The organism is Marinobacter sp. W-8, from assembly GCF_044342215.1.
Classification (GTDB): Bacteria; Pseudomonadota; Gammaproteobacteria; order Pseudomonadales; family Oleiphilaceae; genus Marinobacter; species Marinobacter nauticus.
In genome coordinates this window covers 171867-402552 of sequence record NZ_CP172297.1, presented here as the reverse complement: position 1 = coordinate 402552, position 230686 = coordinate 171867, and the positions used below count along the sequence as shown (strand labels likewise).

The 230686-nt window shown below is 59.2% G+C and carries 210 protein-coding genes, 1 tRNA gene, 2 pseudogenes and 3 riboswitches (2 of these 216 only partly in view); of the genes and pseudogenes, 100 read left to right on the top strand and 113 right to left on the bottom strand.

All coding sequences use genetic code 11. The annotated features are described in order from the left end of the window. Both rsd and ACF8YQ_RS01775 read right to left on the bottom strand, forming a co-directional pair. Nucleotides 1-86 carry the beginning of a sigma D regulator gene (rsd, locus tag ACF8YQ_RS01780; protein ID WP_224850940.1) on the bottom strand. The gene continues 394 nt to the left of window position 1, outside the view, so 86 of the gene's 480 nt are visible here — the first part of the coding sequence; it begins with the start codon at nt 84-86; the stop codon falls past the left edge of the window. A gap of 105 nt (nt 87-191) precedes the next feature. Further along, on the bottom strand, nt 192-698 hold the full coding sequence (locus ACF8YQ_RS01775) for a disulfide bond formation protein B (protein WP_224850942.1): 507 nt from the start codon (nt 696-698) through the stop codon (nt 192-194). A gap of 104 nt (nt 699-802) precedes the next feature. On the opposite strand from ACF8YQ_RS01775, the gene ACF8YQ_RS01770 reads away from it, so the two are divergent. Next, a complete protein-coding gene (locus ACF8YQ_RS01770) occupies nt 803-1258 on the top strand; it encodes a flagellar basal body-associated FliL family protein (protein ID WP_224850944.1) in 456 nt (151 codons plus the stop codon). Between the two features lie 33 nt (nt 1259-1291). On the opposite strand, the gene rmf is transcribed toward ACF8YQ_RS01770, so the two are convergent. From rmf to ACF8YQ_RS01750, 4 genes are all read right to left on the bottom strand, one after another. Further along, on the bottom strand, nt 1292-1507 hold the full coding sequence (gene rmf / locus ACF8YQ_RS01765) for a ribosome modulation factor (RefSeq protein ID WP_011784011.1): 216 nt from the start codon (nt 1505-1507) through the stop codon (nt 1292-1294). Between the two features lie 111 nt (nt 1508-1618). Continuing rightward, on the bottom strand, nt 1619-3175 hold the full coding sequence (gene gshA / locus ACF8YQ_RS01760) for a glutamate--cysteine ligase (protein ID WP_396622438.1): 1557 nt from the start codon (nt 3173-3175) through the stop codon (nt 1619-1621). 65 nt (nt 3176-3240) lie between these two features. Next, nucleotides 3241-5571, bottom strand: coding sequence for a Tex family protein (locus ACF8YQ_RS01755; protein WP_396622437.1), 2331 nt, complete (start codon nt 5569-5571; stop codon nt 3241-3243). A gap of 52 nt (nt 5572-5623) precedes the next feature. After that, nucleotides 5624-7357 carry an EAL domain-containing protein gene (locus ACF8YQ_RS01750; protein ID WP_224850953.1) on the bottom strand — a complete coding sequence of 578 codons (1734 nt, stop codon included), beginning with the start codon at nt 7355-7357 and terminating at the stop codon, nt 5624-5626. 146 nt (nt 7358-7503) lie between these two features. Between ACF8YQ_RS01750 and rep the strand changes: the two genes are divergently transcribed. Further along, on the top strand, nt 7504-9522 hold the full coding sequence (rep, locus tag ACF8YQ_RS01745) for a DNA helicase Rep (RefSeq protein WP_224850955.1): 2019 nt from the start codon (nt 7504-7506) through the stop codon (nt 9520-9522). Nucleotides 9523-9572: 50 nt separating this feature from the next. On the opposite strand, the gene ACF8YQ_RS01740 is transcribed toward rep, so the two are convergent. Continuing rightward, the gene (locus ACF8YQ_RS01740) at nt 9573-9986 is read right to left on the bottom strand and encodes a cytochrome c5 family protein (RefSeq protein WP_011784006.1); all 414 of its coding nucleotides are present in this window, start codon (nt 9984-9986) and stop codon (nt 9573-9575) included. A 197-nt stretch (nt 9987-10183) separates the two neighbouring features. Here ACF8YQ_RS01740 and ACF8YQ_RS01735 point away from each other — a divergent pair, with 197 nt between their 5' ends. Together ACF8YQ_RS01735 and ACF8YQ_RS01730 are read left to right on the top strand one after the other, a co-directional pair. Further along, nucleotides 10184-10525, top strand: a complete 342-nt coding sequence (locus ACF8YQ_RS01735) for a hypothetical protein (protein WP_014420327.1) — start codon at nt 10184-10186, stop codon at nt 10523-10525. 9 nt (nt 10526-10534) lie between these two features. Further along, entirely contained in the window at nt 10535-11632 is a 1098-nt protein-coding gene (locus ACF8YQ_RS01730) for a phospholipase A (protein ID WP_396622436.1), read from the top strand. 167 nt (nt 11633-11799) lie between these two features. Here ACF8YQ_RS01730 and ACF8YQ_RS01725 read toward each other — a convergent pair whose 3' ends face one another. The 12 genes from ACF8YQ_RS01725 to ACF8YQ_RS01670 form a co-directional block, all read right to left on the bottom strand. Next, complete coding sequence (locus tag ACF8YQ_RS01725) at nt 11800-13152, bottom strand: phosphomannomutase (protein WP_396622435.1); 1353 nt, start codon at nt 13150-13152, stop codon at nt 11800-11802. A 179-nt stretch (nt 13153-13331) separates the two neighbouring features. Then, nucleotides 13332-13808 carry a bacterioferritin gene (bfr, locus tag ACF8YQ_RS01720; protein ID WP_011784002.1) on the bottom strand — a complete coding sequence of 159 codons (477 nt, stop codon included), beginning with the start codon at nt 13806-13808 and terminating at the stop codon, nt 13332-13334. A 116-nt stretch (nt 13809-13924) separates the two neighbouring features. Next, nucleotides 13925-14131, bottom strand: coding sequence for a bacterioferritin-associated ferredoxin (locus tag ACF8YQ_RS01715; protein WP_011784001.1), 207 nt, complete (start codon nt 14129-14131; stop codon nt 13925-13927). A gap of 99 nt (nt 14132-14230) precedes the next feature. Next, a complete protein-coding gene (gene pepQ / locus ACF8YQ_RS01710) occupies nt 14231-15520 on the bottom strand; it encodes a Xaa-Pro dipeptidase (RefSeq protein ID WP_396622434.1) in 1290 nt (429 codons plus the stop codon). 1 nt (nt 15521) lies between these two features. After that, nucleotides 15522-16427: a LysR family transcriptional regulator gene (locus ACF8YQ_RS01705; RefSeq protein WP_396622433.1), complete on the bottom strand. Its 906-nt coding sequence runs from the start codon at nt 16425-16427 to the stop codon at nt 15522-15524. Nucleotides 16428-16502: 75 nt separating this feature from the next. Then, nucleotides 16503-17513 (bottom strand): ABC transporter ATP-binding protein, encoded by a 1011-nt coding sequence (locus ACF8YQ_RS01700; protein WP_396622432.1) that lies wholly within the window; start codon nt 17511-17513, stop codon nt 16503-16505. Then, nucleotides 17510-18508 (bottom strand): ABC transporter ATP-binding protein, encoded by a 999-nt coding sequence (locus tag ACF8YQ_RS01695; protein WP_396622431.1) that lies wholly within the window; start codon nt 18506-18508, stop codon nt 17510-17512. Before ACF8YQ_RS01695 ends, ACF8YQ_RS01700 begins: the two co-directional genes overlap by 4 nt. 4 nt (nt 18509-18512) lie before the next feature. Then, nucleotides 18513-19445 carry an ABC transporter permease gene (locus ACF8YQ_RS01690; protein WP_121208229.1) on the bottom strand — a complete coding sequence of 311 codons (933 nt, stop codon included), beginning with the start codon at nt 19443-19445 and terminating at the stop codon, nt 18513-18515. Further along, nucleotides 19442-20491, bottom strand: coding sequence for an ABC transporter permease (locus ACF8YQ_RS01685; protein ID WP_396622430.1), 1050 nt, complete (start codon nt 20489-20491; stop codon nt 19442-19444). Before ACF8YQ_RS01685 ends, ACF8YQ_RS01690 begins: the two co-directional genes overlap by 4 nt. A gap of 81 nt (nt 20492-20572) precedes the next feature. Next, entirely contained in the window at nt 20573-22135 is a 1563-nt protein-coding gene (locus tag ACF8YQ_RS01680; protein ID WP_011783994.1) for an ABC transporter substrate-binding protein, read from the bottom strand. A gap of 156 nt (nt 22136-22291) precedes the next feature. Next, on the bottom strand, nt 22292-23014 hold the full coding sequence (locus tag ACF8YQ_RS01675; RefSeq protein ID WP_011783993.1) for an LrgB family protein: 723 nt from the start codon (nt 23012-23014) through the stop codon (nt 22292-22294). After that, nucleotides 23007-23372 carry a CidA/LrgA family protein gene (locus tag ACF8YQ_RS01670; protein ID WP_011783992.1) on the bottom strand — a complete coding sequence of 122 codons (366 nt, stop codon included), beginning with the start codon at nt 23370-23372 and terminating at the stop codon, nt 23007-23009. The genes ACF8YQ_RS01675 and ACF8YQ_RS01670 overlap by 8 nt, the downstream gene beginning before the upstream one ends. 78 nt (nt 23373-23450) lie before the next feature. Between ACF8YQ_RS01670 and ACF8YQ_RS01665 the strand changes: the two genes are divergently transcribed. Together ACF8YQ_RS01665 and ACF8YQ_RS01660 are read left to right on the top strand one after the other, a co-directional pair. Then, entirely contained in the window at nt 23451-23996 is a 546-nt protein-coding gene (locus ACF8YQ_RS01665) for a YaeQ family protein (RefSeq protein ID WP_396622429.1), read from the top strand. 90 nt (nt 23997-24086) lie between these two features. After that, nucleotides 24087-24163, top strand: a tRNA-Arg gene (locus tag ACF8YQ_RS01660). Nucleotides 24164-24234: 71 nt separating this feature from the next. Here the strand turns inward: ACF8YQ_RS01660 and ACF8YQ_RS01655 are convergent. The 3 genes from ACF8YQ_RS01655 to rlmE form a co-directional block, all read right to left on the bottom strand. Further along, nucleotides 24235-24951 carry a substrate-binding periplasmic protein gene (locus ACF8YQ_RS01655; protein WP_396622428.1) on the bottom strand — a complete coding sequence of 239 codons (717 nt, stop codon included), beginning with the start codon at nt 24949-24951 and terminating at the stop codon, nt 24235-24237. Nucleotides 24952-25137: 186 nt separating this feature from the next. After that, nucleotides 25138-25737 (bottom strand): trimeric intracellular cation channel family protein, encoded by a 600-nt coding sequence (locus ACF8YQ_RS01650; protein ID WP_264192292.1) that lies wholly within the window; start codon nt 25735-25737, stop codon nt 25138-25140. Nucleotides 25738-25777: 40 nt separating this feature from the next. After that, nucleotides 25778-25876: riboswitch (glycine riboswitch) on the bottom strand. Next, a riboswitch (glycine riboswitch) is annotated at nt 25877-25963 on the bottom strand. It abuts the riboswitch before it with no gap. 82 nt (nt 25964-26045) lie between these two features. Continuing rightward, nucleotides 26046-26666, bottom strand: a complete 621-nt coding sequence (rlmE, locus tag ACF8YQ_RS01645; RefSeq protein ID WP_396622427.1) for a 23S rRNA (uridine(2552)-2'-O)-methyltransferase RlmE — start codon at nt 26664-26666, stop codon at nt 26046-26048. Nucleotides 26667-26846: 180 nt separating this feature from the next. On the opposite strand from rlmE, the gene ACF8YQ_RS01640 reads away from it, so the two are divergent. Both ACF8YQ_RS01640 and ovoA read left to right on the top strand, forming a co-directional pair. Next, complete coding sequence (locus ACF8YQ_RS01640) at nt 26847-27575, top strand: TrmH family RNA methyltransferase (protein ID WP_396622426.1); 729 nt, start codon at nt 26847-26849, stop codon at nt 27573-27575. 105 nt (nt 27576-27680) lie between these two features. Beyond that, a complete protein-coding gene (ovoA, locus tag ACF8YQ_RS01635; RefSeq protein WP_396622425.1) occupies nt 27681-29831 on the top strand; it encodes a 5-histidylcysteine sulfoxide synthase in 2151 nt (716 codons plus the stop codon). A gap of 28 nt (nt 29832-29859) precedes the next feature. On the opposite strand, the gene ACF8YQ_RS01630 is transcribed toward ovoA, so the two are convergent. Then, the gene (locus ACF8YQ_RS01630; RefSeq protein WP_396622424.1) at nt 29860-30618 is read right to left on the bottom strand and encodes a fructosamine kinase family protein; all 759 of its coding nucleotides are present in this window, start codon (nt 30616-30618) and stop codon (nt 29860-29862) included. 103 nt (nt 30619-30721) lie between these two features. Between ACF8YQ_RS01630 and ACF8YQ_RS01625 the strand changes: the two genes are divergently transcribed. The 7 genes from ACF8YQ_RS01625 to ACF8YQ_RS01595 all read left to right on the top strand — a co-directional run bounded on the left by ACF8YQ_RS01625 (nt 30722) and on the right by ACF8YQ_RS01595 (nt 38306). Then, nucleotides 30722-31717, top strand: a complete 996-nt coding sequence (locus tag ACF8YQ_RS01625; RefSeq protein WP_396622423.1) for a lipid A deacylase LpxR family protein — start codon at nt 30722-30724, stop codon at nt 31715-31717. 173 nt (nt 31718-31890) lie between these two features. Next, nucleotides 31891-32940: a cytochrome-c peroxidase gene (locus tag ACF8YQ_RS01620; protein WP_396622422.1), complete on the top strand. Its 1050-nt coding sequence runs from the start codon at nt 31891-31893 to the stop codon at nt 32938-32940. Nucleotides 32941-33103: 163 nt separating this feature from the next. Then, nucleotides 33104-33841 carry an oxygen-insensitive NADPH nitroreductase gene (nfsA, locus tag ACF8YQ_RS01615; protein WP_396622421.1) on the top strand — a complete coding sequence of 246 codons (738 nt, stop codon included), beginning with the start codon at nt 33104-33106 and terminating at the stop codon, nt 33839-33841. A 106-nt stretch (nt 33842-33947) separates the two neighbouring features. Then, entirely contained in the window at nt 33948-35465 is a 1518-nt protein-coding gene (gene mqo, locus ACF8YQ_RS01610; protein WP_396622420.1) for a malate dehydrogenase (quinone), read from the top strand. Then, entirely contained in the window at nt 35462-36619 is a 1158-nt protein-coding gene (locus tag ACF8YQ_RS01605; RefSeq protein WP_396622419.1) for a Re/Si-specific NAD(P)(+) transhydrogenase subunit alpha, read from the top strand. The genes mqo and ACF8YQ_RS01605 overlap by 4 nt, the downstream gene beginning before the upstream one ends. Next, nucleotides 36619-36906 carry an NAD(P) transhydrogenase subunit alpha gene (locus tag ACF8YQ_RS01600; RefSeq protein WP_226597515.1) on the top strand — a complete coding sequence of 96 codons (288 nt, stop codon included), beginning with the start codon at nt 36619-36621 and terminating at the stop codon, nt 36904-36906. The genes ACF8YQ_RS01605 and ACF8YQ_RS01600 overlap by 1 nt, the downstream gene beginning before the upstream one ends. Nucleotides 36907-36908: 2 nt before the next feature. Next, complete coding sequence (locus ACF8YQ_RS01595) at nt 36909-38306, top strand: NAD(P)(+) transhydrogenase (Re/Si-specific) subunit beta (RefSeq protein ID WP_183580014.1); 1398 nt, start codon at nt 36909-36911, stop codon at nt 38304-38306. Here ACF8YQ_RS01595 and ACF8YQ_RS01590 read toward each other — a convergent pair whose 3' ends face one another. The 4 genes from ACF8YQ_RS01590 to ACF8YQ_RS01575 form a co-directional block, all read right to left on the bottom strand. Beyond that, a complete protein-coding gene (locus tag ACF8YQ_RS01590) occupies nt 38307-38978 on the bottom strand; it encodes a lactate utilization protein C (protein ID WP_396622418.1) in 672 nt (223 codons plus the stop codon). Beyond that, a complete protein-coding gene (locus ACF8YQ_RS01585; RefSeq protein WP_396622417.1) occupies nt 38978-40420 on the bottom strand; it encodes a LutB/LldF family L-lactate oxidation iron-sulfur protein in 1443 nt (480 codons plus the stop codon). Before ACF8YQ_RS01585 ends, ACF8YQ_RS01590 begins: the two co-directional genes overlap by 1 nt. After that, nucleotides 40417-41244: a (Fe-S)-binding protein gene (locus tag ACF8YQ_RS01580; protein ID WP_396622416.1), complete on the bottom strand. Its 828-nt coding sequence runs from the start codon at nt 41242-41244 to the stop codon at nt 40417-40419. Before ACF8YQ_RS01580 ends, ACF8YQ_RS01585 begins: the two co-directional genes overlap by 4 nt. Nucleotides 41245-41307: 63 nt before the next feature. Next, complete coding sequence (locus ACF8YQ_RS01575; RefSeq protein ID WP_396622415.1) at nt 41308-42999, bottom strand: L-lactate permease; 1692 nt, start codon at nt 42997-42999, stop codon at nt 41308-41310. A gap of 220 nt (nt 43000-43219) precedes the next feature. On the opposite strand from ACF8YQ_RS01575, the gene ACF8YQ_RS01570 reads away from it, so the two are divergent. After that, entirely contained in the window at nt 43220-44005 is a 786-nt protein-coding gene (locus ACF8YQ_RS01570) for an FCD domain-containing protein (protein ID WP_396622414.1), read from the top strand. A gap of 115 nt (nt 44006-44120) precedes the next feature. Here ACF8YQ_RS01570 and ACF8YQ_RS01565 read toward each other — a convergent pair whose 3' ends face one another. The 3 genes from ACF8YQ_RS01565 to ACF8YQ_RS01555 form a co-directional block, all read right to left on the bottom strand. Beyond that, on the bottom strand, nt 44121-44879 hold the full coding sequence (locus tag ACF8YQ_RS01565; RefSeq protein ID WP_396622413.1) for a putative 4-mercaptohistidine N1-methyltransferase: 759 nt from the start codon (nt 44877-44879) through the stop codon (nt 44121-44123). Beyond that, nucleotides 44872-46053 carry a mechanosensitive ion channel family protein gene (locus tag ACF8YQ_RS01560; protein ID WP_396622412.1) on the bottom strand — a complete coding sequence of 394 codons (1182 nt, stop codon included), beginning with the start codon at nt 46051-46053 and terminating at the stop codon, nt 44872-44874. Before ACF8YQ_RS01560 ends, ACF8YQ_RS01565 begins: the two co-directional genes overlap by 8 nt. A 93-nt stretch (nt 46054-46146) precedes the next feature. Next, nucleotides 46147-46695, bottom strand: coding sequence for a glutathione peroxidase (locus ACF8YQ_RS01555; RefSeq protein ID WP_396622411.1), 549 nt, complete (start codon nt 46693-46695; stop codon nt 46147-46149). A gap of 185 nt (nt 46696-46880) precedes the next feature. On the opposite strand from ACF8YQ_RS01555, the gene ACF8YQ_RS01550 reads away from it, so the two are divergent. The 9 genes from ACF8YQ_RS01550 to ACF8YQ_RS01510 all read left to right on the top strand — a co-directional run bounded on the left by ACF8YQ_RS01550 (nt 46881) and on the right by ACF8YQ_RS01510 (nt 58132). Then, complete coding sequence (locus ACF8YQ_RS01550) at nt 46881-49355, top strand: ExeM/NucH family extracellular endonuclease (protein ID WP_396623264.1); 2475 nt, start codon at nt 46881-46883, stop codon at nt 49353-49355. Between the two features lie 22 nt (nt 49356-49377). Next, nucleotides 49378-51201: an NAD nucleotidase gene (gene nadN, locus ACF8YQ_RS01545; protein ID WP_396622410.1), complete on the top strand. Its 1824-nt coding sequence runs from the start codon at nt 49378-49380 to the stop codon at nt 51199-51201. Nucleotides 51202-51330: 129 nt separating this feature from the next. Continuing rightward, the gene (locus tag ACF8YQ_RS01540) at nt 51331-52350 is read left to right on the top strand and encodes an LLM class flavin-dependent oxidoreductase (protein WP_396622409.1); all 1020 of its coding nucleotides are present in this window, start codon (nt 51331-51333) and stop codon (nt 52348-52350) included. 13 nt (nt 52351-52363) lie between these two features. After that, complete coding sequence (locus tag ACF8YQ_RS01535) at nt 52364-52903, top strand: YqiA/YcfP family alpha/beta fold hydrolase (protein WP_224850999.1); 540 nt, start codon at nt 52364-52366, stop codon at nt 52901-52903. 141 nt (nt 52904-53044) lie between these two features. Then, complete coding sequence (gene dctP / locus ACF8YQ_RS01530) at nt 53045-54073, top strand: TRAP transporter substrate-binding protein DctP (protein ID WP_224851001.1); 1029 nt, start codon at nt 53045-53047, stop codon at nt 54071-54073. A gap of 106 nt (nt 54074-54179) precedes the next feature. Next, entirely contained in the window at nt 54180-54773 is a 594-nt protein-coding gene (locus tag ACF8YQ_RS01525) for a TRAP transporter small permease (protein ID WP_011783906.1), read from the top strand. Between the two features lie 36 nt (nt 54774-54809). After that, a complete protein-coding gene (locus tag ACF8YQ_RS01520; RefSeq protein ID WP_011783905.1) occupies nt 54810-56096 on the top strand; it encodes a TRAP transporter large permease in 1287 nt (428 codons plus the stop codon). 30 nt (nt 56097-56126) lie between these two features. Continuing rightward, a complete protein-coding gene (locus ACF8YQ_RS01515) occupies nt 56127-56570 on the top strand; it encodes a universal stress protein (RefSeq protein WP_011783904.1) in 444 nt (147 codons plus the stop codon). Nucleotides 56571-56719: 149 nt separating this feature from the next. Continuing rightward, nucleotides 56720-58132: an alanine/glycine:cation symporter family protein gene (locus tag ACF8YQ_RS01510; RefSeq protein ID WP_396622408.1), complete on the top strand. Its 1413-nt coding sequence runs from the start codon at nt 56720-56722 to the stop codon at nt 58130-58132. Nucleotides 58133-58135: 3 nt separating this feature from the next. Here ACF8YQ_RS01510 and ACF8YQ_RS01505 read toward each other — a convergent pair whose 3' ends face one another. From ACF8YQ_RS01505 to ACF8YQ_RS01455, 11 genes are all read right to left on the bottom strand, one after another. Continuing rightward, the gene (locus ACF8YQ_RS01505; RefSeq protein ID WP_396622407.1) at nt 58136-60373 is read right to left on the bottom strand and encodes a diguanylate cyclase; all 2238 of its coding nucleotides are present in this window, start codon (nt 60371-60373) and stop codon (nt 58136-58138) included. 65 nt (nt 60374-60438) lie between these two features. Next, entirely contained in the window at nt 60439-61287 is an 849-nt protein-coding gene (locus ACF8YQ_RS01500) for an ABC transporter permease (protein WP_011783901.1), read from the bottom strand. A 4-nt stretch (nt 61288-61291) separates the two neighbouring features. Continuing rightward, a complete protein-coding gene (locus tag ACF8YQ_RS01495; RefSeq protein WP_396622406.1) occupies nt 61292-62152 on the bottom strand; it encodes an ABC transporter permease in 861 nt (286 codons plus the stop codon). Continuing rightward, a complete protein-coding gene (locus tag ACF8YQ_RS01490) occupies nt 62149-63243 on the bottom strand; it encodes an ABC transporter ATP-binding protein (protein WP_396622405.1) in 1095 nt (364 codons plus the stop codon). Before ACF8YQ_RS01490 ends, ACF8YQ_RS01495 begins: the two co-directional genes overlap by 4 nt. A 5-nt stretch (nt 63244-63248) precedes the next feature. After that, the gene (locus ACF8YQ_RS01485) at nt 63249-64322 is read right to left on the bottom strand and encodes an extracellular solute-binding protein (protein WP_396622404.1); all 1074 of its coding nucleotides are present in this window, start codon (nt 64320-64322) and stop codon (nt 63249-63251) included. Between the two features lie 153 nt (nt 64323-64475). Then, complete coding sequence (locus tag ACF8YQ_RS01480; protein WP_396622403.1) at nt 64476-65516, bottom strand: extracellular solute-binding protein; 1041 nt, start codon at nt 65514-65516, stop codon at nt 64476-64478. Next, nucleotides 65513-66283 carry a spermidine/putrescine ABC transporter permease PotC gene (gene potC / locus ACF8YQ_RS01475; RefSeq protein WP_396622402.1) on the bottom strand — a complete coding sequence of 257 codons (771 nt, stop codon included), beginning with the start codon at nt 66281-66283 and terminating at the stop codon, nt 65513-65515. The genes ACF8YQ_RS01480 and potC overlap by 4 nt, the downstream gene beginning before the upstream one ends. Further along, nucleotides 66280-67137 (bottom strand): spermidine/putrescine ABC transporter permease PotB, encoded by an 858-nt coding sequence (gene potB / locus ACF8YQ_RS01470; RefSeq protein WP_396622401.1) that lies wholly within the window; start codon nt 67135-67137, stop codon nt 66280-66282. The genes potC and potB overlap by 4 nt, the downstream gene beginning before the upstream one ends. After that, complete coding sequence (gene potA / locus ACF8YQ_RS01465) at nt 67130-68251, bottom strand: spermidine/putrescine ABC transporter ATP-binding protein PotA (RefSeq protein ID WP_396622400.1); 1122 nt, start codon at nt 68249-68251, stop codon at nt 67130-67132. The genes potB and potA overlap by 8 nt, the downstream gene beginning before the upstream one ends. 131 nt (nt 68252-68382) lie before the next feature. After that, nucleotides 68383-69453 (bottom strand): TRAP transporter substrate-binding protein, encoded by a 1071-nt coding sequence (locus ACF8YQ_RS01460; RefSeq protein ID WP_396622399.1) that lies wholly within the window; start codon nt 69451-69453, stop codon nt 68383-68385. 112 nt (nt 69454-69565) lie between these two features. After that, entirely contained in the window at nt 69566-71242 is a 1677-nt protein-coding gene (locus tag ACF8YQ_RS01455) for a methyl-accepting chemotaxis protein (protein WP_396622398.1), read from the bottom strand. A 234-nt stretch (nt 71243-71476) separates the two neighbouring features. Between ACF8YQ_RS01455 and ACF8YQ_RS01450 the strand changes: the two genes are divergently transcribed. Both ACF8YQ_RS01450 and ACF8YQ_RS01445 read left to right on the top strand, forming a co-directional pair. Further along, nucleotides 71477-72055 carry a SixA phosphatase family protein gene (locus tag ACF8YQ_RS01450; RefSeq protein WP_396622397.1) on the top strand — a complete coding sequence of 193 codons (579 nt, stop codon included), beginning with the start codon at nt 71477-71479 and terminating at the stop codon, nt 72053-72055. Continuing rightward, the gene (locus ACF8YQ_RS01445; protein WP_396622396.1) at nt 72043-72813 is read left to right on the top strand and encodes a CHAD domain-containing protein; all 771 of its coding nucleotides are present in this window, start codon (nt 72043-72045) and stop codon (nt 72811-72813) included. Before ACF8YQ_RS01450 ends, ACF8YQ_RS01445 begins: the two co-directional genes overlap by 13 nt. A 7-nt stretch (nt 72814-72820) precedes the next feature. On the opposite strand, the gene ACF8YQ_RS01440 is transcribed toward ACF8YQ_RS01445, so the two are convergent. After that, nucleotides 72821-73594, bottom strand: a complete 774-nt coding sequence (locus ACF8YQ_RS01440) for a cation diffusion facilitator family transporter (protein WP_396622395.1) — start codon at nt 73592-73594, stop codon at nt 72821-72823. Nucleotides 73595-73686: 92 nt separating this feature from the next. Between ACF8YQ_RS01440 and ACF8YQ_RS01435 the strand changes: the two genes are divergently transcribed. Beyond that, nucleotides 73687-74568: a LysR family transcriptional regulator gene (locus ACF8YQ_RS01435; protein ID WP_022993354.1), complete on the top strand. Its 882-nt coding sequence runs from the start codon at nt 73687-73689 to the stop codon at nt 74566-74568. Here ACF8YQ_RS01435 and ACF8YQ_RS01430 read toward each other — a convergent pair. Beyond that, a complete protein-coding gene (locus ACF8YQ_RS01430) occupies nt 74547-74804 on the bottom strand; it encodes a DUF3565 domain-containing protein (protein WP_396622394.1) in 258 nt (85 codons plus the stop codon). The two genes, ACF8YQ_RS01435 and ACF8YQ_RS01430, sit on opposite strands and share 22 nt — an antisense overlap. Beyond that, complete coding sequence (gene rarD, locus ACF8YQ_RS01425) at nt 74801-75697, bottom strand: EamA family transporter RarD (RefSeq protein WP_396622393.1); 897 nt, start codon at nt 75695-75697, stop codon at nt 74801-74803. The genes ACF8YQ_RS01430 and rarD overlap by 4 nt, the downstream gene beginning before the upstream one ends. Nucleotides 75698-75841: 144 nt before the next feature. Here rarD and ACF8YQ_RS01420 point away from each other — a divergent pair, with 144 nt between their 5' ends. Further along, complete coding sequence (locus ACF8YQ_RS01420; RefSeq protein WP_396622392.1) at nt 75842-76222, top strand: rhodanese-like domain-containing protein; 381 nt, start codon at nt 75842-75844, stop codon at nt 76220-76222. A gap of 5 nt (nt 76223-76227) precedes the next feature. Here ACF8YQ_RS01420 and ACF8YQ_RS01415 read toward each other — a convergent pair whose 3' ends face one another. Then, nucleotides 76228-76680: a YchJ family protein gene (locus ACF8YQ_RS01415; protein ID WP_396622391.1), complete on the bottom strand. Its 453-nt coding sequence runs from the start codon at nt 76678-76680 to the stop codon at nt 76228-76230. Nucleotides 76681-76834: 154 nt separating this feature from the next. Here ACF8YQ_RS01415 and ACF8YQ_RS01410 point away from each other — a divergent pair, with 154 nt between their 5' ends. Both ACF8YQ_RS01410 and ACF8YQ_RS01405 read left to right on the top strand, forming a co-directional pair. Then, the gene (locus ACF8YQ_RS01410) at nt 76835-77170 is read left to right on the top strand and encodes a hypothetical protein (RefSeq protein ID WP_396622390.1); all 336 of its coding nucleotides are present in this window, start codon (nt 76835-76837) and stop codon (nt 77168-77170) included. A gap of 42 nt (nt 77171-77212) precedes the next feature. Then, nucleotides 77213-77791: a GGDEF domain-containing protein gene (locus ACF8YQ_RS01405; RefSeq protein ID WP_396622389.1), complete on the top strand. Its 579-nt coding sequence runs from the start codon at nt 77213-77215 to the stop codon at nt 77789-77791. Between the two features lie 16 nt (nt 77792-77807). Here the strand turns inward: ACF8YQ_RS01405 and ACF8YQ_RS01400 are convergent, their stop codons facing one another. Together ACF8YQ_RS01400 and ACF8YQ_RS01395 are read right to left on the bottom strand one after the other, a co-directional pair. Then, nucleotides 77808-78536, bottom strand: a complete 729-nt coding sequence (locus ACF8YQ_RS01400) for a substrate-binding periplasmic protein (protein WP_396622388.1) — start codon at nt 78534-78536, stop codon at nt 77808-77810. Nucleotides 78537-78819: 283 nt separating this feature from the next. Next, nucleotides 78820-79245 carry a hotdog fold thioesterase gene (locus ACF8YQ_RS01395; protein WP_396622387.1) on the bottom strand — a complete coding sequence of 142 codons (426 nt, stop codon included), beginning with the start codon at nt 79243-79245 and terminating at the stop codon, nt 78820-78822. 134 nt (nt 79246-79379) lie between these two features. Between ACF8YQ_RS01395 and ACF8YQ_RS01390 the strand changes: the two genes are divergently transcribed. Beyond that, nucleotides 79380-79841, top strand: coding sequence for a cytochrome c (locus tag ACF8YQ_RS01390; protein ID WP_011783880.1), 462 nt, complete (start codon nt 79380-79382; stop codon nt 79839-79841). A 10-nt stretch (nt 79842-79851) separates the two neighbouring features. Here ACF8YQ_RS01390 and ACF8YQ_RS01385 read toward each other — a convergent pair whose 3' ends face one another. Both ACF8YQ_RS01385 and ACF8YQ_RS01380 read right to left on the bottom strand, forming a co-directional pair. After that, nucleotides 79852-80535 carry a cytochrome b/b6 domain-containing protein gene (locus tag ACF8YQ_RS01385; RefSeq protein ID WP_278803691.1) on the bottom strand — a complete coding sequence of 228 codons (684 nt, stop codon included), beginning with the start codon at nt 80533-80535 and terminating at the stop codon, nt 79852-79854. Between the two features lie 100 nt (nt 80536-80635). After that, entirely contained in the window at nt 80636-81406 is a 771-nt protein-coding gene (locus tag ACF8YQ_RS01380; RefSeq protein ID WP_396622386.1) for a substrate-binding periplasmic protein, read from the bottom strand. Nucleotides 81407-81587: 181 nt separating this feature from the next. On the opposite strand from ACF8YQ_RS01380, the gene ACF8YQ_RS01375 reads away from it, so the two are divergent. Further along, nucleotides 81588-82271, top strand: coding sequence for a type 1 glutamine amidotransferase domain-containing protein (locus ACF8YQ_RS01375; RefSeq protein ID WP_396622385.1), 684 nt, complete (start codon nt 81588-81590; stop codon nt 82269-82271). Nucleotides 82272-82305: 34 nt separating this feature from the next. Here the strand turns inward: ACF8YQ_RS01375 and ACF8YQ_RS01370 are convergent, their stop codons facing one another. The 9 genes from ACF8YQ_RS01370 to ACF8YQ_RS01330 all read right to left on the bottom strand — a co-directional run bounded on the left by ACF8YQ_RS01370 (nt 82306) and on the right by ACF8YQ_RS01330 (nt 91266). Further along, nucleotides 82306-83472 (bottom strand): benzoate/H(+) symporter BenE family transporter, encoded by a 1167-nt coding sequence (locus tag ACF8YQ_RS01370; RefSeq protein ID WP_396622384.1) that lies wholly within the window; start codon nt 83470-83472, stop codon nt 82306-82308. Between the two features lie 129 nt (nt 83473-83601). After that, nucleotides 83602-84948, bottom strand: coding sequence for an MFS transporter (locus ACF8YQ_RS01365; RefSeq protein WP_396622383.1), 1347 nt, complete (start codon nt 84946-84948; stop codon nt 83602-83604). Between the two features lie 51 nt (nt 84949-84999). Next, nucleotides 85000-85779: a benzoate diol dehydrogenase BenD gene (gene benD, locus ACF8YQ_RS01360; protein ID WP_396622382.1), complete on the bottom strand. Its 780-nt coding sequence runs from the start codon at nt 85777-85779 to the stop codon at nt 85000-85002. Then, the gene (gene benC / locus ACF8YQ_RS01355; RefSeq protein WP_396622381.1) at nt 85776-86807 is read right to left on the bottom strand and encodes a benzoate 1,2-dioxygenase electron transfer component BenC; all 1032 of its coding nucleotides are present in this window, start codon (nt 86805-86807) and stop codon (nt 85776-85778) included. The genes benD and benC overlap by 4 nt, the downstream gene beginning before the upstream one ends. Before the next feature lie 20 nt (nt 86808-86827). Further along, nucleotides 86828-87319, bottom strand: a complete 492-nt coding sequence (benB, locus tag ACF8YQ_RS01350) for a benzoate 1,2-dioxygenase small subunit (RefSeq protein ID WP_396622380.1) — start codon at nt 87317-87319, stop codon at nt 86828-86830. After that, nucleotides 87316-88689 (bottom strand): Rieske 2Fe-2S domain-containing protein, encoded by a 1374-nt coding sequence (locus tag ACF8YQ_RS01345; RefSeq protein ID WP_396622379.1) that lies wholly within the window; start codon nt 88687-88689, stop codon nt 87316-87318. Before ACF8YQ_RS01345 ends, benB begins: the two co-directional genes overlap by 4 nt. 118 nt (nt 88690-88807) lie before the next feature. Next, nucleotides 88808-89749 (bottom strand): catechol 1,2-dioxygenase, encoded by a 942-nt coding sequence (gene catA, locus ACF8YQ_RS01340; RefSeq protein WP_273030694.1) that lies wholly within the window; start codon nt 89747-89749, stop codon nt 88808-88810. 71 nt (nt 89750-89820) lie between these two features. Continuing rightward, nucleotides 89821-90111: a muconolactone Delta-isomerase gene (gene catC, locus ACF8YQ_RS01335; RefSeq protein WP_396622378.1), complete on the bottom strand. Its 291-nt coding sequence runs from the start codon at nt 90109-90111 to the stop codon at nt 89821-89823. Nucleotides 90112-90144: 33 nt separating this feature from the next. Next, the gene (locus ACF8YQ_RS01330) at nt 90145-91266 is read right to left on the bottom strand and encodes a muconate/chloromuconate family cycloisomerase (protein ID WP_396622377.1); all 1122 of its coding nucleotides are present in this window, start codon (nt 91264-91266) and stop codon (nt 90145-90147) included. Nucleotides 91267-91372: 106 nt separating this feature from the next. On the opposite strand from ACF8YQ_RS01330, the gene ACF8YQ_RS01325 reads away from it, so the two are divergent. After that, on the top strand, nt 91373-92275 hold the full coding sequence (locus ACF8YQ_RS01325; RefSeq protein ID WP_396622376.1) for a LysR family transcriptional regulator: 903 nt from the start codon (nt 91373-91375) through the stop codon (nt 92273-92275). Here ACF8YQ_RS01325 and ACF8YQ_RS01320 read toward each other — a convergent pair whose 3' ends face one another. Next, nucleotides 92276-93055 (bottom strand): IclR family transcriptional regulator C-terminal domain-containing protein, encoded by a 780-nt coding sequence (locus ACF8YQ_RS01320; RefSeq protein WP_396622375.1) that lies wholly within the window; start codon nt 93053-93055, stop codon nt 92276-92278. 196 nt (nt 93056-93251) lie between these two features. On the opposite strand from ACF8YQ_RS01320, the gene ACF8YQ_RS01315 reads away from it, so the two are divergent. The 4 genes from ACF8YQ_RS01315 to ACF8YQ_RS01300 are packed head-to-tail and all read left to right on the top strand — an operon-like array spanning nt 93252 to nt 96879. After that, the gene (locus ACF8YQ_RS01315; RefSeq protein WP_396622374.1) at nt 93252-94067 is read left to right on the top strand and encodes a CoA transferase subunit A; all 816 of its coding nucleotides are present in this window, start codon (nt 93252-93254) and stop codon (nt 94065-94067) included. Then, nucleotides 94067-94855: a CoA-transferase subunit beta gene (locus ACF8YQ_RS01310; protein WP_396622373.1), complete on the top strand. Its 789-nt coding sequence runs from the start codon at nt 94067-94069 to the stop codon at nt 94853-94855. Before ACF8YQ_RS01315 ends, ACF8YQ_RS01310 begins: the two co-directional genes overlap by 1 nt. Before the next feature lie 8 nt (nt 94856-94863). Further along, the gene (gene pcaF / locus ACF8YQ_RS01305) at nt 94864-96066 is read left to right on the top strand and encodes a 3-oxoadipyl-CoA thiolase (protein ID WP_396622372.1); all 1203 of its coding nucleotides are present in this window, start codon (nt 94864-94866) and stop codon (nt 96064-96066) included. Nucleotides 96067-96090: 24 nt separating this feature from the next. Further along, entirely contained in the window at nt 96091-96879 is a 789-nt protein-coding gene (locus ACF8YQ_RS01300) for an alpha/beta fold hydrolase (protein ID WP_396622371.1), read from the top strand. A gap of 60 nt (nt 96880-96939) precedes the next feature. On the opposite strand, the gene ACF8YQ_RS01295 is transcribed toward ACF8YQ_RS01300, so the two are convergent. The 3 genes and pseudogenes from ACF8YQ_RS01295 to ACF8YQ_RS01285 form a co-directional block, all read right to left on the bottom strand. Next, nucleotides 96940-98052: an S-(hydroxymethyl)glutathione dehydrogenase/class III alcohol dehydrogenase gene (locus ACF8YQ_RS01295; RefSeq protein WP_396622370.1), complete on the bottom strand. Its 1113-nt coding sequence runs from the start codon at nt 98050-98052 to the stop codon at nt 96940-96942. Nucleotides 98053-98139: 87 nt separating this feature from the next. Next, nucleotides 98140-98520, bottom strand: a pseudogene (locus ACF8YQ_RS01290) (methyl-accepting chemotaxis protein); the annotation flags it as partial. A 159-nt stretch (nt 98521-98679) separates the two neighbouring features. Further along, a pseudogene (locus tag ACF8YQ_RS01285) lies at nt 98680-99411 on the bottom strand (PAS domain-containing protein); the annotation flags it as partial. Between the two features lie 191 nt (nt 99412-99602). Here ACF8YQ_RS01285 and ACF8YQ_RS01280 point away from each other — a divergent pair. From ACF8YQ_RS01280 to ACF8YQ_RS01245, 8 genes are all read left to right on the top strand, one after another. Beyond that, nucleotides 99603-100925 (top strand): DASH family cryptochrome, encoded by a 1323-nt coding sequence (locus ACF8YQ_RS01280; RefSeq protein ID WP_396622369.1) that lies wholly within the window; start codon nt 99603-99605, stop codon nt 100923-100925. Continuing rightward, entirely contained in the window at nt 100922-101413 is a 492-nt protein-coding gene (locus tag ACF8YQ_RS01275; RefSeq protein WP_014420234.1) for a DUF6231 family protein, read from the top strand. The genes ACF8YQ_RS01280 and ACF8YQ_RS01275 overlap by 4 nt, the downstream gene beginning before the upstream one ends. Then, complete coding sequence (locus tag ACF8YQ_RS01270) at nt 101404-103047, top strand: phytoene desaturase family protein (protein ID WP_396622368.1); 1644 nt, start codon at nt 101404-101406, stop codon at nt 103045-103047. The genes ACF8YQ_RS01275 and ACF8YQ_RS01270 overlap by 10 nt, the downstream gene beginning before the upstream one ends. Nucleotides 103048-103049: 2 nt before the next feature. Then, on the top strand, nt 103050-103685 hold the full coding sequence (locus ACF8YQ_RS01265; protein ID WP_396622367.1) for a tRNA-uridine aminocarboxypropyltransferase: 636 nt from the start codon (nt 103050-103052) through the stop codon (nt 103683-103685). Nucleotides 103686-103760: 75 nt separating this feature from the next. After that, nucleotides 103761-104156, top strand: coding sequence for a YkvA family protein (locus tag ACF8YQ_RS01260; protein WP_023010703.1), 396 nt, complete (start codon nt 103761-103763; stop codon nt 104154-104156). 90 nt (nt 104157-104246) lie between these two features. Then, nucleotides 104247-105023: a flagellar motor protein PomA gene (gene pomA, locus ACF8YQ_RS01255; protein WP_014420230.1), complete on the top strand. Its 777-nt coding sequence runs from the start codon at nt 104247-104249 to the stop codon at nt 105021-105023. Nucleotides 105024-105025: 2 nt separating this feature from the next. Then, on the top strand, nt 105026-105943 hold the full coding sequence (locus tag ACF8YQ_RS01250) for a flagellar motor protein MotB (RefSeq protein ID WP_022993371.1): 918 nt from the start codon (nt 105026-105028) through the stop codon (nt 105941-105943). A gap of 229 nt (nt 105944-106172) precedes the next feature. Further along, a complete protein-coding gene (locus ACF8YQ_RS01245; RefSeq protein WP_011783865.1) occupies nt 106173-107381 on the top strand; it encodes an ammonium transporter in 1209 nt (402 codons plus the stop codon). A gap of 11 nt (nt 107382-107392) precedes the next feature. On the opposite strand, the gene ACF8YQ_RS01240 is transcribed toward ACF8YQ_RS01245, so the two are convergent. From ACF8YQ_RS01240 to ACF8YQ_RS01220, 5 genes are read right to left on the bottom strand one after another with little or no spacing between them, the layout of a single operon-like run. Beyond that, nucleotides 107393-108475, bottom strand: a complete 1083-nt coding sequence (locus tag ACF8YQ_RS01240; protein WP_396622366.1) for a lipocalin-like domain-containing protein — start codon at nt 108473-108475, stop codon at nt 107393-107395. Beyond that, entirely contained in the window at nt 108472-110733 is a 2262-nt protein-coding gene (locus ACF8YQ_RS01235) for an FtsX-like permease family protein (RefSeq protein WP_224851068.1), read from the bottom strand. Before ACF8YQ_RS01235 ends, ACF8YQ_RS01240 begins: the two co-directional genes overlap by 4 nt. A 6-nt stretch (nt 110734-110739) precedes the next feature. After that, the gene (locus ACF8YQ_RS01230; RefSeq protein ID WP_224851071.1) at nt 110740-111423 is read right to left on the bottom strand and encodes an ABC transporter ATP-binding protein; all 684 of its coding nucleotides are present in this window, start codon (nt 111421-111423) and stop codon (nt 110740-110742) included. Nucleotides 111424-111438: 15 nt separating this feature from the next. Continuing rightward, a complete protein-coding gene (locus ACF8YQ_RS01225) occupies nt 111439-114591 on the bottom strand; it encodes an efflux RND transporter permease subunit (protein WP_396622365.1) in 3153 nt (1050 codons plus the stop codon). After that, on the bottom strand, nt 114588-115829 hold the full coding sequence (locus ACF8YQ_RS01220) for an efflux RND transporter periplasmic adaptor subunit (protein ID WP_396622364.1): 1242 nt from the start codon (nt 115827-115829) through the stop codon (nt 114588-114590). The genes ACF8YQ_RS01225 and ACF8YQ_RS01220 overlap by 4 nt, the downstream gene beginning before the upstream one ends. A 114-nt stretch (nt 115830-115943) precedes the next feature. Here ACF8YQ_RS01220 and ACF8YQ_RS01215 point away from each other — a divergent pair, with 114 nt between their 5' ends. Then, nucleotides 115944-116390: a potassium channel family protein gene (locus ACF8YQ_RS01215; protein ID WP_014420223.1), complete on the top strand. Its 447-nt coding sequence runs from the start codon at nt 115944-115946 to the stop codon at nt 116388-116390. Between the two features lie 10 nt (nt 116391-116400). Here the strand turns inward: ACF8YQ_RS01215 and ACF8YQ_RS01210 are convergent, their stop codons facing one another. Continuing rightward, nucleotides 116401-116823, bottom strand: coding sequence for an efflux RND transporter permease subunit (locus tag ACF8YQ_RS01210; RefSeq protein ID WP_396622363.1), 423 nt, complete (start codon nt 116821-116823; stop codon nt 116401-116403). A 141-nt stretch (nt 116824-116964) separates the two neighbouring features. Further along, nucleotides 116965-119010, bottom strand: coding sequence for a TonB-dependent receptor domain-containing protein (locus ACF8YQ_RS01205; RefSeq protein ID WP_396622362.1), 2046 nt, complete (start codon nt 119008-119010; stop codon nt 116965-116967). A gap of 250 nt (nt 119011-119260) precedes the next feature. Here ACF8YQ_RS01205 and gdhA point away from each other — a divergent pair, with 250 nt between their 5' ends. The 5 genes from gdhA (at nt 119261) to ACF8YQ_RS01180 (ending at nt 127444) form a co-directional block, all read left to right on the top strand. Continuing rightward, on the top strand, nt 119261-120610 hold the full coding sequence (gdhA, locus tag ACF8YQ_RS01200) for an NADP-specific glutamate dehydrogenase (protein WP_396622361.1): 1350 nt from the start codon (nt 119261-119263) through the stop codon (nt 120608-120610). Between the two features lie 7 nt (nt 120611-120617). Continuing rightward, nucleotides 120618-123206 carry a PEP/pyruvate-binding domain-containing protein gene (locus ACF8YQ_RS01195; protein ID WP_396622360.1) on the top strand — a complete coding sequence of 863 codons (2589 nt, stop codon included), beginning with the start codon at nt 120618-120620 and terminating at the stop codon, nt 123204-123206. 49 nt (nt 123207-123255) lie between these two features. After that, nucleotides 123256-124527 carry a sensor histidine kinase gene (locus ACF8YQ_RS01190; RefSeq protein WP_396622359.1) on the top strand — a complete coding sequence of 424 codons (1272 nt, stop codon included), beginning with the start codon at nt 123256-123258 and terminating at the stop codon, nt 124525-124527. 2 nt (nt 124528-124529) lie between these two features. Beyond that, nucleotides 124530-125063 carry a response regulator transcription factor gene (locus ACF8YQ_RS01185; protein WP_222180389.1) on the top strand — a complete coding sequence of 178 codons (534 nt, stop codon included), beginning with the start codon at nt 124530-124532 and terminating at the stop codon, nt 125061-125063. A 251-nt stretch (nt 125064-125314) separates the two neighbouring features. Beyond that, a complete protein-coding gene (locus ACF8YQ_RS01180; RefSeq protein WP_396622358.1) occupies nt 125315-127444 on the top strand; it encodes a putative bifunctional diguanylate cyclase/phosphodiesterase in 2130 nt (709 codons plus the stop codon). Nucleotides 127445-127452: 8 nt separating this feature from the next. Here the strand turns inward: ACF8YQ_RS01180 and ACF8YQ_RS01175 are convergent, their stop codons facing one another. From ACF8YQ_RS01175 to ACF8YQ_RS01140, 8 genes are all read right to left on the bottom strand, one after another. Next, the gene (locus ACF8YQ_RS01175; RefSeq protein WP_222562756.1) at nt 127453-128112 is read right to left on the bottom strand and encodes an energy-coupling factor ABC transporter permease; all 660 of its coding nucleotides are present in this window, start codon (nt 128110-128112) and stop codon (nt 127453-127455) included. 88 nt (nt 128113-128200) lie between these two features. After that, complete coding sequence (locus ACF8YQ_RS01170) at nt 128201-129925, bottom strand: SulP family inorganic anion transporter (RefSeq protein ID WP_396622357.1); 1725 nt, start codon at nt 129923-129925, stop codon at nt 128201-128203. Between the two features lie 7 nt (nt 129926-129932). Next, entirely contained in the window at nt 129933-130799 is an 867-nt protein-coding gene (locus tag ACF8YQ_RS01165) for an MBL fold metallo-hydrolase (RefSeq protein WP_224851616.1), read from the bottom strand. Nucleotides 130800-130881: 82 nt separating this feature from the next. Beyond that, nucleotides 130882-132396 (bottom strand): diguanylate cyclase, encoded by a 1515-nt coding sequence (locus tag ACF8YQ_RS01160; protein WP_226597462.1) that lies wholly within the window; start codon nt 132394-132396, stop codon nt 130882-130884. Nucleotides 132397-132476: 80 nt separating this feature from the next. Next, nucleotides 132477-133097: a tetratricopeptide repeat protein gene (locus ACF8YQ_RS01155; protein WP_396622356.1), complete on the bottom strand. Its 621-nt coding sequence runs from the start codon at nt 133095-133097 to the stop codon at nt 132477-132479. Then, nucleotides 133094-133876, bottom strand: a complete 783-nt coding sequence (locus ACF8YQ_RS01150; protein ID WP_396622355.1) for an SDR family oxidoreductase — start codon at nt 133874-133876, stop codon at nt 133094-133096. Before ACF8YQ_RS01150 ends, ACF8YQ_RS01155 begins: the two co-directional genes overlap by 4 nt. Next, nucleotides 133863-136055, bottom strand: a complete 2193-nt coding sequence (locus ACF8YQ_RS01145; RefSeq protein WP_396622354.1) for an AMP-binding protein — start codon at nt 136053-136055, stop codon at nt 133863-133865. The genes ACF8YQ_RS01150 and ACF8YQ_RS01145 overlap by 14 nt, the downstream gene beginning before the upstream one ends. Continuing rightward, entirely contained in the window at nt 136039-136749 is a 711-nt protein-coding gene (locus ACF8YQ_RS01140; RefSeq protein ID WP_396622353.1) for a thermostable hemolysin, read from the bottom strand. Before ACF8YQ_RS01140 ends, ACF8YQ_RS01145 begins: the two co-directional genes overlap by 17 nt. Nucleotides 136750-136975: 226 nt before the next feature. Here ACF8YQ_RS01140 and ACF8YQ_RS01135 point away from each other — a divergent pair, with 226 nt between their 5' ends. The 9 genes from ACF8YQ_RS01135 (at nt 136976) to cobS (ending at nt 146131) form a co-directional block, all read left to right on the top strand. Beyond that, nucleotides 136976-137383, top strand: coding sequence for a GtrA family protein (locus tag ACF8YQ_RS01135; protein ID WP_011783843.1), 408 nt, complete (start codon nt 136976-136978; stop codon nt 137381-137383). A gap of 4 nt (nt 137384-137387) precedes the next feature. Then, nucleotides 137388-138362 carry a glycosyltransferase family 2 protein gene (locus ACF8YQ_RS01130; protein WP_022990574.1) on the top strand — a complete coding sequence of 325 codons (975 nt, stop codon included), beginning with the start codon at nt 137388-137390 and terminating at the stop codon, nt 138360-138362. Then, complete coding sequence (locus ACF8YQ_RS01125) at nt 138346-139893, top strand: glycosyltransferase family 39 protein (RefSeq protein ID WP_114434339.1); 1548 nt, start codon at nt 138346-138348, stop codon at nt 139891-139893. Before ACF8YQ_RS01130 ends, ACF8YQ_RS01125 begins: the two co-directional genes overlap by 17 nt. A gap of 25 nt (nt 139894-139918) precedes the next feature. Next, a complete protein-coding gene (locus ACF8YQ_RS01120) occupies nt 139919-140602 on the top strand; it encodes a response regulator transcription factor (protein WP_011783840.1) in 684 nt (227 codons plus the stop codon). Continuing rightward, nucleotides 140599-142011, top strand: coding sequence for an ATP-binding protein (locus ACF8YQ_RS01115; protein ID WP_396622352.1), 1413 nt, complete (start codon nt 140599-140601; stop codon nt 142009-142011). Before ACF8YQ_RS01120 ends, ACF8YQ_RS01115 begins: the two co-directional genes overlap by 4 nt. An 87-nt stretch (nt 142012-142098) precedes the next feature. Then, nucleotides 142099-142866, top strand: a complete 768-nt coding sequence (locus tag ACF8YQ_RS01110) for a glycosyltransferase family 2 protein (RefSeq protein WP_031211751.1) — start codon at nt 142099-142101, stop codon at nt 142864-142866. Nucleotide 142867: 1 nt separating this feature from the next. After that, nucleotides 142868-143536 (top strand): TVP38/TMEM64 family protein, encoded by a 669-nt coding sequence (locus ACF8YQ_RS01105; RefSeq protein WP_141066790.1) that lies wholly within the window; start codon nt 142868-142870, stop codon nt 143534-143536. 9 nt (nt 143537-143545) lie between these two features. Then, nucleotides 143546-145294 (top strand): glycosyltransferase family 39 protein, encoded by a 1749-nt coding sequence (locus tag ACF8YQ_RS01100; RefSeq protein ID WP_121208141.1) that lies wholly within the window; start codon nt 143546-143548, stop codon nt 145292-145294. 75 nt (nt 145295-145369) lie between these two features. Beyond that, nucleotides 145370-146131 (top strand): adenosylcobinamide-GDP ribazoletransferase, encoded by a 762-nt coding sequence (gene cobS / locus ACF8YQ_RS01095; RefSeq protein ID WP_014420199.1) that lies wholly within the window; start codon nt 145370-145372, stop codon nt 146129-146131. Nucleotides 146132-146144: 13 nt separating this feature from the next. Here the strand turns inward: cobS and ACF8YQ_RS01090 are convergent, their stop codons facing one another. Beyond that, complete coding sequence (locus tag ACF8YQ_RS01090) at nt 146145-146813, bottom strand: DNA-3-methyladenine glycosylase I (protein WP_224851609.1); 669 nt, start codon at nt 146811-146813, stop codon at nt 146145-146147. Nucleotides 146814-146927: 114 nt separating this feature from the next. On the opposite strand from ACF8YQ_RS01090, the gene ACF8YQ_RS01085 reads away from it, so the two are divergent. Continuing rightward, complete coding sequence (locus tag ACF8YQ_RS01085; RefSeq protein WP_224851608.1) at nt 146928-147506, top strand: nucleotidyltransferase domain-containing protein; 579 nt, start codon at nt 146928-146930, stop codon at nt 147504-147506. A 15-nt stretch (nt 147507-147521) separates the two neighbouring features. After that, nucleotides 147522-147941, top strand: coding sequence for a hypothetical protein (locus ACF8YQ_RS01080; RefSeq protein ID WP_224851607.1), 420 nt, complete (start codon nt 147522-147524; stop codon nt 147939-147941). Nucleotides 147942-147955: 14 nt separating this feature from the next. Here ACF8YQ_RS01080 and bluB read toward each other — a convergent pair whose 3' ends face one another. Genes bluB through ACF8YQ_RS01050 form a run of 6 tightly spaced genes read right to left on the bottom strand, consistent with a single transcriptional unit; the run spans nt 147956 to nt 153387 of the window. Continuing rightward, the gene (gene bluB, locus ACF8YQ_RS01075; protein WP_224851606.1) at nt 147956-148657 is read right to left on the bottom strand and encodes a 5,6-dimethylbenzimidazole synthase; all 702 of its coding nucleotides are present in this window, start codon (nt 148655-148657) and stop codon (nt 147956-147958) included. Next, nucleotides 148654-150123 carry a cobyric acid synthase gene (locus ACF8YQ_RS01070; protein WP_396622351.1) on the bottom strand — a complete coding sequence of 490 codons (1470 nt, stop codon included), beginning with the start codon at nt 150121-150123 and terminating at the stop codon, nt 148654-148656. The genes bluB and ACF8YQ_RS01070 overlap by 4 nt, the downstream gene beginning before the upstream one ends. After that, nucleotides 150124-150735, bottom strand: coding sequence for a cob(I)yrinic acid a,c-diamide adenosyltransferase (gene cobO / locus ACF8YQ_RS01065; RefSeq protein ID WP_224851604.1), 612 nt, complete (start codon nt 150733-150735; stop codon nt 150124-150126). Between the two features lie 10 nt (nt 150736-150745). Then, the gene (locus ACF8YQ_RS01060) at nt 150746-151516 is read right to left on the bottom strand and encodes an ABC transporter ATP-binding protein (RefSeq protein WP_224851603.1); all 771 of its coding nucleotides are present in this window, start codon (nt 151514-151516) and stop codon (nt 150746-150748) included. Further along, complete coding sequence (locus tag ACF8YQ_RS01055) at nt 151516-152475, bottom strand: iron ABC transporter permease (protein WP_224851602.1); 960 nt, start codon at nt 152473-152475, stop codon at nt 151516-151518. Before ACF8YQ_RS01055 ends, ACF8YQ_RS01060 begins: the two co-directional genes overlap by 1 nt. Before the next feature lie 30 nt (nt 152476-152505). Continuing rightward, complete coding sequence (locus tag ACF8YQ_RS01050; protein WP_224851601.1) at nt 152506-153387, bottom strand: cobalamin-binding protein; 882 nt, start codon at nt 153385-153387, stop codon at nt 152506-152508. 92 nt (nt 153388-153479) lie between these two features. After that, nucleotides 153480-153709, top strand: a riboswitch (cobalamin riboswitch). A 131-nt stretch (nt 153710-153840) separates the two neighbouring features. Between ACF8YQ_RS01050 and ACF8YQ_RS01045 the strand changes: the two genes are divergently transcribed. Beyond that, nucleotides 153841-155811 carry a TonB-dependent receptor plug domain-containing protein gene (locus tag ACF8YQ_RS01045; RefSeq protein WP_396622350.1) on the top strand — a complete coding sequence of 657 codons (1971 nt, stop codon included), beginning with the start codon at nt 153841-153843 and terminating at the stop codon, nt 155809-155811. A gap of 19 nt (nt 155812-155830) precedes the next feature. Further along, nucleotides 155831-157030 (top strand): hypothetical protein, encoded by a 1200-nt coding sequence (locus ACF8YQ_RS01040; RefSeq protein ID WP_224851599.1) that lies wholly within the window; start codon nt 155831-155833, stop codon nt 157028-157030. 18 nt (nt 157031-157048) lie between these two features. Here the strand turns inward: ACF8YQ_RS01040 and cobD are convergent, their stop codons facing one another. Beyond that, nucleotides 157049-158107, bottom strand: a complete 1059-nt coding sequence (gene cobD, locus ACF8YQ_RS01035; RefSeq protein WP_224851598.1) for a threonine-phosphate decarboxylase CobD — start codon at nt 158105-158107, stop codon at nt 157049-157051. Further along, a complete protein-coding gene (gene cbiB, locus ACF8YQ_RS01030; RefSeq protein ID WP_396622349.1) occupies nt 158104-159063 on the bottom strand; it encodes an adenosylcobinamide-phosphate synthase CbiB in 960 nt (319 codons plus the stop codon). The genes cobD and cbiB overlap by 4 nt, the downstream gene beginning before the upstream one ends. A 114-nt stretch (nt 159064-159177) precedes the next feature. Here cbiB and cobT point away from each other — a divergent pair, with 114 nt between their 5' ends. Both cobT and ACF8YQ_RS01020 read left to right on the top strand, forming a co-directional pair. After that, nucleotides 159178-160236 (top strand): nicotinate-nucleotide--dimethylbenzimidazole phosphoribosyltransferase, encoded by a 1059-nt coding sequence (cobT, locus tag ACF8YQ_RS01025; RefSeq protein ID WP_396622348.1) that lies wholly within the window; start codon nt 159178-159180, stop codon nt 160234-160236. A 4-nt stretch (nt 160237-160240) separates the two neighbouring features. Then, nucleotides 160241-160840 carry a histidine phosphatase family protein gene (locus ACF8YQ_RS01020; protein ID WP_396622347.1) on the top strand — a complete coding sequence of 200 codons (600 nt, stop codon included), beginning with the start codon at nt 160241-160243 and terminating at the stop codon, nt 160838-160840. Here ACF8YQ_RS01020 and cobU read toward each other — a convergent pair. After that, nucleotides 160824-161354, bottom strand: coding sequence for a bifunctional adenosylcobinamide kinase/adenosylcobinamide-phosphate guanylyltransferase (gene cobU / locus ACF8YQ_RS01015; protein ID WP_396622346.1), 531 nt, complete (start codon nt 161352-161354; stop codon nt 160824-160826). The two genes, ACF8YQ_RS01020 and cobU, sit on opposite strands and share 17 nt — an antisense overlap. A gap of 141 nt (nt 161355-161495) precedes the next feature. Between cobU and ACF8YQ_RS01010 the strand changes: the two genes are divergently transcribed. The 5 genes from ACF8YQ_RS01010 (at nt 161496) to ACF8YQ_RS00990 (ending at nt 167252) form a co-directional block, all read left to right on the top strand. Further along, nucleotides 161496-163373, top strand: a complete 1878-nt coding sequence (locus ACF8YQ_RS01010) for a putative nucleotidyltransferase substrate binding domain-containing protein (protein WP_396622345.1) — start codon at nt 161496-161498, stop codon at nt 163371-163373. Next, nucleotides 163366-164088 (top strand): 3'-5' exonuclease, encoded by a 723-nt coding sequence (locus tag ACF8YQ_RS01005; protein ID WP_396622344.1) that lies wholly within the window; start codon nt 163366-163368, stop codon nt 164086-164088. The genes ACF8YQ_RS01010 and ACF8YQ_RS01005 overlap by 8 nt, the downstream gene beginning before the upstream one ends. 251 nt (nt 164089-164339) lie before the next feature. Next, complete coding sequence (locus ACF8YQ_RS01000; protein ID WP_396622343.1) at nt 164340-164918, top strand: QsdR family transcriptional regulator; 579 nt, start codon at nt 164340-164342, stop codon at nt 164916-164918. An 81-nt stretch (nt 164919-164999) separates the two neighbouring features. Next, nucleotides 165000-165584: a hypothetical protein gene (locus ACF8YQ_RS00995; RefSeq protein ID WP_396622342.1), complete on the top strand. Its 585-nt coding sequence runs from the start codon at nt 165000-165002 to the stop codon at nt 165582-165584. A gap of 93 nt (nt 165585-165677) precedes the next feature. Beyond that, the gene (locus ACF8YQ_RS00990; protein ID WP_396622341.1) at nt 165678-167252 is read left to right on the top strand and encodes a methyl-accepting chemotaxis protein; all 1575 of its coding nucleotides are present in this window, start codon (nt 165678-165680) and stop codon (nt 167250-167252) included. A gap of 74 nt (nt 167253-167326) precedes the next feature. Here ACF8YQ_RS00990 and ACF8YQ_RS00985 read toward each other — a convergent pair whose 3' ends face one another. From ACF8YQ_RS00985 to ACF8YQ_RS00975, 3 genes are all read right to left on the bottom strand, one after another. Further along, complete coding sequence (locus tag ACF8YQ_RS00985; RefSeq protein ID WP_011783817.1) at nt 167327-168721, bottom strand: sodium-dependent transporter; 1395 nt, start codon at nt 168719-168721, stop codon at nt 167327-167329. A gap of 169 nt (nt 168722-168890) precedes the next feature. Next, nucleotides 168891-170465, bottom strand: a complete 1575-nt coding sequence (locus ACF8YQ_RS00980; RefSeq protein ID WP_396622340.1) for a PAS domain-containing methyl-accepting chemotaxis protein — start codon at nt 170463-170465, stop codon at nt 168891-168893. Between the two features lie 147 nt (nt 170466-170612). Continuing rightward, nucleotides 170613-171485 carry a carboxylate/amino acid/amine transporter gene (locus ACF8YQ_RS00975; protein ID WP_011783815.1) on the bottom strand — a complete coding sequence of 291 codons (873 nt, stop codon included), beginning with the start codon at nt 171483-171485 and terminating at the stop codon, nt 170613-170615. Between the two features lie 168 nt (nt 171486-171653). On the opposite strand from ACF8YQ_RS00975, the gene ACF8YQ_RS00970 reads away from it, so the two are divergent. Then, entirely contained in the window at nt 171654-173090 is a 1437-nt protein-coding gene (locus ACF8YQ_RS00970; RefSeq protein WP_396622339.1) for an MATE family efflux transporter, read from the top strand. Here ACF8YQ_RS00970 and ACF8YQ_RS00965 read toward each other — a convergent pair. Continuing rightward, a complete protein-coding gene (locus ACF8YQ_RS00965) occupies nt 173051-174070 on the bottom strand; it encodes a GGDEF domain-containing protein (RefSeq protein WP_396622338.1) in 1020 nt (339 codons plus the stop codon). The genes ACF8YQ_RS00970 and ACF8YQ_RS00965 overlap by 40 nt on opposite strands. Before the next feature lie 249 nt (nt 174071-174319). Here ACF8YQ_RS00965 and ACF8YQ_RS00960 point away from each other — a divergent pair, with 249 nt between their 5' ends. Next, on the top strand, nt 174320-175447 hold the full coding sequence (locus tag ACF8YQ_RS00960) for an HD-GYP domain-containing protein (RefSeq protein ID WP_396622337.1): 1128 nt from the start codon (nt 174320-174322) through the stop codon (nt 175445-175447). A 1-nt stretch (nt 175448) separates the two neighbouring features. Here the strand turns inward: ACF8YQ_RS00960 and fghA are convergent, their stop codons facing one another. Further along, nucleotides 175449-176294, bottom strand: a complete 846-nt coding sequence (gene fghA / locus ACF8YQ_RS00955) for an S-formylglutathione hydrolase (RefSeq protein WP_396622336.1) — start codon at nt 176292-176294, stop codon at nt 175449-175451. Between the two features lie 33 nt (nt 176295-176327). Further along, the gene (locus ACF8YQ_RS00950; protein WP_199453529.1) at nt 176328-176759 is read right to left on the bottom strand and encodes a CBS domain-containing protein; all 432 of its coding nucleotides are present in this window, start codon (nt 176757-176759) and stop codon (nt 176328-176330) included. 198 nt (nt 176760-176957) lie between these two features. Between ACF8YQ_RS00950 and ACF8YQ_RS00945 the strand changes: the two genes are divergently transcribed. Together ACF8YQ_RS00945 and ACF8YQ_RS00940 are read left to right on the top strand one after the other, a co-directional pair. Beyond that, complete coding sequence (locus tag ACF8YQ_RS00945) at nt 176958-178319, top strand: sodium:alanine symporter family protein (protein WP_224851582.1); 1362 nt, start codon at nt 176958-176960, stop codon at nt 178317-178319. A gap of 184 nt (nt 178320-178503) precedes the next feature. Next, nucleotides 178504-179157: a peroxiredoxin gene (locus tag ACF8YQ_RS00940; protein WP_396622335.1), complete on the top strand. Its 654-nt coding sequence runs from the start codon at nt 178504-178506 to the stop codon at nt 179155-179157. Nucleotides 179158-179240: 83 nt separating this feature from the next. Here ACF8YQ_RS00940 and ACF8YQ_RS00935 read toward each other — a convergent pair whose 3' ends face one another. The 3 genes from ACF8YQ_RS00935 to ACF8YQ_RS00925 are packed head-to-tail and all read right to left on the bottom strand — an operon-like array spanning nt 179241 to nt 181727. Beyond that, complete coding sequence (locus ACF8YQ_RS00935; RefSeq protein ID WP_022993421.1) at nt 179241-180023, bottom strand: MetQ/NlpA family ABC transporter substrate-binding protein; 783 nt, start codon at nt 180021-180023, stop codon at nt 179241-179243. Nucleotides 180024-180042: 19 nt separating this feature from the next. Then, the gene (locus ACF8YQ_RS00930; RefSeq protein WP_014420171.1) at nt 180043-180720 is read right to left on the bottom strand and encodes a methionine ABC transporter permease; all 678 of its coding nucleotides are present in this window, start codon (nt 180718-180720) and stop codon (nt 180043-180045) included. Then, on the bottom strand, nt 180720-181727 hold the full coding sequence (locus tag ACF8YQ_RS00925; protein WP_014420170.1) for a methionine ABC transporter ATP-binding protein: 1008 nt from the start codon (nt 181725-181727) through the stop codon (nt 180720-180722). The genes ACF8YQ_RS00930 and ACF8YQ_RS00925 overlap by 1 nt, the downstream gene beginning before the upstream one ends. Before the next feature lie 200 nt (nt 181728-181927). Here ACF8YQ_RS00925 and ACF8YQ_RS00920 point away from each other — a divergent pair, with 200 nt between their 5' ends. Continuing rightward, nucleotides 181928-183343, top strand: a complete 1416-nt coding sequence (locus tag ACF8YQ_RS00920; protein ID WP_396622334.1) for an HDOD domain-containing protein — start codon at nt 181928-181930, stop codon at nt 183341-183343. 24 nt (nt 183344-183367) lie between these two features. On the opposite strand, the gene ACF8YQ_RS00915 is transcribed toward ACF8YQ_RS00920, so the two are convergent. Together ACF8YQ_RS00915 and ACF8YQ_RS00910 are read right to left on the bottom strand one after the other, a co-directional pair. After that, nucleotides 183368-183979, bottom strand: coding sequence for a hypothetical protein (locus tag ACF8YQ_RS00915; RefSeq protein WP_011783800.1), 612 nt, complete (start codon nt 183977-183979; stop codon nt 183368-183370). 142 nt (nt 183980-184121) lie between these two features. After that, nucleotides 184122-185609, bottom strand: coding sequence for an amidase (locus ACF8YQ_RS00910; protein ID WP_396622333.1), 1488 nt, complete (start codon nt 185607-185609; stop codon nt 184122-184124). 97 nt (nt 185610-185706) lie between these two features. Between ACF8YQ_RS00910 and ACF8YQ_RS00905 the strand changes: the two genes are divergently transcribed. Beyond that, a complete protein-coding gene (locus tag ACF8YQ_RS00905) occupies nt 185707-186474 on the top strand; it encodes a sulfite exporter TauE/SafE family protein (protein WP_141066765.1) in 768 nt (255 codons plus the stop codon). Here the strand turns inward: ACF8YQ_RS00905 and ACF8YQ_RS00900 are convergent. Next, complete coding sequence (locus tag ACF8YQ_RS00900; protein WP_396622332.1) at nt 186471-188825, bottom strand: GGDEF domain-containing protein; 2355 nt, start codon at nt 188823-188825, stop codon at nt 186471-186473. The genes ACF8YQ_RS00905 and ACF8YQ_RS00900 overlap by 4 nt on opposite strands. A gap of 176 nt (nt 188826-189001) precedes the next feature. On the opposite strand from ACF8YQ_RS00900, the gene ACF8YQ_RS00895 reads away from it, so the two are divergent. The 8 genes from ACF8YQ_RS00895 to ACF8YQ_RS00860 all read left to right on the top strand — a co-directional run bounded on the left by ACF8YQ_RS00895 (nt 189002) and on the right by ACF8YQ_RS00860 (nt 195863). Beyond that, entirely contained in the window at nt 189002-189799 is a 798-nt protein-coding gene (locus ACF8YQ_RS00895; RefSeq protein WP_222447493.1) for a MotA/TolQ/ExbB proton channel family protein, read from the top strand. Then, the gene (locus ACF8YQ_RS00890) at nt 189786-190181 is read left to right on the top strand and encodes a biopolymer transporter ExbD (RefSeq protein WP_286893655.1); all 396 of its coding nucleotides are present in this window, start codon (nt 189786-189788) and stop codon (nt 190179-190181) included. Before ACF8YQ_RS00895 ends, ACF8YQ_RS00890 begins: the two co-directional genes overlap by 14 nt. Then, nucleotides 190178-190588 carry a biopolymer transporter ExbD gene (locus ACF8YQ_RS00885; protein ID WP_222447491.1) on the top strand — a complete coding sequence of 137 codons (411 nt, stop codon included), beginning with the start codon at nt 190178-190180 and terminating at the stop codon, nt 190586-190588. The genes ACF8YQ_RS00890 and ACF8YQ_RS00885 overlap by 4 nt, the downstream gene beginning before the upstream one ends. Beyond that, entirely contained in the window at nt 190585-191346 is a 762-nt protein-coding gene (locus tag ACF8YQ_RS00880) for a TonB family protein (protein WP_396622331.1), read from the top strand. The genes ACF8YQ_RS00885 and ACF8YQ_RS00880 overlap by 4 nt, the downstream gene beginning before the upstream one ends. Before the next feature lie 315 nt (nt 191347-191661). Then, nucleotides 191662-192510 carry a formate/nitrite transporter family protein gene (locus tag ACF8YQ_RS00875; RefSeq protein WP_396622330.1) on the top strand — a complete coding sequence of 283 codons (849 nt, stop codon included), beginning with the start codon at nt 191662-191664 and terminating at the stop codon, nt 192508-192510. A 59-nt stretch (nt 192511-192569) separates the two neighbouring features. Next, complete coding sequence (locus ACF8YQ_RS00870) at nt 192570-194309, top strand: protein kinase (protein WP_396622329.1); 1740 nt, start codon at nt 192570-192572, stop codon at nt 194307-194309. Between the two features lie 207 nt (nt 194310-194516). After that, nucleotides 194517-195035: an Hcp family type VI secretion system effector gene (locus tag ACF8YQ_RS00865; RefSeq protein WP_011783759.1), complete on the top strand. Its 519-nt coding sequence runs from the start codon at nt 194517-194519 to the stop codon at nt 195033-195035. A gap of 120 nt (nt 195036-195155) precedes the next feature. Beyond that, nucleotides 195156-195863, top strand: coding sequence for a hypothetical protein (locus ACF8YQ_RS00860; protein WP_396622328.1), 708 nt, complete (start codon nt 195156-195158; stop codon nt 195861-195863). 1 nt (nt 195864) lies between these two features. Here the strand turns inward: ACF8YQ_RS00860 and ACF8YQ_RS00855 are convergent, their stop codons facing one another. Next, nucleotides 195865-198540 (bottom strand): molybdopterin-dependent oxidoreductase, encoded by a 2676-nt coding sequence (locus ACF8YQ_RS00855; RefSeq protein WP_396622327.1) that lies wholly within the window; start codon nt 198538-198540, stop codon nt 195865-195867. 476 nt (nt 198541-199016) lie between these two features. On the opposite strand from ACF8YQ_RS00855, the gene ACF8YQ_RS00850 reads away from it, so the two are divergent. The 3 genes from ACF8YQ_RS00850 to ACF8YQ_RS00840 all read left to right on the top strand — a co-directional run bounded on the left by ACF8YQ_RS00850 (nt 199017) and on the right by ACF8YQ_RS00840 (nt 202440). Then, on the top strand, nt 199017-200381 hold the full coding sequence (locus ACF8YQ_RS00850; protein WP_396622326.1) for a CmpA/NrtA family ABC transporter substrate-binding protein: 1365 nt from the start codon (nt 199017-199019) through the stop codon (nt 200379-200381). A gap of 13 nt (nt 200382-200394) precedes the next feature. Further along, a complete protein-coding gene (locus tag ACF8YQ_RS00845) occupies nt 200395-201387 on the top strand; it encodes an ABC transporter permease (protein ID WP_036149976.1) in 993 nt (330 codons plus the stop codon). Nucleotides 201388-201579: 192 nt separating this feature from the next. Further along, a complete protein-coding gene (locus ACF8YQ_RS00840; protein ID WP_031211742.1) occupies nt 201580-202440 on the top strand; it encodes an ABC transporter ATP-binding protein in 861 nt (286 codons plus the stop codon). Nucleotides 202441-202484: 44 nt separating this feature from the next. On the opposite strand, the gene ACF8YQ_RS00835 is transcribed toward ACF8YQ_RS00840, so the two are convergent. Further along, nucleotides 202485-203783 carry a nitrate- and nitrite sensing domain-containing protein gene (locus ACF8YQ_RS00835; protein WP_396622325.1) on the bottom strand — a complete coding sequence of 433 codons (1299 nt, stop codon included), beginning with the start codon at nt 203781-203783 and terminating at the stop codon, nt 202485-202487. Nucleotides 203784-204129: 346 nt separating this feature from the next. Here ACF8YQ_RS00835 and ACF8YQ_RS00830 point away from each other — a divergent pair, with 346 nt between their 5' ends. The 3 genes from ACF8YQ_RS00830 to nirD all read left to right on the top strand — a co-directional run bounded on the left by ACF8YQ_RS00830 (nt 204130) and on the right by nirD (nt 208438). Beyond that, nucleotides 204130-205359, top strand: a complete 1230-nt coding sequence (locus ACF8YQ_RS00830) for an NAD(P)/FAD-dependent oxidoreductase (protein WP_396622324.1) — start codon at nt 204130-204132, stop codon at nt 205357-205359. 27 nt (nt 205360-205386) lie between these two features. Next, a complete protein-coding gene (gene nirB, locus ACF8YQ_RS00825; RefSeq protein ID WP_396622323.1) occupies nt 205387-207900 on the top strand; it encodes a nitrite reductase large subunit NirB in 2514 nt (837 codons plus the stop codon). Nucleotides 207901-208069: 169 nt separating this feature from the next. Continuing rightward, on the top strand, nt 208070-208438 hold the full coding sequence (gene nirD / locus ACF8YQ_RS00820) for a nitrite reductase small subunit NirD (protein ID WP_396622322.1): 369 nt from the start codon (nt 208070-208072) through the stop codon (nt 208436-208438). A gap of 10 nt (nt 208439-208448) precedes the next feature. On the opposite strand, the gene ACF8YQ_RS00815 is transcribed toward nirD, so the two are convergent. Continuing rightward, complete coding sequence (locus tag ACF8YQ_RS00815; protein WP_226596815.1) at nt 208449-209114, bottom strand: nitroreductase; 666 nt, start codon at nt 209112-209114, stop codon at nt 208449-208451. Nucleotides 209115-209250: 136 nt separating this feature from the next. Here ACF8YQ_RS00815 and ACF8YQ_RS00810 point away from each other — a divergent pair, with 136 nt between their 5' ends. Together ACF8YQ_RS00810 and ACF8YQ_RS00805 are read left to right on the top strand one after the other, a co-directional pair. Then, complete coding sequence (locus ACF8YQ_RS00810) at nt 209251-211128, top strand: MFS transporter (protein ID WP_396622321.1); 1878 nt, start codon at nt 209251-209253, stop codon at nt 211126-211128. Between the two features lie 101 nt (nt 211129-211229). Then, a complete protein-coding gene (locus ACF8YQ_RS00805) occupies nt 211230-212597 on the top strand; it encodes a wax ester/triacylglycerol synthase family O-acyltransferase (RefSeq protein WP_396622320.1) in 1368 nt (455 codons plus the stop codon). On the opposite strand, the gene ACF8YQ_RS00800 is transcribed toward ACF8YQ_RS00805, so the two are convergent. Together ACF8YQ_RS00800 and ACF8YQ_RS00795 are read right to left on the bottom strand one after the other, a co-directional pair. Next, nucleotides 212598-213005 carry a TM2 domain-containing protein gene (locus tag ACF8YQ_RS00800; RefSeq protein ID WP_022993443.1) on the bottom strand — a complete coding sequence of 136 codons (408 nt, stop codon included), beginning with the start codon at nt 213003-213005 and terminating at the stop codon, nt 212598-212600. A gap of 96 nt (nt 213006-213101) precedes the next feature. Beyond that, complete coding sequence (locus ACF8YQ_RS00795; RefSeq protein WP_396622319.1) at nt 213102-214208, bottom strand: helix-turn-helix domain-containing protein; 1107 nt, start codon at nt 214206-214208, stop codon at nt 213102-213104. A 219-nt stretch (nt 214209-214427) separates the two neighbouring features. On the opposite strand from ACF8YQ_RS00795, the gene ACF8YQ_RS00790 reads away from it, so the two are divergent. Further along, nucleotides 214428-215321 (top strand): metal-dependent hydrolase, encoded by an 894-nt coding sequence (locus ACF8YQ_RS00790; protein WP_396622318.1) that lies wholly within the window; start codon nt 214428-214430, stop codon nt 215319-215321. Nucleotides 215322-215334: 13 nt separating this feature from the next. Here the strand turns inward: ACF8YQ_RS00790 and ACF8YQ_RS00785 are convergent, their stop codons facing one another. The 7 genes from ACF8YQ_RS00785 to ACF8YQ_RS00755 all read right to left on the bottom strand — a co-directional run bounded on the left by ACF8YQ_RS00785 (nt 215335) and on the right by ACF8YQ_RS00755 (nt 225993). Beyond that, nucleotides 215335-218082 (bottom strand): LuxR C-terminal-related transcriptional regulator, encoded by a 2748-nt coding sequence (locus ACF8YQ_RS00785; RefSeq protein ID WP_396622317.1) that lies wholly within the window; start codon nt 218080-218082, stop codon nt 215335-215337. After that, the gene (locus tag ACF8YQ_RS00780) at nt 218079-219149 is read right to left on the bottom strand and encodes a DUF2156 domain-containing protein (RefSeq protein WP_396622316.1); all 1071 of its coding nucleotides are present in this window, start codon (nt 219147-219149) and stop codon (nt 218079-218081) included. Before ACF8YQ_RS00780 ends, ACF8YQ_RS00785 begins: the two co-directional genes overlap by 4 nt. A 119-nt stretch (nt 219150-219268) precedes the next feature. After that, complete coding sequence (locus tag ACF8YQ_RS00775) at nt 219269-220045, bottom strand: class II glutamine amidotransferase (protein ID WP_011783740.1); 777 nt, start codon at nt 220043-220045, stop codon at nt 219269-219271. A gap of 320 nt (nt 220046-220365) precedes the next feature. Beyond that, the gene (locus ACF8YQ_RS00770; RefSeq protein ID WP_396622315.1) at nt 220366-221472 is read right to left on the bottom strand and encodes a GGDEF domain-containing protein; all 1107 of its coding nucleotides are present in this window, start codon (nt 221470-221472) and stop codon (nt 220366-220368) included. 91 nt (nt 221473-221563) lie between these two features. Next, nucleotides 221564-222379: an SDR family NAD(P)-dependent oxidoreductase gene (locus tag ACF8YQ_RS00765; RefSeq protein ID WP_396622314.1), complete on the bottom strand. Its 816-nt coding sequence runs from the start codon at nt 222377-222379 to the stop codon at nt 221564-221566. A gap of 129 nt (nt 222380-222508) precedes the next feature. Then, the gene (gene yfbR, locus ACF8YQ_RS00760; RefSeq protein WP_222197743.1) at nt 222509-223114 is read right to left on the bottom strand and encodes a 5'-deoxynucleotidase; all 606 of its coding nucleotides are present in this window, start codon (nt 223112-223114) and stop codon (nt 222509-222511) included. A 26-nt stretch (nt 223115-223140) separates the two neighbouring features. Next, a complete protein-coding gene (locus ACF8YQ_RS00755) occupies nt 223141-225993 on the bottom strand; it encodes a DUF748 domain-containing protein (RefSeq protein WP_396622313.1) in 2853 nt (950 codons plus the stop codon). Between the two features lie 178 nt (nt 225994-226171). Between ACF8YQ_RS00755 and pdxH the strand changes: the two genes are divergently transcribed. From pdxH to ACF8YQ_RS00730, 5 genes are read left to right on the top strand one after another with little or no spacing between them, the layout of a single operon-like run. Continuing rightward, entirely contained in the window at nt 226172-226807 is a 636-nt protein-coding gene (pdxH, locus tag ACF8YQ_RS00750; RefSeq protein ID WP_011783735.1) for a pyridoxamine 5'-phosphate oxidase, read from the top strand. Then, complete coding sequence (locus ACF8YQ_RS00745; protein WP_396622312.1) at nt 226776-227540, top strand: 4'-phosphopantetheinyl transferase family protein; 765 nt, start codon at nt 226776-226778, stop codon at nt 227538-227540. Before pdxH ends, ACF8YQ_RS00745 begins: the two co-directional genes overlap by 32 nt. A gap of 10 nt (nt 227541-227550) precedes the next feature. Further along, a complete protein-coding gene (locus tag ACF8YQ_RS00740; RefSeq protein WP_396622311.1) occupies nt 227551-228135 on the top strand; it encodes a DNA-3-methyladenine glycosylase I in 585 nt (194 codons plus the stop codon). A gap of 57 nt (nt 228136-228192) precedes the next feature. Beyond that, the gene (locus tag ACF8YQ_RS00735; RefSeq protein ID WP_023011984.1) at nt 228193-228498 is read left to right on the top strand and encodes a DUF6482 family protein; all 306 of its coding nucleotides are present in this window, start codon (nt 228193-228195) and stop codon (nt 228496-228498) included. Next, nucleotides 228495-228950 (top strand): DUF3429 domain-containing protein, encoded by a 456-nt coding sequence (locus ACF8YQ_RS00730; protein WP_011783731.1) that lies wholly within the window; start codon nt 228495-228497, stop codon nt 228948-228950. The genes ACF8YQ_RS00735 and ACF8YQ_RS00730 overlap by 4 nt, the downstream gene beginning before the upstream one ends. A gap of 1 nt (nt 228951) precedes the next feature. On the opposite strand, the gene ACF8YQ_RS00725 is transcribed toward ACF8YQ_RS00730, so the two are convergent. Together ACF8YQ_RS00725 and ACF8YQ_RS00720 are read right to left on the bottom strand one after the other, a co-directional pair. Next, entirely contained in the window at nt 228952-229944 is a 993-nt protein-coding gene (locus ACF8YQ_RS00725; RefSeq protein ID WP_396622310.1) for an RNA polymerase sigma factor RpoD/SigA, read from the bottom strand. 238 nt (nt 229945-230182) lie between these two features. Then, nucleotides 230183-230686, bottom strand: partial view of an aspartate kinase gene (locus tag ACF8YQ_RS00720; RefSeq protein WP_023011982.1) — the end only. The gene runs 954 nt beyond the window's last position; only the last 504 of its 1458 coding nucleotides appear in the window; its start codon lies beyond the right edge, outside the window — the gene reads right to left on this strand; the stop codon is at nt 230183-230185.

The window sequence follows — 230686 nt, the reverse complement described above, 5'->3', positions numbered from 1 at the left end:
AGCTCCTGGCGTTCTTTCAGCCAGCGATCAATCAGCTCGCTGACACCACCCCAACGTTCCCTGGCATTCCGGCAATTTTCCAACATGACGCCTGTCTCCCCTCGGTCAATCCGCCAGTTCTTTCGATCTAGTCTTGATAATTATTATGCGGCATTCAAGTTACCCCATGGTCATGGTCAGCCGCAACTGTTTCAGCCCTGCAACCAGTCCCTGGGGGAATAGCGACGCAGCATCACGAACAGCCCCAGTACAATCAGCAGGCTAAAAAAGACCGCGGTCCATCCGGGGATACTCAAACCAAGGAAACGCCAGACCACTTCGGCGCAATCACCGGTGCCTTTCAGCGCGGTTTGCAGCACCTCAAACCAGGGCAGCACCTCGAGCATGTAATCCACCGAAGGACCACAGGCAGGCACCTGGTCCGCCGGCAGACTCTGCAACCAGAGCTGACGCCCTGCCACCGCCAGACCCGCGCCCGAAGCGACAATCAGCAGCAGCCCGTAGACCAGGTTGCCGAATCCACGGGGACCGTGCAGAAACGCCAACAGACTGACCAGCCCCGCGCCCATAAACCCGAAACGCTGCAACCAGCACAACGGGCATGGCTCCAGGCCCATCACGTGCTCCATGTAAAAGGCCACCGCCAGCAACCCGGCGCACACCAGAAATACCAACCCGAATATCCATCTGCTTGTCAAAACGCTACCCCGGAATCATGATGTGGACTGCACAAGCTTCCATGGCCTGATATTCTCGGAAAGAGAAACCAGCGTGCCATGAAACACTGAACCAATCCTAACCCATGACTAACGCCAAGCCTATGACCATTCTCAGAAAACTGACGCCGGCCCTGTTGCTGACCCTTTGTGCACTGATGGCCCCCTTGCCCGCCATGGCCGAGGACGCTGATGAGGAAACCGAAGTGAAAGGGGTTACCGACTATATCGCCATGGAACCGGCGTTCGTCACCCATGTCGGCAAACCGGATGCGAAAGTGGCCTATCTCAAGGCCTCTGTGACCATTCGGGCCTCCAGCGACACCACCCGGCCGGCGGTAGAGGCGCATATGCCCAGGTTACGGCACGAACTGGTGATGCTGTTTGGTGAGCAGACGGATCTGGACCAACTGTCTTCCATGGACGGCCAGCAGGCGCTGCGGGAAGAAGCGACGAAACGGATTAACGGGGTACTGGAAGAGCAGAAAACCGGAGAAACCATCACCGGTGTGCTGTTCACCGAGTTTGTGGTCCAGCGCTAGTTGCGGCACCAGCCAGAGGGCCTGTGGGCGGGATCAGGCGATGCGTGAGAACAGATCATCGTCCTGTTGCGGGCGCTGTTTCCGGGCCTGACCGGCATCGTCCCAACCGGCTTCCCAGGCGGCAATAATGACCTCACCACGGTATGGACAGCGGGTTTTGTCCATGCCCATCTCTCCGGCCATGTATCCCTGCCGGTAGGCCTTGTTCAATGCTTCTACATCCCAGCCGAGCTTGATATCCGTTGCCATGGGCCACCTCCTTACCTGATGTAATAGAAAGTAACAGCAGGTAACAGATCCAGCAAACCGGACAGCCGGTTCTGTGCGTCACGTCCCTTTCCGGACGTGACGCAAGCGGCGTCAGGATTTCAGGTAGGCCTCCAGAAACTCCGGAAATGGCTGACTGTCCGCAGCTTCCTGCTCTTTCTGCTCGACCAGGGACTGCGCACTCATGGCACGGAAGTCCGCCAACACCTCGGGTGCCAGTGGCTCCGACTTCAGAGTTTGCTGGTGTTCACGGGATATCGCCTGCACCCAGTCGCGGTGGCCCAGGCCTGACTGCCCCATGGCCTCAAGCACTCGAGCAGAAGGCACCGCCCAATCATTGCCCTCGAGTTTCGACCGTTGAGCCGCCAGCGCCGACCTGTAGGTATCGCTATGATTCCAGCCATCCAGCAGCTCCGCCAGGGGCTGCAAGCGCTCCAGCCATTCAACAGCGGCCTCGCCGACAGGCACTCGCTGTCCACCCCGGCACAGACTGAGTGAATGCAGGCGACCGCTAGCGACCACGTCCTTGTAATTGTCATCAAGCCGTTCGCACTCATCGTCTTCAATCCGGGGCGAATCGGTGAGCAGGCAATCCAGCAGGAAGAGGTCGAGGAAATCGATCTGCTCGCGATTCACGCCCACGGGCGAGAACGGATCCAGGTCCAGACAACGCACCTCAATGTATTCCACACCCCGGGCATCGAGAGCCTGGATCGGCTTTTCACCCCGCTCAGTGGTGCGCTTGGGACGTACCGCGCTGTAGTACTCGTTCTCAATCTGAAGCACATTGGTATTGATCTGGACAAACTCGCCATTGCGCCGGGTGCCAATGGCTTCATACGCTGGCCAGTTGGTGTGGATGGCGCGATCCAGTGTCCGGGTATAAGTGCTCAGCTCATTGAAGCAGATATTCAGCGAGGCCTGGGCATTGTTGTGGTAGCCCAGATCCCCCATGCGCAGAGACGTGGCGTGCTGGCCAAACCAGGTGCGATCATCGAACCGGGCCAGGTCGTGCCGGATGCCGGCTACAAAACTGGCATCCAGTGCCGGCGAGGCGCCAAACAGCAGCATCAGCAACCAACTGCGACGGCGGAAATTCCGGATCAGCCAGAAATACTGATCTGATTTGAAATCCTTCAGACTGTCCTTGTTGCCCACAAGCTCCTGCCATTTGCGCCAGAAACTGTCCGGCAGGGAAAGATTGTAATGGGCGCCGGCAATACTCTGCATGATCCGGCCATAACGCACCGCCAGACCCTGGCGATACACATGCTTGAGCCGGCCGGTGTTGGAGCTGCCGTACTCAGCAATGGGAATGCTGGCATCGCCGTCAATCTCGCAGGGCATGCTCGCGGCCCAGAACACTTCGTTATCCAGATTCTGCTGGACGAACCGATGTATATCCCGCAACGAAGCCAGCATGGCTTCAGTATTGTCGAAGACCGGCGTGATCAGTTCCAGCAGGGCTTCCGAATAGTCGGTCGTGATACGCGGATGAGTCAGCGCGGAGCCCAGGGCTTCCGGATGCGGCGTCTGGGCAATGAAGCCATTGGCATCGACGCGCAGGCCTTCCTTTTCGACCCCTTTAAGGAAACCGTCCCAGTCACTGGCGGCAAACTGTTGGAACAGGGAGTGGCGGGATTGTGCCATGTTGAGCTCCTGTTGCAGCCGTTACACCCTTTTGAGACGAAACGGCTGTGAATCAATGGAAGGGGTTAACGGCCGTTTTTACGGGCAGACGCCATGGCCTGGGCCAGAGCGCCAGCCATGGCCCCCTGAGGTGCACTCTGCCCCTGGCCCGGCTGAGATTTGCGCCCGGCACTGCGGCCCGCGTTCCGGTCTGCGCCCCGGGCTGGCTTGTTGTCCGCCCCCGGCTGGTCATCCATACGCATGGACAGGCCAATCCGCTTACGGGGAATGTCCACTTCCATCACTTTGACCTTGACGATGTCACCGGCCTTGACCACTTCTCTCGGATCTTTCACGAAAGTATGGGACAAGGCCGAGATGTGCACCAGGCCATCCTGGTGAACGCCGATATCCACAAAGGCACCGAAGTTGGTGACGTTGGTTACCGAGCCCTCCAGCACCATACCGGGTTTGAGGTCGTTGAGGGTTTCCACCCCTTCCTCGAAATGGGCAAAGCGGAATTCCGGTCGCGGGTCCCGGCCCGGTTTTTCCAGCTCGGAGATAATGTCCTTGATGGTGGGCAAACCGAACTGCTCGGTTACGTAGTCCTGTGGGTTAAGACTGCGCAGGAACGCGGAATCGCCAAGGATATCCTCCACCCTCTTGCCATTTCGCTCAGCAATGGCCTCAACCACACCGTAGGCTTCCGGATGCACGGATGACCGGTCCAGAGGGTTTTCGCCCCCGGCGATACGCAGGAAGCCCGCAGCCTGTTCAAAGGTGCGATCACCCAATCGAGACACCTTCAGCAGCTGTTTGCGACTGGTGAACTTGCCGTTCTGGTTCCGGAAATCCACGATGTTCTGGGCAATGCTCGGATTCAGGCCAGACACCCGGGTGAGCAGCGGTACCGACGCGGTATTCAGATCCACGCCCACGCCGTTTACACAGTCCTCAACCACCGCATCCAGGCTACGGGACAGCTGTACCTGGGACACATCGTGCTGGTACTGCCCCACGCCGATCGACTTGGGTTCTATTTTCACCAGTTCGGCCAGCGGATCCTGCAAACGGCGGGCAATGGACACCGCACCACGGATGGTGACATCCAGATCCGGCAATTCCCGGGAAGCAAATTCCGAGGCGGAATAGATCGACGCCCCGGACTCATTCACCACAATACGGGCCAGCTTCAGTTCGGGGTAACGCTTGCAGAGGTCGCCCACCAGTTTCTCGGTTTCCCGGGAGGCCGTGCCGTTACCAATGGCCACCAGTTCAATTTTGTACTTCTGACACCAGGCTGCCATCTGGGCAATGGACTGATCCCATTTGTTCTGGGGCGCGTGCGGAAAAATGGCGCCGTGATCCACTACCTGGCCGGTGCCGTCGATTACCGCCACCTTGACCCCGGTACGCAGGCCGGGATCGAGCCCCAGCGTTGGCCGAGGACCTGCCGGAGCGAGCAAGAGCAGATCTTTCAGGTTGGCAGCAAAAACGTTGATGGCTTCGGTTTCAGCCGCTTCACGCACCTGGGCGATCAGATCGGTTTCAATCTGTGTCGACAACTTCACGCGCCAGGTCCAGCGCACCACATCCGACAACCATTTGTCGGCGGCCCGGCCGTTATCCCGAATGCGCCAGTGGGCGGCGATTCGCTGCTCGGCGGGATGGGGCTGACGGCGATCCTCCTCAGCATCGCCCATAACAATTGAATAGGCCAGAATGCCCTCATTGCGGCCCCGAAGAATGGCCAGCGCCCGGTGCGACGGAACCTTTCGCAGCGGTTCAACGTGGTCGAAGTAATCCCGGAACTTGGCGCCTTCGTTTTCCTTGCCTTCCACCACGGTGACTTTCAACTGGCCTTCCTGCCAGACGAAATCCCTCAGGGCACCAAGCAGCTCGGCATCTTCGGCAAAACGCTCCATCAGAATGTAGCGGGCCCCGTCCAGAGCGGCTTTGATATCCTCAACGCCGGATTCCGGGTTGAGGTAACCCGCAGCGACGGCTTCCGGATCCTGGGTGGGATCGTCGTAAAGGGTATCGGCCAGTGGCTCCAGCCCCGCTTCCCGGGCGATCTGCGCCTTGGTGCGGCGCTTGGGCTTGTAGGGCAGGTAAAGGTCTTCCAGGCGGTTCTTGGTGTCGGCAGCTTCAATGGAGGCCCGCAGCTCGTCGGTCAGCTTGCCCTGTTCCTCAATACTGTTGAGGATGGTACCCCGGCGGTCTTCCAGTTCGCGCAGGTAGCGCAACCGCTCTTCCAGGGTCCGCAGCTGGCTATCGTCCAGGGAACCCGTTACTTCTTTTCGGTAGCGAGCAATAAAGGGAACGGTAGCGCCTTCATCAAGAAGGGTAACGGTGGCATTAACCTGCTGTTCACGTACGCCGAGCTCTTCGGCAATGCGCCGGGAAATACTGTTCATGCTGCCTCGATCTTGTATCGCATTCGGAATTAATGCGCAAAGGTACAGCGGCTTACTTCTGCAGGCAAGCGGACTGGTTCTGGCGGTTCATGAATTTCACCAGATCGTTCCAGGGCATCGGGCGGGCGTAATAGTAGCCCTGGATTTCGTCGCAGTGTTGCTGGCGCAGGAATTCCAGCTGGCCTTCGGTTTCCACCCCTTCGGCCACCACGCTGATCTGCAGGCTGTGAGCCAGACTGATAATGGCACGGATAATATGCTCGGCATCGGCAGACTGGCCCAGTTCCTGGACGAAGGACTTGTCGATCTTCACCAGCGAGATTGGCAGGTGCTGCAGATTGCTCAGGGAGGAAAAGCCGGTACCGAAATCGTCCAGCGCAAAACTGATGCCCAACTGATTGAGCTCCCGCAGGCAGCGCTGGGCGTATTCCGGGTCGTGCATCATGGCGCTTTCGGTCAGCTCCAGTTCCAGCAGACTGGTATCGACGTTGGCATTGAAAATGATACGGAAGATGGTTTCGGTCATCTTGCGATCGTGGAACTGCCGGAACGACAGGTTGACCGCAAACACCAGTCCAGGAAAGCCCAGCTCGGTGGATTCCTGCAAGCGCTTGCAGGCCTGCTCGATAACCCAGTAGCCGATGGGCACAATCAGACCACTGCGCTCGGCCACCGGGATAAACTCGTCGGGCCCCACCAGGCCTCGCTCCGGGTGATTCCAGCGCAACAGGCACTCAACCCCGCGCACCTCCTCGGTCGCCAGGTCAATCCGGGGCTGATAATACAGCTCCAGTTCCTTACCCCGCAGGGCATTGCGAAGGTCGGCTTCGAGCCTGAGCTGATAGCCAGCGGAAATGTGCAGCTGCCGGTCGTAAAACCGGTAACTGGTACCCGGATCGCGTTTGGCCTCGAACATCGCCCGGTTGGCTCGGCGGAGCAGCTCTTCCGGGCTGTCACCGGCCTCCGGATAGGTGGCTACGCCCAGGCTGGCACTGACCACCACATTCTGGCCATCCACCGTCACCGGCTCATCCAGTGCCGAGACCACCTTGCGGATGATCTGGGTGATATCCAGCGAGTCTTCCACCTTCTCGACGATGATGGCCAGCTCGTCACCGCCAATGCGCATCAACGAATCTACCCGTCGCAGCTTCTGCCTCAGCCGCTCGGCCAGCCGCAGCATTAAATGATCGCTTTTCTGGTAACCAAAGGATTCGTTGATGTTACGGAAATCATCGATATTCAGGTGCAACAGGGCCAGGCGATGATTCGCCCGCTCTGCCCTCAACAAGGCCTGCTGTAACCGATCGAAGAACAGGTCCCGGTTAATAAACCCGGAGGCCACTTCGCGGCCGAGCTGGCCATTTGCCGATTGCGTAAGCTGGGAGCGATACCACAGGCATTTGATAGAACGACGGAAATTCCAGGGATCTAACTCGCGGCGGCTCAGATAGTCCGATGCACCATTTTCAACCAGGTACCGGGCTTTTTCTCCGCAGGATTCGGCGCTCATGGCCAGAATGGGTTTGTCCTCACTGGATACCGACAGATATTGCAGAAACGACGCTTCCGAGCCGCCATGGAACACGCAGTCCCACACGATCACATCGAAGCTGGCGTTGGAAATAAGATCATCACAGTCCACCAGATCCGGGCACCAGGTGGCGTCACTGCAGATTTCGGAATCATCCGCGAGCATGGCGCTGAACCAGAGATAGTCGGCGTATTCCGGTGTCAGCACCAGAAGGCGCAAACAATCAGGCCTGGTGTCGATGGGCAGTGTCATCTGGCGAGATCCATATGTCGGTACAGAACAGCCTAGTCCATTACGGAAAGAATAGCTGATAGATCGGCAAGGTACAGCATGCCGGCCTGGTGTAGAATAGCCAGACGCTAACAACCCATGCCCCGTTCCCCTTTGGCATCAACACTGTGAACAAGCTCAATCCCAGACAACATGAAGCGGTACGCTACGCCGACGGCCCCCTGCTGGTGCTGGCCGGTGCCGGCAGCGGCAAAACCAGCGTAATCACCCGCAAGATTGCCTACCTGATTGAGGAGCTGGGCATTCCGGGGCGACACATTGCCGCAGTCACCTTTACCAACAAAGCTGCCCGTGAAATGAAAGAGCGTGTGGGCCGTATTGTCGACCGGGGCAAAACCCGGGGCCTGATCGTATCAACATTTCACAATCTTGGCCTGAACATGATCCGGGAGGAGCACACCCACCTGGGCTACCATCCAGGCTTCTCCATTTTCGACGCCGAAGATGCCAAGGCGTTGCTGCAGGATCTGATGATGCGCGAAGCCAGCGCCGAGGCCGGCGACGAGCTGAACGATGTGCAGATGACCATCTCGGCCTGGAAGAACGCCATGCGCAGCCCTGCGGAGGCCTACAGCAAAGCTGCAGACGAGCGTGAGCAGCGCATCGCCATCGTTTACAAGCACTACAACGAATACCTGAAAGCCTACAACGCGGTGGATTTCGACGACCTGATTCTGCTGCCGGTGCAGCTGTTCCGGGACAACCCGGAAGTGCTTGCCAAGTGGCGCCGGAAAATCCGCTACATGCTGGTGGATGAGTACCAGGACACCAACGTGTGCCAGTACGAGCTGGTGAAACAGCTGGTGGCCGAACGGGCAGCGTTTACCGTGGTGGGCGATGATGACCAGTCCATCTACGCCTGGCGCGGCGCCCGTCCGGAGAACCTGGCCCAGTTGAAAGACGACTTCCCGAGCCTGAAAATCGTCAAGCTGGAGCAGAACTACCGCTCCACCAGCCGCATCCTGCGCTGCGCCAACACGGTGATTGCCAACAACCCCCACGTGTTCGAGAAGGCCCTTTGGAGTGACCACACCATCGGCGAGGAAATCCGCATCATCCGGTGTCGCAACGAAGACGCGGAAACCGAGCGGGTGGCCACCGAAATCCTCGACCAGAAGTTGAAAAACGGCCTCGACTTCAGGGACTTCGCGGTCCTTTACCGGGGCAACCATCAGGCCCGGCTGCTGGAAATGAAGCTACAGGCCTACCAGATTCCCTACCGCATCTCCGGTGGTCAGTCGTTTTTCTCCAAGAACGAAATCAAGGATGCGATGTCGTACCTGCGGCTGATGATCAACCCGGACGACGATGCTGCCTTCCTGCGGGTGGTGAACGTGCCGCGCCGGGAGATTGGCCCGCGCACCCTGGAACAGTTAAGTCACTATGCCCGGTCACGCAATGTCAGCCTGTTCAAGGCCCTGGGGGATATGGGGGCGGAAACCCACGTCACCGAGAAAGGTCTGGACCGACTGAGACGGTTCGCCCACTGGGTCGACAAAACCTGCGAGCGCCTGTTCTCGGAAGACCCGATCCCGGTCATCAAACAGTTATTCACAGACATCGAGTACGAAGAGTGGCTGCACCAGCATTCCGGTAGCCCGAAACAGGCCGAACGCCGGATGGAGAACATCTGGTACCTGGTGGAGTCGATCCAGCGCATGCTGGACGACGGCAAGGGCACCGCCGACGAAATCGGCATTGAGGACGCCATCGCCAAGCTGGTACTGCGGGACATGATGGAGCAGCGGGAAGAGGAAGACGACAGCGACAAGGTTCAGTTGCTGACTCTGCACGCTTCCAAGGGGCTGGAGTTTCCCCATGTGTTCATTATGGGCCTGGAGGAGGAGATTCTGCCGCACCGCAGCAGCATCGAGGAAGGCAACATTGAGGAAGAGCGCCGCCTGATGTACGTGGGCATTACCCGGGCCAGGGAAACCCTGGCGCTGACTTACGCGGCCTCCCGAAAACAGTACGGGGAAAAACTGGAGACCATTCCCAGCCGCTTTCTGGATGAGTTGCCGGAAGAGGATGTGAAATGGGAGGGACTGGGCGACCAGGACAAAGAAGCGAACCAGAAAAAGGGCAAGGCGACTCTCAGCGCCCTGATTGGCGATCTGGGCCTGTAGAAACAACAAACCCCGCTCGGGGCGGGGTTTGTCCGGTCGTTACAGATTGCTTACTTGCTCTGCTCAACCATATGCTCAACGGCAGCGGTGATTTCCTCATCCGGGCAGTTGGCACAGCCACCTTTGGCCGGCATGGCGTTGAAGCCATTGATGGCGTGATCAATCAGGGTATCGATACCCTTCTCAATGCGCGGAGCCCAGGCAGCGGTATCACCGATCTTGGGAGCGCCGGCTGCGCCGGTGGTATGACACGCCATGCACACGGCGTCGTAGACTTCACTGCCAGAACGCGGGCCGGAGCTGGCTGTCTCAGCAGGTGCAGCAGCCTCGCCACACTCTTCACCCTGCAGACACACTTCGCCCACCGGCTTGATGCGCTCGCGGATTTCGTCTTCAACACTTGCCACTGCGGCGCCGGCGGCCAGGCCAAAACCAAGCAGAACAACAGCCAGGACTCTCTTCATCTTCACAATGCACCTCGCATTTGAGCGTTATAATCTTTCGGTCGCCGCATTATAGCGATTGAGCCTCCGCAAAAAAACCAGAGAGCAAAATCAGAATTTGATTTCAACCATTTTAATGACAGTTTCGTAGGTTGTAGCTCCTTTGCCATGGATTCCGGTTACCATAGCGTTCATTCACTCAAACCCAGAGTCGCCGCATGAACCAACAGCAACAGACGACCCCGGACAAGCGCCGAAAAACCTTACTGATCCTGGAGTTTTCCAGCCTGGCGGTACTGCTGATCTCGATGGCCTGGTTCAGCAACCAGTCAAGCGATGGCACCCCGCTTTCTGCCGGCTGGCTACTGATTCCGGCGTTTGCCAGCCTGGGCGTTTTTCTGAGTTTTATCGGATTGATGTATCTACGCTGGGTCGCCTCGGCGAACGACCAGCGCCGCACCCGCCATCGCGCGATCTTCGCCCTGCTGACCCTCACCCTGCTTGGGGTCTGGATTTACGGCATTGCCAATACCTGGATAAGCCTGAGTACCGCCCAATAAGGAGCCCCCATGACCCCCAGCCTCAAGCTGCTACCCCTGATTCTGTTGGGCACGGCCAATCTGGTTGTTGCCCAGGACCGACCAGAGGAACCCGATGTTAACTGCGCGCTGATCAAGGAAGGTGTGCAACGGCTGGCCTGCTATGACGCCAAGTACAACCCTCAGGCCGAGCGTAACCAGGCCAGCGAGGAACAGCTGGAAGAAGCCGAGGCGGATGCAGAGGAGCTGGTGGCCGACAAGAAAACCCGGGAGAAGATCGTGGGTAATGCTCTGGAAGATGATCCTGATGACGGGGTAATGGCCGCGTTGGTGGATAACTATCTTTCTGCCGAGCGGGCGATCTTCTCGTTTACCGGCAGTTTCGTGACCCATCGGCCCAATTACATTCTGCCCATTACCTGGGTGGACGACCCCAATGCCTTGCCCTCAAGCCCGCGACTGGGGGCTATCGATTATGACTACAACCTGGAAAACGAGGAAGCCAAGTACCAGATCAGCTTCAAGGTTCCGTTGCTGACGGGCGTTTTCGACGACCGCACAACCTTCTGGTTTGGCTACACTCAGAAATCCTTCTGGCAGGTCTACAATCAGGATGAATCGGCGCCTTTCCGTGAGACCAACTATGAGCCGGAGCTGTTTTTCCGGCACGCCCTGAACTGGGATCTCGGTCCCGGCACGCTCAGTGCGGTGTCGGTGGGCTTTAATCACCAGTCAAACGGACAGTCTGACCCCCGGTCCCGGAGCTGGAACCGGATTATGGGCTCCGTTGCCTATAGTGTAGATCGCTGGCTGTTTATGGTTCAGCCCTGGTATCGCTTGCCGGAAAACAGCAGCAGCGACGACAACGAAGACATAGAGAGCTATCTGGGTCACGCCAGTTATCACGCGGTTTACAAGCTGACGGAAGATCGGACGTTTTCTTTGAAGCTGCTGAATAATCTGAGGTCGGATAACCGGACGTCGGTGGAGTTCGGGTACAGTTTTCCCATGGGGGATACGCTGAAGGGGTTCTTCCAGTATTACAACGGGTATGGGGAGAGCCTGATTGACTATAACGAGCGGATTGAGCGGGTCGGGTTTGGCATTATGCTGAATGACTGGCTCTAGGCGCTGGTGCAAGACCAGGATGGCGGTACCCCCTTCTGAAACACGCTCCTTCGGCACATCCTTGTGACGCTTGAGCTCCGCCATCCCTGGCTCCGCACAGTTCCAGAAGGGGGGTACCGCCACCCTGGCCCCACAAACTTCAGGGGCCTTCTAACACTGCCAGCCTTTTAAACGTTCAGCCTTTTCATTTCTTCCAGCAGTTCTTCAGTTTTCGCTTCCATCAACGCTTTATCTCCGCGTGCTTCCACATTCAAACGAACCACCGGTTCAGTGTTGGACATGCGCAGGTTGAAGCGCCAGTTGTCGAATTCCACGCTCAGGCCGTCGACATGGCTGACGGATTTCGCGCCCACGCCGTACTTGGCTTCGATGGCGGCGATGACTTTTGGAGGATTGCTGATGGTGCGGTTGATTTCACCGCTGGCCGGGTAGGCTTCGATTCGGGCGTCGATCAGGGATGACAGGGTCTGGCCGCTCTGGCACAGGCGCTCGGCCACGAGCAGCCAGGAGATCATGCCGCTGTCGCAGTAGGCGAAGTCGCGGAAGTAGTGGTGGGCACTCATTTCGCCACCATAGACGGCGTCTTCGTCGCGCATTCTCTGTTTGATGAAGGCGTGGCCAGTCTTGCTTTCGATGGCTTCGCCGCCAGCGGCTTCGACCAGATCCAGGGTGTTCCAGGTCAGGCGGGGATCGTGAATGACTTTGCCACCACCGGTCTTGCGCAGGAACTGGTCCGCCAGCAGACCGACGATGTAGTAGCCTTCGATGAATCGGCCGTTTTCGTCGAAGAAGAAGCAGCGGTCGTAGTCGCCGTCCCAGGCAATGCCCATGGCGGCGCCATTCTGGAGTACGGCATCGGCGGTGGCGGAGCGGTTTTCCGGCAGGATCGGGTTGGGTACGCCATTCGGGAAGTGGCCATCGGCTTCGTGATGAACCTTGATGAAGTCGAACGGCAGATGCTGCTCCAGTTCGTCGATCACCAGGCCAGCACCACCGTTGCCGGCATTGCAGACGATGGTCATGGGTTTCAGTGAGCCAGCATCAATATAGCCCAGCAGATGGTCGACGTACGCGCTCATTACTTCCAGGGTTTCGTATTTGCCCTGCTCTGCGGCGTCAAAGAACGGCTCCAGCACCCGATCCCGGATGTCGTTCAGGCCGTTGTCCGAGCTGATCGGCCGGGATTCCGGGCCGACCATTTTCATGCCGTTGTGGTCTTTGGGGTTGTGGCTGGCCGTCACCATGATGCCGCCGTCCATCTGGTAGTGACTGGTGGCAAAATACACCTGTTCGGTGCCGCATAGGCCGATATCAAACACATCGGCACCGGCCGCCATCAGGCCGGAGCTCAATGCTTCGGCGATTTCGGGGCTGGACAGGCGGATGTCGTAACCGACGATGACTTTTTTGGCACCGGTGATTTCCACGTAGGCTCGGCCGATTTTCTCAGCCAGGATGGGGTTTAGCTGGTCAGGTACTCGGCCACGCAGGTCGTAGGCCTTGAAGCAGGACAGGTCCATTTCAGTCTCCGGAGTGGTTTATTAACCGCGTTGGGCCAGCATATCTGGCCAATCTAGACGGCCATTCTACCTGTTTCGACAGACAATCGGTGAAGCACCCGGAGAAAACGTTGAGGGAAGCCAAGCGTGGAGGGCATCACCGGCCCGGGCAGCGAGCCGGTGACTAAAAGCCAGGCAGTTTACTCGGCAGCGGCGGACTGCAGCTGGATGTAGTTCTGGATACCCATCTGGGAGATCATTTCCAGCTGGGTTTCGAGCCAGTCAATGTGCTCTTCCTCGCTGTCGAGGATGCTCCGGAACAATTCACGGCTGGCAAAGTCCTGAACCTGCTCGCAGTAGATGATGGCTTCTTTCAGGTCTGTGTGCGCGGTGTGCTCGAGCTTGAGATCGCACTCGATCATTTCCTGAACATTCTCGCCAATCAGCAATTTGTTCAGATCCTGCAGATTTGGCAGGCCCTCAAGGAAGAGAATTCGCTCGATCAGCTGATCGGCGTGTTTCATTTCATCGATGGATTCTTCGTATTCTTTCGCCGCGAGCTTGGTGATACCCCAGTCTTTGTACATTCTCGAATGCAGGAAGTACTGGTTAATGGCCGTCAGCTCGTTGGCGAGGACCTTGTTCAGATGCTGGATGACTTTTTTGTCGCCTTTCATAACCGGATTCCTTGTGTCGCGAAAGCGTTAACTCACAAGGATAGTCGGTTTAACGGCAATAAAAAATCACGGATGTGAAAGAGGTGCAATTGCAATATGTGGACAGGCCCGCCTGGTCAGGCGGGTTGCGCCAGCATGTTGGCGAGCGCCATATAATCCGGTGACCGGGACTCTTTCAGAATTTCCCGGGCAGTGCAGGCGCAACGACCACACTGACGACCGACGCCAAGTTCCTTGCCGAGCTGGCGCATGGAACTGACACCGCTTTCAGCGGCTTCGCGGATTTCTCTGTCTGTTACCCCGTAACACAGGCAAACGTACATAGGGCGCTCTCACTAACAGCACTAAAGTTAGTGATAATTATTGTTATTAACAAACAGGATTGCAACCCTTTTGCAGTCAGTTTTTGTAGTAAATAGTGACTATTCGCATTCTCGCGTTAAGTTTTGGGCCCCGGACGCGGTGACCACCACATTATCTTCAATCCGGATTCCACCGCAGCTCTTCAGTTCATCAATCAGCGCCCGGTTCAGATACTGGGCTTCAGGCCCGTTCAGCAACGGCTCCAACAACGATGGAATAAAATAGAGCCCCGGCTCGATGGTGACCACCATGCCGGCTTCCAGGGTGCGGGTCAGGCGCAGGAACGGTGCGTCTTTCGGGGGTGGTGTCGGTTTGCCGGCGACATCGTGCACCTGAATGCCCAGAAAATGCCCGATACCATGGGGAAAAAACGCCCGGGTAATGCCCTGCTCCACCATGGCTTCATCCGTCAAACCGGACACCAGCCCCGAGGCTGACAGCAGGGCCGCAATGCCCAGGTGAGCCTTGCGGTGAATGTCCACGTAGTCCACGCCGGGCGACACCATCTCGCATAGCCGCAGCTGCAGTTTCTCCAGCCCGTGAACCAGCGCGGTGAATCTCGGCTCATCCGGCCCGGCGGTGGTGCGGGTGATATCGGAGCAGTAGCCCCGGTAACGCACCCCGGCATCAATCAGCAGGCTGCGGGGTCGGCGGGGTGGCTGCAGGTCGTAGTACTGATAATGCAGCGTGCCGGCATGTTCGTTCAGGCCGATGATGCTGTGATAAGGCGCTTCCACTTCTCGCTGACCTGTGGCTTGCTGGTACGCTAGGTTGATTCCGAATTCACTGTCGCCTTCCAGGAAGGCCTCCCGGGCAGCGTCGTGGCCAGCGAGGGCAACCCGGTTGGCATGGGCCAGGCATTCGATTTCGTAGGGCGTCTTGCACACCCGGGTTTCTTCCACGGCGGCCACCAGTGCCGCCGGATTATGCTCTCCCGGCACGCCGTCCAGCACCAGCGGATCACCGATGACCGCCAGCCGACCCGGGCTATCGAGCTCCGGGGCACCAGACTGCTGCCGGCTGCGAACGTCTACAACCTCTAGCCAGGGTTCTTCAGCCATCACCGGGTTGGCGTGCCAGAAGTCCACCGGCTGGTATAGCCAGAGCACCGGTTTCTGGCCGGGCCGAACCAACAGCCAGCTGTGCACCTGGCCAGCCAGCCCGGTCCAGTGCAAAAACGGGCCGAAGCCCTGAAATACATAGGCCTGATCATCCCGATACCGGTAAGGCGCCGCACCCGAGGCAATCAGCAGGCTATCGTAACCGTGATCAGCCATGGCCCGTTCGTACCGGTTCTGCAGCTCACGGATGTGGGCAGGCTGCAGGTCGAGGATGTCTTGATTTGGCATATCAGGTTTCCAGTTGTTTCCAGAGATTCAGTATGTCGTCTGAGCGGGCGTCGCTCAGGCGGATCAAACGTATTTCCAGCGGTACGTCCCAGCGCTCATCACCAGCCCGTACCAGGCGCCCAAACTGTTCGCTTTTTTCCGTCATCCGCTTGGGCAACCAGCCCATGCCGAAGCCCTGTTTCACCAGGGCCTTGATGCTCGCGGACTGGGTATTCTCGTTCAGCGGTAAAAGATTCGCCGCCAGCTTGACCCGCTGAAGGTGACCCTCGATCGCCGACTGCAAAAAACCACGGCTGTGGTAGGCAATCAGGGGCACAGGCTGTTCATCGGTGCCTGGCAACCGATAACGGGGCTCGCCTCGCTCATTGGCGATACTGACGGGCACCAGCGCTTCTTTGCCAATGGTCTGCCAGTGAAACTTGTCACTGGCCAGGCGATCCCCCCAGGGCAAATCCGGGTGCCAGTAACACAACACCAGGTCACATTCGCCGCTTTCCAGGGCATCCAGAAACTGCTCCCCCACCCAGTTGGTGGCGGTCAGGTTCAGTTGAAGGCGCTCGGCAATGCCCATCTCCGTCGCCCAACCCTGATAGAAATGCGAAAACAGCCCCTGGGTAGAACCAACGCTGATGCGGGCAGACGCTTCCGCATCCAGAGCGGCTATCCGGTCCCGGGTGTCCCGGACATCCCGGGTGATGCGTTCACACAGTTCCTGAAACACTTCTCCGGCCGGGGTCAGGGACAATGGCAGAGTCTGCCGATTGATCAGGGTGGTGCCCATGGATTCCTCCAGCAGCTTGATGCGCCGGCTGAACGTAGGCTGGCTCACGTGCTGCTGTTCGGCAGCGCGTGAGAAGTGGCGCGTGCGGGCAAGCGCCAGAAAGTCTTCCAGCCAGCGTATTTCCATGGGAACCCCTGAGGTTTGGCAGTGATCACAACCGGTACGTTGCTGCAGGCATGATAGCCTATGCGCGCCCGGCCGTTACAAACGCCCTTCCTCAACGGCGTGACAGGCCACCTGCCCCCCACCATCGGTGGCGATCAGCTGTGGAACTTCCTGCCGGCAACGCTCATTGGCGTAGGGGCAGCGGCCGTGGAACACGCACCCCGAGGGCAGGTTCACCGGCGTGGGCACCTCGCCCTGCAGGCGAATGTGATTGGGCCGGTCATCCTCGAGTTTCGGGATGGCCGACAGCAACGCCTGGGTATAGGGATGCCGGGGCGTGGCGAACAGGGTTTTGGTGTCTGCCAGCTCACACACCCGGCCCAGGTACATCACCGCTACCCGGGTACCGAAGTGTTCTACCACCGCGAGATCGTGGGTAATGAACAGGTAGGTCAGACCGCGGCTTTCCTGGGCATCCATCAACAGATTCAGCACCTGGGCCTGGATAGACACATCCAGGGCCGAGATGGGCTCATCGGCAACGATAAATTCAGGGTCCACCGCCAGGGCGCGGGCAATGGCAATCCGTTGGCGCTGACCACCGGAAAACTCGTGGCCAAAGCGACTGCCCCAGTCCGGGTCGATACCCACCGAATGCATGACTTCGTGAATCTTGTCCCGTACCTGAACCGGTGACCAGTCCGGATGGTGGAACCGGATCGGCTCTTCCAGGGTCTGCTGAATCGTCATTCGCGGGTTCAGGGAGGCATAGGGATTCTGGAAGATCATCTGCATCTTGCGGCGGTAGGGCAGCGCAGCCTTACCTTCCAGATTATCAATCCGCTGGCCGCCATAGTGGATCTCTCCAGCGCTCGGCGAGAGCAACCCCATCACGGTGCGGGCGACGGTGGATTTGCCACAACCGGACTCACCGACCACACACAACGCCTCGCCCTTCTGCACCTCCAGGTTCACACCATTGATGGCGTGCACCGCTTCCTGTTTGCGGCGCAAACGCCCGCCTTCAAACCGGAGCTGTTCAAGGAAGCTGCCCGAGAGGTCAAAACGTTTTTCCAGACCGCGGATACTTACCAGAGGGGAGGTCATGATTCGGCCTCCTGCATGCGTTTCTCCTGCTCAATCAGGTTGGCAACTTCGTAACAGGCGACGTCAACGTTGCCGGAACGCACATATTCCGGCATGGCGCGCTTGCACTGGTCGGTGGCGAAGTTGCAGCGGGGATGGAACGGACAACCCGAAGGCACATTCTTCAGGGATGGCATGGAGCCCGGTATCTGGAACAGCCGCGCTCCCGGCTCACCCATCTGGGGCAGCGCGTTGATCAGCCCCTGGGTGTAGGGATGCTGGGCATCGTTGATGATTTCCCGGGTCGGGCCCTGTTCGATGATCCGGCCGGAGTACATGACCAGCATGCGCTGGGTCACCTGCGAGACCACCCCGAGATCGTGGGTGATCAGCATCAGCGCCACGTTTTCCTGCTCACACAGGTTCAGCAGCAGGTCCATGATCTCGGCCTGGATGGTCACATCCAGGGCGGTCGTGGGTTCATCGGCAATAATGATTTCCGGGTCCAACAGCAGGGCGATGGCAATGATCACCCGCTGGCGCATGCCCCCTGACAATTCATGGGGATACTGGTCCAGCCGCTTTTCCGGCGAGGGAATCTGCACTTTCTGCAGGCGATCCAGGGCAATGGCCCTCGCGTCTTTCTTGCTGATCTTCCGGTGTGCCAGGATCGCCTCCACCATCTGGGTGCCGATGGTGAGCACCGGGTTCAGGGTCATCATCGGATCCTGGAAAATCATGGCGATGCGGTTGCCACGGATTTTGCGCAGCTCCCGCTCGCTCATGGCGGCCAGATCTTTGCCTTCAAAAAGAATCTGGCCACCGGCGATATAACCCGGCTTGGCAATCAGGTTCAGGATAGAGAAGGCCGCCACCGATTTGCCGGCACCGGATTCACCCACCAGGCCCAGCCGCTCGCCCTTGTCCAGGCTGAAACTAATACGACGCAGGGCGGTCAGATCGCCACCGCGCACCGCGAAACGGACATCCAGGTTTTTCACTTCCAACAGTGCCATGGTGTTACCCCTTATACAGCCGTGGGTTCATCACATCCCGCAACCAGTCACCCAACAGGTTGATGACCAGCACGAGCACCACCAGCACCAGACCCGGGATCAGGGTGATCCACCAGGAACCGCTCTGGATGTAGTCAAAACCGGATTTGATCAACGAACCCAGTGACGGCTGGGTTTCCGGCATGCCAAGGCCGAGGAACGACAGCGCCGCTTCGGAGATAATGGCATTGGCAATCTGTACCGTGGCAATCACAAAAATGGGCGACAGGGTATTGGGCAGGATGTGCCGGAACATGATGCGTGGCGTACCGAACCCCATCACCTTGGCCGCGTCCACATACTCCTTTTTCTTCTCCGCCAGCACCGAGGCCCGCACGGTACGGGCAATCTGCGGCCATTCCGCCACGCCGATGATGAAAATCAGCATGTAGATGGCAATCTCACCGAACATCAGGTTGCCGAAACTGGCCTTGAACACCGCGCCGACAATGATCGCCACCATCAGGGTAGAGAACGACAGCTGCACGTCGGCAATGCGCATCAGGATGGCATCGACCTTACCGCCCAGATAGCCGGCCAGCAGGCCAAACAGGATACCCAGCGCCGCCTGCAACACCACGGCACCAAAGCCAATCATCAGCGACACCCGGGTACCGTACAGTATGGTGGAGAGCAGATCCCGGCCCTGGGCATCCGTGCCCAACGGGAACGCAGGATCAGCGCCGTCCAGGCCCACCGGTGGCAACTCGGAATTCATAATGTTGATCTGGGCCAGATCGTAGGGATCGGCCGGCGCCAGCAGAGGCGCAAACACCGCTGCGAGGACCATGGCCAGCAGCACCAGAAAACTGGCAATCGCTACCTTGTCGCGTTTGAAGCTGTACCAGAAAAAGGACTCGCGGAAGCGGTCCCAGCGGGAAACCGTTGCCGTTGTCATGCTTTCTTACCTGTCAGTTTGACGGTGGGATTGACCAGTCCGTAGATCAGGTCCACCAGTGTGTTGGTCACCACAAAGATCAGGCCCACTACCATCAGGTAAGCCACAATCAGGGGAATATCGCTGCGGGTGGTGGCCTCCAGGAACATCAGGCCCAGGCCCGGCCACTGAAACACCGTCTCGGTCAGGATGGTGTAGGCCACCATGATGCCGATCTGTACGCCGCCCACGGTAATCACCGGCAGCATGGTGTTCTTCAGGGCATGCAGGAAATTGATACGGCCCGCACTCAAACCCTTGGCCCGGGCATAGCGGATGTAATCGCTTTGCAGAACCTCCATCATCTCCGCCCGGATCAGGCGGATAAACAGCGGCAGCATAATGGATGCCAGCGACACGCAAGGCAGCACCAGATGGGCCAGGCCTTCGCTGGTAAACAGGCCGGATTCCCAGGTACCGAACAGGTGCACCAGGTCATCACCACGGCCATAGGACGGCAGCCCGCCTTCGGTGGTAAAGAAATCGTTGAGCCACTGTCCCCAACCGGTATCGGCCGGAAACCAGTTGACCGTCACACCAATGGAGAACAACTGAATCAGAACAATGGCCGTGAGGAACACCGGTATGGAAATACCGACCGTACTCACGCCCATGAAGAATTTGGACAGCCAGGCCTGGGGTCGGATGGCTGCGTACACGCCAATGGGTACCGATAGGAAAATGATGATCAGACTGGCGCCGATGACCAGCTCCAGGGTGGCTGGCAGGTGTTCAGCAATCACTTCCAGCGCAGGCTTGCTGTAAAAATAGGAATTGCCCAGGTCGCCCTGTATGGCATTACCCGCAAACCGCAGGTACTGGACCAGAAAGGGGTCGTTCAGCCCCAGCTCCTCACGAATGGCTTCCCGCTCCTCGGCAGAGACGGACATGCCCACCATTTCCTGAAGCGGGTCCCCGAGGCCATCCTGAATGGCAAAGGCAATAATGCTGATCACAAACATAACCAGCAGCGCCTGGGATATCCGCTGAACCAAAAACGCTAGCATGAAGGATTTACCGTTGATGAATACTTGAAAGCCCCTCTCCCACATGGGGAGAGAGGTTGGGTGTGAGGGAGCACACTCCCTTTATTCGATAACCAGATCGCCCAGATAGGGGAAGTTCATGACATTGAGCACCGGCTCGATGTTCACGCCCTTGCGGGAGGCCCAGGCCAGATCCTGCCAGTGCAGCGGAACGAATGCTGCGTCGTCATACAGACGCTGCTCCACTTCCTGCAGCATGGCGGCACGCTTGTCCAGATCGGTCTCTACGTTGGCCTTCTCTACCAGCGCATCGATCTCCGGGTTGCAGTAGTTGCCGGCGTTGTACTGGCCATCACCGCTGTCAGCATCCGGGCAGAAGGTGAGAAATTCATAGAAGTTGGCCGAATCCTCGGTGTCTGCGTGCCAGCCAATCAGCATCATATCGGCGGCACGGTTGTCATACTCCGGCCAGTACTGGGCTTTCGGCAGGGTTTTCAGATCCACCTTGATGTTGATGCGCGCCAGCATGGCCGCCGCTGCCTGCGCGATCTTGTCGTCGTTCACGTAGCGGTTGTTGGGGGCCATCATGGTGATGGTAAAGCCGTCCTCATAGCCGGCTTCTTTCATCAGCTGCTTGGCTTTCTCAACATCGAAGCGAGGCTTCAGGTTTTCGTTATGGCCCTGGTAACCCGCTGGCGACATCTGTGCTGCCGGCGTGGCAAAGCCTTTCATGATCTTGGCGGCAATGCCTTCCTGGTTGATGGCGTAGGCGATCGCCTGGCGAACTTTCGGATTCTTGAAGGCTTCAACCCGCTCCTGGTTCATATGGAACAGGATGATACGGGTGCCGCTCATGGTCACCAGTTCGCTGTTGCGGTCGCGCTTGATGCGGTCCAGATCATTGGGCGGAACCGGGGCGATAAAGTCGACACCGCCAGACAGCAGGGCGGATACCCGGGTAGCGTTTTCCTTGATGGGAGTCAGCACGATCTTGCCCACGTTGCCCGGAGACTCAGTATCCCAGTAATCATCGAAACGCTCGAACTCGACACGTACGCCCTGTTTACGCTCGGTTACCGTGTAAGGACCGGTGCCGGACAGGTTCTCGGAAGCGAAGGAGTTGCCGTGCTTGAGGATGGCGTCCTTGTCTTTGCCATCTTCGGTCTGGCCGGAATAGAACTCACTGTCCAGCGGGAAAATGTAGGTGGCGGTGTTCAGCAGCAGAGGGTAAGGCTCGCTGGTGACCAGCTCGAAAGTGTAATCATCGATCACATTGATGGCGCTGAAGGGTTTGAAAATCGCCTTGAAGTCCTGGCTTTCCTTCAGTCGCTCAAAGGTGAACTTCACATCGGCCGTGGTCAGTTCGTTACCGGAATGGAACTTCACACCCTCGCGCAGCTTGAAGCGCATGGTCTTGTCGTCCACACGCTCCCAGCTTTCTGCCAGGCGCGGCTCGAAACCCAGATCTTTGGTCCAACGGAGCAGCGGATCAAAGGTCATGTGGGACAACTGCAGAATGCCGCCAGACAACTGCTCATGAATATCGAGGGTTACCGGGTCGGCGTCGTACGCCATTTTCAGTTCTTTGGTCGCATCGGCGGCCAGGGCCAGAGGCGCAGACGCCAGGGCCATGGAGCCAACAAAAGCTGCCAGTATCTTTTTCATCGCGTTTTCCGTCGCTGTTTTAGGAATTTTCACGGAACATCGGTGCAGGACGGCACCGATTGCCTGGCAAACAAGCTAGTCTCGGAAAACCCTTACGGCAATCGAAATTGCAACATGGACCTATTCGTATGGTGAATGACCCAAAAAGCAGCAGCCTCAGAACGGAAAGACAAAGGGCAAAAACAGCGCCGTGAACACACCCGTCAATCCCATGCCCAGGGAGGCAAACGCGCCCGCCGTGGGGCTGATCTCAAATGCCCGGGCAGTGCCAATGGCATGGCCATTAAGCCCCAGGGCAAAACCCACCATTCGGTCATCGGAGATCTTCATCCATTTGGCACCCCAGTCCACAAATACCGAGGCCAGCACGCCTGTAATCAGCAGACCGCCGAGGGTGAGCGCAACCGAGCCACCCAGCTGTTCTGCAATACCCATGGCAATGGGCGCGGTAACCGACTTCGGCGCCAGCGACGCCAGTATAGAAAGCGGAGCGTCCATAAGCCAGGCAATACCCACCGCATAGACAGCTGCCAGACTGGCCGCCAGTGGCAAGGTGCACAGAATTGGCCGCCAGAGCGCACGAATATGGTGCATCTGCTGATACAAAGGCACACCCAGGGCCACCGTCGCCGGGCCCAACAATACCGTTAACCAGCGCGCCCCCTGCTGATAGGTTTCATAGCCAATACCACTGGCCGCCACAGCCCCCGCCAGAATCACCGCCGCCATCAATACCGGCGGCATCCACAGGGGGCGTCCCACCTTCGCGAACAACCAGTTTGCCGCCATAAACGCCGCCAGCGTCAGGGCAATGGAGAGCATCGGGCCTGTGGTCCAGACCAACAGCAATTCCTGCATTCGTCCGTTGAACTCAGTCATGACTGTGCCCCCGGGTGCGATCTCCCGCTGTTTTCTTCATCAGCCACAGCGTGGTCACGGAACTCAGCAAGGTCCCCGCAACCAAAGCCACCGCCACGGAAAACCAGTGGCCCGCAAAGCGATCGGCAATAAAGAACACCCCCACAACACCCGGTGAAATCAGCAGCACCAGCACCGAGATCAGCCCGCGACTGGCTTCCGCCAACTGATCACTGACCCGCCCCCGCAGCATCAGAGTGGCCGTGACCATCACCATCCCCAGCACGCCACCACTGATGGGCAGGCCGACCAGCACCCGCAGTGCCTCACCCAACAGAAAAAACACCACCAGAACCAGAAAACCCCGCAACAACACCATGCTGCTATGCCCCGCCACGCTCAATATGCTCTACACTAACGCCCTGATCCGCCCAAAGACCACAGGACTATTCATTCAATGGCACTGAAAGCCACCATCTTCAAAGCCACCCTCCATATCGCCGATATGGACCGGCACTACTACGCCGACCACCATCTGACCGTTGCCCGCCATCCCTCTGAAACCGACGAACGGATGATGATCCGGCTACTGGCCTTCACCCTCAACGCCAACGATAACCTGGAATTTACCAAAGGCCTGAGCACAGACGACGAGCCGGAACTCTGGCAAAAATCCCTGACCGGAGACATCGAACTCTGGGTGGAACTGGGCCTGCCCGAGGAAGACCGCCTGCGCAAGGCCTGCAACAAGGCAGACCAGGTGATTCTGTATACCTACGGCGGGCGTGCGGTGCCGGTGTGGTGGGACAAGCACCATAACAAGCTGGAAAGATTTAGCAACCTTACTATTGTCGACCTTCCGGCAGAGGAAACAGCGGCATTGGCCGCCCTGGCGGAACGGTCCATGACCTTGCAGGTAAGCATCCAGGATGGCGAAGTGACCATCAGCAACGAGCAAAACCTGGTCAACCTGACGCCAGGCCAGCGGCTACCTCGAATCTGAACGAAACGGTTGATGGTCGGGGCTGGACAGAAGCCGCCGGCACACGTAAGATTGCGCACTCGAAATTGACGCACCGCGCGAACAGTTTCTCCGCCCGTAGCTCAGCTGGATAGAGCGTTGCCCTCCGGAGGCAAAGGTCTCAGGTTCGAATCCTGACGGGCGGGCCATTATTATCAAAGGCTTGCGTGAGAACGCAGGCCTTTTTTGTTGGGATGATGGACGTTTCCAGCCAACCGCTTCAACGATCCGGCCGCGGCAGCTTGGGTAGGATGGCCTCTACGTCAATCGAGTAGGTAGCGAAAAAATCTTCCGCCGCCTCAATGAGAGCTTTCTCGGTTTTGAGTATCCCAAGATAGACCGGCCATTCTGAGTCTATCAGTTCCGTGCTGTAACGCTCCGGATCAATGCCCCCCATCATTGTCAGAAACCGGAACTCCGTTTCGTTCATGACGATGTAATCGCAACGTTTGCGCAAAAACATTAGCAGTATCTGCTGTGTGTTGTATCCGTCATGACGCACCAGATGAGTCCCTATCCGCCGCTCGAGCTGGTCACTGTATATAAACCATCGGCGAAGACAGATGCTCCCCGAGACATCATCGAAGGAATCCGTTGGCATGCCAGGCTGCGCGAACACCCGGTCGCGCCAGGTCAACATCGGCCCTACAGCGTGCATTTGGTCCGGCAGAGGCATCCACAGGGGGCTGGCGAAAACCGCGTTGGCGAGTCCTCGTTGCAGGGCCCAGACCTGGCGTTTACGGGCCATCGGGCGGAATTCGGCTTCGATACCAGTCTCCATCGAGAAGTCTTTGATCACATCCACCAGAATTCCCTCGTTGAGGCCTTTGCCATAATAAAACGGCAGAAAGCCCTCGTCCGATCCCATAATCTGAAGGGTTTGGGAAGAAACCGGAAAGAACCAGAATGCCGTGATAATAAACAGGACTATTCTCATTCGGTCCTCGTTGGACTGATTAATCGGGCAAGGCTGTCGTTTGCCCGACTCTGCCTCGCCAGTTAAAGACAGTTTGGCTCGGATTCTGGCCAGATGCCATGAGAAAGTCGATATCGTGGCGAATCATCCCGGCGGTCGTGTCCGTATCTATTTAGTTAGGGATACCCCAGTTTTTTACACAGAAACCTATTCCCAGCGCGCCTGCGAATAGCTGAACACCGGCAGCGACAACTGCCAGCGGATGGCGGCCATGCGCAAGAGCAGGCCAACACTGAAGGCAGCCAGTAACGTGATGTTCTCGCTCAAGCCCTGGTTCAGAAGCTCCAGATAAAGCAAAGCCACCACCAGAGAGACACTGGCATAGAGTTCGTGACGCAGAACCTGCGGCGTGCGGTTACAGAGGATGTCGCGGAGGATGCCGCCGAATATGCCAGTGGTAATGCCCGACATCACCACCACGATGGTGTCGTAACCCAGTTTCAGGGCGACATTGCAGCCAATCACGGTGAAGGCCACCAGTCCGATGGCGTCCAGTACCAGAAACAGCTGGTGCAGGTGGCGCATGAAGCGGGCAATGGCGATAGTGAGCAGGCCACCGGTGATGGTCATATAGATGTAGCGAGGATGCTGGGTCCAGGTCACGGGAAAATTACCCAGCAGGATGTCCCGAACGGTGCCGCCACCGAGGGCGGTCAGGAAGGCTATCAGGGCCACGCCGAACAGATCCATGTTCCTGCGCCCGGCGGCCAGCGCCCCGGACATGGCTTCCGCGGTAATGGCAATCATATAGATAGAGGTCAGCACACAGGTCTCCTGCGTTTCTGTGGCCTCTCCCCCTGTCCCTGATACCTGAGAGTTTACAGAGCCCGGCTCTGCTTGCCCCTTCGGTGAACTGTGTCGACAGTCTCTCTCCAGACGGCGTTATCGAATGCCCGCAGTACTTGTGCCTGAGCGTTTATGGGAGTTTGCGCCTTCGGCGGGGCCTGGCGACCCACTCTCCTGCGGAAGGCGCGCATTATAGGCACACCTTCTGGCTACGTCGAGCGAGCAAAGCTGTGGGACTCCCCGACGCTGCCTGAACCGGCTTGCGATCTTCAGCCCTTGAAACCCTTGGCCACCAGATACACCTCCCGGGACCGAGCCCGCGACGAATCCGGCTTGCGAATCACCACCTTGTCGAAGGACTCGCGCACGGTTTTCACATACTCATCATAGCCTTCGCCATGGAACACCTTGGCGACAAAACTGCCTTTGGGTTTGAGCACCTGGCAGGCCATATCCAGGGCCAGTTCCACCAGATACATGGAGGCCGCCTGGTCTGCGGCGTTCACCCCACTGATGTTGGGGGCCATATCAGAAATCACCACGTCCGCCCGGGCACCGTCCAACACCGCCATGATCTGGTCGAAGACCTCCTGCTCGGTGAAATCCCCCTGAATGAACTCAACGCCCGCAATGGGATCCATCGGCAAAATGTCAGACGCCACCACACGGCCCTTGTGGCCCACCAGTTTCGCCGCCACCTGGGACCAGCCGCCCGGGGCCGAACCCAGATCGACGACCAGGTCCGTGGGTTTAATCAGCCGATCCTTGTTGTTGATTTCCAGCAGTTTGTAACTGGCACGGGAACGATAGCCATCCTGTTGCGCCTGTTTTACAAAGGGGTCGTTTACGTGCTCTTCGAGCCACCGGTTACTGCTTTTCGAGCGTGCCATCGCCTGCCTTCTGTTCACTGCGGGAAAACCGGCATTGTACGCCGGCGTCAGTGACGCCGCAAAAACCAGCCACTTCCTGACAAGCCAGCCAAGCCCCCGTACAATAGCGCCTGATCACATGCCTCATTAAAACCATCATCGCCCGGCCCCGGCCGTGCCAGGCACCATGGAAAGCAAGCCGTGAAACTGGACGACATCAAAAAGCTGCATCAAAAGAAATACCGCCAGTCGTTCGGACAGTTTCTGGTGGAAGGCGAGCATCTGGTACTGGAGCTGGAAAAAGCGGCGAAGCAGGTGCCCCACTGGCGCAACGCCCAACTGTATGTGACCGGCGCCTACGAGCACTGGCCCAGCCTCTGGCCCAAGCACGTCATCAGTGACCGGCAGATGGCCCAGCTTTCCGATACCAGAACGCCTCAGGGCATCCTGGCGTTGGTGCCACTGCCACCGGCTGCCCGCGGAGAAAACGCCTCCCGGGAAAAAGCGCTTTACCTTCACGAGGTGCAGGATCCCGGCAATCTGGGCACCATCCTGCGCACGCTGGCCTGGTTCGGTGGCTTCCGGTGCCTCCTTAGCCCCGGCAGCGTGGATCCGTTCAATCCAAAAGTGGTGCGCGCCAGCATGGGCGCCATATTCCATGTACCGCTGGAGACCGAGGTTGCCCTGGACACGCTGGGGCAGCGATACGCCCGCATCGCCTGCCTGGACATCGGCGGCGATTCTATCACCAAGCCGGAATTCCAGGCCCAGGACTGCTACCTGTTTGGCAATGAGGCCCGCGGCGTGCCAAAGCAAGCCCTGACTGAACTGAGTGCCCACGCCTACACCATCCCCGGTGCGGCCGATATCGAGTCGCTGAACCTGGCCTCCGCGGTCAATATGGCGGTTTATGAGCTGAACCGCGCCTGAGTCCCGCGGATTATTTCCGTTCTTTACTTGCCAGTCGCTGAACCGGTTACCTATGGTTGAACGTAATCCTGTAGGACATCATTCACTGGAAGGATCGGTTCAGCCATGGAGTTCTCCAACCCGACTGCAATTCTCGAACGCCAACATGCCATCGGTTTAACCCGCACGCCCAATCTGGCCGAGGGAACCCCGGACACCAAGCGCCAGGAAATTGCGCGCTATTTCACAGACACCTTCGACACCTACACGCGCCTGTTCGATTGCCTGGCTGATGACTCCGGCTATTACCAGAAATCTATCCCGCTCCGGCATCCGCTCATTTTCTACCTTGGCCACACCGCCACCTTCTTTGTGAACAAACTGGTACTGGCCAAGATCCTGAAAGAACGCATCAACCCCAACATGGAATCCATCTTCGCGGTGGGTGTGGATGAAATGAGCTGGGACGATCTGAACGACGACCATTACGACTGGCCCGCTGTTCAGGAAGTGCTGGACTATCGGGCACAGGTGCGCCAGACCGTGCTGGACCTGATCGAAACCATGCCGCTCTCGCTGCCGATTGACTGGGACAGTAACTGGTGGCCCATCGTGATGGGCATCGAACATGAGCGTATTCACCTTGAGACTTCTTCGGTGCTCATCCGCCAGCACGCACTGGAACGCGTTCAACCGCAACCGGAATGGGCGCCCATCCGGGAAACCGGCGAGGCGCCAGAAAACGAATTGCTGAGCGTTCCCGCTGGCAAGGTACACATTGGAAAACCCTACGACGATGCCTTTTACGGCTGGGACAACGAGTACGGGGAGCACCAGGCCGACGTCGCTGAGTTCAAGGCCAGCCAGTACCTGGTGAGCAACCAGGAATTCCTGGAATTTGTCGAGGCCGGCGGTTATCAGCAAGACGAATACTGGAGCGAGGAGGGTCTGGCCTGGCGAACCTTTGCCGAAGCCAAACACCCCACATTCTGGCGCTGGCACAATGGCTGGCAGTTACGCCTGATGACCGAAGAGGTCGAGATGCCCTGGGACTGGCCGGTCGAGGTCAATTATCACGAGGCCAAGGCGTTCTGTGAATGGAAGCGTGAGCAAACCGGCAAACCCATCCGCCTGCCCACGGAAGACGAGTGGTATCGCCTCTGTGACGAAGCCGGCGTCCAGGAAGTGGGTGAATCACCGGCCAACGCCAACCTTCACCTGGACCATGGTGCCTCGTCGTGTCCGGTAACGCGCTTTCGCCACGGCCAGTGGTTCGATGTGGTTGGCAACGTCTGGCAGTGGACCGAAACTCCCACCTATCCGTTCGACAACTTCAAGGTGCATCCACTGTACGACGACTTCACCACACCGACCTTCGACGGCCAGCACAATCTGATCAAAGGCGGCTCCTGGATCTCCTGTGGCAACGAAGCAAGGCTGGCCTCCCGTTATGCCTTCCGTCGGCATTTCTTCCAGCATGCAGGCTTCCGCTACATCACCTCCGAGGCCGAGGCTGTTCAACCCAACGCCTACTACGAGAGCGACCGGCTACTCACTGAATACGCCGAGTTCCATTACGGCGACAATTGGTTTGACGTCGCCAATTTCCCGAAAACCATGGCGGCACTGGCCCTGGACGCTATGGCCGGTAAAAAGACCGGGAAAGCGCTGGATCTGGGCTGTGCCTGTGGCCGGGCAAGTTTTGAGCTGGCGCGCCAGTTTGACGAGGTTGAAGGTGTCGATTTCTCCGCCAACTTCATACGTCTGGGGGTGGGGATGGCCGAGCAGGGCGCCATCCGGTATTCACTGACCGAAGAAGGCGAACTGGTCAGCTACCACACCCGCACCCTGAAAGAACTGGATCTCGAAGATACCGCCGCCAAGGTGGCGTTCTATCAGGGCGATGCCTGCAACCTGAAGCCCCAGTATTCCGGTTATGACCTGGTATTGGCTGCCAATCTGATCGACCGTCTGTACCGGCCACGTCGCTTCCTGGAGAGCATCCACGAGCGCATCAACGAAGGCGGTCTGCTGATTATTGCCTCCCCGTATACCTGGCTTGAAGAACACACTCCGAAAGAGGAATGGCTCGGCGGTTTCAAGAAGGATGGCGAAAATCACCGGACGCTAGACGGCATTCGAGAGTGCCTTGGAGAGCACTTCCGGATGGTGGGCGAGCCCCTTAAGGTGCCCTTCGTGATCCGCGAGACCGAGCACAAGTTCCAGCACACGCTGTCTGAAGTGACCGTGTGGGAACGCAAACCCGGCAGGAGCTGAGTGTGATGCCGGCGTTACCAGCTTCTGCTTACGAGGCTGGTAGCGCCGCCAAGGCCGACAGGCCCCGCTCGCAACCACCCAGATACCCACCACCGAACAGGTTGTAGTGGTTGAGGTAGTGGTACAGGTTATAGATTTCACGCTTGGTGGCGTAGACCTCCGTACGCGGGTAAACACGATCATAGGCACGATAGAACGCCGCGCCGAAACCGCCAAACATCTCGGTCATGGCAAGGTCCGCCTCCCGATCGCCCTGATACACCGCCGGGTCAATCAGCCAGGGGCCATTGCGGTCGAACATCACGTTGCCGTTCCACAGGTCGCCATGCAGCAGGCTCGGATGCTCGCAATGCTGATCCAGCCAGCTGGCCAGTCGGGCACCACAGGTTTCCAGGGTGCGCTCGAACCTGGCCCTTACTCCGGCATCTGAGATCCGGCTGACCTGATACCTCAGCCGGTGTTCCAGGAAAAACTGGCCCCAGGAATCCATCAGCACGTTGGGTTGAGGCGCCAGACCGATGTAGTTGTCGCGGCTCCAGCCGTATTGATCCCGAGCCAGCAAATGCAATCGAGCCAGTCCCTCACCCAACACAGTGAGGCACTTGTCGTCGGGCGGTGCTGAATCAATCCGCCTGAGGGTGAGCTGGTCCGAGTTCACCTCCACTACCTCCGGAATCCGGAGTGCTTCAACTCCTGCCTGCTGCAACCCGTTCCGCAGAGACCCCAGACCCTCAGCTTCGCAGATCAGCGCATCGGCATAGCCGGTGGTATTGGTTTTAACGTGCATATTGGCTCCTGATTAGCACGGGTATGGATCTGTTTGCGCCATAAAACCGTAGCAGGGTTCTGCTAAGATACTTTGCAACCTACCATCACGGAGCCCAATCCCTGTGTCCTCCCGAGTTCTCCTGGCCCGCATTAGCCTCTTTCTCGCGTTAGTTCCAGCATCCGCCAACTCTGGCCAGCTCAACCTTGCCTGGGACAACGATCTATTTACAGGCAGCGACCGAGGCTATACCAATGGCGTGCGACTGTCCTACCTCACATCCACTGCAGAAGCTTCCGACGAAGGATCAGCTCAGTTGGCAAGGACAGCGAGAGAAGGCCTGTCGTTCCTACCCGGCATAGCGGACGCAAACAACAACCATGCGATGAGTGTCAGCCTGCGTCAACTCATGGTGACACCGGAAAACATCAGTAGCGATGAACCGCAGTTCAACGACATCCCTTACGCCGGCCACCTTTCGCTAAGCAGCACCCTCTGGAGCTGGAACGCCGACAGTATAACGGGGTACGGCGCTCACATTGGCGTGGTTGGCCCTGAAAGCGGCGCCGAAGCCAGCCAGAAATGGGTACACAAAATCACCGGGAGCGAACGTCCGCGCGGTTGGGACAATCAGCTGGGCACGGATGTTGTCGGCGGATTGCAGGCCGCCCATGGGCGCAAACTGATGCAGCTGGGGCAAAACGGAGAACTGCAACAGCAGCTTTCGGTGGTCGGCTCCACCCTGCTCTCGAGTTTCCGGACCACCGCCAAAACCGGACTGATATGGCGCCTGGGCAAACAGCTTCCGATGAACTTTGTGCCGGACTACGCCGGTACCTCCTCCACCATCGCCCTGCCCGGATCCTTCAGCCGCGGCTACTCCAGCTGGTCCGTATTCGTGGGCCTTGGCCTGGAATACGTGGCCTATTCCTACCTGGAGGACAATGCCGGTCAATACCGTTTCAAGGAAAGCCCGTTTCTGGGGCAACTGGGCATCGGAGGCACCTGGCAGTGGGATCGTTTCCAGACAGCATTTGTTCTACGCGCCACCACCGGCGAAGAAGATCGTAACAAGGACAATTTCAGCTTTGGCACGCTTTCCCTGTCCTGGGCTCTGTGACCACCGCTGGTCAAGCCGGGGCCAGTGTGATGTCCGAAAACTGCAGACCGAACAAAAACCTGATAATAATCAATTTATCCCACGATCGTCGCTAATAACGAGTGACGAATCTGGCCGGTTTGTTACGTTGGTACCAGATGGATACCAAGCCGTTCTCATAAGGAGAAAGCGATATGATCAAGCGTCCACTGGTCACAGCATTCGCCCTCAGTCTGGGTGTAGTAGCCGGTTCCGCCATGGCGGACAACCTGATGGAACGGGCCAACAGCATGTTCGAGCCCATTCCCAAATACCCACCGGTGATTGATGGCAATGAACTCACTCAGGCCAAGGTTGAACTGGGCAAGATGCTATTCTTTGAACCGCGCCTGTCCTCCAGCCACCTGATCAGCTGCAACACCTGCCACAACGTGGGACTGGGCGGTGATGACGAGCTGCCTACCTCTATCGGCCATGGCTGGCAGAAGGGTCCACGGAACTCGCCGACTGTGTTCAACGCCGTGTTTAACGCAGCCCAGTTCTGGGATGGCCGTGCCGCCGACCTGGCCGAACAGGCCAAAGGGCCGGTACAGGCGGGGGTCGAGATGAGCAGTACGCCGGACCGGGTGGTGGCTACCCTGAAGAGTATGCCGGAGTACATCGAGCGCTTTGAGGACGCCTTCCCGGGCCAGGAAAATCCGGTCACCTTCGACAATATGGCTGTGGCCATTGAAGCCTATGAAGCAACACTGATCACCCCGGAAGCACCCTTCGACAAATATCTGCGCGGCGACACCTCCGCGCTGAACGAGAGTGAGAAAGAAGGTCTGGCGCTGTTCATGGACCGCGGCTGTACCGCCTGCCACAGCGGTGTGAACCTCGGCGGTCAGAGCTACCATCCATTCGGGCTGGTTGCCAAGCCTGGTGCCGAGATCCTGCCAGAGGGTGATAAAGGCCGCTTCTCTGTCACCGAAACTGCGTCTGACGAGTATGTGTTCCGCGCCTCTCCGCTGCGTAACATAGAGCTGACCGCGCCCTATTTCCACTCTGGCGCCGTCTGGAGCCTGGAAGAAGCCGTTGCGGTGATGGGTACGGCCCAGCTGGGCACCGAGCTGAACGACGATGAAGTGAAATCCATCGTCGCCTTCCTCAAGACCCTGACCGGCAATGTTCCGGAAGTAACCTATCCGGTACTGCCACCAAGCACCGCCAATACGCCCAAGCCGGTGGACATGATTTCGTAAGTCACGGGCTCTGCGTTCACCCTCAAAGGCGCGCTTTCACGGCGCGCCTTTTTTGTTGAGGTTGGTCATACTATCCGGACAACTACCCACCTTTGTCCGCTTGTGCGGTTGCTGATGAGCAAGCTATCGTCTTTTTTCTCTCTTAAAAGACAGGCTAGAGGCTATGAATCCGACCATTGAACTTCTGAAATCCCACCGCTCTATCCGCAAGTTCAAGGACCAGCAAATCCCACGGGAACTGTTCGAAGAGCTGATTCGTGCCGGCCAGAGTGCCGCCACCTCCAATCACGTTCAGGCCTATTCCATCATCCATGTGGTCAACCCGGAGAACCGCCGTAAGATCGCCGAACTGGCCGGCGGCCAACCCTACGTGGCAGACAGTTCCGACTTCCTGGTCTTCTGTGCCGATATGAAACGCGCGACCGAAGCCGCAGAGCGGGCCGGTGCCGAGGTGATACGAGGTATGACCGAGCAACTGCTGGTTGCCACCATCGACACCGCCCTGATGGCACAGAATGTCGCCATTGCCGCGGAATCCGAGGGTCTGGGACTGTGTTACATCGGAGGTATTCGTAACAACCCGCAGGACGTGAGCGAGATTCTGAAACTGCCGGAACATGTCTACCCGGTATTTGGCATGTGTCTCAGCTACCCCGATCAGAACCCCGAAGTTAAGCCCCGGCTGCCACTTTCCGCGATTCTGAAAGAAGACGCCTACACTGATGCCGATGACACCGCACTGGTGACCCGTTTCGACCAGACCATGAATCAGTATTACCAGGCCAGAAGCAGCAGCAACAAGGACACCACCTGGTCCGAACAGCTGAAGCCACTGTTTACCTCAAAACTGCGCCCGCACATAAAAGCTTTCCTCAACGGTCGCGGCTTCGGCACCAAATAGATCGATTTTTTCGATGCATTTACCTCAGTAAATACGATTCTTGCGGCAACCGCCTTAGACTAAAGTATGCCCCCTTTGTTCGTTTGCTACTGAAAGGGGCATACCCATGGCGGGCTTTGATACCGATATTCTTCTGATTGGCGGCGGCGTTATGAGCGTCACGCTGGCCTCTCTGATTCAGCAACTGGACAGCTCCCGGTCAATCACCCTGGTCGAACAGGGACAACAGCTGGCCGGCGAAAGCTCTGACGCCTGGAACAACGCCGGCACCGGTCACGCCGGTTATTGCGAACTCAACTACACCCCCGCCAACCCCGATGGCAGCGTTTCCGTAGAGCGGGCGCTCGCCATCAACGAGCGCTTCGAGCTCTCACTTCAGTACTGGAGCAGCCTGGTTGAGAAGGGGCTCCTGCCCGCACCGGCCAACTTCATTCGACCGGTGCCGCATCTGAGCTGGGTTCAGGGCGCCAAGGCCTGTGAGTTTCTGAAAACCCGCCACAGAGCCCTCGAGGGCCAACCGCTGTTTCAGGAGATGGAGTTCAGCGATCAGCCAGACACCCTCGCTCGCTGGCTCCCGCTTATCCACGGTACCCGGCAAGCCTTTGAGCCGGTCGCGGCCACCCGCGTCGCCCACGGTAGTGACGTCAATTTTGGTGCACTGACCCGACTGCTCGGGCGCTCCCTGGCCCAGCACAACGCCTGTGATATCCAGCTCCAGTGCCAGGTAACGGATATCAAGCGCGAAGCCGGCGGCTGGCGCGTGCACCTGCATCATCTGAGCAGCGGCGAGAAACGCAGCATTACCAGCCGTTTTCTGTTCATTGGCGCGGGCGGAGCGGCCCTGTCATTGCTGCAGAAGACCGGTATTCCGGAAATTCGCGGCTACGGGGGGTTCCCGGTATCCGGCCTGTGGCTGGCCTGCGATAACGAAGACATGGCCCTGTCACACAACGCCAAGGTCTATAGCCAGGCACCGGTTGGCGCCCCACCCATGTCAGTGCCCCACCTGGACACCCGATTTATCAATGGCAAGGCGGCGCTGCTCTTCGGCCCCTTCGCCGGCTTTACCACCCGCTTCCTCAAAAGCGGCGATCGCTCGGACCTGATCCGCTCAGTTCGCAGCCACAACCTGCGGCCGCTGATCGACGTTGGCGTGCACAACTGGCCGCTGACCCGATATCTGATCAAAGAAGCCCTCAGCCCCAAATCGGCCCGTCTCGGCGAACTGGCGCGCTTTATTGAGGATCCGGACCCGGCTCAGTGGCAACTGGTCCGGGCCGGGCAGCGTGTTCAGGTTATCAAGCCAACGGCTTCGGGCCGGGGCAGTCTGGAATTCGGCACCGAGGTTTTGAGCACTGAGGACCGATCCCTGGCAGCCCTGCTGGGCGCTTCACCGGGCGCCTCCACCTGCGTCTCCGCAATGCTGGAGGTCATAGAACGTTGTTTCCCGGAGCTGATTCAGGGCCAACCGCTGCAAACCCTGCAATCGCTGATTCCGAGCTACGGCCAATCGCTTCAGACCGACCGCCAGCTGCTGGCCGATGTCCGCCGCTACACCCTTAACACCCTGGGACTGAACACCGGGGCAGAACAAACTCAAACTGAACGGAGCCTGTACGCATGATGATAGGGATTCCCAGAGAACGACAAGACGGTGAAAACCGTGTGGCCATTATCCCATCCGGAGTTTCCACCCTGCTGGAGGCCGGCTACGAGGTGGTGGTCGAGAGTGGCGCTGGCAGTGCCGCCCATTTCACCGATGATGACTATCGCCACGCCGGGGCCATCATCGCCGATGATGCCGACGCTCTGTATCGTCAGGCCACAGTCATCCTCAAGGTTCGGGCGCCCTCCTCAGAGGAAGCGCGACTGATTCAGCAGGACGCCACCCTGATCTGCCTGCTCGATCCCTGGTTCAACCAGCCGCTGCTGGAACAGCTGGCCGGGCAAAACGTGCAGGCATTTGCCCTGGACCTGGTGCCCAGAACCACCCGGGCCCAGTCCATGGACGTGTTGAGTGCCATGGCGGGCATCAGCGGGTACCGCGCCGTCCTCAGCGGCGCCATGGCCCTGCCCCGTTACTTCCCCATGCTGATGACCGCCGCCGGCACCATTCACCCAGCCCGGGTACTGGTCATTGGCGCCGGTGTTGCAGGTCTGATGGCCATTGCCACCGCCCGCCGCCTGGGCGCAGTGGTCGAGGCCTACGACCTTCGCCCTGAGGTGAAAGAACAGGTGGAGAGCCTGGGTGCCGATTTCATTGAAATCGAAGTGCCTGAATCCGATACCACCGGAGACAGCGGTTATGCCAAAGCGCAGAGCGAAGCGTTCTACACCGACCAGAGACAGCAACTGGCAGACTGCGTCGCCCGCGCCGACCTGGTAATCACCACGGCGGCGGTGCCCGGAAAACCGGCTCCCAAACTGATTGACCAGGAAATGATTCACCGAATGAAGAGCGGCTCGGTGATCGTGGATCTGGCGGCCGACAAAGGCGGTAACGTGGAAGGCACCGTTCTGAACCAGAAAGTGGATGTGGACGGCGTTACCCTGGTCGGCCATGCCAACCACCCCTCCCGCGTACCGGTGCATGCCTCCCAGCTGCTCACCCGCAACATTACCGCCTTTTTGCTCAACATGACCGAAGACGGTCGTGTGGTCCCCAAGCTGGAGGACGAGATTGTTGCGGCCACACTGGTGGTCCAGCACGGCAGCGTCCGCCACAACGCCGAGACTCGAGAAAACCCGGAAACCTCAACCCAGAAGGACACGGACTGATGGAACTGTTTGCACTCAGCTTCACCATTTTCATTCTGGCGCTGTTCATCGGGGTAGAACTGATCAACAAGGTTCCGCCCACGCTTCATACCCCGTTGATGAGCGGCACCAATGCCATCTCCGGCATCGTAATCGTCGGCGCCATCATCAGCGCGGGTAGCACAGAGCTGTCGCCTAATGTCGCCGGCGTGCTGGGCTTTATCGCTGTCACCCTGGCCAGCATCAATATCGTGGCCGGTTTTCTGGTGACGGATCGCATGCTGAATATGTTCAAGCGGAAGGGATAACCATGTTTGCATTGATCAATCTGTCTTACCTTGCAGCTGCCGTCTGCTTCATTCTCGGCATCAAGGGCATGACCCGCCCGAAAACGGCCGTACGTGGTAACCAGCTGGCCGCCATCGGGATGCTGATTGCGGTCGTCGCCGCCCTGTTGCACCAGGAAATCATCAGCTACGCGGCCATCATCGCTGGCATGCTGCTGGGCGGTGCGATCGGCGTCTGGCTCGCAAAACGAACCGCAACGACGGAAATGCCGGAACTGGTGGCGAGCCTGAACGGCATCGGCGGGGGCGCCTCCGTTGCGGTGGCCGCCAGCACCTGGATGCACGCGGTAAATGCCACCGGTGCCGGCAGTGCCGGCTGGACCGCCGCGATTCTGGCCTCCATCGTCATCGGCTCGGTCACCCTGACCGGGTCGGTGGTAGCCGTTCTGAAACTCAAGGGGAATATTGGCGACAGCCGGAACAATCGCCTGTGGCACAGTGTCACGCTGGTTACTCTGATTGCCGCCGTGGCCGGGGCCGTTCTGTTTGCCACCAGCGGCAGCACCAGCCCGCTTGCGCTGGCTGCATTGGTTGGACTCTGCCTGCTGCTTGGTATTGGCCTGGTCCAGCCTATCGGTGGTGCCGACATGCCGGTCGTAGTCGCCCTGCTTAACGCCTATTCCGGCCTGGCGGGTGCGGCCACCGGGTTCGTGCTGGGCAACCAGGGGTTGATCATTACCGGTTCCCTGGTGGGTGCCTCCGGCCTGATTCTGACCGCCATCATGTGCAAGGCCATGAACCGGTCCCTGCCCAACGTTCTGTTCGGCGGTGTACTGGGCGGATCAGACAGTACGGCGAGCCAGCAGGATGAAGGGGAGTTCTACGATGGCAAGGTGAAATACGCCACCCCTGACGATCTGGCCCTGTTGCTGGATGGTGCCCGCAAGGTGGTCATGGTGCCCGGATACGGCCTGGCGGTGGCTCAGGCCCAGCATGCGGTGAAAGAACTCGCCAACCAGCTTGAGGGCCGTGGTGCCAAAGTCAGTTACGCGATTCATCCGGTGGCAGGCCGGATGCCAGGACACATGAACGTGCTGCTGGCCGAAGCTGAAATTCCTTATGACCAGCTGAAAGACATGGACGCCATCAACCCGGAACTGCCGCAGGCGGACGTGGCCATCGTGCTCGGCGCCAACGACGTGGTAAACCCGGCCGCCGCCGAAGATCCGAACTCGCCCATCTTCGGCATGCCCATACTGGATGTGCACAAGGCGAAAACCGTGGTGGTGGTCAAGCGCAGCCTGTCCGCCGGCTTCGCCGGCATTCCCAACGGTCTGTTCATTCGCGACAACAGCCTGATGGTGAAGGGCGACGCCAAGGAGGTCCTGCAAGCCACCACCAGCGCGATCAAGGAACTCTGATCAGCCGTCCTCAAGGATGAGGACCACCAGCTCCTTGGGGCCATGGGCCCCATAGGCAAGCACCTGCTCGATGTCCGCCGTCTTGGACGGACCAGAGACCAGCAACAGGTTCGTGGGCAGACCCGCGGACCAGTTGTGCTTCTGCATCATCCCATACAGGTTGTCTTCCACCTCACTGGCCTTGAGCAACGCGATATGCAACGGCGGCAAAAGACTCATCAGCCGCGGCTCCTGGCGATCCGGCCACAGTACCAGTGAACCGGTGGCAGCAATCCCGCCCACCGTACCCGTCACGCTGGCATCCACCTGCCAGAACAGCTCCTCCTTCCATTCCTCAATGGGGCGGTCATAGACCAACAGCTCCGGTCTGGGCTCCGCACGCTGCCAGTGCTCCGCCAGTTGCTTGCCGTGGTCGGTACCCGGGGCATAGAGCACATTCTCAAGACCGCGGCTCTCCAGCAATTCCTGAACCTTTGAGGGCCACTCCTCGGTCGTCAGCTGGTGGATTTCGGTGTGCACCGCTTCCATCAGAGAACGCAGGCGGGTAATCCGGTCCTCCGGCGCATACTGCCAGGGGCGAGTCACCAGGCCCTCATCGAAATCATCCGGCCGGGGCGTGGTGCCGGCCAGACCGGCACGGAGCTTGTTGAGAATATTGCTGCGGGCACTCATCACCGGTCTCCCTGATTCAAATGGGCTTTGGCAAGATCGTGCAAAGACCGCCGGGCCGGTACCGGCGCCGAGTGATTCTCGGTCCAGGGGCCGACGTTTTTCGGTGCCAGTTTGCCAAAACGGGTCGCGCCCCACAGGAACAGACGGTAAAACGCCGGCGACGTATTCAGCCTGGCCCAGAAGCGCCAGATTGCCCGCTCCTTGCGGGAATATTTGGCGCCGCCGTCTTTCACTTTCGGCTGTTCGGCGGGGCTTTTCACGTTTTCCTGACGCAGGCGCTGCAGCATTTCCGGGATCGGAATCTTCACCGGACACACCTCACCACAGGCGCCACACAATGAAGACGCGCTGGGGTGGTCCGGTACCTTGTGCAACCCGACCATGTGCGGCGTAATAATCTTGCCGATCGGCCCCGGATAAACCTCACCGTAGGTGTGGCCACCCACACGGGTATAGACCGGGCAGTGGTTCATGCACGCACCGCAGCGGATACAGTTCAACGTCTGGCGCAGCTGGGCATCGGCGAAAGCACCACTGCGGCCATTGTCCAGCAGCACCAGATGCACTTCTTCCGGACCATCCAGTTCATCCGCCTTGCGCGGGCCGGAAATCATGTTCACGTAAGTAGTGATCGGCTGACCCAACGCGGAACGGGTCAGCAGCGACAACAGGGGCACCACGTCCCGCAGGTTCTCCACCACTTTTTCGATGCCGGTGACGGCAATGTGCACTGGCGGCGCCGTGGTGCTCATGCGACCATTGCCTTCGTTCTCCACCAGCAGCAAGGTGCCGGTTTCGGCAATGGCAAAGTTGACGCCGGAAACCCCGACATCCGCTTCAAGGAATTTCTGGCGCAGGGTGCGGCGACCAATCTGGATCAGTTCGTTCACATCCTCGGTCTCATCCACGCCCAGTTTGTCGTGGAACAGTCTGGAGACCTGAAAGCGGTTCTTGTGAATCGCCGGCATGATGATGTGGGAGGGCTTTTCGCCATCCAGCTGGACGATGTACTCACCCATGTCCGACTCCAGGCACTCGATGTGGCGTTCAGCCAGGTAGTCGTTCATTTCCATTTCTTCGCTGACCATGGATTTACCCTTCACCACCTGAGAGCCCTGCTTCGCCTCAATGATGGAGTGGACAATCCGGTTGGCCTCCTCGGTAGTCTCCGCCCAGTGAACCTTGACACCGTTATCGGTCAGCTTCGATTCCAGCTGCTCAAGCAAATCCGGCAACCGGGACAGCGCCCGGGCCTTGATATGGTTGCCGAGTTCCCGCAGTCCTTCACGCTCTTCCTCGTCCGGAAAGGCATCGGCCCGCTTTTTCATCAGCGAGTCCATAGCGACGCGGAAGTTGGTGCGCAGCTGGTCGTCGGCCAGGGCGCCCACCGCGCGGCCACGGAAGCTGTCGGTGAGTTCTTTAACCGGTATTCGCTGGCTCATGATTTCACCTCTCCACTCACCCGCTCCCACAGAAAGCTGGCCAGATGCCGGCCCCGGAACGTCTGTTTCTGTTTTTCCAGGGAGCCGTTGATGTTGAGCAGGCAGCCGCCATCAGCGGTTACCATTTCCGCTGCACCGGATTCCCGCAACGAACGGGTTTTGTCGAGCACCATGGCCCCGGACACTTCCGGCATGCGCACGGAGAAGGTGCCACCAAAGCCGCAGCATTCGCTTTCATGATCGTGGTCCAGGCGCTCGACATTCGCCAGCTTGCCCAGCAACTCCCGCGCGTGCAGGTGGGTGTTCATTTCCCTGCGGGCGGAACAGGAGGTATGCAGGGCAATCTGTGTGGGCTGGCCGAGATCCTGCCAGTCCACCTTGCATACATGCAGCAGAAACTCGGTCAGCTCGAACGTTCGTTCAGCCAGATCTTCCACACGCTCAAGGGTATCTGGTTCTTCTGCAAAGACTTCCCGGTAATGCTGTCGGAACATACCGGCACAGGATCCGGACGGCACCACCACCGGCAAGCCGTTGTCGAGTAAATTGAGCTGTGCCCGCGCCACCTCCCGGGCCTCGTTCACGTAGCCGGAGGTCCAGGCCGGCTGACCGCAGCAGGATTGCTCCTGCGGAAAGTGCACGCGAATGCCTTCCCGTTCCAACAGACGGATAGCATCCAGCCCGGCCTCGGGAAAGAACAAATCCACCACGCAGGTGCCGAACAAAGTGACCTCGGCCGGCTTGGCCGGATACGTTCGTGGCCTGGGGCGCTCTGGAGCCACGCGGGTAGCATTGGGGGCGGCGTCGTAAAACAGCTCACTCATCAGTCATTGCCTCCGGGCGGTCCGGCCGGCAGCCGGCCACCCGTTGTGGTTATCCCAGTGTTTTCAGTTCAGTAACGGGTCCGTCAGCCCCAGGCCGTAGGCGGCCAGCAGCGCAATCGAACCGGTCATCACCAGGTAGTATAGGGTCGGCCACACCGTCTTGCGCAGTGTCTGACCTTCACGGCCCAGCAACCCGACCGTAGCAGATGCTGCCACCACGTTGTGGATGGCCACCATATTGCCTGCCGCAGCACCCACGGCCTGCACCGCCACCATCAGTGCGGTGGACAAACCAAGGCTCTCGGCAACGCCAAACTGGAACTGGCTGAACATCATGTTGGAGACCGTGTTGGAACCGGCCAGGAACGCACCGAGCGCACCCACCGTAGGGGCCAGCAACGGGTAAATGCCGCCAACCGCATCGGCAGCCCAGGTGGCCATGGCCAGCGGCATGCTGGGCAGGTCCGACAGGTTAACGCCGGAGTTGATCAGTATCCGCACCATAGGCACGGTGAACAGCAGCACGAAACCGGCACTCAGCAGCACGCCACCGGATTCTTTCACCGCCGAATTCAGCGCTTTCAGGTTCATCCGGTGGATGAAGAAGGTCGCCAGCACCACCATTACCAGAATACCGCCCGGAAGATACAGTGGCTGGATACCGGCGTTGATGCCGGCCTCGCCCAGGATATTGGAAAACGACACGCCAACGCTGGTGAAGGCTTGTTTGATCGGCTCAACGGTGCGGCTCAGAACCAGTACCACGCCAACCAGCACGTAGGGCACCCAGGCCCGGAAACCACTCATCGGCTTGGCAGCGATGTCTTCCAGCTTCATCTCGATGCTGCCCAACCACTCGCTGGGCCAGTCTTTACTGTCGGCAAAATCCCAGGTGCGTTTCGGAATCAGGAAGCCTTTTTTGGCGGCGGTGGTCACAATCGCCAGGCCAATCAGGCCGCCCAGCAGAGACGGGAATTCCGGCCCCAGGATCACCCCGGTCAGGGCGTAGGGCACGACAAACGCGATGCCGGCAAACAACGCAAATGGCAGGACCTCCAGCCCTTCTTTCCAGCTTTTATTCCTGCCGAAGAAGCGGGTCATCATGGTCACCATCAGCACCGGCATGACCACACCCACAATGGCGTGGGTGATGGCCACTTCCGAGGTGATCAGTTGCAGGTAGGTTTCCCAGTTGGAGCCCAGGGCTTCCAGTCGCTCGGTAATGCTGGCCCGATCCAGCCCCGTTGTCACCCCCACCACAATCGGCGTGCCCACGGCACCAAAGGATACCGGCGTGCTCTGCACCATCATGCCCAGCATGACCGCGGCCATGGCAGGAAAGCCTACCGCAACCAGCAAGGGCGCAGCGATGGCCGCTGGCGTACCGAAGCCAGACGCACCTTCAATAAAGCTGCCGAACAGCCAGACTATGATGATGGCTTGAATACGGCGATCCGGGGTGATGTTGGTAAAGCCAGCCCGAATCGTGGTGATGGCACCGGAATGCTTCAGGGTGTTCAGCAGCAATATCGCGCCGAAAATAATCCACAGCAGGCCGATGGTGATCACCAGCCCTTGCAGGGTGGAGGCGAGGATACGGTTCAGGGTCATATCCCAGGCGCCGTAGCCAATCAGCGCGGTGACCAGAAATACCACGGGCATGGCATGGCGGGCGGGCCAACGCATGCCAATCAAAAGCACTCCAGCCAGAAGAATGGGCGTAAACGCCAACAGGGCGAGCAATCCGGACGACATTATATTCTCCAGGGTCTTGTTGTTGGATTCTGTTTTTGGATAATTGGTATTACCAATTTACAAACCTGTGCCGAGTACGTTATTTGAGCAGGCCTTGTGGTGTCAAAACAGCCCACCCATACATTAGTCGTATTGCTTTGAAGTTTTGTTGTAAAAACAAGCGTAGACGCAGGTAGGATTTATTGGTATGACCAATTTCTAGACACACAAGTGAGACATCATGCCCATCAATGAGATTGCTCCCAGACGGCTGGCCGACACCATTGTCGAGCAGCTGGAGACCATGATTCTGGAAGGAACCCTGGAACCGGGGCAGCGCCTGCCGCCGGAACGGGTGCTGGCGGAGCAATTCGGCGTATCCCGCCCGTCACTCAGAGAAGCCGTGCAGCGCCTGGCGGCCAAAGGCCTGCTGAAAAGCCGCCAGGGAGGGGGCAATTATGTGGCGGAGAATCTGGGAAGCAGCTTCAGCGACCCTCTCATTCCGCTGCTGGAAAAGCACCCGGAAGCGCACCGGGATTTGCTCGAGTTCCGTCGCACACTGGAGGGTGACTGTGCCTACTACGCGGCCCTGCGCGCCACGGAAGTGGATCTGGCACGGCTGGGCAAAGCCTGGGAAGAGCTCCACGCCTGCTACCAGAATTCCACTGCCCACAATCTGGAAGAAGAAGGCGCCGCCGATGCCCGCTTCCATATGGCCATTGCTGAAGCCAGCCACAACGTGGTGCTGCTGCACACCATGCGCAACCTGTTCAGCATGCTCAAGAACAACATTGTCACCAACATCGGCGGCATGTATTCCCACGAGGTTCAGACCCGCCAGGGCCTGATGAACCAGCACCAGAAACTGTATAACGCCATTATTGAAGGTCGGGAGGAAGACGCCAGGGCCATCGCCGGGGAGCACATTCAGTTTGTTCAGCAAACCATATCGGAGCGCAGCGAAACCGCGCGGCGGCGTGAAAGGGCGCTGAGAAGGGAGGGAGGCGGCGAACACCGGGTTCCATAAAAAAGCCGGGGCAAGCCCCGGCATAAGCAATCACACGATGCATCAACACAATGCATGTCGTCCTGATGAGTCTTCACACTAACCGGAATACGTGACGGTTGTGTGACAAAGCAGGTTATTCCGGTAATTTCTCCCAGATCGTGAGTTCCGAAAAACTGTGCTGGAATTTGTTGCGGGTCTCCCGGATCACAAAGGGCAGGCTTCGGGGCTCGGCCAGCAACCGGAAACGCGGAGACAAAGCCGCCTGGAGACCATCCAGGGTGGTAAATGGCTCGCCATCTTTCAGGAAACCACCCAGCCAGTCCTGCCTGGGTGTGTACTCTTCCAGCCAGGTATAGGGTGAGGCGATCACCAGTAGCCCCAGAGCATTGATGCGCTCATGGATATGCTCCAGAAACAGTGATGGCTTGTACAGACGATCAATCAGATTGCCGGCCAGCACCAGATCGTAGTCCCGGTAATCGGCACCAAGGTTGCAGGCATCGCCCTGATGGAAAGCCACGCGGCGGGCAGCCTCGGTCAGCCCCAGGGCCGCCAGTGATCGCTCCTGATAGCTGACCAGCTCCCCTTCTTCCAGTCGGGCATAACGGGCAACTCCTTCCCGCACCACCTCACGGCATTTGCCGATAAAGGTTTCGGAATAATCGACCCCATCCACATGATCGAACTGGCGGGCCAGCTCCAGCGAGGTACGCCCTACTGCGCAACCGATATCCAGCGCCCGGCAGGTAGCGCGGCCGTCCAGCGCCTCAAGAGCGGCATCGGCCAGTTCTTTCGGAAAATTGGCTTCACCGTGCCAGCTTTCACCGAAGTGAAATTCCAGATACTGGGCAAGGGTGGTGTTGCTCTCGTAGTAGCCGGACGGCTCATTCATGGTTGTCTCCTGACGCCGACAGGCCTTTGCCTTGTTCCGTCGACCTTGGGTAAAACGGTTGTACCAATGGGGCAAGCCCCTTGGCCTCGTCTATGAACAGTTGCAGGTGCGGGAAGGGTATTTCAATGCCCGCCGCATCCAGGGCCTCTTTGATCCGCTCAAGCACATCGGCCATGATTCTGGGCTGAACCTCCAGGTTGTCCGGCGTAATCCAGATCTTGACCTCCAGATCGACTGAGGAATTGCCGAGATTCTTGACCACCACTCGCGGTTCCATACCCGGCCCCTGCAAGACTTCGGAGTGCGCAAGCAGAACCGGCATAATCACGTCCCGGGCCGCCTTGGCAGACTCCTTATAGGCAATGCCAACGGGAATATTCAGGCGGGTCGCCCCTTCGGCGCTGTAGTTGACAATTTCCGAGGACGCCACGTTATCGTTCGGGATCATGGTAAAGATATTGTCCCGGGTACGCAGCCAGGTGGTCCGCAGGGCGATCTTCACCACCTTACCATCCTGGCCGTTGATGGTGACCCAATCGCCAATCCGGAAGGGGCGCTCAATCAGCAACGTAATACCCGCAATAAAGTTCGACAGCGTGGACTGGGCCGCAAACCCGACGGCAATCCCCACGATCCCCAGACCCGCGACGATGGAGACCACATCGAAACCGAACTGGGACAGCACCGTAACGGCCGCGAAGGTAACGGTGAGCACCGAGAACAGATTCTCGACCAATTGGCGGATAGAGGGTTCCAGACGGTAGCGATTCATCGTCTCCCGCAGCAGACGACCAATCGCCAGCCAGCCCACAAAAAAGCCCAACGCCATCAGGCCCGCCCTGGCCATGCCCTTCAACAGCTCCGGCGAGGCCTCGAATTGCGCCATAATCACCAGCAATCCGCCCAGCCCGAACAGATAACGGATGCCAGTGCGCAACTGACCAAACCAGGGCTTCGAGCTGCGTCGGCTGCCGACGACAAGGCGTATCAGGCTGATCAGAATGGCATAGACCAGCAACAGAATGCCGAGGTAGATCACCGAAATCAGCAGTTGACTGATAACATGCCCGGCCAGGGCCACCCAATCGGTCTGTCCGCCCGCGAGAGCGTCCAGGGTAGCCGAGAGATTCTGTGCTATCTGGCTTCGTACGGATTCAAACAGGGCTTCTGCCATAGGGCATCCTTTTCCAAACACTGCATACTATACCCGGAGCGGTGAACAACCTTTGCCTTCAGAATAGACTGCTATCCGCAAACCGGCCGGGGATTACAGAACCGATTCCAGGGACTGAATCAACCGGGCATCTTCGGGACGCACCTGGCTCGGGAAACGGGCTGCCACCTTACCCTCACGATCGATCACATACTTGGTGAAGTTCCAGCTTGGCGGCTGGCTCTGGCGATTGATTTCCTGAAACACCGGATTGGCCTGCTCGCCGGTCACTGCGCTCGGCGCGATCATGGTAAAACTCACGCCAAAGTTCACAAAACAGACCTTCGCGGCTTCTTCTTCGGAATCCGCCTCTTGCCGGAAGTCATCACTGGCAAATCCCACGACCGTCAGCCCCCGATCCTTGTACCGCTGGTGCAAGGCCTCCAGGCCTTCAAACTGACCGGTATAACCACAACGGCTGGCTGTGTTCACCACCAGCATCGGCTTGCCAGCAGCCACCTCGCACAGATTCACCGAATCCCGGGAGTGCAGCTTACGCTGCTCGTGGCCCAGGAAATCCGGGCAATCCCGGGCAACGGCAGGCACCGTCAACCCTAACAGTAAAAGCACACTCACACACTTCAAGACTGTCCAACGCATCATCGGCCCTCCTGTCGACACATCCCCTGTATACGCACTGGATTACCAAACTGCTCAGGCGCGTTGTCCACATTGACACAAACCGGCAAAGCATCCTTCACAAAACTCTCATGTCATCGTCACACAGCACGGTCAGATTGTGGTGTCAAAACACACAACATAACCGAAACAAGGACAGTACCATGACGATGAAACCAACGCTGCTGGCAGCCGCCATCGGCGGCCTTCTGGCATCGACAACACAGGCATCGCTGGTCATCAGCGAGTATGTCGAAGGCTCCAGCAACAACAAAGCCATTGAACTGCTCAACACCGGCGACGCCGTGGTGGATCTTGCCCCCTGGGAGCTGCAGGTTTTCTTCAACGGCAGCGCCACCCCCGGGCAAACCTTCAACCTGGAGGGTTCGATTGCTCCGGGCAGCAACTTCGTTTTCGCGCATAGCGCTGCTGACCCGGCCATTCTCGCTGTGGCGGATCAAACCACCGGAGCCGGGCTGTTCAACGGTGATGACGCTGTCCTGCTCCTGAATGGCGGCACGGTTGCTGACAGTATCGGCCAGGTCGGCACAGACCCCGGCAGCTACTGGGGCTCCGGGGATACCCGCACTCAGGATCGCACTCTGCGCCGCCGTGCAGGCACCCTGGCCGATACCGATGCCTACGATGATTACGACCCGGCCACAGTCTTTGACGGCTTTCCCCAGAACAGCTTCGACGATCTCGGCGTCGCCGGCAACGATGACGATAACCCGGACCTGCCACCGACTGCGCCGGATCTGACCTGTGGTGCTCCCGCCACCCGCATTTCGGACATTCAGGGCGAAGGCGATATCAGCCCGGTTGCCGGCCAGCACGTGGTGATCGAAGCCGTAGTTACGGCCGCCTTCAACACCAACGATGGCCTTGGCGGCGTCTTTGTGGAGGAAGAAGCCTCAGACCGCGACGACAACCCTGCCACCTCCGAAGGCCTGTTTGTCTATGCGCCAACTCTGAACGCCGAGCCCGGCCAGCGCCTGCGGCTTGCCGGTGAAGTGACCGAATACGACGGCCTGACCGAATTGACCAACCTGAGCGGTACCGAAAACTGTGGTAATGCGGAGCTTCCACCGGCGGCGCAGATCTCCCTGCCCTGGGCCGATGCCACTGCTCCGGAAGCCTTTGAAGCCATGCGGGTACAATTCAGCGCGCCTCTTGTGGTGAACGACAACTACGACCTGGGCCGTTACGGCAGCCTGACCCTGGGCAGCGGTCGCCACTTTATCCCCACCAGTATCGCTGAGCCCGGAGCGGATGCCGCACTGGTGGCTGATCTGAATGCGCTGGACCGGATTATCCTGGACGACGCCAGTAACCGCCAGAACCCGGCCATCGTGCCCTACCCGACACCGCAACTGAGCGCCAGCCAGACCGTGCGCGCTGGCGACACCGTTCAGGATCTTGCCGGCGTTCTCGACTACCGCTTTTCGGAATGGCGTCTGCAGCCGACCGCGAGCCCGTCCTTCAGCCAGGCAAATGCACGTGTAACCGAACCCGGCCTTGAGGATCGCGGTAACCTGGTGGTGGCTTCTTTCAACGTGCTGAACTTCTTCAACGGTGACGGCATGGGTGGCGGATTCCCGACGGCGCGGGGCGCAGACAACCCGGCAGAACTGGCCCGCCAGACCGAGAAGCTGGTCAGTGCCCTGGTCGCCCTTGATGCCGACATCATCGGCCTGATGGAAATAGAGAATGACGGCTACGGCCAGACCAGTGCCATTGCCGAACTTGCCGGGGCCCTGGGTTCCGAATGGCAGTGGGTCGATCCCGGCCTGGCACAACTGGGCAATGATGACATTGCCGTTGGCCTGCTGTATCGCGCCGACCGTGTCGAGATCGTTGGCACCGCCGCCACTCTGAGCGCGGCTCCTTTTGATCAGTTGAACCGCCAGCCCCTGGCACAAACCTTTCGGCTGAAGGATTCAGACGATGGCGTCACCATTGCCGTCAACCACTTCAAATCCAAAGGCTGCGGCAGCGCCGAAGGCAGCAACGCTGACCAGAACGATGGTCAGGGCTGCTGGAATCCAGTACGGACCCAGGCCGCCCAGGCGCTGGCATCCTGGCTGGCAGACGATGCCACCGGAACCGGCGAACCGGATGTGTTAATCATCGGCGATCTCAACGCCTACGCGAAAGAAGACCCCATTCGCGCCCTGGCCAGTGCCGGCTATACCGATCTACTGGCGGCCTACGTTGGCGAGCAGGCGTATTCCTACGTGTTCTATGGCCAGGCAGGCTACCTGGACCACGCTCTGGCCAATACCGCCCTGGCCGGCAAAATTGCCGATACCACCGTCTGGCCGATCAATGCCGATGAGCCCCGAGCCCTGGACTACAACACCGAGTTCAAGACGCCGGAGCAACAGGCCAGCTTCTACGCACCGGACGCTTACCGGGCCTCTGACCATGACCCTGTCATCGTTGCCCTGAATCTCGATACCAGAACACCGGCAGACCGCGCCGATCTGAACGGCGATGGCCGCGTTAACGGCCGGGATCTGTCCCGCCTGGTGCTGGCGATGCTGTTCGCCAAAGCCACGGCTCCGGCTTACGACATTGACGGTGACGGGCGCATTAGCCATCACGACCTGATCGCCCTGATACGCGTGCTGAGCAGCCGCTAACCTCCACAACGGAGATAGAGTAATGATTCGACAAGGACTCTGGCTGGCAATCCCGCTGATTGCCCTGACCGGCTGTAACAGTGATAACGACGACGCGCCCGCACCGGAAACCGAGCGCCTTACCGTTAACATTCTGCATATCAACGACCACCACTCCCACCTTGAAGCGGGCTCACAATCGCTGGACGTTGCCGGTGAAGAAACCGAATTCAGCGCTGGCGGCTTCCCCCGGGTGATTGCCAAGATCAACGAACGAGCCGCCGAACTGGATAACGTGCTGAAGCTCCATGCCGGTGATGCCATGACCGGCACCCTGTACTTCACCTCCTTCGAGGGTGAGGCCGATGCCGAGCTGATGAACCTGGTGTGTTTTGATGCCTTTGCCCTGGGCAATCACGAGTTTGATCGCGGTGACGAAGGGCTGGTCAAGTTCCTCGACTATCTGGCAGCGGGCAGCTGTAACACGCCGGTTCTGGCCGCCAACGTAAAACCTGCCATCGGCACCCCACTGGCACCGGTGGCGCAGGATGATTACATCCAGCCGTACACCATCAAGAACATTGATGGCCAGCAAGTTGCCATCGTCGGTATCGACATCGCCAACAAAACCCGCAACAGCTCCAGCCCGCTGGCAAGCACCGAGTTTCTGGACGAAACCGAAACGGCGCAGGCCATGATCGATGAACTGACCGACCAGGGTATCGACAAGATCATCCTGCTGACCCACTACCAGTATGCCAACGATCTGGCACTGGCCGAGCGCCTGTCCGGAGTGGATGTCATTATCGGCGGAGATTCCCACACCCTGCTGGGTGACTTTGACGCCTACGGCCTGAGTGCCTCCGGCCCCTACCCCACCGAAGTGACCAATGCCGACGGTGACAAAGTGTGCGTGGCCCAGGCCTGGCAGTACTCACGTGTGTTGGGTGAACTGAGCGTGACCTGGGAGAACAATGGCACTGTTTCCTCCTGCTCCGGAACGCCACAGCTGCTCCTGGGCAACCCCATCATCCGTGATGACGGCACCGACGATGGCTACCAACCGGAAGGCGAGGAACTGGCAGCCATTCAGGCAGCCATCGAGGAGGACCCTCAGCTCAGCCTTGTGACGGACGACCCGACCGGCGCTCAAACCCTGGCCACGTACGCCAACCAGCTGGACAGCTTCCGCAATCAGGTCATCGGTACCGCATCCGAAGACCTGTGCCTGGCCCGAATTCCCGGCCGGCCATACGGCGATGACACCTGCGCCAACGAAGACCCGAACCGAGGGGGGGATATCCCGAACCTGGTGGCTCAGGCCTTCCTGTTCCAGAGCAAGAATGCCGATGTTTCGATCCAGAACGCCGGCGGCGTTCGCACCGACATTCTGGCCGGCGATATCACCATTGGTGATGCCTACAACCTGCTGCCGTTCGCCAATACCCTTACCGATCTGACCATGACCGGAGCAGAAATCAGACAGGTGCTGAATGAAGCAGTGGATTTCGCCCACGTTGAAGGCGGCTCCACAGGTGCCTACCCCTATGCCGCCGGTCTGCGCTGGACCGTCGACATGACCAGGCCTGCTGGCGAACGCCTTTACGACATCGAAGTTCGGCCCCGGAGTGAAACCACCTGGCGCGCTCTGACCGACGCTGAAACCCTCAACGTCGTCACCAACAGCTTCACCGCGGCTGGCCGTGACGGCTACCTCACCTTCGGAACCGTCAGCGAGGATGGCCGTGCCACGGATACCTTCCTGGACTATGCCCAATCCTTCGTCGATTACGTCAAGGAAGAGGTAACCCTCAGCAAGCCCGTCCAGGGCGAGTACTCCACTCAGATGTACACGCCAGCACCGTAATGAGTGCTTGCAGGAGCATCCGGCACCACCGGATGCTCCTGCCCCTCGTCATTACCCTTGAAGAAACCGTCCGCTGGCGTCATTGTGAAACGCTGAACACCGTTGTTTCTTCACAGGTACCGAAATCCCATGTCCAGAACACCCGATTACTCCCTGCTCGAACTGGCCTCCGTGCGCGAGGGCGACTCCGTAGCAACGACGCTGGCCAACAGCGTACGTTACGCCCAGCATGCGGAGGAACTTGGCTTCAAGCGTTTCTGGCTGGCAGAGCACCACAATATGGAAGGGATTTCCAGTTCCGCCACCTCGGTATTGGTGGGGCACATCGCTGGCAAAACCGGGAGTATCCGGGTTGGCTCCGGCGGTGTCATGCTGCCGAACCATCCACCGCTGGTGATTGCCGAGCAATTCGGCACCCTGGAATGTCTCTATCCGGGCCGAATCGATCTCGGCCTTGGCCGCGCGCCGGGCACCGATCCAGTCACCGCCCGGGCACTGCGACGTGATGGTCTGGGCGCCGAGCAATTCCCGGAAGACGTAGCCCGTCTGCAGAACCTGCTGGGGCCGCTACAACCGGGCCAACCGGTGAAAGCCATTCCCGGCGCCGGCACCAATGTCCCCATCTGGCTGCTGGGCTCCAGCCTGTACAGCGCTCAGCTGGCGGCAATGCGGGGCCTCCCTTATGCCTTCGCCGGCCACTTCGCACCGCGGCTCTACCGGGAAGCCCTGAAGGTCTATCGAGAGAACTTCGAGCCCTCGAAGCAGCTGCGACAGCCCTATGCCATGCTGGCCATTCCCGCTATCCCGGCGGCCTCAAAGGACGAAGCGCGCCATCTGGCCACCACCAGCTACCAGCGCATTCTGGCCCTGTTCCGCGGGCAGCCCCTGCGGATGCGACCGCCGGTCGAATCCATGGACGGACTCTGGAATCCGGCCGAGGAGGCCGGCGTGCGGGATTTCCTAAAACTGCAGATCATGGGCAACAGTGAAGACCTGCGCCAGCAACTCGACGACCTGCTGGCCGACATTCAGGTAGACGAACTGATGTTCACCATTGATATCCATGACCCGGACAAACGCCGACAGGCCCTGGATATCCTGGCCGAAACCCGTTCCCCGCGAACCGACTCCGACGCAACCATCAACTAGGCAGAACCTGATCATGGCTCAACCGGCATTCCATGTTTTTCTCTCCCACGGTCTGGAAAGTGGCCCCGGCAGCACCAAGATCCAGGCCCTGAAAACAGTGGCTGAAACGTTTTCAGGCGTTTATGCCGAGGCGGTTGATCACCGTAGCACCAAAGATCCTGTCGAGCGCCTGGAGCAAATGCGCCAAGCCATGGACTCTGTCGGTGCCAGGCCCGAACAGACCATCCTGGCAGGCTCCAGCATGGGTGGTTGGGTCTGCGCCCGAACCAGCGAACAGACTCCGGTCAGGGGCTGTTTTATGCTGGCACCGGCACTGGCGCTACCGGATTATCCAGAGTCCAACCCGGTGATCGGCGCCCGCCACGCTCGCATCATCCACGGCTGGAACGACGATGTGGTACCGGTAATGCCGGTTCTGGAACTGGCCCGGAGCCAGCAGATTGAGGCCCTGGTTCTACCCGACGGACACCGGCTGGAAAACAGTGTCCAGCGGGTCACAGAAGAGTTCCGAAGGTTCCTGTCCCTGTGCATTGAAAACCCGAATCCATCCTGAATTCATGCACTTGCAATTTGGCTTAATCGGCTATTGGCGCGCAGGTTATTTCCCCCGTTTCCTTGCGAAAACCGCTTTGTTTTGCCAGTCTTTAATAATGTAACAATGGATTAACGTAAAATAACGAGCGGAGACAACCCGATGAGCAGCACAAGTAAATTCAGGAAACTGGCTGGTATTTCAGCGCTGGCGTTTGCCGGTCTGACCGCGGCAAATGCCGTGAATGCCGCCAACTGGCGCTACGCCCATGAAGAATACGAAGGCGACGTTCAGGACGTATTCGCATACAAGTTCAAGGAATACATTGAAGAGAACTCCGACCACACCCTGCAGGTTTACCGTTTCGGTGAGCTGGGTGAGTCTGACGACATCATGGAGCAGACCCAGGCCGGTATCCTGAACTTTGTAAACCAGTCTCCTGGCTTTACCGGCTCCCTGATCCCGGAAGCGCAGATCTTCTTTATTCCGTACCTGATGCCTACCGACATGGACCAGGTGATCAAGTTCTTCCGTGAATCCGAGGCCATCAACGAAGACTTCCCGGAGTTGTATTCCGAGAAAGGCCTGGAGCTGCTGAAGATGTACCCGGAAGGGGAAATGGTGGTGACTGTGGATGAGCCGGTTACCTCACCAGAAGAGTTCAGCAACAAGAAGATCCGGGTAATGACCAACCCGCTTCTTTCCGAGACCTACTCTGCGTTTGGAGCCACCCCCACGCCACTGCCCTGGGGTGAAGTCTACGGTGCCCTGCAGACCAATATGATCCAGGGTCAGGAGAACCCGATTTTCTGGATCGAGTCCGGCGGCCTGTATGAGGTTTCCCCGAACCTGGTGTTCACCGGCCACGGCTGGTTCACCACCGCCATGATGGCGAACCAGAACTTCTACGAAGGCCTGTCTGATGAGGACAAGAAGCTGGTTCAGGATGCCGCGGATTACGCCTTCGAGGAAATCATCGTGCACATCGATGGTCTGGCGGACGAGGCCCTGGAAAAGATCACGTCCAACAGCGACGAAGTTACCGTTACCCGTCTGACTGACGAACAGATCGAAGCCTTCAAGGCCCGCGCGCCGCAGGTGGAAGAGAAGTTCATCGAAATGACCGGTGAGCGTGGTAAAGAGCTGCTGGAGCAGTTCAAGGAAGACCTGAAAGAAGTTCAAAACGACTGAACCTCGCCAAACGGTTGCCCCCGCTCCGGCGGGTGGCAACCCAGCTTTAACCCCGCCCCGCCGGGGATTCTTCCCGCCGGGAGCGACATGTTCTGGAGCAGAATCCATGTCCGAGAATTCCCCGGAGATCGAAGACGATACCGGTCACTATGAGTCCGGCTTGCCCGGCTTTCTGGGCACGATTGACGTCTGGATTTCAAAAATTGAAGCCGTCATGCTCGCCGCTGGCGTGATTCTGATGGCGGTAAACACCTGCGCCAATGTTATTGCCCGTTTCGTGTTCAGCGAGGGCCTGTTTTTCTCCGGTGAAATCAACCGGATTCTGATCATTCTGATTACCTTTGCCGGCATTGGCTACGCCGCCCGGCACGGCCGCCATATCCGCATGTCCGCCATGTACGATGCCTTCCCGACCAAGGGCCGCAAGGTACTGATGATCATCATCGCCCTGTTTACCTCCGTGGTCATGTTTTTCCTGTGCTATCACTCCTTCGAGTATATCCAGACCCTGTACAGCCGGGGTCGGATTTTGCCAGCGCTTGGTTTTGAGATTTGGTGGATTTACATCTGGGCCCCTGTCGGTTTCGCCATTACCGGCATCCAGTACCTGCTGACCGCCATCAAGAACTTCACCACCAAAGACGTGTACCTGTCGACGGGTGTGGTGGATGGCTACGCCGATACCGAAACCGAAGTCTGAAGCAGCGTGAACCCATAGGTTAAGGAAAGACACACCATGGCAACTATTATGATGATCGTCATGATCGGGCTGCTGCTTCTGGGCTTCCCGATGATGATTCCGCTAACCACTGCTGCCGTCATCGGCTTCGTTATGATGTTCGATGGCTTCGGGCAGATGGGCACATTCATCCAGCAGATGATGGGTGGCATCCGGCCAGCGTCGTTGATTGCGGTACCCATGTTCATTCTGGCGGCCGATATCATGACCCGGGGCCAGTCTGCAGACCGCCTGATCAATATGGTCATGGCCTTTATCGGCCACATCAAAGGTGGCCTGGCCATCAGTACCGCCACCTCGTGCACCCTGTTCGGGGCTGTGTCTGGCTCAACCCAGGCCACCGTGGTCGCAGTGGGCTCACCGCTGCGCCCGAAAATGCTCAAGGCTGGCTACTCCGATCCCTTCACGCTGGCTCTGATTATCAACGCCAGTGATATCGCCTTCCTGATCCCTCCCAGCATCGGCATGATCATCTACGGGGTCATCTCGGAAACCTCCATTGCCGAACTGTTCATTGCGGGCATCGGCCCGGGCATCCTGATTTTGTTCATGTTCTCGATCTACTGCCTGATCTACGCCTACAAGAACGATGTTCCAACTGAAGCCAAGGCCAGCTGGAAAGAACGGGCGATGTCAGTCAGGGATGCCTCCTGGCCCCTGATGTTCCCGGTGATCATTGTCGGTGGTATCTACGGTGGTATTTTCAGTCCCACCGAGGCAGCGGCAGTCTGCGTGCTCTACGCCTTCTTGCTGGAATTTGTGGTCTTCCGGTCGCTGAAACTGAACGACATTTACAAGATTGCCAAATCCACCGGGCTGATCACGGCTGTGGTGTTCATTCTGGTGGCCGTGGGTAATGGCTTCTCCTGGATCATTTCCTTTGCCCAGATTCCCCAGGCCATCCTGGAAGCGGTGGGCGTCAACGAGGCCGGGCCTGTGGGCGTGCTGATTGCCATCTGTGTGGCCTTCTTCATCGCCTGTATGTTCGTCGATCCCATCGTGGTTATCCTGGTGCTGACACCGATCTTTGCGCCCGCCATTCAGGCCACCGGGCTCGATCCGGTGCTTGTCGGTGTGCTGATTACCCTGCAGGTGGCCATCGGTTCTGCCACGCCACCCTTTGGCTGCGACATTTTCACCGCCATTGCCATCTTCAAACGGCCCTACATGGAAGTTATCCGGGGTACGCCTCCGTTCATTTTCATGCTGGTGGCGGCGGCCGGCCTGATCATCGCCTTCCCGGATATTGCCCTGTTCCTGCGTGACATCGCGTTCAGGGACTAGATCCACAGCCACTGATCAAAGGAGAACAACATGTTTAAACGGATTCTGGCCGCTGTGGATGGTTCCAAAACCTCACTCAAGGCACTGGATAAAGCCATTGAACTGCAGAAACTGATCCCGGACGCCGAGATCTACATCCTCTGTGTGTACAAGCATCACAGCCTGTTTGAGGCTTCGTTGTCTATCGGGCGGCCCGACGATATGGACATCCCGGACAAGGTGCTGTCTGAATATGCCAAAGGCGTGGTGAACCACGCCAAGGAACTGGCCAAGGAGCATGGCGCCACCAAGGTACGCGGTTTCGTCAAAGCCGGCCGGCCCTCGAAGGTGATTGTGAAATTTGCCCAGGACAAGGAGGCCGACCTGATTGTAGTGGGCACCAAGGGCACCAACAGCGACAAGGACGGCACCTTTCTGGGCAGCGTCTCGCACCGGGTTGCCTCCCAGGCCAAGTGCCCGGTGCTGGTGGTCTGAACCGGCGAAACCCTCCCCGCAGTACCGCCGGACAGCATATTCCTTGCTGTCCGGCAATCACGGATTTCCGCAGTCTGCTTGATTTTTCACCGTGCTAGACTGCCTCGCCTCGGATTACTTCTCATTCACAAATCACAAGGCGTCTAGCCATGACTGCAATTGTTGATTTTCTCAACTCGGTCCTCTGGGGCTATGTCCTCGTCTATGGCCTGCTTGCCGTAGGTGTCTTCTTTACCATCCGTCTGGGCTTCCTTCAGTTCGTCAATTTCGGCGAAATGGTCCGCGCCATCCGTGGCTCCCGGGAAAGCGATGTACACGGGATTTCTCCGTTCCAGGCCCTGTGTACCAGCCTGGCCTCCCGGGTGGGTACCGGTAACCTTGCCGGGGTTGCGGTTGCCCTGTACCTGGGCGGTGCCGGTGCCATTTTCTGGATGTGGATGGTAGCCCTCGTCGGTATGGCCACCGGTTATGCGGAAAGCACTCTGGCCCAGCTGTACAAGGTTCGCGACGGCAAGGGCCAGTACCGGGGAGGCCCGGCGGTTTACATTGCCAAAGGCCTGAAAGCGCCCTGGGCTGCGGCCATTTTCGCGGTCTGCCTGATTATCTCCTTCGGCCTGGTTTTCAACGCCGTACAGGCCAACTCCATTGCCGATGCCATGCAGGGCGCCTTTGGTGTGCCCAAGCTCGGTGTTGGCGTGGTCATCGCGGCTTTTGCCGGCATTGTTATCTTTGGCGGTCTGCGCAAGATCGTACGCTTCGCTGAGTTTGTCGTGCCGTTCATGGCGGGCGCCTACGTACTCCTGGCGCTGGGCGTGATGGCCATGAACATTACCGAAGTTCCGGGCATTCTGGCGCTGATCGTAAAAAGTGCCTTTGGCCTGGAAGAGGCCGCCGGCGGCGCGGCAGGCTCCATTACCGCTGCCATGCTGAATGGCATCAAACGCGGCCTGTTCTCCAACGAAGCCGGTATGGGCTCGGCACCCAACATTGCCGCGACCGCAACCCCGGCTCCGCACCATCCCTCTTCACAGGGTCTGGTTCAGGCATTCGGTGTCTTTATCGATACCATCATTGTCTGTACGGCGACCGCCGTGATGATCCTGTTGGCAGGCGTTCTGGAGCCGGGTTCCGGTGTGACCGGCACCCAGTTGACCCAACAGGCCATGGAAGTACACCTGGGTCAGTTCGGGGGCTACTTTATCGCCATCGCGATTCTGTTCTTCGCCTTCACCTCCATTGTCGCCAACTACACCTACGCCGAGAACGCTTTGATCTACCTGCGCGGCGGCAACACTCTAGGCTTGACCCTGTTGCGGCTCGCGGCGCTGGGCATGGTGATCTGGGGTGGCTACGAAGCGGTGGTCACGGTATTCAATGCGGCGGACGCATCCATGGGGCTGATGGCCACCATCAACCTGATTGCCATCGTTCTGCTCTCGGGCACGGTCGTGAAACTGACCAAAGACTACCTTGCCCAGCGCAAGGAAGGCCTGGTGCCTCACTTCAAGTCCCAGGACTACCCTGAGCTGCACGAGAAGATCGACAGCAATATCTGGCACTGAGGCTCAGAGCGGGCCCGCGACTACCCGGTTGCGGCCCGTTTCCTTGGCCTGGTAAAGAGCCTGGTCGGCGGCCCGGAACAGCTCGTCGAATTCCGGGCAATTCTCCCGCCAGCAGGCAATGCCTGCTGAGATAGTCAGGCTCCCCAGGTTTTCACCCCGATGTTCCACCTGTTCGGCTGAGATGGCCGCCCGTAGCTGCTCGGCCCGTTGCCGGGCCTCCTCAAGGGACGCCCCGGGCATCAGCACCGCAAACTCCTCACCGCCATAACGGCAAACGGTGTCACTGCCGCGGAAGTAGGTACCGAGCACGTCACCAACCATTCTCAGCGCCTGATCACCGGCTTCATGGCCATGGCAATCATTGAACTGTTTGAAGTGATCGATATCGAAGATCAGCAGGCAAAGCGGCCTATCGGATCTGGCCGACACTTCCCGCTCATGGCGAAAGAGTTCATCAAAGTAGCGACGATTTTTCAGGCCGGTCAGGCTGTCCTCATAAGAGAATCGTTGCAATTCAGCCCGCAAGGCCAGACCAGACAAGGTAATGCCAATTTTCTCAACCGACTGGTATACCCAGGCAATCACCCGTGCGATGCCATAGTCTTTCACCACTGGCGGCAGATCCGGGCGCTCCAGCATCAACACCCCTTCAGGGCGGTTGCCGGAGCGGGCAGACTCTACCCGCAGGAAGAAACACATTTGAGCCGGTAAATCGTAGCTACGCACCGGCAGTACGGTTTCAGTCAGGGCAGAAAGATTCGACCCCAGTGACGCCGGGAACACGTCCTCCGGGGCGCTGCCCCAGTGAACCACGCGGTCGTAATGCCCATCGACGCCTCTTCGATAAAAGCAACCGGTCATGGGCAGGTAGAGTTCCGGCATGGCTCTTAACAGGGGCTCGAAGGCTTCCTCAATGCCGGCGCAATCCTGCAGGGCAGCAATGACATCCGCCAGCTTCTGGCTTTTCTTGCTTTCCAGTGCCAGCAACCGGGCCCGGGCAACTTCCCTTTCTGCCAGTGACTCAGCGCGGGCGGTGCGCTCCTGAACCTTCTGTTCCAGCCGGATGTTCAGTTGCTGGAGCTCTTTCTGGGTCTTGCCGTAGTGCCAGACCGAAATGCTGACCACCGCCAGCGAGAAACCCAGCGCGCCCCAGCTCACCGGCACCCGGCCCCAGGGCAGGAACCCGTGAGCAACGGCCATATCGACGATCAGCAGCACCGCCAGCACACCACAGGCCACCACCAGCACCTGCTGCTCCCGGAACAGCACGCAGAAGCGAGGCAATACAGCCCCAGCCATCAACACCAGGGAGACCAGAAGCAACACATCAAACACCGGGAAGGTCGACGAAAGGTCTACCGCGCCGACCAACGCCAGGGTCAGAGCACTCACCGCCAATCCAAGATGCACCCACACCAGCCAGCTGATCAGCGCCGGGCGCGCAGCGCCCAGCCATTGCCGCAACAACAAGGCCAACGCCATAGGAATCAGGTAGTAAGAGCCGGCCGCGAGGTAGTCCCACAACAAAGGTTTGTAAGCAATCAACAAGCTCGCCTGGCTCTCAGCCAACAGCATCACCGAGGTCAGGAATGAAAACAGAGCAATGCCGGCGAAACTGCGCTGGCCCCTTTGGATTACGGCGAACACCAGAGCCAGAGAAGCTATCAGAGCCGACAATGCCGAGACTACCAGTTCCTCAGCAGCTCCCCCGAGGAGGTATACCGTCAGATCGGCATGATCGGTAATTCCGACCTCCCCCCATAACCCTATGTCGGTGTAATTCGAGAATATCCGGAAATAGAGCGTCTCTCCCTGATAATCCTCGGGTAGCCGTATTTCATGCCAGGGCCATCCCTCAAAACGGCCCCTTCCCTCTTGGTCAAAGGTGCCATATTGATAGAGCAATTCACCCCGAAACCAGGCCTGCACAATGATGTCGACGCTATAAACATAAAGGACAGGCTGGTACCAGCTACCTTCCGGCAATTGCACCCTGAACCAGGCATGCTCACGACCATCGCGGCCAGGAGGGTTCGATGGAAAACCAATGTCGTACCAGTGTTGTGGAGAGTCTTCAAGGATCCACAATGGCGTGCCATCAGGCAAAAACGGGGAATCACCCCAGCGATACTGCCATCCCTCATCCACCGGCTGGATAGCGGCAAATCCAGGCTGGGACAGACAGACCCCGAGGGCGATGATCACCAGCAGAAATCTGATGCGACAAGTGGACGCGTGCAAAGCAGAACCCGCTTTCAGGAGTGATCGTTCCAGTATAAACCGTAAACGCCAGATACAGAACTTTCTCAACTTTTTTGTCGGAGGGTAAACAGCGCAAGCAACGCAGACACCAGCATCAGAAACAGCGCCACCGCGTTCAACACCGGCGTTGAGCCTTCCCGCAGACGATTGAACAGGGCCACGGTGAGCGGGGTATCACTACCGGTGAGCATGACCGTGGTATTGAAGTTCTCGAAGGACATCAAAAACGCCATCGCCGCGGCCCCGAGGATGGAGGGAAGCAGCCACGGCAGAGTAACCGTGAACCACGCCACAAGCGGCGTGGCCCCCAGATTCAGGGCGGCCTCTTCCAGCTGTCGGTCAAATTTGCGCAGCCGGGCGGCAATCACCAGAGTAGCCAGAGTGGTAATGAAGGTAACCTGCCCCATCACCACCAGTGTCAGCCCCGGCCGGAACAGGTCCAGCTCGATACCCCACAAGCGGGAGACATCGTTGGCCATGCCACTGTAGAACACCAGAATGGATACCCCGAGAATCACGCCCGGAATCACCAGCGGCAGCAGCATCAACAGATACAGCAGCTCCTTGCCGCGAAACTCCACCCGCTCGAACAATACTGCATTCACGCAGCCAAGCCCCACACTGACCAGCGTCACCCAGAACGCAATTTTGGTACTGACCCAGAGCGCACTGAGCAATCCGTCGTCGTGAAACAGCCCGGTACGCCCGTCGGTTCCGTCGGCCAGATACCAGTCCAGGGTAAAACCCTGCCAGGGTAATGACGGGAACGGAGAGTCGTTGAATGCGAACACGGCCGTCACCAGCAAAGGCAACGCCAGGTACAGGAAAAAGGCCAACAGATAGCTCAGGTAAAGGGCATCAAACAACCGGGACCGAGGTACAGAGCGGATCATGACATCACCCCATAACCTTGCGCAGGGATTGCCCGGTCAGCTTCAGGCCCAGCCAGACCAGCAGCGACGACAATACCAGTAGCAAGACCCCCAAAGCCGCCCCCTGCTCCCAGTTAAACCGGGTGATGAACTGGGTGAAAATCTGCTGGGTAAACCAGGCACTGTCTTTGCCCCCCATCAGAATCGGCGTGAGGTAACTGCCCAGGGTGAGCATGAACACCACAATACAGCCGGAGACAATGCCGGGCATGGCCCAGGGAATCACCACCTCCCGCAGCACGGTACCGTGGCCGCCGCCCAGATCGTAGCCGGCCTCAACCAGGTTCTCGTCCATGCCGTCAAGCGTGGTCACCAGCGGCACCACCATAAACAGCAGGCCGTTGTAGACCAGGCCGATGATCACCGCGACATCGTTGTAGAGCATCTCCACCGGGCCATCCACCCAGCCCAGCGCCTGCAGCCAGGAACTGAACAGGCCGCTCTCCCGCAACAGGATCATCCAGCCGTAAGTACGCACCAACTCGCTGGCCCAGAACGGGATCAGGCAAGCAAGGAATAGAATACCCTTGCTCCTCCCTCGGGCCAGGCGGGCAATGTACCAGGCAATGGGAAAGGCAATCAGCAGGGTGAGGAAGGTAGTGAACAGGGACATCACCCCGGTACGCACGAAGGTACGCCAGTAGTAGGATTCACTGAAGAAATTCTGGTACTGCTCCAGCCCCCAGGCCAGGGTATCCCAGCTCTCCCGCACCTGGAACGACACCCGCAACATCTGCAGATGGGGCACCAGCACCAATAGCACTATCCAAAGCAGGAAAGGCGCCAGCAACAGCCACAGCGAGAAACGGCTAATCGAGCTATTCACTGGGGCGAAGCTCCAAATACCCGGGCCAGGCCCGGATCCCACGACAGCTCAAGATGGCCGTCCGGCGTCAGCGCCGGCGCCGTGCCGTCCTGGGGGAGTCGTGCGAATAGTGCCTGGCCATTGCTTTCGGCTTCTACCCGGCTGTTGGCACCATCAAACAGCGTGGTCCGGACTCGGGTCTGCAGTGAGGAGGAACCCGCGCCCGCAGCCGTTTGCGAAAACGACAATGATTCCGGCCGAATATACAATTCAGCCTGGGCACCGGGCGCCAGGCCCGCCGACGCAACCCGCCCGCGTACCACCGCCCCATCGCTCAGACGAACATCCGCCACATCATCGGCCACGGACACCACCGTCCCCGCCAGGCGATTGTTGTCGCCGACAAACCCCGCGACAAACGGCGTTGCCGGATGCCGGTAAAGCTCCTCCGGCGGCGCCACCTGCTCGAAGCGGCCATTTTTCATCACCGCCACCTGATCCGACATCACCATGGCTTCGGACTGGTCATGGGTGATGTACACAAAGGTGGTGCCAAATTGCTTTTGCAGGTGTTTGAGCTCGACCTTCATCTGCTCCCGCAGTTTCAGATCCAGGGCCCCGAGAGGCTCATCCAGCAACAACAAGGTGGGTTCGAGCACCAGGCAGCGGGCCAGGGCCACGCGCTGGCGCTGGCCACCCGACAGTTCCTGGGGATTGCGGTTCGCCAGTTCCGGCAGACCCACCTGTTCCAGCACCTGTGCAATCCTCTTGCGGCGCTCGGCCGCCGGCACCTTCTTGCGTTTCAGGCCATAGCCGATGTTGTCACCGACGGTCATGGTGGGGAACAGCGCCAGGTGCTGGAACACCATGTTCACCGGGCGCTTGTTGGGGGGCACCTCATTCATGCGCTGGCCGCGGATGAAGATATCCCCTTCATCCGGCTTATCGAAGCCCGCCAGCAGCCGCAGCAGCGTGGTCTTGCCACAACCCGAAGGCCCAAGAATGGAGAAGAAGGTACCCGCAGGAACATCCAGCGAAACATGGTCCACCGCTGCGTTGTTTCCAAAACGGCGGACCAGTCCGCTGCAGAACAGGTCAGACTCTGTTGCCATACGGATCAGTTCGCCGCCTGGACGCGATCCAGCACCTGCCCTTCCATGGCTTCCAGCCCCGGTGGTACTGGCGGATACCATTTGATGTTGTTAATAGCTTCTTCATCGAAGCTCAGGCGATAGGCATCCCGCAGCTCGGCGTTCACAAACTCGTCGGCGCCTTTGGAAGCGGTAAAGTTACCGGAGGCATTGGTGATTTTGGCCGCAATTTCCGGCTGCATCACGAAGTTGATCCACTTGTAGGCGGCCTCTTCGTTCTCGCTGCGGCGCGGTATGGCAAAGGTATCAATCCAGCCCAAAGCCCCGGATTCCGGCGCCACAAAGCGGATCTCGGGATTTTCCGCATTCAGCTTCCAGCCGCCGGCATCCCAGGCCATGGCCGCCGTCACTTCACCGGTGCGCAGCAGCGACAACAACTGGTCGCCGCCAGTCCAGTAGGTTTTCACGTTGGCTTTGCAGTCGATCAGTTTGTCTTCCACTTTCGCCATAATGGACTGGTACTCGTCCCGGTCTTCATAGGCCGCAAATGGATCCATGCCCATGGCGAAAGCAAAGCCGATCAACGTCGGCCGCTTCAGCCGGTAACTGACCTTGCCAGCCACGGCCGGGTCACACAGGTCGGTGTAGTCGGTGACGGTGTCGGCGACCGAACTGTGCACAATCAGGCCACTGGTACCCCAAACCGAGGGCACACCGTAGGATTGACCGTCCAGCGCCGTCGATTCCTGCGTCGCCTTGACCATAGACACCTGCAACTGGTCGGTATTGATGCGGCTGTAATCAATGGGCTTGTAGATATTGAACTGGCGCTGCACGCCCACGATGCGATCCTGGCTTGGCTGGGCCAGATCAAAGCCGGCGCCGCCGGTGGCGCGCAGTTTGGAGATCATGTCCTCGTTGTTCGACAGCGTGATTTTTACATCAATCCCGGTCTCTTCCTCGAACTGGGCCACCACCTCATCCGGGGCATAGCCACCCCAGGTAATCAGGCGAAGTTCTTCAGCCAGAAGGTTGCCGGAGGCTGTCGTCGCGGCCAGCAGGGTGGCCAGTGCTGATATCCGTGTCTTGCGCAGTGCCATGGTCGTTCATTCCCCTGAAACGGTGTGATGCGGATTCGCTAACGTTTTGTTATCAGGAAGTTATAGACCATGTATTTCAGTTTTGTGAAACCCGGGCAATAAAAAACGGAGACCGAAGCCTCCGTTTTTTATTGCTGTTAAGCCTGACCAGACTTACTGACCGGACTTCAGCATTTCCCAGTACTTGGCATACACCTGCAGCGCCTCGTCACCAATGTCGGTCTGGAACTCGGCATTGATCATGTCGGTGGCGTTGGGGTAGCTGGCACGGTCGTTGGCGACAGCGTCATCCAGCAGATCCCGGGCCGCCAGGTTCGGCGTGGCGTAGCCGATCTCTTCGCTGATCAGGGCAGAGATTTCCGGCTGCAGCACAAAGCTGATGAACTGGTGGGCGGCTTCCGGGTTCTTGGCATTCCTGGGAATCACGAAGCTGTCCAGCCAGGCGATGATGCCCTCTTCCGGATACACGTATTCCAGGGAATCCAGGGTATCGCGACCCATGACGGCTTCGCCGTTCCAGATCATGCCTACGTCGGTTTCACCTTCCAGGTACGGCATGCGGGGGGCATCCGAGTTAAAGGTACGCACAGACGGCATCAGCTCGGTCAGCTTCTCGTAGGCTTGCTCGATTTCCTCCGGATCGGTGCTGTTACCGGAGTAACCCAGTACCCGCAGGCCTACGTGAAAGACTTCACGCATGTCGTTGGTCAGCATGACCCGGCCTTCAAAGCGCTCATCCCACAGATCAGCCCAGGCGGTAACCTCGCCTTCCACATCCGCGGTATCCACAGCCAGACCGGTGGTGCCCCACAGGTAAGGCACGCTGTACTGGTTTTCCGGGTCGATATCCAGGTTCACCAGTTCCGGATCCAGGTTGTCGAAGCCTTCAATCTTGCTGCGGTCGATGGGCATCAGCAGGTCTTCCTGCCGCATCTTGCTCACGTAGTAGGTGGAGGGCACGGCCAGGTCGTAGGCGGCGCTCTCATCCAGCAGTTTCAGCCGGGCGTACATGGCTTCGTTGCTGTCGTAAGTGGTGTAGACCACCTGGATACCGGTTTCCTCAGTAAAGCGATCCAGAACTTCCTGGGGCATGTACTCGGACCAGTTGTACAGGTTCAGAACCTTGGGCTCCTCAGAACCACTGCAGCCAGTCAGGCCCACCGCCAGCAGGCCGGCCAGTGCCAGTTTCTTCATCGTTTGCTCCTTAACAGTATCCATTGAGACAAGACCAACATGACCAGTGAGAATACCAGTAGCAGGGTGCCAAGGGCATTCACTTCGGGTTTCAGGCCCACCCGCACCATGGAATAGATGCGCAACGGCAGAATTTCATAACTCGGGCCACTGACAAACGTACTGACCACCACGTCGTCCAGTGACAGTGTAAACCCCAGCAGCCAGCCTGCCAGTAAGGCCGGCATGATCACCGGAATCAGTACCGTGCGGGTCATGGTGAAATCGTTGGCGCCCAGATCCCGGGCCGCCTCCGGCAGGCGTTCGTCAAACCCGCTGAGGCGGGCCATCACGGTGATGACCACAAAGGGCAGGCAGAAGGTAACGTGGGCCAGCAACAGGGATACATAGCCCAGCTGAAGGCCGACCAGCAGAAACAGCGCCAGCAGCGAAATCGCCAGTACAATCTCCGGCGACATCATCACCACAAACAACATGCCGTTGAGCACTTTCTTGCCCCGGAACCGGTAACGGTGCAGGGCGAGCGCGGTGAGCGCGCCGATCAACGTGGACACCGTGGCGGCGGAGAGCGCCAGCCACAGGGAATTCCACATGGCCTGGACCATGGCCCGGTTGTTGAAAAGGGCCTCGTACCAGCGCAGGCTCAGGCCGCCCCATTCATAACCAGTGCGGGAATCGTTGAAGGAGAACACCACCAGGACCACGATGGGCACGTACAGCAGCAGATACACCAGAGTCAGGTAGGTGCGGGGCAGCCAGCGATTCATACACCGTCCTCCCCGATCCGCCGCTTACTCAGGCGGTGGGCGAACATCAGGAACGCCATGGCCAGGGTCAGCATGATGCTGGCGGCGGCACCGAAGGGCCAGTTGCGGGCATCGAGAAACTGGTTCTTGATGACGTTACCCACCAGCAGGTTGCGGGAACCGCCGAGGATATCCGGCACAAAGAACAGACCCATGGCCGGCAACAGCACCAGCATGATGCCCGCCAAAACGCCCGGCAGGGTCAGCGGAACAATAACGTGGATAAAGGTGGACAGGCGCCCAGCACCCAGATCGTGCGAAGCCCTCAGGTAATCTTCCCGCAGGTCTTCAAATACCGAGTACAGCGGCAGGATCATGAACGGCAGCAACAGATACACCAGCCCGATAATCACCGCCCCTTCGGTATACAGCAGCTGCATGGGCTCATCGATCACGCCAAGAGACATCAGCGCGTTGTTTAGAAGGCCATTGGTGGCCAGAATCAGCTTCAGGGCGTAGGTTCGCACCAGGGAATTGGTCCAGAACGGTACAATCAGCAGGAAGATCAGCAGCACCTGATTGCGTTTGCCGACCTTGGACAGCGCCCACGCAAACGGGTAGCCGATCAGCAGACACACCAGCGTGGTCATAGCCGCCATGTACAGGGAATGCAGGAACACTTCCAGGTACAGCGGATTGAGCAGTTGCCGATAGGCATCCAGGGTCAGCGGCAGCGAAATAAAGGAGCCCGGGTCCCGGGTCATTACACTGGCACCGACCACCAACAGGTTGGGGGTCAGCACCAGAAACAGCAACCAGCCCCAGACCAGCACCAGCACCGCCGTACGGAACGGCTGCTGTGTCAGGCTACGCATCGGTGCCTTCTTCCTCTGGCAGGGCTTCCGGCTCTGTGGGTAACAGCCATTCCCAGCCATCAACCCAGCTCACTTTGACCGGCTCGCCAAGGCGATAGTCGAAGGCAGGATCGTCTTCGTCGAAGAATTCCGACGCCAGCACCTCGGTGCCATCCTCAAGATGAATCACCGAATCCAGGGTACTGCCCTTGTAGTTACGCTCTACGATCTTGCCAGCCACACCATCCTCATCGTCCGGCGCCAGTACCCGGATGTCCTCGGGGCGCAACAGCACATGCAGGGACTGGCCACTGGAGACCGGGAAATCCGGCTTGCGGAAGGTACGCTTCAGGCCGAACACATCCACGGTGATAGTGTCGTCGCCGTTGGCTTTGTCCACCCGGCCCGGGAAGAAGTTGGTTTCACCGACAAAGCGGGCGGTAAACAGGTTAGCCGGGCGCTCGTAGACTTCCCGCGGCGTCCCCAGTTGCTGGATCAGGCCGTCTTTCAACACCACCACCCGGTCGGACATGGACAGGGCTTCTTCCTGATCGTGGGTGACAAACACAAAGGTGATACCCAGCTCCCGCTGCAGGCGTTTGAGCTCCACCTGCATGGTTCGGCGCAATTTGTAGTCCAGCGCCGACAACGGCTCATCCAGCAGCAGTACCTTCGGGCGCTTGACCACCGCACGGGCGATGGCCACCCGCTGCTGCTGGCCACCGGACAACTGGTGCGGCTTGCGCCGGGCGAAGTCCTCAAGCTGAACCATGGCCAGGGCATCCTCTACTCGCTCCCGGATTTCCTGCTTCGGCCGCTTCTCCATTTTCAGACCATAGGCCACATTGTCGAAGACCGACATATGGGGAAACAGCGCGTAGTTCTGGAATACCGTGTTCAAAGGCCGGTGTTCCGGCGGGGTGTGAGTCAGGTCCTGGTCGCCCAGGGCGATGGTGCCGTCATCCGGGTGCTCGAAACCCGCCATCATCCGCAGCAAGGTGGTCTTGCCGCAACCGGAGGGCCCAAGGAGGGTAATGAACTCGCCGTCAAAAATGTCCAGATCCAGTGAATCCAGCACTTTTTTGCCGTCGAACTGTTTGGTGAGATTGCTCAGAGATAGCAGTGTCTGTTTCATCGGCCCTGCCCAAAGTTTGAGCGGCGTATTTTTCCAGAAACAGACGCAAACAAAAAGGGGCGTGCGGATATTCCCTGACCACGCCCCTCTTGTTTTTCGGCCTTACCCGGCCGGGCTGTCACGCACCGGTCTTATTGGTCGGCGACGCTGTTCAGATACGCCTTGTCCGAGATGTTGGTCCAGGGGCGAACCTGCTTCAGGTACTCGCGCTGTGAAGTAATGATTTCGTTCGCCAGCTCGTCCTTCTCGGCAAACTCATCCAGCAGGCGGTTGGTGGTTTCACGCAGGGCGGTAATAACTTCCGGCGGAAACACCTTGTGGGTCACATCCGGGTATTCCTGCTTCATCTTCTCCCAGGCCACACCGCTTTCGTGGGTGCTCTGGATATACATGTCATACGCTGCGGTGCGCATGGAGACCCGCAGGATGGCCTGCAGATCAGCCGGCAGCTTGTCCCAGGTTTTCTTGTTGATCAGGAACTGCACTTCAGCGTTGGGCTCCTGCCAGCCGGAGTAGTAGTACTTGGCAATCTGGTGAAAGCCCATCTGCAGGTCCAGCGCCGGGCCAACCCATTCAACGGCGTCGATAGTGTTGCGCTCAAGCGCGGTATACAGCTCGCCCGGTGGCAGGTTGGTTACCGCCACACCCACTTCCGACATAACCTCGCCGGCAAAGCCAGGGGTGCGCATTTTCAGGCCTTTCAGATCATCCAGAGATTTGATCTCTTTCCGGAACCAGCCACCCATCTGATTGGCCGTGTTGCCACCCGGGAAGGACAGCAGCCCGAAGGGTTCATACACCTTCTGCATCAGCTCCATGCCGTCGTCGTGGTAGAACCAGGCATACATCTCCGGTGCAATCATGCCGAAGGGTATGGTGGTGAAGTACATGGCGTTGGGAATGGTGCCCTTGTAGTAATAAGAGGCGGTGTGGCCCATGTCGTACTGGCCGTTACGGACCAGATCGAAAATGCCGAAAGGGGCCTTGTGCTTGTTGGAGGAATCAATGCGGATCTTCAGCCGACCGTTGGACATTTCCTCGGCCATGGCCGCCATGTTGCGGGGCGCATCCCCCAGCAGCCCGGAATTGGGGCCCCAGGTTTCCGCGAGACGCAGAGTATAGGTTTCTTCAGAGACCGCGAAAGGACTGGCCAGCAGGCCAAGAGTGCTGACTGCCGCCAGCAGGGTTTTACGCAGGGACATAGTGTTGGCTTCCATTGTTATCGATTTTTGATTCAAACATGCCTGAATGATCCATCATAACGACGAAAGCCGACCGCGCCAATGTGGCGGGCCGGCTTTCTTGTGAGGGCAATCAGACCTTGAACTGACCAACCAGCTCGCGCAGGTTCTCACCCAGCCGGGCCAGTTCGTGGCTGGCTTCATTGGTCTGGGTTACGCCGGTGTCACTGCGCTGGGCCGCGTCGACAATCCGCACCACGTTCTGGTTGATCTCTTCCGCCACCTGGCTCTGCTGTTCAGCGGCGGTGGCGATCTGTGTCACCTGATCGTGAATCTGGGTCACCGAGGTCACGATGGTATTCAGTGCATTGGTGGCATGATTGATGCGCTCAACGGTCGCTTCTGAACTCTTGCGGGAGTTGTTCATGCGCTCCACCGAAGCTTTGGACTCCGCCACAAAGCCATCAATCATTTCCCGGATCTGATCAGCCGATTCCGCTGACCGCTTGGCCAGCTGGCGCACTTCGTCGGCAACCACCGAGAAGCCGCGACCGTGCTCGCCGGCCCGGGCTGCCTCAATGGCAGCGTTCAGGGCCAGCAGGTTGGTCTGTTCGGTAACCGCGTGAATCACATCCAGCACCTGCTGAATATCGTTCGACTTCTCGGCCAGGGCATTGATGCTGCGAGCGGTATCTTCCATTTCCTGGGACAGCTGATTGACCGCGCCCTGGGCACTGTTGATGGTCTCGCCACCCTCTTTGGCCATGCGGTCCGCATCGGAAGCTGCGCCTTCCACCTCATTGGCGTTGCCGGAAATCTGCTGAATCGTTGCCGCCATTTCGTTGATGGCCGAAGCAATCTGGTCGGTTTCTGAACCCTGTTCCTGAACCGATTGACGGGTTTCATTCGCCACCCTGCTCAGTTCTTCAGCGGCTGAAGCTACCTGATCGGTGGTAGACCCCACCTCGCGGATGGTGTCCTGAATCTTGATGACAAAATGGTTGAAGCGGCGGCCCAGAACGGCCAGCTCATCTTTACCATCTTCCGGCAGACGCTGGCGCAGATCGCCTTCACCGTCGGCAATTTCCCGCATCATGTCGCTGACCTTGTTCAGTGGCGCAGTCACCGTGCGACCGATCACCAGACCAATAATCAGGGAGATAACCACCACGACAATGGTCACCAGAAGGATAAAGCCCATGGCGGATGCCATAGCATCGTCGATTTCCTTCTGGGCGGCGGCCACCACCTTCTGGATGTCGGTCACGTAGACACCAGCACCGATCATCCAGTCCCAGCCCGGAATGATCGTGGAGTAGGAGACTTTCGGTTCCACCTGGCCAGTGGCCGGGTTCGGCCACTCGTAGGGCATGAAGCCATCGTCCCCCGCCGCGTCAAACAGCCCGCGAACCAGCTTCTGGGTGTTCGGATTGGTGGTCGGGCCCTCTTTGGACGGATCCGGCGCATAAGCCAGATTGAACAGGCTGCGATCATAGGCGAACACGTAGTTGTTCTGGCCGAACTCCATGGAACGCAGCCGATCCCGGACTTCTTCTTTGGCATCCTGTTCACTCAGCCCGGGCCGAGCCTTGGCCTCCATGGCAACAGCCTTGGCCGCCTCAACCAGGTTTTTCAGGCCTTCCTTGCGAGCCTCCAGCAGTTCCTGTTCAAGGCGTTGCAGCTCTGCCTCGCCGTTGGCCTCAATCTGACTGGCGGTAATCCAGGCAATGGTGCCCGCCGTAATCAGTACCGGTACCAGTACACCGATCAGGAGCCGGGTTCTGATCGTCAGGTTACTCATAAAAGCCATGGTTGCTGCTCCGGGTTTAAATTCCTGTAGGCGACAGATTATCCACAAACCACAATCGGCGCTCCGTTGCAGTTTGTTAAAAGCTGTATACCATCATCAGCACCGTTTGAAGGCGGTATGTACGCAAACCCCTCATACCAGTGCCTGTACGGTAAAATACGTATCGGCCGTCATGTAAACGACTTGAGCCTGTGTCAGACTAAAGTCTGACGATCAAGATTCCAGGCGAACGCCATGAAACAGCTCTTCCTTATCCGACATGCCAAATCGAGCTGGGAAGACAGCAGCCTCAGCGACCGGGAACGCCCTCTCAATGACAGGGGCCGGAGCCAACTTGCGCCACTTGCACGAACCCTGAACCGGCTCGGTGCCTTGTCCGGCCCTGTCTACGCAAGCCCCGCCGTGCGCGCCCAGCAAACGCTGACCGGTGCACTCAGCGTCGACGCCCAGCCGGCCCAGGTCTGCACCGAAGATGAGCTTTACACCTTCGACTTCAAGCGTCTATTACGCTGGCTGCAGAATCTGGGCAACGACCAGAACCGCGTTACCATTATTGGCCACAACCCGGCATTGCTCGAGCTGGCCGCCTTTCTGGTACCCCAGGCCCCGTTCGAATTGCCAACTGCCGGCATCCTTGAAATCCGGCTGTCGGTGCGAGATTGGAAGAAGGTGGATAAAAACAAAGGCGTACTGGAAACCTTCCTGACGCCCCGTGACTTCAGTTACCGCGAATTCCGGCGCAAGAACCGAAAAGCCAGCCCGGCGCCACCGATCTGGACAAGAATACGGTTCCGGAGGTTTTGCAGCAGTTAAGCAAGCAGCTGGAACAGCTGGCCCCGGGGGTCATGCTCGGACTGGATGACGAATTCCTGCACCAGTACCGCATCGCCCTTCGCCGCAGCCGGGCCATTGCCGAATCACTGGCCGAGATTACCGGCGATCGCCGGTTACAGGAGCATATCCGCGAGCTGAAGCAGCATGCCCGTGCCACCAGCGCCCTGCGGGATCTGCACGTATTGCTTCAGGATCTCCCCGACCTGTGCAGCGACAAACCGGAACTCTGCACCACACTGACCGGCTGGACCCGGTTCAAGGCAGAAAAAGCCCAGCGCAAACTGGCCAAAAGGCTCAGCCAGAAACGCTACCGCCAAAGTCTAGAGCGCTGGCAGGGCTATATTGAATCCAAATCCTTTCGTAAGCTGGCTGAAGACCTTCGAAAAAAAGACATCCAGGCCGCCGCAAACCGGCGCCTGAAACAGTTCAACTGGAAAACCGCAGAACTGCTTCATACCGCCCCGGATGAAGCCCTGCACCAGCTACGCAAGGCCCTCAAGCGTATCCGATATCTTCTGGAGCTGGATGCCCGGCACGGCAAGCCAACACTGAAAGAACTGCGCCAGCGACAGGATCTGTATGGCCGTTTCCAGGATCTGCATATCCAGATCGAGCTGACCCGGCGATTCCTCGCCGACCACCCGGAGTGCGACGGGGTGTTACTGCTTGGCAAACTTGAGCGGGAGAAAGCCGATACCCGCCGGCAGATACTGGCCATGGGTGGACTGAACGTCTGAGACCGGTTCAGATCCGGATCATGCGGGCCTCAAGAAGAAGGTTCGGGCCGAGCTTGGCCACCCGGACCTGTTCCGGATTCAGGCCCAGGTCTTCCAGGGTCTCATGGATGTCGTCCAGTGCATCGTCTTTCGGTGCCGCCAGCAGCAGCTCCCGAACCGACTCCAGAACCATCTTCACCGGCACCGTCATAAAGTAGACCGAAATCACCAGCATCATCACCGGGTCGGCATACACCGCCAGCTCTGCCCAATGACTGCGTTCCAGCAGCCAGGCCGCGCCAAAACCAATCATTACGGCAGCGCTTAGGGCACTGTCCATCAGCCACTGGCGCTGTTCCGCCTGCACCAGCCCCGAACCATTGCGCAGGCTCGACCAGCGCAGATACCCCCAGACCGCCAGACACCCCACCACGTTCACCGCACCAAAGATCATTGCCATGTCCGCCGCCACGGCACGGCCGCCCTGAAGCAGCGACACCACCGCCGATACCAGCGACAAGATACACACCACCGCAATCACCAGACCTTTCACGGCGATCACCAAAGGCTCCACGGCCCCCATCCCGAATGGGTAATCGTCATTGGCCGGCCGGCGCACCAGGCGGGCGGCATAGAGTGACAGGAGCGACAACCCGAGGCTGATCAGGGAATAGGCACCATCGAAGAGAATAACCAGGGAATCGACCCAAAGACCCCAGGTAATACCGGCGAGCGCAAACAGGCCCGCGCCCACCGCTGATAATGTCAGCGCCAGGTTTTCCCGCGCCAGAGAAGTAAACATTTTGACCTCCTGAGAATTGCTGCCATATTAGCGGCATCATTCAACAGGTGTGAGTCGCTGAGCGACGGAAAATCCGTCGCAAAGAGCAAACCATGAAAACGTCACAGATCAAGACCTTCCTCTCGGTTGTGCGCAACGGCAGCGTGGCCGCGGCGGCCCGGGAACTGAACCGCAGCCGCACCACCGTCAGTACCGTGCTGGCGTCCCTGGAGGATGAACTGGGGGTGGAGCTGTTTGAACGCAGCGGCAATCAACTGCACCTGACGGCCATCGGCCAGTCCATCCTGACCGACTGCCGGCGATTCGACCAGGTTGCCAGCCAGATCAGGGCTCGCTGCCAGCACCACCTGAGTGGTGCCGAATCGGTCCTGCGCATTGCCCGGGACGATGCCATTCCGGAAGATATCTGGCGGGACATTCTGCGCCGGCTGAAACAACGCTTCCCCCAGACCAGCCTGTCGGTTTACCTTGCCTCGCCCCGGGAACTGGCGCCGCTGGTTCGCAACCAGTCCGTGGATGTGGCCTATGGCCTGATGCCGGAATTGCTGAACGAAGGTTATCAATGGTTTCGGGAACTGGCTGATGTGCGCATGCTCACCGTGGCAGCGCCAGATCACCCCCTGAGTCAGCTGAAACGGGTCACTCAGGACGACCTGGTCAGCCACACGGAAATCACCCTGGCCTACATGCTCGATGCCCAACTGGTGGCCGAATCCCCGGAAACCGCCAACTACCTCGCCTTTACTCAATACGAACTGATGCGTGATGCGGTGATTGATGGCGCCGGCTGGGCGGATTTACCCTTACCCCTGATTGCTGAGGCATTGCGCAAGGAACAGCTGAAAACCATCCACCACCGCAGCGCCCGCTGGTGGAAAGTGTTCAGTGCGCTGGAGTCGGAGCAGGCGCAAGGGGGCGCCGTGGTGGGCTGGCTCGCCAACGAACTGGAAGCCTATCTGGAAACCCTGGCCTGATCGGGAGACTGAGGTCCTTCCGGACTCTCCGGACGGACATCCGCAGGCGCATCGTCATCACATTTCGGGCAATCCAGCTTAACCCCCAACATGGATTGCCGACCTTCCACCGTGACAACCCAGGGCCGGTTTACCCAGGGCGGATCATGTCGCACGTGCTGGTTATGGCCACACGCCAGCTGCGCTACCCAGTGGTTTTCCCCGTCTTTGTGATAGCCGCTGATGGGTTGTTTCATGCCGAAGCCTCTCTGTTCGATCGGCCCACCCAGGCCGACCACGAGTATATTGCCAACGCCACCCAGATCATCACAAAGCTCACCAGTTTGGCGGTGCTAAGCGGCTCATGGAAGATATACAGCGCGATCAGAAACTGGATCGTGGGGTTGATGTACATAAGAAAGCCCACGGTAGACAGCTTCAAACGGCGCGCAGCCCCGGCAAAGGCCAGCAGCGGGATGGCGGTCACCGCGCCACTGGAGGCCAGTAGCAATGCACTGTAGGTGCTGTCCGAAAAGTGCGACAGCCCCTGCGACGACAGCCAGGCCAGGGTCAGCAAGCCCAACGGCAGCAATAACAGCGTTTCAACAAACAGACCGGAAAGGCCATCAAGTTCCACTTTCTTGCGCATCAGGCCATAGGTTCCGAAGCTGAACGCCAACACCAGGGTAATCCACGGCAGCTCGCCCAGCAGAAACAGCTGATAGAAAATCGCAATCGCTGCCAGGCCCACCGCCGCGACCTGCAGCCGGGAAATACGCTCACCCAGGATCAGCAGCCCCATGGCCACATTTACTAACGGCGTCAGGAAATAGCCCAGACTGGCCTGCAACACATGGCGGGTTTCCACGGCATAAATATAGATACCCCAGTTCAGGGCAATAAACACGGCACAACCCAGCACATACCCCAGCCGGCGCGGCTGTCGCAGTGCCGCCACCACCGGCGGCCAGCGCTTGAGTATCGAGATGACCACGGCCAGAAACAGGCAGGACCAGATCACCCGATGAATCAGCACCTCCCAGGAAGGGATCCCCTTGAACAGGGCAAAATACAGGGGAAAGCTTCCCCACAGGGTGTAGGCACCTAACCCGTAGACCACGCCTTTGGTGGTGTCATTCAGCGGTTTCATAGCTTCCTCATTGTCCAGCCTGCCAATCTAACACAAACCCCGTCGCCAAAGGCTCATGCCTTAGTCACAGGCAACCCATAGGTGGCTCACCCGTGGCAAATGCCTTAACCTGAACGGATACACCCACGCTCAAAGGGAACTGCCATGAAGACTGCTCACGATCTTGTTGCCGAAGCCAAAAAAGACATTCAGGAGGTGCCGCTGGCCAACGCCGAGGCGGCCATCAAAAATGCCGATTTGCTATTGGATGTGCGGGATGCCGATGAATACCGGGCCAGCCACATCCCCGGGGCCGTCAATGTTTCCCGGGGCATGCTCGAATTCAAGTTCACCAACGACCCTGCACTGGAGAACCGGCAGATGAAAATTGTGCTCTACTGCAAAACCTCCGGCCGTGCAGCACTCAGCGCTAAAGCGCTGAAAGAGATGGGCTATATGAACGTACAATCCATTGAAGGCGGCTTCGACGCCTGGCTGGAAGCGGGTAAAGAGGTCGCTCAGCCGGATCTGCCGAAATTCGAATAGAACGCTTAAAGACAACAGGCCTTGAACTTGCGACCACTGCCACAGGGGCAGGGGTCGTTTCGACCGGGCTTCAGTACTCCCTCGCGGGTTTCGCCCTCACGGTAGAACCAGCGGCCATTCTCTTTGCTGAAGTCTGACCGCTCTTCCAGATAACCCCAACCACCACCGGCACGATAGACCGCCCGGAAGTGAACCCGGCCCGTGTCTGCCCCGGCACTGGAGGAGAGCACCTGCAGCGAGACCCATTCCGGTGAGCCGGAAAGATCCAGTTCAACCGGCCTGGTCTCCGGATGCCAGGTTGCCAGCAGATAATCGGTATCTTTCACCACAAAGGCACTGAACCGGGAACGCATCAACGCCTCTGGTGTGTCGGCTGGAGCGCCTGCATGGCAGGGCTGACAGCACAACTGGTAGGCTTTTCCGCTACCACAGGGGCAGTTTTCCCCGAAACGATTCATGGCTTTCCACATCCTCATGATTCAAACATTTCATCAGCCAATCCCGGCCGACATAGGTAATGTCCGCAAACCGTACACACTTTTGCAGACAGCATCGTATGACAAACGCCATACTGGAAATTAAACTGAATAAAAAGCAGACAGCGTACACCCCATGAAATCCGGCATTCCGTCACTGAATCTGCCCGTTCACCGGGATCAGACACCGCCAGCCACCGAGGAAACACCCCCGGAAGGTCTTCAGGCCGTACTCGATAATCTGGATGCCCTGGTGTACGTCTCCGATTTCACAACACACGATCTGCTGTACATGAACGCTTACGGCCGGCAGATCTGGGGTGACATTGGCAACCGAAAATGCTGGCAGGTGCTTCAGGACGGTGACGGCCCATGCAGCTTCTGCACCAATCACCTGCTGATCAATGATCAGGGCGAGCCCAACAAACCCCATGTCTGGGAGTTCCAGAATCAACTGGACCAACGATGGTAACAGTGCCGTGACCAGGCGATCCGCTGGACCGATGGCCGCCTGGTGAGGTTGGAGATTGCCACTGATATTACCGAACGTAAACAGATGGAGCTGGAGCTGCGGGCAGCCCACGAAAAAGCCAGGGCAGCAGCGCTGGAGGATGAACTTACCGGGCTGCATAACCGACGCGCGTTCTTCGAGTTCGGAGAGCAACTGCTGAACCAGTCTGCCAGGCATCAGACACCACTGACTCTGGTCATGATGGATCTGGATCACTTCAAGATCATCAACGATACCTACGGTCACCAGGCGGGCGATGAAGTGTTGAAGCAGGTCAGCGGGCTACTGAAAGCCCGGATTCGAGATTGCGATATTGTGGCCAGAATGGGCGGAGAGGAATTCGCCATTCTGCTACCGGACACCGACATGACGATGGCACACGTGTTGGCGAGCCGCTTGCTGGCCTTGCTTTGTAATCTGGTGGTGTCTTACGAGAAAAGCAGAATCTCGCCGTCGGCAAGTATCGGAATCAGTAGCCTGGGAAACGGCGACCGCAGACTGGAAGATCTGATGTGTCGCGCAGACGAGGCCATGTACCAGTCCAAGGCCAAAGGAAGAAGCAGAGTGACACTGGCCACCTAAACCCAGGAAGGCCTCGCTAACGGCCCTCCTCGGTATACCGGATGAGATACTCTTCAATCAACTCTTCCAGCCTGCCCTGCTCCGTCAACTCCAGCAACCTGGCTGCAAAAGCCTCTCGCAAGGCTTTGCTATTGCAGCGGGAAAGTTTCGGAAACGCGAAGAACAGGCCTTCTCTGCTCACAGGGGGCTCCAGCGCCACAAAGTCATTCGACATGCCATACCGGGCCAGCTTCGCCCGCCCCTGCAACAACTCGTACAGTACATAATCGATACGACCGATATCGGCCATCAGGTAGGACTGGTGAATGGAGCGGACGCCGAGGATATCCAGGTGATCGGCGGCAAAGCTGTCGAACCGCTCACCGAAACTGTTGTCGATCAGGGTGCTGCCTTGTTTCCCCTCCAGGTCCGGCCAGTGCCGATACTCAAACATCCTTTGCCGCGGCACCCAGACATTGGTATCGAGGTGCATCATGGGCGGCAGAATATAATCCAGGTAGCCCAATCTTTCTGCCGTGATAAAGGCCCCGGCCACCAGATCGACCTCCCCCAACTCTGCCAACCGCTGTACCCGCGCCCAGGACCCAATGTTGCGGACATTGACCTTGATACCCAGAGGCTCCACCAACTCCCGCAGGAAATGAGGAACCGCGCCATTTAAAAGATCCGGCGACTCCACGCTCGGCCATAGGAGAGGCGGATACTCCGGATTACCACTCACTCTCAGCGTTGAACACTCAGACAAAGGGGCAGCTCGCAGACCAAAGGATGCGCATAGCAAAAAGAGCAACGCATACCAGAACTTGTGCGCTTTCGAAGACACCCTGTTACAACGAATTTTCAGCACAGTGAAACCTTCCCGTGAGGAATAACCTCATGGCATTTAGTTAACATCCTCAACTATTTTAAGTATAGCAGGGCGACAGTCCCGGCAAACGATTTTCTTTTGATATTAATCAAGGATGGCGAGCTTATTTCGCAAATCGACGCGCAAGGTCGGAATCAGGGAGCCATCGCTCCCTGTTTTCTTACGAGCGGCGGGTTACCGCCATGGTCAACCTGGAAATGCAGGTCACCTTGCCTTGATCGTTTTCCAGGCGGATTTCCCATACTTGCGTTGCACTGCCGATGTGTATGGCCTTCGCCGTGCCATAGACCCATCCCCCGGTAACAGGCCGAATATGATTGGCATTAATATCCAGCCCCACAGCGACCGTATTTTTATCTTTCAGGCAACAGTTGGCAGCCATGCTGCCCAGCGTTTCCGCCAACACGACGGAGGAACCACCATGCAGGATCCCGAATGGCTGAACCGTGCGCTCATCCACCGGCATCCGGCCTTTCACGTAATCGTCACCGATTTCAAGATATTCAATGCCCATGTGACTGACCGCGGTGTTTTTGCTGGCCTCTGTCATTTGCTCAAGATTAGGGGTAATCGTCCAGATCGACATCGTGCAACTCCTCAGATTGAACTTTCGTTTCTTATAGCTGTCAGGAATGAGTCTATACAGGTAGCATGCTTATAACCACGCCTTTATAGAGCATTTTTGCATTATCACCAATCACACCAAGAGAGGGACCTGGAATGAATAAACGTTTTGTTTCCGTTGCGGTGCTTGCGGCCGCGATCTCAACCCCGACCGTGGCCCAGATGAGCGTGGAAGACCAGATCGAAACCCGCCAGGCCGCCTACCAGTTTGCGTCCTGGAACATGGGCAAAATCAAGGCCCAGACCGTGGATGGCTCCGCAGCGTTTGACCAGAACCAGGTTGCCGCAGCCGCCAAAGCCATTGCAGCCGTGGCCAACTCCGGCATGAGCGTGCTTTACAGCCGTGACAGCGCCAATGACCGGGCCGAGAACACCCGCCTCAAGCCCAACTTCTTTGAGGAGCCGATGAAGGTTCAGGAAATTGCGGTCAGCTTCGTCCGTGAAGCCAACGCACTGCAGGAACTGGCTGCAGCCGGCGACCAGGCCGCGATTGCACGCCAGTTCGCCAAAGTTGGTGAAACCTGCAAGGCTTGCCACGACAACTTCCGCGCCAAGTAGGCCAAGGGGCTTACCAACCCAGATTCTGGGGCGGTGGCGGCGGTGGCGGAACCAGCCCGCCACTCGCCGCCCAGACCACAGCAACGGCAATCGCCAGTGCAATGATCATTGCCAGCCAGCCACCGCCGCTGGCGTCTTTCAGCTCTGAGCTCTGAACCTGCTTTCGACCAGTCACCATCGGCTTTACCAGATTATCCTTACGCACGTGGGTGTAAAACAGCACCGCCAGGACATGAAGGGCAACCACGGCGTACAGCCCCCATTCCATGAGACGGTGCCAGCTGCTCAGGGTATCGCTCCAGCCCGACGACACCAGCCGGTAGAGTGGGCCGTTAAAGGCAATTTCATCATTGGAAAATAAACCGGTAACAGCCTGAAAACCGAACAGTCCCAGTAACAACAGCACCGACCAGGCACCAAGGGGATTGTGGCCTGCGCCCTGCCACTGCCCCCTAAGATAACGGATCATCGCCCCTGGCCCCGATATAAACTGACTGAAGCGCGCGTAAGTGGAGCCCACCAGCCCCCAGACCACCCGGAACGCCAGCAAGCCAACAACCGCCAGTCCAAAACGCTCATGCCAGGCCATCCAGCCAGCGCCCAGTTTGACCGTAACCACTGCCCCAACCACAGCAATTACCAACAACCAGTGGAACAGCCGGGTGGGGAGATCCCACAATCGAATCGTCTTCATACCAGTTCCTTTGCCAAAACCTGTCAAACGATCACAGACAAAGGTAAGCACCCTAAGTTCCTTTTAGCAGGGGAGCATCGGTATAAACCATGGAAATCGATCAATAGGCTTTTTGTTCCTGGTACTTCAGCACAAGGTCTTCCCGAATCCCCTCGCGTTCAATCAATTTCAGGGCTGCCCTTATATCTTCTGCATACCGGCGGGCAGGAGACTGGTTCGAAACCGCAATCCAGGAGCGGTCACCCGGCACGAAGAACGGTGAAATGTTCGCGTCTATCCCCTGGGCTCTCAGCGTATACAAACCAACCAGCTCGGGGGCCACCACGACATCAACCCGCCCTCTTTGAAGCATCATCATCAGGTTTTCGTAGTGGGCCGCAGACTCTTTATGCAGAGCCTGATCGTTGTCAAACCGGGTAAAGTAACGGGCGCCCTCCAGAATACCGATGACTTTTCCCGGCAGATCGCTGTATCGCTCAATACGGTTACTCTCGCTCACGTAGAAAAACAAACGCCGCTCCGGCGGAAAAGCCGGAGCCACGAAGGTCATGAATTCTTCCCGTTCTTCGGTACGCAGCGGCCCCAGCATGACATCCACCTCACCCCTGCGCATCAGCAGCAGGATGCGCCGGAATGGCGCCTCCCGGTACTGCACACGCCAGCCTAGCCGGTCGGCAATTTCCTCGAATAGCTCAAGATAAAGACCGGATTTTTGCGACGGCCCGAGAATACGGTAGGGCGGCGAGTGGTCAACGCCAACGGTCACCGTCAATGGCTCTACTGTTTCAGTGCCCTGTTGTGAAAGAACACCAGGCGCCCAAAGCAGCATCAGAATGCCGGAAAGCACGCCTTTCAAGGCAATCCACCTCATATAAATCCGTCCTGGTCCATGACGTTACATGTGCGATAACTACCCTCGCAGTATAGCCGTTAATGAGCATCCAATATGCCAGTGCCAACGTACTGACGGTTGAAAACCTAGCGATCATCACAATTTGATGTAGTGAGACGAACGAAATACACCCGGACTCCCGACAGGAGGGTCGACTGGTATGAAGATTCTGATGGTACTAACCTCCCACGACCAGATGGGCGACACCGGCCATAAAACCGGTTTCTGGCTGGAAGAATTCACTGCGCCGTTCTACGTATTCAAAGACGCAGGCGCCGACATCACCCTCGCATCCCCTAAGGGCGGCCAGCCACCGGTTGACCCGAACAGCGAGGCTGAAGATGCACTGACCGAGTCCACCCGGCGGTTCAGTGAAGACACCCATGCCCGGGAAATGCTGGCCAGCACCAGAAAACTGGCCGACGTGGACATGAATCAGTACGACGCCATCTTCTACCCCGGTGGCCATGGCCCGCTGTGGGATCTGGCCGAGGATGACAAGTCGGTAGCCCTGATCAAAACCGCGTACGAACAGGACAAGGTGATCGGCGCCGTATGCCATGCTCCTGCCGTGTTCAAGAATGTGTTCATAAAACCGGACCAGAACATCGTGGGCGGCCGTGAAGTCACCGGTTTCAGCAACACCGAAGAAGACGCTGTGCAGCTCACCAATATTGTGCCCTTCCTGCTGGAAGACATGCTCAAGCAGAACAACGCCCGTTACAGCCGGGGCGATGACTGGGCACCGCACATTGTGGTGGACGGCAAGCTGATTACCGGCCAGAACCCGGCGTCTTCCGAAGGCGCTGCCAAGGCTGTGCTGCAGGCCCTTCAGCAAGGCTGACGTCCCGATTGGGCTGGCGCCTGCCAGCCCAATTCTATTTCCCGCCGTTGAGCACCCGGTAACAACCGTAACCGATCACCACCCCCCAGAACGCCGACGACAATCCGATCAGCGATAATCCGGACGCGGTCACCAGAAAGGTGATCAGCGACGCCTCCCGGTGACTGACCTCCTCCAGTGCGGCAAACAGGTTATTGGCAATAGCCCCCAGCAATGCCAGGCCCGCCAGCACCGCCACAAAGGCCGAAGGTAATGAAGTAAATAAGGCGACAATGGTGCCGGCAAACATTGCTCCCACCAGATAGAACACGCCATTAAATACCCCGGCCACATAACGCTTGTCCGGGTTTTCATGAGCATCCTCGCCCGTACAGATCGCGGCGGTAATGGCCGCCACCACCGTGGTAATGCCGCCGAACAGCGCCATGGGCAGGGACACAAGGCTGGCCACCGCAATCACCGGCTTGGCTTTCACCCGATAGCCCGCGCCCCGGAGAATGGCCATGCCGGGCAGGAACTGGCCAGTCAGGCTCACCAGCACCAGGGGAATGGCCAGGCTGAGGGTAGCGCCAAAGCTCCATTCCGGTGTGATGAGTCTGGGCTCCGCCAGGTTCAGGCTTACACCGGCCAGGGAGGCATTCTCCAGCACTACCGCCAGGATGATCCCGGCCATCAGCAAAAGCACCAACGTGTATTTCGGGGTAAAGCGACGAAACACCACATAGGCAACCAGCATGCCGATGGCCAGGGCCGGCGTGGTTTCAATGGCAGCAAAGGCGCCCAGACCAAACTGAAACAGGATGCCCGCCATCATACCCGCCGCCACCCCTTTGGGAATGACGCGCACAAACGCATCGAAGGTGCCGGAAACACCAATGACAAAGATAATCAGCGCGGCGGTGATGTACGCCCCCACGGCTTCGTTAAGCGAAAGCTCCGGAAACAGTACCACCAACAACGCCGTCCCCGGCGCCGACCAGGCCGTGACTATAGGTGCTTTGAGCCATATCGACAGGAAAATTCCCGAAACCGCCGCTCCCATGGAGATGGCCCAGACCCAGGAGGTCATCATCTCCGGCGACACATTCGCTGCCGCTCCGGCCTGGAAGAAAATCGCCAAAGGCCCGGCATAGGACACCAGCACCGCCAGAAATCCTGCGGCAACCGCAGACACAGACAAGTCCCGAAACAACTGGGGCATGTTCAGCTCCTTGTTATTGAATTCTGTTTGAGCTGTGTAACAGCAAAAAAGCCCCGGTCACGATCGTGCCGGGGCAAAGAGGGGTCCGAATGACTGACTGTCCCTCAAGGTCACCTCAACGCTGATTCATCAGTTACTGGTTGCCAGGCTCACCTCTGCGTTCTCACGCTCCCGCGCCGGGCCAAATTGCCGGCCCACCAGGGCAATAGCGACGGTGGCAATGGCGCCGGGAATCGCCAGGGCCAGGAAATTCATATGGTGCGGCAAGGCCAGAGCCAGCAGCGTACCGCCAATCATGGGCCCGACAATGGCGCCATTACGGCCAATGCCCGATGCCCAGCCCAAGCCGGTGGAACGGATATTGGTTGGGTAGTACTGGGCCACATAGGCGTAGAGCAGGATCTGCGAGCCAATGGTCGTGGCACCGGCCACGCCCATCAAGGTATACAGGAACCACATCGGGCTCTCATAGCCGAGCATGACCAGCGACACCGAGGCCAGAATAAAGAAGCTGACCAGCACCGTGCGCAGGGACAATCGATCTGCCAGCCAGCCGCCGCCCACAGCGCCGAAGATCGCACCGATGTTCAACACCATCAGGAACATCAGGCTGGAGCTCAGCTCATAGCCGGCCAGAGACATCAGCTTTGGCAACCAGGAGCCCAGAGCATAGACCATCAGCAGGCAGCAGAAGAAGGCAATCCAGAACATTAAGGTGCTGAAGGCACGACCGCCCCGGAACAATTCCAGAACCGGCGCCTTGCTTTCTGTCGCAGCCGGCACGGTCAGGGTATCCATTTCGCTGATGTCGTGTACCGGTGCCACTTTCTGCAGGATGCTGCGAGCCTCCCCTTCACGCTTCTGTGCCATAAGAAAAGCCACGGATTCCGGCAGGAACTTCATCATCAGCGGCAACAGCAGCAGGGGCACCGCAGCGAGATAGAACATGATTTCCCAGCCAAAATTCGGCACGATCCAGATGCCCAGACCCGCCGACATCATGCCACCGACGGCATAACCGGAAAACATCAGTGCCACCAGGGTACTACGGCTCTTTTTAGGCGAGTACTCGCTCATCAGCGAGACCACATTGGGCATCACCCCGCCAATACCCAAACCGGCGATAAAACGCAGAATACCGAACTGCCAGGGCGTGGTGGCGAAGCCGTTAATGACGGTGGTGAGACTGAACAGCACCACACACATCAGGATGGTTTTCTTGCGCCCGAGCCGATCAGAGAGCATGCCAAAGCCCATGGCGCCGAACATCATCCCAAACAGGGCACTGCTGCCCAGCAGCCCGGCCACATAGGGGTTCAGGTTCCACTGCTCCATCAGTAGTGGCAGTACCACGCCGTAGATCACCAGGTCATAGCCATCAAAAATGATGATCAGGGTGCACCAGAACAACACCTTCCAGTGGAATCTGGTAAAGGTGGCGTTATCGATAACGTCGTTGACGTCTATATTTCTCATGGGTCTGTCACTCCATATCTTGTTTTTGTCGGAGGTTGGGTTGAATGCCCGTCAGCCGCAGTCGCCCCCGGCCACGGGCAGGATGGTTCCGGTGATATAGTTGGCAGCATCGGATGCCAGGAACAGGATCGGCTGCGCCTGCTCATCCAGGGTGCCGTAGCGGTGCATGAAGCTGCTGGCATTGGTCTGGTCAATCAGGGTCTGATACCAGACTTTTTCCTGTTCGCCCTGCGCCTCGGTGTTCCGTGGCGTCAGCCGGGGAGGTGCTTCGGTGCCACCCGGCGCGGTGGCGTTCACCCGGATGCCGTGCTCGGCATACTCAAACGCCAGGTTCACGGTCATGGCGTTCACCCCACCCTTGGCGGCGCCGTAGGGCACCCGCATCAGACCACGGGTGGCCACCGATGACACGTTCACGATGGCACCCCCTTTCTGCTCCACCATGTAGGGCAGAACGGCGCGGCAGCACCACAGGGTCGGGAACAACGAACGCTGGATTTCCTTCTGAATCTGCTCCGGCTGGTAATGCTCGAAGGGCTGAGCCCAAATGGTGCCACCGACGTTGTTGATCAGGATGTCGATGCGGCCATACTGCTCGTGGGCTTTGGCCATCACCCTTTCTGCGCCTTCCCAGGTTTCCAGGTTGGCCTGCACGGCCAGGGCATCGGCGCCCTGGTCGCGCAGCTCGGCAGCAACGCCCTGCACGTAGTCCGCGATGTCCACCAGTACCAGACGGGCACCTTCGTCGGCGGCCAGTTCGGCCACCCGCCGGCCAATGCCCTGGGCGGCCCCCGTCACTACCATCACCTTGTCGGTGAAGCGCGGGGTCATGCCACTTTCTCCTCAACGGCCGATACGCTGGGGGTGAACTTCTCGTAGTGGAACGAGTTGGGCTCAATTCCCTGTTCCCGGAAATAACCCAGCACCGCATCGACCATCGGAGGTGGCCCACACAGGTAAACGTCCACATCACCATCGTTGATGGGGGCGTCTTCCATGTGGTTGGTCACATAACCCTTGCGTGGGTGCATGCTTTCGTCGCTGGCCACCACGGTCTTGAAGGTGAAGTTGTCTATGGCTTCGGCAAATGCTTCCAAAGCTGCCAGTCCCACCAGGTCATCGTCGTTGGTGACGCCGTAGATCATGTGAGTGGGCTGCTCGCAGCCCTTTTCCTTCAGGCTTTCGAGCATGGCCAGGAACGGCGCCAGGCCCGTTCCACCCGCCAGCATCAGCACCGGGCGCTGGACCGGGCGCAGGTAGAACACGCCCATGGGGCCGGTCAGGGTCATCTTGTCACCGGTCTTGGCCTTACCCACCAGCCAGGAGCTCATCAAACCTCCCGGCACGTTGCGGATCAGGAAGCTCAGCTCGCGGCTGCCCGGGCGGGAGCTGAATGAGTAGGCCCGGGTTTCCTCGGTACCCGGCACCTGAATGTTCACATACTGGCCCGGCAGGAAGCCGATATCCGCATCTGCGGTGATCTTCAGCTCGATGGCGGTCGGGGAAATCAGGTTGACCTCGCCCACAGTACCGGTCACGGACTCGTTACCGGCCTTGCTGCACAGCGATGCAGCGGCCGGAATTTCCACCACACAGTCGCTGGAGGGCACCATCTGACAGGTCAGCACCATGCCCTGCTCGGCTTCCTCGTCAGACAGCGCCTCGTCGATGTACTCGTCGCCCATATCGAACTCGCCCTGGTGGCAGGAACCCTTGCAGGTTCCGCAGACACCGTCGGAACAGTCCATGGGCAGGTTGATCTGGGCCCGGTAGGCGGCGTCGAGTACAGTTTCACCTTCGTTGCAGGTGATCACACGGGTAACGCCGTCTTCAAAATTAAGCGCGATGTTGTAACTCATGATGATGCTCTCCCCATCAATTACAGGTGATAGATATCAATCACCTGATTGATGTAGTCGTTTTTCAGAACCACTTTCTTCCCGGTGATCAGCGGCTGTTCACCACTGCAGTCGAGGGTGTAGAAAGACACGCCGAAGAAGCTCTGGGTTTTGTGGTAGCGGTGGCTGTTGGTATGCCAGTTGAACCGGATTTTCACGGTGTCGCCGTCCCGCTCCAGGATTTCGAGGTTGCTGGTGAGGTGCACGGTGCGCGGTTCCGGAATGGAACTGGCGCCGGAACGCTCGGTTTTCAGTCGGTAGACGCGATCTTCCAGGCCGTTACGGTTCGGGTAGTAGATCAACGAGATCTCGGTCTGCGGGTCTTCGGTCAACTCGTCGTTGTCGTCCCACGCCGGCATCCAGTAGGTGGCATCTTCGTGGTAGCACTTCAGCCACTCATCCCACTGGCGGTCATCCAGCAAACGGGCTTCCCGGTAGATAAAGGCCTGGATCTGCTCGTATGACATGCTCATGCGGAAGCCTCCTCTGACAGCGAAATAAAGCGTGCGCGCTCGGTTTCAATGGCCTTGGTCATCTCCTCCACCCAGTGCTGGTGATGGGTGACGTAAAGACCTTCGTCTTCCGGTTTGGCGCCACTGAGAATCGGCTTCATATCGATGCGCTTGGCCCAGTCGTCGGCACCTTCGATCCAGTGCTGCGCACCACGGCTCATGTCATTCCACTTCACCCCCTTGGCGTAGTAACCCTCCTGACAGCCCCGGAATTCTTCCAGGTCGTCCGGGGTGCCCATGCCGGAGACGTTGAAGAAGTCTTCGTACTGGCGAATGCGCTTGGCACGGTTCTCGGCAGATTCACCCTTGGGCGCCCAGCAGTAGATGGTGATCTCGGTCTTGTTGACGTCGATCGGGCGCAGTACCCGGATCTGGGTGGAGAACTGGTCCATCACGTACACGTTCGGGTACAGGCACAGGTTTTTGGTGGTGCGCACGATAAAGTCAGCCTTCGCCTCACCCACTTCCTGTTCGAGGCGCTCCAGCTGGTTGTAGACCGGGCGCACTTCCGGATTGGTCAGGCGGGTCCACAGCATCATGTGGCCGTTGTCGAAGGAGTAGAAGCCGCCTTCGTTAGACCAGCTCTTGGCGTCCACCGCCTCGGTGCCACCCTTCTCATAGTTGCGCTGGCCCATGGTAGACAGGTAATTCCAGTGCACGGTGCTGACGTGGTAACCGTCGGCGCCGTTTTCGGCGGTCAGCTTCCAGTTACCCTCGTAGGTGTAGGTAGACGCGCCGCGCAGAATCTCCAGGCCTTCCGTCGCCTGGTCGACGATGGCATCCAGCACCTTGGTGGTTTCGCCCAGATACTCTTCCAGCGGCAGCACGTCGGCATTCAGGCTGCCAAACAGGAAGCCGCGATAGTTTTCAAACTTCGGCAGCTGTTTCAGGTCGTGGGAGCCGTCCACGTTGAAGCTGTCCGGGTAACCACCTTTCTTCTGATCCTTGGCCTTCAGCAGCTTGCCGTCGTTCTTGAAGGTCCAGCCGTGGAACGGGCAGGTGAAGGAGGTCTTGTTGCCGCGCTTTTTGCGGCACAGGGTGGCACCGCGGTGGGTACAGGTGTTCAGAATCGCCTTGAGCTCGCCATCCTTGGTCCGGGTGATGATCACCGGCTGACGACCCACCGTGGTGGTGTAGTAGTCGCCCGGATTCTCAATCTGGCTTTCATGAGCCAGGAAAATCCAGTTGCCTTCGAAGATGTGTTTCATCTCCAGCTCAAACAGCTCCTCGTCGGTGAAGATGCTGTGATCACAGCGGTAGTGGCCGGTGGTCGGGTCGGCTTCTACCGCCCCACGGATCTGCTTTTCAAGTCTGTCGAGTTGGCGAGTCATGTTCGTCACTCCCTCTTGTTGTTGTGACTACCGTTTTTTCGGGCGCGAGGGGCCCCGGTGCCGGCCCGCATGTGCGGGCCGGTCGGATCACAAAACGTGTCAATTAAAGGTTGATGGCTTAAGCGGCTTCGCCTTCCAGCGCACGCTTGCGCTCGTGGCGGTTCTGCAGCTCTGGCTTGTCGGTGGAGACCAGCTGGATGTTGAATTCCACTTTGGTGAACGGTTTGTTCAGGCCATACCCCTCGGCCTGCGCCGGGTCGTCAATGCGGTTGGCTTCGACTACCAGCTCTTCGCGGGTTGCGAAGGCAAAGTCGTCGTAGGTGTACTCGTCACCCGCCAGGTTGATCTGGGTGGTCAGGTGCTTGAAGCCGGACTTGGAGATAAAGAAGTGGATATGGGCCGGGCGGTTGCCATGGCGACCAAGCAGGTTCAGCAGCGCCTGGGTGGAACCTTCGGGCGGGCAACCGTAACCAGCCGGGATGATGGACCGGGCGGTGTAACGGCCGTTTTCGTCGGTGCGAATACGGCGGCGCAGGTTGTACTCGCTCTGGGACTGATCAAAGTAGGAGTAGTTGCCCATGGTGTTGGCGTGCCACACATCCACCACCGCATTCACCAGCGGATTACCATTCTCGTCCGTCACCTGGCCGGTCAGGATCATGGTCTCGGCATTGTCATCCGAGCCGTCGTCCATGCGGGTAAAACCTTCGCTCATGGGCGCACCGGCCACGTACAGCGGGCCTTCGATGGTGCGCGGCGTGCCGCCCGCCAGGCCGGCCTGCTCGTCTTCGGCATCCATCCGGATGTCCAGGTACTTGTCCATACCCAGGCCCGGGGCCAGCAGGGCCGCTTCGCCGTTCTTGCCCAGGTCGCCAACGTAGTACACGGCCTGCCAGAACTCTTCCGGAGTCACATCGAAGTCTTCGATCAGCTGGAAAACATCGTGCATGAAACGGTGAACAATCTTCTTCACCCGCTCGTTTCCACCGTCCTGGTTGAAGCCGGCTACTTTCTCCAGCAGGTCCTTCACATCGGCTGTTTGCATGGTCTTAACGGTCATGGTGGTTCTCCTCAGTACTGTTGTTCTTGTTGCTCAAATCAGGTCATCAGATGGCAACGGTGTGTTTGCGTTCAGCGATCATCCTCATGGATCGAAGACGGGTGCCGGCACAGCGGCGCGACGGTAATGTCCATATAGGGAAACAAAGGCAGGTTGCTGATCAGATCCTGCAGTTCGGCGTTGTCAGCCACATCAAAAATGCTGACGTTGGCGTAGCTGCCGGCCACCCGCCACAGGTGGCGCCACTTGCCCTGCTGCTGCAGGTCCTGGGCGTAGGCTTTCTCCCGGGCCTTGATGTCTGCGGCGACTTCCGCGGGCATGTCGTGGGGAATATTCACCTTCATTTCGACTTTGAACAGCATGTGCATTCCTCCGTTTACTGAATCTTTGTCGGCTCAGGCCTTGCGGCGATACCGGGCCAGCTTGTCTTCATCGATTTCGATGCCGAGGCCCGGGCCCTGCGGCAGGTCAACGCCGTTGTTATGGAAATGCAGCGGATTGGCCACGATGTCGTCTTTCATCAACAGCGGGCCGAACATCTCGGTGCCCCAGTGCAGGGTTTCCAGGGTCGACCAGGCATGCAGAGAAGCGGCGGTGCCGATGGTGCCTTCCAGCAGGGTGCCGCCGTACAGACCAATACCGGCAGCCTGGGCCACCGCGGCCTGTTTCAGTGCCTGCACCGGTCCACCGGCCTTGGCGATTTTCATGGCCACGGCACCGGAGAAACCGGCAGCGGCCAGGTTGTAAAGATCTTTGGCATCGGCCACGGCCTCGTCGGCCAGAATGGGCAGATGGAATTTTTCGGACAGGCGCACCAGCGCAGCGTGATCCTTCATGGGCGTTGGCTGCTCCACCAGATCGATACCAGCCGCCTGCAATTCGGCCATGCCTTTAGCGGCCGTCGCTTCGTCCCAGGCCTGATTGACATCCACGCGGACACTGGCGCTGTCACCCACGGCTTCTTTAATCGCCGCCACATGACGCACGTCTTCCATCACCGGGCGGGAACCGATCTTGAGTTTGAAGTCACAATGGCGACGGGTTTCGATCAGGCCCAGGGCCTCTTCGATATCTTTGGCAGTATTGCCACTGGCCAGGGTCCAGAGCACCGGAATGTGCTGGTGCAGGGCACCGCCCAGCAGGTCCGACACCGGGCGATTCAAACGTTTGCCCTGAAGGTCCAGCAGGGCGGTCTCGATGGCAGACTTGGCCAGGTTGTTGCCACGGGTTGAGCGGTCTAACATTACCCTGAGGGTATTGATGTTGTCGGCAGGCTGATTAATCAGTTGCGGTTTGAAATAGGTATCAATGGTAAGCTTTACGCTTTCGGGGCTTTCCGGGCCATAGGCCAGGCCACCGATGGTGGTCGCCTCACCGAGGCCTTCCAGGCCATCAGAATCCTTCACGCGCACAATCACCATGGTCTGAACCCCCATGGTTGTCATGGATAGCTTGTGCGGGCGAATGGTCGGGATATCGACCAGGATCGCTTCGATGGACTGAATAGTGGCTGACATGGCTGCTCCGAATCGCAAGGTAAAAATCCTGTGATTCGAACAGTACGAAGTTTCACCAGCGTGAACCAATATTGATTAAGTAATAACCGATACCCTGGAGGTATGGATGGAGCTGAGACACTTGCGCTACTTCGTCGCAGTGGCCGACGCCGGCAACCTGACCCGCGCTGCCGAAAAACTGTTTATTGCCCAGCCGCCCCTGACCCGGGCCATCAAGCAGCTGGAAGAAGAAGTGGGCGTGGAGTTGTTCGTTCGCAAGCCCCGGGGGCTGGAGCTGACCACCGGGGGTGAATACTTTCTGGAACAGGCCAAGCAGGTGCTGGACAAGGTCAGCGCCACCATCGAAGACACCCGCAGGATTGCGCAGCATCGGAAAACCCTGTTCTCCATCGGCTTCGTTCCCTCGGTGTTCTACGGCCAGCTGCCGCTGATGGTGCGCCGGCTGCGGCAGAACAAGAACCTGGAAATCGTGCTGCACGAACTGAAAACCCGGGAGCAGGTGGAAGCCCTGAAAGCCGGCAAGATCGATATCGGCTTTGGCCGCCTGCGGATTGAAGATCCGGACGTGGAACAGGAGAACCTGTTTGACGAACCAATGATCGCGGCCGTCCCCGCAAACCATCCGCTCACCCGTCATCCACCTTCGATGAAAGAACTCTCAGAGGTGCCCATGATCACCTTTCCAGCGGGTGCCGGGCCGAACTTTTCGGACATTACCCAGGGCCTGTTTCACCGCCGCGGCCTGAGAGTGAATGTGATTCAGCAGGTCAATGATGTGCAGACAGCGCTATCCCTGGTGGCCTCTGACATGGGCTTCACCCTGGTGCCAGAGCAGGTGCGCCGCCTGCAGCGGGAAGGCGTGGATTACATGCCGCTGGAAGACGACAACATCACCACGCCGGTGATCGCTTCCCGCCGGCGTGGCGAAAACCCGAACGCAGTCATGCGCCTGACCAACACCATCCTGGCGGAACTGGTGGAGAATCGGCTGACCGGTCGTTACCCGTGATCAGCGAGCCGTCTGCCGAACCTTGTCGGCAACCGCCTGCAGCCGGGGCAAATAAGTATAGAGCAGGGTATCCATATCGACGCGAGCCGCGTTGGTACTGATATTCAGCGCACCCAACAGCTCTCCGCTGCCGCTGAACACCGGCACCGCCACCGATCTCAGGCCCAGATCCAGCTCCTGGTCCACCATGGCATAGCCCTGTTCGCGTACCTTGCCGATTTCTTCACGCAACGCGTTCGTGTCCGTCAGCGAAGACGCGGTGTAGCGTTCGAGCCTGACCCGTTCAAGACAGGCTTCAAGCTCCGGTTGCGGTAACTGCGCCAGCAATACCCGCCCCATCGAGGTATAGGCTGCCGGCAGCCGGGTACCGACCGACAATGTAATCGCCATCAGCCGGTGACGGGCGGCGGAACGTACGACATACACCACATCATCGCCATCCAGCACCGCCAGGGAAGACGACTCTCCCAGCTCCGCCGTGATGTCTTCCAGGTACTGCTGGATCACCGCCCGGTACTGATTGGAGGCCTGATAGGCATAACCCAGCTGCAGCACCCGAGGCGTCAACTCGAACTGACGGCCGCTACGCTTCACAAATCCCAGAGCGTGGAGGGTCAGCAAAAACCGTCTGGCCTTGGCGCGATCCATATCCGTGCGGGCCGCCACTTCGCTCAGGGTCATTCTGGGGTGGTCGGCGTCAAATGCCTGCAGCACCTCCAACCCCGAGGCCAGCGCTCCAACATAATCCCGGTCCCCCGGCTTCAGTATCGATTCGTCCATTCCGGCTCCTTCGCCCTGCAAAGCTCGATATCCGAGCATGGTAACAGCTGGTTCGCACTCCGAACATCCGTGCATTTTTGCCAACTGGTGAAAATTTGTACTTGACGACCCAAAACCAATCGCGCCATCATGTTCGCATATTAAACTTATATTCGTATTACGAACTAATCACAGAAGTGACACAGGAGGCACTGCGATGGCCGAGTTTCTTCCCCTCAAGGAAGCGGTGAGCAAATACATCAACAACGGTGACACCGTGGCGATGGAAGGCTTCACTCACCTGATCCCGTTTGCTGCGGGCCACGAAATCATCCGCCAGGAAAAGCGGGATCTGACTCTGATCCGGATGACCCCGGATCTGGTCTACGACCAGTTGATCGGCGCTGGCTGCGCGAAAAAACTGATTTTCTCCTGGGGCGGCAACCCCGGCGTGGGCTCCCTGCACCGCCTGCGGGATGCCGTGGAGAAAGGCTGGCCGAACAAGCTGGAAATCCTTGAGCATAGTCATGCCGCCATGGCCAACGCCTATGAAGCCGGTGCTGCCGGCCTGCCACTGGCGATCCTGCGCGGCTATGTCGGCAGCGACCTGCCCAAGGTGAATGACCAGATCAAATTCATCGACTGCCCGTTCACCGGCGAGCGCCTGGCGGCCGTGCCTTCCATTCGCCCAGATGTTGCGGTGATCCACGCCCAGCGGGCCGACCGCAAGGGCAACGTGCTGATTGAAGGCATTGTCGGCATCCAGAAAGAAGTGGTGCTGGCGGCCAAGCGCAGCATCGTCACCGTCGAGGAAATCGTGGATGATCTGGGCGCTTCGGTGAACGCCTGCGTGCTGCCGTCCTGGGCGGTTACCGCCATTGCCGAGGCTCCGAAAGGCGCCAAGCCTTCCTATGCCCTGGGCTACTACGACCGTGACAACGCCTTCTACAAGGACTGGGACGGCATTGCCCGTGATCGCGATGCTTTCCAGGCCTGGCTGAAAGACAACGTTTTCGAGAAAGGAGCTGCGTGATGAGCCTTGAATTTACCTCTTCCGAAATGATGAGTGTCACGGCAGCCCGGGCGCTGACCAACGACATGACCTGCTTTGTAGGTATCGGTCTGCCCAGCGAGGCCGCCAACCTGGCGCGCCTGACCCACGCCCCGGATGTCACCCTGATCTACGAATCCGGCACCCTGCAGACCAAGCCCGATGTACTACCGCTGTCTATTGGCGACGGCGAGCTGTGCGAATCGGCCCTGACCACCGTTTCCGTGCCGGAAATGTTCCGCTACTGGCTGCAGGGCGGCCACATCAGCGTCGGCTTCCTGGGCACTGCCCAGATCGACCGCTTCGCCAACCTGAACACCACCCTGATCGGCGACTACCGCGAACCGAAAGTCCGCCTGCCCGGCGGTGGCGGAGCCCCGGAAATTGCCACTAACGCCAGGGAAGTGTTCATTACCGTGAAGCACTCCCGGCGCACCTTCGTAAAGGACGTGGACTTTGTAACCACCGTTGGCTTCGGCCGTGACGGCAAGGCCCGGGACAACGTACCGAATATCGGCCGTGGCCCCACGGTGGTCATTACCGACCTGTGCATCCTCAAGCCGGATCCGGAGACCAAGGAACTGGTGGTGACTTCCCTGCACCCGAACGTGACCCGGGAAGACGTGATCGAGGCCACCGGCTGGGACATCCGTTTTGCCGACCAGCTGGAAACCACACCGGCACCGACCGCCGAAGAACTGGACGTACTGCGGGACCTGAAAGCCCGCACCAATGCCCACCACTCTTCAACTCAATCTGGCCAACAGTGAGGTCCACCATGACTGATGTATTTCTCTGCCATCCCCGCCGTTCGGCCATCGGCCGCTTCGGCGGCACCCTGGCCAGCGTGCGCCCGGATGACCTGGCGGCGCATATCTTCAAGGCCGTGCTGGAGCAGGCTCCGGAACTGGACCCCGCCGCCATCGACGAAGTGATGATGGGTAGCGCCAACCAGGCGGGAGAAGATAACCGTAACGTGGCACGCATGTCGGCGTTGCTGGCCGGCTTGCCCACCTCCGTGCCCGGCACCACCCTCAACCGGCTGTGCGGCTCCGGCATGGACGCTGTGGGCACCGCCTTCCGCGCCATCCGCGCCGGTGAAATGAATCTGGTGCTGGCCGGTGGCGTGGAGTCCATGTCTCGCGCCCCGTATGTGATGGGCAAAGCCGACAGTGCCTTCTCACGGGGCCAGAAGATCGAGGACACCACCATCGGCTGGCGCTTTGTGAACCCGCTGATGAAAAAGCAGTACGGTATCGACTCCATGCCGGAAACGGCGGAGAACGTCGCCGAACAGTTCAACATTTCCCGGGAAGACCAGGATCTGTTCGCCTTCCGTTCACAGCAGAAAACCGCCCGAGCACAGCAGGAAGGCGTCTTCGCCGAAGAGATCGTGCCGGTGTCCATCCCGCGCCGCAAGCAAGACCCGCTGGTGTTCGACACCGACGAACATCCCCGCGCCAGCACCTTGGAGAAACTCGCGGCCCTTCCCGCTCCGTTCCGTGAGAACGGCAGCGTGACTGCGGGTAACGCTTCCGGTGTTAACGACGGTGCCGCCGCGATGCTTGTGGCCAGCGAAGCCGCAGTCAAACAGCACGGTCTCAAGCCCATGGCAAAAATCCTGGGCATGGCCACGGCAGGTGTGGAACCGCGCATCATGGGCATTGGCCCGGTGCCGGCGGTTCATAAGCTGCTGGAGAAACAAAGCATCAGCATCGACGACATCGATGTGATTGAACTGAACGAAGCCTTTGCCGCCCAGGGCCTGGCCGTGCTGCGTGAGCTGAGCATTGCCGATGACGATCCCCGGGTAAACCCGAACGGCGGTGCCATCGCCCTTGGCCATCCGCTGGGTATGTCTGGTGCACGCCTGCTGCAGACTGCTGCCCACCAGCTGCAGCGCACCGGTGGTCGCTATGCCCTGTGCACCATGTGTGTGGGTGTGGGTCAGGGTATTGCTACACTGATCGAACGGGTCTGACCGGGCCCGGCTTGAGGAGAAAACATGGCATTTCTGAATTACAACAATCGCACCATTTGCTATCGCCTGCTCGGTCATTGCGAAAAGCCATTGTTGGTGCTGGCGCACCCTCTGGGCATGACCCAGAGGGTGTGGGACGACATGCTCCCGACACTGCTGGAGCGTTTCCGCGTACTGACCTGGGATCTGCCGGGCCATGGCGCCAGCGCTGCCTGGCCGCAATCCGCCGGCGACATCACCCCGGAAGACCTGGCTCAGGAAGCCCTGGTTCTGGCAAAAGAGGCGGGCAGCACCCGTTTTCATTTTGCCGGCACATCCATAGGCGGCGTTATCGGCCAGCAGCTGGTTGCCGAGCACACTGACCGGCTGATTTCCGCGGTTCTCACCAACACCGGCGCCATCATCGGCACACCGGAAGCCTGGGGACAACGCGCTGCCAATGTTCGGGAGAAAGGCCTGGCAGCCATGGCCGGAGAGATCGTGCCCCGCTGGTTCGGAACGAACGCCAGCCGGGAACAGCCGGCGCTGCTGGACGGCTGGAAAGTCATCATGGGGCGGGGCGACGCCAACAGCTATGCCCTGTTGTGCGAGATGCTGGGTAAAGCCGATTTCCGGGCGAAGCTACAGGGCCACAAGGTCCCGTTACTGCTGATTGGTGGCTCAGAGGATATGGCAACACCGCCAGAGTCCCTGAAGGCACTGGCACAGTTCAGCGGCGCGTCGGATCCCGTTATTCTGGATGGGATCGGGCACGTACCTTCCATTGAATGCCCTCTGACTCTGGCCTCACAACTCCTGCAAGGCCTGGATTAACCGGGGGCGGGCGAACGCCCTCTCCCCGGGAACTCTGGTTCACTTCTGTTCCATGCCAGGTCAGAAGTGAATCACCGACCGGATGCTCTTGCCCTCGTGCATCAAGTCAAACGCCTTGTTGATGTCTTCCAGCTTCATTTCGTGGGTGATAAACACATCCAGCGGGATTTCGCCTTTCTCGGCTTTTTCCACGTAGGATGGCAGCTCGGTACGGCCCTTCACGCCGCCAAAGGCGGAACCACGCCATACCCGGCCGGTCACCAGCTGGAACGGGCGGGTGCTGATTTCTTCGCCGGCACCGGCCACGCCGATGATGGTGCTTTCACCCCATCCCTTGTGACAGGCTTCCAGCGCCGCACGCATCAGCTTCACGTTGCCCACACACTCGAAGGTATAGTCGGCACCGCCGTCGGTCATCTCGATGATGACTTCCTGGAGCGGTTTGTCGTAGTCGTTGGGGTTAACCACATCGGTAGCACCCAACTGCTTGGCAATGTCGAACTTGCCGGGGTTGATATCGATCGCAATGATGCGCCCGGCCTTGGCCATGGTCGCGCCGATGATGGCCGCCAGGCCGATGCCGCCCAGGCCAAAGATGGCTACCGTAGCGCCTTCTTCAACCTTGGCCGTGTTCAATACCGCCCCAATGCCGGTGGTAACGCCGCAACCGAGCAGGCACACCTTGTCCAGGGGCGCCTCCTTGGGAATCTTGGCCAGGGAGATTTCCGGCAGCACGGTGTATTCAGAGAAGGTGGAACAGCCCATGTAGTGATACAGCGGCTGGCCCTTGTAGGAAAAGCGCGAGGTGCCATCGGGCATCACACCCTTGCCCTGGGTTTCACGCACGGCGCCACACAGGTTGGTCTTGCCAGAGGTGCAGAATTTGCACTTGCCGCATTCGGCGGTATACAGCGGGATCACGTGGTCACCCACTTCCAGGCCGGTTACGCCCGGGCCCACGGCCTCAACAATGCCGCCGCCCTCGTGGCCGAGAATGGTCGGAAACAGGCCTTCGGGGTCGGCGCCGGACAGAGTGTAGGCATCGGTATGGCACACGCCTGTGGCCACGATCTTCACCAGTACTTCGCCTTCTTTGGGCTGCGCCACATCCACTTCCACAATTTCCAGCGGTTTGTTGGCCTCAAACGCCACAGCTGCGCGGGACTTGATCACGTTCACTCTCCTGTCGTCCGGTTCGGTCGGCCAGCGCCGACATTGATACTGTTCACAACTCTAGCACGGCTCAGAGCCGTCCGGGCTTTAGCGTCCTATGTCATCAATAGCGGCCAGTACCGCTCTGGCGCCATCGCGGATTTCGGCGATCACCGCCTCGGCATCCTCGGATTGCCGGCGACCTTCCACCGCCACATCCAGAACCTCGGCAATCTGGGTTTCCACGCCACCAGACAGCTCCAGAATGGTGTGAATCACATCGGCAATTTCATCGGTGGCGGTGCCTGTTCTGGCCGCCAGCTTTCGCACTTCGTCGGCCACCACGGCAAAGCCGCGGCCATGCTCTCCGGCCCGGGCGGCCTCAATGGCCGCATTCAAGGCCAACAGGTTGGTCTGATCCGCGACGCCGGCAATGGTATCGACCATTTTCTCGATGCTTTGCGACCGCTCATTCAGGTCGGCAATCAGGGCCCGGGCTTTATCCACGCCCGCTTCAATGCGTTCGGCGGTGGTTTTCGACTGTCGAAGCGCCTCATCCGCCTTGCCGATGATGTTGGCGGTCTGGGTGGCAGTGGATGACGCCACCGCTGCCGCATCCTGGGTCTGCAGTGCCTTTTCCACCCGTTCGGTGATGTCACTGGCAAACTTGATCACTTTAATGACACGACCACCCTCGTCCATTATCGGGTTGTAGCTGGCTTCCAGCCACAGGTCGCTGCCATCTTGGCGCAGGCGGTGAAAACGGCCACTGCGGAACTGGCCATTGGCAAGGCCCTTCCAGAAATCGGGATTATCCCGGTAAAAGCCCGGATCACAGAACATCCGGTGGTGTTTGCCCTCAACCTGGCTCAAACGGTAGCCGGTCGCGGCAAGGAAATTGGCATTGGCGGTAATGATGGTGCCGTCCGGCTCGAACTCGATAATCGCCATGGAGCGATCGACGGATTCAAAGACTGCTTGTTGGTCCCGAAGGCGCTCCTGCTTTTTGGTGACATCCGAGGCAATTTTCATGATCCGCTGCACTCGGCCATCGTCCCCATACACCGGGAAGTAGGTTGCCTCCAGCCAGAGTTTGCCGCCATCCTTGCGCCGGCGCGGGAAGGTATCGGTCTGTGCCTGGCCAGCCCGGAGCGCATCCCAGAACTTCCGGTACTCGGCCGAGTTTGCCACTTCACGATCACAGAACAGGCTATGGTGCTTCCCCACCACCTCATCCCGGTGGTAGCCCACCACGTCAAGGAACAGATCGTTTACATCCACGATCAGCCCATCGGTGGTAAATTCAATCGTCGCCACCGCGTGGCGGATAGCGCTGTACACAGCCTGGCACTGGCTGGCTCGGGCCTGGCAGTCGGCCATGTCTTGCTTTTGCTTTCGGGTCAGGAACATCGTCGTTTTACTCTTACATTGATCGGTAACCACTGACATCCTGTTCCGTGGGTAGCGTTATATCGGCGCCCCGAGGTATTCCTGCATTGAGTTTTCAGATCCTTTTCGAATCAGCAGGCGTACCACTAAACGGTTTACTATCTATCGGCGAGGTGTATACGTTGCATACCCTTTACTGGTTTACCCGCGACCTTCGATTACACGACAACCCGGCCTTGCTGGCCGCAGCCCGTTCAGACATGTTGTTGTGTGTCTTTGTCGTAGACCCGCGCTGGTTTACCGGTGACCGGTTTCAGTGCCGTGCACTGGGTGATCATCGTTGGCGCTTCCTGTGGCAAAGTCTGATGGCACTGGAACGGAGCCTGCGGCCCCTGGGGCAACGACTTCATATCGCCTGGGGCGAACCGGAAGTCGTTCTGCCGGCGCTGGTCCGTGAGCACGGCGTGCAGCGTTTGATTCGCTCACGTTTACCGGGCACCGAAGAAGCCGGGCAGTGGCAGGCCCTCAAAACCCGATTGCCGGAGGTGACGTTTCAGCAGTTTGAAACCCGGGGCATGTTCACGGAAGGCCAGCTTCCCATGGAACTGGCAGAGCTGCCCGATACCTTCTCGCAATTCCGCAAGCAGGTGGAGAAAGCTGAGCAACCGGACTATACCCTCAGGATCCGCACCGTCAGCGCCCTGCCACCGCCCCCGGGATTCCCCGAAGATAACCGGGGCCAGTGCCCGCCGATACCGGAACCGATACATCGGTCACCATTCACCGGCGGTGAGGAAGCCGGCCTGGCACAGCTGCAAGCCTTCGTATTCGGACAACATCGCATTGCCGACTACAAGGAAACCCGCAATGCGCTGGACGACTGGGACTCATCCTCCAAGTTCTCCCCCTGGCTGGCGAACGGCTGCCTGTCAGTGCGGGAGGTGGTCGCCGCCATCGAACAATACGAACGTCAGCACACCCGTAACGATTCGACCTACTGGCTCTGGTTTGAGCTGCTCTGGCGCGAGTATTTCTACTGGTATGCCCTTAAACACGGGGGGCGGTTGTTTAGCCGTGATGGCGTGCAACGTAAACGCCGCCCGGTGACCTTCTATGGCCATCGATTCAAGGCCTGGTGCGAGGGCAATACCCAGTATCCGATAGTCAACGCGGCCATGAATCAGTTACGGGAAACCGGCTACATCAGCAATCGCGCACGCCAACTGGTGGCCAGCTGCCTGATCAATGAACTGGAACTGGACTGGCGTTACGGTGCTGCCTGGTTCGAACAGCAACTGGTGGATTACGACGTGGCCAGTAACTACGGAAACTGGCAGTATCTGGCCGGCGTCGGCGCCGATCCCCGCGGGCTTCGGCAGTTCAATCTGGACAAGCAGGCGCAACAGTACGATCCTGACGGAGCCTTCGTGCATCGTTGGCAGGGGGAGGCTCAGCAACCAGTGGGCCTGCATACCGTAGACGCAGCAGACTGGCCGATATCATGACAACACCTGTTAGCCAACCAGAGAGAGTACTGGCCCGGATTCTGGATACCAGCCAGCCAGACATCCTTCTGTATTGTGGCGACACCGCCAGCCGGGTCAGCGAGGTGTGGCACGGGCAACGGGAAGCCGTTCGCTTGCTGACGCTGGACACCGCGGACCCGAACGCCCGACTGCCACTGGATTCCGTGCCCGACCTGGCCATTATCACCGACACCCTGGAACATCTCCCCTACGAAGAAGGGGCGCTTTTACTGGGACAATTACGCAACTATGGCACCCATCAGATTGCGGTATTGGTGCCCCAAACCACAGACTGGGGCTTTACCGACTTCATCGCCCTGGGCTTTCAGCGTCATGCCGATATCGAAAGCGAGAACGGCGCACTCACGCTCTATACCTACAATCTGGATACTTACAATCATAAACGGGCCTGGAACAATCCCGATAACTGGGCCAATCCGGAAATGTGGGGAAAAGCGTGGTGGTAGATACAAATTCGAAATCCTTGAAGCCCAGTACAATCCGAATCGGTGCCCGTTACCGCGCGAGCCGGCTCGATGGGCCCTATGATGCGGTAGTGATCGGCTCCGGTATCGGCGGTCTGACCACCGCCGCCTGCCTGTCCAAAGCCGGCTACAAAGTACTGGTGTTGGAACAGCATTACACCGCCGGTGGCTACACCCACAGCTACGCCCGTAATGGCTACGAGTGGGATGTGGGCGTGCACTACATCGGCGACATGGGCGCGCGCCACACCCTCGGCCGCCGGCTGTTCGATTACATTACCGACGGCAAGCTCGAATGGGCGCCGATGGACGAGAACTACGACCGGTTCTTTCTGGGCGACAAAGTGGTCAACCTCAGGGCCGGCAAGGAAGGCCTGAGACACTCGCTACTGGCGTCCTTCCCGGACGAAGAAGAGGCCATCGACCGTTACCTGGCTCTGCTCGGCAAAGTGGCCGATGGCATGCAGTGGTATACCCTGTCCAAGCTGTCGCCCGCTCTGGCAGGCCCACTGGTCTCCAGGGGGCTGAAGACGGTGCTGCCGGACTGCTTCAACCGCACCACCTATGACGTATTGCGGGAACTGACCGATAACGAGGAGCTGATTGGCGCCATTACCGGCCAGTGGGGCGATTGTGGGGTAACCCCGAAACAGTCGAGCTTCATGGTGCACGCGCTCATTGCCAAACATTACCTGTACGGCGGTTTCTACCCCGTAGGCGGTGCCTCAGAAATTGCCAAAACCATCATCCCGGTGATTCAGTCCGGCGGTGGTGACGTGCTCACCTACGCCGACGTGAAAGAGATCCTGGTCGAAAAGGGCAAAGCCGTGGGTGTGCGCATGGCCGATGGCCATGATATCCGGTCACCGCTGGTGATCAGCAACGCCGGTGTGATCAATACGTTCGAACGACTGTTACCCGAGTCTGTCGCAGACAGCATTGGCTATCCCGGCAACCGGGAACACATCAAACCCTCAATGCCCCATATCGGTCTGTATATAGGCCTGAAAGGCACACCCGACCAGCTCGGCTTGCCGCGCACCAACTTCTGGATTTACCCGAGCGCCGACCACGATGGCAACGTGGAGCAATTCCTGAAAGATCCCCGGAACACCTCTTTCCCGGTAGTCTACATCTCGTTCCCGGCAGCCAAAGACCCGGATTACCAGAACCGCTGGCCCGGAACCTCCACCATCGAGATTGTGGCGCCAACCACCTGGGAAATGTTCGAGCCGTGGCAGGGCTCCACCTGGGGCAAACGGGGCGAGGATTATGAGGCTCTGAAGGCTCGGATCACCGAGCAGCTTCTGGAAGTCATGTACGAAAAACTGCCCCAGCTTCGAGGTAAAGTCGACTATGTGGAAACCTCCACACCACTGTCGACCGCCTGGTTCTGCCGCTATGAGCAGGGTGAGCTGTACGGGCTGGACCACACGCCAGAACGTTTCGAGCAACGCTGGCTGAGGCCGAAAACCGACATCCCCGGACTGTACCTGACCGGGCAGGATATTCTTACCTGTGGCGTGGTCGGGGCAATGATCGGCGGGCTGGTTACAACCCTGGCCGTTCGCGGCCTGAAAGGCGCGGGGTTGGCCAAGCGCATTTTCGTGGGTTAAGCGTGGCCAGAGCACTGTGTACCCGCTGCGGCCTGCACCCGAACACCTGCGTATGCGAGGTTTGCGAGCAGGTCGACAACCGCCATCGCGTCATCATTTTGCAGCACCCGTCAGAAGTCGGTCACAGCAAGGGTACTGTGCGAGTACTTCAGCAGTGCCTGACCCGGCTGGAGGTACTGGTCGGCGAGAGCCCTGTGTCGTTTTCCGGTCAAGGCTTGGAGCGTCTGTTAACCGAAACCCGTTCCGGACTGCTGTTTCCATGTGCTGACAGTCAGCCCGTGGAGAGCAACGCGGCAACCCAGATCGACCAGTGGCTGGTTCTGGACGGCACTTGGCGTAAAGCCGCTAAAATCCTGCACCTGAACCCGCAGTTCCGGCAGTTGCCCTGCTTTCATTTCGCTGATCCACCGGCTTCGCGTTACCGTATCCGAAAGGCCCCAAAGGCAGGGCAACTCTCAACCGCAGAGGCCGTCGCCTACCTTCTTACACTAACCGAGCCCGCCACGGATACTGAGCCATTACTCAGAGCTCAGGACGCACTGATTCGAAACCGGCTGGCCTTCGTTCCAGGCCACCACAAAACCAAAGGCCATGAAGCGCCCGATCCTGAATTCCGAGGAGATCTCACGAATCATTGAAATAACCTGGGAAGGTGACTAACCAGCACGATTTCGTTATGTTGAGGCGATCGCTGAGCAAAGTGGTGACAATGTATGGCATGGATCTCAGATAAAACGGCTGCAAACGAGTTGAAAGAGCAAAGTGCCAAGGTTCACAGAGGCGACCTTGAGGCCCTGCTTGAACGACAAAAAGCCGTTGAAGAGAAAGTCAAAAACAGCGGCAGGCTGAATCGTTTCTCTACCGATATCAAGCTGATGTTCTCGCTGATTCGCGATTACTGGTACGGCCACTACCGGGCCATACCCTGGAAGTCCATCGCTGCGGTAGCCGGAGCGTTGCTGTACGTGCTGAATCCGCTGGACCTGATTCCGGATCTGATCTTCGGCTTCGGCCTGGTTGATGATGCCGGTGTGGTTGCCTTGTGCCTTAAACTGGTCGAATCCGATCTGCACCGCTACGCTGCATGGAAGGAGCTTCACTCATCATAGGATGAGGGAGCAACCGGGCATTGATTAATAATCAACCAGGGAGTATTCTCCCGCCCCCTTAATCGTCACCTGCACAGTTCTGGAGTTACTGTGGATTTCGCCACCCTTATCGGCCTCGTCGGCGCCATTCTTCTGATTTCTTCGGCCATTATCCTGGGCGCATCGCCAGGCATGTTCATCAATCCGCCATCCCTGCTGATTGTGATCGGCGGTACCTTGCTGGTGGTTCTGGCCAAATTCAGTCTTGCCCAGTTTTTTGATGCCTTCAAGGTGGCAGCCCGAGCGTTCAAATTCAAACTGCCCGAAACTCAGGCCAGCATCGAAGAACTGGTGGAGATTGCCAGCATCGCCCGAAAAGAGGGCGTTCTTGGTATCGAAGGGAGGGAGGTCAGCAGCCCTTTCCTGGGCCAGGGTATTCAGATGCTGGTGGACGGACAGGACGGCAACACCATCAAGCAGCTCCTCAACAAGGAACGCTTGATGACACTGGAACACAACCGGTCGGGCGCGAAAGTGTTCACCGCCATGGCAGATGTGGCTCCGGCCATGGGTATGATTGGCACGCTGATTGGCCTGGTGCAGATGCTGTCCAACATGGAAGATCCCAAGTCTATCGGGCCGGCCATGGCCGTAGCCCTGCTGACCACGCTCTACGGCGCCATGATCGCCACAATGATCGCGACCCCCATTGCCGACAAGCTGTCCCTGCGCATGACGGAGGAGGCCCGCATGCAATCGCTCTATATTGATGCCCTCGTCGCCATCCAGGAAGGCACCAACCCGCGCATTATCGAGCAGATGCTGTCCAGCTATCTTTCGCCCAAAGAGCGGGCCAGAAACGGCGATGCGGAAACGGCAGGCGGTTAAACATGGATGATTTGCCAGAAGAGGAAAAGCCCGGGATTCCTGCGTGGGTTGTCACATTTGCCGACCTGATGTCGCTGCTGATGTGCTTTTTCGTATTGCTCCTGTCGTTTTCGGAAATCGACGCCCAGAAGTTCAAACAGATCGCCGGTGAACTCTCCAAGGCCTTCGGGGTGCAGCGGGAAGTGCCTGCGCTTGAGATCCCTCAGGGCACCAGCCCGATCTTCGACAAGTTTTCGCCGGCGCCGCCAGAGCCCACGGTGGTCAATGAAGTCAAACAGACCACCACCGACGTACAGCCCGAAATCCAGACTCTGAAAAGCCCCGAAGAGAAAGCCATTGAGGAATCCATCCAGGAACAGATGGACGCCAACATGGCCCGGATTCTTGAAGTGCTGGAACCGGCTATTATGGATGGCCGGATCAACGTCTCGGAAGATCAGCGCCGCATCATCATTCGCATTGAGGAGAAGGGCTCGTTTGCCTCAGGTTCAGCCCAACTAACCTGGGAGTTCGAGGGCCTGCTGCTGGATATGGCGGAGGTTCTGGCCGACATGCCCGGCGACCTCGCCATTGAAGGCCATACCGATAACGTGCCCATCCGCACCGAACGTTTCTACAGCAACTGGGACCTGTCCGCAGCCCGCGCCGCCGCGGTGGCTAATGTTCTGCTGGCTCGGGAGCAGGTGACTCCGGACCGCATCCGGGTGACCGGTCTGGCCGACACCGAACCACGGGTACCCAACACCTCGCCGGAAAACCGAGCCAAGAACCGGCGGGTTGAAATCGTTATCGATCTGTCAGAGCCCATGGAAGAGCAGGAACTGCGCCTTCGCGAGCTGATTCGTTCCGAAAGCGAGTCGCAAGAAGCCATTATTGGCATTGAGCCCGGTCGGGATACGCCCAGCGAGATTACCTGGTAGTAAAACCTTGCCTCGCGCCCTATCCAGATTGGTGCACAAGCCCTTGATGCGCACGCCTCTGGTGCACTTTGACGCAGATAAATACCTCCCTCGGCGCCCTCAGGTTCTCCAACCCCCCTGCAGTACTTGATATGCATTGTTTTGGAACAGCACTTGCTTAAGTCGCACCCCAACAATGCACAACGGCTCATCAGAAGCCGCGTAATCAAAACACTCAGGAGAAAAACCCGTGGACATCACGAGTGCCGTACACACCCTGACCGAGAGCGCCAACACGCTCTTCATTCTGATTGGCGCCATTATGGTGCTGGCCATGCACGCCGGCTTTGCGTTCCTGGAAGTGGGCACAGTTCGCCACAAAAATCAGGTCAATGCCCTGGTTAAAATCATGACCGACTTCGGCATATCCGCAGTCGCCTATTTTTTCATCGGCTACTACATCGCCTATGGTGGGCACTTTCTCAATGGCGCCGCGGAACTCACCTCCGCCAACGGCTATGAACTGGTCAAATTTTTCTTCCTGATGACCTTCGCCGCGGCCATTCCGGCGATCGTTTCCGGCGGTATCGCAGAGCGTGCCCGCTTCTACCCCATGCTGATTGCCTCGGGCCTGATCGTGGCCTTCGTCTATCCTTTCTTTGAGGGCCTGATCTGGAACGGGAACTTTGGTTTCCAGGCCTGGCTGGAGAACCAGTTTGGTGCATCCTTCCATGATTTCGCCGGCTCCGTTGTGGTGCATGCTGTCGGTGGCTGGATTGCTCTCGCTGCGGTGCTGCTGCTCGGCGCCCGCACCGGTCGCTATCGCAACGGTCGGGTCGTGGCCTTTGCCCCTTCCAACATTCCGTTTCTCGCCCTCGGCGCCTGGATTCTGACCGTGGGCTGGTTTGGCTTTAACGTCATGTCGGCCCAGACTCTGGACGGCATCAGTGGCCTGGTTGCGGTCAACAGTCTGATGGCCATGGTGGGGGGTATTCTGGTTTCCATGCTGCTCGGCCGCAAAGACCCTGGCTTCATTCACAATGGTCCGCTGGCCGGACTGGTGGCGGTGTGCGCCGGCTCAGACCTGATGCACCCCGTCGGCGCCCTGATTACCGGGGGCGTGGCCGGCGCCATCTTTGTCTACCTGTTCGAGTGGGCACAGGCGAAAATCGAGCGGTTGGATGATGTTCTGGGTGTCTGGCCCCTGCATGGCGTATGCGGTGTCTGGGGCGCCATTGCCTGCGGTATCTTTGGCCAGGAAGCGCTCGGGGGCCTGGGTGGCGTCAGCCTGATGTCGCAGATTATTGGCTCGGTGGCCGGTGTGATCGTGGCCTTTGCCGGCGGGCTCATCGTTTACGGTGCCATCAAAACCATTAGCGGCCTGAGACTGACAGAGGAAGAAGAGTTCAACGGTGCCGACCTCAGCATTCACCGTATCGGTGCCAATGCCGTTGAGTGAGTTTCCGGGCCTTATTGTGCCTGGTAACCGGTAAGCTCCATGTAACCCACGCCGGAATGGCTTCCGGTGACGGAAACCGGGCTCTCCCAATACGGATAAAGCCCGGAATTCCGGTAATCCCCTGCCGGCGCAGAGACCTCGAGGTTCACGTCGAAAGCCGGAAGGGTTATCTGCCAACGGCGCGGATAACCGGCTGGCTGGCCCACAGAGGTCAGTCCGATCTGTTCCGGTCCCAGCGCCACCGGCTCGCCCGTGGCTGGAATCCAGGTACCCGAGCGGAACGCCTGTTGTGTTTCCCGCAACTGGAACAGCATCAGCTTGTCCCCCGAATCGAGATGCAGGGCAAACCAGTCCCAGCCCTGCTGTCCGGCTTTGAGAAACTGGCTGCTCCACTCCCGGTCGAACCACCCAGTGCCCGCCACCCTCAACGTGTCACCCTCAAGGGTAACCGTTCCCTCAATTTTCAGATCTACCAGGCTGAAGTACATGGAGCCTTCGCCACTGGCGGATTTGGCGCTGAAACCGTCGTCACCATGAGCCACAGGATCACCTTGCGGCTGCAACAACAGATCGTAGGACCAGTGTTCTGTAGCGACCGACAGCCTCCAGCCAACGTGTCCGCTCGCTGGCCTCAGGTGCCAGTGATCCAGCCAGACTGAAAAGGGTTGGGCTGTGGCCCCGGCATGCCCGACGTCACCCCTGGCCAGCTTTTCGGCAAAGCGGTGCTGGCCGCTGTAGCTCACCGCTACGTGAGCCATCCAGGCAGCCTCCAGAGGCCAGAGTGCCGGCTTCGGCGGTTCGGATTCAACGGACCTCGGGGTCAAGGCCTGCCGGAACTGCGTCCATTGCAGACCCAGCGGCCTGCCGTTTTCGGTTTCCAGATTCGCGGTGAGATACCACCATTCAATGCGGTGCTGGGGATGAGGGCCGAAATCGGCGGGGAAGGACAGCCGGTCTCCGGGCCCGGGCTGCAGGAACTGAATCTCATGCTCAGATTCCGCCACACCGGCAAGGCCTGCGAATCCGCTCGGCTCTTCTGCCCGATCACAGGCGGTGAGTAGCAGCGCCAGAAGTACGATAACGAAACGATTCATCGTTCCCCTCCCTGCAGCCCGTGTGCGGACTCCGGCGCCGAGGCCGGGCGACGCAGCTGCAGGCGCATCAGCAAGGCAATGCTGAGGCCGATGATCAGAGCCAACACGGCCAGCTCGATCCAGAACCCCGGGTACACCGCCATCGGCAGTGACCAGCCGAAAGCCAGCGGGTTGATGCGCTGGACCAGAATCCAGGTGAGCCACACGCCAAGCGGCAGTGCACAAACCAATACCGCTAAAATCAGCGCCAGGGAAACCCGGGTGAGCTGAGCCGCGGCCTGGCGTTGGGGCATACCCCAGACGATCAGCAGCCGGAAATACCAGGCGCGGGTAGAGAGGAAGACCCACACCATCAGCAACAACGCGGCTGCGGCCAGAATCAGCGTGAGGGTAGTCATGGCCCGGGTCAGCAGGAAGGTCTGGTCAAAAATATCGGTAGCCAGGGTCCGGATGACCTGATTATCCCTCACAGTCAACTGAGGGGTTTGCCAAAGCCGGGCCAGTTGCGCCTCAACCACTTTGATCTCTTCGATGCCCGCGCTTATCGACAGGCTTCGAAAGCGGGCTTCAAAGTCCTCAGGCAAGAGACTCGCCGGCACCAGCACCTCACCGGAGGGCCGCCCGTAATCCGGATAAACGGCCAGCACCGGAGCCTGTAACCGACGGGCGCCAAGCCTGACAATGAGACGGTCGCCTACTGCAAGCTGTTGCCTTCTGGCCAACTGCTCATTGACCATTAGCCCCTCGCCCCGCGCCAACGCCTGCCAGGGCGTTTCTGTTTGCGCCAGCAGGCGCCAGTTTTGCACCAGGTGACTGACCGGCCCGAGCGCAAACACATCGACAGGCACCGGCTCCCTGCCTGATGCTGCCTGCACGCTGGCCCGCCCACGAATCACCTGATGCCACAGTTCCGGGCTCACTAGCTCCGGCTGCGCGGCCAGCCAGCTTACGGCAGCGGTGATATCCGCCCCTTGCGGTACTTCAATGTAGTAATCCGCTTCCAGCCGTTGCCCCAGCCACTGGTCAAAGGTGTCCTCGAACGTGGTTACCAGGGCATGAACCGCCAGCACCAGTGCCAAGGCAAACTGCAGGGCCACCAGCGGTAGCGCCAGCCGACGCACCAGGACTGCGACTTCCTGTAGACGCCAGCGAATCAGCGGATCCCCGGTGTTACGGGCCAGCCAACGGACAACCCCGGCAATCGCCAGCGGGGCCAGCCAACCGGCAGCGAGAAAAACCAGTGCCACCGCCAGGAACAGCCAGATCAGAGTTGGTGCCCACAGAGATACTGCCAGCCCCAGGGCCAGTAGCACCACAAAAAACGCCGGTTGCACCCGAGTCCGGAGCGATCCCGACGAGTCCCGAACGCCCGCCAGGCAAGCGGCCACAACCACCGCCACCATGGTCAGGGTTGGCAGCTTCCAGCCCTCCCCTCCACCGGCATAGAGCGGACGGTCGAACAGGCCTTCCAGGGCCTGCCCAAAGCCATCTACCAAAACCAGTGACAGCGCCCGCCCCAACCAAACCCCGGGCAGTATGCACACCAACGCCAGCAGCAGGTTTTCCCCCAGCAACAGGCGGCTGAGTTGGCTCCTGTTCACGCCGTAGCGATACAGCAAAGCCAGGCTTTCCCGACGTTGAGCCAGGCCCAGAAGGAACACACTGCGCAACAACAACGAGGTAATCAGCAGGACCAGCACTCCGAGCGCATCCAGGTTGAGCAGAAAACTGTCACCCAGCTCTGCCGTGTCAGGCGCAACGGCGAATGCCTGATAGCGGTAGCCCGCCGGTGGTGGCGACTGACCGTCGGCTTGCGACACCAGCAGAACCAGGGCCGATGCCTCGGCTGAGGCCTGGGCGGCGGCTTCGCTGATATCGACGAAGGGCTTGCCATCGAGTTCGCCCTGCCAGGGTGTTGGCGTGTGTTCAGGCTCGGCAAAGCAATGGGCCGCCAGCGGATCAATGCCCACCAGCCGGCCGCGCCCCGGTACCGGCACTTCCAGCCATGGCATCACGCAGAGGCCCTGGCGTCGAAGGGTGACAAAGTCCTGCACCGAGACCGGCTCGCCGTCCTCACGCACCACTCGCTGGCGCTCGGCGACAGCACTCTCGCTCTGTTCAAGGCTGGCCCTGGCCTGGCTGGTGAGGTGATGTATTCCAGTCCAGAGCACGGTGGCAAGCAGGATCATGGCAGCCAGCGCGGCCAGCTGCAGGGGGTGACGACGATAATGACTGAACAATGCGATGCGGGGAGACATAGGTCTTCAGGGCCCGCCCTTGTGCCCGAGGTCCAGTTGATGCAGGCAACGGGTTGCCAGTTCCGCATCGTGGGTAGCCAGTACCAGCCCACAACCATGGCGGACCTGGAGTTCGAACAACTCATCGGCGACAGTCTCAGCCGTCCTCCGGTCCAGGCTACCGGTCGGCTCATCCGCCAGAATCAGTGCCGGCCGGGTAACAAATACCATGGCCAGCGCAGCCCGCTGGCGTTGGCCACCGGAAACCTGATCCGGATAACGCTGGCCCAGCTCGCCAATGCCCAACCTCTGGAGCCAGTCGCCAGCGCTGGTGTCGTCCTGGCCAGCCAGGCGCGCTCGCAACCGGATATTATCCAGCAGGGACAGGGTCGGCATCAGGTTGGCATCCTGAAAGACCACGCCGAGTCGGCTCTGCCTCAATTCGCACCAGGCCCGCTCCAGAGCCTTGCCCGTTGGCGCGCCATCCCCCGCCAAAGGCTGTCCCAACATCGCCAGCCGACCGGAACCGGGAGACTCCAGGCCACAGAGAATATTCAGCAGCGTGCTTTTCCCGGACCCGGACGGGCCGGTCAGCGCCAGCGACTCACCTCGCCCCAGATGCACACTCAGTTCCCGCAACACGGTCACAGGCTGGTCGCCGCTCTCGAACTGTTTGCTCAGGCCGGCGGCACTGATCAGGTTATCGGCCATGGTATCCCCCGGTATTCAGTCGGCAGTCCCCAGAGGTTCTGCCGCACCGTTCCGGCGTTGAGCACGCCATTCCCGGAATTGCTCGACCCAGGACAACAGCGCCGGAATCACCAGCAGTACCAGGAAGGTGGACAACCCCAAGCCAAAGGCAATGGACGTTGCCATGGGTATCAGGAACTGGGCCTGCAACGACGTTTCGAACAGCAGCGGTGTCAGCCCCCCGATGGTCGTCAAGGACGTCAGCAGAACTGCGCGAACCCGCTGCACGGCGGCCTCATTCAGCGCATCCGTGATGTCCAGCCCCTTCTGCCGTTGCTGATTGTAGAAAGCCACCAGAATAATGGCGTTATTCACCACGATACCGGACAGGCCGAACAACCCGAACAGCGACAGTATGGTGAGCTGCAGCCCCATGATCCAGTGGCCCAGCAGGGCACCGACCAGGGCAAAGGGAATAATCGCCATGACGATCAGGGGCAGGCTCCAGGATGCAAATACCCAGGCCAGCACCACATACATCAGGGCCAGGCCGATAAGCAGCCCCGTTTGCATGTCCGCCATGGTTTCGCGTTGATCGGCCGAGCGGCCCTCAAAGCTGTAGCGCACACCGTGGCGACTGGCGATCTCCGGCAAAGGCCCGGACTGCAGGCTTTCAAGAATCTGGTCGGTGGTGGCAACCCGGGTATTCAGTGCCGAGGTGACCTCCACCGCGAGCTTGCCATCGGCATGGCGCAGGGCCTGAAACCCCTGGCGGTGATCCAGGTTCATCACCTGGGTCAGCGGTACGAAACGACCATCAGGGATGCGGATGGTCATGCGCTCCAGGGTGGAATATTGCTCCCGTTGCGCCCTCGGCAACTGCACCCGGACTTCCACCTCATCGCGACCATCCTGGTAGATCTGGGCGATCCGGCCATCAAATGCCGCCCGCAACTGTCGGCCCAGATCCACAGTGGTCAGCCCCAGAGCTTCGCCATAGGGGCTCACCTGGTAGAGCAACTGTTCCCGGCCCCAGGGCATATCGTCTTCCACATCCAGCACGCCCGGCAGGGTATCCAGAGCCTGGGCCACTTCATCCGCTGCCCGCTTCAGGGCCTCTGCGTCATCACCGGTCAGTCGCACATTGACATCTCGCCCGGGCGGGCCGGCCTGGCGCTCGTTGATGTTCAGGGCATCGAGTCCGGCTGGCAGCGTCATTCGGCTGCGCCATTCCCGAATGAACTCGGCATTGCGCACGGAACGGCTGTCCGAAGGCACCAGCTCCACCAGCATGGAGCCGAGCTCGTCATCGTTCCGGGAACTGCCCTCAGCTCCTTGAGTAGCGCCGTAGGTGGTCACGGCATGGAGTACGAGATCGCCACCCAGGGCCTCCTCCGTTTCGGTGAGTGAGCGCTGCATTTCCCGGATGAAGCGCGACACCGTGTCCTTGTCCGTGCCCGCCACAAAGCTGGCGTTGGCGTAGAACACCGATGGTTCCGGCGTCGGGAAGAAATTGAACCCAAGCCGGCCTCCGGCCAGCAGGCCGACGGTGACAATCGCCAGCGCCAGCGCCGAGGCCACGGTCATGCCCCGGTGCTTCAGGCTGTAGCGGGAGAACCGGCGGAACGGACCCTCGCGGAAGGCGTCAAACCGTTGCTCAAATCCTCGGCGTAAACGGGCCACGGGGTGGGGGCGCTTCTCGGGTTCACTCTCGGAGGCCTTGCGCACAAAGGCGTGGCGCAGATGGGCCGGCAAGACCACAAAACACTCCAGCAGGGAGGCAATCAATACGCAGATCATCACCACCGGAATATCACCCAGGATATTGCCTATCACTCCCCCCACCACCAGCAGTGGCATGAAGGCCGCCACCGTGGTCAGGGACGAAGCCAGTACCGGCCAGACCATGCGCTTGGCCGCTCCCTCGGCGGCATAGATGGACTGCTCGCCCATACGGGCATGGGCATCCGCGTCTTCCCCAACCACAATGGCATCGTCAACGATCACCCCCAGAGCCATGATCAGGGCAAACAGGGAAATCATGTTGATGGAACCGCCGATCAGCCACAATACACCCAGGGCAGCGAGAAACGCGGTGGGAATACCCACCGCCACCCAGGCCGCGACCCGCCCGGGAAGAAACAGGTAGAGCAACCCCACCACCAGCACCAGACCACCCAGGCCGTTGTTCACCAGCAGGGAAATACGGTCTTCAATCAGCTGCCAGGTTTCGTCGTAAACCTTGATATTTACGGTGGCCGGCAAGGTCGGGCGGGTGTCCGTCAGCCAGGACTCGAACACCCGTGCGGCAGTCAGGGAGTTGCCGTTTTCCGCCCGCTGAAGCTGCAGTTCCACGGCGGGCATGCCGTTGTTTTCCATCACCGTCTGGTTGTCCCGGGCTTCCTGGCGGATGATGGCTATGTCGCCCAGCTGCATGCGGATGCGATCACCGCTGAGCACCGGAATGGTCTCGAAGGCCTGGGGGCTGCGGCGCTGTTCCACCGCCCGCAGCTCTCGGGTGGCATCCTGCTGGGCCATCATCCCCGCCGGCAGATCACGGGACAGCGAAGCCACCCGATCGGCAATCTGTTCCAGCGACAGGCCCAGGGATTCCAGCCGCTCCACCGGCACATCAATACTGATCTGCTGCTCCGGCAGGCCCCGGAGCGTGACCCGGTCTATGCCACGATCCAGCAATTCATCCTCAAACCGGTACACCATCTGGCGCAACTCGGCCCGGTCGACATCACCGTAAACCAGCAGCCGGGCCACCGGTTCGTAGCGTTCGACCCTGGCCACCTGCGGTTCTTCAGCATCCGCCGGCAGATTGTTGAATTCGTCGACCTGCTGGCGCACGTCATCCACCGCCTGTATCGGGTCGGTGCCTTCATGGAATTCCAGGGTAATGGACGACACCCCCTGCGCCGACGTGGAAGTCATTTTTTTCAGACCATCGACGCTGCGCAGGCGCTGCTCCAGCGGGTCGGTAATGCCGCGCTCCACATCCTCGGCCGACGCACCGCTCCAGACCACCCGCACACTCACCACATCCAGGGCGAAGGTGGGGAAGAACTGGATATTCATCCGGGTCAGGGCCAGTATGCCAGCGAGCAACATCACCAGCATTACCAGATTGCCGGCCAGCCTGTGATGGACAAAAAAGCCGATCACGCCCTTTTTGCGACTCATGGCGACGGTGCTCCCTCGCTGTCCGCCAGCTTCACTTTCAGGCCGGTAATGGCATTAGGCAGGTGGGTGGTGATCAGGCGCATGCCCGGTTTCAGGTAATCACCGGCGATCAATAACCGGCGCTCGCCATTCTCGCTGAGTGCCTCGCCGACCCGTTGCACGGTCACGCGCTGCATACGGTCATCGTCAGTCATGATGTAAACGCTGTCGGCCCCGTACAGGGCACTGAAAGGTATGGCAATCAGGTTGTCCCTTGCTGGCCGCTGCAGCAGCAGTGGCTGCAAAGCCCCTGGGCGCAAGGCGCCCGGTTCGCCGGTCAGCTCCAGCACCGCCTCGGTACCGGCCGGATCAGACAGGCCGGCAAACCGGACCAGCTCAAAGCGCTGGCCGGCATCCTCAGCCGTGGCCATGAGTGTTGTACCCTCGGCCAGGGCATCCACCAATTCGCCGAGGTACATCTGCGGAACCCTTGCACGGACTTCCAGCCCCTGTATCGGATAGATGCTCAGTAATGCCTGGTTGCGGGATACCTGATCGCCGGCAGCTACTTGCAGGTTGGTGACCATACCGTCAAAAGGCGCTGTTGATACCGCCCGCTCACCGTCCAGTTCTGCCGTGGTCAGGCTGGCTCGGGCCTGGGACAACCTGGCTTCCAGGCTTTGCAGCCGGGCCGGATGCTCGGCGATGGCCCGTTCCCGGGTGCGTACGGTCAACTCCGCCCGGGCCAGCGCATCGGTGGCAGCCTCAAGGTTCTCGCGGGAGGCCAGGTTGCGCTCAACCAGCGACTGAATGCGCTCAAACTGGCGACGGGCGTTATCCAGGATGGCCTTTTCACTTTCCAGGGATCGCTGATCGTTGCGGTATCGCACCTGTTCGGACCGCACCTGCGCCTCCAGGTCGGCGACCTGGGCCCGGGCCTGAGCACGTACCGGCTCGATATCGGCGGAATCCAGCGCGATCAGCAAGTCACCTTCGCTCACCTGCTGCCCTTCCCGTACCGGTAACCGGTCAATACGCCCGGCCAGAGTCGCGGTGATGGTCTGCAGGTCCGGCGCCACCACCTCACCATACAGAGGCAGTACCGGGGTCGCTTTGGCAGGACGTATTTCCTGTACCTGAACCAGCCAGCTGCGCTCGGTGGCGGACACTTCCGCCGGTTCCGGCCGGGTTGCCTTCAGAAGCAGGAAGCCGGCAATACCGAGTGCGATCATTAACAGGGGTAGCAGTTTTCTGGACATGGACCGTCGATACTCTGATTAAATGAAGATGCGCGAAGGCAACGAATTTACTATACAATTTTCAACAGGTTCCGGATTACTCCGGCAGGTTTCCCGGCTTCAGGACAGACTCCGTTGGATGCCACTCACGACACTCTGATCAACGTCACCCTGCTGAACATCCTTCTGGTGTGTGCCGTTGTGGTGATACATAACGAAGTCCTGATCCGTTTAAGCGGCCTTCTCGCACGCATGCGCCAAAGCCACCATTTCCGTTTGATTGTGGCGGTGCTCGGCTGCCTGACCGCCCATGCCCTGCAAGTGTGGATCTTCGCCACGGCCTTTTATTTCATGCACCACGCCGAGGGCTGGGGCCAGCTAACAGGTAACTTCAGTGGCACCATGCTGGACTGTGCCTACTTTTCCTTCACCACCTTCACCACCCTGGGCTATGGCGATATCGAGGCCGTCGGCCAACTACGACACCTCACCGGCATCGAGGCGTTAACCGGCCTGATGCTGATCACCTGGAGCGCCTCCTTCCTGTTCCTGGAAATGCAGCGCTACTGGCCAACCCGGTAGCCTCCAAGCCTCAGATCCATTTGCAGCGGGCCAGGGTGTAATACAGCAAGGGCACCACAATCACGGTGAACAGGGTCGACATCGCCAGACCGAACACCAGCGAAATCGCCAGCCCGTTAAAAATCGGATCACCCAGGATAAAGTAAGTGCCCACCATAGCCGATACAGCCGTCAGCAGGATGGGCTTGATGCGTACCGCACCCGCCATAACCACCGTTTTATCAAGCGCCATGCCCTCTGCCAGCAATTGCTGAATGAACACCACCAGCAGCACAAAGATCATGAAGACACCCACGCTGTACGCGGCGCCCATCCAGTCCGCCTCCCACACGTCTGCGATGGTGGCCAACGGCACCAGTTCACCACTGCGACTGCGCACCTGTACCGAAAGCAGAGCCGAGGACTGAGCCTTGTCACCCTTGGCCAGAATCACCCCTGATTCCCTTCAGTCTAGTTGTTGTCCTTGCGAACCGGGCTTGATCAACGACAAAAAAACCCCGGATGGAGTGACCTCCACCCGGGGTATCAATGTCACCCGCCGGCTATGAGAAGCGGGTAACCGCCATAATCGTTTTTACCACCGGGCCGTAAGCGCTGCGCGCAATGTGCGCCCGGGCTCATTGACCCGGAACACCCCACTGTCGGCCAGGTTGTCCTTACTGACATGATACGCCCAGGTATTGTCGAACAGATTATCCACCGCCCAGGTCAGGCTCAGATTGGCCATGAGCGGATGGGTTCCGGACAGGTTGAATACGCCGTAGCCCGGTGAAGTGCTGGGGTCCAGTCCGGATTCCAGGTCTACCCGGTCCTGGCGACGGGCCAGTTGCCATTCGGCTTCCAGGGTGTGGCCCTGATAATGCCAGCCCAGGGTCTGGATAAACTGGATCGGCGGAATCCGCGGCAGCGCCTTGTCGGCATCCCGGTTTTCGCCGCGTACGGACGCCAGCTTGCTGATGCTGCTCCAGGTACCGTTGCTCCACCCCAGCATGCCCTCTACGCCGAGCAGGCGGGCGCTGATATTTTCGTAGCGGGTATCCGTGGTGTTATTGGGATTGAGGATGTCAAAGCGGTAAACATAGTCATCCACCTGGTCCACCCAGACAGCCGGGCGCCAACTCCACTCTCCCTGGTTGCCAGGCAGGCTGACTTCCAGCTTGTGGTGTTTTTCGGTGTCCAGATCCGGGTTCCCGATCCAACTGCTTTTCATGGTCTTTCGAGCAACATAGCGCTCATTCACGCTGGGGGAGCGCACGCTGTGGCTGGCCGTAACTTCAAGGGCCTGGACCGAAGAAAAACGCCACTCCCCGGTCAGGAAACCGCTTACGTTGTCATCGTTGGCTTCGGTATCGCTTGCACCATAGGCCGAGGCGTAAAGCCCGGAAGGGGAGAACGTCATCATACCGCCGGCCATCGGAGTAAACGTCTGATCGGCACGGGTGGCATCCATTTCCACACGGTCATAACGGATGCCGGCACCGAGGCGGGCATCAGCGCGGATCTGGTGGAAGGCTTCCACAAACACACCTACCCGGTCTCGCTCGACACCCGGCCACATCAAAGAGGCCTCGTGGTCGAGATTCATGCCGTTGTACATGGTGGCATCCCACTCATTGCTTTCCACATCGACACCAAAGGCAATGTCTTTGGTGTAGTTGATGGTCTGATCCAGCACCAGTCGGGCGCCCCGGGTACGGGTTTCCGAGTTGGTCTGCATTTTCATGGGCATACCCATATTTACCGGCGGCTCACGCAGGCTGAAGTTATCCATCACGTGATCCACCTCTGCCTGCCATGCCATCAGGTTCCAGCCGCCGCTGGCAACCGGCGCGCCCAGCTCCAGCCGGTACAGGTCGGTATCCGTTGTCGGTGCATCCATACCCCGGCCGGGAAACTTTACATCCCGCTCTTCCTGGCGGCTGACCAGGCCCTTGATGTAAAAGCCATTATCAGCCGTCCAGGCGGCATCCACCCGGCCTTCAGAGTTTTTATAGGCGCTGCGGACTTCGTTACCGTCGCCGTCTTCATAGTCGTCGGCTTCGTCGTAGCCGCCGGCAAGGCGAATGAAGGTATCCTTGCTGCCGGCCGCCACACTGCCATTCACCAGCTTGCCTTCGCCATTGTCGGCACCGCCGACCGTCAGGTGGCCAGTGGTGCGGTTATCATCAGCAAATTCCGGGGCGGCGGTAGTGGCCACAACCTGGCCGCCGGCAATCGGGCCCCAGCGCAGGGTGCGGTTGCTGGTGCGCACTTCCAGCACCGGCGCCAACGCTGTGCTCAAACGGCTGGTGGGCGGGTCCATCCGGCTCGGACATGCTCCCTCCACCCGCATGCCGTCAAGCAGCACCTCAATCCGCTCTTCGTTCTGGCCACGGATCACCGGGTCCAGACCACGGCCACCCATGCGCGACAGCGAAACTCCGGCATCGGAGGACAACCGCTGTACCGGCTCGGTCTGAATGGCCGCCGCCGACAGTCGGGCGGCTTCGGCCGACTGACCTTCGGTCACCCGGATCAACATCAGGGCATCGGTTTCAGACTGGGCATGGGCAAGAGGGGCGACAGCATAGCCGGCCATCACAAGGCTGATACAGCGAGCCAGGTGTGTCTTTCTCATCATGGTGTGGCGGTCCTTGGAGCGTTTTGATCAGGTATTTTGCTAATTAGCCGGAATTGTATGCCGCTTCTTTTTCATTGGCTTGAGACACAATGCCGCACCCCGTTGGGGGTACTCCGTCGGGTAGAACGCGGTGCTTTGCAGCAGATTTACTTGCCAAATGCTGCGCCCCTGTGGTGCAATCAGTGCCCTTTTTTTGGGCGGTCGCATTTTCCTGCGGCTTTCAATACGCGTATTCCGAGGGCATGACACCATGACTGCAAAACTCGACGAAAAGCTCGAACCAATTTTCCAGGACGTTCTTCATCGCAACCCGGGTGAGAAAGAATTCCACCAGGCGGTTCACGAAGTGCTGGAAACCCTGGGGCCCGTACTGGTGAAATACCCGGAATTCGCCGACAAGAAGATCATCCAGCGCATCTGCGAACCCGAGCGCCAGATCATCTTCCGTGTGCCCTGGCAGGACGATAGTGGTGAAATCCACATCAACCGCGCCTTCCGCGTCGAGTTCAACAGTGCCCTTGGCCCCTATAAAGGTGGCATGCGTTTTCACCCATCGGTGTACCTGGGCATCATCAAGTTCCTGGGCTTTGAACAGATCTTCAAGAACGCCCTGACCGGCCTGCCCATCGGCGGCGGTAAAGGCGGCAGCGACTTCGACCCGAAAGGCAAGTCGGACGACGAAATCATGCGTTTCTGCCAGAGCCTGATGACCGAACTGTACCGCCATCTGGGCGAGTACACCGACGTACCAGCCGGCGACATCGGCGTAGGCGGCCGCGAGATCGGCTACCTGTTCGGCCAGTACAAGCGCATCACCAACCGTTATGAATCCGGCGTCTTCACCGGCAAGGGCCTGGACTGGGGCGGAAGCCGCGCCCGTACCGAAGCCACCGGTTACGGCACCGTGTTCTTCACCCACGAAATGCTGAAAGCTCGCGGTGACTCGCTGGAAGGCAAGACTGTAGTGGTGTCGGGCTCTGGCAACGTGGCCATCTATGCCATCGAAAAGTGCCACGAACTGGGCGCTAAAGTGATTGCCTGCTCTGACTCCCAGGGCATGATCGTGCACGAGAAGGGCATTGACCTGCAGACCGTCAAGCGCATCAAGGAAGTGGAGCGCCGCCGCATCAGCGCCTACACTGAGTACCACAAAGATGCCAGGTACGTGGAAGACGGCAACATCTGGAGCATTCCGTGTGATGTGGCCCTGCCTTGCGCCACCCAGAACGAGCTCAATGGCAGCGATGCCAAGATGCTGGTAGAAAACGGCTGTATCGCGGTTGCTGAAGGCGCCAACATGCCCACCACGCCGGAAGGCATCATCATCTTCCAGGACGCCAAGATTGCGTACGGCCCGGGCAAGGCCGCTAACGCCGGTGGTGTTGCCACTTCCGCCCTGGAAATGCAGCAGAACGCCAGCCGCGACTCCTGGACCTTCGATTACACCCAGAAGCGCCTTGAGGAAATCATGATCGATATCCACAAGAACTGTTACGAAACTGCCGCCGAGTTCGGCGCGCAGGGTAACTACGTGCTGGGCGCGAACATCAACGGTTTCATCCGCGTGGCCAAGGCCATGACCGCCATGGGCGTGATCTGATCGAGCCATGACCAGCCAGCAGCCTCAGCAGACCACAGACCGGGTGTCCACCGGACTGCCCGGTCTGGATGAGGTGCTGGATGGCCTGCGAATCGGCGACAATGTCGTCTGGAGGGTCTCCGATCTGGACGATTACCGCCGATTCGTTCTTCCCTTTCTGGATGCTGCCGCCGACGCCGGCCGGCAGATCATCTATCTCCGCTTCGGCGAGCATCCGCCGATCATTAACCGGCACCCTGCGGTGCGCACCATCACCATTGATGCCCTCGGCGGCTTCGAGAGTTTTACCAGCCGGGTCTGGCACCTGATCGAACAGCATGGCCGCGGCGCCTTCTACGTGTGCGACAGCCTGAGTGAGCTACTTAACGCCTGGGCCACAGACACCATGGTGGGCAACTTTTTCCGGGTGGTGTGTCCCTTCCTGTTCGAGCTGGATACTGTCGCCTGGTTCGCCCTGCACCCGGACCGACACTCCCGGATGACCCTGGACCGGATTCGCCAGACCACCCAGGTGATGATCGATGTGCACCGCCACGGCGAGGATGTGCAGATTCATCCCATCAAGGCCTGGCGCCGCCAGTCGCCGACCATGTTCCTGCCTCATCGGGAACAGGCTGGCCAGTTTCGGCCAATTACCGACAGCAGCGATGCCACCCGCTTACAGGCCTCGCTGGAATCCGAGCACCTGCATCGCCAACCCCTGCTGGATTACTGGGACAGACTGTTCCAGGAAGTCAGCCGGGCCATCTATGAACAGGACCAGGCCTGCATGTCCGATCTGCAGGAGCAGGTTCTCCAGGTTATGATCAGCCGGGACCCCCAGATTCTGGAACTGGCCCGCCGCTACCTGACCCTGGAAGATCTGCTCACCATCCGCAGCCGTCTGGTTGGCAGCGGTTACATTGGCGGCAAGGCCACGGGCATGCTGATCGCCAGAAACATCCTGCTGAAAGACGCCCCGGAACTCTGGCAGCCGAATCTGGAACCCCACGATTCCAGCTACCTGGGCACCGATGCCTACTATGCGTTTCTGGTCCACAATGGCCTGTGGCCGGCAATCATGCGACAACGCTCGCCAGAGGGTTATCTGAGTGAAGCACCCTCCCTGCGCCAGGCCATTCTGACCGGGCAGTTCCCGGCGGAAGTCCGCTCGGAACTGGAGCGCCTGCTCGACCACTACGGCCAATACCCCATCCTGGTGCGCTCATCCAGCCTGCAGGAGGATGGTTTCGGCAACGCCTTTGCCGGCAAATACGACAGCGTCTTCCTGATCAACCAGGGGGCACCGGAACAGCGACTGGCGGAACTGGAAGATGCCATCCGACAGGTCTACGCCTCGTCCATGAGCGAAGACGCTCTGGTGTACCGTAAACAACGGGGGCTGGACCAGCGCGAGGAGCCTATGGCTCTGCTGATCCAGCGGGTGAATGGCCGTTTCCATGGCCGCTACTACCTGCCGGATGCGGCCGGCGTTGGGGTATCCAGAAACACCTTTGCCTGGGACAGCAACATGGACCCGAAAGCGGGCATGGTGCGCCTGGTTATGGGGTTGGGCACCCGGGCCGTGGATCGAATTGAAGGCGACCACGCCTGCGTGATGGCGCTGGACCATCCTGGCCGGCAACCATTCCGCAATCCGGACGAACACTACCGGTTCTCCCAGCATCTGGTGGATGTGCTCGACCTGCAGGAAGGCCATCTGGAAACCCGGCCCCTGAGCCAGTTACTGGAAACCGTTAGCGACCTGCCCATGGCGCACATGGGCGAGATCGACCGGGCCGCCAGTGCTCGGGCGGAACAGATTGGCCTGCCAGGGCCAGTGTGGCGGCTGACCTTCCGGCCGCTGGTTCAGGCCAGCTCGTTTATTCAGCGGCTGTCGTCCCTGTTATCGACCCTGGAGGCCGGCTATCAGCATCCCGTGGATGTCGAGTTCACCCTGCACCTGGATGAGCACGGCGAACCCTCCTTCAACCTGGTGCAGTGCCGGCCACTGGCCACCATTGGCGAAACCGGCCCAGTCACACTGCCGGAACATCTGCCAGCAGAGCGGGAGATTTTCCGCACCCATGGCCATTTCATGGGCGGCAACATCAATCTGGCGATCGAGCGGGTCATCCGTGTAGATGCAGCTGTTTACGCCAGCCTGAATACCAACCAGCGTTACGAAGTCGCCCGCCGTGTCGGCGAGATAGTGCGGGAATCCAGCAAAAGCACCCTGCTGATCGGCCCCGGCCGCTGGGGCACCAGCAGCCCGGAACTGGGCGTACCGGTCAGGTTTGCCGATATCGCCGGGGTCAGTGCTTTGGTGGAGGTATCCGAAAACGCCGGCGACATGGTGCCGGATCTGTCCTATGGCTCTCATTTCTTTCAGGATCTGGTGGAAACCGGTATTGCCTATGTGGCGCTGTTTCCTGAATCAGACCAGTGCTGCTACCGGCCTGACCTCCTACCCGGCGAAATCTCCCAGCCCGATAACGCCAGTGACATTGAACGCGCCATCAGGGTGTATGTCATGAATCAGTCGCCTATTCAGCTGGCCGGCGATGTGGTTCGCCAGGAACTGGTGTGCTACCGGCCGGTTGACCCGAAGCAATAGCCAGAGGTTTTTCGCCCCGGCACCGGCTACACGCTGCTAGAATGCCCTCATGGAATGGCTGACACACTCACAGACCGGTTTTCGGCAGGCCGCCCGCTACCTTCTGGGCATGCGCCTGGCCATTATTGTCACCTTGCTGGTGGCGGTCGCGGTTGCCGAAACCACCATCACCCTTGCTCATCGGGCCGAGGCGCTGCTGCTGTGCCTGCTATACGGTGTACTGGCCACGCTCGGATGGTTATGGTTCAGCCGGCGCCCGCCCGCCTCGGCGGTTTTTGTCAGCCTTACCCTGGCAGCCGATCTGGTACTGATCGGGTTCTGGCTTTACCTTACCGGAGGCTACACCAACCCTCTGGTCTCGCTCCTGCTGCTGCCGATTGCGGTCGCCATTATCCTGGTGCCTGGGCGCCACAGTATCGTCCTGACAGTATCCGGTGTTCTGGTGTATACCGCCCTGGTGCTCTGGCATACGCCCGCCATTGAACATCAGCATCACGGCGGCGACCTGGCCCAGCTACATCTGGTGGGTATGTGGGTGACCTTTGCCCTGACTGCCACCATCCTGCTCCTGGTAGTGGGCACTCTGGCCCGCCAGCTCAGAGCACAGCAATCCCAGCTTGGACAGTTCCGGGAAAACCGGCTTCGCGACGAACAGATTATTTCTCTGGGCCTGTCCGCCGCGGCCGTCGCCCATCGTCTCGGAACGCCCCTGAACACCATGACGTTACTGCTGGATGAAATTCGCTCTGCCACCTCTGATCAGGGCGACAAGCATCTGGAGGATGATCTGAGCATGATGCAACAGCAGCTGGCACTGTGCAGTGGCCATCTCCAGCAGCTGACCCAGGCGGCCGTCGAAGCCCGCAACGCAAAACTGGAAAACCTGCCGGTGTCTGCCTGGCTCAAACGGCTTCGGGAGTCTGCAACCTTGCTCTGGCCCGCCGGGCCGATACGCTGGGCAGACGATTGTCCCGAGGCCATGGTTGCGGTAGATGCCACCCTCGATCAGGCGGTACTGAACCTGCTCGCCAACGCCCTGACCGCCAGCCCGCAATGGGTCGCGGTCAGTTGCCGCAGCTCAGACAATGCACGGGTGGAGATTATCGTCGAAGACCATGGCGATGGTCTGGAAAGTGCCTTTGCCGGTGCGCCGGGCGAAGACGTGGTGGATTCCCGCAATGGTCTGGGTGTAGGGCTGTTTCTGTCCAACGCCACCATACAGCGGCTAGGCGGCCACCTTCGTGCCCGGGTGAGCGACCGGGGCACCACCATGGTGATCGATCTTCCAGTGTCTGACGCACCTTCTACGGGAGTTATCTGAACATGACCGACGGCGAACGCTGGTTACTGATTGATGACGATGAAACCTTTCTTCAGGTGCTGGGCCGCTCCCTGACGCGGCAAGGCGTAGAGAGCGTCACGGCCAGTAACCGCGAGGATGCGCTACGGGCACTTGATGAGAACCGCTTTAACCGCTGCGTGCTGGACCTCAATCTGGCGGGTGAAAGCGGCCTGCAATTACTGCCAGAGCTGCTGCAACACGATGACAATCTTGAGGTACTGGTACTGACCGGCTACGGCAGTATCGCCACGGCGGTGGAGGCCATGCGCCGTGGCGCCGCAAACTATCTGTGCAAACCGGTCACCGTCAGCCAGCTGATACAGGGCTTTGAACCCCTTGAGGGCGGCCCCGCACTGCGCCAGGAACCGCCCTCGGTGGAGGAAATGGAGTGGGAACATATCCAGCGGGTGCTGAATGAACACGAGGGCAATATATCCGCAACGGCCAGGGCTCTGAACATGCACCGCCGAACTCTGCAACGAAAACTCCAGAAGCATTCCCGCTGGCGACAGTGAATCTCCTAGCTGTCCTGAAACGGTAAAAATCTCACTTCGAATTGACGATCGTCAACTTCCTGAAACCAAGGTCGAATGCCTTCCAATCCCGGATGCGGTAGCATCCCCGGCAACCTCCCTTTGCAATAAACGGATAACAGGCACACGGCAAATACGGAGGTTGCGGGTAGCCAATCATTGCTATACTCGCAAACAGTTCTCACATGGAGAGGAGGAAGCCGAAAGCCACCGATAACCGGAACACCTGATCTATGCCCAACACCCCGGATACCCCTCAGCCTGCCACGGATATCGACCCGAAACGACTGGCGCTGGTGGCCACCGCCACCCGCAACATGGCACTGATTCTGGACGCCGGTGGCTGCATCGAGTGGGTCAATCAGGCGTTTGAGAAGCACACTGGCTACTCGTTGAATTCGGTGCGCGGGAAACTGCCGAATCAGGTTCTGGCTGGCCCGGATACGGATCTGGAGACCGTCAGCCGGATACATCGCCACCTGTTCCGGGGCGAGGCGTTTGAAGAAGACATCCTGCACTACACCGCCAACGGCGAACCTTACTGGGTACACACCTACTGCACACCCGTCGATGGAGAGGACGGCATTGAACCCGGCTTTGTGGTAATCCAGACCAACATCTCCGACCGGAAAAACAGCGAACGCAGCCTGCGCATCGCTGCCAGCGTCTTTGATCGCAGCCACGAGGCGATTGTCATCACCGATCACCTCAACCACATTATCGATGTAAACCCAGCGTTTTCCCGGATTACCGGCTACAGCCGTCAGGAAGTACTCGGCCTCAACCCTTCCATTCTGAGCTCTGGCCGCCATTCCCGGGAATACTACCGCTCCATGTGGCAGTCCATCGAAAAAACCGATCACTGGCGCGGAGAGGTGTGGAATCGCCGCAAAAACGGTGAGGAATATGTGGAACTGCTATCGATCAGCCGGGTGCACCTGGAAGAACCCGGCAAACATTATTATGTGGCGGCGTTCTCCGATATCACTGCCCTGAAGAATCACGCCAAAGAGCTCGACCGGGCCGCGAATTACGACGACCTCACCGGCCTGCCCAACCGCCAGCTTCTGGAAGAGCGGTTGCGATCCGCCAGGGCGCACGCGGACCGGCAGAAACGCTCACTCGCCATCTGCTATCTTGACCTGGACGGATTCAAGGGTATCAACGATGAACTCGGCCACGATTTCGGCGACGAGGCCCTCCGCATGGTGGCGGAACGGCTCACCCGAAGTCTCCGCAGCGGAGATACCGTCGCCCGAATCGGCGGCGATGAATTTGTTCTGCTGATTCAGAGCGATCATTCCGAGCCGCTGTATCAGCGTATCCTGAGCTCGGTCAGTGAGCCTTTCGACATGGCGGGTAAAGCGGTAAATCTGACCGCCAGCCTCGGCGTCACCCTGTACCCGGAGGATGATACCGACGCCGAAGGTCTGATCCGCCATGCCGACCAGGCCATGTATGCTGCCAAAGAGAAAGGCCGCAACCAGTTTTATATTTTCGATCCAGGCCAATATGCCTTCCGCAAGGAACGTCGGAACCTGCTGATGGAGATTTCCCGGGCCCTGGAGAACGAGGAATTAGCACTCTACTTCCAGCCACAACTGCGGATGGCCGACTGTCAGGTGATTGCCTTTGAGGCCCTGATTCGCTGGAACCACCCCGAAAAAGGACTGATTACCCCCGATGCCTTTCTGCCGGCGTTGGCCAACAGTCACCTGGAGATCCCCCTGGGCCAATGGGTGCTGAAAGAAGCGATTCACCAGATGAACCGATGGCGGGAAGCCGGCGAAGCTCTGGCAGTCAGCATCAATATCAGCGCGCCCCACCTGATGGACCGGAAGTTTGCGGACTACCTGGAAGGCTATCTGCAAAGCCATCCGGAAGTGAGCCCCGGGCAAATCACTCTGGAAGTGCTGGAATCCACGGCGCTGGAAGACACCAAACGCGCCAGCAATGTGCTGGCGCGCTGCCAGTCTCTGGGTCTGCAGGTGGCGCTGGACGACTTTGGCACCGGTTTTTCCTCGTTGACCTACCTGCGCACCCTGCCCGTGGATGTCATCAAGATTGACAAGAGTTTCGTCCGCAACATGCTTACCGACGCCAATGACCGTGCCATTGTCGAAAGCGTCATTTTCCTCGCACAGCGTTTTGACCACCCCGTACTGGCCGAAGGGGTGGAAACGCTGGAGCACGCCATCGCACTGCGGGACATGGGCTGCAATCTGGTTCAGGGCTATGGCATCGCCCGGCCTATGCCGTCAGCCGAAGTACTGGGCTGGCTGGACAACTGGCGTCGGAGAAGCCACTCCAGGAGGGACATTCGTGAACTGCAGACCGTTTCCGAGCAGGGTGACGGTATCTGATAAGGGCCTTAACGGTAGCGGCTCTGGTCCAGCGTACTGAGCCGGTCCGGATGGAAAACCATCAGGCCAGTGACAAAGGTGCCGTTGATGAAGCCCTCCGGAATCATGAACAGCGGCAGATACCTCAGATACTCATGCACCAGTTCATCAAAACTGTAGGTGCCGCTGCTCCATAGCATCAGGCACATCACCATGCCTGCCGCGGCTACCGACAGACCGGCTCCGAAAAAACCACAGAAGAAGATATAAGCGAAGAAGTTACGGAAATTGCGCCGCCGTTCCCACAACATGATGCCATGGCTGACCAGTGCCGGGACCATCACCGTAATCAGACCGTTGGCGGCAAACATCAGTAACGGCTCTCGCCCGGTGATGACGGTGATCACCAGGGCCAGCAGACCCGCCAGCACGGCCAGAGCCCAACCCAGCATCAGGGTAATCACCGTGATGCCAAAGATGTGAATCGCCAATCCTGGTGAAATACCTGCCCGCAACTGCCAGACAAAACCCAGAATCACCGCAGCGCCAAAAAACGAATGCTGCAGAGCGTTATCCCTGCGCAAGGCGGACCAGTCGACAGAACGCACCGCGTTTAACAGGATCACCGCAAACAACACGGCGGTGATCAGCCATTGACTGGTGGAGAGCAGGTTGTCGGTCATTCCCATGGCGATTTACCGGTGCGGGTGCGATTGGAAATACGGGGCAGTGTCTACACATACCCCATACACCGTCAATGGGATCACACCGTTCAGGTCAAGCCGCCAACGCCGCCCGGTTCGTGAGCGCCTGCCAGGCTTCATAAGTGCTCAGGAAGATGCGTCCGCCCAGGTGTTCCAGCAACTCCGTGCCTTTGAGCCGGTCCATGACCGGGCCCTTGATTTCCGAGAAATGCAGACGCACCCCGGCGTCGCGCAGCCGTTCGTTAATCGCTTCCAGGCTTTCCAGGGCTGAGGCGTCAATAAGGTTCACCGCCGGACACACCAGCACCAGATCGGTCAGCTCCGGCTCCCGGGTAACCAGATCCATCACGGTTTCTTCAAGGAAACGGGCATTGGCGAAATACAGGCTTTCATCCACCCGCAGGAAGGTAACTTTGGGACAGAGTTCCACCTCATGGCGCAGCACGTTGCGGAAATGCTCGGTGCCCGGCACCCGGCCCACCACGGCGCTGTGGGGGCGACTGGTGCGGTACAGGAACAGGCCAATCGATAACGCCACCCCGGCAATGATACCGGCTTCGACACTGTGACCAAGGGTAAGCAGGATGGTCGCCAGCATGGCCCCGAAATCGGTACGGGAATATCGGAAAGTGCGGCCCAGTGCAGGCAGATCAATCAGGGTGATCACCGCCACAATAATGGTCGCCGCCAGCGTCGCCTGGGGCAGCCAGGCTATGGCCGGAGTGAGGAACAGAGTGGCCAGGGCGATGCCCACCGCCGTGTAAGCGCCAGCCGCCGGCGTTTCTGCGCCAGCATCAAAGTTCACCACCGAACGGGAAAAGCCACCGGTAACCGGCATACCGCCCGACAGGCCGGACCCCAGGTTCGCAGTACCCAGACCAATCAGCTCCTGGTCCGGGTCAATGCGCTGGCGCCGTTTGGCCGCCAGGGTCTGACCCACGGAAACCGATTCCACGAAACCCACCACACTGATCAGCAAGGCGCTGACCGCCAGTTGGGACCACAAGCCAATATCCAGACTGGGCATGGTGAAGGTAGGCAATCCTGACGGTACCTCACCGACCAGTCGCACCCCCTGCTCATCCAGCCGCAATACCCAGGCAACGAGAGTCGTGATCAGCACCGCCAGAATGGGCGCGGTCTTGGTCAGGATGTCGGCCACCCGGGGCGCCAGGCCAAATCGATGCAGTACCGGTTTCAGGTACCGGCGAGACCACAGCAGAAACAGCAGGGCACCGACCCCGATCAACAGCGTGGGCAAGTTGGTATTGCCCAGCGAAACCAGTAACGAATGACCAATCTCCAACAGGTTGTGGCCATTGGCCTGGATACCGAACAGGTGCTTGAGCTGGCTGGCGGCAATGACAATGCCCGAGGCGGTAATAAACCCGGATATCACCGGATGGCTCAGGAAATTGGCCAGGAATCCCAGCCTCAGCACCCCCATCAGGGTCAGCATCAGGCCAGACATCACCGCCAGCAAAATAGCTCCAGCCAGATACTCAGCAGTGCCCGCCTCGGCCAGTGGCGCCAGAGCAGCCGCCGTCATCAGCGAGGCCACCGCCACCGGGCCAACAGAGAGGGTGCGACTGGTTCCGAATACCGCATAGACCACCAGTGGCAGGATACTGGCGTACAACCCGACCTGCGCCGGGAGGCCTGCCAGCAGAGCGTACGCCAGGGACTGCGGAATGAGCATAACGGTGACAATAACCGCAGCCACCAGATCACTGGTGGCCTGGTCACGACCGTAGGATGGCACCCATTGCAGAATGGGCAGATAGCGTTTCAGATTCATGCGCGGCTCAGAACAGGTTGACCGGTACCTTCAGGTACACCTGGCCGTTGTCTTCTGCAGACGGCATATGGCCCGCCCGCATATTCACCTGCACCGACGGCAGGATCAGCCTCGGCATATCCAGCGTTGCATCCCGCTCGGTGCGCATCTTCACAAACTCCTCTTCCGACACACCATCGTGCACGTGCACATTGGCCCGGCGCTGCTCGGCCACGGTGGTCATGTGCTGGTATTCATCACGGTCAGGAGCCTTGTAATCATGGCACAGGAAGATGCGAGTCTCCGGCGGCAACGCCAGAACTTTCTGGATGGACTGATACAGAACCCGGGCATCTCCGCCCGGGAAATCACAGCGGGCCGTGCCGTAATCCGGCATAAACAGGGTATCGCCCACAAATGCGGCGTCGCCAATCACATAGGTGAGGCAGGCCGGTGTATGGCCGGGCGTATGTAGCACACTGCCTTCGAGGCTGCCGATCGCAAAGGTGTCGCCTTCCTCAAAGAGCCGGTCAAACTGACTGCCATCGCGGGCAAACTCGGTACCGGCGTTAAAGGCCTTGCCGAAAATTTCCTGTACCTGAATGATTTTTGCCCCGATACCGGTTTTGCCTCCGAGCTTGTCATGCAGGTAGGGAGCTGCTGACAGGTGATCCGCATGTACGTGAGTTTCCAGAATCCATTCCACGGTCAGATCGTTCGCCTGGATGTACTGAATAATCTCGTCGGCCGAGCGCACATCGGTGCGGCCAGCGGCATAATCGAAATCCAGCACCGAATCCAGAATCGCACAAGCCCGGCTGCCGGGATCGCGCACGACATAACTGAAGGTGTTAGTGGGTTCGTCGAAAAAATGCTGAACGATGGGCTGAGTCATGGTGTTCACCTTTGAAGTCGCCAGTTCTTTAATTTGATCTAAGGATATACTGAAACGATATATAAGGTGAAATGCTGTTTTCTTATATGCGCGATAATCCCGATGCATCAACCAGGCAATCCCGGCCCCCATCCTTGGCCTGGTACAGCCTATCATCTGCCCTGGCAATCATTGCCTCCGGGGTGGCCGGCTCGTCTGTCAGCTCCGACACGCACACCGCCCCGGCACTGACCGTAACGGTTAATGTCTTGCCGTCGACCAACCATTCCTCCTCCCTTACTGCTTCCATGATTCGCATCACCAGGGTTTGCACATCCCTCTCGGTTACCCCGGTAAAAACCACCAGAAATTCCTCACCCCCGAAGCGGGACACCACATCGGTGGTTCTGGTATGGGCGAGCAGGAGGTCGGTAAATCGCATCAGTACCTGATCACCTGCCAGGTGGCCCAGGTTGTCGTTTATCCGTTTGAAGTGATCAATATCGAACATGGCCAGGCAGAAACGGTCGCCATGGCGATTGCTGGCAGCAAGGATCTCGTCCAGCCGGGGCATCAGGTAACGACGGTTATGCAGTCCAGTCAGGGGATCACGAATCGACTGGTTAAGCAGGTCCTCTTCCAGCCGGTTGCGTTCCAACGCACCGGACAACAGACCAGAGACAATAATCAACAGATCCGCCATATCCCGCCGCCAACTCCGCCGGGATAACGAATCCACACCAAAGAAGCCCATCACCTGGCCGCGGATCCGGACAGGGACGCAGAACATGGAACTGACTCCCTGCTGCTCCAGCAATGCCCGCTCATTTTCGGCCTCAGGCGGCAAATCCGCAGTGTCCTCAATGAACACCACCTGGCTCTGGCTCTCCATCAGGCGAATCTGTTGCTGCCACCAGCGGAAATCGTCAATCGGCACCGCCTGCTGATCCGCCATCAACGATGGCACACCCGGAGCACACCATTCGTGGGTATTGGTCATGGTGGCAAGGTCCGGCGAAAAGGCATAGACGTAGGCGCGATCAACGCTGAAGAAGGCGCCGATGGATCTGAGCAACTCATCAATGCAGTCGTCAATGGAGCCAAATCCGAGATGAATGAACTCACTGGAAAGCCGGGCAATCAGCTTCTGGAAACCGGCCTGGAACGAGAATTCCGCTTCGCTATCCCGAAGATGGTGCTCCAGCTCCTTGTAGTGCTGGATGTTGTGGAACTGGCCATACCATAGCGTGCTGCCGTCCGGTTGCCGCTCCGGTACGGAATGGGCTTCATACCACTGGTACTCGCCATTTTTCATCCGAAGCCGGGCCCGGTAGCACCAGGGCTCAAGCGTTTTTGCCGATTGCAGGATGGTCTCGCCCACACCGGCAGCGTCTTCGGGATGGATGACACTGAACACCGAGTCTGCACTGGTCTTCAGCCGCTCTGGCTCAACACCGAACAGGTCACGGACCTGGGAACTCACAAACGGGTAATAGTGGGATTGGTGATCAGCGCTGAGCCAGTAGGTAAACAAAACCCCTGGCACTCCAGACGCCAGTTTCTGGAAAAACGCGGCCGACAGGCCCTCTGGCTGCTGCTCCCCGGGCTGTTTTGCCATGTATGGCCTGTCTCCCCTGTACTCGTCACCCTTATCTTCAGTGAGTGTAGTCCAGCCCGACAGTCGCTGCGAACAGAACCTTACAGGCTATCCAGGCGGGCCCTTGCTTCCGCCCGACGGCCGGCATCCGCCACTTCCCGACCCGGTCTCGACGGGGCCGCTAACACTTTTTCAAGATAGACCCGGGCCCGTTGCGGCTCGTCCTGTTGTGCCAGAAAATCACCGAAGAAATAATTGGCATCGATACCGTCCGGGTTGATTGCCAGCGATTTCTGGAGGTACTTCCGGGCCATCTCATCATCCCCGAACCCCAACGGCCAGCCTGGCACCTGATAATAAAGGCTACCCAGCGAGGTATAGGCTGAGCCATCCAGCGCCTCCGGAGCGATCTTCAGGGCCGCTTCCAGGGAGGCGCGGGCCTCTTTCACCAGCCCCAGCGCACCCAGGCCGCCTTTGGCACCGGCGTAGGTGCTGAGCACAATACCCTGCCAGATCAGCGGTTCGGCACGGCCCGGATAATCAGCGACAAAGGTCTCGGCCTCTTTGGCCAGTGACTCAAATGCCTTTTCCTTATCATCGTCTGGCAACTGATACTGGATCTGCGCCCAGCGTTGCTGGATTTGGGCCAGTTCCGCCTGCATGTCCTGAGCCCAGAGGGGCATGGCCATGACCCCCGCCAACACCATTACGATCCACTTCATGACACCACTCCTGAATCCAGAAAGCGCCGGATCACCGGCAGCTGTTTTAACATCGCTTTATCCACAAGCTTCGGCAGGATGCCGTTGATCACCACAAACAGTTTTTCCGGCCAGCCGAGAAACCGCCGGCGTTCATCTTTTTCCATCGCCTGAAGAATCTGGGCTGCGACAGCTTCCGGTGCGTCCATGGCATTGCCCAGGGCACGGTTCAGCTCGTTCACCGGCGCCGGGTTCATAGCCGTGGCCGTGGCTCTGGGCGCTACGTACACCACCTGCACCGGGGTGTCCGCCAGCTCCCGGCGCAGGGCTTCGCTGAATCCGCGCAGGCCGAACTTGCTGGCGCAATAGGCGGTGTAGCCGGGAAACCCGATGCTGCCGAAGGTGGACCCCACCAACACCAGGGCGCCCACGCCCGCTTTACGGAAACGAGGCACAAAATGCCGGGCCACCAGCATGGCGGAACGCAGATTGACCATAAGCTGGGCATCCAGGTCACTGATCGCCATGGTATCCAGCGCCGCAAACCGGTTCTGGCCGGCGCAATGAATCACGCCATCAATATCGGGATACACCTCACTCAACTGTTGAAGCTGTCGATCCAGCTCCGGGCTGGCCAGCTCCAGGTGTACCGGAGAAACGCCGGCGCGCTTTTCCAGCCGCTCCGGATGCCGGGTCGCAACGATCACCCGGGCACCGCATTCCACCAACGGCCCGATCAGGGCCTGGCCAATGCCACCGGTACCACCCAGCAGCAGGAAGGTACGGTCATGCAGCCTCATGACGTTGCTCCTTGCCATGGGCCCGCAGCGGAATACTGTGAAGCATATCGCCGTAAAGGCGATACACCATGCGCGCAGCCTCGATGATGGCCTGCTGGTCCTCCGGATCGGTGATGTCGTTCATCAGGTTGCGGAAGAACTCGAAGTGGTCCTGATCCAGGGCGCCGTGAGAGTAAAGATAACTGAACGCCTGATTGGGCAGGCCCAGCTGTTTCTGGATGGCTTCACCCAGGGGCGTGGCCAGCTCAATGGAGGTGCCCTCCAGCACCTGAACCATGCCAAAAAAAGCCGCCGGGTTACCCCGCTGGATGCGGTCATACAGGTAGGCCACCATCAACTCGATGGAGGTATCGGGCTGGCCATGACGAATGGCTTCCTTGTCTTCACCGCAGGCTTCAAGGTCGTTGAGAATCCACTCGTGGTGGCCGTATTCTTCCTCGATGTATTCCACCAGTGCCTTGCGCACGAATTCCAGCCGTTCGGGCAGCCGGCCACCACAGGCCATCATCAGTGGCACGGTGTGCTTCACGTGGTGATAGGCCTGGGTCAGGAACCAGGTGTAACCCTCAAGATCAAAGCGACCCTCGCGGATAGCCTGAATCACCGGGGCTCCGGTGACATGGGCCCGGGCCTGTTCAGTTTCGGATTGCAGTCGGTCAAAAAATGCCATGCTGGAGCCTCCTGGCGTTGGCTGTCGGATAGAAGTGCCCGCAGGCACTGAGAGATTCATGAATAAGGGAAAGGATTCGGCCATGAGCCTGGGCAGGTCCGCCTGAATCTGGTGCCGCACCGGGCGACCGTTGGCCGTGATGTGACCCTCGGCCTGGGTCAGCCGTTGCCGGCGCAGGTACACAGCCTGCAGGCGGGCATAATCCGGCAAACCGGCATTCAGCAACGTCAGGGCCGCACGCACATCATCAGGGCTTCGACTATCGGTGATCACCACCAAAGCACCGGGTTGTGGCTCACCATCGCCAAATACCACGGCCTGAGTGGCCCCCAATGCCTGGACCAGTTCACTTTCCAGCCATTCCGGGCTGATGTTCCGGCCAAAGCTGGTGATCAACAGATTCTTGGCCCGGCCGTTGACGGCCAGAAAGCCCTCGGCGTCCTGGTCGCCCAGATCTCCGGTATCCAGCCAGTCATCGGCTTGCGGCTCATCACCGAGATACCCCAGATGGGTATTGCCCCGAACCAGAATCCGGTGTTCGTTATCCACCTTTACCTGCACATGCCCCAGGGGCCGGCCCACCGAGCCTTCTCGCTCGGCTCCGGGAACGTTCAGCGCCACCACCGAGCCACATTCAGACAAACCGTAGCCCTCGTACAGAGGCAACCCAATCGACCGTCCCCGGGCCAACAGGTCCGGCGATACCCGGCCGCCGCCGACCGCCAGGAAGCGAAACGAATCCGTTGTCAGCAATCCCTGCTCGCCGGCATTGACCAGCGCCATCGCCAGCTCAGGCACCAGAATCACGGAATGGGGTTGATGCCGGTTCAGGCCGGCCACCAGCTGGCCGAGATCGAGGCCACTGCTGCCGGTCATGCCCAGGGTCTGCAACGGGGCAACCGTCACCGCGGCGCCCATCAGCAGGGGCAGGTAAACCCCGGCAATGTTCTCCAGCAGGGTTGCCAGCGGCAGAATGCACAGGTGTCGCTCCAGCTCCACACCTTCCAGCCGCTGCTGCAGCGCACCGGCGGTCGCCGCCAGCTGCTGCGCCGACAGGCACACGCCCTTGGGGGTACCAGTACTGCCGGAGGTGAAGGTAATCTTGGCGGTGTGTTCCGGCATCCAGGAGGCAGCAGGGGACACCGGCAAATGTCTCAACCAGACGCCATGACCGATCATCTCCGCCTGTTCTGCTTCGCCACTGAATACCAGGGCATCCAGCCCGGCCCGCTGAATCAGGTGCTCGGTCTGGCTTCTGGAAAAAAACACCGGCACCGGTACACACACCACGTCCGCCATCAGACAAGCCAGGTCCGCAACCACCCAGGCCGGGGTGTTGTCGCCACACAGGCCGATGCGTTTCACGCCCAGGTTCCGCAACTGCTCGGCCACCAACTGCGCCGCCCGCCATAGCTGCTGATAACTGAAACTGGCGTCTGGCCCCTGCAGTGCAATGCGATCCGGATGTTGCCGGACCCGCTGAGACAGGAGATCAGGCAAGGCGGCCATAGGCACCTCCCAGATCCGCCTGCGGTTTATCCTCGGCCGCAACAACCGGCTGCACCAGCTTCAGCAAGCCGGCGGCGCGCAAGGCCGCCATACCATCAGCGACCTTGATGGTCATCACCACCGGATGATGGTCGTAATAGCGACCCCAACCAGCGCCGCCATCCGGCAATTTGGAAGGGTCGGCATCCGCCAGCACCTGCGTGGCGATGCCGAGCCGATGGAAACTGTTACGCAACTGGTCGGTACCGGTACACACCACCCAGTCATAGCCGGCAGCATCCAACCACACTGAGAGCGAGGCGAACAGATAGCGGCTGACCCCGGCTTCCACCCCGGCCAGGTGGGCAATTTCGGCAATACCGCTGCGCTTGGTTCCCGGTTCCGGCATCAGGGTTTGCACCGGAACCGACAGGTAATCCTCCAGAAAAAGCCGTTCCTGTTCCGCATTGCGCACGCCAACGGCGGCCAGCAGCGTTCCCTGAGCGGTTGTCAGGGCCAGAAGCCGTGGAATACGCAGGGAAGGCTCGGCCCCGTACGCGTGGAGGAAGCGGCGCCGAATGAAATCCGACACCGTGTGGGCCAATGGCGTGTTGGACTGGATTTCGCAAAACCACCGGCCAGCACAACGGACGGCCGGAACCAACTCCCCGGAATCCGGAGGACAACAGGTCGACATTGTTAACGGATCAGTCATGGCTGCCTTCTCTCTACTTGCTTTTCCTGGCCCTGACGGACGCAGGGTCATGGCTGACAGATTAGAAAGGCTGGCTTAAACCAGTCTTAAGACGGCACCACAGAAACCTTAAGAGCGCCTTAAGGTTTCTGTGCCTGCACGGTTAAGGCTCACTTAAGAAAGGAGGGGTAGATTGCGGCCAACCTCGGGGCTATCCCGAAAACAATCGACACAGACGCAAACACCTATGCCCAAAGCTCGCCATTTTTTTCAACGCCGACTTGCCCGTTTCCTTGCAGCCGGCGGACTGGCCACGCTGTTGCATTGGCTGATGATGGGCCTGCTGGTTCAGGCCGGGCTTGACCCCAGGCTCGCAACAGCAACCGGAGCCACGGCCGGACTGGTTTTCAACTACGTGGCCCAGCATCAGTACGCGTTTGCCTCGAACCTGCCGCACCGAGTCGCGATGCCGCGATACCTGGCGGCAGCCAGTCTGGGCTGGACCCTGAACCTTTTCAGCTTCTCCGTTCTCAGCCTGGCTGGCCTCAAAGTCCTGTCAGCACAGTTCCTGGCCACGGCACTCGTCACGGTTGCCAATTACTTCTTTGCCAAGAGGTTTGTTTTCCATGAAAAAACAACGCTCAAGCTCCCCTGAACCTATGCTGAGCATAGTTATTCCGGTCCACAACGAGGCTGAAGTGCTCCCGGCCCTGCTGGCTCGACTCTGGACAACCGGGCAAAAGCTCGACGGCAGCTTTGAGCTGCTGTTTGTCGACGACGGCAGTCGGGATGATTCGGTCGCCATTCTGATGGCCGCCAGGCAACGGCAGCCAGAAATCCGTGTCTTGCAGTTGTCCCGAAACTTCGGCAAGGAGGCGGCAGTCTCGGCCGGCCTGGAGCACGCCCGCGGCGAGGCCGTGGTGCTTATGGATGCAGACCTTCAGGATCCCCCCGAACTGATTCCCGACATGCTTGCCGAATGGCGCAAAGGGGCCGATGTCGTGCTGATGAAACGCCGATCCCGGGCCGGCGAAAGCTGGCTTAAACGCATCACGGCCAGCCTTTTCTATCGTCTGATCAATCGGATCAGCGATTCTCCGATTCCGGTCGATACCGGCGACTTCCGGCTGATGAGCCGGCGCACGGTCGAGGCCCTGAACCGGCTTCCGGAACGCAACCGTTACCTCAAGGGCATGTTTGCCTGGGTCGGTATGCCCACCGTAACCCTGGAATTCGATCGCGACCCCCGAATCGCAGGCAGCACCAAGTGGAACTACCTGAAACTCGTACACCTGGCCATGGAGGGCATCACCTCATTCTCGACCCGACCACTGCGACTGGCCCTTGTGCTGGGCTTACTGGCCGCGGGGGCAGGCGGCACCGTTGGCCTCTGGGAGGTAATCCGGGCGCTGGCCTTCGGCATTTCAACACCGGGCTATGCCTCCCTGATTGCCATGATCACCTTCCTGTCCGGCGTCCAGCTTCTGTGTGTCGGCTTGTTGGGGGAATACATCGGGCGCATCTATATGGAAACCAAGCAACGCCCGGTCTTTATCGTGGCGGAAGATAGTCAGGAGACCATGACTTACATACAACCCATGCTGCGAGTGGCCGGCCATGACCAGAATCAGTAACACCTTGCTGTGGCTGCTGGTCTCGGTGCTTGCTGCCAGGCTCGGCCTGTCTGCCTTGTTGCCGTTCGCGGACACAACCGAGCCCCGCTACGCAGAGATGGCGCGGATCATGGCGGAAACCGGCGACTGGATAACCCCCTGGTTCGATATTGGTGTGCCTTTCTGGGGCAAGCCGCCCCTGTCGTTCTGGACTCAGGCACTGTCGTTCAAGCTGTTCGGCGTCAGCGAATTCGCCGGCCGACTGCCCTCCTGGCTGGCCAATGTCGGCATCGTCTGGCTGGTCTACAACCTGCGTCGCTACCTGCACCCCGACCCGCTCGGCCACGGAGCCAAAACTCAAGGGCTCTGGGCTGCGTTAATCTACGCCACTACGGCATTGGGCTTTCTGTCTGCCGGCACGGTAATGACGGATTCATTCCTGGCCCTTGGCACCAGCCTGACACTGGTGAGCCTGATCATTCGCCTGCAGGGGGGGCCGCCGCTCTGGGGCTGGCTGTTCTTCATCGGCCTGGCTACTGGCCTGCTGGCCAAGGGACCACTGGTTCTGGTGCTTGCTGGCCTGCCGGTGTTCCTCTGGGCGCTCACCTTCAACCGTTGGCAGACCCTCTGGCACAGTTTGCCCTGGGTGCGCGGGCTGGCCCTGACCCTGTTGATGTCAGCGCCCTGGTATGTCCTGGCAGAGCTGAAGACACCGGGTTTCCTGGATTACTTCATTGTCGGTGAGCACATCAAGCGCTTTGTCGTCAGCGGCTGGCAGGGTGACCTTTACGGCAGTGCCCACGATTTCCCCCGGGGAACGATCTGGCTCTATCTTGTGCTTGCCAGCATGCCCTGGGGGCTTGTCGCGGTGGCTGGCGTGCTTCGCAACCACTGGTGCGGCGCCTTCCAGCTGCAGCAATGGCATACTGGCGAACAACATGTCAGCGCGCTGGTACTCCTGGCCGCGGTGACACCGGCCGTGTTCTTTACCCTGGCCGGTAACATACTCTGGACCTATGTGCTGCCTGGTCTGCCATTTGTTGCCGCGCTCAGCTCCGGGCTACTGATGCCAGACATCGGCCGACGCTTGAAGCGTTCCTCAGTGGCCGCCACCCTTTTCATCCCCGTGCTTGGCTCACTTGCCAGCGGCTGGGTGAGCCTTCATCCGGAGCTGCTGAGAACGGAACGGGAGCTGGTGATGACCGCCAGTCATCTGTCTGACAAGCCCTCTGCAAGGCTTGTTTATACCGGCGAACCTCCGTTTTCTGCCCGGTTTTACAGCGCGGGTAGAGTTGATGGCATCGAGGTGGAAGCCCTCAGGCGCGAACTCGCTGATGGAAATCGAACGTTGCCCATCGCTGTAGCGGTGGATAAAGATCAGCGGGACTTGCTCGACCAACTGGAGCAGATAGCCGATCCGGTCGATCAAAACCGGCGTTACATTCTGTTTCTGCTGGAACCGGTAACCAAGAGTGCAGCGTTGAGCAATGATTCCGGCCGCACTCCGCCAGCTTTCAATTACACTGAAGAGCACAAACAACCTTTGAGTTGAACACCAAACGGATGGCTGTAACAGAATGCGCATACTTCTGACCGAAGATGACCACCCCCTGGCCAACACCATGTTGAGCATGCTCCGGGACGACCAGAATACCGTAGATTGGGTCGATGATGGCCAACAGGCTCTGAACGCCTTACTGAACGAGAGCTTTGACCTGGCCATTCTTGACTTGACGTTACCCCGTGTCGATGGCCTGGACATTGTCCGCCAGGTGAGGGAGCAGGGCGTAGAGTTGCCCATCATCATCCTGACTGCGCGGAGCGAACTGACCGAAAAACTACAGGGACTGGATGCAGGGGCAGACGATTACCTGACCAAGCCCTTTGCCATGTCAGAACTGAAAGCCCGGATAAGGGCGGTTACTCGCCGCCGCTCAGGCACACGAGTCTCAGGACTCAAGGTGGGGCGACTCGTGCTTGATCCGGACTCTGCGCAATTGCAGGTAGGCACAGAGACGTTCGTGCTACCCCGTAGCGAACTGCAGATCCTTCACTATCTGATGCGGCACCCTGATCAGGTGGCAACCAGACGACGTTTGGAGGAACAACTTTACGGCTGGGATCAGGGTGCCGAGAGCAACGCCCTGGAAGTTCACGTTCACCATCTGCGCCGGCGGCTGGGTAAGCAGGCCATTCGCACTGTGCGCGGCGTTGGCTACATGCTGGACAGCAAAGCAGCCTCGGAAGGCCAAGAAATATGAGCCTGACACGGAAGCTGATTCTGCTAATTACCAGCACTGTTTTTATGATCACTCTGATCACGGCAGGCTGGGGGTTCTATGTCAGCAATCACCAGTTGGACGAACTGTTCGATGCGGAGCTGGCACAAAGTACCCGGATTGTGCAGGGGCTGGTGGAACATCTCTCGAGCACTCAGTCTATCGAGCAGTTAGCCTTTACGCTGTCGAAAACTCTCGAATTGCCGGACGCATTATTTCAGGGCGATGAAGAAGAGGACGAAATTCTGCCCGACGGTGCCGGGCATAAATACGAACGCAAAATCGCTTTCGAAGTCTGGTCTCCTGATCAACAACCTGTGCTGGACACGCTCCGGGCTAACGATGCCCAGGGCCTTGAGCCAGGATTTGCCTGGCAGGAGGCCGCCGGCTATCAATGGCGAACGTTTACCATGCGAGATACATCGACCGGGTTCTGGATACGTACCGCCCAGCGAGAGGACGTTCGGGATGAACTGAGCCAGGAAATTGCGCTGGGCAACGTTCTGCCTTTTCTGTTGGCGTTGCCTCTACTGGCCATAGCCGTCCTGGCATCAATTCAGGTGAGCTTCAAGCCTTTGAGAAAACTCGAAAAACCGGTTCGGAACATGGCGCCTGAGAACATCCATCCCCTCGATGATCGTCAGGCTCCGAAAGAAGTAGCTGGATTGGTGCACGCAGTCAACGGCCTGTTGAGACGGCTGAATCAGGCTCTGGAACGTGAACGCCGCTTCTCCGCTGATGCGGCACATGAGCTGCGAACCCCATTGGCCGCGCTGCGCCTGAATCTGGAGAAAGTTTACGGTGACAACCCCGAACAATATGGAGACCTTATCCAGGCCGTAGACCGAATGGTTCATCTGGTCGAACAAATGCTGTTACTGAGTCGGGTGGACTCCGGCGCTCAGTTTCCACCGGAGCATCACAATCTTTCCTCCATTCTGGAACAAAGCATCGCAGATGTTGCACCGCTGGCGCTAAAGAAAAACATAGAGCCGGTGCTCCAGGACGAAACAGGTCAGTCCCTGATTAGCTGCCATAGTGCCCTGATTAACACCCTCATGCGCTCCTTGCTGGCCAACGCCATCCAATACAGTCCGCCTCATACCATAATCACCACCAATCTCGTTCCCGCAGGTGAAGGCTACGCCATTTCGGTTTGTGACCAGGGTCCTGGAATTCCCGCGGAGGAGCGTGAACGCGCACTCAGCCGGTTTGTGCGACTGGATCAACGTAAAGGAGGAGGCGCAGGGCTGGGGCTGGCGATTGCTCGGCGTATTGCCGAGCTCCATGGCGGCCATCTTATCCTGGCAGACAGGGCAGACGGTCAACCCGGGCTTTGTGTGCAAGTATGGCTGCCAGCACGATGCCCGGCGCTCACGAAACGCTCTTAAGATTCGGTTAAGCTTCAAGGCTGATAATTCTCCAAGGCATAAACCGCACGGCAACGTGGTTTGGTTAACATCTTGGAGAATATCTCAATGTCTCAGCACAGCACTCTGTCACTGGTCATTCCTGCAAAAAACGAGCAGGAAAACATCGCGAAGCTGCTGACCGAGGCCTTCAACGTTATGAGGGATTACCCGGGCTTTGAAGTCGTGCTCGTGGACGATGGCAGTTCCGACCAGACACTGGCAACAGCTCGTCGCACTGCCGAGGCTTTGGGGGGCAGGCTATTGGCGGTTCGACATGAACAGAGCATCGGACAGAGCGGGGCACTGGCGACCGGTATCCTTCGCGCCACAGGCCAACTGATTGTGACAATGGACGGAGATGGTCAAAACGACCCCGCCGATATTCCAGCACTGTTGCAACAAGCGAACAGACTCCACAATCCCGACTTTTGTATTGCCGGCTATCGCAGAAATCGGAAGGATACAGCATGGAAACGTTTCCAATCACGCCTGGCTAATCGTATTCGCAACGCCTTTCTACATGATGGAGTTCCCGATACAGGCTGTGGACTGAAGCTGTTTCCCCGATCGACCTTTCTCAAACTGCCGTGGTTCGATCACGCCCATCGGTTCATTCCCGCGCTGGTGAAAGGCGCGGGAGGCGAAATCGCCATTGTCGAGGTCAATCATCGCCCAAGAATGGCCGGGATTTCCAAATACAATGCCTGGAACCGTGCATGGGCCGGAATCGTCGATATGATCGGCGTTATGTGGTTACTTCACCGCACACGAGTTCCTCAAATTGCAAACCTAGAGGATCCGAACAACAGTCGACCGGCAACGGAACGGGCTTGATATGGCTTCGGGACTGCGCTGGCTATCTTTCGCCATCCTGGTATTAACAGGCTATCTGACCATGAGCGGGGACTGGTTCGGTTTTCTGACCGATCAGGAGCGCGTGGCAGATTTCCTGAACAGTAATGGGCTGGCAGGACTTTCAGCCATTACGCTGCTCGGTGCACTTTTCACTGGATTCGGAGCCCCCAGACAGGTCCTCGCTTTCGTTCTGGGATTTGCCGCAGGCAGCATTCAGGGTGCGATCCTATCGACTATCGCTACAGCCATTGGCGCGACAGGCTGCTTTTTTGTCGCACGCTGGCTTTTGCGAACATCACTCCTGAACCGTTTTTCAGATCGCATGCAACGTTTTGACCTGCTGTTCACGGAAGGCACTCTGCTCAAAATACTCATGATCAGGCTGTTGCCGGTAGGCAGCAATCTTGTCACCAATCTCCTCGCCGGGTGTTCCGGGATACGATTCGTCCCATTTTTGTTGGGCAGCGTTCTTGGCTACCTGCCCCAGATGGTGATCTTTGCAATGGCCGGCGCAGGGATTGGCCAGGCCCGTCTCGATCAGCTTGTGGTAAGCGCGGTTCTGTTCGCGCTGGCAAGTGCCATTGGCGCTTACCTGTATCACAACCAGCGCAATCAGACCCTTGCTGATTCCGTATCTGACCCCTCCTGAGTTGCGATTATGACACTCGACTTCCGTCTTCGGCGTTTACCCGACACCTTATTCAATCTGCCGTACAACCGATTGTTACTGGTGGTACTGGCCTTCGCGGCACTCATGATTCTGACCGGCATCGGGTTACGCTCTCCGTGGCCCGCCGACGAACCGCGATTCGCCGAAGTGGCCCGGGAAATGGTGACCTCCGGGCAATGGCTGCTGCCGATGCGGGGCGGCGAACTCTACCCGGACAAACCACCGGTGTTCATGTGGGCCATCGCCTTTTTCTACTGGCTGACCGGCAACCTGAAAATCGCGTTTCTGCTACCGAACGCCCTGTGCAGCCTGCTAACCCTGGGCCTGGTGTTCGATCTGGGCACACGCTTGTGGAACCAACGCACCGGCGCCATTGCCGCACTGCTGCTGATGGTGGCACCCCAGTTCCTGATTCAGGCCCAGCGAGCCCAGATTGATGCCATGGTGGCCTGCTGGATCATGGTGGCCTGTTACGGTCTGATCCGGCATTTTTTCGTGCAGCCGTCCTGGCGTTGGTATTTCGTGGCCTGGGCCTTTATGGGGCTTGGCATTATTACCAAAGGGGTTGGCTTTCTGCCCGCCTTGCTGTTCATTCCGATACTGGCCCTGAAACTGCAGGACACTTCTCGGTTTCAGGGCACACTCCGCTGGCGCTGCGCCCTCGGCCCCCTGGTCATGCTGGCCGTTGTGGCAGCCTGGCTGGTGCCGATGGTGCTGGCCGTCAGTCACCTGGGCACCGACGAGGCCCTGGCCTATCGCGACAACATTCTGTTCAAACAGACCGGCGAGCGCTATGCCGATTCCTGGGGGCACATTCAGCCCTGGTATTACTACCTCGCCAGCGTGATTCCCTCGCTGTGGTTTCCGCTGCCGCTGCTATTCCTGGCACTGCTGCGGCCCATTCGTGAGATTCTCAAACACAGGCTGGACGTGGTGGTTCTGCTGGCGTGGGTCGTGTTGGTGGTGGCGTTTTTCAGCCTGAGCCCGGGCAAACGCGGAGTGTATGTGCTCCCGGCTTTGCCGGCACTGGCCCTGAGCCTGGCCCCGGCATTGAGTGGACAAAACCCGGCACGCTGGTTCGGGGCGGTCACCAGTGTTCTGCATCTGCTGCTTGGTGCAGCCTTGATCATCCTGGGCGTCCTAGCCTGGAATGACCACCCTCGTCTGGTGGAAAAGGTCGCTGACTACACTCAGGATCCGGCTCGACTGCACGAAGCCGGCACCCTGTTGTTCACCCTTGGGTTTATCTGGGTCGCAAGTCTCATGGCGTTCTGGCGCTGTCGGGCACTCGGGCGCTGGTTCATTGCCCTGATGGTGAGTTGGCTGGTGTTCACAACCTGGGGTTATCGGATTCTCGAGCCATTGCGCACACCCAGAAATGTGCTCGCCGCAGCCGAGCAGTTCGTGCCTGCCGGCGGGCAGATTGGCATGATCAATTTCCGGGAACAGTTCATTCTGTTTTCAAAGCGGGACTTTACCCATTTCAGTTACTTCAGTGACACAGAACAGGAAAGCCGCAACGCATGGCTCTGGATGCGGGAGACACCGGATAGCTATTTAATGGTGGCTGAAGACGGGGAGCTTGGCTGTTTCAATAAGCAGGGTGCCCGACCGCTGGGCACTGCTCACAGGGATACCTACGTGCTGCTGAGCGACCAGGACATGACGGACAGCTGTGAACCCCCGGACAAGGTGACACGCTTTACCACCGACAACCCCGGGGAGTGGCTGGACTGATGCTACTCTGAGAACGCCGCAAACTTTGCTGGTCTCACGTACAATGGGCGCTTTTGAATTCTCAAGGAGGCGCCCTTGCTCCCTCGCTCGCGGATTGCACAAGAATGGCAGGCTTTCTGGCTGGCACTGGGATTCCTGACTCGTATCCCCATGCTCGTCCGGATTGATTACTCCCAGCGCCTGATGAACCAGAGCAGCGTCTATTTTCCCCTGGTGGGCCTTCTGCTCGGCCTTGGCTATTGCGCCGCCTATTTTCTGTTCTCACTGGTGGCCAGCCCGCTGGCGGCCATTATCCTGGTGGTTATTCTGCACCTGTTTATCACCGGGGCCTTCCACGAAGATGGCCTGGCCGACAGTGTTGATGCTCTCGGCGGCGGCTATACCGTGGAAAAACGGCTGGAGATCATGAAAGACAGCCGGATCGGAACCTATGGCACGGTGGCACTGGTGATGGCCTTGCTGCTGAAAGTAGCTCTGCTGGCTGAGGCTGAATTGATCTGGCTTGCGTTGCTGGTGGCACCTGCGGTTTCCCGGCTGACACCACTGATATTGATGGCCTGCCTGCCGTACGTCACTGACCCCGACAAGAGTAAATCCAAGCCGGTGGCAGACGGTTTCTCCCGCAGCCGTTTGCTGGCGGCCGCGGGGTTTGTGTTGTTGCTAGCAGCCGGATTATCACTCTGGCAGCCGTTACTGATTCCCGCAGCCATAACGGCCGTCCTGCTGGTTGCTGTGTTCTGGGGCAGCTATCTTCGTAGCCAGCTTGGCGGCTACACCGGCGACACCTTGGGCGCAGCTGTCGTGTTCAGCGAACTGGCGCTGTTGCTGTTTCTCTAACGTGGGGGCATCGTCAGTTATCCACCGTGAAGGACACTATCCGGGACAGGTGGCTGATGGGCATTTCCGTCTCTTCGTGCCAACGGTTGAACGCCTCCTGGGCCTGGCTCATGCCTTTCTTGCTGGCCGGTGAGGCATCCAGAATTCCGGCCCGGGTCAGGGCGGTAACCACATCGTGGGACAGGATAAAGCCATCCCAACCCACCCGGCGCAGGAAATACTGGGCCGAGTTCCCGCCCAGACGCTCACCGTTACGCTTCAGGTAAAGCAGCAGCCCCACCTGATCGGTCGACGGCCACTGGGCCAGAAACTGACCAAAGCTACCATGATCTTTCGCCACATCCATGATCATCCGGGCATTTTCCGGCACGGTTCGGATCTTCTGCATGTTGCGAACAATACGCTCGTCTGTAGCCAGCTGCTCCAGCATTTCCGGCGGCACCTGCTGCCAGTAGGCGGGCACAAACCCTTCGAATGCCGCCTCAAAATCCGGCCACTTGTTCTCGATCACCCGCCAGACAAAACCAGCTTTGAAAATGCATCGGGTGATCTCGGACAGGTAACGGTCGTCGCTGATCTCCGCCAGACGATGCTTTTCGGTGACCGGAGGCAACAGGGATTTCAGGGCCTGTTCGCCACCCTTCCGGGCCAAGGCCTGCTGGTAAAACACAGAAAACTTCATAGACCCTCCACAGAGATCCCCAAATTGGGACTTAAAGAGCCCAATATGGGATTGAAAATACCCAAATCAGGTACTAAAGTACCCATATTGAGACTCATGAGATGCGACCTGACCATGCCCGGAACCAGTATCGGTGACGCACTGTTTACCAAAACCCAACAGCGCCTGCTATCGCTTATCTATGGCCATCCAGACCAGAGCCTGTACCTGAATGAACTGGTACGGCTGGCAAATATAGGGCGCGGCACCGTTGTCCGCGAGCTGGCCAAACTGACCGATTCCGGTCTGGTCGTCATGACCCGCCAAGGCAACCAGAACCACTACCAGGCCAACCCGGACAACCCGATCTTCGATGAGCTGAAACACATCGTCCAGAAAACCTTTGGTATTTCCGATGTGCTCCGGAATGCCCTGGCGCCACTGGCGGATACCCTCGAACAGGCCTTTATCTACGGTTCCGTGGCAAAAGGGGATGCCCATGCGGGCAGCGATGTCGATGTCATGCTGATCGGCCACGATCTCAGTTACAGCGAGGTTATGGAACTGCTGGCCCCCGCCGAACAACAATTACAACGAACCATCAATCCCACGTTATACTCTCCCGCCGAGTTCGAGCAGCGTATCAAAGTCAATCAGAGTTTTGTCACCCGGGTGCTGGACCAACCCCGCCTCGACCTCCGCTTCAGCCACTGAGACAGGACACATTGCATGGAAGCACTCGATAATCTGGTCAGGATCCGACGACTCAAGGCAGAACCACCCGATGCCCGGGAGTTCGACGGCATGCTCAAGGCTGCCGACACCAAACTCCGGGACGCCTGCATTGAAGGATTGTCTGAGGACAGCCAGTTCTCTCTGGCTTATGGCGCCGCCCACGCATTATCGCTCGCCGCCCTGAGATGGCACGGGTATCGTTCCGAAAGTCGCTACATCGTCTTCCAGTGCCTGCAACACACCATTGGCTTACCCAATGCCAAATGGCGCGTATTGGACAAGTGTCATTCGGCCCGCAATCTGGCCGAATACGAGGGCCACATGGACGTGAACCCCCAATTGCTGAAGGAGCTGATTGCGATCACTCGCGAGCTGCAATCACTGGTGAGGGATCTGCCGCCAATAGGAAACTGACGTCCACCCCGATGTCAGACCTGCTTTAACCGGGCCAGCAGGGACTCCTGATCAAGGGCGCCACCCCAGGTATTACCATGCACCAGATCTTCCAGCGGCAGCCGGGAACGCCAGCCTTTGGACTGTAATTCCGGTTGCTCCAGGAATTCACTGACATAGCCCAGGCAAAGATAGGCCAGTGGGTATACATGATCCGGCAACTGCAGGATATTCGACAGCACATCCTGATCCAGAATACTCACCCAGCCCACGCCAATACCCTCGGCCCGTGCCGCCAGCCAGAGGTTCTGCACCGCCAGGCAGGTGCTGAACAGATCCATTTCCATAATGGAATTACGCCCCAGGACATTGGGACCGCCGCGGGATCGATCACAGGTGATGCAGAGGTTGATGGGGCTTTCCAGAATGCCCTGCAGTTTCAGGCTCCGATAGGTTTGCTGGCGCTCGCCGGTGTAGTTTTCCGAGGCCTTTGCGTTTTCCTCGTTAAAACTTTCCAGCACCCGCTCGCGCACCGCCAGGCTGTCGATCACGATGAAATCCCAGGGCTGCATGAAGCCGACCGACGGGGCATGGTGGGCAGCTCTCAGGATGCGCGCCAGAACCGCCTCCGGAATGGCATCCGGCAGGAACTGGGAGCGCACATCCCGGCGCTCGAAGATGGCCCGGTACAGGCCTTCGCGCTGGCCATCGGTGAAGGGATCATTCGGGTTACTCACAACTGTAACAGCCTCCTCAACCGCTCTGTGTCCAGGCACTGCTCCACCTGATCGGCCAGGCGATCAAGCTGCTGCAGACGGTGACGCTGGTAGTCCACCGCCTGCTCGCCCCGTGCTTTAAGGCCTGCCCAGGCCAGAATGGCATGGCAGGCGGCTGGCTCGTCGAAGACGCCGTGGATATAGGTACCCGCCACCTGGCCATCCGCACTGACGGCGCCATCCGGCCGGCCTTCCAGCTCTGCAAATGGGCGCACCAGCGCCGCGCCTTCCGTGACACCGTTGTGCATTTCATAGCCTTTCAGGGCGCCTGTCACCGCCGTGCTGGCAATATGGGAGGTCAGCCCGCCATTTACCATTCGAAGCTGCTTGCCGGGCACCATACGGGTCACCATCTCGAACAGGGCCAGGCCCTTCGTAGTGCCGACTTCACCTTCCAGCCCTTCCGGGTCTTCCACTTTAAGCCCCAGCATCTGGAAGCCGCCACAGATACCCATTAGCTTGCCGCCATACCGCAGGTGTTTCTGGATGGTCTCCGGCCAGCCTTGTTGCTTCAGCCACTGAAGGTCGTGCCGGGTGCTTTTGCTGCCGGGCAAAATAATCAGATCCGCTGGCGGAATGGGTTCATCCGGGCCAACGAAAACCAGGTCAACGCCCGGGTGGAGTCGCAACGGATCAAAATCGTTGTGGTTGCTGATCCGGGGCAGCACCGGCACCACCACGTTCAGGGCCCCGGCCTCACTGGTGCCGCTAGTTCCCACGCTATCTTCCGAGTCGATCACCAGGCCATGCAGATAGGGCAGAACGCCGAACACCGGCTTGCCGGTATGCTCAGTCAGCCAGTCCAGGCCGGGCTCCAGCAGGCCGATGTCACCACGAAACCGGTTGATGACAAAGCCCGCCGTCCTGTCCCGCTCACTGTCGGAAATCAACGCCAGTGTGCCCACCAGCTGGGCGAAGACACCGCCCTTGTCGATATCCCCTACCAGCAACACCGGGCAATCGGCGGCTTCGGCAAAGCCCATGTTGGCAATGTCGTTAGCGCGCAGGTTGATTTCCGCGGGGCTGCCGGCGCCTTCGGCAATGATCACGTCGTAACGGGCACTCAATGCCTGCCAGCTGGCCATCACCGAGGCCATCGCCTGCGCCTTGTAGGCGTGATAATCCAGGGCGTCCATGTTGCCGTGGACTTGGCCCCGCAAGATCACCTGGGCGCCGCAATCGCTCTGGGGTTTCAACAACACCGGGTTCATGTCGCTGTGGGGTTCCAGGCCACAGGCCAGCGCCTGTAATACCGTGGAACGGCCAATCTCGCCGCCATCCACGGTGACTGCGCTGTTCAGCGCCATGTTCTGGGGTTTGAACGGCGCCACCGACACGCCCTGGCGCGCCAGCCAACGGCACAGGGCAGCCACCACCGTGGTTTTGCCAGCATCCGAGGTGGTGCCCTGCACCATCAGGGTGGGCATTTACAGCTCCACACCCTTCTGGGCCTTGATGCCCTGATCCTTGAAGGCATGTTTGACCACACCCATCTCGGTGACCGTATCAGCGAGATCAATCAGTTCCTGAGGAGCCCCGCGACCGGTGACCACCACATGCTGCATTTCCGGACGAGCCTGCAGGTCGTCCAGCACCCGATCGAGATCGATGTAATCGTACTTCAGGGCGATATTCAGTTCATCCAGCAGAATCAGGTCGTAGCTGTCGTCTTTGAGCATGCCAGCTGCGACTTCCCAGGCATCGGTTGCGCTCTTCACATCCTGTTCCCGGTTCTGGGTGTCCCAGGTATAGCCCTGGCCCATCACGTGGTAGGTCACGTTCGGCAGTCCACGGAAGAAAGCTTCCTCACCGGTGCTGAATGCGCCTTTGATAAATTGGACGATGCCCACTTTCATACCGTGGCCCAGAGCCCGGGCCACCATGCCAAAGCCGGAACTGCTTTTGCCCTTGCCGGGGCCGGTGAGCACCAGCAACACGCCCTGTTCTTTCTGGGCTCGGGCGATGCGTTCCTGCATGATCTTCTGTTTTGCTGCCATGCGCCTGGCGTGGCGTTCGGGGTCTTTGGCGCGGTCTTTCACGGAATCTCCTTCAGTCGTTCGCCGGTGCAAACAGGCGAATGTTATCTTTATGCAGCTCAATCAGTTTCTGGCCATAGAGGCCTTCCAGGGCATCGCGCACCAGCATCAGCTCTGTCGGCCCCCAACAGGCTTGGCCGTCCGGGTACAGCAATAAAACATGAGTGCACCATCGAGCGGCCAGATTCAGGTCGTGCAGGCACATGAAGATGCTCTTGTCGCACTGGGCACAGACACTCAATAGCCGCATCACCTGGACCTGATGATGCAAATCCAGATGATTGGTCGGTTCATCAAGCAGCCATACAGCAGGATCCTGAGTCATCAATGTGGCGATCGCAACGCGCTGTCGTTCACCGCCGGACAAGGTATTCAGCAAACGCTCCCCAAGCTCACCAACGTCCAGGGCGTCAAGCGCGGCTTCTGCCCGACGGATATCCTCGGCCTGTTCACTTTGCCAAACTGACAACCAAGGATGGCGACCAATCAATGCGGTTTCGAGTACCGTGGCAGGAAAGCTGTCTTGTCGCTCCTGAAATACCAACCCCAGCTTCCGGGCCAGTTCCCGCCGGGGCATGGCAGCTAATTCAACATCATCAAGCCGCACCTCACCGCACCTGGGTGCTTTTAGCCCTGCCAGGGTATGCAACAGCGTGGTTTTCCCCGCGCCGTTCGGCCCCAAAACACCCCAGATCTGGCCAGGAGCTACCTCCAGGCTGAGCTGCGTACCATTCGAGCGCCCCGGAACATCAATGATTAGCTCGCGAGCTGAGAGAATCGTCATCATCGGCTCCGGTGCAACAGGTAAAGGAAGGTGGGCACACCCAGCAAGGCGGTAATCACACCCACCGGCAACTGCTCCGGTGCAATCACCGTTCGAGCCAATGTATCGGCCAGAACCAGTAGGGTACCGCCAGCAAGGGCACTTGCCGGCAGAATGATACGCTGGTCATTCCCAAGGACGAGGCGCAGCATATGGGGCACGATCAGACCGACAAACCCGATGCTGCCCACCGAGGTTACCGCCGTGGCCGTCAGCAGGCTGGCCAACAGATAAATAGCCCATTCCAGGGGGCGAACCGACACGCCCAGAGCCGCGGCCTGCAACGGCCCCCGGGCCAGCACGTTCAGGCTGCGTGCCAGCGGCATCAAGGCAATAACCGCAATCACCAGCACCACCACGGCTGGCCATGGCAAACGGGCATACGACACATCGCCCATCAACCAATACAGCATCCCTGGTAATTTATGGGAGGGAGTAATGGCAAGCATCAGGGTGATTGCTGCGCCCCAGCCAGCAGCGGTAACAACACCCGTGAGCAATAATCGCGACGGCGTCCAGCTCCCTGTGCCATGGGCGAGCCCGAACACCAAAAGAGTCGCAAACATCGCACCACTAAAGGCCGCGCCAGACACCAGCAACATTCCAGCCCCGGCAAGCATGGCCAGCAGCGCACCGGTGGCAGCACCACCGGACAGCCCCAGTACATAGGGGTCGGCCAGCGGATTTCGCAGCAACACCTGCATCAAAGCCCCCGCAATCGCGAGCAGACCACCTGCGGCAAAAGCCGAAAGCGTTCTGGGTAAACGAAGTTCAATTAACAGGGTTCGATCCAGCGTATCACCCTGCCCGAGAACAACCTGCCACAGATCACCGGGCGGGATAGTAACACTGCCGACGGCGAGGGAAAGCGCACAAGCCAGTGCCGCAATAACCGTCAGTATTGTCAGCGCTCGCATCATTCCCGGTCCCTCAAGCGGATCCTTGTGTTATTACAACCGAGCACGCGCCACATCCAGTTTCTCGCAAATGGTGCGCGCTCCTTCCAGCAAACGCGGCGTGGGGCGTGAAATGGGCGAGGCCGGAATGATAAACAAATTATCCGCCGCTACCGCCGCCATCGCGCCAAACTCCCTCCAGCGCTCAAGGCTTGTATAACTGTTGCCGTCTTCATCGGTGCCGCCCGACAGGATGGCTTCGGGGTCACCGGCCAGAACATCTTCCGGCCCGATACGCGGCACCAGGCGAGCCATCTCGCCAAAAATATTCTGGCCACCGCACAAAGAAATCACCTTTCCGATCAGATGCTCATCATTGATCGTCATCAAAGGCTGATCCCACACTTGATAAAACACACGAACGGGTTCACGCCCCCGATATTGCTTGGCCAATGCGGCAATTCCCTGTCGAAACCGGGCCGCCTCAGCATAACCCTCAGACTCTGTACCCGCGAGCGACGCCAGCCTCTCCAACACCGAGGACACACCTTCAAACGTTCGTGGCTCAATCGCAAAAGTGGCCATGCCAAGCTGATTGAGCATATTGACCTGCTCAACCGGATTACCAGACACCCAGGTAACCACCAGATCCGGCTTAAGAGCGACCAATGTCTCCAGGTCAATCCGGGTATGGCTCCCGACATTGGGCAACATTTCAGCCTCCGGGGGATAATCGCTGTAATCAACAACAGCGATAACCTGCTCACCAGCACCGGCGGCAAACGCCAGCTCCGTCGCCCCGGGGGATAGTGTCACGATGCGCTGGGCAGGCCCGGGCAAACAAAGCTCCACTCCGTTATCGTCCGTGGCACAGACATCAGCCACCACATGGCTGGAGAGCATTAGTAAAAGCACTAAAACCCGAATGACTATCATGAGACCTCCTGAGCGCTGGCTGAGCGCTGGCTAACTCTGAACTATTTGTCATTTATTGACGACCTCTTGGCCACACCGTAAACTCTTACTCAAATTTTTTATCCGTAGCAGGTGCCCACCTCAAGCGCGACAACTGTTCGACTGAGCGATGGGTGAAACTGGGAAGTTCGGTGAAATTCCGACGCTGCCCCCGCAACGGTATGCGGTACGAGAGGAATGGCCCTGAGCCAGCCACTGCAGCAAAACGCTGTGGGAAGGCATCCTACTCTGGCAAGAATGCCAGCCGCAAGCCCGGAGACCGGCCTGCTACCGGCTATCAGTGCTTTTGACGGAGGGTCAGAACACGGAGCAGGCGTATATGCCTCTTCTCTTTTGGTAGCTGTTCAGGCAACCAGAAACCGCAACAATGCTGGTTGCAGACACAAAGAAATGCAGCCGGTGCCCATCTCCCTGATGAAGAAAATTGTTATCTCCATTTTTTCGCTGATGGCCACCAATGTCATCGCAGAAGATACACTTCCTTTTATCGTGGTGGAAGCCACTCCCATCAACGCCGCCAGCGATGTAGACCCCAGCCAGGCGACAGGCCCCGTGCGCGTTCTGGATCGGTCCAGCATCGAAAACCGGACCGCTTCAGTCGCTGATGTTCTTAGCGATCAGGCCGGCGTCCAGATCCGACAAAGCGGCGGACTGGGAAGCGCCTCGTCAGTGTCCATTCGAGGATCGACCTCGCGGCAGGTACAGGTTGTTCTGGACGGCATGCTACTGAACGATCCGGTCACCGGCGGTGTTGACCTCGGCAAACTGTCGTTAACTGATGTCAGCCGTATTCAGGTGTACCCCAGTGGAGCCCCGGCACAGCTGCCTCAGGCGGGCATCGGTGGTGTGGTGGTACTGGAGAGTCTTGGCAAAGACATCGAGGATGCCACCAGCATCAATGTCGGCGCTGGTTCCTTTGATACTTACCGAACCGGCCTCTTCAACAGCGGCAGCCACGACGATTTTTACTATTGGGTGTCGCTTGATCGACAAACCAGCAATAACGACTTCGAATACCCCAACGACAGCGACTGGTTCAACCCGAACGATGGCAAGACCACAAAGCGTCGTAATGCTGATTATCAACAGGACGCGTTCAGTACAAAACTGGGCTGGGAAATAACCCAGACCGCAAAAGTCAACGCTCTGCTCCAATACACCCGCTATGAGCAAAGTGTGCCTACTATCCAGAACTGGCGGGACAACGATGCGTCTCTGGCGAACGAAACTTTTCGCCTACAACTTCAGGGTCAGGAACGTGGATGGTTACAGGGCAAGCTGCACTCCAGCCATCGCCTGATTGTCGGCGATATCACCGAACACTACGACAATACCAGCGGCCGGGTAGGTCTCGGAGTCTCCGATGTAAAAACCGACACACAACAGCTTGGGCTGGTGAATACCCTCTCCGCTTTGCTTGGCAACCACACCATCACGCTAAGCTTTGATACCACCCGCTATGACTACCAGCAGGACGACAGACAAGACCCAGACCCTCGGGATGAGCGGGAACGCTTCCAGGCTACGGGGTCACTCTCACACGCCTGGCAGAGTCGCGATAACCGCTGGAAAACCCAGGCCGCCATTCGTCAGGTACACGTTCGGGATGAATCAGACGAATCACTTGGAGACGGAACCACCCAGGCTACCCGTTCCCGAGACAATTACACCAGTTGGCAGCTCGGCCTGACCCATCTGGTTGATAACAACTGGACACTCTCTGGCAACATCGCAAATAACGTGCGGGTTCCTACGCTCCAGGAACTTTATGGTCAGCAGGGGCTGTTTATCGGCAACCCGGATCTGCAGCCGGAAGAATCCATGAACTACGACCTGACACTGCGCATAGACCAGGGCTGGGGGCATGCCGAAGCCACGGGGTATTTCCGGGTGCTCGACCCTGCGGTAATCGCAACCTACGATGCGCGCGGCGTCGGCCGTTATCGCAACCTGGAAGCCGAGGTTTATGGCGTGGAGCTGGATGGGGTTTTCTCCATCACCCCCACCTGGTCCCTCTACGGCAATGCCACAGTGCAGGAGTCGGAAAATACCGACAATTCAGTGCGCACGCGTTTCGAAAAGCGGTTGCCGGGTATTTATCACGAATCGTTTCTTGCCGGTACCCGCTGGCGTTTCAGGCCCTTCCAGATCGACCTGTCCTATCAGGTGGACGATGAACTCTATTATGACTCCGCCAATATCCTGGAAGCTGATGCCAGAGAGACGCTTAACGCTACGGTGCAATGGCAACGGATCTGGCCGGACAAGAGCATGACTGAGGCACGACTGGAAGTTCGCAACATCACCGACGAAATCTACCAGGATTTCAATCGGTTCCCTGGCCCCGGGCGTGGCTGGTTTATCAACATCAAGCATTCCTTCTGACCATTACAAAGGCAATACCATGAACCAAACGGAATTTTTCTCACTGCGCACAAACACCCTTGCAGCGCTCGCACTGACCATCGGACTGACCGGTTGTGGTGGCGATTCCTCATCTTCAACACCGGACCCTGTGATTACCGAGAACTTCGGGGTCGTAGCCACGGCGGCCGATGACTACACCTCCGGTGAGGTAGAGCTGGTATCGATACAAGATACCGGCATGCAGGCTTCGGGAGGTTATTTCAGCGGCATTTCGGACATCACAGTGAATGGCTATGGTCAGCACTATTACCTGATCAGGAAGTTCAACGGCGACCAAGTATTGAAGGTCGACATTGAAAACCCCGGGAAAGAAGTCTGGGAAGCCAGCACTTTGGAAGCCGGTGATCAAGGCAGCGCCAATCCGTACCAGATCGTCTTTGCCAATGAAAGCAAAGGGTATCTGCTCCGTTACGGTAAAAACGAGGCATGGGTTGTAAACCCTTCCGCCAACCGGGCTGAGGACTTTTTCACCGGCAAAACCCTGGATCTAAGCGACTATGTACCCACAGACAGTCAGGGCGATGTAGTTCAGATGTCAGCCGGTGCTGTCGTAAACGGCAAATTGTTTATCACCATGCAACGGCTCGATAGCAATTACAGCCCCACCAATGACGGGTACGTTGCGGTTTTTGATACCACAACGGACACAGAAATCGAGACCAATGCCAGTGCTACCGACACAGTGAAAGGCATTCCTCTCATTGGCAGGAACCCTTCCAACATCCAGCACGTTGAAGGCATCGGGCTGGTCATCACTAATCTGGGAGGCTTTTCCGCGCCCTTTGAGGGCACAAGCCTGGATGTCGTTGACCCTGAGACCTATCAGGTTTCCTCAATGATTCCAGACGCCGACATTGACACTCAGATCAATGATGTCGTCATCATCAGCCCGACTGAGGGTTACATACTGAACTACGCGGGCTGGCAGGATATCTCGCTTCAATCCTTTAATCCGTCTCAGGGCGCTACCTCCCTGGCCTTAGTCAACAATCTGACCGGTATGGATTTTCGGGATATCGAGCTAAGCCCTGAAGGTCGTTTGTGGCTGGCAGACGCCACTCTGTCGAATCCGGGCGTGCGGGTCATCGACCCTTCCGACAACAGTCAGGCCGATTTCATTGAAACCTCACTGCTACCTATCGCGATCAGCTTCGGCACAGTAGTCACCAATCCTTGACCTCGACAGCGGGCGGCTTTAGTGGCCGCCCGCCCACTGCCCTACCAGGCGCTCTAACGCCTGTTCCAGTCTACGCCATTCCTGCTCAGTGCCCGGAAGTCCAACTCTGATTGCAAGGGGATTCTCGAACAACCTCACCAGAATACCCTTCTGCGCCAGTTCTCGGTGAAAGTCCTTAGCCCGGGCGTGTCTCAGATAACGGAACAGAATCGTGCCGTCACTGAGACCAAGCCCTGACTCAGACAACAGCTCCCCCAATCGTTGGCTCTGGTGTTCAAGCAGATCCCTTGTCTGTTGCTGCCAGGCTCTATCCTGAAGCATTTCCGCCATCATATAGCGCGCTGGTCCGCTCACGGGCCAGGGGCCCAGCTCAGATCTCAAAGCTCTGCCTGTCTCTGCCTCAGCTATCACAGCGCCTGCACGAAGCCCCGCAAGACCGAAAAACTTGCCCATGGACTTGAGGACGATCAGTCCTTTCAGGGCCCCCGCAGCTATCAGGCTCTGTTGGTCACAAGCCGGCAAAAAGGCCTCATCAACTATTAGCCAACCTTGCCGCGCTCGCAGACGCTCCCGCCAAACCAGCAACTGTTCAACGGGGATCAACTGCCCGGTCGGATTATTCGGCTGTATCCAGACCACCACATCCACAGAATCCAGCCATGCCAGCTCCGCTTGCATTGTCGCCTGTTCAGGAATCGCCACCACGTCGAATCCCGCTCGCCGCCAGGCATGACCATGCTCACGATAACCGGGCATGGGCACGGCCACCCGACCGAAACCATGCTTACGGGCACGAACCGCTGGCAGGGCCATGATCGCCGCCTGGGAACCCGCTACGGGTAGGCAGCAGGCACGCTCCGGTGCCCCGGCCCAGATACGGATAATCTCTTCCAGCCCATCTTCCGGCTCCGGCAGCCGTTGCCATACCTCTGCCGGAATTGCCGGAACCGGCCAGGGCACAGGATTAATACCGGTGGAGAGATCCAGCCATTGTTCCGGAGGAATGCCCCAGCGCTGAGCCGCTGCCCTCAGGCGGCCTCCATGCTCCGGCAAATCACCACCATCGAACGCTGTCACCCGATACCTCCTGGCCAGAACGCATTCAGACTTGCGGCCAAGGCCAACAACACCAACAGCCACAGCATCACGCCGCGCTGAACCAGGGAAATCGCGCCCTCCACGGTTTGCGCCGTGGCGCCTTGCCCGCTGCCCAACAGCGGTCGCAGCTTCACGCCACCGGGATACGGCGCCGGGCCGCCCAGAGTGACACCGAGCGCGCCCGCTCCTGCTGCCATCACCGGGCCGGCGTTCGGACTGTCCCATGCCCCGGACTGTTCACGCCAGCATTTCACGGCCAGCCGGGTATTGCCCAGCAACGCATAGGTCAAGGCAGTTAGCCGGGCAGGCACCCAGTTCATAGCATCATCGAGCCTGGCGGCGAAGCGTCCGAAATACAGATATCGTGGCGTCCGGTAGCCCCACATGGCATCCAGCGTGTTCACCAGCCGGTGCAAAACCAGTCCGGGCAAGCCAGCGACCAGATACCAGAACACGCTTGAAAACACCGCATCCGCACCGTTTTCCAGCATGGATTCCGAGGCCGCGGCGGCAACGCCTTCGTCACTCAACGCTGCAGCATCCCGACTGACAATTCGGCCAACCGCCAGCCGGGCCCTGGCACCATCCCCGCAAGCCAACGCAGTCGACACCGCCCGGCCATGTTCCGCCAGCCCCCTTAATGAAATGGCAAGCCAGACACCGGCCACCTGAGTGAGCAGCCACAGCCAGCCCTCCAGCAGGAATTGCAGAAAAATTGCCAGTACGACGGCTGGCAGGACCGCTACCAGGGTCGCCAGCAACCCCAGCAAGAGGCTTTGCGCCGGGAAAGCCTGCTGATCATTCAGGCGTTGCTCCAACAGGGATGCCCACCGACCAAAGCCCACCAGCGGGTGCCACCGACGGGGCTCACCCATCAACCAGTCCAACAAAACCGCGGCACCGCACACCAGCACTGCAACCACAAACGTATCCAAAGCCAGTCTCCCTGAATCAATTGACGGCAAGTCTAACCGACCGGTCACGAAACTTGACAGCCTTGCCTCCCGGTTAGACCATCCTCGGTTTTCCGCCTACAAGGACCCATCGCCATGGCACTGCCCGACAGCTGGCTCACGTCTCCCCCACGGCCCTCGGTTCAGCACACAGCACTTGCCGCCGAGCGTCAGCAGGTGCTCACAAAGCCACCCGGCTCTCTCGGGCAGCTGGAACAGCTCGCCATCAGTCTGGCGGGCCTGCACGGCACCGACAGACCCAGCGTTGATCCGGCGCGAATGGTGGTGTTTGCCGGCGATCACGGCGTTTGCGCTGAAGGCGTTTCCGCATTTCCTCAGGCTGTCACCGCCCAGATGATCGCCAATTTTGCCAGCGGCGGCGCCGCCATCAGCGTGATGGCCGAGGAACTCGGTGCCAGTCTGGAAGTGGTCAACCTGGGTACCGTTGGCGAAGTACCGGAATTACCAGGCGTCATAGATCAGATTATCGCCCCTTCCACGGCCAACATGGCAGAATCACCGGCCATGTCTTCGCGCCAGCTTGAATCCGCGCTCTCCAGTGGCGACGAAGCCGCCAGGCGCGCTGCAAACGCCGGCTGCAGCCTGTTTATTGGCGGCGATATGGGCATTGGCAACACCACCAGTGCCGCCGCACTGGCCTGCGCTTTACTGAATCAGCAGCCCGCCATCCTCGTTGGCCCGGGCACCGGGCTGAACTCCGAGGGCGTTGCCCGCAAGGCCCGGGTGGTTGAGAAGGCCTTGCACCGACATGGTCCCGACCGGGACCCGCTGACGGTACTGGCCTCTCTGGGAGGCTTTGAAATAGCCGCACTGACCGGCGCCATCCTGGGGTGCGCCGCGCGCCGGATCCCGGTTCTGGTGGACGGTTTTATTGTCTCAGTCGCTGCACTGGTGGCCGTGCATCAACAACCGGCTGCGCGCGAGTGGCTTCTGTTTGCGCATCGGTCAGCCGAACCCGGCCACACTGCCGTGCTGGAGGCACTTGATGCCTCGCCGCTTCTGGATCTTGGCATGCGCCTGGGAGAAGGCAGTGGTGCCGCCGTTGCCGTTCCCCTGTTACGCGCCGCCTGCGCGCTGCATAACCGGATGGCCCGTTTTACCGACGCTGGCGTCAGTGGCAAATCGGAAGAATAGCCCTATGACCACCACAGTAATCGACCTGATACGCCACGGCGAACCGGAAGGCGGCCAGATGTTCCGGGGCAGTAAAGACGACCCCTTGAGCGTCACCGGGTGGCAACAGATGATAGCTGCCATCGCAGAGAGTGATCAGTGGGATGCCATCGTCAGTTCACCCATGCAACGATGCCAGCGTTTTGCCCAGCAACTGGCCGAAGAACACAGAATTCCACTGCATATCGAAGAAGATCTCAGGGAGATCGGCTTTGGTGAGTGGGAAGGGTTGACCGCTGGGCAGATCCAGGAGCGCTATGGGGATCTTCTTAACCACTTCTGGCAGGACCCCATCAACTGCCTCCCCCCCGGCGGTGAAGCTGTGACGGATTTCTACCAGCGCACTATTGACGGTTTTGATCGATGGCAGCAAACACTTGCCGGCAAACGGGTCTTGGTGGTCTGCCACGGAGGCGTGATCCGCATGGTGCTGGCCAATGTATTGGGCATTCCGCTGGAGAGATCATTCACCGGCTTTGCCGTGCCTTACGCCTGCCGCAGCCGGATACAGGTGGACCAGTCCGAATTCGGTGTCTTTCGCAGCCTGATCAGCCACCAGCCTTGAGGGTAAGTGGCAAACCCGCCACGGCCATCACCACCTCATCACAACGCTGGGCCAGGGCCTGATTGAGCCAGCCCAGCTCATCCGCAAAGCGACGGGTCAGCGGATCCATGCCGATGGTCCCGAGCCCCACTTCGTTGGTCACAATGACCAGGGAGCCAGGATAGACCTCAACCGCCTCAAGAAAGGCCGCCCGTTCGGGCTGGAACAAGGCGCCGTCGGCAAACAGCAGATTGCTCAGCCACAGGCTCATACAGTCCACCAACAGCAACGGCGGTTCTTCCGGGCCGCTGGCATACTCTGATAATACCTGACCCAGACGCAGCGGCTCTTCAGCAAGCTGCCAGTGGTCCGGCCGCAGTTCCTGGTGACGCTGGATACGCAGTGCCATTTCACCATCGCCTGCAGTGGCGGTCGCCACATAAACCACGTCGTTGCCGGCCGCTTTGGCCCTCTGCTCAGCCAGCCCGGTCTTACCGGAGCGAATCCCGCCGGTTACCAGTAACTTATTGACCATAAACCTTTCTCCAACCAGCGCCATTCTCGCCGCCAAGGTACACCAACCGGACAGACAACTGCTATAGTTTGGCCAGACTCCGGAAACGGCGGCACCGCAATCGCCGGCTTCAGAACAAGACCGATCAACCCTGGAGAGCCCATGCAGGCCGAGCTGCTCGACATCCGCAACCACATCGCCCAGCACGCCCCCTTCGACGAAATGCCCGAAGAACTGCTCGACCGCATCGTCACTGGCATCGAAGTGGTCTATTACCGGGCCGGCACCCAGATTCTTGAGCTGGGCCAGCAGAACTACTGGTTGCACTACATCCGCAGTGGTGCGGTGGAAATCTTCCGGCGCTCCGGCGAGCTTTACAACCGCATCGGTGAGGGCGAAATCTTTGGCCAGTTTGGCCTGCTGCGCAATCAGAAAGTGCGCTTTCCGGCCAAAGCCATCGAAGACTGCCTGATCTACAAAATCCCCTACGAGACCTTCCAGCATCTGTGGGAAAACGACGAAAACTTCGCGGATTTTGTCGAGATTGAAGACCACAGTCGCCTGCGTTCGGCGGTCTCGCGCCGGTACAAATCCAACGAACTGATGTCCGCCAAGGTCACCCGGCTAATCGCCCGCGAGCCAGTCTCCGCCCCAACCACCGTGCGCCTGCAGGAAGCCGCCCGGATCATGACCGACAACGGCGTGTCGGCCCTGCTGCTGATGGACGAAAGTGGGGAGTCACCCCGGCTCAAGGGCATCATCACCGACCGGGATCTGCGCACCCGGGCGGTCACCAACGCACTGCCATCAGAAACCCCCATCAGCGAGATCATGTCCGAAGGGCTGATTACCATCAGCGCCCGCAGCTACATCTTCGAAGCCATGCTTACCATGCTGCACAATAACGTGCACCATCTGCCAGTGATGGAAGACCATGAAGTGCGCGGCGTTATCGCGCTGTCCGACATCGTCAAATACGAGAGCCAGAGCAGCCTGTACCTGGTGAGCAACATCTACCACCAGAACGACGTCAAAGGCCTGAAGAAAATCAGCCGCGAAGTGCGCGACAGCTTCGTGCGCATGGTGAATGAAGACGCCAACTCCCACATGATCGGCAGCGCCATGGCTGGCATCGGCCGAAGCTTCAGTCAGCGCCTGCTGGAGCTGGGCGAGGAAAAACTCGGCCCGCCACCCATCCCGTATTGCTTTATGGCCCTGGGCTCCATGGCCCGGGACGAACAGCTGGTGGTTACCGACCAGGACAACGCCATGGTGCTGGACGACAGCTTCATCCCGGAAGAGCACGACGAGTACTTCCTGGCCCTGGCCAAATTTGTCTCCGACGGCCTGGCTGAATGCGGCTACACCTACTGCACCGGTGACATCATGGCCACCAATCCGAAATGGCGACAACCGCTGAGCGTGTGGAAGGATTACTTCACCGACTGGATCGACAACCCCAAAGCCGAAGCCCTGCTCAACAGCAACATCTTCTTCGACCTGGACGGCATCTACGGCGAAACCGACTATGCTGAACAGCTGAAAACCCTGATCGTGAACAAGGCCAGCAACAGCCAGCGCTTCCTTACCTTCCTGGCCCGCAATGCCCTGAACCGCACGCCGCCCCTGGGCTTCTTCCGCACCTTCGTCCTGGAAGAAGACGGCAAACACCAGAAAACCTTCAACCTCAAACGCCGCGGCACCGCACCGGTTTCTGACCTCATCCGGGTGCACGCCCTGGCCTGCGGTTCCCGCTCCCAGAACTCCTTCGAACGCCTGCGCGACATCGCCAAAACCAAACTCATGCTGGACGACGATGCCGGCAACCTGCGGGATGCCCTGGAATTCATCTCCATCGTCCGCATCCGCCATCAGGCCCTGGCCATTGAAGAGGGCCGCGAGCCAGACAACAACGTGCGCCCGGAAGACCTGTCGCCGTTTGAACGCAGCCATCTGAAAGACGCCTTCCAGGTCGTCAGCAACGCCCAGAAATTCCTGCGCTTCCGCTACAACGCCGGGGGAGCCACCCGGAATGTCTAGCTTGATCAAAAGCGGCAACAGCAAGCAGAACTGGCCAGAGAATTACCGCAAAGGCGCCGAACAGGCAAAAGACGCCAGAATCCGCGCCTTCTACGAATCCGGCTGCCCAAGTCCGGACACCCCGATCCGGGACGTCCCGTTACTGGCCCTGGACTTCGAGACCACCGGCCTGGAAGCCGACCAGCATTCCATCGTCAGCATCGGCCTGGTGCCCTTCACCCTGGAAGGCATCCAGCTCGGCCAATGCTGGCACCAGGTGGTTCGCCCCAGACTGCCCCTGCACAAAACCTCTGTGACCATCCACGGCATTACCCACAGCGAAATCGAAAACGCCCCGGACCTGGAAGATGTCCTCGACCCACTGTTCGAACACCTCAATGCTCGCATTCCCGTAGTGCACTACCGCAACATCGAACGCCCGTTCCTGAATACCGCCCTGCAATGGCGCCTGAACGAACAACTCCGCTTCCCGGTCATCGACACCATGGCCATCGAAGCCCACCTGCACCCGGACCGCAACCCCGGCCGCTGGCAGCAACTGATGGGCAAAAAACCGATCTCCATCCGCCTGGCCGACAGCCGGCTCCGCTACGGCCTGCCGCACTATGCCTCCCATAACGCCCTGATCGACGCCATCGCAACAGCCGAGCTACTACAAGCCCAGATAATGCACCACTTCAGCCCCGATACGCCCATCGGCGATTTATGGGTGTGATTCAACAAGCACTCTGATAACAACTCTGGGTTTGGTATGAGCGGCCGGGGTGTTCCCTCCAAAAATTTCGGAGGCCATGGATGGCCGGAGAGAAGCGCACATGGATGTGCTCGTAGCGGTTTTTGGAGGGGACACCCCGGCTGCTCATGCACCTCACCATGCAGGCTATAAACCAGACTCGTGGACTGCCAGCCATAGCCCCAAGCCCCGGCAACCGATAGAATGTCCCCAAACCAGCCAAAGGGACCGAAGTGACCACACCAACCACCAAAACCACCCCCCTGGACGCCTTCCGTCGCGCCAGAAGAATGTGGCTAAAAGGGGAAAAAATCAGCCTGGCCGCCCTCGCCGACGACCTCCACATCGGCCGCGCCACCCTGTTCCGCTGGGTCGGCAACCGCGACCTGCTGATTGGCGAAATCCTCTGGTCGCTCTACGAACCCCTTTACAAAGAAGCCCGGGAAATCACTCCCGGCCACGGCGTAGATTACGTCGTTGGCGTGTTCCGGCACATCAACACCACCATCCTGCACTTCTCGCCGCTGCGTAAATTCCTGCACCAGGACCCGGAATACGCCCTGAAAATGCTCACCTCATCCCACTCCACGCTGCACGCCCGCACCGTAGAAGTAAACACCCGCTTACTCAAAGACGAAGTCCGGGCAGGCCATCTAAGTCCGCCCATGAACATCCAGAGCCTGTCCTACTTCATGGTACGCATCGCCGAATCCTGCCTCTACAGCGACATCATCGGCGGACGCGAACCCCAAGAAGACGAACTCGAAGACGCCTGCACCGCCGTGCGGATACTGCTGGGCGGAAAAGTCTGACGTACCGACTGGCAAGGCGCCCATGTGAAAGCTACTCTGATACCCAAGCCCCGAAGGAACATGATCGCAAAGGAGCGCCTCATGACACATACCACAAGCAACTATCGCCGTTTGACTACCACAGTGCTGGCGCTGGCCTGTTTGCTACTGTCACCCCTCAGTTTCAGCCAGTCACTGAGTGAAAGCGATGTCCAGGCCTTCATCCGAAGCATGCAGGCCATGCAACCGCTGCAGGATAAATATCAGGACGCATTCGATGCCGAAGAGGACGACGCAGACGACGACATCGACTTCTCACGCTTGATGTCAGACGGTATCCTCAGAATGAAAGGTCATCCGGCCTACAACGAAGTCGAAAGCCTGGTAAAGCAACAGGGCTTCAGCAATATCGAAGATTGGGCAAGTATCGGCGACAAAGTCATGCAGGCCTGGTTTGCTCTGGAAATGGGTGCCCAGAGCCCACAAATCCAGGCTGAAATGAACGCCGCAATGGCGGAAATCGAAAACAACCCCAATATGTCGGAAGCACAGAAAGCCCAGATGCGCGCCATGATGCAACAGGGGATGTCCGCCATGGCCACAGGCGCGTCAGCGCCGGAAGCCAACAAAAATGCAGTCAGGCCTTACATGGACCAACTCAAGGCCGTGATGGATACGGAGGAATAGCAGACTGCGGAGTTCAGGGCAGCGGCCTTTGGCAACGGGTTATTAGCGCTATTCTGTTTACAAATGCACATTGTCGGTCAGGAGACGCACCGAATGTCACTCTCTTCTTCGCTCAACAATATCTCGGTCGGCAAAAAGCTCTCAGCCAGCTTTGCTCTGCTAGTGATAATGGCCGCAGTGATTGCCGGTTCAGCCATCAACATTTTCTCAGAATACAATCAGCGCTCCATGATTGTGGCCGGAGCGGGCTCTGCCGAAAGCGCCTTGCTCGAAATGCGCATTGAAGAACGGAACTTCCAGCTGACCAGAAATGAGCGACACCGGCAAGCGGCCGAAGGCTTGCTAAATGATGCCATCGACACACTACAGGAGTTGCGCAAAGTCTTCATTGTGCCCAACGATCATGCCCGGGTGGACTTTATTGCTGACGAGGGCAAAGCCTATTCTGCGCAACTTTCCGAGCTGGCCCGTAACCTCGACGCAAACCAAGCCACCATAGATACCATCGCGGACAAACTGAAGCAAAGTGGCATTGCAATGGTCGACAAAGCCGATGAACTTCAGCAAATCCAGGAAACCCGGATGAAGGAGCAGTACAGCACCGCGATTACCACACTCCTCACCATCACTCTCGTAGCTCTGCTAGTGGCGGTCATGATCGCCTGGTTCATGATTCGCTCCATTACCGCACCCATCCGTGAGGCGGTCGAAGTGGCCAACCGGGTCGCAGACGGTGACCTTACCGTGCGTGTCGAAAGCCAGCGGGGCGATGAGTTCGGCGCTCTGTTGTCCGCCTTCTCCACCATGGTCACCAAACTCCGGGATCTGATCCAGCAGATTGGCAGCGACTCCTCCGGCATTGCCTCCGCCTCGGAGGAACTCTCTGCAGTGACCGACCAGACCCGCCGTGGGGTCTCGGACCAACGGGACCAGACTGATCAGGTCGCCACCGCCATGAACGAAATGGTCGCGACGGTAAACGAGGTGGCCAAGAGCGCAGAGTCCGCCTTTGAGGCAGCCCAAATGGCCAGCCAGACCTCCGGTGAGGGCGAGGCGGCGGTATCCCAGACCCTGACCTTTGTGACCGACCTGAACACCAACCTGCAGGAAGTCATGTCGCAGTTGCACGGCTTACAGGGTGATATTCAGAACATCGGCACCGTGCTGGATGTGATCAAATCCGTGGCCGAGCAAACCAACCTGTTGGCCCTGAATGCGGCCATCGAAGCCGCCCGGGCCGGCGAACAGGGTCGGGGCTTTGCGGTGGTGGCCGATGAAGTCCGCTCCCTTGCCCAGCGTACCCAGAGCTCGGCCCAGGAAATCGAGACCCTGATCACCAACCTGGTCACCAGCTCGGAAGGCTCCGTCAAAACCATGGAAGCCGGTACCGAACTGGCCGGTCAAACCCTGCAACGGGCCGAGCATGCCGGTGTCACCATTCGCGAAATGGCCCAGGCCGTTAACGACATCCGGGAATACAATAGCCAGATCGCGACCGCAGCAGAACAGCAGTCGTCGGTTGCGGAAGACATCAACCAGAACGTCACACTGATCCGGGATGTCGGCGAACAAAGCGCCGCTTCCACCGAGCAGGTATCCGCCGCCAGTGAGGAGTTGGCCCGCATGGCCGAAGGGCTCAGCGTTCGGGTCGGGCAATTCAAACTTTAGAAAACGTAAAACAAAAAAGCCGACACCCGAAGATCAGGTGTCGGCTTGTTCTGTCAGGCCCAGGGGGCCAGGCTTCAGGCCGTCAGGTTGTAAACAAACACGATCGCCACGGCAATCGGGGTCACAAACCGGATCAGGTTGTACCACAGGCTGAACGCGCCACCCTGCAGGGCCAGGTCGCTCTTCAGCGATTCCTTGGCCACAAACCAGCCCACAAAAATGGCGGTCAGCAGGCCAGACAGTGGCAGCATGATGTTGGCGGTGAAGTAGTCCAGCAGGTCGAACACCGTCTTGCCTTCAAAGGCGGCAAACATGCCCAGCGGCGTCACATCAGACCAGACGTTCAGGGACAGAATGGACACAATGCCCAGCGCCCAGCACAGCACGCCCACCAGAATAGCGCTGCCGGTGCGGGCCAGGCTGGTTTTCTCTTCAACCCACTCAACCACCGGCTCCAGCAGGGAGATACCGGAGGTCCACGCCGCAAACAGCAACAGCACAAAGAACAGGGTGCCGAACAGGCTGCCCATGGGCATGTTACCGAACGCCAGGGGCAGGGTCTGGAAGATCAGGCCGGGGCCGGCACCGGCTTCCAGGCCGTTGGCAAACACCACCGGGAAAATGGCCAGGCCCGCCAGCAGTGCCACCACAGTATCCATGATCGCCACGCTGACGGCGGTGCGGCCGATGGAGACATCACGGCCCAGGTAGGAACCGTAAGCCATCATGATGGCCATACCCAGGCTCAGGGTGAAGAAGGCGTGCCCCAGGGCAACCAGTACGCCTTTCACCGTCAGTGCCTCAAAATTCGGGGTGAACAGGAAGCTGACCGCCTCGCCGAAATGGCCGGTCGTCGTCGCATAACCAACCACCAGCAACAACAGCAGGAACAGCGCCGGCATCAGAATAGTGACCGCGCGTTCCAGGCCGCCTTTCAGGCCCCGGGAAACCACCAGCACCACCAGCGCCATGAACACCGTGTGCCAGGCCAGCAGCTGGATCGGGCTGCCAAGAAGGCCACCGAACAGCTCACCCACGGATTCTGCGGTACCGCCGGTGAAATCGCCCATCGCCGCGTGGCCAATGTAGGACGCCGCCCAGCCACCGATGACCGAGTAGAACGACAGAATGATGAACGCGGCCAACATGCCGACAATGGCTGACACGCGCCAGGCCGGCGAGGCCAGGTTGCGCTCCGCCACCAGGCGGAAACTGGTGATGGGGTTATGACGACCGTTCCGGCCTATAAACACTTCCGCCATCATGATGGGGATACCGATGATGGCAATACAGAGCAGGTACACCAGAACGAAGGCACCACCGCCGTTCTCGCCGGTGACATAGGGGAACTTCCAGATATTACCGAGACCAACCGCGGAACCGGTGGCCGCCAGAATAAACGCGAACTTGGAAGACCAGAGTCCGCGAGCCCCGTTCCCGCTGTCTGCTGCGGAGTTGGACTGAGTCATGTGTTTGCTTCCTGTGCTTTTGGCTGAGGAAAATACGAATTGTCAGATCGCCCGGCACGAGGTGCGGGCTGTTGGGGCGGGATTCTGCCAGCACTGGCAGCATGATGCCAGTGCTGAGGGGTGCGTGCCGGGAGAATTCATCGTCCCCGGCGCGGCCCGGGAATGCTAATCATCGGGTTTTACTGACAAATCGGGCAATCAGGTCTTTCAGGCCGCCAGCCATCTGGCTCAAAGTATCGCTGCTCTGTTTTGCCGCATCCGCCTGTTCATCACTCTGGTCAGCCAGGCTGGCAATATTCACCACCTGTCGATTGATCTCATCAGAGACCTGGCTCTGCTCTTCAAACGCCGCGGACATGGTGATAAAGCTCTCGGAGATACGATCCACCGAGCTGACGATGGCATTAAGCGCATCGGCCGCGCCCTGCACCCGGTTCAGGCCATCACTGGCAATCTTTTCGCCGGCGCGGACAGCGTTCACGGTTTCATCCACCTGGGCTCGGAAATCCTCAATTACCTCATGTATGCGTACCGTCGACTGCCGGGTACGCTGTGCCAGCGAGCGCACTTCATCAGCCACCACGGCAAAACCCCGGCCCTGTTCTCCGGCCCGGGCTGCTTCAATGGCGGCATTGAGGGCCAGGAGGTTGGTCTGATCGGCGATTTCGCTGATCAGATCCGCCGCCTCGCCAATGCTGCGGGTGGATTCGCCCAACCGCCCCACCGAGTCACCAATGCCCTGAACCTGGTTTACCAGTTGCTGGATGGCACCCAGTGCCTCACCACTGCGCTCGCTACCCTCATGGGCCTGGCGATTGGCTTGTTCCGCTTCCCGGGCGTTGTGATTAACGGACTCGGCCACTTCCTGGATGGAGACGGTCATTTCGTTGATGGCAGAGGCGGTCTGGTCCGTTTCGGCCCTTTGTCGGGCAATGGCCACCGCACCTTCGGTGATATAACCATGCGACGCCTGTACCTGCTCCAATAATTGCTCAGCCTGATCATCAATGCGGGCCAGTGCGGTTCGGATTCGCGCCTCCTCACTCACCAGCAGCAATGCCAGCCGCGACATCAGTCCACGCTCATCGCTGTAGGTGCGGGCGACGATGGGATCCTGGAAGGCATCCGGACGCAGCGCCAGCAGGCCCACAAGCCGGTTCGAGATGGAGGAGAACACCAGACCGAAGCCCAGCAGGTGGCCAGCCACCACCAGAAGCACAGCCAACGTCGGCCGATCAAGCGCCAGAGCGCCCAGGCTCAGGCCCAAGGATAATGCAAATGGCCAACCGGAGCGTGCCATGGACAGCGCCTGGTTGCGCCAACCCGACGTCAGTCGACCTTCGGCAATCTTGCGATACAGGCGTTCTGCCCGGGCAATCTGCTCCCGTGTAGCGGCGACACGCACCGATTCATAGCCCACCATCTGGCCATTTTCCCAGATTGGCGTAGCGTAGGCGCTCACCCAGTAATGATCACCGGACTTCGCCCGGTTTTTCACCACCCCCATCCAGGCCTTGCCGGCTTTCAGGTATTCCCACATATCGGCAAATACCGCCGGGGGCATATCCGGGTGCCGGATCAGGTTGTGGGCCTGGCCGATCAGTTCGTCCCGGCTGTAACCGCTGATGGTGACAAAGTCATCATCGCAATAGGTAATCACCCCTTTGAGAGTGGTGGTACTGATCAGTCGCATCCCTTCAGGTATGCGGATCTCACGCTGGGTGACAGGCAGGTTCTTGCGCATGGGGAACTGTTCGTCCGTTGGCTCGATAGAATTTCACGGCAACAGCTTAGTTATAGATATATATCAATGAAATAGCGAATAGGTTACGCCGTGTCCTATTGGTGTAACGGCAACAGTGCACGGCACTTTAGAAAAAAGGCTGCTAGCTCAGGATGATGCGACAAGCTTTGCCCTGGGATGATAGCGAGCATTCACCCACAGAGAGAACCCGATCACCACTCCACCAACGGCAAGGCGCAGCAGATCTGCGTCCCGATTCCAGATCAACAGATTCACCAGCAGGCCGGCGGGTACAAGGGCATTGTTCATCACCGCCAGGGTGCCAGCATCCACCTTGCAGGCACCGCGGTTCCACAGGTACAGCCCCAGGCCGGACGCCGCCAGGCCCAGCCAGGCAAGAATGCCCCACTGCAAGGGCGTTGAGGGCAACTTGTCCGGATTACCGAAAATCAGGAAAGAGGGCAGCGCGATAATCAAGGCGCCAAAGAAGAAATAACCGAAGGTGCGATACCCCGGCAGCGCCAGAGGATAACGTTGCATCACGTGCTTGTAGCCTACCTGCCCGGCGGCGAAGGTGAAGTTGGCCACCTGCAGCAACAGGAACCCGGTAATGAAATCCTCACTGAGGCCATCATATCGAATAATACCGGCCCCCAGTGTGGCAATGGCCGCGGCCAGCAAGGCCACCGGCGAAAACCGGCGGGCCAGGGCATCATCCACCAGGGTTACGTACAGGGGGGTAAAAATGGTGAACAGCAACACTTCCGGCACCGTCAGGTAGCTGAACGAGCGATACAGGCACAGATAGGTGATGCCGAACTGCAGCATACCGGTCACCAGTATGCCCAGCTTCATCCCGGAGGGAACGCCGCGCCAGCGGGTAAACGGCAGGAACACCAGGGCTGCCAGCAAGACTCGGCTCAATACCGCGAAGTCGCTATCTACCCGGCCAGCCAGGAATTCGCCGATCAGGCTGAACGAAAAGGCCCAGAGCACGGTAACCAGAACCAGTAAGACCATTGATTGCATCACCCCTGTTGTATGCCGGGCGCCTACTTTACTGCTTTACGGTGGGTTTTGCAGCGGTGGCAGGCGGGGAAACCCCTATAAGCGGGAGTCTGCCGGTTGAGGTACCATGGCCGGTCCTGCACGAGTGCCACGTGACTATCCCGGAAAGACCAGAGCGCCATGGACGAAACCCATCAGCCATTACCCGAAGTCCGCCAACCGCTGATTCAGCGCACGCTCGCCGAGTGGAAAACCCTGGCCCTTCTGGGCGGTCCGATTCTGATTGCCCAGGTGGCACAGATGGCCAATGGTGTGATCGATACCGTGATGGCAGGCCACGCCAGTGCCGAAGATCTCGCAGCCGTGGGTATCGGCAGCAGCCTGTGGATGCCCCTTTTCCTGTTCTTCATGGGCATGCTCGGCGCCTTGCAGCCGATCATTTCCGGCTACAACGGCGCTCGGACAACCCATAAGATCATGCCCGCCACCTGGCAGGGCATCTACATTGCGGCGGGCGGTACCGTGGTGATGGCTCTGCTGCTAACCAATGTCCACCCCATCCTGGCCCTGCTGAAACTCGACCCGCACACCGCCGGCATCACCCAGGGTTATCTGGACGCCTTTGCCTGGGGCATACCCGCCCTGTTGCTGATTAACGCCCTTCGGGGCCTGACCGACGGCCTGGGACATACCCGGGTGATCATGGCGTTTTCCGTGCTCAGCACCCTGATCAACCTGCCACTGAACTACATCTTCATTTACGGCAAACTCGGGCTTCCCGCCATGGGTGGCATCGGCTGTGGCTGGGCCACATCCATCTCCAATGGTGTCGCCGCCGTCGCCATGCTGATCTACCTGAACCGCAGCGAGACCTTCCGCCAGTTTCATCTGATTGCCGATTGGGTCAAGCCCGACTGGGCTGGCATTCGCTACATCCTGCGCATCGGCGTGCCCATCGGCTTCACCATCTTCGTGGAAGCCAGCATGTTTGCGGTAATCGCGCTGTTCCTGGCGCCGCTGGGGCCAGTGGTGGTTGCCGGGCATCAAATTGCCCTGAATGTGGTATCGCTGCTGTTCATGCTGCCGCTGAGCATCGGCATGGCGCTGACCCTTCGGGTCAGCTTTCTGGTGGGTGCACGAGCCCCGGATTCCGCCCGGCTCATCTCCCGCAGTTCGCTGATTCTGGCCTCGGCCATCGCACTGCTGTTCGCCACCCTGCTGTTCGTGTTCTCCGGCGCCATTGCCAGCCTGTATTCCGGCGATGCCGAGGTTCAGGCCGTCACCATTCGGCTGCTCACCTTCGCCGCCATGTTCCAGATTGCCGATGTTATCCAGGTAACCTGCATCAGCGCCCTGCGCGGCTACAAGGACACGCGCATTCCCATGTTTATCATGCTGTTTTCGTTCTGGGGGGTGGGCCTGCCGCTGGGGTATGTACTGACATTTACCGACTGGCTGTGGCCGGCGCTGGGCGCTGCAGGCTTCTGGGTAGGACTGACCGCCGGACTGACCTCCGCCAGCCTGTTACTTGGCTGGCGCCTGTTTCGTTTTCAGCCACCACCGGTTGATGAAAACAATCAACCCGCAGCCGTGGGCACCGGCTCCGGCATGGGCTGACCAATCTCCTCGGCATAGACAATCCGGTCGCGCCCGGTTTCCTTGGCGGTGTACAGGGCATTATCGGCCCGGGCCAGCCAGCTTTCCACACTCTCGCCATGGCCCAGCAGGGCCACGCCAAATGAGGCGGTTACCGGCCCGCCGGGGTGTTTCATGTATTTGCGCAGCACCTGCTGAAGATTGTTCATGACCGCCCTGAGGTTGACGCCATCCACACCTGGCAACAGCAGGACAAACTCCTCGCCACCATACCGGAACAGCTGGTCGGAACGGCGGGTATTGCTCTCCAGCAGGGCCACCAGCTCGGTGAGCACATCGTCACCTACACCATGGCCATACTCATCGTTGATCTTCTTGAAGTGGTCGATATCCAGCAACACCAGAGCATAGGGCAGGCCGGAACGCTCGGCATTCGCAGCGGCCACATCCAGCTCTTCATCCATCGAACGGCGGTTCTTTACGCCGGTCAGCGGGTCGATGGTGGCCAGTTGCTCCAGGCGCCGGCGCTGGCTATGGTTTCGGTGGGCAAAAACATAGGCGCAGGCACTGACCACCACCGCGGTAGAGGAGAATGACCACATCTGTTCCTGGCTGCTGAAGGCCAGCCCTACCACCATCATCGCCAGGATAGCGGACAGGTTAATACCCACCGCAATTCTCGGGCCGACCAGGAAGAAGGTGGTTACCAGGCAGGGATACAACCAGAACAACCCCGGATCCCCGACAATGCTGCCAACCACCACAGCACCGTAGGACGAAATAATCGCCATGGCCAGGCCCGTCCTGCGGGTATCACCCGTTAACCAGGCGTAAGCCATACTCAACGCAATACCGCCCAGAATCGCGCTATCCACCACGCCCGCCAGCAGGTTGCCCTGCATAAACCGCAGCACCGCGAACGGCGTGATGCCCACCAGCCCGCTGATGCCCAGCAAGGTAATGATGGATAAACGAAAATCGTTTTTCAGACGGTGAAACATGCAGCTCTGGATCCGACAAAAGTCTTATTTAGCATCCAAGAATAGCGCAAGCTTTTCAAACGGTCGTTCCAGGGCAACGATTCTTAACAAATCTACCACCAAAAGCGACACAATGTGACCTGCATCACGCTTTGCTTTTCTCTAATATTCCAACGTAATCCACTTTATAATCGTCCAGGCAACGATCATTAGCTTCAAACCTATTGGCCAGCCATACTATCGCGTACCGCCGGCAGAACCAGGAACATTGTGTCTAACTCACTGATAAGAATAGCCCCCGGGGCACTCACCATCGGCAAGCCCCTGCCCTGGGACGTTTTCGACGCAGAAGGCAATATTCTTCTGCGCCAGGGCTATGTGATTCAGACCAACGGTCAGCTGGAGCAACTGTTTGAACGAGGGCGATTCAAGCCCCGGAAGATTGAGCGGCCGAAAGAGGAAGCGTTTGAAGACCTGCGCCAGCGGAATCCGTTTGCGGAATACGGTGACCTGCTGACAACGTTGGAAGCCACGCTCAAGGCCATTACCTCGGAAGATCCCACCGCCCAGAAACGCCTGCTGGGCCTGTGCCGAATGCTGGATAAAACCTGCCAGGAAGCACCCGACGCCAGTCTGGCGCTGGTGCACCTGTATTCCATCAGCCCCACCATCCATGAACAGATTCTGTTCTACGGCATTCTGTGTCACTTCATCGCCCGCCAGTTCGGGCTGGAAGAAAAACGAGCCACCGTGCTCACCGCCGCCGCCCTGACCGCCAACCTCGCGCTGGTGCCTGTGGCGGATCAGCTCAACGCTTCCAACAAGGTGCTCACGGACGATCAGCGCGCGGTGATTCGTAAACACCCTTTGCGCAGCATTGAAGCGCTGAAGTCTGCCGGCATCAGCAACAAGCTGCTGCTCCGGATTATTGCCCAGCACCACGAGCAGGCGGATGGCTCCGGCTATCCGGAGGGCCTCAGTGGCGGGGAAATCCTGCCGGAAGCGGAAATTCTGGCTCTGTCTGAACGCTATGTGGCGATGATTACCAAACGGGCCTACCGCAACCGGATGAACATCACCGAGGCTCGCAAGCTCATCGCCACCCTGGCGGATGGCAAGTTCCGGCCGGCCATCCCGCGTTCATTGCTGCAGGTACTGGGCGATCATCCCCCGGGCATGCTGGTCCGGCTGGTGAATAACGAGGTGGGGGTGGTCACCCGCCGGGCGGATCGTACCCGGGGACCTTTCGTGAAGGCGATCTTCGGCCCCCAAGGCAACCGCTACAGCGGCACCTTTGAGCGCGATACCAGCCTGCTGGAATACAACGTGCGTGCGCCAGAAGAGCCCGAGATCATGCCATCCATGGACTTCAGCATGCTCTGGGGCTTCCGCTCCTGACTCAGATCAGCCCCAGTGCCCGGGCATGATGGTTCAGGTGGTCATCAATAAACGAGGCGATAAAGAAGTAGCTGTGGTCATAGCCCCGATGCATACGCAGGTTCAGGTGATGGTGGAATTTCTCGCACACATCGGCCAGGGCATCCGGGTTCAGTTGGCTGTCCAGAAACTCATCGGCCGTACCCTGGTCCACCAGTAGCGGCAACCGTTCCTTTGCGGTCGGAATCAGCATGGTGGCATCCCAGGCTTCCCATGCCGACTGATCTTCACCCAGATATCCGGTAAACGCCTTCTGGCCCCAGGGGCAGGCCATGGGGTTGGCAATTGGTGCAAAGGCCGATACCGACTTGTAATACCCCGGGTTCTTCAAAGCCGCAATCAGGGCCCCGTGCCCACCCATGGAATGGCCACTGACCGAACGTTCGCCGTTCAACGGCAGCTCGTTTTCCACCAGCTGCGGTAGCTCCTTGACCACATAATCATACATCCGGTAGTGCGGCGCCCAGGGCTGCTGGGTCGCGTTCACATAGAAGCCTGCTCCGGAGCCGAAATCATAGCTGTCATCCTCGCCAGGCAGATTCACGCCCCGGGGGCTGGTATCCGGGCAAACAATGGCCAGGCCCAGCTTTGCCGCCAGTTTCTGGGCGCCGGCTTTCTGCATGAAATTCTGATCGGTGCAGGTGAGGCCCGACAACCAGTACAGCACCGGCACCTCTTTGGCCTGAGCACCCAGCGCCGCAGGAGGAAGAAACACCGCAAATTCCATGTCGCACTCCAGGGTAGCGGAGGTATGGCGATAGCGGCGGTGTTCTCCGTCGAAACAGACGTTGGTGGATAACAGGTCCATAGATCCCCCCGGAGTTAAGGATGTGGTTAGCGATTAGTCTTCAGCCCCGGCATAGCTGGGTTTGTCGATACTGAAACCGGACTTGGCAAATTCCGCCAGAATGGCAGTACGCGTTACGATACCAACCAGTTTGCCATGATCAACCACCGGGTACACTTTTGGCTTACCGGCCCCCAGATTCTGGGCCAGATCCACCACCGACATGTCCGGCGATACCGTCATCGGCTGCCGGAACATCACGTCATCCACAAGGGGATCACCTTCGTGGTGGTAGTTGCTGACCAGCAGCGAGTGTATACAGTCCTGTTCCGAGACAAAGCCCAGCACACGGCGATGATCATCCACCACCGGCAAACCGGTAACATGATTGGCCAGAAGGGCTTTCACCACCCTGGTGACCGGCGTACCACAGCGTATCGGTTCAATGTGGTTCCACATCACTTCAGATATTTTCAATGAGCGCATCAATAACTTCCTTTCAGACAGAATAACGGTGCCCGATTGAGCACTTCCATACCCTAAACATAGGCAAAGCACACAGAAATGAAAAACCGGCGTTATGAAAACGGTTTACATCGGATAATTGTCGACTAAACTCAATGGGTTATGCCCTTTCAGGGCTCAATAATCCTGATTCATCCGTGGTAAACAGTGGGAGAACCCATGGAAGCCATTTCCAATTTTGTAAGTGAAATCAACGGACTGGTATGGGGCCCTCCCATGCTGGTGATGATTCTGGGCGTCGGCCTGTTTCTGAGTATTGGCCTGAAATTGATGCCGATCATGAAACTGGGGGCCGGTTTTCGCCTGATGTGGAGCGGCCGGGCCCGCGGTGACGAGGACGACGGCGATATTCCCCCGTTCCAGGCCCTGATGACCGCACTGTCTGCCACCGTGGGTACCGGTAATATTGCCGGCGTTGCGACCGCAGTCTTCCTAGGCGGCCCCGGTGCGCTGTTCTGGATGTGGCTCACAGCCCTGGTGGGCATGGCCACCAAATACTCCGAGGCGGTGCTGGCGGTTCGTTTCCGGGAAGTGGACGAGCGCGGCAACCACGTGGGCGGGCCCATGTACTATATCCGTAACGGTCTGGGCAGCAAGTGGGCCTGGCTGGGTATCCTGTTCGCAGTGTTTGCCTCGGTGGCCGCCTTTGGCATCGGTAACACGGTTCAGGCCAACTCCGTTGCCGATGTACTGGAAACCAATTTCGGCCTGCCCCACTGGGTAACCGGGGTCATCCTGATGGCACTGGTGGGCATGGTGCTGATTGGCGGCATCAAGCGTATCGGCCAGGTGGCCAGCGCGCTGGTACCGTTCATGGCGGTGTCTTATGTGCTGATTGGTCTGATTGTGCTGGCCATTAACGCCAACCAGATTCCGGAAGCGGTGAGCATGGTGTTCAGCTATGCCTTCAGCCCGGCCGCGGCCGAGGGCGGGTTCGCTGGTGCTGCGGTCTGGGCTGCCATCCGCTTTGGTGTGGCCCGGGGTATCTTTTCCAACGAAGCAGGCCTGGGCTCTGCCCCCATCGCCCACGCTGCGGCGCAAACCAAGAACCCGGTCAAGCAGGGCATGGTGGCCATGCTGGGCACCTTCATCGACACCATTATCGTGTGTTCCATCACCGGCCTGGTGATCATCACCTCCGGTGCCTGGACGTCCGGCGAAACCGGGGCGGCACTGACTTCCCTGGCCTTTGAAACCGGACTGCCGGGCTTCGGCAACTACGTGGTGGCGATTGCCCTGGCGATCTTCGCGTTCACCACCATCATCGGCTGGTCTTTCTACGGCGAGCGCTGTATTGAATTCCTGTTCGGTGTGAAAGCCATTCTGCCTTACCGGGTGCTCTGGATTGTGGCCATTCCGGTGGGCGCCACCATCAACCTGGGCTTTATCTGGCTGGTGGCCGATACCCTGAACGCCATGATGGCACTGCCCAACCTGATTGCCCTGCTGCTGTTGAGCCCGGTGGTGTTCAAACTGACCCGGGAGCATTTCGACAAGCAGAAAGCCCTGGGCGTGAAGTAACACCCTGTTTATGCAAGCTGCTCATAAGGATGTGAGCAAACCGTTGGATGCGCCAGATCAAGTCGCCCTTGTAACTGGCGCATCCAACACCACAGTTACTCGTATACACTGATCAGACAACAACGGCGGGCAACGCCGGCGCAATACACGAATTTGCCAACAACCGTGTCGAAGGAGAGTAAGTATGAGTCTGCGTCTTGGAGATACTGCACCGGATTTTGAACAGGATTCCACCGAGGGCCGCATTCGCTTTCACGAGTGGCTAGGCAACAGCTGGGGCGTACTGTTTTCTCACCCGGCCGACTTTACCCCGGTGTGCACCACAGAGCTGGGCCTGACCGCCAAGCTCAAAGATGAATTTGCCAAGCGTAACGTCAAGGCCATCGCCTTGAGTGTCGACCCGGTGGATTCTCACCACGACTGGATCAAGGACATCAACGAGACCCAGGGCTGCACGGTCAACTTCCCTATCATTGCAGACCACGACCGCCAGGTGTCCGAGAAGTACGACATGATCCACCCGAACGCCAACGACAGCCTGACCGTGCGTTCGCTGTTCATCATCGACCCCAACAAAAAGATTCGGCTGATCATCACCTATCCGGCTTCCACCGGTCGTAACTTCAATGAAGTACTGCGGGTAATCGACTCCCTGCAACTGACCGACGAACACCGCGTGGCCACACCCGGCAACTGGGAAAGTGGCAGTGATGTGGTGATTGTGCCGTCCCTGCAGGATGAAGATGAGATCAAAAAGCGCTTCCCGAAAGGCTACAAAGCCGTGAAGTCCTACCTGCGGATGACACCAGACCCACGTTCCAACTGGAGTGGCGACTGATACCAACGCCATAAACAAAAAGGGCAGCCAAACCGGCTGCCCTTTTTTGTGCCTGAAAGTACCCGAAGGTACTGCTGCTCCGATCAGAACGCCGGAACAACCGCACCTTCATACTTCTCCATAATGAAATCCTTCACCGCATCGGATTTCAACGCATTGGCCAGCTTCTGCATGGCTTCGCTGTCCTTGTTGTCCGGACGGGCGACCAGGATGTTCACGTACGGCGACTCAGAGCCTTCAATCACCAGGGCATCCTCAGACGGGTTCAGACCCGCTTCCAGCGCGTAGTTGGTGTTGATCAGTGCCAGGTCCACCTGGTTCAGGATACGCGGCAGGGTCGCCGCTTCCAGTTCCTTGAAGTCCAGGTCTTTGGGGTTGTCGGCAATATCACGCGGGGTCGCAGTGATCTTGCTTTCGTCCTTCAGGGTAATCAGGCCCGCTTTCTGCAGCAACAGCAGAGCACGGCCACCGTTGGTGGGGTCGTTGGGGATGGCCACAACCGCACCTTCTTTCAGCTCGTCCAGAGACTCGATCTTGCTGGAGTAGGCGCCGAACGGCTCCACGTGAACGCCGGTCACAGTCACCAGGTTGGTGCCACGGCCATCGTTGAACTCATCCAGGTACGGTTGGTGCTGGAAGAAGTTGGCATCCATACGCTTCTGATCAACCTGGATGTTGGGCTGCACGTAGTCGGTGAACACCTTCACATCCAGCTCCACACCCTGTTCCGCCAGGGCCGGCTTCACGAATTCCAGCAGCTCGGCGTGGGGTACCGGAGTCGCGGCTACGGACAGTTGTTCTGCCGACGCAGCGGTCGAGAAGGTTGCAACAGCGGCCAGAGCCACCAGAGTTTTCTTCAGGTTCATAACAAATCTCCTGCGTTAATTATTTACGGCTGAAATACAGAACCAGGCGATCGCCCGCCATCTGCAACACCTGCACAAAGATCACCAGCAGGGCCACAGTAATCACCATCACGTCGGTCTGGAACCGCTGGTAACCGAACCGGATCGCCAGGTCGCCAAGGCCGCCGCCACCAATAACGCCAGACATGGCTGCGTAAGACACCAGAGTAATGGCCGTTACCGTAATGCCCGCGATAATGCCGGGAAGTGCCTCCGGCAGCAAGGCACCAAAGATGATCTGTCGGACATTCGCACCCATGGCCTGGGTTGCTTCAATAATGCCCCGGTCCACCTCCCGCAAGGAGGTTTCCACCAGGCGGGCAAAGAACGGAGCACCACCGGCCACCAACGGGGGAATCGCGCCGGCCACTCCCAGGGAGGTGCCGATCAGCATTACCGTGAACGGGATCATCACAATCAGCAGGATGATGAAGGGCACAGAGCGCAGCACATTCACAATAAACGACAGGATGGCGTAGGCCACCGGCTGTTCCAGCAACTGACGCTTGCCGGTCAGGAACAACAGCACTCCTATGGGCAAGCCAATCAATACGCTGAACAACAGCGACATGCCCACCATCACCAGGGTATCCCAACTGGCCCAGCCAATTTCGGCCCAGTCCACGTTCCCCATAAGGCTTTCCATCAAGGCTTCCATCAGCGCACCACCTCCACATGAACTTCAGCGGCTTCCAGCGCTTTCATGGCGACCTCCAGATCGCCGCCCACCAACGACAGGGTCAACTGGCCGTAGGGCGTGTCCTTGATGTGATCAATCCTGCCCGAGAGAATACTGAAATCCACACCGGATTCCCGGGCAACACTGCCCAGCAACGGTTTGTACGTGGATTCCCCCTTGAACGTCAGTCGCAGAATACGACCCTCGGCTTTCTGCAGATCTTCCTGCAACTCATCGCGATCGACGTTTTCGCTTTCGAACACAAAATCCCGGGTGGTCGGGTGCTGGGGGTGCAGAAAGACTTCACTGACCGGCCCCATTTCCACCACACGGCCGGCATCCATCACCGCCACCCGGTCACAGACACGGCGCACCACATCCATCTCGTGGGTAATCAGCACAATAGTCAGGCCCAGTTCCTTGTTGATGTCCGCCAGCAGCTTCAGTACCGACTGGGTGGTTTGTGGGTCCAGGGCGCTGGTGGCTTCATCGCACAGCAAAATAGTCGGTCTGCAGGCCAGAGCGCGGGCAATGCCTACCCGCTGTTTCTGCCCGCCAGACAACTGGGACGGATATTTGTTGGCATGATCGCTCAGGCTCACCCGTGCCAGCAGCTCATCCACCCGACTGCGAATTTCAGCCTTGGAATAAATGCCCGCCAGCTTCATCGGGAAGGCAATATTGTCAGCCACCGTCTTGGACGACAGCAGATTGAAATGCTGGAAAATCATGCCCACTTTGCGTCGGAAGGCCCGCAACTCTGCGGCGCTGTAGCGGGTGATGTCCTCGTCGTCGATCAGGATGCGACCGCCGGTGGAGGGTTCCAGTTTGTTGATCAGTCGGACAAGGGTCGATTTGCCCGCGCCGGAGTGGCCGACGATGCCGAACACCTCACCGGTCTCGATGGTCATACTGGTGGGATGCAGCGCGGGGATCGCCCGGCCAGCCACCTGGTACGACTTTTCTACCTGGTCAAATACAATCACGATCAGTGCCTTGCAGATGCGTCGTTAAAACCGGCGATTATAGCCTATTCAGGGGGCAAACCCGAATCCCGCCCGGTGGCCGGCAGGTGGGTAGTTGCCCTTACACCAAAAGGTACCTGACAGACCCGTCCCGGCTCAGCTAAACTCGTATCCACAAAGAACATTAACAACTGTCCACCATTCCGAGGCGCGCCCCTTCCGTGACTACTCCGTCCGAAACTTCGCCCTCAAGGATGAACTCAACCCAGGCATGGGTTTCCTACCTGAGCAAGGTAGAGTTGCCGGTTTTGGCCAACACCCTCCGGCAGATCAACGAACTGACAGACAGCCGCAACAGTACCGTCAATGAGTTGGCAAACGTGATTCTCAATGATGCCCAGCTCACCTCCCAGGTGCTCCGGTTATCCAACACGGTGTTTTACAACCAGACCCGCACCCAGGTCAGCACGGTCAGCCGGGCCATCACGCTGATCGGCTTTGATGCCGTGAAGTCCATGGCGATTTCGTCTCTGATTGTCGATTCCCTGCTTAAACGCAATGACCGCCCCCACCTGCTGCGATGCCTGGCCAGGGCGATTCATGCCGCGGTACAGGCCCGCTGTCTGATGCCCAAACGCACCGAGCACGCCCTGGAAGAGGTCTTTATCGGCGCTTTGCTGATGAACATTGGGGAACTGGCTTTCTGGTCCTGCGAAACCGAGCAGGCCAGCGAACTTGAAGAGCGCCTGCGGCTGGAAGAGCCCCCGGTCGAGGCCCAGAAAGCGGTGCTGCATACCACCTTTACCGAAATAACCCGTGGGCTGGTGGATGCCTGGTCGCTGGGACCGTTCATCAAGGAAGTGGTAGCGCCGGGAAAAGCCAACTCCATGGCCAGCAGCCTGGTCCGCAACAGCGTCGAAATGGCCCGGGTGTCCGAGAACGGCTGGAGCGGGGCCGAGATGGACAAGGTGCTCGAGAAGCTCTCTGACGACATCGGTGAAACCCCCGCCGCCATCCGTGATCAACTCAAGGTAAACGCCCAGGAAGCCAGCAAAGTGGCGGTTTCTCTGGGCATCCCGCAAGTGACCGCTCTGCTGCCGGGCAACCAGGAGTCAGCCCCCGATACCCAGGCCCCGGCCATGGACTCCGATCTGCAACTGCAGATTCTGCGGGAACTGACCCAGACCCTGGCGGAAAAACCGGACATCAATGAGGTCTGCCAGTTGGTGATTGAGGGGATTCACCGGGCCATCGGCATGCAGCGCGTAGCCCTGTTGATGACCGACCGCTCCGGCGAACTACTGGTACCGCGCAAGGTAGGTGGCCGCGGCACCGAAGAGTGGCGCGAGCACTTTGTCATCAAGAAAGACGGCACCGGGCCCCTTGGGCCGCTGTTGCCCCATGGCACCTGCGCCGTCTATGAACCCCGAAAGCAGACCGAGGGCGTACCCTACGATCGCTGGCTGGGGAAAGTTCCGGCGCTGGCAGGTTCGCTGAAAGCCAAGGGCCGGTTGGTAGGCTTGTTCTACGCAGACAATGCGGCCGCAGGCTATGTGCCATCGGAACAGCAATTGGCGGCGTTTGGCCACTTCATCCAGAACGCCCAGTTGTGCCTGACCCTGATGTCAGTACGCTGACATCGGGGCCGGCACCAAGAAAGGTTAGTGCAGTGAACGCATCTGCCTTGGGTATAACGCCGCGCTGACTTCGGGCTCTTCCAACAGATCCGCCAGTTCCCGATCCACGTCGGTTTCCTCGCCCTCATCCGGCAGCGGCTCAAACAGGGTACTCAGCCAGGAGGCCACGGACGGCGCGTTATCTCGGTCGTAGTCGGTAGACAGCGCCTTGATCCGGCGGAAGCCGATAATGCGTTGGTGACGCGGGTCGCGGATCTGCTCGAAACCCCGCCAGTAGATGCGATCACGGGTGTGAAGTTGGACGAACAGGGTATCGATGGGGCCATTATCGTCATCCCGGGCGTCGTCATCAGTCGCCGCCTGCTCAGGCTCGGGCTGGCCTTCGGCCGGTTTGCGGCGGATGGTGGTCCAGGCCGGATAGAGCACCGCGACCGCGTCGGCCTCCACATGTTCCCTGGCCGCTCTCAGAATAAGCCCCCAGCGAGCCTTGTCGGCATCAGTCTCCAGTGAGTTGATGGGAAGGTCGTAGCTCTGATCACTGGACAGGACGATCGCCATCATCGGGGCGTCCAGTTCCCCCATGGCTTCAGCCTGCGCTACGGATACCAGATCGTCGATTGCCATCGATTGGTTCATAAGATGCTCGCCTCCTCGATGCCATCAGGGTGGTCAGGAACCGGTGTCCCTGACTTACAGCATAGCCTGTTCCACATGGAAAGATAAACGTGGAGTTGGCCACCGCGGATCACAACCCCCGGAGAAGGTTTTTTCTTCAACCTCAGAAAGCATCCTCAAGGCGATCGTAGTTACTGAACCACGGATTGGCCTCTTCCAACTGGGCTGCCACCTGCAGCAGGCGATCTTCACCACCGTGGGCGGCTCCGAACTGCACACCCACCGGCAGCCCGTCACGGGTCCAATGCATGGGTACCGACATCGCTGGCGTACCCGTGAGGTTGGCCAGCTGGGTGAATGGCGTCCTGGCCAGGCTTTCCAGGGCCATCTGGTCCACCTGTCCACTTTTGTGCACCAGCTTTCCGGCTTTCAGACCGAGCATCAGTCGCGCCACCAGCTTCAGGTGAGCCGGTGTGTCCATTTCTCCGATCCGGGCCGGTAACTGGCCAGTGGTGGGACACAGATAAAGATCAAAACGATCGAAATAGGCCCCGAGGGCCCGGGCGAAATCGTTCCACTGCTGGCGCAGGCGAACATAGTCTGGCAGCGGCATGGTGCGCCCGAGCATACCCAGCAGCCGGGTTTCCAGCTCAAAATCCCGATCGGTGGCGCCGAATTCGGTTTTCGCGCGTTCCATAAGCGCGGATACCTCACCGAAATACAGCGCCAGGTAGCAGCGGGCCAGGGCCAGCCCATCAAACTCCGGGCGGGCATACTCTACATCGTGGCCCAGGGATTCCAGCAGGCGGGCCGTTTCTTCAACTGCGGCGACGCATTCCGGCGCCACCTCGGTGTCATAGGGTGACGAGGTAAATACGCCGATTTTGAGGCGGCCCGGTGACTGCTGCATCAGGTCCGCCCAGGGGGCCGATGGCTGTGGGATAGTAAACGGATCGCCACTGGCCGGACCGGACAGCACATCCAGCATCGCGGCGCTGTCCCGGACGGTCCGGGAAACCACATGATCGGTGGACGCTCCGGTCCAGGCCTCGCCAGCGTATGGGCCAACCGAAATCCGGCCCCGGGACGGCTTCAGCCCGAACAAGCCATTGTAGGCGGCCGGAATACGAATGGAGCCACCGCCATCGTTGGCACCCGCCATGGGCACAATGCCAGCCGCGACCGCAGCACCAGAACCGCCGCTAGAGCCGCCCGGCGTGCGCTCGGTATCCCAGGGGTTACGGCTGGGGCCCCATAGCGCCGATTCGGTCACGGCCTTGAGGCCGAATTCCGGGGTTGCCGTGCGGCCAAGAAAAACCAGCCCGGCCTCCCGGGCACGGCGCACAAACTGGGAATCCCGCGTGGCCACGTTCTTCAGCAGAGCCCGGCTGCCGTATGTACACGGATGCCCGGCCTGTTCCTGTGCCAGATCCTTGAGCAACAAGGGCACCCCGGCGAAGGGGCCCTGTGCAGGAAAATCCTGATCCATGGCCTCCGCAAACTGCGGGTGGCAGATGGCATTCAGGCGCGGGTTCACGGCGCTGGCACGGTCGATAGCGGCCTCGGTCACTTCCCGGGAGGTGACTTCACCCCGGCGAATCAGATCGGCCAGGGCCGTGGCATCGTAACGGAGATATTCGGACGGTTTCATTGGCAACCCTGCTTGTTGTTCTTCGGCGAAAGTCCCCTGGACATTCCCGTTATAAACCGGAAACTCAGGAGCTTACGCCAATACCAGAGTGAGTTCCATGAGCCTGATCGTGTTTCCGGAAGCCCTGAGCACCAGCGTGATTGTGTTCCTGCTGATGGCGTCAGCGGTTACCTCCATGATAACCGCCACCCTGGGCGCCGGCGGCGGTGTCCTGCTGCTGGTACTGATGGCATCCTGGCTGCCACCGGCGGCGATCATTCCTGTTCACGGCATGATTCAGCTCGGTTCCAACAGTGGCCGGGCCATACTGACCTGGCATCATATCGACTGGAAGGTGATCGCCGCCTTCGCCCCGGGGGTGCTGGCCGGTGCCGGACTGGGTGCCTGGTTGCTGGTCGATCTACCGGCTCATCTGTGGCAACTGAGCATTGCCCTGTTCGTGCTTTACCTGTGCTGGGGCCCCGGGTTGCCCAAGGCCTCTTTTGGCCCGTTCGGCGTGTTTATCGCTTCTGCCATCACCAGTTTCGTGAGCCTGTTCGTGGGCGCTACCGGCCCCCTGGTGGCGGCGTTTATCAAGCAGATTCACACCGACCGCTTCCGCACTGTCGCCACCTTTGGCACCGCCATGACCCTGCAGCACGCCCCCAAGGCCCTGGTATTCGGCGTGGCCGGTTTTGTGTTTTCGGAGTGGCTGCTCTTTATTCTGGCCATGATCGCCTGCGGCTTTGCCGGCACCTGGCTTGGATTGCACCTGCTTAAATCCATCAATAACCGGTGGTTCCACACCGCCTTCAACCTGGTACTTACCCTGCTGGCGTTCCGCTTGCTCTGGCAGGCAGCGCGTTCTGCTGGCTGGCTTGGCTAAGGCCGGTCGCCTTCGTCCGGCAATGCAATCGATACTACGCAGTTCCGGCCCCGGGATTTGGCGATGTAGCAGCCTTCATCAGCCCGTGCCATCACCTCTTTCGGGCCGTTGTCGTGAGCTGAAACCGGCGTCAGGCCAATACAGACGGTGACGCCGAACTGGCGACCGTCGTGTTCGATCTTCAACGCCTGCAACTTTGCCCGGATGCTTTCAGCCAGGGTTTCTGCGCGTGCCATACCACAGGCTGGCAACAGAATGGCGAACTCATCACCGCCAAGTCGGGCTACCGTATCCGACTGACGCACGGCCTGTTTGAACACATCCGCCAGCCGCTTCAGCAGATCATCGCCAACCAGGTGTCCTCCCTCATCATTGACGGGTTTGAAGTGGTCCAGGTCAATCATCATCAGTACCGCCGGAACCTCTTGCTGGGGTGCATCGGCCAAAGCTTTGAGCAATGAGGCGGTAAACGCCCGCCGGTTCAGCAACTGGGTCAAGGCATCGTGGGTGGCCTCCCAGGACAATCGCTCTTCTTCCCGCCGACGTTCGCTGTCATCCCTGAGTACAAACACCAGCCGCTCCTGCCGCTCTCCTTTGCGCATATGCAGCATGGTCAGATCGATGTCGTAGATCCGGCCAGCCAGGTTTTCGAGGGTCACGTAGCGGTTGTCGATTTCCTCTCCGGCCAGAAAGGTTTCATACAGCAGTTCTTCATTGTCATGACGGATGGTGACGGATTCGAAGAAGTTATGGCCAACACAGTCATCGTCCAACGCCAGAAAACTGCAGGCAGCGCCATTGGCGTAGCGGATAGCGCCTTCGGTATCCACCATGAGCACCCCTTCCTGAAGCACATCGAGAATCGAATCCGCCCGTTGCTGTTCCTCACGAATGGCCCGTTCAAAGCGCATTTCCTGAGTCACATCCCGGACGGCGGTAATGGTACCAATGGCCTGGTCCGGCAGGTCGATCACCGAGGTAATGACATCCACCCAGACATGACCGGGCAGACGATGGGTTAGCAACCTCAGCCGGCTCCTGAAAAAACTGCGGCGCACCAGAACATTGCGCCATCCTTTCATGGCCTTGTCCCGGTCTTCGCTGGCCACGGTTTCAATCAGGTAGCGATGGCGGAGCCAGTCCTCGGGGCGCCCGACGATATCCAGAAACGCCGGATTCACGAACTCAATACGGCCCAGGATATCGGTATGCACGATGCCGATGGGGGCATTGCTGGTGAGGGATCGGAAGAAGGCCTCGCGTTCGGCCAGTGACCGGAAAATCTCATCCCGTTCCTCCCGCACCTGGTTGAAGGCCTTCGCCACATTCCGGATTTCCGATCCGCCCACTTCAGAAACGGGCTCCTCGCGCTCACCGGTGTGCCGCTGGTAGATCTGAACCCCAAGATTGCGCAACGGTGCCAATAGCCGGTAGAAGATCCAGAAGGCCAGGGGCGCCAGTACTGCTACCACCGCCAGCAACGCCCAGCTGAATCCACCGGTCATTCTCAGAGCCGGGGCAAAGGCCTCACGCTCCGGCCACACGGCTGCTACAAACCAGGGCACCAGCGCCATTTGTGCATAGCCCGTTATCGTCCCGGTCTTGCCGCCCGGATTATCGTGGGATGTGCCCTCGAAACCGGACATCGCCTGCAACAGTGATTTGGACGATGTGCTTACGGGCACCATCACCTCTTCCGACTGGCCATCAGCGAGCACGATGCCGTTGTGGGTAATCAGGCGCAGATAACCTGTCTGGCCTACCCTAAGATCGGCAAACTCACTCATGAAGTTATCGCCCTGCAAAAGAATAAGCCCCCCGATCATGCCGATGAAACGCTGCTTTGCATCAAACAGGGGAGCAGCCACCATAACGCCGGGCTGCTCATCAATTACGGTAATGTAGGGAGCGCTGATAATGGGCGACATCCGGCTGACCAGATCGGTGAAGTAGGGGCGCTGCGAGGCATTGAAACCGGGTACGTAATACGACGCTGGGGAAGCTGCCAGTAACCGACCATCGGCATCGAGAATAAAGGTGGCATCGAAAAGCTGGAGCAGGGCATCCTGATTACGCAGCAGGACCCGGGCCCGGTTTTCCAGCACGATCTCGGTAGAGGGGAAGCCTTCGGCCACCAATGTCAGTACATCCAGTCTTTCCGACAGCTTCAGATCCAGTTCCCTGGCGACCATTCCGGCAATGGTTTCCACTTGACCATACGCCATGTCCTCCAGCTCGGCCCGACTGAGCAGCCACCCGAAGGCCGCAATGACAACCGCGGAGGTCGCCACAAACACCACTACCAGGGCGACGGCTCGGTTGACCAGGCTGCCGAACCATTTTCTGACCAAATTAATTACCCCGCTGCTCAGGCTCTCAGGCTCTGGGCGCCCATCACGAACACCAGATAGTTGCAAACGTCACCGAAAGTCTAACAAAGGCGGGCGGATACGTCAGATCGAGACTTGAAATTCTACTGATAATCGTTATTATTTAGGTCTATTTTCGTCTCGCCGGGAATATCTGTATGGATTCCATCACTGCCACTTCTGCATCGCTGTTCGACCAAGGGCCACTCGGCCAACTGGTCGAAATGGGCGGCCCAGTCATGATCGTTCTGATCGCCATAGCTGCCATTGGCGTGATCACGTTCTTTTATCTGATGCTGTTCGGAGCCTTCTATGCCCCGCGATTTACCCGAAAATTGCGCTACCTGGTTCAGCAATGGCAGGCATCCCCGGCCCAGACTTCCCCGGAAAAGATCAGAGCCGACGCCGGCTTGCTCGGGCGCACCAATCCGCTGATGCATCTGCTGGTCAACACCATGACCGCCAGCAAGAGCAATCCGAACATCAGTGCGGTGCGGGAAACGGCAGTACGGGATGCACAAGCGGCGCTGGAACCGTTCGAGGCACCGTTAAAAATCATCGAAGTGATTGCTGCTCTGGCCCCGTTGCTGGGCCTGCTGGGCACTGTAATGGGCATGATGGAGGCATTCAGCGCGATGGCGGCGACCGACGGCCGCGCCAACGCCAGCCAGCTTTCCGGTGGCATCTATGAGGCGCTGACCACGACGGCCGCAGGTCTGGTGGTGGCCATTCCCTTTGCGGCTCTGGCGGCGTGGATCGAATTCCGTCTACGCCGGATTCACAAAACCATCAACAGTGCCCTGGTCAGCGTCTTCAACGTTTTACCTGGCAACGAGCAGGCCGCTCAGGCCGAACCAGCTACACCGGTGGCCGAACCCCGCTCTAATAGAGCAGCAGAGACTGACCGGGGTTACTCGGTCGGCGATAATCAGCGGCTGGCTCATGCAGCTGGTTGACCCCCGGCCAAACCGCCCGATTCCCATCCGGATAACACCACTGATCGATGTGGTGTTCATCCTGTTGGTGTTCTTTATGCTCACCACCCGATTGCTACCGGTAGATTACCTGGAACTGGCGAACAATACCGGCCAGCAGAGCACTGCCACGGGTGAGCCTCTACCAGAACTCAGAGTCAATGCCGATGGCACTGTGCGCTGGAAGGAGAAGGATCACACCCTGGCGCAGTTATTGTCGACGCTGAACGTTGAAGGTGTGAGTGAAGCCAATCTGGCCACAACACCCGATACCAGCCTGGCCCATTTCACCCGGACCCTCAGTGCGCTGGATAACGCTGGCATTGAACCTCACTGGAAGCGTGCGAACACGCCTGACTCATGACAGAACTGGTTCCACCCCCATCAACCTCTGGCAAGGGCCTTCTGGAACGCGTTGAAGACGCATTGCTGCCTTTGATCAATCTGGTGTTTCTGCTGCTGATGTTTTTCATTGTGGCCGGACAACTCACCAACGAGCCACTGCCAGAACTGCCTGGCACCGAGCAGAGTCCGGATCAGCAGGCACCCGAAGCCGACATGATGGTTCAGGCCGATGGTCAATGGCAGGTCGAAGGCAAGCACCAGACCCGCGAGAGCCTGCTTGCCGCGTTGCCTGCTCCTGATGAAAACGCACCGCTGAAAATTGCTGCGGATCAAAGCCTGACCATGGCCGATCTGGAGGATTTGCTGAAAATATTGGAAGAGGGCGGTTATTCGGAAGTTCTGCTGCTCACGGAGCCTGCCACATGACAACAGCAGGTCGGCTACCCAAAGCCCTGTTCCTGATCATCGCCATGATCGCAACCGCCATTACAGCGGTCCTGGCCACGCCCGAGGAAACGCTGGAAATGCCGGTTCTGGGCGACAGCGCCGTGAACACCGCACCCGCAATCAAGATCAACCTCGCCGGCAAGAAAACGGTAGAGCCAAAGCCGGAAATCACCCCGGAACCCAAGCCCGAACCGGCTCCGGAGCCTGAACCCCAGCCCAAGCCTGTCCCCAAACCAGAGCCAAAGCCGGAACCGAAACCTGAACCGAAGCCGGAACCCGTTCCAGAGCCTGAGCCTGAGCCAATACCGGAACCTGCCCCCACACCGCAGGAACCAGAATCCAGCACCACCGAGGTCGTGGCAGAAAGTTCCGAACAACCTCAGGGCGAAGAAGCGGACAGTAACACCAACCAAAGCGCGGTACCTTTGCAGAATGCCGGTCAGTCATCACAGGTAGACAGCTACCTGAGCAAGCTCAGCCGGCACCTGGCGCGCTATTACGAGTATCCTCGCCGTGCCCGCCGGCTAGGCCAGGAGGGCACACCGGTGATTGTCTTCGAGTTCCGGCGCGATGGCTCGCTGGTGGAACACTCGCTGCGCGACAGTTCCGGGCACTCATTGCTGGACGATGCCGCTCTGGCCATGCTGGCGCAGGCGGCGCCACTTCCAGCCGTGCCGGACTCCATGCGCGGCAAATCCTTTACCTACGCTCTGCCAGTCCGTTTTAATCTGCGCTGATTCACCCGCTGCCAGGCACCAAGGAAAGGCAGGGCGCACTCTGCCGGTGCGCTGGCCAGCAATGCAGGCACCAAACCGCAACCGACGCCCCACTCAACCTGTTGATTTTTAAATCAAACCCTGAACGTTTCCAACGCTGGCACGCTATCTGCTCAGACATCCTCAGCAGATAGCCTGTTCATCTTCATGCAGGCTGCCCGCGCACATTCTGTTCAGACGACGGCGTCTACTCATTCCTGTCCCTACCCGGCAGGCAATGAGGGCGCCGTTTTTTGTTGGCTCCAGACAACCAGAAAGCGATCAGGGGAACACACTATGTCTTACATCATGCCTTCGGAGTTCGTCACCAAGATGGTGGACGCCGGTGAATCGAAAATCTACATGGCCACCCGGGATGTCCTGATCCGGGCCTTTATGGCCGGGGCCATCCTGGCACTGGCGGCGGTATTCGCCATTACCGTCGGCGTACAGACCGGCAGCCCGCTGGTCGGCGCACTGCTGTTCCCGGTCGGGTTCTGCATGCTTTATCTGATGGGATTCGACCTGCTCACCGGGGTGTTCATGCTGACCCCGCTGGCCTTGCTCGATCGGCGCCCCGGTGTGGATACCCGCGGCATCCTTCGTAACTGGGGCTGGGTGTTCCTGGGCAACTTCGGCGGCGCCCTGACGGTTGCCACCATCATGGCCTTTGTTTTCACCTACGGTTTCAACACCGAAGCCGGAGTGGTAGGAGACAAAATTGCTTCTATCGGCAAGGCCCGTACCCTGGGTTATGCTGAACATGGTGTGGCTGGCTGGTTCACCATCTTCCTGCGGGGTGTACTGTGCAACTGGATGGTATCCATGGGCGTGGTCGGAGCGATGATCTCCACCACGGTCCAGGGCAAGGTTCTGGCCATGTGGATGCCGGTCATGCTGTTCTTCTACATGGGCTTCGAGCATTCCATCGTGAACATGTTCCTGTTCCCGTTTGCGCTGATGATGGGTGGCGAGTTCGGTATCATGGACTACTTCATCTGGAACGAGATCCCCACCGTTCTGGGCAACCTGGTGGGCGGCCTGTCCTTCACTGGGCTGACGCTTTACGCCACCCACGTTCGCACCGCACCCAAGCGCACGCTGGCAGCGGACTACCGCGAACCAGCCAGCGCCCGTAGCGCCTGATCATCGCTGACGCCCTGCCGGTGCCGCACACACCGGCGGGCTGTCACTGGCTCACATACATGCCCAGCCCCCATAAGCTCACCATTGAATCCGGACACTTCAGTAGTGCCGGCCGAAAGCCCGTCAACCAGGATTTCCACGGCCTGCTGATACCCGACAATCATCAGCGCCACAGCAAAGGCATTGCGGCGGTGATCGCCGATGGCATCAGCTCCAGCAATGTCAGCCAGGTAGCCAGTGAAGCGGCCGTGGCCGGCTTCCTGAGCGACTACTACTCGACCCCCGAGAGCTGGTCGGTGAAACAATCGGCCGAACGGGTGCTGAGGGCAAGCAATGCCTGGCTGCACGCCCAGACCCGGCAAAGCCGATATCGCTACGATCAGGACCGGGGCTACGTCTGCACCTTCAGTGCGCTGGTTCTGAAATCCGCAACGGCGCACCTGTTTCATGTGGGAGACGCCCGTATCTACCGACTTCAGGGCAACACGCTGGAACAACTCACAACCGACCACCGGGTCTGGTTGTCAGCCGAGGAAAGCTGCCTGAACCGAGCCCTGGGGCTGAGTCAGCAACTGGACATTGAGTATCGCAGTGTCGCACTGCACCAGAACGACGTGTTTCTGATGACGACCGATGGTGTATACGAACAACTGTCTGCAGGGGATATCACCAGATGCCTTGCAGACGGCGGGGACAATCTGGATCACGCTGCCCGGGCATTGGCCAACCTCGCACTGGAGCGGGGCAGTGAGGATAACCTGACGGTTCAGGTGCTGCGGGTAACGCGATTGCCTTGCCGGGGACAAGATACCAGCGCCCAGGAGGCCTACCGGGAACTGCCCTTCGCACCCGAGCCCAAACCCGGCCAGGTATTGGACGGGTATCGGATCATCCGGGCCCTGCATATCAGTAGCCGAAGCCACGTTTACCTGGCCGTGGATGAAAGTTCCGGGAAACAAGTCGCAATAAAGTTTCCGGCGATGGAGTTGCGGCAGCATCCGGATGAGCTGGAGCGATTTGTCACCGAACGCTGGATTGCCCAGCGCGTGCAGAGCCCCCATGTGGTTGCCATCTTTGCCCCGGAGCGCCCGCAGAGTTGCCTGTATCTGGCTACTGACTATGTGGAAGGTTGTACCTTGCGGCAATGGATGCTTGATCATCCGCAGCCAGACCTGGAAACCGTGCGACAACTGGCCGAACAGATTGCCCGGGGACTCAGGGCCTTCCACCGGCTGGAAATGGTGCATCAGGATCTGAAACCGGAAAATGTCCTGATCACACCCGATGGCCGGGCCATGCTGGTCGATTTCGGAGCTACCCGGGTCGCCGGTCTGGAAGAAGCCGGCAAGCCTGCCGCTTGCTATCCTATTGGAGCCGCCCTCTACTCGGCGCCGGAGCTCTTTCTCGGCGAACCCGGCAGCTGGCAGTCGGACCAGTACGCCCTGGGCGTGATTATCTATCAACTATTAACCGGGCGCCTGCCCTACCATACCGATGTACCCCGCATCCGCACTCGCAAACAACTACAGGCTCTGACATACCGGCCCGCCAGGGCCTGGCGTGAAGACCTGCCGCCGTGGCTGGATGCCACCCTGGCCCGGGCCACCCATCCGGAGCCCCATCGCCGCTACCCGGCGCTGTCGGAACTGCTCTACGAACTCCGACACCCCGGACGGGACTGGCGTGCCCGACACCATCCACCTCTCATGGAGCGGCATCCGGTACGTTTCTGGCAAGGCGTCTCGGCCCTGCTCCTGCTGGCGCTATTAACCTCCCTCGCCGGTGGCTCCTGGAACTGAGCCTTGGGCCATTTATTGCCCAGCCAGCAAAAGCTCGCCCGCCCGCCAAGCAACGCCTTGCCCGCAGACACTCGGATATCGCCCGCAGGTCACGTAACCACTTGTTATATAAATACATTCAATAACTGGCACGGAAATTGTTATCTGTTATGCCGTCCAGGGAACATCCTTGGGACACTCATTCACAACATTGTCATGGAGCAGACTATGCCAACTCCTTGTTATATCAGCATCGAAGGCCAAACCCAGGGTAACATCACCGCTGGCGCGTTCACTTCCGATTCCGTAGGCAACATCTACGTTGAAGGTCACGAAGACGAAGTGCTGGTCCAGGAATTCAGCCACGTTGTTACCGTTCCGACTGACCCCCAGTCCGGCCAGCCTTCCGGTCAGCGCGTTCACAAGCCGTTCAAGTTCACTGCGGCCCTGAACAAAGCCACTCCGCTGATGTACAACGCCCTGGCTTCCGGCGAAATGCTGCCGAAGGTAGAGCTGAAGTGGTACCGCACTTCCGTAGAAGGCAAGCAGGAGCACTTCTTCTCCACCATCCTGGAAGATGCCACCATCATCAACATCGATTGCAACATGCCCCACTGCCAGGATCCGGCCAAGGCCGAGTTCACCCAACTGGTAGAAGTATCCCTGGCCTACCGTAAGGTTACCTGGGAGCACGCGGTTGCCGGTACTTCCGGTGCTGACGACTGGCGTTCCCCGGTCGAAGCCTGATCCCTCAGGTTCGATCGCAGGAAAACGGCTGGCCCTCGGGCCGGCCGTTTTTGTTTTCACCAGCAAATTACTGGAAAATAGCTGCCTGACATTCGAGATCAAGCGCCACCGGTACATTTTGTGACCCCCACTCAATCGCAAACAGCAAGGCAGATTGGCACCCTCATGTGCCAGACCACCCGGGACATTCTCTGGACGCCGGCTGAAGGCTGGGTTCAGCAGGCAAATCCGGGCGCCGGGCTTGCATTGCGGGTCGGCTCGGGCCAGGCCACCTACCACCGCTTTGATCCTCGCAAGAAACAGCACCTGATTACCTACGGAGCCCGGATGATCGCCGCCAAGCATCAACCGGCCACCGCCCAGGGCTGGCTATCAACCCGGGAGATCCGTGGCCGGGGTTATTTCGGGGGCGAGGTAACTGTGCTGAACCTGCTGGCGCATACCTGCTGCCATGAGTTTGCCCATTTGCTGCAGCACAGTGCCGGGCAACGGCATTACGGCTCCGTTCACAACCGGCATTTCTATGAGGCCCTGGACGATCTGCATCATAGCGGTGCAGCCGACGCTACCCGACGGCACCTGTCCGGGCTGGCCAGCGACTGCGGGATAGCGCTATCCAGTAGACCCTTTGAATTTCCGAGTCCCGCTGCGGAGTACCGGCGCTGGCAGGTGGGGGATTCGGTGGTGTTCGGCGATGGCCGGCGCGAGAAGCGGGGCCAGGTGGTACGCGTTAACCGCAAGACCTGCACGGTGACTGTCAGCCAGCATGCCCGGATCCTTCGCTATCGGGTACCATTGTCGCTGCTTAGGCGGGCGGCCGCGGCCTGATTCAGGCAGGTTCCCGAGCCCCGGTGCGCGCCAGCAGGTCCCGGATCTCCGGCAGACAGGAGCCACAGTTGGTGCCACACTTCAGCTGCTCACCCAGTGCTTCGGGGCTGGCCATGCCCTGTTCAATGGCCTGGGCAATCTGGTTCTCACCCACGCCAAAACAACTGCAGACAATCGGCCCTGACGCTTCCCCTTCCACTGTGCCTGCCGCCAGTAACGAGCGGCGTTCCTCCGACGCCAGCTCACCTTTGCCAAAACAACTGTCCAGCCAGTCCAGATCCGGCATGGTCTGGACACAGGGCTCAACCAGCAACACGGCGTCCAGTCGATCGCCACTAAGCCAGGCGGCCCGGTAGCGCTGTCTCGCCCGGTCTTCCATGACCAGTTCCGGTTCCCGCGAAAAACAACGTTGCCCCCATTCCCGCCAGTTCATCTCGTGGCCCCCGGCGAACCACCAGCCGTGACTGTGCGGCAGGCGCTGACAACTCCAGTAGGCAAGAGCGGTGTGGTCCAACGAGGCAAGGCGGGGATCACGCAGCAATAGCCTCGCCTGCCAGCGGGTCACCAGGGGCCGGATGGTCGCCACACCATGCTTGCCTTCTGGCTGACCGGAAATGGGATCCACAACCGGACGGATCAGGCTGGACGCCAAAGCGGAGGAGGCAAACCGGCCATTCCAGTGGATGGGCACAAATACTTCACCTGTGCGCTGGCCGGTGCTGCCCCGGACCCGGCCAACATAGCCCGCATTGCCCGGCCCACGCAGCACCGCCAGGGCACCTTCAATCAAACCAAAGCCGGCAATATCCGCCGGGTGCAACTCTATGAACGGCTCGCTGCGATGGGCAAACAGCCTGGGTGCCAGGGCCGTTCGGGTCATGGTATGCCATTGGTCACGGATTCGGCCGGTATTCACCACCAGCGGGTACCGGGGTCCAGGTAGCTGCCCGGGCGGCAAACTGGACACGGGCACCAATCGTGCCCGGCCATCCGGCGTGGGAAATTGCCCGTGCCCAAACAGCCGACGGGTTTGCAACCAGGCCCCGGGGTTACCCTCCGTGACCGGCCACTGCACCGGCGCCAGCTCGTCGTACTCCTGGTTGCTGAGTTGAGACAAGGCGGAGATATTGAACACACGCTCGCCTCCGTTACCATAGCCGGACAACACTGCATGTTCGCGAAAGATATCGGCAGGGCATGTGTAATCGAAAGCATGAGCATGACCCAGCGAACAGGCAACGTCCCGAATAATCTGCCAGTCCGGCCGGACCTGCTCCGGCAGGGGCAGAAACCGGCGTTGGCGTGAAATGCGCCGTTCGGAATTGGTCACTGTTCCATCTTTCTCGCCCCAACCGGCAGCCGGCAAGAGAATATCGGCAAACTGCGTGGTATCGGTCTGGGCCACACAGTCCGAGACGATCAGAGTCTGGCAACGGGACAGTGCCTGGTGAATACGTTCGCTGCCCGGCAGACTGACTGCGGGGTTGGTGCCCATCACCCAGAGGACTCGGATCTCTCCCCGATGGACTGCCTCGAACAGGTCCACCGCTTTATGGCCGGGACCACGGGCCATCTGCTCGCTGTGCCAGAAATCCGAAACCCGGAGCACGGCGCCCGGGGTGTCATAATCCATATGGGCTGCCAGGGTATTGGCCAGCCCGCCGACCTCACGGCCACCCATGGCATTGGGTTGCCCGGTCAACGAAAACGGGCTCGCACCCGGTTGACCCACCCGCCCGGTAGCCAGATGGCAGTTAATGATGGCATTGGCCTTGTCGGTACCGGCGACCGACTGATTAATGCCCTGGGAAAAGGCAGTCACCGTGCGCCCGGTGTCGGCAAACCACTGGTAGAAACAGCGAACCTGGTCTGCTCCCAGATCGCAGCCGCTGGCCACTGCTTGCACGGAAGGCGCGCAGGACCGGGCGATCGCCAGGGTTTCTTCGAAGCCGTTACAATGCTCGGCAAGGTAGTCCTCCGCCAGGGCCCCGTGATCGTGCAGCCAGACCAACAGGCCATTGAACAACAGGGTGTCGGTTCCGGGGCGAAGCTGAAGGTGCAGATCAGCGAGATCCGCTGTCGCTGTCTTTCTGGGATCGATGACCACCACTCTCCGTCCCTGACGGCGCGCGGCACTCATTCGCTGGTACAGTACCGGGTGGGCCCAGGCGGCGTTGCTGCCCGCGAGCACCAGCAGGTCCGCCAGCTCAAGATCCTCGTAGCAACCGGGAACACAGTCCTCGCCAAAAGCACGCTTATGTGCCGCAACGGCCGAGGACATGCACAGTCTGGAATTGGTATCCACATGCGGTGTGCCGATAAACCCCTTTGCCAGCTTGTTGGCAATGTAATAATCCTCCGTGAGTAGCTGCCCGGAGAGATAGAAGGCCACGGATTCCGGGCCATACTCCCGCACAGAGTCGGAAATTGCCCCGGCGACCCGGTCAATGGCTTCTGCCCAGGCCACCTCACGGCCCTCAACCTTTGGCACCAGCAACCGGTTGGCATCCTCCAGCGTCTCGTGTAAGGCAGAACCTTTGACGCAAAGCCGTCCGCCATTGGCCGGGTGCCGATGATCGCCTTCGACATGGCCAGGGGCAGCCAGAACACCGCAGCCAACACCACAGTAGGGGCAGGTGGTGGCAATAGAGTCCGCTGGCGTGTCGTGGTGTTTCATGCTGTTCCTCGCTCTTGAACCAAAAAAGCCCACCACCCGGTTTCCGTTTCCAGAGCCGGGGGCGGGCTTCGTTGCCTGTGTTGTCTGCCATAAAAGAAAGCAATTAGGGGGCCAGCGCACGATTTGATCTCTCCAGGGGCCCTGAATGGCGCCTGATGCGCCTGTCGAAGCCAGTTGCACCGCTAAATAACTTCCTTGAAAAGCCTATCGATGGGTGTTCACCTTGGTGCAAAGGGCGATTTTCTGCACCAAAACCACCCCGGCAAAGCATGGGCTTCCCCTGCTGGAACGACCAGGGCTCCCGCAACTTACTGAAATACATGAAGAGTCCTGGATGGCACGGCTTGTGCTGAGTGATTAGTGAACCATCACGACATCACAGCTCTCATTTACAGGCATCGGCGCCTGCTCTCCGGCAACGGAGGCAGGCGCTTTTTTTTTGCGCGTCTGAAATGAGAGAACCGAGAGGCATCACGATGAAGACAGTGAACCATTATGTTCGACCTTTACTGACCGCCACCCTGATCGGCCTGAGTTCCCTGGCCCAGGCCGATATTGGCCCGGCGGAGAAACCCGATCTCAAGCTTGGCTTTATCAAACTCACGGATATGGCGCCCCTGGCGGTTGCCTGGGAACAGGGCTACTTCATGGACGAAGGGTTATTCGTAGAACTCGAAGCCCAGGCGAACTGGAAGGTGCTGCTGGACCGGGTCATCACCGGTGAACTGGATGGTGCCCACATGCTGGCCGGCCAACCCCTGGGCGCATCCATAGGCTATGGCACCCAGGCCGATATCATCACCGCCTTCAGTATGGATCTCAACGGCAACGGTATTACCGTGTCCAACGACGTCTGGGAAGCGATGAAACCAAACCTGGAAATGGAAGGTGATCATCCGGAACACCCGATTTCAGCCAGCGCGCTGAAGCCAGTGGTTGAGCAGACCCGCGCCAACGGCAAGCGCTTCCGCATGGGCATGGTGTTTCCGGTGTCCACCCACAATTACGAACTGCGTTACTGGCTGGCCGCCGGTGGCCTGAATCCCGGCTTCTACGCGCCCCAGCGCGGCGATACCAGCGGCACCATCCAGGCCGACGTGCACCTCTCCGTGACACCGCCGCCCCAGATGCCCGCCACCATGGAAGCAGGCACCATACAGGGCTACTGCGTGGGCGAGCCCTGGAATCAGCAGGCGGTTTTCAAGGGCATCGGTGTGCCTGTGATTACCGACTACGAAATCTGGCCCAACAACCCGGAAAAAGTGTTCGGGGTGACCGAATCCTGGGCCGAGCAGAACCCCAATACCCATCTCCGGTTACTGCGGGCTCTGATCCGCGCAGCTTACTGGCTGGACGAAAACCAGAACGCCAACCGGGAGGCCGCCGTGGACATCCTTGCCCGTCCCAGCTATGTGGGGGCCGACAGGGAAGTGATTGCCAACTCCATGACCGGCACCTTCGAGTATGAAAAGGGCGATGTCCGGGAAGTACCGGATTTCAACGTCTTTTTCCGCTACCACGCTACCTATCCGTATCCGTCTGATGCGATCTGGTACCTGAGCCAGATGCGTCGCTGGGGCCAGATTCCCGAGGCCAAATCCGACGACTGGTATATGAAAACCGCAGCCCGGGTGTATCGGGGCGATCTTTACGCCGAAGCCGCCCAGTCACTGATCGAGGACGGCCTGATGACTGCCAGTGATTTCCCGGACTTTGCCCAGGAGAATTTTGAACGCCCCATGCAGGGAGAGCTGATTGACGGCGTCCCTTTCACTCCGCGCGAACCCAATGCCTACATCAACCGTTTCAGTATCGGCCTGAAAGGGTCGGAGACACCGTAAGGGAGGGCCTGACATGACGACGTTAAGCGCAAGAATCAGTCAGTCCATGGCCAGTGGCAGCCGCCAGCTACTTTCCGGTCTGCAACCGGGCGAATGGCTCAGCCAGGGCAAGCAGCTGCTGTTACCACTGGTTGGTATTCTGGTCTTCCTGGGCTTCTGGCATCTGGCCGCGCCACAGGTGGAAACCTCCCTGGGGGCCTTTCCGGGCCCGGTGCAGGTGTGGGAACAATCCGGACAACTGTGGCAGGAGCATATCAGCCAGCGGGAGCGGGCCGATAAGTTCATCGCCATGCAGGAGGAGCGTAATGCCCGCATTCTGGCCGACAACCCGGAGGCAGACGTCCGTATTCGGGCTTACCCCGGCGCACCCACCTTTCTCGACCAGGTGGTCACCAGCCTGCTGACGGTGCTGGCCGGTTTCGCCCTGGCGTCGCTGATTGCCGTACCTCTGGGCATCGTGTTTGGCCTGAACCGGTATTTCCAGGCTGCGGTGAACCCATTGATACAGATCTTCAAACCGGTCTCTCCGCTGGCCTGGCTGCCGCTGGTGACCATGGTGGTATCGGCCACGTATGTCAGTGACGATCCAATGTTCGAGAAGTCGTTCCTGACCTCAATGATTACGGTCACTCTGTGCAGTCTCTGGCCAACACTGATCAACACCAGCGTTGGAGTGGCAGCGGTGAATCCCGACCTGCTGAACGTCTCCCGGGTACTTCGGCTGTCGTTCTGGACCCACGTTCGCAAGGTGGTATTGCCTTCGTCGGTGCCGATGATCTTTACCGGCTTGCGGGTGTCGCTGGGCATTGCCTGGATGGTGCTGATTGCCGCCGAGATGCTGGCGCAGAGTCCGGGGCTGGGCAAGTTTGTCTGGGATGAGTTCCAGAATGGCAGTAGCCAGTCTTTGAGTCGGATTATGGTGGCGGTGCTGGCCATCGGGTTTATCGGGTTTTTGCTGGATCGGGTCATGCTGTTGATTCAGCGGAAGGTGGCCTGGAATGAGTGACCGACTTTTACCTGTAGCCTCAATTAACCCTGAAATCTCTGACGGCGGAGCATGCCGCACCGGGTGGGTAGTGCCTCCCGGGACACGCGGTGAATACGTCCCTGTATGCTCCGCAAAAACATCCATGTTTTTGAGGGTCCCGGGAGGCACTACCCACCCGGCGCTCGTCTGACCTGTTTAGGGGATCCTGCTATGGCTAAATCACATCTTGAACTAACCGGTGTTGAAATGGCGTTTGATACGCCGAAAGGGCCTTTCATTGCCCTGGACAATGTGAACCTGAAGATCCAGAAAGGGGAGTTTGTTTCACTGATCGGCCATTCCGGCTGCGGAAAATCAACGGTGCTGAACATTGTTGCCGGGTTACTGCAGGCCTCCAGGGGTGGCTGTGTGCTGGATGGGCATGAGGTAAATTCCCCCGGTCCCGAGCGGGCGGTGGTGTTTCAGAATCATGCCCTGATGCCCTGGTTAACGGTGTATGAAAACGTGGAACTGGCGGTCCGGCAGGTGTTTCGCAAGTCGATGACCCGGCAGGAGCGCAAGGACTGGATTACCCATAACCTGGAACTGGTGAATATGGCACACGCCGCCAACAAGCGGCCGGGCGAGATTTCCGGGGGGATGGCGCAACGGGTGGGCATCGCCCGGGCATTGGCCATGAAACCCAGTGTGTTGCTGATGGATGAGCCGTTCGGGGCGCTGGATGCCCTGACACGGGCCCATTTGCAGGATTCACTGATGGAAATTCAGCAGGAGCTGAACAATACCGTGATCATGATTACCCACGATGTGGACGAGGCGGTGCTGTTGTCCGACCGCATTATCATGATGACCAACGGCCCTGCCGCCACGGTGGGGGAGGATCTGCACATTGATCTGCCAAGGCCTCGCAATCGTGTGGCCCTGGCGGACGATGCCCAATATGTGCATTACCGGCAGGAGGTGTTGTCGTTCCTGTACGAGAAGCAGCGCAAGCTGGAGTCACTGAACAGTCGCCGCGGCAGCAGTGCAAAACCCGAGGCGCCGGCAGCCAGGCATTCAGCTTCGGCCTGACTTTATGCCGGGGCGGGGCGCCCCGTCCCGGCCTGGTTCAAGTATCAGCTTAAGACCCCTGCCATGGATACCAGTGCCCGGGCGACTTCGGGCAGTCGCTTGCCCTGGTCCATGGCTAGTTTTCGCAGCAGGCGGTGGGCTTCGTCATTGCTGATGTTGCGGTGTTCCATCAACAGCAGGACGGCCTTTTCCTGGGTACGACGATCTTCCAGAGCTTCTTTGGCGCTCTGCAATTCTTCAGACATCTGGCGCAGGCGGCGGGTCTGTTCCTGGACCAGGTCAAAGATGGATCGGCCTGATTGCTGCCCGACACCTTCCCCGGCCCACGCGTCGGCAGCTCCAGCCTCTACACCGTTATCGCAAACCACCAGCACGGGCGTTGTGGAGGCATGGCGTTGTTCCAGCGAGACCAGCAGGGTTTCCTGATGAGCCAGGGAGTGGCGCGCTTCGGTATAGCGCTCCACACAGCGATGGTGGAAAGCGCTCTCAACCGAATCCTCAATCTTCTTCAGATCGTCCATGCGCTCTGTCATCAGATTGAACCAGCGGTCGGCCATGTCTTTATCCAGAGACTTATAGGGCCCGACCGAAACGGCCATCTGTCGCATCCGCTCAATTTCCAGTTCCCGCGGGTGAGCGCGCAGGGCTTGCCAGAGCGACAGGCTCTCCTCACTGGCGAAGCCGACAAAGACCTCAAAACACCGCTCCTGCGCTTCAACCAGGTGCATCATGCGCCGTGACAGTGCGTTATCGAAGTGTCCGCTGGAGAACCCCGCGGAACCTGCGGCCCGCTCCTGACCACAATATTCCTTTCCGTTCATGACATGCACCATGGCCACAAGCAGTCCCGCAATCGAAGGCTCTGCCACGGTTTCTGCCGCTTCGAAAACGACCGTAATCAGTTGATGAATACTGTCGCAGAACCACTCCGTGGCCTCCGAAACACTGGCCTCCTGGTCATTCACCCGCTGCCGCAACCCGGGCAGTTGGTCGAGGCTGTGCAGGGCGCTGGCGATGTGCCCGAGCAGTGGGCTGCTGACCGGATGGGTGGTGAGGTCCTCCTGAATGTCTGCCAATGCCTGCCGGAAGCTAGCGGCCAACTGGTCATTCTCCCGGACCATCGAGGCCCGCTCCCGGGCAAAGCGTTGGCAGCCGGACCCAAGATACAGATTGGTAGCGCCTCGCTCCCGTTGCAGGCCATGGACCAGATTGCCCACGCTCTGCACCAACCGCCCCATCTGCAGAAAATACTCCAGATTACGGATCTCACACTGGCGGGAGGCCATCAGAAAATCCGCCGCAGTCGCTGTCGCGGTCATACGGGGATGGCGTTTGGTGTTCATGGTGCAGCTCCTGGTGTCGGTACACAGTTGGTTCCTTTCTACCCGGACTGCAGCAATTTACAGGCCAGCCATTCCGGCCCAATCATCGTGCGTTTCGCCCCATCCCGGGGCACCCTTTTGATGCCCACCAGCCGGCCTCCTTCGGCGGACTAACCTAAGCTATTGAATAATAAAGCCTCAAAAAGTTGGCACGGAGATCGCAAACACTTAGGCAAGGACGACTGTCCCGGCCATGGAATCAGGCCGGACCATCAGATCATTGTTGTTGGCATTGGTGCCGGACCATCTGTTCTCTTCGGAGAGCATGATGCTCCGGCTTTTTTTGTTGCTGGAGGCACTCAGTTCCATGGAACACACACAGGACAACCCACTGGTGATCTGCGGCCATGGCATGGTCGCGCAGCGGCTGCTGGAGCAACTGGTAGCCCAGGGGCATCCGTTCAGCCGCATTGTAGTGTTTAACGGTGAGCCCTTCGCTGCCTACAACCGGATCCAGTTGTCGTCATTACTGGCCGATCAGATTCAGGAAACCGATCTGGAACTGAAACCCTGGCAGTGGTTCCACAAGCACCGAATAGAGGTGTACCAGCATGAGCCTGTCACCCATATCAGTCCGGGCCAGCGCCAGGTAACAACCGCCTGTGGTCGCACCCAGTCCTATCACACGCTGGTGCTGGCTACCGGAGCACAGCCCTCCCGCCTTGGTCTCCCCGGTGAAGACCTTGACGGCGTGATGAACTTCCGGGATCTGGCCGACACCCGCACGCTGATCCGGCAGACGAAGACACACCGTCGGGCCGTGGTGATCGGCGGCGGCTTTCTCGGCCTGGAGGCGGCCGAAGGGCTCAGGACCCGGGGCATGGACGTTACGGTGCTGCACCGCAGCGGCCACCTGCTCAACCGACAGCTGAACCCAATCGCCGGCGATATCCTGAAGCAGAAGTTACAGCAGCGGGGGCTGAGTATCCGAACCGGCACCTCGCCGGTCTCCCTGCTCGGCCGGAATCAGGTCCGCGCCGTGGAACTGAGTGACGGCACGGTACTGGCCACTGACCTGGTAGTTATTGCCACCGGCATTGAACCCAACAAGGGATTGGCAGCTGACGCCGGCCTCAACTGTGACCGGGGTATTCGAGTCAATCCAAACCTGATGACGTCCAACCCGCATATCTACGCACTGGGTGAGTGCTGTCAGTTTCAGGAGCACACCTTTGGCCTGGTCGAACCCGGTTACGAGCAGGCCCGAATCCTGGCACAGCATCTTTGCCAGGTACCGGGAGCCAGAGCGTTTGAGCCCGGAGAAGTGGCCACCCGCCTGAAGATCAGTGATCTGGCCATTTTTTCCTGCGGCCGCATAGCCCCGGGCGAGCATACCGAAATCATTGAATGGCAGGACCGAACCCACGCGGTCTACGGTCAACTGCTGCTGGATGGCAACCGGCTGGCCGGCGCCATCCTGCTGGGCGATACCGCCAACGGGCCCTGGTTCAGCGAACTGATTCGCTCCGGCGCAGATGTCTCCCGCTATCGGGACACCATCGCTTTCGGCAAAACCTATTGCGACGCAGCAGCCTGATTGGCTGCCAAGAGAGAGGACAGCATGATGAGTAAACAGACCCTGATCGTGATCGGCAACGGTATGGTTGGCCATCACTTCCTGGAACAGTTCAGCCAGTCCCCGGCGGCCGAGACCTACCGGGTGATCGTGTTCGGTGAGGAGAAGCAGCTGGCCTACGACCGAGTGCATCTGTCGGAGTACTTCACCGGTTCCACCCACGCGGACCTCGCCATGGGCACAGCAGACTGGTACGCGGAACAAGGCATTGATCTTCGCCTGAATGAGCCTGTCACCGCCATCGACCGGAACACCCGCGTGCTGACGACACCGAAAGGGGAGTACACCTACGATCAACTGGTGCTGGCCACCGGCTCCTACCCGTTCGTACCGCCCATCAAGGGCAACGATCAGGATGGCTGCTTTGTGTACCGAACCCTCGACGATCTGGATGCCATTCAGGCCAGTGCCCAGTCCGCAAAAACCGGTGTCGTGGTGGGGGGCGGTCTGCTGGGGCTGGAAGCGGCAAACGCCCTGAAAAGCCTGGGCCTGCAGGCCCATGTGGTGGAATTTGCCCCGCGCCTGATGCCTGTGCAGCTGGACGATCAGGGTGGCGCCCTTTTGCGCCAGAAGATCGAGGATCTGGGCGTGCAGGTGCACACCGAGAAGGCGACCACGGCCATTGTGCCGGGCAGCGACGCGCGGCTGAGGATGAACTTCGCCGACGACAGCCATCTGGAAACCGATCTGATTGTGTTTTCCGCCGGCATCCGTCCCCAGGATACCCTGGCCCGGGCCTGCGGCCTGGAGGTGGGCGAACGCGGCGGGATTGTGGTCAACAATCAATGCACCACCTCAGACCCGAACATTCACGCCATCGGCGAATGCGCACTCTGGAACAACCGTATCTTCGGTCTGGTGGCTCCGGGTTACACCATGGCGCGCACCCTGTCGGCCGCTTTGAACAAAGACACCAGCGCGGCCTTTACCGGTGCCGATATGAGCACCAAACTCAAGCTACTGGGGGTGGATGTGGGCTCCATCGGCGATGCCCATGGCCAGACCCCGGGTGCACGCAATATCCGTTTTCACGATGAGCAGGCCGGCCACTACCGGCGCATGGTGGTGAGCCAGGACGGTAAGACTCTGCTGGGCGCCATTCTGGTAGGCGACAACGGCCCTTACGATACCCTGCTGCAGTACGCCCTCAATGGCATTGAGCTGCCAGCCAACCCGGAGGCGCTGATTCTGCCGGAAAGCGAAGGAGGCGCGCCTGCCCTGGGGGCCGACGCCCTGCCGGACACCGCCTCCATCTGTTCCTGCCACAACGTCACCAAGGGCGATATCTGCGGTGCCATTGACGCCGGTTGCTCCGACCTGGGCGGCGTCAAGGCTGAAACCAAGGCCAGCACCGGCTGCGGCGGCTGCGCGGCACTGCTCAAAAAGGTGGTGGACAGCGAGCTGGAAAAGCGCGGCGTCGAGGTGTGTACCGATCTGTGCGAGCACTTCCCCTACACCCGACAGGAGCTGTTTCATCTGGTGAAGGTGAACGGCATCCGCACCTTCCGGGGTCTGCTCAAACAATACGGCAAGGGCCAGGGCTGCGATATCTGCAAGCCGACTGTGGGTTCGATTCTGGCGACCTGCTGGAACGAGCACATCCTGGCCACGGACCACGTCCCGCTGCAGGACACCAACGACACCTTCATGGCCAACATGCAGAAAAACGGCACTTACTCCATCGTGCCGCGCATTCCGGGCGGTGAGATCACCCCGGACAAGCTGATTGTGCTGGGCGAAGTGGCCAGGGAGTACGATCTGTACACCAAGATCACCGGCGGGCAACGGGTGGATCTGTTCGGCGCCACCCTGAGCGAACTGCCGGAAATCTGGGAGAAGCTGATCGCCGCCGGTTTTGAAACTGGCCACGCCTATGGCAAGTCCCTGCGCACGGTGAAGTCCTGCGTGGGCAGCACCTGGTGCCGCTATGGTGTGCAGGACAGCGTGGGCATGGCGATCACGCTGGAGAATCGCTACAAGGGCCTGCGAGCGCCCCACAAGGTGAAGATGGCGGTCTCTGGCTGCACCCGGGAATGCGCGGAGGCCCAGAGCAAGGACTTCGGGGTGATTGCCACGGAGAAGGGCTGGAACCTGTATGTGTGTGGCAACGGCGGGATGCGGCCACGGCATGCGGATCTGTTTGCCACCGATCTGTCGGATGAGGAGCTGATCCGCACCATCGACCGGGTGGTGATGTTCTATGTGCGCACGGCGGACCGGCTGCAGCGGACGTCGGTCTGGATGGAGAATCTGGAAGGTGGTCTGGAGTATCTGAAGCAGGTAGTGCTGGAGGACAGCCTCGGTATCGGCGAGGAGCTGGAGCAACACATGGCGGATCTGGTGGAGACCTATCAGTGCGAGTGGAAGACCGCCGTTGAGGATCCGGAGAAGCGTAAACGGTTCCGGGAGTTTGTGAATGCGCCGGAGCAGAAGGATCCGGTGCAGCAGTGGACTTCAGAGCGGGGGCAGCGTCGGCCTGTTTTGGAGGTGGCTTCTTCGTAGCCTTCTGGTTTGGGGGCGGAGCGCGGGAGCCGGATTCATTTTCTTCTGGAAAAAATAACTCGCTTTGCTCAGACATCTTTTTTCCTGCCAGAAAATGAATCCGGCTCCCACGCTCACAAACATCTGTGGGATAGGAAACTTAACGACCTTGGAATTTGGAGACTTTGCTATGAAAGCTCGGACTTGTTGGGAAGCAGTGTGCACCGTGGACGATCTGGTAGCTGATTCCGGTATTGCGGTTTGGACCGACGACGGGCCGGTGGCGGTGTTTTATCTGCCACACCGCCTGCCGGCATTGTTTGCCATCAGCCATACCGATCCGTTCAGTGGCTCGAACGTGCTGGCCCGAGGCATTACCGGGGATATCAACGGCGAGCCGGTGGTGGCGTCGCCGTTGTACAAGCAGCATTTCAGCCTGCGCAGCGGGCAATGTCTGGAAGACGAGAACATGCAGGTGAAAGTCTATCCGGTGTTGCTGGACGGCAACCGGATCCGGCTGGAAGTGCCGGTGGCTCAGGCGGCATCGGTGGCCGCCTGAGGTTCGCCTTTCAGCTGATAAATTCGACGTTCTCCGACAGCGGTGCCCTTGGGCTGGTGAGCTGGTTCACCGGGCTGTCGGGGTTGGCGTAGCCGATGGCCATGCCGGCGAAGACTTTGCGGTGTTCAGGCAAGCCCAAGAATTCGCTGATGGTTTTCGGGTACACCGACCAGGATTCCTGGGCGCAGCTGTCGAGGCCCTGTTCTCGGAGTAATAGCATGATGGTTTGCAGGATCATGCCCAGGTCGGACCACTGGGGCGGGCCCATGTTGTCGTCGACGGTGCAGAACAGGCCGACCGGGGCGCCGAAGAATTCGAAGTTGCGTTTGAACCATTCAAAGCGGGCGGCTTTGTCTTCCCTGGGGATGTCGAGCTGGCGGTACATGAGCTCGCCGATTTCGAAGCGGCGGTCGCGGTAGGGCGATTGCAGTTTTGGTGGGTAGATTTCGTATTCCGGCACTTCGTTGAAACCTTTGCTGACCTTCTCCTGCATCAAGGCTTTGAGTCGGGCCAGAGCATCGCCGGTGACCACGTGCAGATGCCAGGGTTGCAGGTTGCCTCCGGATGGCGACCGGGTCGCCGTTTCGATTACCGTTCGAAGCGTGGCTTCAGGCACCGGAGTATCCAGAAAGTCCCGCACCGAGCGGCGTGACACAACAGCCTGCTGAACATCCATAGGCAAGACTCCACATCATCCAGAACATTGGGTTGGGAACACAATCCTGCATCCAGTATGCGCACAACAGCCGCGCTTGACCACCTCCCGGGCGCCGTATAGTCTGCGGCGAACCCCATAGGGAGAGCCTCAGGTTATGGAAGATCACAGTCAGTTTCGCCTGCTATCCGAGCGGCGGTTCCTGCCATTCTTTGTCACCCAGTTTGCCGGTGCCTTCAACGACAACCTGTTCAAGAATGCCTTGTTGCTGCTGGTGACCTACAGCGCCGGGGGCCTGTTTGGCCTGTCGTCGGATGTGGTGGTCAATCTCGCCGCGATGCTGTTTATTCTGCCGTTTTTCCTGTTCTCCGCCATTGCCGGCCAGGTGGCGGACCGGTACGAGAAATCCACGGTTATCCGCTGGATCAAATTCGCCGAGGTGGTGATCATGGGCATTGCCGCGGTCGGTCTCTGGTTTGGCTGGTACGAGGTGTTGTTCCTTCTGCTGTTTCTCACCGGCGTACAATCCGCGTTTTTCGGGCCGGTGAAGTACGCGATCCTGCCCCAGGCCCTGAAAGAATCCGAGCTGGTGGGTGGTAACGCGCTGGTAGAGATGGGCACGTTTGTGGCCATCCTGGTGGGTACCCTGATGGCCGGCGTGATGATGAAAGCTGCGGCTCCCGGCCCCTTGATTGCCATCGCCGTTGCGGTGCTGGCGGTGATTGGCCTGGTGGCTGCCTGGCGGATTCCCAGGGCCGAGGCGGCAGCGCCGGATCTGCGTATTCGTTTCCGGCCGCTGCAGGAAACCTGGAAACTGATGGCCATTGCCCGGGACAATCACAATGTGTTCCTGAGCATCATGGCGATATCATGGTTCTGGTTTCTGGGTGCCGCCTATCTGACCCAGTTTCCGAACTTCGCCAAGACTCACCTGATGGGTGACGAAACGGTCGTCACCTTACTGCTGGCGATTTTCACCATCGGCATCGCCGCCGGCTCCATTGCCTGCGAGCGGCTGTCCGGCCACAAGATTGAACTGGGGATCGTACCCATCGGCTCCATTGGCCTGAGCTTCTTCGGCATCGATCTGTTCTTCAATATGCCGGAGCAGCCGATTTCCTCAGACTGGTGGCTGATCATAACCGATCCCCATTATCGCCAGGTCGCCATTGACCTGTTGGCCATTGGTATCTTTGGCGGCCTGTTTATCGTGCCGCTGTATGCTTATGTCCAGCAGGAAACACCACCGGCCACCCGGGCCCGCGTGATCGCCGCCCTGAATATTTTCAACGCCCTGTTTATGGTGGTCAGCGCGCTGCTGGGCATGCTCATGCTCGGCCTGTTCGGGCTCACCATTCCCGAATTCTTCCTGGTGCTGTCGATCATGAACCTGATGGTGGCGGCCTACGTGTACCAGCAGGTACCGGACTTTGCCCTGCGCTTTGTCATCTGGGTCCTGTCCCACACGATTTATCGGGTCACGCACCACAACCTGGACCGGATACCCGAGCAGGGCCCCGTGCTGCTGGTGTGCAACCACGTCTCCTACATGGATGCCCTGGTGATCGCCGGCGCGGTACGGCGGCCCGTCCGATTCGTAATGGATCACAGCATTTTCGCGACACCGGTCATGGGCGGTTTCTTCCGCCTGGCCAAGGCTATCCCCATTGGTCCGAAATCAAAGGTGCCGGAGATTTACGAAGCCGCTTTCGACCGCATTGATGAAGAACTCGCAGCCGGCCATGTGGTCTGTATTTTCCCGGAAGGCAAACTCACCAAAGACGGCGAGGTCGATACCTTCAAGCCCGGTGTCGACATGATTCTGGCCCGGCGACCGGTACCGGTGGTGCCAATGGCACTGCGCGGCCTCTGGGGCAGCTTTTTCAGCCATTGTGGCGGGCCGGCCTTCAGCCATTGGCCACGGCGGTTCTGGTCCCGGATTCATCTGCTGGCTGGTCTCCCGGTCTCGCCCCACGAGGCCAGTGCCGAGCGTCTGGAACAAAAGGTCAAAGCGCTGCGTGGAGATGCACAATAGTCTTTTCGCCGGGCTTTTTGGTGGTGCTGTTACCAAAGCCAATTTTTACCCGCTCGGAGTGGGGTAGTATCGGGGCATAAACCAAGAACAAGGATTGCCCCGTGACGCCCCTGAATCCCACTGACCAGCTCTTTCTCTGGCTGGAAAAACGCCAGCAGCCCATGCATGTGGGCGGCCTCCAGCTGTTTTCCTTCCCCGAAGGCGCGCCGGACGACTATGTCGCGCAGCTGGCAGATCAGCTTCGGCAGAAGACGGAGGTGACCACCCCCTTTAACCAGCGCCTGAGCTATCGCCTGGGCCAGCCGGTATGGGTGGAGGATGAGCACCTGGACCTTGAGCATCATTTCCGCTTCGAGGCGCTGCCCACACCCGGGCGTATTCGGGAGCTGCTGTCGTTCGTATCGGCGGAGCATTCGCACCTGATGGACCGGGAGCGCCCCATGTGGGAGGTGCACCTGATCGAGGGCCTGAAAGACAGGCAGTTCGCGCTCTACACCAAGGTTCACCATTCCCTGGTGGACGGTGTCTCGGCCATGCGCATGGCCACCCGGATGCTGAGTGAAAACCCGGACGAACACGGCATGCCGCCAATCTGGGATCTGCCTTGCCTGTCACGGGATAGGGGCGAGTCGGATGGACACTCCCTCTGGCGCAGTGTCACCCATTTGCTGGGGCTTTCGGGCCGCCAGCTCGGCACCATTCCCACCGTGGCAAAGGAGTTACTGAAAACCATCAATCAGGCCCGGAAGGATCCGGCCTACGACTCCATTTTCCATGCCCCGCGCTGCATGCTGAACCAGAAAATCACCGGTTCCCGTCGTTTCGCCGCTCAGTCCTGGTGCCTGAAACGGATTCGCGCCGTGTGCGAGGCCTACGGCACCACGGTCAACGATGTCGTGACTGCCATGTGCGCAGCGGCTCTGCGTACCTATCTGATGAATCAGGATGCCTTGCCGGAGAAACCACTGGTGGCCTTTGTGCCGGTGTCGCTACGCCGGGACGACAGCTCCGGTGGAAACCAGGTAGGCGTCATCCTGGCGAGCCTTCACACCGATGTGCAGGAGGCCGGCGAACGACTGTTAAAAATTCACCACGGCATGGAAGAGGCCAAGCAGCGCTACCGGCATATGAGCCCGGAGGAAATCGTCAACTACACGGCCCTGACACTGGCGCCGGCCGCCTTCCACCTGCTGACCGGGCTGGCGCCCAAGTGGCAGACCTTCAATGTGGTGATTTCCAATGTCCCCGGGCCATCCAGGCCCCTGTACTGGAACGGGGCGAAACTGGAAGGCATGTATCCGGTGTCTATCGATATGGACAGACTGGCCCTGAACATGACACTGACCAGCTATAACGACCAGGTGGAGTTCGGCCTGATTGGCTGTCGCCGGACCCTGCCCAGCCTGCAACGGATGCTGGACTACCTGGAACAGGGTCTGGCAGAGCTGGAGCGCAACGCCGGTCTGTAATCAGGCCAGCTGATCGGCCCGGTTACGCTCGGAAATCTGGCTGTTCAGGGTCCAGAAATCGTACAGCACACCGATGAAAAACAGGCCGCCGGTGAGCAGGTACAGGATGCCGGTGAGCCATTTGCCCATGTACATCCGGTGCACCCCGAAAACCCCCAGGAAGGTCAGCAGTATCCAGCCGATGTTGTAGCTGATCTGGCCATCCTGGAACCGGTAATCAGCTTCCTTGTCCATAGCCGGAATCAGGAACAAATCAATAATCCAGCCGATGAACAGCAGCCCCAGAGTGAAGAACCAGATGGTGCCGGTCACCGGCTTGCCGTAATAGAAACGGTGGGAACCGAGGAATCCGAAAATCCAGAGCAGGTAGCCGATCAGCTTGCTGTGGGTGTCGGGTCTTTCGATCATTGCGGCGTTCTTCCTGTTCACAGTTGGATTTGGGGTGTCACCACAGGCGGGACACTAGATCATTATGAGGGCGAACGCCGGAATCACAAACGGCGCTCAGGGCCCCAGATCCGGTGCCGGGTCCGGCCCGCCCTCGCGAAACTCGCTGGCGGATTTACCCGTCCACTTGCGGAAGGCGCGGCTGAAATTGGACAGATCGGCATAGCCCAGTTCATAGGCAATCTCACTGACCGACTGATTGGTGTAGCGCAGCAGCTGGATGGCCCGGTCTTTCAGCACGGCCTCGACAATCTCACGATAACTGGTGTCCCGGTCTGCCAACCGCCGCTTCAGGGTGCGGGAAGACACACAGAAGCGCTCGGCCATGGCCTCCAGGGAGGGCAAGGGGCCTGGGGTCATCCGCAGCATGTTGCGGATCGCCAGCACAATATCGCCCTGTTCTTTGAGCGCCTTCTGCAACTCGAATTCACACTGGTCCCGGGCCATTCGGGAGGCTTCGGCATCCGCCAGGCGCATGCGCACGTCCAGCAGCTTGCGGGGGAAAATAAGCATTTCCTCGGGCTGGCCAAACTCGAAACGGACCGGCAACTGAGCGGCAAACCGCTGGTAATAGGCTGGCTCCGTGCCCCGGAGATGTACTGACACGCCCGGTAATTTACCCTCTTCCAGGGCAAAACCCCGGGCCTCGGCATCGCTCCGGTCGAGCAGTTGTTCAGTGAGCAGAATCAACGTGGCGCTGACCGTCTCGGCCAGAAACTCGGAGATAGGCGGCAACGCAAACTCCGCGCACAGCTGCACCAGTACCTTGTCACCGGCTATGGACTGTTTCATGCTCAGAAAGGGCGCCCGCAGCTGAAGATAACGACGGACAGAGTCCAACGCACCCTCAAAGGTCGGGCTGGTAAGCGCGGCGAAGCCCAGGGTGCCATGGATGGTCAGCCGCAACTCTCTCGCCAGTATAAAACTCAGGCCATCTTTGCCCGCCACCTCGAGCGCGCGCTGCGCCATCAGAGTGGCGTCAGTGACGAAAACCCGACTGTCGTTGGCTTTCAGGTCTTCATGTGTGAAATCCAGGCCCTGATAAAGCTGACGGTCGTTGTAACCCAGTTGACGCACGGTTTCAGCCAGTACCCGCAGGTACACCCCGGGCACCAGGAACAACCCCAACATTTGCCGCTCGTTGTCTGCACCGGTAGCTGCCATAGTGTGTCCCTGATTGATATTTATCGTGTTTCTGACTCTATCAGAACCCGGTTGCCGCCACAGTGGGGCCCACTGCCCTGACCCCACTGTCGCCCGGGCCAATCCCCTGTCCCATTGTGGACGATGCCCGGCCTCTTCGCGCATTCAGTATCCGGTTTGACTCCGCCACACTGGCCCCATGACATCAGCCAAAGCGTTCCGTCGCAAAGGAGTAGAACCATGCTGACCACCACACAAACGAACAAACCGGGCAAGGCCTCCCACACCCCGGACAATGTCTCCATCAAACCCCAGCGCATGGGTTTCGAGTTTGGCGAACAAGTCCCCAGATACTGGGTCGATAACAACTATCTGATCAGTCATACCATGAACGCCCTGTCTGTATTGTTTCCCGAGGGTGAGCAGTTTTTTGTAGATTCGGTCAGGGCGTTTCGAGACCAGATCCAGGACAAGAAGCTGAAAGAGGACGTGCGCGGTTTCATCGGCCAGGAAGCCATGCACTCGCTCGAGCACATCGCCATGAACCAGCATGTCCGCGACCAGGGCATGCCGGTGGAAGAGATGGAACGGGATCTGAAGGTCATTCTGGATGTGGCGCGAAAGCTGCCCAAACGTCACCAGCTGGCGATTACCTGCGCCCTGGAGCACATCACCGCCATGATGGCCGACATGCTGCTGGAGCGTGACGACATCCGCGAAGACATGCACGAATCCATGCGCCCGCTGTGGGTGTGGCACGCCATTGAGGAAACCGAGCACAAGGCCGTTGCCTACGACGTCTTCCTTCAGGCTGGCGGCACCTATGCCGAGCGGGCGTTTTACCAGGTCTTCAGCACCGTGGCCCTGGGCATTGTCGGCACCTGGTATACCGGCCGTATGGCGCTCAAAGACCGCAGCCATTTCTCCGTGAAGGACGCCGCCAAAGGCGTGTGGCGCATGTGGGGCAAGAATGGCGCGTTCTCCAGCCTGATCCCGACCTGGCTGGAGTACTTCAAGCCCGGCTTCCATCCCTGGGACAAGGACAACAGTGAGCTGATCGGTCGTTTCAAGGAACAGATCCAGGATTACATCGCGCCCCAGTACAAAAACGGCAATCGGCGCACGCTGCAGTAATCGTGCACCCGCTCTATGACATCAGGCCGAGTTCCCGGGCGCGAGCAACCGCTTGCATCCGGTTCTCGGCCTGAAGCTTGCCGTAGATATTGCTCAAATGGGACTTTACCGTCGCCACTGAGATCCCCAGCTGTTTGCTGATGGCCTTGTTACTGAGTCCCTCTGCCAGCAGATCCAACACCCCCTGTTCCCGATCACTTAACGGTTCATCAGGACCAGCGACTTCCGGGGTGCGGGCACAGGTTTCGGCGTCCGGCTCCATCCGAGCCTGCCGGAGAGCCAGTACCCGGCTGGCTTCCACCTCCGACCACCCACGGGCAATACAGGCGTCGAGCAGGCTGTCCAGCCGGGGATCCGCATCCACAAAGGGCCGCACCAGACCACGGGGCACCCAGAGCGCCAACAGTGCATCGAGCTTTTTCACCGCCCCCTCAGGATCCTGATCTCCGAAGGCCTGAACCATCAGACTGACCAGATCAAGACGACACACCAGCTGAAGCAAACCCGCCTCTTCCGCCTCTGTTCGCAGGGCTGCCAGTTCCCGGGCCACCGGCGACGCCGCCAGCAACTGACCGATCAGTTTCAACAAGGTTTCGTTCAGGGTACAAAAGCGGTTACCTACAACCGGTTCCGGATCGCTCTGGGCCCATAGAATCAAAGGGAAGCCGTTACCCTCCGTCAATCGCGCCAACGCCTCCAGTACCTCCGGGCGTGGAATGTTATGGTGCCAGCGCAACTGGCCCATAACCTGGTGCAACTGCTCAATCCGGGTGAGTTCCTGCTGCCAGAGTTCGGAGTCTCGCAAAACCATGCCCAGGCGAAACCGCTCAAACGCCAGGTAAAGCTGATCCAGCGGCGTCAGATGCTGGTCGGCGATCTGACCGGCCTCGCCTAGCCGTTTTGTCGCGTATTCAAGATCATGATGCTCCAGCGCCAACAAGCCCTCCAGATAGGCCAGAAGGCAAACCTGCTCCTTACTCATGGGGCCGTTGACAAGCTTCAACCGGGTCTGTTCATAGCAGCGGCGGGCATCGCCAATGCGACCGCCCTGCACCAGAACCGGAACCAGCATAACCAGACAGCGCAGGGCACAGGGGTTATCGCCACTATCCAGGGCCCCTGCCAGCGCATCGGTCAACAAAGTGTGCGCCGGCCCCAGTCGTGCCTCCATAAAGGCTTCAGTACCCAGTGTATACAGCCCCCAGTGTTGCAAGCCGGCTGGAGCGCTGGCCAACCGGGCCTGTATCTGAGTCAGGGACTGCTCGGCCTCTGCACGGTGGCCGGCAAACCTGGCCGAGGGCCAGCCCAGCAACATGGAGACAAACTGCAGAGCCTCGGTGCCTGGTGATGGGTCTGTCGACTGCAGAAGCCGGTCGGCCGCGGCCAGATGCTCAAGCACCGCTCCGTACTGACCATCCATGAAGGAAAACAGCGCCTGCAGCAGAAGCAGCGCGGGAGAACTCATCCGAACACTGTCCGGGAAGCGCGAAGGCAGTGACCGGTAGCCACTCAGGTCTTCCGCCTGCAACAGCAACGGTACCAGGGCTTCCGCCTGGTCATAGCAGCCTTCGGCCAGAAAAAGCTCAAGGGCCTCCACAATCAGGCCCCGCTGGCGGAATGCCTCGGCCGCCCTGATTCGTATGGAGCTTTCCCGTTCAGGCTCCCGATCCTGCGCCTGAAGCCAGTCGATCAGCAGATCATGCAGGCGATACCAGTAGTGACCCTCTCCGTAAGTCTGGAACAGCAGATTGCGTTCGCGCATGGCTGCGATCCAGTCCGCTGCATCGCTATCATTCCGGGCTTCATCAGCAACCTCTTGTGAGAAAAGAGGGAGCAGGCTCATATCCTGGAGAAATCCCTGTAGCCCGGGCTCCAGGCCAGCGAACACTTCTTCCAGCAGATAGTCACTCAGGGCTCTCTGACCAGGCCCGGGTACATGGCTTAACGGATTTTCCGACAACGCCGAGAGCTGCAACGCCGCTGGCCAGCCGCCGGTGCGCTGATGCAACTGCAACATCTGGTCTTCGGAGAGATCAGTCCGGCGCGCCTGGACGAATTTTCGCGTCAACGCCAGATCAAAACGGAGCACCTCCGGCCCCAGCCGAACCATCTGTTGCCGAGCCAGTAGCTGCGCGGTGCGAATAGGGGGATCCAGCCTCGAGATACAGACAATGCGCAAAAAACCCGGAGCAAAGTCGATAAAGCGCCGGATCTGCTCCAGTAGTACTTGCTGGTCAAGCAGGTGAAAATCATCCAGCACCAGAACCAGGCGGCTGGGTGCCTGCCAGGTTCGGGAATAATCCGCCAGGCGGTTGATCAGCATGGTCACCGGGTCAACAGCGGCCCCCGGTTCCAGCGCGGCTAACAAGGTACTCTCGCGAATGGCAAAGCGTGGGTTCACCCGCGCCAGTGCGCTGGCCACGGCATTCCAGAACAGGGCCGGCGCGTTGTCCCTTTGGTCCAGCGTTAACCAGGCATGCACCGGTTTTTCCTGTTCCAGCCACTGACTGACCAATGTGGTTTTACCGAAACCGGCCGGTGCCGACACCAGCACAAACGGCACCTGTTCAATACAATCAAGCGCCTGCAACCGTGAGGGCTCAAGCAACAAGCCTGAAGGCAGCCCGGGGCGGGTTAATTTGGTTTCGGCAACCATGGAGCTCACTACCGTTGGCAAATGAGCTTCAGCATAGTCAGTGCCGGTGTCATCAACCAGCCCTGGCACTCCAAACTGGGAGGCCTGTTCAGAAATCCGGGTCATGGCAGTGCGAGCAGACCCGTGCCCTTCATCAGCGTGGCAACCAGTCGGGTACTGCCCAGTTCCCGGGCACAGACAAACCAGGGAGTTTCCCGGCCACGGTAGCGTGATTTGTGGTACGCCAGAGGTTGGAAGGCGTAAAGGCGATTCCCATAGCGGTACAGGATATTCTGAAGGCGGCGCAGGCCAGGCCGGTCACCCGGGCAGTGGCGGACGCCGTGCAGGGGCGCAATGCCCAGCGACAGCTCAGGCACGCCTTCCTCACGAAACTGACTGGCCGCCTGCAGAATAATGTGGTCGAGAACGCCGAGCCGGTTCATTTCCGGCGACGCCCGCAGAATATTGGCGCAATAGCCCGCCAGTTCATGGTGACGGTACCAAGGATCAAAGAACACGTATCCGGCCAGCTCGCCCTCCACATAGGCGTAGAACTTGCGCACTCCCCATTCATCTGCAAACACCGGTGGCCGCGTGAGCAAACCCAATTCCCGTTCCTTGACCGCCTTGCCCAGGCGCCAGCGCTCCGAGATACCCGCCACCTTATGCCAGTTCACCTCGTCTCCACATTGCTCCCGCACCTCGATTCGGCACCGCCTGTCGAGGTTGCGGGCATGGCGCAGCTGCTTCATCGCCTTGCCACGAAGCGAGAACCTGGCCAGATCAACCGAAAATTCCGTACCCATCACCGTGGCATCGTAACCAAGCTCGCCCAAGGGCCCCAGCAGCGACTGATCCACCCCCACATACAGTGAGGGGCCGGGCACACTCTGCTCGAACGCCTGCAGTAGCCGGCTCATACTCTGCGCACCCGCCAGGGGCCTTGTGGGCACCACGTTTACCCGCTGCCCCAACACTTTTACCGGGACATAAGGTACCAGCCCGAGACCGGGGCTGAGAAAGTGCCGGCAATCCGGCTGCAAGGCAAAATAGCTGCTGGACTGGCTCCCGTGCAGGCGGATCAGGTGCTCGGCGGTGCGTTCATGGCAGCGCCCGGGGTCCGGCACACTCGAGTTGATATTCCGGTCATCGGCAGCCGGGGCCACCGCCGCAGACAGATGAGAGGCAGGCATGGGTCATTCCCTTTGTTGTTCTGATACCGCTTTCCTGTGTTCAGAACAAATGCTAAAGGCCGTGCCTCGGCCGGCCATCGGTCAAAGGGTTGAGTACCTGGCACCCCACCGGAATTGGGTCACAATTCCGAGCCCTGCATCACCACAACGCCCCGTCGCCACAAACGCCACTCACCGGGCTTGTAGATATCCCAGGTTTCGTCGCTGGTGAGGGGTTCGGTCACGATCACGCTGACAATGTCGTTGGGTGTGGTTTCCGATTCAAAATCTACGGTAACGTCGGCATCTTTCAGGCGGGCGGGGCCAAACGGCGCCCGCCGGGTAATACTGGCCATCTTGGTGGTGCAAAAGGTAAACAGCCAGTCGCCGTTGCTTAGCAGCAGGTTGAATACCCCTTGGCGGGCGTAGTTCCGGGACAGCTGAACCAGCCGTTCCACCACCTGCTCGGTGGCAGTGTCTCGATCGCAATGACTGCGCAGGTGGTTCAGGATATCGCAGAACAGGGCTTCGCTGTCGGTGCTGCCAACGGCCTCGTAGAAGCCGGGCGCCGCGGAAAACTCCGAAAGCTGACCATTATGGGCGAAGACCCAGTAGCGGCCCCAGAGCTCGCGGATAAACGGGTGGGTGTTGGCCAGGCAGATATCACCCACATTGGCCTGACGAATGTGGCAGATGGCCACTTCACTCTTGATGGGGTGGGTTTGCACCACTTCGGCAATGCGCGAGGAGGCACTGGCGTCGGCATCGTGAAAACAGCGTACCCCTTTACCTTCGTAGAAAGCGACGCCCCAGCCATCCTTGTGTGGGCCAGTGTCACCGCCACGACGGGTCAGACCGGTAAAGCTGAAACAGAGATCGGTCGGGGTGTTGGCGCTCATGGCCAGCAGTTCACACATGGTTGGCGGTATCCTCGGCCTTGCTTCCGGGTTTATTCGCAAGTGTCCCGTCTGGCTAATTCCTTAATCTACTGCTTGCCTCTGAGGACTCTGACCAAGGCGCCAGTCTGCAGATGTGGTGGTTCCACATCAAGGACTGGCAACACAGGGCTCAGAGTCCTCAGAGACAAGCCCTCCGGGAGCTTCTGAAAAACCGAAGAACGTCGTTCTGCTGGCTCGATTTGGAACCACCAAACCTTCACCAGCACGCCTAGCTCTTCGGTTTTTCAGAAGCTCAGTAGGTTAAGGAATTAGCCAGACGGGACACTAGGATACCCGAATCAACTGAGACCTCCAGCCATCGAACCGACGGATTTCGGAGGCTGTCCGGCACCGGCGGGTGCCACACGGTTCCGGCCTGCCCGCTTGCCGCTGTAGAGACAGCGATCTGCCACACAGAACAGCGTTTCCGCCTCCCTGCCATGCTCCGGCCACTGGGCAATACCAAAGGAGGCGGTCACGCGGATACCCGCTTCGCCGTATTTCAGCTCACGCCGAGCAATGCGCTCCCGCAACTCGTCCATCAGTTCAAAGGCATCCCCGGGCTTGGCATCCCGCAGAATCAGGCCAAATTCCTCGCCGCCCAGCCGGCCGACAAAATCCGTCATGCGCAGGCGCTCGGTCAGGCACTGGCCGATGTTCCTCAACACGTAATCACCGGCATCGTGGCCAAGGGTATCGTTCACCAGCTTGAAATGGTCGATGTCCATAACCACCAGGGCAAAACCGGTTCCACTGCGCTCACACTCGGCAATGGTGCGGGCCAGTGTTGACTGGAAGTTGGAGCGATTGGCCAGCCCGGTCAGGGCATCGGTCTGGGCCATATCGACCAGCCGTTGCTCGGCCTCCTCCCGGCGCACCTCGTACATGTGCATGAATACCTGCATCAGGGCACCGCACAGAACCATGTTGAGCAGATCGATCATCCGGTGCGCAGAACCCACATCACCGAGGAAGAAGTAGTAAACCACCCCACCCACCAACATGAACGGCACACTCAGGATCATGCCCTCGTGCTTGCCGAGCAACAGGTACGCCAGAACCGGCATCATCAGCACCCAGACAAAGGCCGCAATAGAGGCCTCCGGCAACAGCATGATGACGATGAAAAATGAAAACAGCGACACCAGATAGGCGTAGATCCACTGTTGCAGGTGAGCCGTGGTTTTCAGGCAAAACACACCATAGAACAGCAGCCCACTGGCCAGCAGTTCGGCTAACGCCACCCATGGATAACCGTTAAGAAATTGCAGACAGGCAAAAACCACCAGTGCAGAGCCGGTTACCAGAAACAACAGCCTGGTAAGTGAGCGACGGTGGTTATCCCGCAGTCCTGAGCGGCTTTGTTCCAATGCCGTGCCCAGATCCGGATGCTTTGACGTATTCATGCTGACTCTTCCCTGGATCAACCAGAGAGTATAGTCGGTCTCCGCTGGCTGTAAAACAACCAGCCGGCGGAGATCCAGTTACCGCAAGCCTTCAGATATACAGGTTCTTGCGGGAGAATCGCTCCACCAGAGGCTGATAGGCCGATCCCAGCAGCCGGTTGATGGCGTCAATGCCCCAGGCATCTGGCCCCACCAGAATACGGGATTCGTTTTTGAGGATGCCTTTGATGATGATTTCGGCGGCCTTGTCCGGCGTGGTCATGGCCAGCTTGTCGAAGCCCTTGCGCTGGGCCTCAGCGTTTTCGGATTTGCCCATGCGCGCGGCATTGGCAATGTTGGTGCGAATGCCACCGGGATGCACGCAGCTGACCTGAACCGGCTGATTCTCCAGTTTCATTTCCTGGCGCAGGGACTCGGTAAACCCGCGCACCGCAAACTTGGCAGCATTGTAAGCGCTTTGCTTGGGCACTCCGATCAGGCCAAACACACTGGAGATGTTCACCACATGACCATCGCCGGATTCAATCAGGTACGGCAGAAACGCCCGGGTACCGTGGGCAACGCCCCAGAAATCAATGTCCATCACCCACTTGAAATCGGCGTCGGTCATTTCCCGCACCGTGGCAGAGAGGGCCACACCGGCGTTGTTGATAATCAGGTTAACCTGACCAAATTCCTTGCGGACCTGCGCGGCGTGGGCGTAGATAGCGTCCCGGTCGGAGACATCCAGGCGGTAGGTTTTTACCTCGGCGCCGCCCAGGCTGGCTGCGGTTTCCGCCAGCCCCGCCTCGTTAACATCGGAAAGAGCCAGCCGACAGCCCCGGGCCGCGAGGGATTTGGCCAGGGATCGGCCGATACCAGAGCCAGCACCGGTGACGACAGCCACCTTGTTGTTCAGATCTTTCATGGCGGGAACCTATTGTTGTGGTCTTTCAGTAAAGCAGCGCTTTCGTTATTCGCCACTTTAGAGAGCCACCAGAGGCAAACCTATGGCACTGGACTCCAGACGAGCCCGGCACCAGAGCCAGTCCTCCAATCAACCCAGCAGGTTATCCAGGGGCTGGTCATACCCGGGTGCAAACACGTCCAGGAAGTACTGCACTTCCGGCAGGCCGTCCGCTTCCAGGCGCGCCCGGATCTGCTGCTCTGCGGGGCCGAACTCCGGGTTGCCGGCGCGCAGTTCAGCGCGGCATTTCAGCCAGGCCGAGAGCCGGTCCGCCGCCTTGATCAGTTCCTTTTCTTCCGGCCCAAGGCGGGATTCCCGCACATAGGGAGAGAAATCCTCCCGCAGGTCTTCCGGCAACAGCGCCAGCAATTCAGCTTCGGCCTTGTGTTCGATGTCGCCGAACGCCTCCCGCATCACCCGGGAATGATATTTCACCGGGGTGGGCATATCCCCGGTAATCACTTCGGTGGCATCGTGATAGAGCGCCGCTGCAGCAACACGGTCTGCGTTCACCGTTCCGGCAAAATGCCGGTTGCGAATAAGCGCCAGGGCGTGGGCAACGGTAGCCACCTCCCAGGAATGGGTGGCCACGTTTTCATCAATAGCGTTGCGCATCAGGCCCCAGCGTTTGATCCAGCGCAGGCGCGACACATAGGCAAAGAAATGGCTGGCCTTTCGGCCCGGGCTATCGGTCATGGCTGGGGAACTCCGTGTATTCCGATTCAACGAACGTCCAGGGTAAACCGGACCATCACGTTGCCCTGGTCATCTACCGGCGCATCACGGGCCGGATCCAGCAGGAACAGCTGGCTGTCCGACACCTCATGCGTCGCCGTCAGCACCTGACGAACCGTTACCCCTCGCTCCGAGGCCAGGCTTCCAAGCGCTTCCGGGGGCAGGCTGCGCTCGCCATCGCGCCAGGCCTGCTGCGCCTGCTCCCAGGCTTCGCCGGTAACAGCCTCACCGCGGGCCTGCATCTGCGCCTTCAGCAATGCCAGGGCATCGGCCTCAGGGGCAACAGCACCACGGATATTGAGCAGAAGCTCCGGGCGCTCCCTTAACGCCTGGGCCAGCGCGGACAGTTTCTCAGCCTCGTTATCCGCCAGTTGCACACTACCGGGGACAAAGCTGACCTGGCCCAGCTCTTCGCTGCTGAAGCCTGCCATTTCCGCCAGCGAGCCCAGCATACTGAACGGTGAGGCGGCCGCTTTCACCAACAGGTTCACGAACGCCCGCATGACAATCTGGCCAACGCTGAATTCGGGGTCTGACATGTCGCCCTGAATGGGCAAATTCACCTCGATAACACCGTCACGATCTGTGAGCAGAGCCAGACCCAGCTTGACCGGGGCGTTAATGGCCTGTTCGCTGGCCACCGCAGAGCCCAGTTGCATCCGGTCCAGGATCACTTCGTTGGACGCCTCAAGCCGGGTACCGGTTATCTGGTAATCCAGCGCCAGTTCCAGTTTGCCGCTGTCCACCGAATACCCCAGATAGCGACCGAAATAGGGCGACAGTACCGGCAACGCCATGTCTTTCATGGTGAGTTTCAGGTTGCTGGGCTCTTCGGTGCCCAGAGCGCCCAGGGTTCCGTCAAAACGAACCGGTGCCACCCCGGCCAGCTGGCCGCTGATCGCCACCCGCCCCTGTTGCGGAGGGACATTGCTGATGCCGGTCACCGATCCCGTAAGTTCCTGGAACCCGGTACTGAAGGGCGGCTCCAGCGTGCGGTCGGTGTAGGCCATGGAACCTTGCTCCACGACCAGTTCGCCAATGCGGAAAATAAAGCCTGGCTCCGAAGCTTCCGACGACGCCGTTGGGCTGGTTTCTGCCTCGGAGGCCCCGCCATCCTGAATAATCTGCTGCAGATTGTGCAGGCCGTCGGCGGCCCGGATGACGTTAACCGCCGGGCTGTTCAGGGTCACGGTGCCGATTTCCAGCCGGGCGGGATTAAGGTTGAACTCCACCGGGGCCAGGCGCAGCAACTCCCAGGACACCAGCTCCCCGCCATCGCCCGGTAGCCGCGTGGCCAACCCGGCAATTTCAGCGGTGCCACTGAAGGTGCCGGTCAGGGGTTCATCCTGGCCATCCAGGTCCAGATTGCCATCGAAACCCAGACGGCCATCCACCAGCTCCAGGTTTGCGGCATCAGCAACATAGGGCTGGATAACGGGCAACAGGATGTCGCTGCCGGACAAGGCGCCCTCAAAGGTAAACGGCGCTGGAGTCAGTTGGCCCATGGCGGTCACCCGGCCACCGGAGCCGAGTTCTGCGGAAATATCGTAGGAAACCGGTTCATCCAGGCGGTGGGAGAGACCACCCATGGTAATGGCCAGATTATTGACGGCAATCTCGGCGTCTGTTTCCGGCACCTGATCCCGCCAGCGAACCTGACCGCCGGACAACTCGACACCCTGGACCGACCAGCGGAATGGCTCGCCCGAATCAGACGCCGGCTCCGAGGTTTCGGATTGATCGGTTCCGGCCGTTGCCAGAGACGCCTGCCAATCCACCTCCCCCTTGGCATTGCGGGTGGCGGCCAGCGACGGTTGCTGGATCGACACCATGCCAACGGTTGCCTCCCGGGCCGTCAGGTCGAAGCCAATGCCCTGAATGGCAACGGCTTCCGTAGCCAGGGCTGGCTGCTCATCGGAGGGCGAAAGCGCCAGTGCCAGTTGCTTGATAGTGAGGTTGCCACCGGAGGTGATCAGTTCAAAGTGATCGCCACCGGCCAGTTCATAACGGGATTCCAGGGTCACGGTACCATCGCGCAGCTGCCACGGCAGATAGGGCGCCAGGAAGTGGGCGAGGGTATCGTGACGAAGCCCTGAAAGCCGGAGCCGGCCTGCGGAGTACAGCGGGGTAACGCTCAGATCCCCCTCCCATTCAATCACCTGCTCACCCAGAGCAGCCATCACGGAATACTGACTGTCGCTGCCATCCCGGGGCCAGGTGGCCAGATCGTTCAGGGTAAGATCCAGCGGCGCAACCCGAAACTCGGCAGGGTCGCCACCCTGGGAGAAGTCACGGAACAGCAGCTCACCACCATCAATGGTCACCTGCTGGAAATACAGCCTGGGCGGATGACTCGACTCAGCGGTTTCAGGCTGGGTCGTGTCCTCTTTCTCGGGATTGGCACTGCGCCAGTCCCGGACAAAATTGATGTCATGGTCCTGCAGCAAATCCAGGCGAACGTCCGGCTCCACCAGACGGATTTCCTCAAACCCGATGATACCGCGGAGCAAACTGAGGAAACTGAGATTCACCCGCAGGTGATCAAACGACGTCACCGGCTCCCCAGTCGTATCCTTTGCAGAAAAGGCGTCTGCTTCCAGGCTGAAGGCAAAGGGATTGAACCGGACGTTCTCCACCTCGGCCTGCCAGCCCATGCGCTGGTCCATCTGTTCCGGCAACGACCGCTCCAGCCACCAGGGCAGAACCAGGAAGCCGGCCAGGGCATACAGACCCAACAACACGCCCAATGCGATCAACAGGTTCCTGACCAGATGGCTCTTCCGGCGACTCACTACCCGCTGGCTTGCTACCTGGCTGTTCTCTGCCTCTTTCTCTGCCACAAGACTCTCCCTTTATCTACCCACGGCGCCGCGGCCGGCCATGGTGCAAGCATAGCGCCCGTGCGCGGTGTTTGTCAGCGAATTCACCCGACCAGACACGAAACCTGACAGCGACCACCGAACCCGATATGCTCCGCTGACGTATGACTCCCTGTGTTGATCAACGGAGACGAGCAGTATGGATATCGGCGATATGCGTCGGGATTTCGAAAGCGAAGGACTGGATCGGGAACACCTGAACGAGGATCCGGTACAGCAGTTCCAGACCTGGTTCGAGGATGCCAGAACGGCGGGCATTCTGGAGCCCAATGCCATGTCACTGGCCACCACCGGTGCCGACGGCATGCCCGATCTCAGAACCGTGCTACTGAAGTATTTCGACAGCCAGGGTTTTGTGTTCTACACCAACTACGGCAGCCGCAAGGCTCAGGAGCTGCAGGAGAATCCCCGGGCGGCACTGCTGTTCCCGTGGATCGGCCTGAACCGGCAGGTGCGTATTCAGGGTGCGGTCGAAAAGGTCAGCAAGGCGGAATCCCTGCGCTACTTTTCGTCCCGGCCCCGGGGCAGCCAGATTGGCGCCTGGGTTTCAGAGCAGAGCCAGGTCATTACGTCCCGAGGCCTGCTGGAGCAAAAAGTTGCGGAGATGAAGCGCAAATTCAGTTCCGGAGAAATTCCGCTTCCCAGTTTCTGGGGCGGGTACCGGGTGGTTCCGGAGCGAATCGAATTCTGGCAGGGAAGGCCGAGCCGGCTTCACGATCGATTTGAGTACGTGAGAGAGGGCGATGGCTGGACAATCCAACGACTGCAACCCTGACCGGCCGGCAATCTGGCTATGCCACCAGATTAACCGGAACCTGTCTCAGGCTCCGGCCTGGATGACCGCCGATGAAGGCGAAACCCTGGCGCGCCTGGAAGGGCCCAGGCGCCAGGAATACCTGACCAGCCGCTGGCTGATCCGCCAGGCTCTGGCCCGGGCCAGTGGCGAGACTCCGGAAAGCTGTCGCCCGGTACCGGGACGGCCGGTTGCCTCGGCCAGCCCGCAGGGTTGGCACCTGTCCCTTAGCCACAGCCAGGGGCTGACTACCTGTGCCACCGGCCGGAGCGCCCTGGGGATTGATCTGGAACCGAGCCAGCGCCGGGCAGACTGGGCCAGAGTGACAACACGCTGGTTCACCGCCGTTGAACAGGAGTGGTTGCTAAGGGCGGACGATCCTTTCAGTTTCCTCAAGGTCTGGACTCTGAAAGAGGCCTGGCTCAAGGCGACCGGACGGGGCATCGCTGGCAACCTGCAGACTCTGGAAGTGCGCAAGAATTTCGAGCTGTACGGGGATCAGCCAGACCGACACTGGCAGGCCAGTTGTCTGTATGCCGAGGGCTTTCTGGTCACCCTGGTTTATCCCTGCGATGGCAGCCCGGATAACACCAGCCTCTGGCCGGAGATCACCTTGCTGGAACCACCGCCGGATGACTACAATCTGGAGCCGGCTCCCAGCCTCGACCCTACCTGGGAGCCACTGTTTCACCGGCTGATCAGAGCCCGACCCTAGCGAGGCCACCATGCCCCAGACCACCGGCCGTTGCCCCTGGTGCGGCACCGATCCACTGTACGTGCACTACCACGATACTGTCTGGGGGCGCCCCGAATACGACGATCAGGCGCTGTTCGAGAAACTCTGCCTGGACGGACAGCAAGCCGGTCTAAGCTGGATTACCATCCTTCGCAAACAGGAAAGCTACCGGCAGGCCTACGCCGGATTTGATCCGGAGCAGATCGTCCGCTTTGATGATGAAGATATCGACCGCCTGCTGGCAGACCCGGGAATCATCCGGAATCGCCTGAAAGTCCATTCCATTATCCGCAATGCCCGAGGCTTCCTGGCTCTGCGGGATCAGGGCATCTCGTTTTCGGAGTTTCTCTGGCAATTCGTCGAGGGCCGGCCGATACAGAATCGGTGGCAGACACTGGCCGAGGTCCCCGTCACCACGCCGGAATCTGAAGCCATGTCCAAGGCCCTGAAGAAAGCAGGCTTTAATTTTGTGGGCCCCACCATCGTCTACGCCTTCATGCAGGCTACCGGCATGGTCAATGATCATCTGGTGTCCTGCCACGCCCACACGGAGTGCCGGCAACTGGCACAATGATCTTACCGGGCCGGTTGATCGTAAGTTCCCCTGACACATCATTTCGGGAGCTTCACGGTGCGCATTACCCTCGACGAACTCAAAAACCTGGAACAACCGGTGATCGACCTTCTGGAGATCCTCTCCCTGGAGGGCCAACAGTACATGGCTCGCCTGCATGGCCCTGGAGGCATGAAGGTACTGTCGGACCATAAAGGGCAGACCCGGCTGTTCCGCAGCGCCTGGCAGATTCAGGACACCCTATCTAGCTACACCATTCGCGAAACCCAGGTGGTGCATCCCTCGGCGTACCATGAAATGGTCGGGATGGCGCCGGCAGACATTGAACCCATGCGGATACAGGTACAGAGGCAGAAGTCGTGATTTCAGTTGCTCGCCTCGCGGTTCTCGTCGGCATTGCCGGCCTGATTCCATTCATTCTAGGCACCGCTGGCCTGTTTCTGATGCCAGCCAACAGCGTTGCTATTCTAGCGTGGTTCTATATCTACAGTGCCGGTATTCTCGCTTTTATGGGCGGAATCTACTGGACCATTGCCATGCAGCTGGAAAACCGCTCCTACCCGCAATCGCCCCTGGTGACCATGCTGCTGAGCCAGTTGTTCTTCGTTGCCGCCGGTATCGGACTGTTGCTGCAGACGCCGCAGAAAATCCCGCTCTACATCGTCGCGTTCCTGTTGCTGTATCTGGTAGACGCCCGCTGGATGCGAAGCTACTGGCCGGCCTGGTATCTGAAGATGCGATTGGTGCTGACCACCGTGGTACTGGCTTGCCAGCTAACGGTGGCCGGCTGGTTCTTCCTGCTGCACGGTGCCTGATTCAGGCACCGTCAGGATCGGTTCCGAACAGCGCCTGCAGTTTTCTCAGGGCTCCTTTCTCGATCTGGCGCACTCGCTCCCGGCTCAGGCCCATCTGCTCCGAGATGGTTTGTAGAGTCTCGGGTTCAATCAAGCCAAGCCCGTAACGCCGGGTCAGGATATCCCGCTCCCGGTCCGACAGTTCCCCCATCATGCGCTCCAGCCGAATCATCCGGTCCCGCGCCCGAAACGGCTGATCCGGGCGGGTATCGGCACCCGCATCGAGACTGTCGGCCAGGGTCACCGATCCGTCTTCAACCAGCGGAACATCGGTCGACACTTCCCTAGACGCCAGGGCTCTCAGTTCGCCAATCCTGGAGGGTGTGGCCTCCATTTCCCGAGCCAGCTCGGACTGGGTGGGCTCCCGGCCGAGGGATTGATGCAAACGCATGGATACCTTATGCAACTGGCGGATTTCCTCCACCACATTCTCCGGCGTATGCACCACACGCACACCCCGCTGCAGGCAGCGGCGCACTTCCTCGCTGATCCACCAGTAAGCGTAGGTGGAAAACCGGAAGCCCTTGCCGGGGTCGTAGCGCTCTACGGCCTTGATAAGCCCCACGTTGGCGTCCTGGATCAGGTCCGACATGGCAATGCCATGATGGCCGTAGCGGCGGGCGATATGTACCGCCAGCCTCAGATTGCTCTGAATCAGGCGGTGACGGCAGGCCAGGGCAAGGTGGTAAGCCCGGCGACAGCGGGCCGAAAAGGCACAGGCATCCCCGAGGCTACCCACCACATCCCGCAAGGTTTGTGGTGTATCCTCGGGTAATGCCAGTTCGGTATGAATCACCTTTAGCGACCGGATCAGCTTTCTGGCCAGACGCCGTTCATCGGTTTCGCTAAGGAGGTCATGCCGGGACGCATCCCTGAAATACAACCCGACCAGGGAATCCCTTTCACCATCGTTGGGCAGAGTCGGAAGCGGTCCCGGCCGGCTCTGTATCTGCATGGCTCGGTACCGGTTTGATATTTACAGGAAATACGCAGATCAGGCAGGCATGGATTCCCCTGCAAACAGCGGGAAACCGAAACACGGAAAGGCAGATATGACAGTGAGAGGAAGGGATCGGTCACGCCCGGCCATGAAACCTCACAGGTTGTGAGACGGCCGACCGGGCGCCCGATCTGGAGGCAAGACTCCTCCATTACCCACAGGCGAAGCGACCGGTTCCGCCTGTGGGTAATTCCTAGCTGGCGGTGGTTGATGCCGCCACGATGGCGTATTCGTGGTTATGGGGCTCAATCAGCGCCCCATGCAGGGCCACAATCGCCTGGTCGTATTTGTCTTCATCAATCACAAACTGGATATCCACCTGGCGCATGCACTGGTGGATCGCCAGCACGCTGATGTCCTTGTCAGCCAGTGATTTTACCGAACGGGCAAGAATACCCGGCACCTTCATGTCACTGCCAATGGCAGACACCAGGGCCACTTTGCGGGTACTGATTTCGGCATTGGGGAACTCTTCCTCCAGTGCCTTGACCACCCGCTTCACGTGCTTGAGCGTGGTATCCACGTAGTGAGTGATGGTATTGGCATTGGTGTCCTTGGACATGAACCGCACTTTGAAACGGCTCAGTACATCCAGGATACGGCGGTCGGAGCCCGGTTCGCCCTGCATGTCCTGATCGAACACCTCAATGGCAAACACGCCTTTGGCACCGGCCACGATCTCCACCTGGGGTTTTTC

What these genes read in the sequence shown, in the direction of transcription:
- ACF8YQ_RS01770 (WP_224850944.1), top strand. Translation starts at nt 803, where the DNA reads ATGACTAACGCCAAGCCTATGACCATTCTCAGAAAACTGACGCCGGCC.
- rmf (WP_011784011.1), bottom strand. Translation starts at nt 1,507, where the DNA reads ATGGCAACGGATATCAAGCTCGGCTGGGATGTAGAAGCATTGAACAAG.
- gshA (WP_396622438.1), bottom strand. Translation starts at nt 3,175, where the DNA reads ATGGCACAATCCCGCCACTCCCTGTTCCAACAGTTTGCCGCCAGTGAC.
- ACF8YQ_RS01755 (WP_396622437.1), bottom strand. Translation starts at nt 5,571, where the DNA reads ATGAACAGTATTTCCCGGCGCATTGCCGAAGAGCTCGGCGTACGTGAA.
- ACF8YQ_RS01750 (WP_224850953.1), bottom strand. Translation starts at nt 7,357, where the DNA reads ATGACACTGCCCATCGACACCAGGCCTGATTGTTTGCGCCTTCTGGTG.
- ACF8YQ_RS01740 (WP_011784006.1), bottom strand. Translation starts at nt 9,986, where the DNA reads ATGAAGAGAGTCCTGGCTGTTGTTCTGCTTGGTTTTGGCCTGGCCGCC.
- ACF8YQ_RS01735 (WP_014420327.1), top strand. Translation starts at nt 10,184, where the DNA reads ATGAACCAACAGCAACAGACGACCCCGGACAAGCGCCGAAAAACCTTA.
- ACF8YQ_RS01730 (WP_396622436.1), top strand. Translation starts at nt 10,535, where the DNA reads ATGACCCCCAGCCTCAAGCTGCTACCCCTGATTCTGTTGGGCACGGCC.
- ACF8YQ_RS01725 (WP_396622435.1), bottom strand. Translation starts at nt 13,152, where the DNA reads ATGGACCTGTCCTGCTTCAAGGCCTACGACCTGCGTGGCCGAGTACCT.
- bfr (WP_011784002.1), bottom strand. Translation starts at nt 13,808, where the DNA reads ATGAAAGGCGACAAAAAAGTCATCCAGCATCTGAACAAGGTCCTCGCC.
- ACF8YQ_RS01715 (WP_011784001.1), bottom strand. Translation starts at nt 14,131, where the DNA reads ATGTACGTTTGCCTGTGTTACGGGGTAACAGACAGAGAAATCCGCGAA.
- pepQ (WP_396622434.1), bottom strand. Translation starts at nt 15,520, where the DNA reads ATGCCAAATCAAGACATCCTCGACCTGCAGCCTGCCCACATCCGTGAG.
- ACF8YQ_RS01705 (WP_396622433.1), bottom strand. Translation starts at nt 16,427, where the DNA reads ATGGAAATACGCTGGCTGGAAGACTTTCTGGCGCTTGCCCGCACGCGC.
- ACF8YQ_RS01700 (WP_396622432.1), bottom strand. Translation starts at nt 17,513, where the DNA reads ATGACCTCCCCTCTGGTAAGTATCCGCGGTCTGGAAAAACGTTTTGAC.
- ACF8YQ_RS01695 (WP_396622431.1), bottom strand. Translation starts at nt 18,508, where the DNA reads ATGGCACTGTTGGAAGTGAAAAACCTGGATGTCCGTTTCGCGGTGCGC.
- ACF8YQ_RS01690 (WP_121208229.1), bottom strand. Translation starts at nt 19,445, where the DNA reads ATGACAACGGCAACGGTTTCCCGCTGGGACCGCTTCCGCGAGTCCTTT.
- ACF8YQ_RS01685 (WP_396622430.1), bottom strand. Translation starts at nt 20,491, where the DNA reads ATGCTAGCGTTTTTGGTTCAGCGGATATCCCAGGCGCTGCTGGTTATG.
- ACF8YQ_RS01680 (WP_011783994.1), bottom strand. Translation starts at nt 22,135, where the DNA reads ATGAAAAAGATACTGGCAGCTTTTGTTGGCTCCATGGCCCTGGCGTCT.
- ACF8YQ_RS01675 (WP_011783993.1), bottom strand. Translation starts at nt 23,014, where the DNA reads ATGACTGAGTTCAACGGACGAATGCAGGAATTGCTGTTGGTCTGGACC.
- ACF8YQ_RS01670 (WP_011783992.1), bottom strand. Translation starts at nt 23,372, where the DNA reads ATGGTGTTGTTGCGGGGTTTTCTGGTTCTGGTGGTGTTTTTTCTGTTG.
- ACF8YQ_RS01665 (WP_396622429.1), top strand. Translation starts at nt 23,451, where the DNA reads ATGGCACTGAAAGCCACCATCTTCAAAGCCACCCTCCATATCGCCGAT.
- ACF8YQ_RS01655 (WP_396622428.1), bottom strand. Translation starts at nt 24,951, where the DNA reads ATGAGAATAGTCCTGTTTATTATCACGGCATTCTGGTTCTTTCCGGTT.
- ACF8YQ_RS01650 (WP_264192292.1), bottom strand. Translation starts at nt 25,737, where the DNA reads ATGATTGCCATTACCGCGGAAGCCATGTCCGGGGCGCTGGCCGCCGGG.
- rlmE (WP_396622427.1), bottom strand. Translation starts at nt 26,666, where the DNA reads ATGGCACGCTCGAAAAGCAGTAACCGGTGGCTCGAAGAGCACGTAAAC.
- ovoA (WP_396622425.1), top strand. Translation starts at nt 27,681, where the DNA reads ATGGAGTTCTCCAACCCGACTGCAATTCTCGAACGCCAACATGCCATC.
- ACF8YQ_RS01630 (WP_396622424.1), bottom strand. Translation starts at nt 30,618, where the DNA reads ATGCACGTTAAAACCAATACCACCGGCTATGCCGATGCGCTGATCTGC.
- ACF8YQ_RS01620 (WP_396622422.1), top strand. Translation starts at nt 31,891, where the DNA reads ATGATCAAGCGTCCACTGGTCACAGCATTCGCCCTCAGTCTGGGTGTA.
- nfsA (WP_396622421.1), top strand. Translation starts at nt 33,104, where the DNA reads ATGAATCCGACCATTGAACTTCTGAAATCCCACCGCTCTATCCGCAAG.
- mqo (WP_396622420.1), top strand. Translation starts at nt 33,948, where the DNA reads ATGGCGGGCTTTGATACCGATATTCTTCTGATTGGCGGCGGCGTTATG.
- ACF8YQ_RS01605 (WP_396622419.1), top strand. Translation starts at nt 35,462, where the DNA reads ATGATGATAGGGATTCCCAGAGAACGACAAGACGGTGAAAACCGTGTG.
- ACF8YQ_RS01600 (WP_226597515.1), top strand. Translation starts at nt 36,619, where the DNA reads ATGGAACTGTTTGCACTCAGCTTCACCATTTTCATTCTGGCGCTGTTC.
- ACF8YQ_RS01595 (WP_183580014.1), top strand. Translation starts at nt 36,909, where the DNA reads ATGTTTGCATTGATCAATCTGTCTTACCTTGCAGCTGCCGTCTGCTTC.
- ACF8YQ_RS01590 (WP_396622418.1), bottom strand. Translation starts at nt 38,978, where the DNA reads ATGAGTGCCCGCAGCAATATTCTCAACAAGCTCCGTGCCGGTCTGGCC.
- ACF8YQ_RS01585 (WP_396622417.1), bottom strand. Translation starts at nt 40,420, where the DNA reads ATGAGCCAGCGAATACCGGTTAAAGAACTCACCGACAGCTTCCGTGGC.
- ACF8YQ_RS01580 (WP_396622416.1), bottom strand. Translation starts at nt 41,244, where the DNA reads ATGAGTGAGCTGTTTTACGACGCCGCCCCCAATGCTACCCGCGTGGCT.
- ACF8YQ_RS01575 (WP_396622415.1), bottom strand. Translation starts at nt 42,999, where the DNA reads ATGTCGTCCGGATTGCTCGCCCTGTTGGCGTTTACGCCCATTCTTCTG.
- ACF8YQ_RS01570 (WP_396622414.1), top strand. Translation starts at nt 43,220, where the DNA reads ATGCCCATCAATGAGATTGCTCCCAGACGGCTGGCCGACACCATTGTC.
- ACF8YQ_RS01565 (WP_396622413.1), bottom strand. Translation starts at nt 44,879, where the DNA reads ATGAATGAGCCGTCCGGCTACTACGAGAGCAACACCACCCTTGCCCAG.
- ACF8YQ_RS01560 (WP_396622412.1), bottom strand. Translation starts at nt 46,053, where the DNA reads ATGGCAGAAGCCCTGTTTGAATCCGTACGAAGCCAGATAGCACAGAAT.
- ACF8YQ_RS01555 (WP_396622411.1), bottom strand. Translation starts at nt 46,695, where the DNA reads ATGATGCGTTGGACAGTCTTGAAGTGTGTGAGTGTGCTTTTACTGTTA.
- ACF8YQ_RS01550 (WP_396623264.1), top strand. Translation starts at nt 46,881, where the DNA reads ATGAAACCAACGCTGCTGGCAGCCGCCATCGGCGGCCTTCTGGCATCG.
- nadN (WP_396622410.1), top strand. Translation starts at nt 49,378, where the DNA reads ATGATTCGACAAGGACTCTGGCTGGCAATCCCGCTGATTGCCCTGACC.
- ACF8YQ_RS01540 (WP_396622409.1), top strand. Translation starts at nt 51,331, where the DNA reads ATGTCCAGAACACCCGATTACTCCCTGCTCGAACTGGCCTCCGTGCGC.
- ACF8YQ_RS01535 (WP_224850999.1), top strand. Translation starts at nt 52,364, where the DNA reads ATGGCTCAACCGGCATTCCATGTTTTTCTCTCCCACGGTCTGGAAAGT.
- dctP (WP_224851001.1), top strand. Translation starts at nt 53,045, where the DNA reads ATGAGCAGCACAAGTAAATTCAGGAAACTGGCTGGTATTTCAGCGCTG.
- ACF8YQ_RS01525 (WP_011783906.1), top strand. Translation starts at nt 54,180, where the DNA reads ATGTCCGAGAATTCCCCGGAGATCGAAGACGATACCGGTCACTATGAG.
- ACF8YQ_RS01520 (WP_011783905.1), top strand. Translation starts at nt 54,810, where the DNA reads ATGGCAACTATTATGATGATCGTCATGATCGGGCTGCTGCTTCTGGGC.
- ACF8YQ_RS01515 (WP_011783904.1), top strand. Translation starts at nt 56,127, where the DNA reads ATGTTTAAACGGATTCTGGCCGCTGTGGATGGTTCCAAAACCTCACTC.
- ACF8YQ_RS01510 (WP_396622408.1), top strand. Translation starts at nt 56,720, where the DNA reads ATGACTGCAATTGTTGATTTTCTCAACTCGGTCCTCTGGGGCTATGTC.
- ACF8YQ_RS01500 (WP_011783901.1), bottom strand. Translation starts at nt 61,287, where the DNA reads ATGATCCGCTCTGTACCTCGGTCCCGGTTGTTTGATGCCCTTTACCTG.
- ACF8YQ_RS01490 (WP_396622405.1), bottom strand. Translation starts at nt 63,243, where the DNA reads ATGGCAACAGAGTCTGACCTGTTCTGCAGCGGACTGGTCCGCCGTTTT.
- ACF8YQ_RS01485 (WP_396622404.1), bottom strand. Translation starts at nt 64,322, where the DNA reads ATGGCACTGCGCAAGACACGGATATCAGCACTGGCCACCCTGCTGGCC.
- ACF8YQ_RS01480 (WP_396622403.1), bottom strand. Translation starts at nt 65,516, where the DNA reads ATGAAGAAACTGGCACTGGCCGGCCTGCTGGCGGTGGGCCTGACTGGC.
- potC (WP_396622402.1), bottom strand. Translation starts at nt 66,283, where the DNA reads ATGAATCGCTGGCTGCCCCGCACCTACCTGACTCTGGTGTATCTGCTG.
- potB (WP_396622401.1), bottom strand. Translation starts at nt 67,137, where the DNA reads ATGCGTAGCCTGACACAGCAGCCGTTCCGTACGGCGGTGCTGGTGCTG.
- potA (WP_396622400.1), bottom strand. Translation starts at nt 68,251, where the DNA reads ATGAAACAGACACTGCTATCTCTGAGCAATCTCACCAAACAGTTCGAC.
- ACF8YQ_RS01460 (WP_396622399.1), bottom strand. Translation starts at nt 69,453, where the DNA reads ATGTCCCTGCGTAAAACCCTGCTGGCGGCAGTCAGCACTCTTGGCCTG.
- ACF8YQ_RS01455 (WP_396622398.1), bottom strand. Translation starts at nt 71,242, where the DNA reads ATGGCTTTTATGAGTAACCTGACGATCAGAACCCGGCTCCTGATCGGT.
- ACF8YQ_RS01450 (WP_396622397.1), top strand. Translation starts at nt 71,477, where the DNA reads ATGAAACAGCTCTTCCTTATCCGACATGCCAAATCGAGCTGGGAAGAC.
- ACF8YQ_RS01440 (WP_396622395.1), bottom strand. Translation starts at nt 73,594, where the DNA reads ATGTTTACTTCTCTGGCGCGGGAAAACCTGGCGCTGACATTATCAGCG.
- ACF8YQ_RS01435 (WP_022993354.1), top strand. Translation starts at nt 73,687, where the DNA reads ATGAAAACGTCACAGATCAAGACCTTCCTCTCGGTTGTGCGCAACGGC.
- ACF8YQ_RS01430 (WP_396622394.1), bottom strand. Translation starts at nt 74,804, where the DNA reads ATGAAACAACCCATCAGCGGCTATCACAAAGACGGGGAAAACCACTGG.
- rarD (WP_396622393.1), bottom strand. Translation starts at nt 75,697, where the DNA reads ATGAAACCGCTGAATGACACCACCAAAGGCGTGGTCTACGGGTTAGGT.
- ACF8YQ_RS01420 (WP_396622392.1), top strand. Translation starts at nt 75,842, where the DNA reads ATGAAGACTGCTCACGATCTTGTTGCCGAAGCCAAAAAAGACATTCAG.
- ACF8YQ_RS01415 (WP_396622391.1), bottom strand. Translation starts at nt 76,680, where the DNA reads ATGAATCGTTTCGGGGAAAACTGCCCCTGTGGTAGCGGAAAAGCCTAC.
- ACF8YQ_RS01410 (WP_396622390.1), top strand. Translation starts at nt 76,835, where the DNA reads ATGAAATCCGGCATTCCGTCACTGAATCTGCCCGTTCACCGGGATCAG.
- ACF8YQ_RS01395 (WP_396622387.1), bottom strand. Translation starts at nt 79,245, where the DNA reads ATGTCGATCTGGACGATTACCCCTAATCTTGAGCAAATGACAGAGGCC.
- ACF8YQ_RS01390 (WP_011783880.1), top strand. Translation starts at nt 79,380, where the DNA reads ATGAATAAACGTTTTGTTTCCGTTGCGGTGCTTGCGGCCGCGATCTCA.
- ACF8YQ_RS01385 (WP_278803691.1), bottom strand. Translation starts at nt 80,535, where the DNA reads ATGAAGACGATTCGATTGTGGGATCTCCCCACCCGGCTGTTCCACTGG.
- ACF8YQ_RS01380 (WP_396622386.1), bottom strand. Translation starts at nt 81,406, where the DNA reads ATGAGGTGGATTGCCTTGAAAGGCGTGCTTTCCGGCATTCTGATGCTG.
- ACF8YQ_RS01375 (WP_396622385.1), top strand. Translation starts at nt 81,588, where the DNA reads ATGAAGATTCTGATGGTACTAACCTCCCACGACCAGATGGGCGACACC.
- ACF8YQ_RS01370 (WP_396622384.1), bottom strand. Translation starts at nt 83,472, where the DNA reads ATGCCCCAGTTGTTTCGGGACTTGTCTGTGTCTGCGGTTGCCGCAGGA.
- ACF8YQ_RS01365 (WP_396622383.1), bottom strand. Translation starts at nt 84,948, where the DNA reads ATGAGAAATATAGACGTCAACGACGTTATCGATAACGCCACCTTTACC.
- benD (WP_396622382.1), bottom strand. Translation starts at nt 85,779, where the DNA reads ATGACCCCGCGCTTCACCGACAAGGTGATGGTAGTGACGGGGGCCGCC.
- benC (WP_396622381.1), bottom strand. Translation starts at nt 86,807, where the DNA reads ATGAGTTACAACATCGCGCTTAATTTTGAAGACGGCGTTACCCGTGTG.
- benB (WP_396622380.1), bottom strand. Translation starts at nt 87,319, where the DNA reads ATGAGCATGTCATACGAGCAGATCCAGGCCTTTATCTACCGGGAAGCC.
- ACF8YQ_RS01345 (WP_396622379.1), bottom strand. Translation starts at nt 88,689, where the DNA reads ATGACTCGCCAACTCGACAGACTTGAAAAGCAGATCCGTGGGGCGGTA.
- catA (WP_273030694.1), bottom strand. Translation starts at nt 89,749, where the DNA reads ATGACCGTTAAGACCATGCAAACAGCCGATGTGAAGGACCTGCTGGAG.
- catC (WP_396622378.1), bottom strand. Translation starts at nt 90,111, where the DNA reads ATGCTGTTCAAAGTCGAAATGAAGGTGAATATTCCCCACGACATGCCC.
- ACF8YQ_RS01330 (WP_396622377.1), bottom strand. Translation starts at nt 91,266, where the DNA reads ATGTCAGCCACTATTCAGTCCATCGAAGCGATCCTGGTCGATATCCCG.
- ACF8YQ_RS01325 (WP_396622376.1), top strand. Translation starts at nt 91,373, where the DNA reads ATGGAGCTGAGACACTTGCGCTACTTCGTCGCAGTGGCCGACGCCGGC.
- ACF8YQ_RS01320 (WP_396622375.1), bottom strand. Translation starts at nt 93,055, where the DNA reads ATGGACGAATCGATACTGAAGCCGGGGGACCGGGATTATGTTGGAGCG.
- ACF8YQ_RS01315 (WP_396622374.1), top strand. Translation starts at nt 93,252, where the DNA reads ATGGCCGAGTTTCTTCCCCTCAAGGAAGCGGTGAGCAAATACATCAAC.
- ACF8YQ_RS01310 (WP_396622373.1), top strand. Translation starts at nt 94,067, where the DNA reads ATGAGCCTTGAATTTACCTCTTCCGAAATGATGAGTGTCACGGCAGCC.
- pcaF (WP_396622372.1), top strand. Translation starts at nt 94,864, where the DNA reads ATGACTGATGTATTTCTCTGCCATCCCCGCCGTTCGGCCATCGGCCGC.
- ACF8YQ_RS01300 (WP_396622371.1), top strand. Translation starts at nt 96,091, where the DNA reads ATGGCATTTCTGAATTACAACAATCGCACCATTTGCTATCGCCTGCTC.
- ACF8YQ_RS01275 (WP_014420234.1), top strand. Translation starts at nt 100,922, where the DNA reads ATGACAACACCTGTTAGCCAACCAGAGAGAGTACTGGCCCGGATTCTG.
- ACF8YQ_RS01260 (WP_023010703.1), top strand. Translation starts at nt 103,761, where the DNA reads ATGGCATGGATCTCAGATAAAACGGCTGCAAACGAGTTGAAAGAGCAA.
- ACF8YQ_RS01250 (WP_022993371.1), top strand. Translation starts at nt 105,026, where the DNA reads ATGGATGATTTGCCAGAAGAGGAAAAGCCCGGGATTCCTGCGTGGGTT.
- ACF8YQ_RS01240 (WP_396622366.1), bottom strand. Translation starts at nt 108,475, where the DNA reads ATGAATCGTTTCGTTATCGTACTTCTGGCGCTGCTACTCACCGCCTGT.
- ACF8YQ_RS01235 (WP_224851068.1), bottom strand. Translation starts at nt 110,733, where the DNA reads ATGTCTCCCCGCATCGCATTGTTCAGTCATTATCGTCGTCACCCCCTG.
- ACF8YQ_RS01230 (WP_224851071.1), bottom strand. Translation starts at nt 111,423, where the DNA reads ATGGCCGATAACCTGATCAGTGCCGCCGGCCTGAGCAAACAGTTCGAG.
- ACF8YQ_RS01225 (WP_396622365.1), bottom strand. Translation starts at nt 114,591, where the DNA reads ATGAGTCGCAAAAAGGGCGTGATCGGCTTTTTTGTCCATCACAGGCTG.
- ACF8YQ_RS01220 (WP_396622364.1), bottom strand. Translation starts at nt 115,829, where the DNA reads ATGTCCAGAAAACTGCTACCCCTGTTAATGATCGCACTCGGTATTGCC.
- ACF8YQ_RS01205 (WP_396622362.1), bottom strand. Translation starts at nt 119,010, where the DNA reads ATGATGAGAAAGACACACCTGGCTCGCTGTATCAGCCTTGTGATGGCC.
- gdhA (WP_396622361.1), top strand. Translation starts at nt 119,261, where the DNA reads ATGACTGCAAAACTCGACGAAAAGCTCGAACCAATTTTCCAGGACGTT.
- ACF8YQ_RS01195 (WP_396622360.1), top strand. Translation starts at nt 120,618, where the DNA reads ATGACCAGCCAGCAGCCTCAGCAGACCACAGACCGGGTGTCCACCGGA.
- ACF8YQ_RS01190 (WP_396622359.1), top strand. Translation starts at nt 123,256, where the DNA reads ATGGAATGGCTGACACACTCACAGACCGGTTTTCGGCAGGCCGCCCGC.
- ACF8YQ_RS01185 (WP_222180389.1), top strand. Translation starts at nt 124,530, where the DNA reads ATGACCGACGGCGAACGCTGGTTACTGATTGATGACGATGAAACCTTT.
- ACF8YQ_RS01180 (WP_396622358.1), top strand. Translation starts at nt 125,315, where the DNA reads ATGCCCAACACCCCGGATACCCCTCAGCCTGCCACGGATATCGACCCG.
- ACF8YQ_RS01175 (WP_222562756.1), bottom strand. Translation starts at nt 128,112, where the DNA reads ATGGGAATGACCGACAACCTGCTCTCCACCAGTCAATGGCTGATCACC.
- ACF8YQ_RS01170 (WP_396622357.1), bottom strand. Translation starts at nt 129,925, where the DNA reads ATGAATCTGAAACGCTATCTGCCCATTCTGCAATGGGTGCCATCCTAC.
- ACF8YQ_RS01165 (WP_224851616.1), bottom strand. Translation starts at nt 130,799, where the DNA reads ATGACTCAGCCCATCGTTCAGCATTTTTTCGACGAACCCACTAACACC.
- ACF8YQ_RS01160 (WP_226597462.1), bottom strand. Translation starts at nt 132,396, where the DNA reads ATGGCAAAACAGCCCGGGGAGCAGCAGCCAGAGGGCCTGTCGGCCGCG.
- ACF8YQ_RS01155 (WP_396622356.1), bottom strand. Translation starts at nt 133,097, where the DNA reads ATGAAGTGGATCGTAATGGTGTTGGCGGGGGTCATGGCCATGCCCCTC.
- ACF8YQ_RS01150 (WP_396622355.1), bottom strand. Translation starts at nt 133,876, where the DNA reads ATGAGGCTGCATGACCGTACCTTCCTGCTGCTGGGTGGTACCGGTGGC.
- ACF8YQ_RS01145 (WP_396622354.1), bottom strand. Translation starts at nt 136,055, where the DNA reads ATGGCCGCCTTGCCTGATCTCCTGTCTCAGCGGGTCCGGCAACATCCG.
- ACF8YQ_RS01140 (WP_396622353.1), bottom strand. Translation starts at nt 136,749, where the DNA reads ATGACTGATCCGTTAACAATGTCGACCTGTTGTCCTCCGGATTCCGGG.
- ACF8YQ_RS01135 (WP_011783843.1), top strand. Translation starts at nt 136,976, where the DNA reads ATGCCCAAAGCTCGCCATTTTTTTCAACGCCGACTTGCCCGTTTCCTT.
- ACF8YQ_RS01130 (WP_022990574.1), top strand. Translation starts at nt 137,388, where the DNA reads ATGCTGAGCATAGTTATTCCGGTCCACAACGAGGCTGAAGTGCTCCCG.
- ACF8YQ_RS01125 (WP_114434339.1), top strand. Translation starts at nt 138,346, where the DNA reads ATGACCAGAATCAGTAACACCTTGCTGTGGCTGCTGGTCTCGGTGCTT.
- ACF8YQ_RS01120 (WP_011783840.1), top strand. Translation starts at nt 139,919, where the DNA reads ATGCGCATACTTCTGACCGAAGATGACCACCCCCTGGCCAACACCATG.
- ACF8YQ_RS01115 (WP_396622352.1), top strand. Translation starts at nt 140,599, where the DNA reads ATGAGCCTGACACGGAAGCTGATTCTGCTAATTACCAGCACTGTTTTT.
- ACF8YQ_RS01110 (WP_031211751.1), top strand. Translation starts at nt 142,099, where the DNA reads ATGTCTCAGCACAGCACTCTGTCACTGGTCATTCCTGCAAAAAACGAG.
- ACF8YQ_RS01105 (WP_141066790.1), top strand. Translation starts at nt 142,868, where the DNA reads ATGGCTTCGGGACTGCGCTGGCTATCTTTCGCCATCCTGGTATTAACA.
- ACF8YQ_RS01100 (WP_121208141.1), top strand. Translation starts at nt 143,546, where the DNA reads ATGACACTCGACTTCCGTCTTCGGCGTTTACCCGACACCTTATTCAAT.
- ACF8YQ_RS01090 (WP_224851609.1), bottom strand. Translation starts at nt 146,813, where the DNA reads ATGAAGTTTTCTGTGTTTTACCAGCAGGCCTTGGCCCGGAAGGGTGGC.
- ACF8YQ_RS01085 (WP_224851608.1), top strand. Translation starts at nt 146,928, where the DNA reads ATGCCCGGAACCAGTATCGGTGACGCACTGTTTACCAAAACCCAACAG.
- ACF8YQ_RS01080 (WP_224851607.1), top strand. Translation starts at nt 147,522, where the DNA reads ATGGAAGCACTCGATAATCTGGTCAGGATCCGACGACTCAAGGCAGAA.
- ACF8YQ_RS01070 (WP_396622351.1), bottom strand. Translation starts at nt 150,123, where the DNA reads ATGCCCACCCTGATGGTGCAGGGCACCACCTCGGATGCTGGCAAAACC.
- ACF8YQ_RS01060 (WP_224851603.1), bottom strand. Translation starts at nt 151,516, where the DNA reads ATGACGATTCTCTCAGCTCGCGAGCTAATCATTGATGTTCCGGGGCGC.
- ACF8YQ_RS01055 (WP_224851602.1), bottom strand. Translation starts at nt 152,475, where the DNA reads ATGATGCGAGCGCTGACAATACTGACGGTTATTGCGGCACTGGCTTGT.
- ACF8YQ_RS01050 (WP_224851601.1), bottom strand. Translation starts at nt 153,387, where the DNA reads ATGATAGTCATTCGGGTTTTAGTGCTTTTACTAATGCTCTCCAGCCAT.
- ACF8YQ_RS01045 (WP_396622350.1), top strand. Translation starts at nt 153,841, where the DNA reads ATGAAGAAAATTGTTATCTCCATTTTTTCGCTGATGGCCACCAATGTC.
- ACF8YQ_RS01040 (WP_224851599.1), top strand. Translation starts at nt 155,831, where the DNA reads ATGAACCAAACGGAATTTTTCTCACTGCGCACAAACACCCTTGCAGCG.
- cobT (WP_396622348.1), top strand. Translation starts at nt 159,178, where the DNA reads ATGGCACTGCCCGACAGCTGGCTCACGTCTCCCCCACGGCCCTCGGTT.
- ACF8YQ_RS01020 (WP_396622347.1), top strand. Translation starts at nt 160,241, where the DNA reads ATGACCACCACAGTAATCGACCTGATACGCCACGGCGAACCGGAAGGC.
- cobU (WP_396622346.1), bottom strand. Translation starts at nt 161,354, where the DNA reads ATGGTCAATAAGTTACTGGTAACCGGCGGGATTCGCTCCGGTAAGACC.
- ACF8YQ_RS01010 (WP_396622345.1), top strand. Translation starts at nt 161,496, where the DNA reads ATGCAGGCCGAGCTGCTCGACATCCGCAACCACATCGCCCAGCACGCC.
- ACF8YQ_RS01005 (WP_396622344.1), top strand. Translation starts at nt 163,366, where the DNA reads ATGTCTAGCTTGATCAAAAGCGGCAACAGCAAGCAGAACTGGCCAGAG.
- ACF8YQ_RS00995 (WP_396622342.1), top strand. Translation starts at nt 165,000, where the DNA reads ATGACACATACCACAAGCAACTATCGCCGTTTGACTACCACAGTGCTG.
- ACF8YQ_RS00990 (WP_396622341.1), top strand. Translation starts at nt 165,678, where the DNA reads ATGTCACTCTCTTCTTCGCTCAACAATATCTCGGTCGGCAAAAAGCTC.
- ACF8YQ_RS00985 (WP_011783817.1), bottom strand. Translation starts at nt 168,721, where the DNA reads ATGACTCAGTCCAACTCCGCAGCAGACAGCGGGAACGGGGCTCGCGGA.
- ACF8YQ_RS00980 (WP_396622340.1), bottom strand. Translation starts at nt 170,465, where the DNA reads ATGCGCAAGAACCTGCCTGTCACCCAGCGTGAGATCCGCATACCTGAA.
- ACF8YQ_RS00975 (WP_011783815.1), bottom strand. Translation starts at nt 171,485, where the DNA reads ATGGTCTTACTGGTTCTGGTTACCGTGCTCTGGGCCTTTTCGTTCAGC.
- ACF8YQ_RS00970 (WP_396622339.1), top strand. Translation starts at nt 171,654, where the DNA reads ATGGACGAAACCCATCAGCCATTACCCGAAGTCCGCCAACCGCTGATT.
- ACF8YQ_RS00965 (WP_396622338.1), bottom strand. Translation starts at nt 174,070, where the DNA reads ATGTTTCACCGTCTGAAAAACGATTTTCGTTTATCCATCATTACCTTG.
- fghA (WP_396622336.1), bottom strand. Translation starts at nt 176,294, where the DNA reads ATGGACCTGTTATCCACCAACGTCTGTTTCGACGGAGAACACCGCCGC.
- ACF8YQ_RS00950 (WP_199453529.1), bottom strand. Translation starts at nt 176,759, where the DNA reads ATGCGCTCATTGAAAATATCTGAAGTGATGTGGAACCACATTGAACCG.
- ACF8YQ_RS00945 (WP_224851582.1), top strand. Translation starts at nt 176,958, where the DNA reads ATGGAAGCCATTTCCAATTTTGTAAGTGAAATCAACGGACTGGTATGG.
- ACF8YQ_RS00940 (WP_396622335.1), top strand. Translation starts at nt 178,504, where the DNA reads ATGAGTCTGCGTCTTGGAGATACTGCACCGGATTTTGAACAGGATTCC.
- ACF8YQ_RS00935 (WP_022993421.1), bottom strand. Translation starts at nt 180,023, where the DNA reads ATGAACCTGAAGAAAACTCTGGTGGCTCTGGCCGCTGTTGCAACCTTC.
- ACF8YQ_RS00930 (WP_014420171.1), bottom strand. Translation starts at nt 180,720, where the DNA reads ATGGAAGCCTTGATGGAAAGCCTTATGGGGAACGTGGACTGGGCCGAA.
- ACF8YQ_RS00915 (WP_011783800.1), bottom strand. Translation starts at nt 183,979, where the DNA reads ATGAACCAATCGATGGCAATCGACGATCTGGTATCCGTAGCGCAGGCT.
- ACF8YQ_RS00910 (WP_396622333.1), bottom strand. Translation starts at nt 185,609, where the DNA reads ATGAAACCGTCCGAATATCTCCGTTACGATGCCACGGCCCTGGCCGAT.
- ACF8YQ_RS00905 (WP_141066765.1), top strand. Translation starts at nt 185,707, where the DNA reads ATGAGCCTGATCGTGTTTCCGGAAGCCCTGAGCACCAGCGTGATTGTG.
- ACF8YQ_RS00895 (WP_222447493.1), top strand. Translation starts at nt 189,002, where the DNA reads ATGGATTCCATCACTGCCACTTCTGCATCGCTGTTCGACCAAGGGCCA.
- ACF8YQ_RS00890 (WP_286893655.1), top strand. Translation starts at nt 189,786, where the DNA reads ATGCAGCTGGTTGACCCCCGGCCAAACCGCCCGATTCCCATCCGGATA.
- ACF8YQ_RS00885 (WP_222447491.1), top strand. Translation starts at nt 190,178, where the DNA reads ATGACAGAACTGGTTCCACCCCCATCAACCTCTGGCAAGGGCCTTCTG.
- ACF8YQ_RS00880 (WP_396622331.1), top strand. Translation starts at nt 190,585, where the DNA reads ATGACAACAGCAGGTCGGCTACCCAAAGCCCTGTTCCTGATCATCGCC.
- ACF8YQ_RS00875 (WP_396622330.1), top strand. Translation starts at nt 191,662, where the DNA reads ATGTCTTACATCATGCCTTCGGAGTTCGTCACCAAGATGGTGGACGCC.
- ACF8YQ_RS00870 (WP_396622329.1), top strand. Translation starts at nt 192,570, where the DNA reads ATGCCCAGCCCCCATAAGCTCACCATTGAATCCGGACACTTCAGTAGT.
- ACF8YQ_RS00865 (WP_011783759.1), top strand. Translation starts at nt 194,517, where the DNA reads ATGCCAACTCCTTGTTATATCAGCATCGAAGGCCAAACCCAGGGTAAC.
- ACF8YQ_RS00855 (WP_396622327.1), bottom strand. Translation starts at nt 198,540, where the DNA reads ATGAAACACCACGACACGCCAGCGGACTCTATTGCCACCACCTGCCCC.
- ACF8YQ_RS00850 (WP_396622326.1), top strand. Translation starts at nt 199,017, where the DNA reads ATGAAGACAGTGAACCATTATGTTCGACCTTTACTGACCGCCACCCTG.
- ACF8YQ_RS00845 (WP_036149976.1), top strand. Translation starts at nt 200,395, where the DNA reads ATGACGACGTTAAGCGCAAGAATCAGTCAGTCCATGGCCAGTGGCAGC.
- ACF8YQ_RS00840 (WP_031211742.1), top strand. Translation starts at nt 201,580, where the DNA reads ATGGCTAAATCACATCTTGAACTAACCGGTGTTGAAATGGCGTTTGAT.
- ACF8YQ_RS00835 (WP_396622325.1), bottom strand. Translation starts at nt 203,783, where the DNA reads ATGAACACCAAACGCCATCCCCGTATGACCGCGACAGCGACTGCGGCG.
- ACF8YQ_RS00830 (WP_396622324.1), top strand. Translation starts at nt 204,130, where the DNA reads ATGGAACACACACAGGACAACCCACTGGTGATCTGCGGCCATGGCATG.
- nirB (WP_396622323.1), top strand. Translation starts at nt 205,387, where the DNA reads ATGAGTAAACAGACCCTGATCGTGATCGGCAACGGTATGGTTGGCCAT.
- nirD (WP_396622322.1), top strand. Translation starts at nt 208,070, where the DNA reads ATGAAAGCTCGGACTTGTTGGGAAGCAGTGTGCACCGTGGACGATCTG.
- ACF8YQ_RS00815 (WP_226596815.1), bottom strand. Translation starts at nt 209,114, where the DNA reads ATGGATGTTCAGCAGGCTGTTGTGTCACGCCGCTCGGTGCGGGACTTT.
- ACF8YQ_RS00810 (WP_396622321.1), top strand. Translation starts at nt 209,251, where the DNA reads ATGGAAGATCACAGTCAGTTTCGCCTGCTATCCGAGCGGCGGTTCCTG.
- ACF8YQ_RS00800 (WP_022993443.1), bottom strand. Translation starts at nt 213,005, where the DNA reads ATGATCGAAAGACCCGACACCCACAGCAAGCTGATCGGCTACCTGCTC.
- ACF8YQ_RS00795 (WP_396622319.1), bottom strand. Translation starts at nt 214,208, where the DNA reads ATGGCAGCTACCGGTGCAGACAACGAGCGGCAAATGTTGGGGTTGTTC.
- ACF8YQ_RS00790 (WP_396622318.1), top strand. Translation starts at nt 214,428, where the DNA reads ATGCTGACCACCACACAAACGAACAAACCGGGCAAGGCCTCCCACACC.
- ACF8YQ_RS00785 (WP_396622317.1), bottom strand. Translation starts at nt 218,082, where the DNA reads ATGACCCGGATTTCTGAACAGGCCTCCCAGTTTGGAGTGCCAGGGCTG.
- ACF8YQ_RS00780 (WP_396622316.1), bottom strand. Translation starts at nt 219,149, where the DNA reads ATGCCTGCCTCTCATCTGTCTGCGGCGGTGGCCCCGGCTGCCGATGAC.
- ACF8YQ_RS00775 (WP_011783740.1), bottom strand. Translation starts at nt 220,045, where the DNA reads ATGTGTGAACTGCTGGCCATGAGCGCCAACACCCCGACCGATCTCTGT.
- ACF8YQ_RS00770 (WP_396622315.1), bottom strand. Translation starts at nt 221,472, where the DNA reads ATGAATACGTCAAAGCATCCGGATCTGGGCACGGCATTGGAACAAAGC.
- ACF8YQ_RS00765 (WP_396622314.1), bottom strand. Translation starts at nt 222,379, where the DNA reads ATGAAAGATCTGAACAACAAGGTGGCTGTCGTCACCGGTGCTGGCTCT.
- yfbR (WP_222197743.1), bottom strand. Translation starts at nt 223,114, where the DNA reads ATGACCGATAGCCCGGGCCGAAAGGCCAGCCATTTCTTTGCCTATGTG.
- pdxH (WP_011783735.1), top strand. Translation starts at nt 226,172, where the DNA reads ATGGATATCGGCGATATGCGTCGGGATTTCGAAAGCGAAGGACTGGAT.
- ACF8YQ_RS00745 (WP_396622312.1), top strand. Translation starts at nt 226,776, where the DNA reads ATGGCTGGACAATCCAACGACTGCAACCCTGACCGGCCGGCAATCTGG.
- ACF8YQ_RS00740 (WP_396622311.1), top strand. Translation starts at nt 227,551, where the DNA reads ATGCCCCAGACCACCGGCCGTTGCCCCTGGTGCGGCACCGATCCACTG.
- ACF8YQ_RS00725 (WP_396622310.1), bottom strand. Translation starts at nt 229,944, where the DNA reads ATGCAGATACAGAGCCGGCCGGGACCGCTTCCGACTCTGCCCAACGAT.